This window comes from Ignavibacteria bacterium (assembly GCA_025612375.1).
Classification (GTDB): Bacteria; Bacteroidota; Ignavibacteria; order Ignavibacteriales; family SURF-24; genus JAAXKN01.
Window position 1 is genome coordinate 115,344 of sequence record JAAXKN010000001.1, and the last position, 230,686, is coordinate 346,029.

Here is a 230,686-nt window from a genome sequence, read left to right on the forward strand (position 1 = left end):
CGATGCCGCCCCTGAATTCTATAAAGAACCCCTTGCTTCCCAGGGCGTACAGGAGCCCCACTATGATCATCGTACCTGAGAGGTCGACATTACTGGCCATTCCGGAAGCACCCAGGGCCCACCAGGGAAGATTCCTGTCGCCCAGGAAGTACGAGTCAATCCCGCGGGAAGCTTTTCTTTCAAAATAAAAGCCAAGCAGAATCACGCCCACCATATAAAGTGCAACGATGGAATAGTCAATAAATTGCATAGATACTTGCTTATAAATATTAATAATTTAAACCATGCCTGAATCAAGCCATGGCGCCAGTTAGAGCATGCCTCGTTTTTCCGGTTCAAATTTTAGAGAAAAAGGCAACCTTAAACAACTACATCAAATGGTAAGATTAAGCTGCACAATATGGTAAAGCATTGATATGTTTCATTGAAGGAGATTCGGTCTGAATTTCCCTAAACAGATATGAAGAAGCAGGCAGCAGCCTGACTGTGCCTGCTTAAAAAGTGCGAAGTATCTAAAGGATGCCCTTTTTCATGGCTTCTGAAACGGCTTCAGCCTGAGAGTGGACGTGAAGTTTGCCGTATATTTTTTTAATGTGGAACCTGACTGTATCCTTGCTGATGCCGAAAGTAAGGGCGATTGCATAATAAGTTTTTCCCTTTGCAAGCTCTTTTATAATATCAAGTTCCCTTTCGGTAAGAAGGTTTGCGGCGGAAGAAATTTTTCTTCCGGGCTGGAAGAAGCTTATAACTTTTCTTGCTATATTCGAACTCATCGGGGCACCGCCCTCATAGGCTTCCTCAATGGACTCGAGCAGGCGCAAAGGATGTGTTTTTTTAATTATATAGCCGCTTGCCCCGGCACAGAGGGCTTCAAATACGAGGTCATTTTCCTCATGTATAGTCAGCATTAGGACATTCAGGTCGGGGTCAATTTCCCTCAGTTTTTTCACCCCCTGGATTCCGGACATTCCCTTCAGCTGAATATCCATCAGCACCACATCGGGCTCCAGGTTATGAATTTTCGCAAGCATTGTTTCACAGTCAAAAAAAGAGCCGATGCATGTAAAGCCTTCAGCGCCGTTTATGAGGGTCACGAGAGACTTATTGATAATCTCGTTATCTTCAACGATTATAACTTTTATCTGTTTTTTCATATTATTGAGTCAGGTGTTAATAATAGCCTGTAAATTTAATCATTGTCCCCTCTCCCGGTTTAGACTGGATTCTGAGGGTACCATTTATCTGTTCAGCCCGGGCTTTCATATTACCGAGCCCGTTTCCGCAGCTCTGTTTGCCAATGTCGAAGCCGATACCGTTATCATAGAGCGTTATGTCCAGGATTTTCCCATTCACCTGAGTATTAATTGATATTTCAGTACACCTGCTGTATTTGAGAGCATTATTAAGAGCCTCTTTAAAGATCAGGTAAAGGTGTTTCCTGTATTCAATTGGAAGCTTGATCTGTTCGAGAAAATCCGCGTTATTTATGTGAAGAAGGATCTGAGAATAAGAAAATATCTCCTCATAGCTGTCGTGCAATTTAAGGAACAGTTCGTTCAGAGAATCCTTTTTGGGATTAATAAGCCAGATAATATCGCTCATATTATCGATCAGATTTCTGGCAATTGAACCTACTTTTTTCACAGTTTCCTTTATCTCCGTGCTCTCTTTCTGATCGTTCATTGCACAGGCGATGTCGCTGAGCATTGAGATTTCTGTAAGTCTGGTACCTATATCGTCGTGCAGGTCGGCTGAAATCTTTAGCCTGAGGCGTTCGATTGCCAGGAGGTGGCGCATTCTGACGGCAAATATGAGCCATATGATGCAAAATACAAGGAGGAAACAGAGCAAAATAAACCACCATGTTTTCCAGTAAGGGGGTGCAATAATAATCTTAAGCGAGGCGCCATAATTATTCCAGACGCCGTCGCTATTAGATCCAATTACCCTGAATGTATAGGTTCCGGGGTCGAGGTTAGTATAAGTGGCAAATCTTCTGGTTTTGGAGTAGTTCCAGTTTTTATCGAAGCCCTCCAGCTTGTATGCATACTGATTTTCGGTCGGGTTTGAGTAGTGAAGAGCTGCAAACTCGAAAGAAAATACGCTCTGGTTATAATCGAGTTTAATCTCACTGGTTTCAGTAACAGATTTTTTCAATGGAGAATCTTCTCCCGGTTTAACCGGTTTATTGAAAATGAGGAAATTGGTAATGACAATGGGGGGTATTACCCTGTTGTCTTTAACACTGTCAGGATAAAAGCTGTTTAATCCGTTAATTCCCCCAAAGAACATTTCACCACTGCTGTTTTTGAAGAAAGCGCCCCCGTTAAACTGATAGCTCTGGAGCCCGTCGCCGGGGGAATAATTTCTGAAAATTTTTCTTTTTAGGTCAAATTTCGAAATTCCCTTATTAGTACTAAGCCACAGGCTGCCGTTACTATCCTTAAGAATGCCATAAATTACATTATTCGGGAGGCCGTCTTTCTCCTTGTAAACAATGACGCTGTTAGTGCGGAGATTGAGCCTGTTAAGTCCGTCATTTGTGCCGATCCACAGTATATCCTCGCCAGCAATATTGTCTTCCATTATAGTCCACACATAATTATTGCTGAGGGCATTATTCCTGGCAGGTTCAAACTGAAAGCGGGTAAATTTACCAGTATTTTTATCAAAGCGGTTAAGTCCCCCGCCCAGCGTACCGATCCAGAGTCTGCCATATTTATCCTCACATATAAAGCAGACATAGTTATGGCTCAGTGAAGATGGGTTCTTGGGGTCGTTCAGGTAATGTGTAAATGATCCTTTATTCCTGTCATATTTATTGAGCCCTGAAAGTGTGCCGACCCACAATGTTCCCTCCCTGTCCTCATGAATTGCAGTAACATTGTTATCGCTGATTGAATTCTGGCCCAAAGAAACCTTGTGGTGGCTAAACCTGTTCAGTCGGATGTTAAATTCATCGATTCCCCCGCCATTGGTACCGATCCAGAGAATGCCGGACCTATCCTCATAAAGCGAGCGTATGTAATTGGTGCTTAAGGAGTTTGATTTTCCGGGCATTGAAGTATAGTGCACGTAATTATCCCTGCGGGGTTCATACATATTAAGCCCGTTACGTGTACCAATCCAGAGGCGGCCAAAGTTATTGCCGCAAATAGCCGTAACCTCATTGCCGGAAAGGCTGTTGGGGTTGAAAGGGTTATTCTGGAAGAGCCGGAATTTTTCCTTTCTGCTGTCATACATATTGAGTCCTATATCGGTGCCTACCCACAGGACGCCCGATCTATCCTCAAAAATGGACCAGATATAGTTATGGCTGATGCTAAAGGGCTCGCGTGCAGAATACTGATATTTGACAAAGCCGATTTTTCCGCGGGAATCTTCTACAATACGATTAAGTCCCCCGCCCAGCGTACCGATCCATATTACGCCCTTTTTATCCTCATAGATTTTCCAGATGTTGTTCTGGCTGATGCTTGACCTATCGCCGGGGTTTTTCTTAAAGACAGTAAACCTGTTTGTAGTCCTGTCGAGCAGGTTAAGTCCGTTATTTGTACCGAGCCAGAGCCTGTGCTTGCTGTCCTCAAATATATCCCAGACATAGTTATTGCTAAGGCCGTATTTCTGCCCGGGTGAATATGTGTACCTGGTAAATCCGTTATGAGCCGGCTCAAACTTATTCAGTCCGCCATAAGTACCGATCCAGATCTGATGGTTTTTATCCTCATAAATTGACCAGACATAATTGTTACTCAGGCTTTTAGGATCTGCGGGATTATTGAAGTAATGCCTGAATTTTCCGGTTTTCGTGTCGAGTATATTAAGCCCGTTGTTAGTTCCAATCCAGAGTTTTCCGTCGCTGCTCTCAAGAATTGCCCTGACATTATTGTTACTAATGCTTGAGGGATCGGCCGGGTTATTAAGGTAAGAAGAAAAGTTTTCCTTATCCTTATTGTACCTGGTAAGTCCTCCGCCTAGTGTACCGATCCAAAGGTTGCCGTGCCTGTCCTCGTAAATCTTAAAAATAGTGCTGCTTCTTAGGGAATTTTCCGCCGGCTGGTTTGCCCTGAAGACAGTAAAGTTATAGCCATCGTATTTATTTAAACCTTCAAGCGTACCGAACCAGAGGAAGCCTTTTTTATCCTGGCAGATTGAGAATACAGAGCTTTGGGAGAGTCCCTGGTCTACTGATATTTTATTAAATTTTATTCCGTCCTGGCCCTCAGGCTTAAGCGCATTAGCTGCAGGGGCATGCAGGAAGAGACAGACAAAGAAGAATATGAGTAGGGTTAAAACGTGACGTATTCCTGCGGTTGATCTGACTAGTAACATTTCGGGCTCAATTTTGAACGCAAAATTATGGAATATTTTACAAATATGAAAATATATTCATACTCACGGAAAATTTTTCGCAAGAGGACAATTCTTTTCAAAATCCTTTATGGTTTTGTTAAGTATTCCGAGATGAGCCTGGCCCATAGTTTATAGGCATCTGCGGTAAGATGAAGCCCGTCCGGAGTAAACCCAATTTTGAGCTTTCCCTGTTCATCGGAAAAGTAAGAGTTAATGTCAAAATAGCTCAGGCCGTTTTCTTTAGCCAGTTGAGCAAGCTGGCAATTAAATTCCCTTATGCGTTCATTTGGCCGCGGCGGATTGTCGCGCGTAGGAAAGATTGAAACAGGCACAATATTCACGCAGGGGGAAAACTCTTTAATTCTGCTAATTATCTTCTGCATATTGCCCAGGATATATTTATCAGTCCTGTCCCTTGCAAAGTCATTGGTCCCGATACAGACGAATGCAGTAAGGGGTTCACTGCTAAACCACGAACTTTCAATTCTTTCCAGGAGTTCTACGGTGCTGTCGCCAAAGACGCCATAATTCAGTATATCGAAGTCAGGCAGGAGTTCTTTTTCATTAAAGCCATTGGTAATAGAGTCGCCAATAAGTAAAACAGGTTCTTTTTTCATAAATCAGCCCAGGTTAAAATAAATCCAGTAAGAGGTAAAAGCCTCAAATTTAATGAGTTCAAAATAAAGTCCCCGGAAGGGAGCCTGGCATTAAAGCCAGGCTTTCCATTCCGGGAGGAAGTCGGTTATTCCCAAATAGATGTCTTTTGGCAGCTTAAAGCGGTGCCAAAAGGCGCATTATTTAAGGAGCATCATTTTTCTAACAGAGTTAAATTTACTTCCATCCATGCCTTCAACCTTCAGGCTATAGATATAGATACCGCTTGCGAGCTTTGAAGCATTGAAGCTGACAAACTGCTGGCCTGCAGGCATGAAGCCGTTGACGAGGTTTGCAACTTCCATTCCAAGTATATTATATACTTTTAGTGATACTTTAGCTCCGGTCTTAAGGTTGAATTTAATCATTGTTGATGGGTTGAAAGGATTAGGATAGTTCTGTTCAAGAGCATATCCAGAAGGCCTCTGCTTTCCGGTTTCTTCAACAGCAGTAATCTGTGGGCCTTTCTTGTAGAATACAGAGATCCATAAGTCGACATCCAGCCCCCATGTCACTGAACCCGGCTGGTCGAAATATCCCCAGGAATTATCACTGTAGAGTTCCCAAGCGCGTGATTTTTTGTCACCCTCGCCATTTTTATCAGAAAAGAGGGCAACAGTATCATCGGAAGCTGTAGCCCATTCGGCACCAACAAAGATTTTACCAGAATCAGGTACAACCAGAGTAGAATCCAGGAAGAACACATTTCCCTGTCCCGTGGTGTCTATTTTATCCGTAGTAACCTTAATAGTTCTCAGAATTTTTCCCGGCTTTCCGTCGGCAAAAGTTCTGATATTGAGGCTTAGTGTATCCGGCGTACCGGTAATTTTCTTATAGCCGAAATAGTATTTAACGGCATTAACTTCATCGTCCTTAAACATATCGAAGCGCTGATATTTTCCCAGGTCGCCGTAGCTGTTCGCACCGGCAACGAAACCAGCGCCATAAGGATTAGCAAGGAGGGTTTTCGTATTACCAAAGAACAGTGTATCGTTCACGCCAAGCTTCATATCATCGTTATAAGTAAATGCGGCAATGCCGTTATTTGAGCCCATAACAAAGAAAACGACAACTTCCCTGCTGTCTTTTGAATATTTAAGCACCTGAACAGAGCCAGCGCCGTTAAGGTTCTTAACTGCCCCAAGTGACGGGGTAACAGCCGAGAGGAAAGATTTTGCAGGATCAGTTACGTCTATAATGTTAACGTTTTCAGAAGGTCCTGTCTGACCTGCGAACGGTAAATATGCAGCTATATATTTTCTGTTATTCATTTCGAAATATTTGATATTGGTTGAAGAGCTGTTTGCAGCCTTAACCGTATCAAGCATTTTGCCGTCTGCCGAATAATGGATAAGCGGTTTGCTGTAGGTCTTAAAGTAGAAAGATCCATCTTTTAAGAGAGCAATATTAGGCATTGAGCTGAATGAAGCGCCTTCAAGGGTGATTACGGTAGGAGTGAATGTATTACCGTTGTCGGTAGTGGTAAATTTCACCAGCTGTCCCTTATCCTTGACGCCGCAGAAGATTGTAAGTGAATTATCCGAAGCCTTTCCATAAACATTAAAAGCATCGCCCATTCTTGAGCCTGCAGCGGCAGCTTTATAGGAGATGACAGATTTGGCAGTATCCACTGAACTCCATTTATAAACCGTAAACGGTGTAGTTGAAGCATCGAGTGTCATATTTGCGGCATAGATCACGCCATCTTCAGAAACGCCAACGACGTTAAGCGGGAAGTATCCCACGTCAGTCTTAGGTTTAGCTATGACATAGAGGCTGTCGCCAGTAAAGGCATCGTGGACTACGATCTTAGGTCCGCCCGTGCGGCTTACGACAAAAATTTTATCTTCGCCGCTAATTCTTCCGTAAGCCATGCTTCTTTCATAGTCGGAGCCAAAATAAGCCGGCTTTGTGCCATTAGCAGCTGTTTTTTGCCAGTTTATTTCAGAAGGCATAGGCACGTAAAGCGGGTTGAGCGTAAAGGCGCCAATACCATTATTTGAACCGAGCAGGAAGAATACGTAATTGTCTGTTCCGCTATTGGGAATATTCATAAATTCAACAGAGCCGGTTCCGTTTGTATTTGCAGTTGCACCCAATGAAGAAGATTCATCGGCAAGGAAAGTTTTCTTTGGAGTAGTTATGTTGAATATCTGAAGTTTTTCGGCGGTTCCTGCCTGGCCTGCTGCAGGCATATATCCGGCGATGAACTTCCTGCCATCAAGTTCAAAATATTCGATTTTTGTAATTGATGAGGATACTACACTTGCAGGAATTGTGTCAATGACTGTTCCATCGGCAGTATAGTGGATTATAGGAGTAGTATAAGACTTAAAGTAAAAGCTTCCGTCGGGAGCAAGCGAAACGTTACCGCTTGAGCTTGTTTTTGCACCCTGAAGAGTAATAACTGATGAGGTGAAAGTCTTGCCTGAGTCAGAAGAAGTGAATTTAACAACTTTTGGCTGGTCCTTTACGGCAGCAAAAATTGTGATGTCGGCACCTTTACCGGACACGCTGAACATATCGCCCATTCTCCAGGCAGCATCTGCAGCAGTATAGGAAAGGACTGTCCTGCCGGTATCGGTTTCACTTGCCCATCTGTAAACGACAAAAGGTGATTTCTGTGCGTCGGTTACCATGTTGCAGACGTAAATGATTCCGTCCTGAGTAACTCCGGCGCAGTTGACCGGGAATGTACCTGAAGTAGTCTTGGGATTAATAAGAGTTCCAAGGCTGTCGCCAGTCAGGGCATCATGAACAAAGATCCTGTTGCCGCCATTGCGGGAAACGACATACATTCTGTAGTTGCCGTTAACCTTTCCGACAGCCATACCTCTTTCGGTATTTGAACCGAAGTAAGAAGGCTTATTATTCTTGGCAACAGATTTCTCCCAGGAGATTGTGCCTGAGAACAAGGAATTCTTTTGAGTTCCCTGGAATCCTGGAGCAGCAGTTATTGCGGCATCAGACTGTGAATTGTTTAAAGCCGCAAGATTCTGGGACCTTCCTGCCAGGACACCTGTTTTAGAAGCCAGATATCCTGATGCCAGAAAACAACTCAGAATCAGTACTAAGAAAGTTTTTTTCATACAACGACCTTTTTGAGTTTTTGAATAAATGAATTAATTGAAAGAAAGCCTTTGCCTGAATAGCCGTTAAACTTTTCAGGCTGCTTTTTATATAGAGAACAGATTTCCAAAAGGAACAGTATTAACCCATTACAATTTCAATTTTAATCTCACTGGCATCATATTGCATAGGATCTATGAAAGCCGAGCTGGAAACTTCACCGTTTACCTTCATGCATTTTACAGAAGAGTTTACTCCAGCTTCGTTATTGACATGAAGAATGAGGCGTTTGCCGCGGAACATTCTTTCGGCCTTAAATTCCTTCCACGCTGAAGGAATGTTTGGTGAAACAGTCACTCCGTGCAGTGACGTCTTAAAGCCAAGTATATAATCCAGCCCTATTCTCAGCATCCAGACTGCTGTACCGGTAAGCCAGGAATGGCTCGCCTGATTAACACTCGGGTGATCGGGGCTGGTAACATATTCTGCAAAAACGTAAGGCTCTACCTCGTACCTGTCGATATCCTTTGCTGAATTCAAAGGAAGCATTTTCGAATAGACGTCATAAGCCGTTTCAATGTCGCCGTTCATAATTGCTGCCAGGACGAACCAGGAGGAGGCATGGTTAAAAATTGCGCCGTTTTCCTTTTTTCCCGGGACGCACCTGCTGATGAGCCCTATGTCATCTGCTATTTCCGTAAATGAAGGCCAGCAGATCTGAATGCCGTAAGGTTTATACAGGTACTTTTTGCACGATTCCAGAGCCTTGTCTGCACGATCCTTACTGGCAAGCCCCGATATAACAGACCAGGTCTGAGAGTTAATAAATATTTTTCCCTGCTTGTCCTTATGTGTCCCAACCGGGCTCCCATCATCCTTAAATGCCCTTATATACCACTCGCCGTCCCAGCAGAATTCATCAGTTGCAGCCTTAAGCCTTTTATAAGCAGCGGTAAAGCGGCTGAGGGTTTCCTTATCCTTTCTAAGCTCCAGGAGTTCAAAAGTTTTCCTCAGGACATAAGCCAGGAAGAAGGCACCCCAGACGGTCTCCCCTTTTCCCAGGGGTCCGATGTGATCGAGAGTATCATTCCAGTCACCGTTCATAATCCTGGGGAGTGATCTTTCAGTAGTCGAAGAGACTGCGAAATCGAGTGCGTTAATCATGTGGGTATATACATCAGCGCTCCCCTTGTCGTAGTAGTTCACTGTTTCTTCAAGGATTGAAAAGTCACCTGTTTCATTCAGGTATTCAATGATGCCGAACGGTATCCAGAGCGGAGTATCGGAATGATTGGTCCTTTCGCCGCTGTCAGTAAACTTAAAGAAGTTATGCAGCGTAGAGCCGTCAGAAAACTGGTAACGGAGGGCCTTCAGGAGGCGTGTTCTTACGCGCTCCGGATGGGCAATTACCATTCCAATAATATCCTGGAACTGGTCTCTCATTCCCGTACCGAAGAGCAGGCCTCCATGATAATAGCCTGCGTTGCGTGCCATGTCGAATGTAACTGCAGCCTGGTACTGGTTCCACACCCCGAGCATTGCATCAAATTTCTTATCCGGTGTATGGACTTTAATATTATTCAGGTATCCGGTCCAGTAGTCCTTCAATTCCTGAAATTTGCTGTTTAGGGTTCCGGTTTCCTTAAGATCACAAATTTTCAGGTGCTCAAAGGGGTCTTCTTCCCTGGGTGAAATTCCAAGAATTGAAGCAAACTCGATTTCGGAGGATGGTTCCAGGCACACCTTTGACTTGAGTGCAGCAACCGGGTCGCCCGCAGTTATTTCATTATTTTTCATCACACCGGTTTCAACCGATTCCGGGTTTGCCTCCGAGCGCCAGCGGCCTATAAATGTGTCCAGGCTGCTGTCGAAGCCTTCAACGGGAAGGGTGCTTGTAAATACGAGATTATACTTCCAGTCGATATTAGGCTGAGCCACAGAGACCTTTTTATTGAGGACCCAGTAGCGTCTTGTTGCAACAATTGCCTCGTGCTGAGTGTTGAATTTAATTTCTGTAAAATGCTTGTCGTTCGGTTCATTGATAATATCGTTAAGAGCATTGCCCATCATGAGTTCAATGAAGGAATAGATTTCAAGTTTTCTCTTTCTGCCCGATAAATCCGTCAGTTTTACCTTCCATATTTCGGCATTGGTATCCAGGGGGACGAAATAAGTCAGTTCTCCCCTCATGCCAAAAATTTCAGTAATGATGGTTGTATACCCCTGCCCGTGCCTGCACTCGTATTTATCGTACTTAAGGTCAATTGTAGGGGCCCAGCTCAGCGACCAGTACTTATTCAGTTCAGCGTCCTTTACGAGTATATATCTTCCGGGCCTGTCCCAGGGCAGGCAGTTATATCTCATTCTGCTAATTCTGTTGTCGCGGGGTGAGTCCAGGAAGCTGAAGCCTCCGCCCGTGTGGGAAATGAGTCCGCCATAATGCTCATTCCATATATAATTAAACCAGGGTCTGGGGGTACGCGGGTCAGTAATTATATATTCCCTGAAGTCCTCTGAAAAGTGTCCGTATTTATTTTCAAACATTGAATCCCTCATTATTAGTATCGAATTTTATTCTTAGGGTAACGATTTTCTTTTTCCCTACTGTAACATTAAAAGAATTACTGTTTATGGTATCGACTTTGCGCCGTGGTTTTTCCTCCAGAGTAGTTTCTTCAACCCCTGATATTCTGAAAAGGGTTGAAACGTTTCCTGTTATCGTTCTTCCGGAAGGATTATAGAGCCTGAGAATAAAGCTTCCATTTTGGCCGTCCTCTGCTTTTTTAAGTGCGCTGAAGACGAGATCCTTCGGGATAAATTCAATAAACGATGAGTCGGGGTTTAACATCCCTTCAGATGCTCCTGTCTGCACAAGAGAAATGGAATTTGAAAAAGTCAGAGCCTGTTCAAAGACTTTGCCTTCAGACCAGTCTTTCCTGTGGGGATAAAAGGCGACGTGGTATGTATGTTTCCCCAGGCACTGTGAGCCTTTCATGTGAGAATAGTCCTGTTTTGAGCTGGGTGCAATGATGTATTCAAAGGCGCGCAGAAGTGTAACTGCAAGAGTCTTTTGCTTATCCTGCATCACCTCATACTCCTTTAGGCCTTCGCTTAAAACAGCGCAGCCGTTTGCGCCATCTGAAACATCCACAAAGTGGTGCATCGGATAGTCGTACATGGGCTGTTCAATCCAGTCCTTTGTATCAGGGCGGTCAATTGAGCGTTTAACGACGTCAAACTGTCCTTCCCCGTATGAATACTTTGCATCAAGCCCGGTTGGGAAAAGCATTCTAAGGCGGTGGCTCTCGGCTATGTTATCAACTTCCACCATAAACTCCAGGCGCCTTGAGTTCTTTCCCAAGCTAAGTGTCAGAATAACAGGCATCCGGACCATTTTCCTGGTTTTTGAGAGTCTTGATTTGAGGTTTTCAGGAAGCCTTATAATATGTTTAATTCTAAAGACAGCTCTAAGAGGGTTGTCCTCAATGATTTTTATTTCCGGCTTTGATTTGAGCGTAGAGATGACCGGTTCAAGAGTCTCATGCGTCCAGGCATGACCGCCTTCACCTTCATCCAGGAAATAGCCCAGGTTTTTATAGGTTACCTTTGATTCTTTGTCAGTTACATTAAAAGACCCGTCGCTATTAATTTTTACTTTGATGAACGGGTTTTCAAGGAGCCTCTCCCCTGCCCTATTGGTTTTAATGAGGCTTCCTTTAACTGATTTTTTTTGAGATGAAGGAATTACCTTAAACTGCCTAAATCCGAAAGCAGGAATGTCCTTCAGTTCCAGGAGAGTAGTGTAGCGCATCATCTCGAAGTACATCGGGCGGTCTATGAGCTGCTCCAGAACAGGCTGGCAGGCTTCCCTTCCCGTGACTACTATATCAAGTTCATTACCCCTGCTGTCAAGAACCTTGATGCTGCCTTTGTCAAATTCTTTCGGAACGTCTATAAATGCCTGCACGGTTTCATTTCGCGTGTAGTTACCGGGATTGAATGCCGTAAGGAAAATATTCTTTTCATCCGGCACGGGAAGAAGTTTACTGCTGTCTATATTTTTCGAGATATATTTAACTGCTCTTTCAAATACACCGTGTGAGATCTGGAGGGAATGCTTATACCTCACAATCATGTCGTCGTGTATGTCATCAAGGCTGCAACCGCCGATTGAATCGTGAGCCGAATTCTGTATCAGGTACTCCCAGGCAATATCGAGATAATTGTCGCTGGTATTTCTGCCCAAAAGCGAAGAGAAAGCGCTAAAAGGCTCAGCATAGTACATCAGCCATTTTTCCGCTTCGTAATTTTTCTGTTTAATGTACATTCTGGCTGAAGTTGTATAGCCGTACAGGTTTCCGCTGCGCCTGTCGAACTGCGCGCTCCTGCGTTCCCCGCGGACTAATTTGAGTTTGGATTTATCCACACTTTTCAGTACTGCATCCGCATATTCTTCAAGAGTGCTGTGTTTTACCTCCATTCCGGGCATCATATTATTTATATCGCTAATGATTCTTGCGGTTTTCGCGTTTGGTCCGCTTGAATCGTGCCCTTCCATCCAGATAACGTGTCTGGTTGTAAAATCGTGAGCCTGCTCCCTAATAATTGATTCAACGGAGGGTTTTATATTCTGGCTGTAATATGAATCAAGCGGGACAATTATTGAGTAATCCTCTCCATACATATTTTTATCGGCAAAGTGAAAAGGCATACCTCCTTTAGACCACTTGTATTCAACATCCGGAATAGACTCGTTATGGATCACCGGGCGATAGATATAAAAGTAAAAGTTATATCTTGGCATTGTAGAGAAGCGGGAAGAGACCATTTTTTCACCGTCCGCTCCTTCCCATAAAAATTCCGCCCTTGGGCTGTCAATGGAATTAACGCCGCGGTAGAACATAATAAGGTCTATATCAAACTGCTTATATATCTGGGGGAGCTGTGATATCTGTCCCCAGGAAAAAGGTGAATAGCCAATTTTTGACACCCCGCCGTACATAGCAGAAGTTTTATGCCCCAGAAGAAGGTTACGTATAAGGTTTTCGCCCCCCACCTGGAATTCATCGGGAAGTATGTACCATGGACCAACAAGGAGCCGTTTTTCCTCAACAAGCCTTATGAGGAGATCCTTTTTATCGGGGCGGATTTCGAGGTAATCTTTAAGTACAATTGACTGGCTGTCCAGATGGAACGCCCTGTATTGCGGTTCATGTTCAAGTATATCGAGGACATTATCTATCATATCGACGAGCATCTGGCGGTTCTTCTGGAATGGGTAGCGCCATTCCCTGTCCCAGTGCGTATTTGAAATAACGTGAAAAACTTTATTGTTCATTACTTTTTCTTACCTATGTTCATTTTAATGAATAAATAACTTATGGCACAGGAGAACCTCAGGCAGACCGCCTTCACACACAAAAGAGGCAGCCGAAAGGTCGTGTTTTTTAGTCTGTGCAAACGGAAGTGCCACACATAATCCGATACCTGCGGTTCTAATTGCCACGGTGCCGCTTTCGCTATCCTCAAATCCCGCTACCGTTTTGAATTTTTCCTTTGGAATATGGAGTCTGTGAAGAGACATGCTGTAAAGGTCCCTGTGGGGTTTAAGCCTTATTTCGCTGGAATCACTGGCAGTAATGAACGCGTCATAGACATTATTGTAATCGGAGAACTTTTCGCAAAGCGTGTCTTTAAGCTCCCGAGGAATTTGGCTGCAGTTTATCTGTGCACGGAGCATTGTCATTAGCTCCCTCATTACGATATCAGCCTCATAAAAAATTGAAGAAGTCACAAGCGCCTTTTTAGCGGGATTCTTTCTGTAAACTCCCGCCAGGAGGCGGAGGTTTTCTTTGGCTGCGGTCATTAAACTTGCGGGGAATTCTGTGCCCGTTCTTGTTTTATAGTCTTTAAAGATCAGTGGCAAAAAGTATTCTATTTGAGACTCAGCGACCCATCCATTAATAATTGAGAGGAAAGTCAGTACGCCGGGCATAGGCTCGATGAGGTGTTTACCGGGATCAGAAAAAATTTCCGCGGCTACATTGCTTCCTTCCCCATTTTTGATGCGTTCAAGAATTTCGTGATATCGCTGATAGTAGACGTCAATGCCTGCTCTTACAATGCTGTCGAAGCCTGAGGGTTCAAAACTGCTGCCATAGGTGTTAACAAAGTGTTTAATAATTTCAGGAGTAATTTCAACCGTTGATGCATCACGCCCCAGGTTTATGAGCACCGGATCCGAAAGCATATCCCCCAACTTCAGGTTTATGACGTTGTTTCTGACCTCTTCCTTTCTTTTCTCATCGCGTCCAAGTACCAGCGTCCAGAGCGCGGCGTGAACAAACGCATTTTTAATATTCTCGGTCCTGAAGGAATTCTGATATTTATTTACAAGGTATTCCACGTGTTTTGTCGTGCTGTTACCGATTATATGGGGATAGTCCAAAACGTGGTCCAGTCCCGTCCACTCTTCATTTGACATTCTGGAGCTAAAGAGGCGGATCATATATTCCAGGGAGTGAAGGCACAGGAGCTCAGTGGTAGTTGTAGTGCCGTCCATATCCATCACAAATGCGGGAATAATGCCTGGGACGGATTTAATCTTTTCTGCCATAGGATAAATCTCAAAGGGAGGATAGACGTAGTCGGGGTTATTGACTACGGCAAATTCCTCCCCCAGGGATTCCAAAAGTTCGTAAGCATCTTTATTGTCTATAAATTTTTTATTCATTTGAATTAAATCCTTCGGAGTTCATTTTTATTAAGCCATTATGTTATACTTGACCAATTCCTGCACTTCCCGGTAAGGAAGCTCGCGGAGGCTTTTGTTTTTCCTGACGGCAAGTGCCGCCGCTGCGCCCGAAGCCTCACCTGTAGCAGCGCTGGTGGGCATAATTCTAAGCGCACTGTGTCCTTCTCTGGTAGAAGAGACGCACCTGCCGGCAGCAAGGACGTTCCGGACTCCCGAGACGAAGAGTGTTCTTAAAGGAATTTCGTAGTACTGGCCTTCGGGCACGTGCTCCATGACGCTATTTTCATCTTTCTGCCCATGTATATCTATTCCGTAGCAGGCTCTTGCAACTGCGTCATGAAACTTACATCCCCGTCTTACGTCATCGCCTGTATAAACATAGTCGCCTACTGCCCGGCGTGTTTCTCGTACACCCACCTGAACAGCCGTCTCGAGGAGGAATGAGTCTTCGAAGCCCGGGATTTCGCTTTGCAGGAGGCTAACGACCTCAGATACCTGCTGACGTCCTTTGATTTCAGCTTTGGTAAGGTCAAAAGAGCTGGAGCCATCGAGCGACAGGATGTTTGATGTATTGAAGGAAGCTTCTCCTTCTTCGGGCAGTGTAGTAAAGAATATATATTCTAATTCCGGGGAGAGTCTACCCTCCCGAATGGCATTTTTCACCTGGCTGAAATATCCGGCGATGGAAATGATTTTCCTGAAGTCAAAATTATAATCCATCCATGAAAAAAAGTTTTCCTTATTCAGTGCGGCGTAATCCGTAACTTTTCTCATATTGATGTTTGCCATTCTGAAGAACATTGTAAGCGCCTGCAATTTTCCCGTTTTTTCGTCTCCCTTGCTGAATCGCAATCCGGCAAGGTAAAGCAGTTGGGCGTCTCCGGTTGTATCAATAAATATTTTACCGGTGAATCTGAATGTCCTGCCTTCTGAGAGAACGCGGAGAGCCTTTAGTTCACCATCGAGTATTTCGACGCTGCATATTTCGCAATTGAGCAGGAGGTGGCAGCCGGACTTTTCCAGAATAGAGAAGGAAGCGATACGGAAGCTACCGGCATAAAAGCCGTTATCTATAATTCCGTGCATAGTTTTCATTTCCTTTTCCAGTTCCCCTAAGACACCATTAACAAGAGGCCTGCCGTTAATGGAATATTTCATAAATGGCGAGACCATGCCGGCGGTAGACATACCTCCTAAAAATCCGTAACGTTCAATGAGAAGTACGCGGGCTCCCATAGAGGATGCTTTAGCAGCGGCACTTATGCCCGCAATGCCCCCTCCGGCAACAATGACGTCGTAATCATTTTCATTATTGTTCATTGGCATAGCACTTTCTTTATTGCATCAATGTACCATTGAGTAATGAGTGCCGGGCGCGTAATTGCAGAGCCGGTTACAACGCTCCATGCGCCTTTTCTGATCATCTTTGCCGCTGCCTCGGGTGTATTGATGCGCCCTTCAGCAAATACAGGGACAAGGGCTTTTGAGGCAAGGGACTCAAGGAGCTGGAAGTTAGGGCCGAGCGGGCATTCCGCCGAAGTCTCCGGAGTATACCCGTTAAGAGTTGTAGAAATACAATCTGCCCCGGCCGCTTCACATTCCAGACCTTCTACGGAATTGGAGATATCCGCCATAAGAGTGCAATCAAATTCGCGCTTTATTTTTTCTATAAACTCTGGACCGCTAAGTCCCTCTCTTTTTCTGAATGTACCGTCAACAGCAATGATACCGGGGCCGATTTCCATGAGTTTTTCAACTTCTTTCATAGAGCCGGTAATTCTTACAGTTCCATCCTGAAAATAGGATTTGCTGAGTGCAATGACGGGGATATCGACTTCAGAAAGAATCCTCTTTGTTTTTTCGACACCCTCGGATCTTATACCTTTTGCTCCCCCCTGCAGAGCGGCCTTAGCAAAAAGCGCAACTCCTTCAGGTGAATTGAAAGGTGATTCCCCTTCGGCCTGACAGGATACGACAAGGCCGAACTTCAATTTTTCTAGAATATTTTGACTTTTTTCCATATTATCCGCATAAATGTGTTTCAATTTCTGAAGCTTTGACAAGCTGTTCATCGGACAGATAGTTTTTTGACAGGATTTCTTCTACCGTCTTAACAGGCTCCTCAGTGATCTCATTTTCCCGGTCAAATTCGAACCGGGAATAAATCTCAGGGGGCATAATCTGAATTCTGGCCCCGGAATTATGGAGCACAGGAGTAAATCTTCCTGCTTCTTTCTCGCTCAGGCCGTCCGCACTCTTGAGTGAAACCCAGTACCTGCCGTCGCGCAGTTTCACATAGTTTGAAATGCCCTCATACATAAGGAAGCCGTTTTCCAGGGGCCTTGTTGTAAAGAGATTTGCTTTCCTTGCAATCTCCCTTGGCTGGAATCTTCCATGAATAAAGCTGAAGAGAAAGTTTTCCGAAGCATCCAGCAGCAATGAAGTGGTCATTTTTATAATTCCATCTTTTCCAACTAAGTCCAGCTCCAGGCGGTGGTCACCCTTAGTTTCAGTCTTAAGAGGGTTGACATGGAAGAGCATATCGACGTTATTAGCCACAAGTAATTCCTGGAGGATCATTTTAACCGTTTCCGGGTTAACCAGCACTCTTTTTTCATCATTATAAAGGATGCCGTATTTATCTTTTTTCAGAGAGGAGATGAACTGCTTATAAAAGCCTTCACCTTCGGGTTCCTTTATTTTCTGAAGGCAGTTCAGGCCAGAAGTGATGCTTCCGCCGGGAAATCCGTAGCGGTTTGTCATCAGCACATCTTTCCCCTCGCCCCGTTTATTAAGGGCATAGATTACTCCGGCAACAGTAGCGCCGTAAACCACAACATCATATTTTTTACTTCTAATCATTAATTTTCACCTGGTCACTTTGAAGAAACAATCAGGACTACTTCATCATCAGGTGATATTCTGGAAAGTTCCAGATCTGTCAGTGTCATCACCTGTGTTTCATTAATCAGTCCGGAAAGATTTATTATCTGTCCTGATATCAACAGAAATATATTAGGCATAAGGGCACCTGCATCGCCAAAAACTGTAAAACGTTCAACAGCCCTGGAGATTTTGTTTTTCAATTCACCTGCCTGAACTGAAACAACAAAAGCCTCATTCATCTGCAGGCGGATTGTGCCTTCCCTGTCAATTACCCTGAGCTTGCAGAATTCCCTTCTTATAAGTCCGAAACTGCTTTTTTTAACGCCCTTATGGACTACAGCGTACAGGAAGGGGGTTCGTCCGGCAATAATGAGGTTATCGGTTGAAGTTTTAAGTGACGAAGCACAGATGCTGAAAAGCTCGTGCTGGCTCAATTCCTTAATGTTCAGGTCACGTGTTCTTAGCTCACTATTGCCCATTGCGACGGCAATAATTTTTTTGTTCTTTGAATCTATCTCTACAGTAATTTCTACGGTATCCGGGGCTGCCCCCATTTTTATAACCGAGTCGAGCGCTTCCTGGCGGATTGCAATAATTTCGGAATCAGTGGGATTAATTGAAGATCTTTCCACTGAGTCCATGATCATACCAAGAGCAGCCCCGATTGCAGAAATGACTTCGCAGTTAGAGCTGATCTTGTGAGGGTAATCAAGATATCCGGCGGTAAAAGGGACAATTGCAGATGCACCGCCGCCGCCGCCGATAAAATTAATGAGTTCCTCATCGAGCTTATATTCCCTCTTAAGCTGGCTTATTACGGGTTTAATTTTTTCAGCAGATATTTCCAGTATATCCAGGGCGATCTGTTCAGCCGGTGTATTCAATTTTTCAGAGAGTGAGCTCATGGCCTGTGCAATTGCCATATGGTTTGCTTCGCCATGACCTTTCTCTTTTACAAGCCCAAGGAAACCGGAGGCCTCGGTAGGTGTAATTGTAAATTTCTTATGGCCGTTTTTACTGATAGAGATTGCCAGGTAGTCATCAGGGTCATTTTCCCTGGGTTTTACATTTTCAATTTCAATATTCCTGAAGTCAGTATCGCAGCTGAAGGACACATAATCCAGCCCTGCTATGTGGGCGCTTCTGGGTCCCACTTCAAAAATTCTGCCCGAGCGGATCCTGGGGACTGAGCCGCCGGCAATGCCGAGGGTTCTAACGTCAAGGGTTTTCAGGTATAGTCTGTTGCCTCCGATCTGGGCGCTTTTGACCTGTGGCTTTCCATTCTTAATGACAGAGATATCGGTTGAGGTCCCGCCTACTTCAAGAAAGATTCCGTCGGACACTTTAGCGTACATGAGTGCGGCGGCCAGACCAGCAGCCGGGCCGCTAAGCATCGTAAGAATAGGTCTTCTGCGCATTTCATTTATATCCATAATTCCGCCGTCGGAACGCATAACCATAAGTGGGGCTTTAATGCCGCTTTTCTTAATGGCCTCCTCTGTCATATTCGCTGTTTCCAGCATCTTAGGCATCATGCTGGCATTAAGCACCGCAGTCCTTGTTCTTACCCTTAAGCCGTAAAGCTTTGAAATACTGCTTGCGGCAGTAGCAAGGAGCCCCATTTCCTGTGCGATATGCACTACGAACTCCTCGTTTGAGAGGTTATCGACTCCGAATGCCTCTGAGGCTACAATTACTTCTGCCCCGCTTTTGAGAAGTGTTTCAATAGCATTGCGGACCCTGTTTTCATCAAGGGGCAGAGAAGTATCAAGAAAACAGTGCCTGGTCTGGAGAAACTTATCAGAGCCGAGGCCGATGTGGTCAAGCTTTGTCTCCTTTTTTGCCCTCAGGCCTTCAAGGCCTTTTCCCATACCTATTATTCCAACTATTGCGACGTCACCTTCGAGCAGGGCATTTGTAGCCTGTGTGGTGGAATGTGCAATGAGTATAATTTCCCCGGGGTTCAGTTTTGCAGCAGAGATCAGTTTCTGAAGAGCCTCAATAACTCCTTTTGCAACCCCTTCCTTAGCGGAGTGTGTAGTAGGCACGCAGGCTTTCCCCACAATTGAATAGTCACTGATTTCAACTGCCACAGCGTGTGTAAAAGTACCGCCAACGTCTATTCCAATCTTTATTTTTCTAACCATTTTTCTTCGGTCTAATCGGTTAAATAGCCTGGTTTATAAATAAATTAATGAGGCACAAAGCAGCCCCAGAAAAGCAATTGTCCATGTATACGGCATTGTATTTTTTAAGAGTTTCTGCACATCCGTCTGCATTTCGTTTGCCAGCCAGACGTTGTGTGTATTTGTCGGGTCGCTTATTCCCTGTATCTGCCCAACTGAGAGCAGGAGTCCCATGATAGCACCGGGGTTGAGCCCGCTGGCAAGAAACACGGCAGCCAGACCGTAGCCCATTCCCCAGACATTCAAAGGGCCGCGGTACAGCGCCAAAGGCGCACAAAATGTAAAAATAGCCACGTATGAAAGGCTGCCATGAGGAACAATGTTCAGAAGAAGAGGTTTCAATAGATTAAGCACGGGCCAGCCTCCGGGATATTGCCGCAATTCCACTCCGGGTCCCATAATTGCGATAAGGAGCATTCCGATGCCGAACATAAGTATCACGGCAGGCATAACAACAGCTCCCCCCTCGAAGATGCATCTAATCAGGAGGTTGAGTCTTCCTTTTTTGTATGTTGCCATGAAAGCATAAATTATTCCCACAATGAATGAGGCAATAAAGTTCAGACTGAATATCAGTATTAAAATCAGCGGTATTACCGGGGAGAAGTAAGCCGTCCAGTGAACATCTGACAAATGTTCGTTTTTCTGGAGAACCAGCCTCAGAATAACGACTGCACACAGCAGAGCCATTGAAGAAGCTATAGCCCATTTCAGGACAAAAGCCGTTCCTGAAAAGAATTTATCGACCATCCCCTTTCCTGATGGAGTCAGGACATTGCTGTAGACTGCGAATGCCGCAAAAGCCAGGCCCATAAGAATTATGCTGACGATTGCAATTTTTCTTACATTAATATTCTGTCCATCCCTGTAGAGCTGGACGGTGATATATACAATTGCAATAAAAAGAGAGATAGAAAAAATAATAAGCGCAAAGCGTTTGATCTCCTCGGGATGAAGCCCCATCACGCTGATATATACGGCCCAGTTCCCGACGTTTATAATGCCGCCAATGCTGAGGCCGAAGAGAAATATTCCTACTGCAGTAATAGCTCCAATTCCGACTGAAGACATTATTGGGAGCACAATTGTAGCCACCATTATTATTGCGCCAAGCCCACCAAGAATTGAGAACAGGAAAACAATAAGCAGTAAAGTCATTACAGCAATTATCCAGGGGTTATCGCCGGAAAGTTCTGCTCCTTTTTTTATCATGCTTTCGGCTACTCCCGTTTTCTGAAGCACAATACTGAGCATACTTCCCATCATTGCAATAGTATAGGCATTGTACAGCTTCAGTGAGCCCTGTCCTATGACATATTCAATGATATCCCCGGGCAATATTCCGCCAATTAGCGCAATGAGGACCGCCATGACAGGAAGCGTAATCAAAGCCGGCATTTTGCGCATAAACATCAGGACGGACATGACTGCAAAAACGGCAACAAGAAGTAATGTTTGAATTATCTGCATTGTGTTATTTTACTTTTTGTGTGCTAACATAATTAAACAGAAAAAGAAAAAAACCTACACTATGATGTAGTTGTCGGGGAGCATGAGATGAGCTAACTTTTTATGCCAAGATATTTGTTTTTGCAATGTTTTGGGAATATTTCGCCATTTTGGCCGGGCTAAAACCGGGAGATATCCCGCTGTTACATTTCCGGCAGATAAACTATAGGGATCTACACATCATAATGAATAATGAAATTGTTTTCGGGACCGACGGCTGGCGCGGCCTGCTGGATAAAGAAATAAACAACGAATCTACTTCACTTGCGGCACAGGCATTTTCAGACTATCTCATTTCAGAGAAAAGTGAGGCTAAATGTGGACGGGACCTGCAGGTTGCCGTAGGATTTGACGGAAGGAGATGTTCATCTGAATTTGCGTCAATATTTGCCGAGGTCCTCTCAGGCAATTCGATAAGAGTATTTTTATCTGACAAAGTTGCACCTACGCCTGCCTTGTCATTTTTCGTGAAAGAAAAAGAGCTGGATGCAGGTGTTATGATAACTGCGAGTCATAATCCGCCTGAATACAACGGTATAAAATTCAAGGCATCATACGGAGGTCCTTTTTGTACAGAAGAGACACTGAAGGTTGAAAAGCTTCTTGGCAGGAGCAGCATTAAAAGGAACAGCCAAAATGTAGTTACAACTGATCTTATGGAAGTTTATTTCGGGCAGCTTGAGAGCTACATCGATTTCAGATCTATAAGGGAAGCAGGCATTAAAATCCTGGCCGATTCGATGGCAGGAGCGGGCCGGAGGTACCTTGAAGAAATACTAAAAAGAAACGGATGCAGTTGTGAGACAATTTTCGGGACATGCAGTACAGACTTCTGCGGGAGGATGCCTGAGCCGATAGAAAAAAATCTTACAGATTCAAGAATTTACTTACAGGAAGACCCGGGATTTTCCTTTGGAGCTGCCACGGACGGTGATGCCGACCGCTGCGGGATCCTGCTTGAAAACGGTCAGTGGCTGAGTGCCCAATATACGATTCTTCTTTTGAACGATTACTTTGTAAATCAGAGAAAAGTCAAAGGGCACCTGGTAAAGACATCCTCGGTTACCGATAAGATAAAGCAATTTGAATCCGCAGAAAGGAAAGTTATTGACGTGCAGGTGGGTTTTAAATATATATGTGAAGAAATGATTTCCAGGGATATTGCAATTGGGTGTGAAGAAAGCGGCGGCTTTGGCTACAAAGGGCACATACCTGAACGTGACGGAATTTTATCTGCTCTGATAATGGCCGAGATGCTTTCAAAATCGGGCTACACCGAATTAAGCAGGTATTTTGAAATGAAAAAGCGTGAATTCGGGAGCATCTTTTACGACAGGATTGATTACAGGTACGATGGCAAAGACAGAACAGAGATACTGCCCCGGCTTTTTTCCTCTCCACCGAAAAGCATAACAGAATTTCCAGTCCTCGACATTAAGGAATTCTATTCAAGCAGGGGGATCATCAACGGATTAAAGTTCACCCTAAAGGGAGATGCCAGATGGCTGCTCATGCGCGCTTCAGAAACAGAGCCACTGGTAAGAATATATGCCGAGGGAAACAGTTCCACGGAAGTAGAAACATTGCTCAGGAGCGGCGTCAATTTGTTACTTAACAAGAATTAGGCAGTGCATATAATGGGCAATTGTGAAGCCAGGAGAAGGCTCAAAAAATTTCTTACTGAAGGAGGACTAAGGCCAGGACAAAATATAATTGTACATGCTTCTTTCAGGAAACTCCGGGAAGAATTCCCTGAAATCAGCCCGGAAGAAGCCGTATCTGTACTGAAGGAAATAATAAGCTGCAATGGCTCGGTTATTTTCCCGGCATTTACCTACAGCTTTAAGAAGCCTGGCCAAAGCTATGATTTTTTTGACAGGCTTCATTCACAATCCAAAACCGGAATTTTGTCTGAAGTCTTCAGAACCTCAGAAGGCGTGATAAGGACGTCCTCCCCTACCCATTCATTTTCATTATGGGGAAAGGCAGCAGGCTCCATCAGCTTTCTAAATTCACCGTCAAGCCCTTTGGGACACGGAAGCGTAATTGACTGGCTTGCAGGAACGGATGAAAGTTATGTACTCATGCTTGGGGCTGATTTTACTGCACTGACGATTGGGCATTACATAGAAAACATTTCCGGAGCCGAATACCTTAAGATTTCACCATGGAACTATTTGAATGTACTTCCATGTGGTGTTTCAGACATCGGCGAGCAGGCTTTAATAGAAGTTCCGGGGTGCAGCAGGAGTTTCACCGGATTTGAACGCCACCTTCTAAAAGAAGGTATCATAAAGAAATTCTGCAGGGAAAGTCTCAACAGTTATTTCATAAGCATCCCGCTTTTAATTCGGCATGGCATAAGCTACCTAAGGAAGAATCCAACCGGACTCCTCTGCCCCGAAGGAGCGTGCAGCTCGTGCAATGAAAGACACGTGTTTTTACAAAACAAATGATGCAGGAGTTTTACATTGAGTAATAGAACCAGGCAGAACATAGTATTTAGAATTCTTAGCACCTGCATATTAGTTTTGTCTTCATGGACCCAGATGCTGCCGCAGAATATGCCGGGTAATTTTGCAAGGACCGACTCCAGCACGACAAAGAATAATCGAAATGAATTCCGCAGTAACATATATAAAGACATCATCAGGAATAATTTTTCTTTTCCTCTTTCCGGAAAAACAGAAAGCAGGTGGAAAGGGGCGTACTGGGGATGCGAGATTTCATATTTCAGAGACACACTTGTATATGAAAGGCTCAAAGAAGCTCTTCGGCAGTATAATGAAAGATCATCTGAATTTAACAGGGCAACTCTTGAAGCGCTTTACACGCTTTATCCTGCAGGATTTGAGAACGACATCCGAAGAATAATAAAGGAGACCCAAAATCCAAAGCATTTTGCCATGGCAGCGGAGTATCTTCGGAGAATAAGCGATGGAAATACTTCTGAAAATAAAAAACTTCTGGAGTTGATGAGTCGAAAATTTCCGGCATGGCAGAACGATCCCATTCTGTTTATGCTGAAATACAGGCTGGAAAAAACAAAAGAAACATTGCCCGATATTGCAGGCCTCTTAAAGCACGAATTCTGGAAAGGTAAAACGGTAATAATCAGCTTTCAGAGTGAGAACAGGGATTACGAGGGTATAACTGTAATCCGCTGCCCTGACGGTAAATTCGTTAAAGACAGCTCCGGGAACATCTTCCACATTAATCAACTTGCACGCAGTCTATCCAATCTTCCGGGCTATCTTACAAATGGCAGCACGCCTGAAGGAATTTATTCTGTACAGAAGATTGATACTTCAGACAATAAATTCATCGGGAAGACTCCCCTTATTGTAACAGCACTTCCCTTTGAAGTCCCGCCAGATTTATTCTTTAAGGATAGTAAATTAAAAGGAATCTCCTGGAGCACTGATTTATACAGAAAGATGTTACCCGGCTCATGGGTGGATTATTTTCCATTATATGAAGCGTTTTATGCAGGAATGGCAGGAAGAAGCGAGATTGTGATGCACGGAACTACAATTGACCCTGAGTTTTATAAAAACGCTCCTTATTACCCCAACACCCCTTCAATGGGCTGTATGACAGCGAAAGAGATTTATTCATCCGAAGACGGGAGGCTGGTTTTAAGTGATCAGCAGAAATTAATTGATGCATTTACTGGCTGCTACAAAAAAGAAGCGTTTCTTGTCGTCATAAATATTGAGGGAAAGGAAGATGAATTAAGTATAAACGAAATACGGGGATTTATTGAGGAAGCGGAATGATATGCCTCCAGGGTTCAAGGTTATGATGACAAAAGCCTGAAGTCTTTTTAGATTTCAGGCTTTTTTGTATCCATTTTATTTCATAAGAGATCTACAAATTCAAAGTTGAGGGAATAGGTGGTGGCCTCTTTGCTTACAGATACTGAAGGCCTGAGAATAACCTTCGAAGTCACACCTTTGGTCATAAATGCCGCTGAAAAGTCAACAACCGGAATCATGCTTGGAGTTTCCTCTCCTGCAAACCTTTCAGGCCTGAAAAAGCTCAACATTGCAAAAGGCTGGATCTGGAACTTTTGTGAAACCTCAAACCTGCGAAATACATATGCTCCGATGGACCATGATCCCACGCTCAGCTGCCCGGTTTCGTCTTTTGATGTATACCTGTGTACATTAAACTGAATCATAGCTGACAACGAAACCGGGTTTGTATCAGACTGCTTCAGTATGTGCACACCCGCAAAGGGTGAAATGACAGTGGAAGTGGATTTGTAAGCAGAGGTATCCTCTTCCCCGAAGATATAACTGTAGCCGATCCCGAAATCAAAGGTGCCGGAATTTGATACCCCGGCAGATCCACCTAATGAGAGGACTTTGGGATGGTACGCTCCCGTAAGAGAAATTCCGTAGGCATTCTGCCCTATTTCTATGTATTCCCCCTGGGCGTAGATGGTTCCAAGGGACATCAGTAATAATATTGCTGTTAAATATTTCATAATCGGCTTAAAATATGTTATTTAATTTGAGTAAACATAAGGAATATTATTTTTATTGTCATGGGAAATCTCTGTAAGTCCAACATACAATTTACATAGGCGGGATTAGTTTCCAGTGTTTCCCCAAAAGCAGGGGCTGAAAACTTCTTTATTATCATCAGGTATCCCGGAGCTTACATAAACTTCCCTATGATGCAGACCATATGAAGAATATTCCGATGCGTCAATAATAATTTCGTCTCCGGGTAAAAGAGTAAGGCTTAATCTTCCTTCAAACCAAAAGTACCCCTCGATAAAAGAAGGATTCTTAAAGTCCGAGAGTATAACCTGCTCCGGGTTTCCGTAAATCTCTGAGAGCCTTTCAAGGAAATAATCAAGATCGGAATAAGTATTCTGAGGATCGGGCAGGAAAATAAGTTTTGCCTCAGCAAATCCCACCCTGAAAATAAACTTACACTGGGATGCTTTTTTATCCATGAAGTAATAGTTCTCGTAGGCAAGGCTGTAAAAATCGTAATAGTGTTCACATGGAATAACGTCAAGTGTCTGCATTAGGCGGTCGTCCAGGATACTCATCGGAGTATCCCACCTGAAGCCCAGGAAGCCTTCCAGGTTAGGCGGGGTTTCGGTCTGCTGAAAGTAGACAGGTTCTATGCATCCTGTAAAGGAAAGCAGAAGTGCTGCAAGGGCGGCAAAAGTTACGTATTTTCTGTGCATTGTAAACCCCCGGGAAATTTTCAATAATGAGTCTGCAATGGTTATAGAACATAATCCGTACCAGAGGGGAATTTATTTAAATATTGAGGATTTATAGCGCTTTGTGGATAGTTTTGAATACAGGGGATGAATAAGATAAAATACAATGTGCGAGGTTTCCGCAGGGGCGGATTCAAAGTTCGAAGTTTTGTACAAGAGGCGCGCCCGGGACTTATGGAAAAAGGCGCGCCCCAAATGGAATACTTATTTCAAACTCATCCAGGCCTGGCGGAGGCTTAGTTCTTCAGGCGTGGCATCAGGATTTTCCTTAAAGACAAAACTGCGTTTAACAGGGAGCATTTTTAATGTAACCTCATGAGGAATTTTATTCCTTAAGAGCGTCAGCTGAAGCTCATCGCCCGTCTTTAGTTTTCTTAATTGGACAGTCTTCTGCATGGCGTTCTGCAGTGTCAGAGTGTCACCCATAACCTTAAAGACAATGTCTCCCCTCTTAATGTCGAGCGAAGATTGTTCTGGCTCGATGCTATTAATTACAATCATATTATTGGCTACTGTCATAGAAAGTCCTGAATGCGCCTTTGAAGTGTCGTAACCGGCAAAGTCGGCATAATCAATTCCCACACTGCTGAAATATTCTTTAATTGGCAGCGGTTCATTGCCTATTATGTAGCGCTTAAAGAAGTCGCCAATTTCGGGGTATGTCATGCGCGTAAAGTCGTCGAAGAATGTTGCCTCGCTGAATGATTTGTTGATGCCGTATTGCTGCGACAGTTCATGCAGCACTTCCCTTAATCCCCTTTTCCCATGTGAAAGCTCCAGCAGCCTGAGATCCATAAGTCCAGCTACTATTGCCCCGCGGGCATAGATGTCGGCATACTCCCTCTGCATTCTGACGCTGTTCACGCCCAGATCCCTCAGGCTTACATTGGCCTCGTAGCTTTTGCTCTGGGCCAGCTTTTCCGACATTCTTTTCAGGTATTCGCCCAGCGTAATCTTATTAGTCCGGAGCAGCATTATATTTGCGGCCCATTCTGTAACACCCTCATAAAGCCAGAGGTGCTGCGACATAACGGGTTTTTCATAGTTAAAATTTCCTACGAGCTCGCTATGAAGTGTAAGAGGCGTAAAGATATGATAAAACTCGTGCGCAACCACTGTGCGGAGCAGTTCTTTATATTGGGGGCTGAGGGGTTCATCTTCCATTACATAATCGGAACTGAAGGAATGTTCCCACGCGCCATATGACATTTTGCCGAATTGGAAAAGGAATGTGTATTTTTTAACCGGGAGGCCTCCCATGAATTCAGATTCAGCCTGAAGAATATCCTTAATTGAGCCAAGTAAGCTGTCGGATGTAAGGCGGCCTGAAACTGAATATGTATATACGTCCACATCTGTTCTGCTGACGTTCAATGAAGACTTTGTAAGGCGCCCGAGAAGAATCGGGGAATCCACCACCCTGTCGAAGTTTTCAGCCTCATAAAACCCATCGGCATCCTTTTCGAGAGCGGTGCCGGCCGTCCAGTTCTCAGGGTATTCAAGTTTTATTTTAACGGGAGCTGACTGCCTACCCTTAAAGTATCCCGCATATGTCTGTCCGTTCAAAAGCGCGTTATCATTCCCCAGGCTTGAGCCGCACATCGGATAGACAAAGTTACTGTCGACGTGAGTATCCATAGTTGTTGTCATAACGTACTCAATTTTCCTGACCTTTCCGGGATCTGAAATTGACCACTGATTAAGTGACGAATGGGTTGTTGTAATTTCGCCTCCCGAGGCATCGAAGGCGCGGAACTGTTTTACGAAGCGCCCCATATCCATCGTCTGGTACGATCCGGGCGCGGTAGCAGCAAACTGGTAAACATTATTTTCAGCCGACAGCTTTTGGGGTACAAGTGTAACATTGATTGTGCGGCTGGTATCAAGTCGTACGTAGTATGTCTCCTGCGCGTATGGGATTGTTGACAGAATAAATAATGCTGCAGGGAGTAAAAACAGCGGAAAATTCTTTTTCATAAAGGCTCCTTTTGAAAAAGTTATTGTGCTGCCCTAGGCAGCGCCCCTGAATAGATTGATGCAATAATTTATAAATTTGAGGGGTGAATTTCAAATGAGACGGGAACCGGGGATGCAACGGGGTATGATAATTTGCAGGAATTTTGTATAATTTATTTTAAATATTCAACTTCCCTGCAGATAACCGGAGGAGGTATGAAGGAGAAACGGAAGGAGCTTATTTTATGGGCTATTATCGGAGTACTCTTTCTTCTGATAGCCATTCAGTTTTTTCAGGTTGACAGGGACAATCCCAGGAAAGCTGCAGTCATAAGATGGAATTCCGGGAATGCCGGGAATCTTGCACGCAGGGCGTGTTACGACTGCCACAGCAATGAAACCACGTGGCCCAATTACGCCTGTTACGCCCCGGTGTCATGGTTCGTTGCAAGCGACGTCCACGAGGGCCGGAGCAGCTTAAACTTCTCGGAATGGACCTACACAAGAGAAAAAGAAGCAGAGCGGGCAATAAAAATGATCGAGGAGATATTTGACGGCGACATGCCGCCAAGGACGTATCTCTGGATGCATCCTGAAGCCCGGCTTGACGAAGGCGAAAAGCTTGACCTGGTCAAAGGAATTGAAAAGACTTTCAGTGTAAAACACTAGCCCCGGTTTTAATTATTTACTTAATAAGCATGATTTTTTTTGATTCCTTATGCTTCCCCGCCTGGATTGAATATATATAGACTCCGCTGGGTAAAGATGAGCCGTTAAAGAGCACATTATATTCTCCCGCGGACTGCTCTTCATTTACCAGCTCTGCAACCTGGCGGCCAAGCATGTCAAAAACTTTCAGCTCAACGTGAATCTTTGAAGGTATCTCATACCGGATTGTAGTTGCCGGATTAAAGGGATTCGGATGGTTTGGGTAAACCCTGAAGGCATTTTCTACAGGTACATACTCCTTTTGAGCCGGAGGGATCTGAGACAGAGCATCAGGATATATATACAGCCTTGAATAAGAAGATGCGAAAAGGTCCCCCCTTCTGTTGAAGAAGAGCTTTGCTTCAAGGCTGTTAAAGTTAAGGTTGCCCTTTTTCCATGTCAGTCCGGCATCAGAGGTAACGAGTGAAGAATTCTCAGTTAAAATTACGCCCCTGTATTTGTCGTAGAACGTAAAAGCCACGGCATCAGTATTGATAACCTTCCAGGAGTTGCCGCCGTCGCGAGTAGCATAGATTTTTCTTCCGCCGATAGCAAAGCCGGTTAAGTCATCAATAAATTCAGCATGGGTGAGTTCATTAGCAGCAATATCCTGCACGCGCCAGTTATTCCCGCCGTCAGTTGATGAGTAAATAATTCCAACCCTGGAAGACTGCCTATCAAGTCCTCCTGTTCCTAATACCTTAAAGCCGCTGTACATTTTAATTTCATTCAGGAATATTCCTGTCAATGGTGCATAGCGCCAGTTTTTACCACCATCGGCAGTAGTGCAGAGGTAGGGATAACCCTGCACTACAATGCTATCGGCGCTAAGAGCATAAACGCCCGAAACCCCTCCGTAATGGTCAAAATAGATTTCCTGCCAGCTGTCGCCGAAATCTGTAGATTTATAGAGCACGAACTGTCTTTCGGTAAGATACATACAGTTACCGGAAATACTCAGATGGGTAAAATCCAGGTTAAAATCTTTAGGGAGGTGCTTAAGTATCCATGTACTGCCTCCATCGCGGCTTACAATAAGATCCTTGTAATAAGGAGCCACAACAGCTGAGAGTTGAGTTTCAGGAGACCGGGGTCTGTTATCGAACGAAACCTCACCGGCATAAACGTCCCTGTTGGAAGTTAGCCTTGTAAAGCTTTTCCCGGCGTCAGTGGATTTGTAAATCCCCGAAACTGTAGAAACGAGGATGGAGTTTTGTGTAGGGATATATACCGATGAGTAAAAACTGTTATAGTTGCCCCGGCCCTCGAAGTCACTGCCTGTTTCCCATGATTGCCCCATATTGCCCGTCCGGCGGTAACAAACTTTTCCGTAGTATCCGTCAAAATTCCCGAAGACAACGCATGTACTGTCATTTATAACTTCAAGCTTATTGTAATATTCACCGGGGAATTCCTGAGTAGTCCAGGATTTTCCGAAGTCAGTTGTTTTAAGAATAATGCCATATGTTTGCTTCTGCAGAACCCTATGGATTCTGCCTGCGGCATAACCTGTCCCGGTGGGATTCATGTGGAAGTCTGCATAAACGACCTCATTGAGAGAATCCGATATAATGCCGGTATTCAGTTTAGTCCATTTTTTCCCTCCGTTGGAGCTTTGCCAAATTCCAGCCCCGGAGTAAGTTCCATATGAATGACTTTTCAGAATCCAGAGATTTGTTTCATCCTGAAGAAACATATTATTGATATTCCCTTCATCAAATAAAGGTGTTTGCAAGTACGTCCATGTCAGGCCTGCATCCGTAGTCTTAAAAAATCCGCCGCCTCCACACTTAAATCCCACCTTTGGACTGGCGAATCCAACCATCTGCGCACCTGCATAGTCCGGAGACACCTTTACCCAGTGGTGCCCTCCGTCAGTAGTTCTGAACTCACCGCGGATTCTATCAGTTATATAGCCAATAAGGCTGTCTGCAAAGGAGATGCCGCTGGATACATTGTCCCCGAAGCCCGAGTTATCAAAAGGTGTATACCATGGGTAAAATGTGAAGGAATTTCCGGCGTCACCTGTAGAATATACCTGTCCGAATTCGCACCAGAAATAGGCCTTACTGCCGATTACGCATGTTGAATATACACGCATTGTGGGAGGCACCGGGGCAACGGGCTGCCAGAAACTCTGGGCAGATATAGCACAATGAAAAAACATGAGGATTAGCGCCAAATACAAAACACGGTTTTTCATTTCATATTCTCCTTATATAAAACTATATCCTGGTGCAGAAGTAAATTCCGGTAAAGGGCAATTTGCATCACAAGAGGCATGTATCCTCTTCGTTTTACATAAAGGTAGACATAATTGCCAAGATAACGTTTATAGTAACTCATATAGTCACTACCGGGTGTAACAACCGAATCGCCCACAAAAGCCTCACTGAAAGGAAGGTAATATTCCCCCTTGGAAGTTGCAGCCGCATTGGGAGTTCCGCGGTCACTAATAACAAACATGGGGCAAGAGGCATTAAATTGCCTGCCGCTGTCGCTTAAGGCAGAAAACCTGATTGTATAGGGCCCATTCATCAGCTTAAGGCTATCGACTATGTCCTTGAATTGATACTGGTAAAGACCTCCTTCGAAGTCACCTGAATGGAGATAAGAGGCTTTAGCGGCTGAGTTTCGTGTAACGGAAATACCGATATGTGACTTCCCGGGTAGTGAAAACTTGATATATGTGGAATTATAGACAGGATTAGGGTAGTTTCCGGAAAAAGAAAAATCGAAACTAGCCGTTTTGTTAAGCCTTTTAGGAAGACTCATTTCGAAGTTGGAACCCGTACTGCCCGGATAATATGAATAATAGCAGTATATACTTACGCTATCGAGTGCAACACCGGATGAATCAACCACCCGGCCAGTCAGGCCGTTCATGACCTGCGGTTCAGGTTCCATTGGCTCGCTGCAAGCATAGACAAGTAAGGGAAGGATTACAATAATAAGAAAAGTAAAACACCGCATGATTTTACGGGACAATAAAGGATTTGAATTAATCATTTGATTAACCTCTCTGTTTGTTTGGGGATAACATCAGCACGGTAGAATTATTACGATAGTCCCTCCGGTATTCCTTTGATGAAATTATTTGCATCATTAACAGTATTTTATGGCTATAGATCCCTGAACGCCTTACGAAAATTATTTTATTTTTCTGTGGAATGCCAGTAAATTTTGCGTAATGTGAACTGTTTCACTTTCACCAGACGGCAAAAAACTGTTTTGGGGAAATAAAAAAGGGTTGTATATGATGGACGTAACAAGCGGAAATGTCGCTCAATTGAGCAGCAAGAAAAATATCAATTCCATGTATCCCCCAAGTTTCTCAAAAGATATGAGTAAAATAGTCTATTCAAATGGAGAAAAGCTTGAGACGATGGATATCAGCGGCAGCTACGAACAAAACGTACTAAAAATTGATGCAAGTAAATATTTATACGGCCCCCATTTCATTTTTAATGACAGCAAGATCATCTACATGGAAAAGGAGGCATTCAGGAGACGGGAGCAGAATTCTATACAAGGAAAATGATGATTTGTACGTAATAAATCCTGATGGGTCGGGCAAAAGGCTCTTACGCAGCAGAGCTGAAGGAGAATATTATCTGCTCACCCCGGCGATTTCGCCGAACGGAAAGTATATAGTATTTGCTCGGATATATGATTCCTCAAATTAAACCTATCAGCCCGACCGCCGGACTGCGCCCCGGAGGCTTTCAATCCTCTGGGGAGGACCACTGACCGCGGCAGCTGAGTATAGCCATATACTTTTGCAGCGTTAATCTCGACCTAAACGCCGAAAAAGCTCGACTTTTTTGCCGAAGGCGGTTCATTGAAGAAGCTAAAGGAGGGCAAAACAGGGCAAAATTCGGGTGGCACAAGTGTTGCTTCTCAATTATATCTTAATCAACACTTAAAGGAGAAACATGAATGAAAGCAACCAAATTTAACGCTCTGCTTCTTGTTACCCTGTTACTTTTAACCGGCAGCCTCATGGCGCAGCACGGGCACTTCCGCCCCGACTCGCTAACGACGGTAACAGTTACCGGAAAAGTAATAGTTAAAACCATAACCATACAGGATACGCTAAAGTGGAAGGACACTGTTGTGGTCCGCCAGTTCACAAGGTATCTGCTCGACACCGATCAAAACGGTACGGCCGAGTATGAACTGAACTTCGGACCCAAGTGGTACAAGCCTGACAGCAGCAGCGCCGTAAGGCCTCTGGACGGCGACATGGTGACTATAAAAGGCGGGCAGCCAGGCCGTCTTACACGTGACAGCCTTAAGATGGTAGTTGTTTATGAAATAAACGGACTCTTCTGGCGCGATCCTTTTGATGCCACGTGGAACAGGATGGGTAAAAACTCACACGACAAGTTCCACGGCGGAAAGTGTCCAAAGGGCTACGGATTCGGTCCCATGCACGATTCCCTTACAACCGTTACTGTATCAGGTAAAGTATTTGTCGATACAACCTTTGTCAATGAACGTTTTTCGATCGATACCAATAACGATTCACTGCCTGATTACAGCCTTAACTTCGGACCGTACTGGTACACACCTTCGTCAGGCGCAGTAAGGCCCAAAGACGGCGATAATGTAGAAGTTACAGGCGGGCTGCTTAACCGCAACAATAAGCCTGTGATAATAGTCTTCAAGATAAACGGACAGCAGTGGCTCGACAGTTCCATTGTTGGAAAGGAACTTGGCGGAAGCTGGATCGGACGTGAAATGAGGAAACATATGAAGTTCCACTCACCTTTTGATTCACTGAGCTCTGTAACGGTTAACCCCGGATGGGCCGGAGGAATGATGGGCGGAATGATGAAAAACAAGATGTACGGACAGATACTTGAACTTATGCCGGGTGACATTCCGAACCAGGAGGATGAAAATGTTCTTGCAGCCTATGAAGTCAGCATGTTTGACGAAGCGGGCAACAACGCCATGCTCAGTAACGGCATGAGAGGAAGCCATATGAACCTTGGTTCAACCACACAGGTTCAACTTCATTTTAATGATTATCAGCTTCAGTACGGCAGCTTCTCAGAGAACAATATCACGGCCAAGTACTGGGATAATAATTCAGGTGAGTGGGTAGCCGTTAACAATGCAACCCTCAGCACAGCATCAAACACCGTTACATTCCAGCAGAACACACTTAGCAACCTTGTAATTCTGACCGCAGCCAAGGCTGCAACAGCAATGGACAGCCAGAATGGAGAAGTTCCAGGAAGCTATCAGTTAAGCCAGAACTATCCTAATCCTTTTAATCCCTCAACAGTAATCAATTACACGATTACAAAAGCAGGATTTGTAAGTCTGAAGGTTTATAACATACTGGGCAAGGAAGTTGCAACTCTTGTAAGCGGACAGCAGACAGAAGGGATGCATTCAGTTCAGTTCAATGCTTCAAATCTTCCCAGCGGAATATATATTTACACAATTCAGGCTGGTGAATTCAGTGCCAGCAAAAAGCTCATGCTTCTAAAATAATAACTCCGATCTGAAGCATTTTTAAGGGCAGGGATCACATCCCTGCCCTTTTTCTTTCCAGGAAGTTACAGCCCTATGGAAACTTGCTCCTGGCTCCTTTGCCTTTAAGCATTTATAAACACCTTCACCTTATGCGGCTTTTCCAAAGGGGTGAGCGCTTATTCCCGGGGCCACAGTCTTAATCCTTAATAAATAATTTATAATTTTATTCTGCACGCGCCGTATTCACGAACCTCCACCTTGTGCACAGAACCCGGTTCCAAAGCCCTGTTAATAAGGGACATATAATCATCAAATAGATTGTGTTCCACAAACGCCAGGATTGTGCCGGCAAAGCCGCCACCGTGGATCCTGCAGCTTCCGCGACTGAAGTTTTTCTTCAGGTAGTACTCTGTTAATTCCAGTGCAATTGAAACGCTCTGCTCCTTATAGTTTTTATTCGAGTATATGTTCTGCAGAAACTTGAAGGAAGAATCGCCGGACTGTTTTATTAAAGACAAAAATTCGGTTATCTCTCCATTTTTAATAGCCAGGACTTCCCTTTTAACCCTTTCATTTTCCTCCAGGAAGTGAAGAGCCCTTAAGACCGCACGGTCGCCCAGTTTAATCCTGAGGTCTTTCATGTTATCCAGAATATCACTGCGCTTAATGAAGCGGCAGAGGCTTTTCCCAAAGTATCCTGCAACGGCTTTCATTTCGGAAGGGATTGCGGCGTAGTCATCCGTAAGATCTGCGTGTGTAGCGCCAGTGTTGACAATGACCGCCTCAAAGCCGTAGTCAGAAAAATTAACATTCAGTTTTTCAACCTTGGGATTGTCCTTGTCAAAGAAATCCACAAAGACTATTCCGCCAACGGCAATTGCGAGCTGATCCATAAGTCCGCAGGGTTTTCCGAAGAAATTATTTTCAGCATACTGCCCGAATTTTGCAATTTCCACGGGAGATACACCTCCTGCGTTATAGAATTCATTTAATATTGCACCTATCAATACTTCAACAGAGGCCGATGAGCTGAGGCCTGATCCTATGGCTACATCGCTCTGTAGCACGCAGTCAAATCCCCCGATCATGTGGCCTTCCAGGAGGAATTTTGCCGCCATTCCACGGATTAGGGCTGAGGTCGTTCCTTTTTCTGCTTCCTGAATATGAAGGTTTCCTAAGTCAACGGAAAACCTGGACTTAAGATTACCTGAGATTAAATTTATCCTGTTAAGGTTATTCTTTTGAGCAGCGGCAATTGTATCTGTGTCAATTGCGGAGGCAAGAATCAGTCCGTTATTATGATCTGTATGGTTGCCTCCTATTTCAATCCTGCCGGGACTCGTAAAGAATGCAGGCTTTGAGGCCTCAAAGTTTTCATTAAAGTACTTCTCAAGATTTCTTAGCCTGAAGGTCTGTGCCTCAAGTGTTCCGTTATTCTTATATAATTCCTTTAATTCCATATTATTGTTTCTCATATTGTATGCTCTTACTGCCTCACCTTTTTGTTTTTCAGAATAAACAGGCCGCCAAAGGCAACCATTATGCCGCCCCACCAGAAATTGGGATGAGTTGAGGCAAGGACGGTTATTTTGGCAGGAGGATTAAAATAAAGCATAAAGCCTGCAAGTAAAACAATCAGTCCCATAACGACGAGTATAAGCCCCACAAAATACCAGATTGGTTTCATAAGAAAATCTCCTTTTATATTACCAGTAATAGATATTTATTGCAATTAAGATAATAAGTGAAATGACGGCCCAGAACTCTGGCTTTTCAAGCAGGGGAATGTTCTTCTCTTCTGGGGCCTCAGCGGTCAGGCCCTTGACAAACCCCACAAGTTCCTTCTTATCTTTTTTCTTTGTAAAGAGGCTTATAACTATGGTTACAACAAAACAGATGAGCCATGCCCACCAGGCTCTCCAGAAGTTTGTTGCCATGACGCTCGGCTTATTGGAAAGTGTAATGAATGTAAGGTCCATCCATTTCATCTTGTCTATAAGGAACAGTGCAAACGAAGAAAGCATTCCTGTTATGAGTCCGAAGAAAGCCCCGTTGGGGGTAATCCACCAGACAAACATTCCAAGGAGCATGGTAGCAAACAAGGGAGCGTTGACCCAGGAGAAGATTGCCTGCATATAATCCATAATGCTCGGGAAGCTCTTTGCCCAGTAGGCAGTACCGATTGAGATAATAATGCCGACGATTGTTGCAGCGCGGCCCATCCAGAGGAGGTTCTTATCTGAAGCGTTTTTATTTATTACGGATTTATAAATATCGTATGTCCAAACTGTGTTAAAAGCGCTGATATTGCCTGCCTGCCCTGCCATAAAGCCGGCCAGAAGGGCTGTTACGCCAAGGCCCACAAGTCCGGAAGGATAATACCTTGCAATTAAAAGAGGAAGTGCCTGGTCGTATTCCCCTGCCTTGAGCATCGGGAACCCGCTTTTAGGATCGTGTGACAATACAAGTGCAATAAGGCCCGCAAGAATGACAATAAAAGGAAGCGCCATCTTGAAGAAGGAGGCAAGTATCGGGGTCATTCTGGCCGAGCGCAGATCCTTGGCCGAGAAGGCGCGCTGCACGACAAGAAAGTCCGTGGTCCAGTATCCGAATGACAGGACAAATCCGAGACCCAGTACGATGCCACCCCACGTAACCATCATGCCGTTTTGCGATGGGTCGCCTGAGGTTGACCATAGAGTATTCATCGAAGTGGTCTGGAACTCCTGTATCCTGGCAAAAATCTCCTTAATGCTCCCGATCTCAAGAATACCCATAATTGAGACGAGGAAAAGGCCGAACCAGATCAGGAAGAACTGGATGATTTCTGTAAAAATCGCAGACATAAGTCCGCTTAAGGATACGTATGCGGCAACAGTGATTGCCGATACCCACATGCTTACGTCCCAGTGCCAGCCTAAAAATGTATGCAGTACGAGTGCCATTGCATAGAGGTTAATGCCTGAGACCAGGAGTGTCATTATTGCAAATGAAAATCCGTTGAGTACTCTGGTTTTCTCGTCGAAGCGGACCTTAAGGTATCCGGGTACAGAATTGATTTTGCTGCTGTAGTAAAAAGGCATCATATAAATGCCCAGGAAAAGCATTGCGGGGATTGCGCCGATCCAGTAAAAATGGGCCACATACATTCCGTACTGGAACGTATTTCCCGTCATACCGAGGAGCTCCAGTGCCCCGAGGTTAGCAGACAAGAATGCAAGTCCTGCCACCCAGGAGGAGTTTCTTCTTCCTGCCAGGAAGAAATCCTTTTCGCTTGTAGTAAATTTTTTAAGATAAAGGCCAATACCCAGTATGAAGGCGAAATATATCACAATTATGAGCCAGTCGACATACGTCAGGCCGATAGCACTAAAACCAGTAGACTCCATAAGTTCCCCTGTTGGTTAGGTAATAGATATATTTATTTTCTGCTGTAATGTTCCGTTGGCAAGGATCTTAATATCTCAGCGCTTTTCTCGGGCAGAATATCCCTCTGCGGGTTTGCGAGCATTTCATAGCCGACCATAAACTTCTTAATTGAAGCCGAGCGCAATAAAGGCGGATAGAAGTGCATATGCAACTGCCACTCAGGGTGGTCTTTCCCGTCGGTCGGAGCCTGGTGAATCCCGGAAGAGTAAGGAAACGACACGTTAAATATATTGTCATATTTTACTGTGCAGTACTTAAGTGCCTCTGCAAACAGTTCTATATCGTCTTCTGAAAACTCCAAAATGCTCTTAATTTTCCTCTTTGGTATTATCATGGTTTCAAAGGGCCAGACGGCCCAGAACGGGACCAGGAGAACGAATAATTCGTTCTCATAGACGATGCGTTCTTTTTTCCCCACTTCAAGCGAAAGGTAATCAAGAAGGAGGTCTTTTTGTTTTTTTCTGAAGTATTCAAGCTGTCTCGTCTGTTCCTTTGCAGGCTCAACGGGTAGAGATTCCTCAGCCCAGATCTGGCAGTGAGGGTGCGGGTTGCTGGCCCCCATGATCTGCCCCCGGTTTTCAAATATCTGCACGTAGTTAATGGAAGGATTACTGCCAAGAGATTCATATTCCACTTTCCATTTTCTTATTACCTCCTTAATATCCTCAATTTCCATCTCAGCAAGCGTCAGGTTGTGTTTTGGGGAAAAGCACACGACGCGGCAGAGGCCCTTTTCAGAGCGTGCTATAAGGAGATCAGAATCATTAAGTGTGGATTCAGGCGTATCCAGCCTGAGGGCGCTGAAATCATTATTAAAGGCATAGGTTGATTTATACTGAGGGTTATATTCCCCGTTTGCGCGCACGTTTCCAGGGCACAAGTAACAATTGGGGTCGTATTCAGGCCTTATTTCCGGAGGTACTTTCTCCACCTGTCCTTGCCAGGGGCGTTTAGTTCTTTCAGATGAAACGAGCACCCACTCGCCGGTTAATATATTTAGTCTTCTATGAACGTTATTATTTAGCATTGACCCTTCAGTTTGTATTTAGAAACATTTTATTATTTAAACACAAGAATCGGACAAGGGGCGCCGGCGTTTGCAGTTTCTGTTTATCACCGTTTTATTCAAATGGGCATACTGATGCGTAAACGCATGCAATTTATAAAGTTAAGGGCAGCGTGTCAAGGTTTCAGTGAATTATTTTCCCTGACAATTACAAAAGAATTATAAATGCGTCTTTTAGTTACGTTCAGGGAGGCGGAGTTTTTGTGGGAAAGATCAGCCTGTCAGCCTCACTAATCTCATCCTGAGAGATTGTGTGTCCCATATTCTTATACACTTTTAATGTAACATCAGCGTTCATCCGGAGCAGGATGTCCAGAGTTGAATTCACTCTTTCCAGGGGCACGTGGGGATCGGGGTCGCTGGTGCCAAGAAAAACCGGGGTGTTAAAAAAATCGCCATGGTAGTTTTCGGGATGGATCCTTTCCCCTATTAAGCCCCCGGTAAAAGCTACAATTCCGCCATACTTTTTTGCGTTACGCGCTGCAAATTCGAGCGTAAGGCAGGCGCCCTGGGAAAAGCCGAGCAGGTAGACATTCCCGTCCTGAATTCCCGCCTCATTCAGGTCCCTTATTATATCTCCAAGCTTTTCCAGGGCAGAGGAAAGCCAGGGTTCATTCTGCTTCTGAGGGGCAAGGAAAGAATAAGGGTACCAGGTGTTTCCTTCAGTCTCAGGGGCAAGAAGCGCAAAGTCTTTTACGTTCAGGTATTCTGAAAGTGAAAGGATGTCCCTGGCGTCTGCCCCCCTGCCGTGTATCATGACGAGTGCCTTTTTTGCCTCGGAAACATCCCTGCCCGCCATAACCAGATTTTTTGAATTTAACAGCATAATTACAGCCTTCTTTTAAAAATACATGCGGCGGAATTTCTCCAGATTCAGCTTTACAGGCTTCACCGCCTTTTCAATTTCCCTGCGGTGAGGTTCGTACTGCGGCGGAAGCATAAAGTCCTCTCCCAGGTGCTCCTGGCTTTCATCGACTGTAAAACCCGGAGGCCTTGTTGCAACCTCAAAGAGCACTCCTCCCGGCTCGCGGAAATAGACAGATTCAAAGTACTGCCTGTCGATTACAGGCGTTGGATTGAGCATACTTTCAGCTATTCCGCGCCTTACTTCCAGCTGCGATTCCTTGCCGGGAGTACAAAAAGCCATATGGTGGACCGTGCCGTTTCCGCCCAGGCCCCTGAGGCTGTCGGGAGTGCATAAAATGTCCACATAGTTGCCGGGTGAATCATCCGCGGCAAAACGGAAGCGGTTGCCTTTTTCTGTAATGAGTTTATGGTCGAGCTGCGCAGTCAGTATACCGGCAGTTCTTTCATAACCTTCCTCCCAGATCTCCACGCTGAAAAATCCTTTAATTGAATGTTCCAGGGGAACAAGTCCATATGTAAATCCGTTCCGGGCGTCCCTGTCGTTAAATACCAGTTCAAGCTGCAGCCCGTCCGGATCCTTAAATGAGATTATGACCTCGCCGTCAAAGCGTTCCTGCGCAGAATGATAATTAACGCTGAATTTATGCAGGCGTTCTTCCCAGAATTCCATTGAAGAAGACGGGACAGAAAATGATATGGTATTGATCATTCCCTTTCCGTTACGCCCCCTCTGTATATCCCCGAAGGGAAAGAAAGTAAGAATGGTTCCGGGATCCCCGGTTTCGTTGCCATAATAAAAATGATACACGTCGGGAGCGTCAAAGTTCACGGTCTTCTTGACAAGCCTGAGCCCCAGTATGCCCGTATAGAAGTCCAGGTTTTTCTGCGGGTCACCCGCAATTGCCGTAATGTGGTGAATTCCTGTTATTTTATTTTCTGCCATCTAAAGCCTCATTTCTTATTATTAATTATTACTAAGTAAAAGAGGCAATACCTTCAAGCCAATAGTTAAAGCCATAACTCCCTTTCCAGGAACAAAAAAGCCGGAGATTATAAGGAAACAAAGAGAGCACTTTTCCCCTTAAATCTTTTGTCTTTTTTGGTTTAGTTACATCAACGCCTAAAAAATCCGAGGAATGTATTATGTATAATGTTAAAAATGACACCCGGTGGCCTGCCCTGCCATATGAAAAATGGAAGGACACGCTTGATACGCTGCATATGTGGATGCAGATTGCGGGCAAGGTAAAGCTGGCACTTCATCCTTTTTTGAATCACTGGTGGCAAGTAGCCTTCCAGATTACCTCCTCAGGTATGACAACAGGGCTCATCCCATATAAGGATGAGGCATTCGACATAAACTTTGATTTAATTCATCATGAACTTCTGCTTCACAAGGTCAGCGGCGAGTCCTTGAAGATCTCGTTATATCCCCGCTCGGTAGCTGACTTCTACACGGAATTCATGGGAGCCTTAAAGGATCTTGGCATTGACGTTAAGATTAACCCTATGCAGGTGGAAGTTACCGATCCCCTCTCTTGTGACACGGATGATTTACATTCTTCCTACGACAGCAGTTATGCACACAGCTGGTGGCTTCTGCAGGTAAAGTGTTATTTTGTTTTTGAACGTTTCTGCTCACGTTTCAGGGGAAAAAGCAGTCCCATACAGTTCTTCTGGGGTTCTTTTGACCTGAATGGAACGCGCTTCTCCGGCAAGCCTGCCGCGCCGCCTGACTACGGAGGGCGGATAATGCGTTTTGCTGAAAACGAGGAGAATTTTGCCTTTGGTTTCTGGCCCGGGGACAACAGATATCCTCACGCGGCTTTTTATTCCTATCTGTACCCGGCACCCAAAGGTATTGAGAATGTTCATATTGAGCCTCCGGCAGCATCATTTAATACTGTAATGGGTGAATTTATAATGCCTTATGAGGATATTTTATCCCTCGCTTCGCCTGAGGAGAAGATAATGCAGTTTCTCCAAACTACATATGAAGAAAGCGCAAAGCTTGCGGGCTGGGACGTCAGGTCACTTGAAGGACCGGTCCCGTTTTAGCACAAAAAGAATAGACGGAATTTTATTTTAAGCTGAAAGGTAGAGAAAATGAAAGAAGTATGCGAACACATTGCTCAGATTACCAGGGAGCCCGAGCCGAAGACGCCCGAAGGATGCGAGGAGTGCCTGAAAATGGGAGACACCTGGGTGCACTTAAGGCTTTGCCTTACATGCGGGCACGTAGGCTGCTGCGACCAGTCAAAGAACAAGCATGCAACCAAGCATTATCATGCGACACACCACCCGGTAATAAAATCTTTTCAGCCGGGAGAGGACTGGGAGTACTGCTATGTGGATGAACTGTTTGCCGAGTAAGGTAATATTAAAGCCAGGGGAAGAGCAGTTTACTCTTCCCTTTTGCTTAAAATATCTTACTTAATAAGCGGAATTCCTATGGAGCCGCTGGGCTCAGTAATTTTCAGCAGGTCTGCAACCGTAGCTGCAATGTCGACGATATAGACAGGTGTGTTTACAGTCTGCTTAGGAATGTGCCACCCGTAAAAAAGTATGGGGACGTGTGTATCGTATGAATACGGGGCGCCGTGGGTTGTTCCGGTATTAAGGAAAGTCGGAAGAAATCCGGGCTGAAGGTTATAGGCAATGTCGCCCGAGCGTGCCGGGTTAAAGCCGTTTAATATCAGGTCCCCGGACTCACGGCTGGCAGCTCTGCCTTCAAGGTCAGTCCTTGTTGAGAGGGTTGAAATCTGCGGAAAACCGCTTCTTATATAATTGCTGAAGGAGCTGATTACAGAGTGAAGATCCAGGCCGCCTTTTTTTATCTCATCGCGGCTAAAAAATATCTGGAGGTTCGATGTATTCTCAATAATTCTTGTGCTGCCGTAAGTTCTTGTGGCAAAAGCCTTCAGAGAATCTGAAAATGCCCTGCTGTTAAGTTCCCCTGAAGGGAGGTTATGGTCCTTCAGGAAGTGCGGTGTATCGAGCCCCGCGTGGTCAGCGGTTAAAAAGAACACATAGTTTCCTTTTCCCACCTGTTTATCGAGCGCCTTTAAGAGCTCCGCGATCTGGAGGTCGAGTTTAATATAGGTATCCTGAAGCTCATAGGAATAATTTCCATAAGCGTGCCCCACATAGTCGGTGGAGGAAAAGCTTACGGCCAGGAAATCTGTTTCTTTGCCCTTTCCCAGGTTTTCATTTACGAGAGCCGCAATTGCCATTTCCTTAACTATCTCGTTTCCAAAGGGGGTGGATTCAAGGCTTCCGTATTTCTGGTCGGGCTTCACCTTATCGAATGCATGAGGGAATGTGGTCTTGCCTTCTGAGAATACGTCTTTTTCATAGTCCGACTGGTCAGATCCCAGGCTCTGATAGTCCTCCCTGGGCTTTGATAGTGTCCACTGCCCTGACAAGAACTTATCTGCCAGTTTTCTTTTATTAAAATCCTGCACCCACACAGGAAGCGAATTCATGTAATAGGTGGAAGTAATGAAGTCCCCTGTTTCATAATCATACCAGTAAGCCCCGTCGGGCCAGTGGCCTCCGGGAAGGATTGCAGCCCTGTCCTTAAGTGAAACGCTTATAACTTTTGCCTTCCCGTTAGTTGCAAGCTTAAGCTGGTCTGTAATTGTAGTAGAGAGTTCGCGCCTTGGGGACATCTGTCCTTCCTTATCATTACTGCCGACGGTTTTAACTGTGGTGTCGCTTGCGCAGTAGACCATTTTCTTCAGTGACTTATCGTAGAAGTCGTTTCCGATTATTCCATGGAAGTACGGTGTAGTTCCGGTATATATGGATGTATGCCCGCATGCGGTATAAGTAGGGACATAATTATAATGGGCAAAAGTGAAATTTGAGCCTTCATTTTTGAGGCGGTTAAAGCCGTCTTTTCCGTAATAAGGTTCGAAACGGTAAAGATAATCATATCTCATCTGGTCTATGACGATTCCGACGACCAGTTTCGGTCTTTGCAGCTGCTGTGGAAAGAGTTCAGATGAAAGGGCAAGCAGTAAGACCACGAGCGGAAAAAATAATTTAGTTTTTGACATTACCTGTTTAACCGTAAATAGTTCAAAATAAGATGACCAATATATGAAATTTTAATATAAACAAAAAAAGCTCAAAAACCGTGTGATTTTGAGCTTTGATGTCTGCAATAATTTTTTTTCAACTTTTGAAGCCGGCATATCAGTCTGTGTGCCGCAAAGTTCAAGCCGTGTTCATTCTTCCAGAGTCATTCTTTTAGTAAGGTGAAAGACCGACTTGCCCTCTTCCTTAAGTACGTGGTCATAAAACTCACACACCATGCAGCTTGGGATTTTCCGGGCAAAAGTTCCTTCAATATGGCCCTGGCAAAATGAGCCTGCAATTGCCCAGCAAATTCTGCCCCCGTTTGTGCCGTCATTTATGCTGTCGGCATCCTGATTAGAAGCAGAAGGACAGAGGCCAAGTTCCGGGACCTTATTGCCATTTGGTCCGCGCCCGCATTTCATGAATTCCCAGCAGTTGAGTTTTTTTGCCATAGATGTTACACCGTTATTAAAGTATAAACAGCCAATTATTTTTAGAACAGGGATGAATGAAAGTGCCTAAATATAAAATTATTTGGTTCAACAGGCAAGTCTCACTCAGAAGTTAAGGCAGAGAAGAAAGTCTTTAAGTCCTATAGCTCTTCAAACACCCTTATCAGCTCATCAGAAGGCTCAAGGCCTACAGAAATTCTAAGGAGCTGACGGTCAATGCCTAGGTTATTCAGCCTTGCCCTGCCCCGCGGGGTCTTCAGCATATCGTAATGCGCCATATAAATGTATGGCATGGCGAGCGTAAACTCTGTTCCGAAGCTTGGACCTTTGGCCAGCGGAAGGCGGTCGTAATAGTGCTGAAGATCCTTATCAAAAATTACTGAGATGAGCCCGGGCACGGCACCGCCATTTTTCATTATCTTTCTGTAATTGCATTCGGTAGATTCTTCAAGCGCCCAGTGAACGTGTTTAATTTTAGCAGATGATTTCAGATAGCTAATAAACCGGAGCGTATTTTCTGAAATTGCCTCCACCCTTTGAGAGTAGAATTTAATTTCTTCAGCCAGCCTGCATATGTCTTTAATATATGGGATTTCATTTATTCCGCACAGGGCTTCTTTTATTGACTGTGCCATATTGCTGTTCTTATTCAGCATGACAGCGCCCATCATTACATCGGCATGGCCGCACGCGTATTTGGTGAGGCTTTCAACAACAACGTCGGCATATTCCATCAGTTCCACGTTAAATGGTGTGGCAATTGTTGAATCAATCATTAAAGGAATATTAAAGTTCCGGGTTAAGGAGGAAAGCCTCGGCAGGTCTGCCGTCTGGATCAAAGGATTCGTCGGGATTTCCGTAATTACGCAGGCAATTTCAGAGTGATTTTCTTTTATATATTGTTCAAGAGAATCCAGGTCCGCAATGTTAATACAAATTGAGTGCTTATTGCTGTATTTGCGGATTATTTCCATCGAGTCGAGATATAGCCACCCAAGCTGGACAATAATGTTTCTTTTAGCCTCAGACCGTTTCACTCTTAAGGCTTCAAAAGCCGTATAGAAGGCATTTGTTCCTGAAGTACAGAGAAATACGTCTTCAGGCGCCACATTGCCATAGGCCTCAGAAAGTGTCTTTTTTATTATACCCGCGGCAGATGATGAATCCTCACGCTTTTCCGGGAATTCAGAGAGGACGATTTTATTTTTAAGCAGGAAGTCTTCGGCTTTTCTTGAAGATAGGATTAGTCCCGTGTGCTGCTGGAAATATTTTACACCTTCAAGTAAAGGAGAATCCTTAGGGATTTTAATAAAGTCCAGGCCCTCAAAGGTGAGGGTTTCCAGGCAATGTCCGGTCTGTTTTTCGAATAAGGACACGCTCTTAAATGAGGAGACGGGAATGATATCGTCTTCAGGAGTTAAAGAAAAATTCTTGCGGGCATAATCCCGGGCTTTCTGAACCAGCAGGTTCTGTCTGAAGCGCGGGTACGCAGAATGCATAATTTCAAGAACCGAGGGATCGCTTTCCTCATATCCAACGACGTCAGAGATTTTGGGAAGGCTTACCGAAACTGCATGCGGGTTGTTTTGAGGTAATGAATCTCCGCAAGGTATATGACAAAAGTACTCCATAAAAATTATCCTTAACTTAAGGCCGATTCTATATCCCCGATCAGGTCGTTAATGTTTTCGAGCCCGACAGAAATTCTGAGTGTATTTGCGGTTATGCCGATAGCATTAAGGTCCTCTTCAGTAAAACTGTGGTGGCTTATCTTTGAAGGCATTTCAATCCTTGAATCCACGGTTCCAAATGATGCCTTTTCGCCAAAATATTTTGTATTAGTGATAAACTTTGCTGCCTGGCTGCTGTTTATCATATCTACAGTAAGAATGCCGGGGCAGATTTTCATCTGTTTTACAGCAAGCGCATGCTGTGGGTGGCATTCAAGGCCCGGGAAGCATACCTTCATAACGTCCGGTCTTTCTGAGAGATATGCCGCAAGCTTAAGTGTATTTTCTTCCTGCACCTTCATTCTGTATGTAAGAGTAGGAAGCCCCAAAGTAATTAAGAAAGACTCAAACGGGCTCTGTGCCCGTCCTTCGGCATTTGAATAGAACCTCAGTTTTTCAACCCATTTCATCTCTTTTGCCGCAACCGCGCCCGAGACTGCAGCCCCGTGGCCCGAGACCGATTTGGTGGTTGAAAAAACAGAAAAGTCGGCTCCAAGCTCAAGAGGTTTTTGCGAGGCAAATGTTGCCAGGCTGTTATCAACTGCAAAGAGGGCCTGATATTTTTTACAGATTCCGGAAATTGCAGCGATGTCAATTATTTTAAGTCCGGGATTTGTAGGACTTTCGCAGAAGACGAGCCTTATATTTTTTGTGCGGATCAATTCCTCAACCTTCGCGTGGTCCATGAAGTCGCAGCTATAGACATCAATACCGGACTTTTGAGAAAGAATATTAAGGAGCCTGTAGGTGCCGCCGTAGCGGTCCATTTCAACGAGTACCGCGTCGCCTGTCTGAAGTGTAGTCTCAAAGAGCAGAGCGATTGCTGAAAGGCCCGTATTGATGCAGACGCATCCCTGGGCGCCTTCGGCAGCGGCAAAGATATCTTCCAGGGCATTTCTTGTAGGGTTATCAGTCCTGGAGTAATCGTATATCCTATCACCCGATTGTTTTTTAAGGTCGAAGGTTGCTGTCTGATAAATTGGCAGATGAGAAGCACCGTAAGGGTCGTTAATACTGCAGTTATCGGTCAGTCTTGCAAGTAATGTTTCCAGCTCCATAACAAAAACCGTTTATATAATAAATATCCGTGTAAGCACTTAAAATTAAGGTGTAAATATAATATAGATTGGTGAAATAACAATGAAGGAATGGATTTATTTGAAGAATAAAGGGAGCTTATTAAAGTGCCGCCGCAGAAAGAGCGCAGCGGCACATTTAATATATTATAAACTCAGGCCAGGCTTTTCCGGCGCTATCTTATTACGAGTTCTCCCTTTCCGCCGCACAAAAAGATCGTCTTATTCGCGTAAGTTTCGAATTCCCTGTTATTATGGATTGTAATAATGGTTCTGCCTTCTTCATTCAGTTCTTTAAGGAGTTCCATTATACCCACCCCGGTTGCTGAATCAAGTGCGGGATCGGGTTCATCAATAAGTAGTGCGCCGGGATTTTTCACCATAGCGCGTGCAATAGCAACCCTCTGCTGCTCACCCTTATTCAGAGAGCCCGGGAGCATGCCTGATTTATAGTACAGGTAGACTTTTCTTAAAACGGAAAGCGCCATTTCCTTCTGTTCTTCCAATGAGTGCTCGTTGGAAACAAACGGGAGCATAACGTTTTCAAGCACCGTAAGAAACGGAAGGAGCTGAAACGAAGGAAACATGAAGCCCAGGTTCTTATGCCTGAAATCCGCAAGCTGTTCGGGAGAGAGACTATAAATGTCGGTTCCATCCACAATTACGCTACCGGATGTAGGACGGTTGAGGCCTCCGAGCGATGTTAGGAGAGTACTTTTACCTGAACACTCCTCCCCCATTATCAGGCAGAAGTCCCCTTTTTCCAAGCTGAAAGAAACGCCGTCTATAGCCCTAATAAATCCTTCCTGTGTCGGATAATACTTCTGCAAATCCTTTATTTCAATCTGGCTCATAACTTTCCTCTTTCTTTAATATTTTAATAGTGCTTTACGGCAGGGTATGTCCCCTGCGGCAGAGTAGCTTCGTCCGGAATATTAACCGCCTAAAAAAAGACCTGACTGTCTTTTCAGCGGATAAAGTTCCGGATGGACCAATTGTACTAACCTTATACGTCATTTCCGCTCACAATGTTTCCATCTTCATCAGATAAATGACCGGCTTAAAAGAACAAAAATCAAAGTCTAAAAATAAAACAAATCGGGAAAATTACAATAAACGAGCGAATTATTTTCAGGGCAGTCGGAAAACCGGAGGCTTAAGTCACCAGAACAGCCCAAATCAGGCAGCATTATGATCTTTTGTTTTACCTTTTCAGCTCCTTACCCAGCCGGCCGCTGCAACTGCCGGCTGGCTCCATCCAACAAAGATCATAATGCTTTCAAAAGCTGAAGCCTATTTTACCTTGAAGCCGTTCTTTTTAAGGTTGTCTTTTGCCTGCTTAAGAGTAACTTCTTCCAGTGTCATTTTGCAAAGAGGGCATGTACCCGGCTTGTCGCTAATAACGTTCCAGTCCATCTGATCCTGGAAAACCTTGCCGTCCTTATTTTTATCTATTGCCTTAAGATCAATAACACCTTTGCGGACGATTGACTGGTCCTTGCCATTGTCTTTTTCCTGTCCCATATTCATGTGTCCCTGCATTGACATCTTGTGATCCTTATGGGAATCAGCGCTCTGGGCCATAAGGCTGCCGCTAAAGCTAAAAGCTACCAATGCTCCGGCAAGGCAGAATTGGGCAAATTTTATGGATTTAACTGACATTTTCATTTTTTCTCCATTGTTTTGAGTTTATGTTTATTTCCACTTAAGGTAAGTGTTGTTAAAGGTTACATTTTCATATTGGGATCCATCTGTCCCGAGGAGTTCCCCTTCTGGCCAGACTGTCCCTTATTATTATCCATCTTCATTCCGGCGTGTTGTCCACCTGCCGGGGCGCCTGCCTGGAGCTGGCTTTCAGAGTCTATAAGGAATCCGCCTGTAGAGGCAACTTCCTCTCCTTCTTTCAGGCCTGACAAAATCTCGTACTTATCGCCGAATTTACTACCGACTTCAACCGTGCGGCTTGTAAACATGCCATCCTGTGCTTTTACCCATACAATATTTCTTTTTCCCGTAAAGAGGACGGCGCCACCTGGAACAAGGAGGCCCGAGCCCGCGTTACTCCTGAAGAGTGTCTGTCCGAACATCTGCGGCTTAAGCAGGCCGCCTTTGTTTGCAAATTCGCTCCTTACCTTAATTGTTCTTGAAGAGGAATTGAGCACGGGATAAATAAAAGTTACTTTGCCTTCAAAAGTTTTTCCCGGATAAGCCTGAAGAGAAAGCTCGGCACGGCTTCCGGTTTTTATTGCCTGGAGGTCCTTTTCGTAAACTTCAGATATGCTCCAGAGCGTAGACATATCGGCAACGTCATAGATAACTGTTCCTTCATTTACATACTGCCCTTCCTGCACCTTCTTATCGATGACGGTTCCGCCTGCTGGCGAATAGTATGTTATTGTAAGCTTTACGTCTTTTGTAGCTTCCAGGTTTTTTATCTGTGCATCTGTTACACCAAAGAGTTCGAGTTTTTTTCTTGCAGAGGACAGAAGCCTGTTCTGGTTTCCGCTTCCCTGATAGAGTCCCGAAGGCTGATTGCCGCCGTTAAGAGCAATGAGATACTCATTTTCTGCCTGAACGATGTCCGGGCTGTAGATTTCGAACAAGGGCTGCCCCTTGCGGATATAATCGCCTGTTCTGTTTACAAAGAGTTTTTCAATCCTTCCATTGAATTTAGCGGAGATATACTTCCTGTTCTGCTCGGCAAAATCGAGGTAGCTATAGGCGTTAACATCTTTCTGCAGGCTCCCCTTTTCAACTTTTGCGGTTGAAACGTTTGCCAGGATGAGCTTATTGCCGTGAATTGCAATCATTGCCTCCATGTCGTTAACGTTAGTTTCCTTGTTGTCTGTGGCATCATCAATTGTTTTCTTTACAAGTTCCATATTGCAGATCGGGCAGACGCCGGGTTTATCCGAGACTACCTGCGGGTGCATGGTGCATGTATAATATTCCTTTTTACCCGACTTCTTTGCCTCCAGCGAGTGGTCATGTCCGTCCTCACCGCCCGAGGATTTTGCGCATCCTGCCATTACGAATGCCAGAGCTACTAAAGGTATGAGAAATAATCTTAAGACTTTCATTTTATTTCCTTTTATAAATTCTTTTGCTTTCATGGTTATTCCCGTAATATTTTCTACAGTAAAAATCTATTTAATTGATCCGCCAACCATCATTTCAATTTCGGCTAAAGACATCTGCGAGTCGGCCTGCGCCATGTAATAATTCATCTGCTGCATCAGGAGCATCCTGTAGGTATCGATAATAGTGGCAACGTTTGTCTGGTTGCTCTGATAAGCCGTAAGCTGGGCCTGAGCTGCCTGCTCGTATAGAGGGATTACGTTGCCTGAATACAGTTTCAGGAGGTCTTCAGCTGTCTTGTATTTTGTAACTGATGCCTTCAGCTGGGCGGTCATATCGCGCTGCATGTCATTTTTTTCATATTCAATTCCCCTGATTCCGGCATAAAGCTCTTCTTCCTTAGCCTGGTATTTACCCTTGCTCCATGGGGCAAAAGGAAGAGTAATTGAAGCCATAAGAGAGTACATATATTCCGTCTTCGGCTCTTCCATTCCCATAGTAAGCATTGAAAGGTCGGTTTTGGAAGTAAGTATCATTCCCTGCGGCTGGCGCATTACCATAGCCTGGAGCATAAGGTCAGGAATTTTATCCTTCTGATTAGCTGTAATCATTGCCTTATTCATCTCCACCATATTACTCATCTGCCTTAGCGAGGGGTTTACTGCGGCGAGCTTTTCCTCCAGTTCAGCCTGAGTAATTAAGAGAGTATCGTTCGGGATTTCCTTTACTATATTTATGTCCTTTGATGACAGGTCGCGCCCCAGGAGCTGATTGAGCCTGTAAGTACCACTTTCGAGCTCTCTTTGCAGCGTTACGAGCTGAGTCTGGCTTGAGGCAATTTCCCCTTTGAGCGTCAGTATGTCTGCCTGGCTTGCGCGGTTAACCGAATAATTTGTAGTCAGGAAGTTTATAAGATTATTATATAGATCTATATTTCTTTTCTGGACTTCAATTTTCCGTTCCGTCATCCACAGGCTGTAATAAGACATCTTTATCTGTCCTATGAGGTTAACTTTATAGATCTGGTAGTTATCTCCCTGGACGACGGCATTTTTTCTTTCGCTTTCGGTCATAGCATTGATCTTGCCGCCCAGCATGAACATCTGTGAGAGTGAGACTTCATTTGAGAGGGCGTCGTTAACTATGTTATACTTACCAAAAGGGATCTCAGAGAACTGAACGCCAAGGGTTGGAGCCTGTGCCGAGTTAAATGATTCCGCCCTGAACTCAGCCGAGCGGGTTTTAGCCTCCAGCGACTTCAGCCTGGGGTTATTCTTAAGGGCCTCATTAACCAATGAGTCCACCGACTGTGCTTTTGCCGCCCGCGGCATTAGAATTAACACAATCATTAAAACTGCAAAAGCTTTCAAATTATTTAACAAAGTTTCCATTTTACTTTTCTGCATTTTGAATTCTGTATTTGAATAATGGTTCTCTTTTTTCTCTTCATTCAGCATTAATAATTCAGCATTCATCATTTTCTTAGTCCCCCTCCCTCATCCAGTCTGCCATCTTGGAGACTTCAAGATTACCTTTCTTTAAGGCACGCTCCTTCATTATGGCAAAGAGTATAGGGGTTACAACAAGAACGTGCATTGCGCTGGTTAATAGGCCTCCGATCATTGGAGCTGTAAGAGGCTTCATAACGTCGCTTCCTGTTCCTGTAGACCACATGACAGGAATAAGTCCAACCATTGCCGTTGCCACAGTCATAACCTTGGGCCTCAGTCTTAAGACAGATCCTTCAACCGTTGCCTCATAGATATCCTGTTTTGTAATCTCTCCCCTTTCACTCCTGTGGTAAGCTCTCAGGCGTTTATCCAAAGCTTCGTGGAGGTAGACCACCATAACAACACCGGTTTCAACCGCAATACCGTAGAGTGCGATAAAACCTACCCAGACTGCAACCGAGAAGTTATAGCCCAGGGCGTAAACCATGTACATGCCGCCAATGAGTGCGAAAGGCACTGAGAGCATAACGACGCCAGCTTCCTTATAATCCTTCAGAGTAAAGTATAGGAGCACAAATATTAAGAGGAATACTACAGGCATTATTATAGTTATTGTCCTCTGCGCCCTCACCTTGCTTTCATACTGTCCGCTCCACGTGTAGGAGTATCCTGCCGGGAGGTGGAGTTTTTCAGAGATAACCTTCTTGGCGTCGACCATGACGCTTCCCATATCGCGTCCGCGCGTATTCATAAATACTATTGACCTCAGCATACCGTTTTCGCTTGATATCATAGGTGGCCCTGTAACCACATTGACGTCAGCAATTTCAGAAAGCGGTAGATAAATTGTAGAGCCTGCTGATGGTGCCGTCAGTGAATTATCCTCAGCCTGAGGGCCTGGGGTAACTGAAGCAGTCTGAACGGTTCTTTGGCTGTTGCCTCCGCCCATTGAAGACATGCCTGAAGACTGTGAAGCTCCCATTGAGCTCCCGCTGCCCATTGCTCCTCCGCCAGAAGAAGCCATGGGTGCGCTTCCCATTGTAGAGGAAACAGGAACGATCAGGTTTTTGAGGTCTTCGATATTGTTTCTATAGTCTCTTTCATATCTCATTCGTATCGGGAAGCGCATTCTGCCTTCAAGCACGATTCCCAGGTTCTGTCCCCCGATAGCGGTTTCAATTATGTCCTGCAGGTCGCGTATATTTACGCCGTAGCGGGCTGCAACATCGCGTTTAACCTGTATGTCCATATAGTATCCGTTCTGCACGCGGTCTGCCACTACGTCTGCGGCACCCGGGACATCTTTTAAGATCTGTTCAGCCTTTATTGCATAAGCTTCCAGAGTATCCAGGTTAGGCCCGAATATCTTAAACCCTATGTCAGTCCTGACGCCTGTAGCAAGCATGTTGATTCGATTAATGATAGGCTGTGTCCATCCGTTACGCACGCCCGGGATCTGGAGTTTCTCATCAAGCTCGCTGATGATATCTTTCTTTGTAATGCCAGGCCTCCACTCGCTCTTGGGCTTAAGGAGAATGATTGTTTCGATCATGCTTAAAGGAGCGTTATCCGTTGCTGTTTCAGCGCGCCCGGCCTTGCCCAGTACATGATGAACCTCGGGCACAGTTTTAATTATCTTATCCTGTTCCTGCAGGATCCTGTTTACCTCAGTAATCGAGGCGTTAGGAAGGGTTACAGGCATATAAAGTATGGAGCCTTCATCCAATGGCGGCATGAATTCGCTTCCGGTATTCATAACCATCGGGATTGTTATTACGAGAGCCAGAAGGTTTAAGCCGATAGTGATCTTTCTGTGCTCCAGGACCCAGTGTATAACAGGCCTGTAGAGTTTAATGAAGAAATTAGTAGTAGGGTTTTTATCCTCGGGGCGGAATTTGCCTCTCATGAGCATTGTCATAAGAACCGGGATGAGTGTAACCACGACGATTGCGCTTCCGGCCATGGCAAACGTTTTAGTAAATGCCAGGGGTTTGAACATTTTTCCTTCCTGCCCCGTAAGCATAAAGACCGGCAGGAACGAGACCAGAATTATGAGTTCGGAGAAGAATATTGCGCGCCCCACCTGCTTGGCAGACATGATGGAAATATCCATGTATTCCTGTTTGGTGAGGTGCCCTTTTGTCTCTAGCGCCTTGGCAAGGTTGCGGTAGGCGTTTTCAACCAGCACAATGGACGAGTCGACAATGACTCCTACTGCCAGCACGATACCGCCCAGGCTCATTACGTTTGATGTTATGCCGAAGGCGTACATCAGTATGAATGCTATCAGGACCGAGATCGGGAGCTCAATTAAAATTCTGACGATGCTTCTGAAGTGAAGGAGGAAGAGAGCAACCATTATGGCTACAGTAATAGAAGCTTCAACAAGTGCGCGTTCAAGAGTCCCGACTGCCTCGCGTATAAGAGTGCTCCTGTCGTATGAAGGAACTATATCTACTCCTGCGGGAAGTCCCGGTTTAATTTCTTCAATTTTTGCTTTTATTCTGTCTATAACGTTCTTGGCGTTTTCGCCGTTTCTCATGACGACGATGCCGCCGACCACCTGACCTTCGCCGTTTTTATCCAGAGAGCCACGTCTTATGTCGCCACCGATCTGGACGTTGGCAACGTTGCTGATTAAGACCGGGACGCCGTTAGCTTCATTACGGACTACCGTATTTTCGACGTCTTCCTTGCTTTTAATGTAGCCCTGGCCGCGCACGAAGTACTCGGCGTCGTTTCTTTCAATAATGTTGCCTCCGACTTCGTTGTTTGTCCTTTGAATGGAGTTTACGACGTCAGAAACCGTAAGGTTATATGCTCTAAGCTTCATCGGGTCGACGTCCACCTGGTACTGTTTTACAAAGCCGCCTATTGAGGCAACTTCGGCAACGCCGTCTACTGAGGCAAGTTTGTATCTAACGTACCAGTCCTGCACCGACCTTAAAGTACCAAGGTCGTAGCCTTTGCCTTCAAGTGTATACCAGAATACGTGTCCCACGCCCGTGCCGTCAGGCCCTAAAGAAGGAACAACGCCCTGAGGAAGCTGTGCCTGGACTGTGTTCAGGCGCTCCAGGACCCTTGTTCTGGCAAAATAAGTATCGACGTTATCGTCAAAAATTACAAAAACGAAAGACATGCCGAACATTGAATTTGCCCTAACGGCCTTAACGCCCGGCAGGCCCTGAAGCCCTGTAGTGATAGGGAAAGTTACCTGGTCTTCAATAATTTCAGGCGAGCGGCCCATCCACTCAGTATAGATAATCACCTGATTTTCAGACAAGTCGGGAATTGCATCTACAGGCAGGTTAACGACGCTATAAATACCGAATCCTATAACGATCAGGTAGATAAGGATTACGATGAACCTGTTCTTTGCACTCCACTCAATTAATTTTTCGATCATTAGCTGACTCCTGTTTAGCACTTTTGAGATATACGCCGTGTGCTAAAGCTTTATTTCCGTTATTTCCAATTATTTTTATAGAACCCAAACTTTTATTATCTAATTGTATTTTCCTGCCGGCCTGGAGACCCTTGAATGCCGGTCTTTATAGCTGAAGGGCTTACCAGCTTCGGGTTTCTTAATATAGGTTTTAACCAGATATGTAAAACCCGCTATAAAGAGAGTTACAATAAAAGCGTAACCGAGGATTAAAATTATTTGCACAAGCATATAAAAACTCAATTAGATTTTTGATAATGTTTGTGCAAGGATTGTGCCACTGTAAAATGGCGGATTTTGGCGGAATTTAGGGGGCATGAAATAAAAACCCTTAAATTATTTAAAGGTATGTTTAAATAATTTAAGGGTAATAAACTTATAATCACAGTATGCAGCTTAGTCCCTTATAATCTTGTATTGGTCTATTTTGGAGTAGAGTGTGGGAACGGAGATCTGGAGGATTTCAGCCGTGCGCTGTTTGTTCCAATTATTGGCGTTTAAGACGCGTTTTATGTGTATTTTTTCCACTTCAGAGAGACTTAAATTATCGCTATAGCCGTTCTGGGGAGCGGAGTCGGATTTTCCGATGAGCACATTTTCCCTTAAAAGGACGTCTCCCTGCGTTAAAACTACAGCCTGCATGAGTGTATTTTCAAGCTCGCGGACGTTGCCAGTCCACTCGTGGCTCCTCAATGTTTCCATGACCTCTTCAGTCACCTTGTTTACATTTTTATGAAGCTCGGCATTGATCTTTCCCAGGAAATGATTTACAAGAAGAGGTATATCGTCGACCCTTTTTCTAAGAGGCGGTATTTCAATATCAACTACTTTAAGACGGTAATAGAGGTCCTCCCGGAACTTACCTTCATTTACAAGCGCGGTAAGATCTTTATTGGTAGCGGCAATAATGCGGGCTTTCATCGGGATGGACGCCTCGCCTCCAACCCTCTCGAACTCCCTTGCCTGAAGCACCCTTAAGAGCTTCACCTGAAGCTGGGGTGAGACCTCGGAGATTTCGTCCAGGAAGATGGTACCTTCGCCTGCAAGCTCAAACTTCCCTTTTTTATCCCTCATGGCTCCTGTAAAAGAGCCCTTTACGTGCCCGAAGAGCTCGCTTTCAAGGAGCGACTCAGAAAGTGCGGTGCAGTTTACCGCAACAAAGGGATAATTTTTTGTAATTCCCATATAATGAATGCTTCTGGCTACAAGCTCTTTTCCCGTGCCGCTTTCGCCGCTGATTAAGACGGTAACCTTGCTGGAGGAAACCTGCCCGATCTTCTTATATACCTCCTTCATTTCGGGAGTTTTGCCCACTATATTGTTTTCGAGGTTATACTCAGAGGATTCAATTGTAAGGAAGCTTGAGAGCTGTTCGCTTAACTTTTTATTTTCAAGAGCCCTTTTGACGGCTACTTTAAGGCGTTCAATTTCGAGGGGTTTTTCGATATAGTCATATGCCCCTTTCTGCATCGCAAGAACCGTGGACTGCATGTCGTCGTGAGCCGTAATTAAGATCACCTGCACCTGGTCGTCCATTGCCTTGACCTTATCCAGAACTTCAAGGCCGTTTAAGCCCGGCATTCTGATATCAGATATTACGAGGTCGATCTGTTCTTTTTCAGCCATTTCGACGCCTGAAGTGCCGTCGGGGGCTGAAATAGCCTCATAGCCCTGTTTTTTAAGGTAATTTGTTATAGTTTTCCTTATAGATTCGTCGTCATCAATTACCAGAATTCTTTCCATATTAGTTGTTATCCCTCATGGGTAGTAAAATTTCAAATGTTGTCTCTCCACTGTTAGCATTAAGGAGGCTGATCTGTCCGCCATGCTGTTCAATAATTTTCTGGGAGATAGAAAGTCCAAGTCCCGTACCTGAAGCCTTTGTTGTCACAAAGGGGTCGAACACCTTTTCAGGCGAGGCGATTCCGCTGCCTGTATCCTTAACGTGAATGCGGAGAAAGCGGTCAGAGGGTCTTGAAGAAATCAAGATCTCCCCGCCGGAAGCCATGGCTTCCAGTGAATTTTCAATTAAGTTTATAAACACCTGCCGCAGCTTTTCTTTGTCGGCACTGATCTGGCAGGGCTGGACGTCAATTATGACGCTTATATTTCTTTCATCCAGTCTTGCCTGGAACTGTTTTTTAACGTCTTCAACGAGCTCCCGGATATCGAGCATTGAGCAGTTAAGCTCAGGCTGGCGTGAGAGCTGAAGGACCTCTTTAACAAGATTATTAAGCCTTTTAATTTCTTTTTGAATTATCCCGAAGGAATCCTCATCCTCTTCACTCAGCTTAAGGCTTTCCGAGAGGATATCGGCATTCATTTTAATTGATGTAAGCGGGGTTTTGATCTCATGGGCCAGAATGGCAGACATCTTGCCCAATGCAGCCAGCTTTTCTGCCTGAAGGAGCTTATTTTCAAGCAATTTTCTTTCTGTTATGTCAACTTCCACAAACATATGGCCTGCGTACTTAACATCATCAAAATCGACAGGCGAAATAGTTACAAGGATATCCTTTCTCAGGCCTGAGGGATCGGTATATTCAATTTCACATTCATAATTTCCCCTGCTTTTAAGTGCGGAGGTGACACCTGCGAGACCGTCACTTTTACAATTACTGAACTGCAGGGATAAAATATTCTGATTCAAGACCTCAGAGGGTTCTTTACCCAAAAGCCTGAAAAATGTTTTATTAGCTTCAAGGATTTTTGCATCCTTATCCACGACGGCAATTGAAGCCTGGGACTTTTCGAATGCATTAAGAAGGAGTGTAATTCTTTGTTCCTTACTTTTCAGCTCCTCTGAATTCTGGTGCAGAGTCTGCGCCATTTCATTAAATGCCTCTGCCACCTCTCCAAGCTCATCGTTTGAGTTAATGGAGACTTTAGTATTAAAATCACCCTGCTTGATCTCAAGGGCCTTGTTTTTAAGCTCTTTTAAGGGGTATGAAATTACAATATTTATGAGGATTGCCATGCTGATGCTTACAATCAGTCCGCCCATAACGCTTAAGGAAAAATAGTTAAGCCATTCCTCATTGCTGATTCCCATTACGGCGCGCCCAAGAGGCACCTGGATCAGCATGATAATTATGGGCACAAGGATGAGGGCTATAAGCATGACTTTCCTGTTAATGGAGAATTCACGCACACGGTCCAAAGCCTTGGGAAACATGTTGAATTTCCCTACGGCAACGGCAGTAAACATGATTACTCCAACCAGGAATGCCAGCGGGCTGGCCTCAACGAGGTAATAAAAACCTACCGTCCAGGGAATTAACATACCGAAAACAAACGATGTGAGGTTTGTAATGGTAAGTCCTAAGAGGAAGGTTATAATCTGCATTTTTATCTGTCTGGAAGGCTCCTTTTTATACCTTCTTATAAGAATGATGGCCGAGAATGCCAGGAGGAACAGGTACCAGGCTATAAAAACCGGGTATAAAGCCGTAAACTGGGGCTGGAAGTGATTGTGATGCGCATGCGACTGTTTTACAAGATATCCTCCCCAGAGCATCGCCAGGACTATTACCGAGGGGATGAGGATAACGGATGCCTTTACAAGGCTTATTTTCCTCTCCCTTGGGAAGTTCCAGGCAAAAAATGTCAGGCTCATGTTGATAAGAAGAAGGAAGGAATGGCACGACTTATCCAGGATAGTCACGTCCCCCATGGTCATAATAAGGAAATGGATTCCGTGGGAGATAATATAACCCACCACAAGCACCAGCGTCAGAAGGAAAAGCCTGCTGCTATTGTTCCCCTTCTCCCTGGAATATATAATTACACTAAGCCCTATAGCGCCAAGCACAGTGGATATTAAAAAAATAAGGTCTGTTATGTCGGGTTTCATATTACTCTTTAATGAAGGTAAGAAGGATATTCCTGTTAATGTATAAAATTATAGTCCAATATATAATTAAAAGTAAACTTTTGTTCAATTTTATTCCGCTCTTTATTATGCCGCATCATTCAGAAGGAATAACAGAAAATCCACTTTTTTAATTCCCGGATTCCGCTTTTATCCAGCTTCTATGCTGATTTTTTGCCTTGCTAAAGGGGGCCAACCGGATATTATTACGTTATCAGCCACCTCTTATGGGGGGCTTCTTAAGAAAACCGGTGCTTCAGCCGGTAAATATGCAGCTTAGATTTTAATTAAAAGAACAGGGATTATGGATCACTCACACGACAAGCATACAAAGTACACACACGAAAGTCATAACGGGCACGGCCACCACCATATGGATCATGTAAGTGAAGTAAAAGAGCATTCCCGGATGGAAATGGAGCATGCTTCTCATGCCGAAGAGCACAAAGGGCATAATGGACATGCCGGGCATGAAGGGATGATTGAAGACTTTAAGCGGAGGTTCTGGATTTCTTTAGTTATTACCATTCCCGTACTGGTTCTTTCACCTATGATTCAGCATTTTCTGGGCCTGGACAACTCCATTAGGTTCAGCGGGGATATTTACTTATTATTTGTCCTTTCAAGCGTAATTTACTTCTACGGGGGCTTCCCCTTCTTAAAAGGGATATATGAGGAGCTCCGGATTAAGAGAATGCCCGGCATGATGACTTAAATTGCTGTAGCAATTACGACGGCTTATGTTTACAGCAGCGTCGTTGCCTTCGGCCTCAGAGGCGAAGTATTCTTCTGGGAGCTGGCGACATTAATAGACATTATGCTTGTGGGGCACTGGATTGAAATGCGGTCTGTCATGAGCGCCTCACGTGCTCTCGAAGAACTTGCAAAGCTATTGCCTTCAGAGGCCCATAAAGTAATGGATGACGGCACGCTTAAGGATGTTGAGCTGGAAGAGCTTAAGGTTAACGATAAAATTTTAATTAAGCCGGGTGAGAAAGTTCCAGCCGATGGGGACATAATTGAGGGCAAGACATTCATAAATGAGTCGATGCTTACGGGTGAGGCCAGGCCTGTTTCAAAAGAGGCCGGGGGTGAAGTTATTGGAGGCTCCATAAACGGCGAGGGTTCTGTGACCGTAAAGATAAAAAGGATGGGAAAAGACTCCTTCCTTTCGCAGGTAATAGAGCTTGTACAGGAGGCCCAGCAGAGTAAGTCGAGGACTCAGAACCTGGCCGACCGGGCGGCTTTCATTTTGACAGTCGCAGCAATATTGGGAGGAGTAATTACCTTCTTCCTCTGGAATTTTCTTGCATCCTACGACACCGCCTTTGCACTGGAAAGGACGGTTACGGTTATGGTAATTGCATGTCCTCACGCGCTGGGACTTGCCGTACCGCTGGTAGTTGCAGTTTCTACAAGCATTGCCGCAGGTAACGGTTTTCTGATAAGGGACAGGACCGCCTTCGAAAGTGCCCGGAAAATTACAGCCATAGTTTTTGATAAAACGGGCACGCTGACCGAAGGGAATTTCGGCGTAACAGACGTAGTTAATTTTTCAAATAGTTTCAGGGATGATGAGATCTTGAAATATGCAGCTTCTGTTGAAGCAAACTCCCAGCACCCGATTGCAAAAGGGATTGCTGAATCTGCCAAAGAGACTTACAAAGTGCAGGACTTCAACTCCATTACAGGAAAAGGGATTGAAGGAACTATTGAAGGCAAAAGTGTCAGAGTCGTAAGCCCGGGGTATCTAAGCGAGGAAAAAATAGCATATGATGAAGGTAAAATAGAGAAGCTGCAGTCACAGGGGAAAACCGTAGTATTTGTTCTTATTGACAATGATCTTATAGGGGCAATTGCACTTGGCGACAGGATAAGGAGTGAATCCAAAGAAGCTATTGGGAAACTCAGGTCGATGGGAGTAAAATCCTACATGCTGACAGGAGACAACGCTCAGACGGCAAAGTTTGTTTCAGATGAACTGGGGCTTGATAGTTTCATTGCTGAGGTTCTTCCAGATCAGAAGTCCGGAAAGATAAAGGAAATACAGAAAGAGGGGTATACAGTGGCCATGACGGGTGACGGAGTCAATGACGCCCCTGCGCTTGCACAGGCAGACGTGGGAATTGCAATCGGGGCCGGAAGCGACGTGGCAGTTGAAACAGCAGACGTAATTCTTATTAAAAATAACCCGAATGATGTTGCAGCAGTAATTGAGCTCTCGAGGTCAACTTATAAAAAAATGATACAAAACCTCTGGTGGGCAGCGGGATACAATATCGTTGCAATTCCACTTGCAGCAGGGGTGCTTTACAAAATGGGGATTTTATTAAGCCCGGCGCTTGGCGCAGTATTGATGTCGGCCAGCACCGTAATTGTAGCAATTAACGCAAGGCTGTTAAAAATTAATAAGAGCTACTGATAGGATATAAATCCATTGGTGAGGAGGAGATGAGAGAATTGAGGTCTTTTGCCATGGTGCTGCTGCTGCTGCCTTTTACCTTTATTATGCCGCAGGAACATATGCACCACATGGAGAAAGACACCACTATGCAGATGGGGAAAGATACGGTTATGCAGATGGGCAACAAAATGAATATGGATATGCACAAAATGGGCTCTATGGGAAAAAGCGCTGAGCCTTTCCTTGCAGGCTCAGGCACAAGCTGGCTTCCCAAGTCCTCTCCCATGTACGGATATTTGACAAGTCCGGGAAGCTGGATGTTAATGTTCCACGGCAATTTTTTCTTAAGGTACAACTCTCAGGACGTGACAAAAAAAGGCGGCCGCGGAGCTTCAAAGTTTGACGCCCCGGACTGGTTTATGGTAATGGCAGAAAAGGGCCTGAACAAAGAAAGCAGGCTTAAGCTTTCCTTAATGATGTCTTTAGATCCCCTTTTTGTTGGAGGTAGCGGATATCCGCTTTTATTCCAGTCCGGGGAGACTTATGAGGGCAGGCCCTTAGTGGACAGGCAGCACCCGCATGACCTTTTCAGCGAGCTTGCGGCTGAATACACGTACAGCTTCAGCCGTAACTTTGCTCTTAGCGCATACGTTGGTTATCCCGGGGAGCCTGCAATAGGTCCTGTTGCCTTTATGCACCGCCCGTCTGCACAGGACAATCCCGACTCCCCTATTGGCCACCACTGGCAGGATGCGACACACATAACATTCGGCACGGCAACGCTCGGCCTCAGGCTTTATAATTTTAAGATAGAAGCCTCATCCTTTACCGGGCGTGAGCCCAATGAAAACAGGTACAACTTTGATAAGCCTAAGTTCGATTCATATTCAGGGAGAATCTCCCTAAACCCCACGTATGAATTCTCCTTGCAGACTTCATACGCATTCATTAAAAGTCCCGAGAGCCTGCACCCGGAAGAAAACATTCACAGAGCAACGGCTTCGGTTCTGCACAGCATGAAACTATCAGGGGGACAGTTCCTCAGCTCCGCCGTAATCTGGGGCTATAATTACCTGGGAAGCGAAGACAAAGAGCATTCGGTAACGCTGGAATCGGATCTGGACTTTATGAGCTTTGCAATATACGGAAGATATGAATGGATTGAGAAATCGGCTGAAGAGCTGGACCTTCATGACTTTGAGCATATGAGGATATTCCCTATAAACGCAGTAACAATCGGGGGCAACTATTCCCTGCTGCATTTTGCAGGCAGCAGTCTGAGGCTTGGCCTTCAGGCGAGCCTCTTTACAACTTCGGGGGCACTTGAGTATCTCTATGGCAAAAATCCCTTTTCTGTAGAAGTCTACTTCAGGATAGCACCGGGCCTAATGAGCATGTAAAGAGGGAAGGTAAAGATAAATTTGAGAATTTCTTAAAGCATGAGATGCACGTCACTAAAGTGCATTTCTTTTGTGTGTTATTTTATGTAATATTTATTAATATTACAGGCAGAACTAAAAACAATTTCTCTCGTGGAGAAATGACAAATATACCGCTTAAGGCTGTTATAAAGGCTCCTCTTTTTTCAGGTCAAAATTCAGGAACAGGATTCAATCTCCAATCCGGCACAGCTCCATCCGGAAGAAAACAACATTTTTGTAAAATTCCCCAGGGATGGGCTCCGGAAGTTCTAATATTTACAAGGAGGTTTTATGTTTACTCAGGATGAAAGCAACTACTTAAGAGGCTTGATAATCCTGGCGGCGGTCGACCGTGACATTACAGAAAGTGAAAGAAGATTTATCATGGACATCGGCAAAAAGCTTGGTTTTGAGAGAAGGTACTGCGCAGAATCAATTGAGGGTGTCTTAAACAATGAGTACCTGGATCAGACTATCCCTGTTTTCAGTAATCCGAACACTGCGGAAAAATTTCTACAGGACTGCTACCGTCTTGCGATGGTGGACAATCAGCTTAATTTTAAGGAGGCATCCTGGATCAATGTTGTAGCAATCAACAACAACATACTTCATGTAGAATTTATGGAAGACAGTTAATATTTGCAGGAAATATCTTCCTGAATAATTTATGTTAAGGTCCTAGAAGTCACAAATAACTTTACGGGCCTTTCAGTTTTAGAATTTAGTAATTTTGCTTTTTACCGGAAAGAGGTCATCTTCTTTTCTTAGCATTTCAGCTTTTTCAAGTTCAATTGCTGCAAGGAGAAAAGTACCCAGTTCTTTAAGCGCAGTTCCACCGCCGGCTTTATGAAAATCTATGCGGCCCATTTCGTCCACTGATGCAAATTTACCTGCTACGCCAATGAAAGTTTCCTTTGCAAATTTCAGGTATTTCCTCTCCAGGTACTCCTTATTAGCTCCCTTTGCAAAAGCATAGGCAATCATATAGTTTGAGGAGGCTTCAAGATAGCTGTCATTTTGTACACCCTGACCGACTGCTTCGTACCAGAGGGAGTTTTCATCCCTTGCTTTCAGGAGAGCTTCTGATAGCTCTCTAAGGATTTTAACAAGTTCTTTGCGCTTGGGGTGATTCTTCGGGAAATAGTCCAGCACATCTATAAGCGCCATGGCGTAAGATCCCATTGCCCGGGCTGAGAAGCCAGGAGCTTTCGCGGTTATTGTGTCAGCCCCTCCCGTCTGAAGGTTTTCATCCCAAGCATTTTGTAAAAGCCCGGTTTTGGTATCAAGTGTTTTTTCTTTTATCAGTATGAACTGTCTGGCAATATCGTTAAAATTTTTATTTTGTCTGAACATCCTGGAATACTGTGCGTAGAAAGGCTTATACATATAGAGCCCTTCGAGAGATAACTTAGAGGGGCAATTTTTCTTATCAGAGAAAAAGCCGCTTTTCGTTCTTGGCTGATTTTTCAGCTGTTTCATCAGTGTATCTGCAGCGGCTTTGTATTTCTTATTTTTATTCAGAGAATAAAGAAACAGGAGCTGTCTTCCGGTATTTATGTTTTCGAGGTTAAAGTCTTCATAATTATAAGTCCTTATCGATCCGTCGCCGCCGATAAACATATCGACATTGGTTTTAATATAGGTAAGATATTTCGCATCATGATTAAAAAGCCACATCTGGTGCAGGGCTTCAAGCATCATTCCCTGCTCATAAGTCCATTTACCGCAATAAAGGCTGTCATAAATCTCACTTGCAGCGTGGCGGTTGATAAAGGATTCAGCAATTCTTACCGGCCACTTTTTCTTTGTACCCTTTTCAGGGAGGCTGTCATTTGGCTGCCTGAGCTCAATTGCAGCAGAAAAGACAGCTACACGTGCCTGGAGCTGCGCGTAAAAAATCAATAAAGAAAGAAAGAGGAACAGGAAAATTCTTACTTTCAATGAAACACCTTCCGGTAAATGTGAATAATAGATGACGGTACAAATATATATTCTTGGGGGCACATTTGCTAATTTCCCACTGTGCCCGGTGGCTATCGATATGATGCCGCTGACCGCGGCATCTGAATGAAATAAATTATAGCCACTCCTGAGGAGGTATGCGACTATTGATCAGGTGCGTTTTATTTCTGAAGCATCATCTTACCTGAGAGTTGCATGCCGGCGGTGCGTATTATATAAATATAAATTCCCGAACTTACGGTTTCTTTCCTGCCGTTTTCACCATTCCAGAAAATGAAGTTCTTCCCTTTTTCCATCATATCATTTATAAGTGTTTTTACCTTCCTGCCCAGCACGTCAAAAACCGTTATGTCCACTTTCTGGCGTTCAGGAAGAATAAATTCAATTCTGGCTGAGGAGTTAAATGGATTAGGATAGCTCCCTCTTAACTCAAATGTCATGGACTTGGCATATTCATCTTTTATTCCGGAGGTAGTTGTGTCAGCAACAAATCCTATTTTTTCCAGCATGGGAGCAATTTCGCTGTTTGCCATAAAGTTCTTCCAGAGGAGTCCCGATCTGAAGTTTTCCACCATAATTATAATGGGGCCTTCATCGATTGCGAGGTAATTGTTGTCGAACCAGTCTTTCTGGACGTTAAAGGCATCCTTGAAGCCGTAGGGGCCGTAGAGCTTTGCTCCGTAGGTATGGTAAAAGTTCTTAAATGCTGCAATGGATTCATTAGGTGTATAAGGCATTGATGAGAGTGCCGCCGTGGGGGCAATCGTCCCGTTGTCGACTTTAACCGGCTCATGGGCAGCATAACCGGTTTCAGGGTCATCGCTTGCCGTAAGCCCCCAGGTAACGTCGTTATACCCTGCAAACTTCTTCGGGTTTTCAATACAGTATGCCCTGTTAATTAAAGTGGCATTCCTGTTATTGATGAAATAATTTGCATACTTGTCCTTTTTGCCTCTCGGGTCAAATCCAAGGAATGAATAGTGCGCAAAGAACAATGGACCGAAGTAATCTGCTCCGACATATAAAGGATACCCGTAGAACGACTTCCCGTTTTTGTAGCTGCTGCTGTTAGCCCAGCCATTTTCGTAATCACCTGCGGGTATCGGGTGTGTGGGCGAGGCGATGGCCAGAAGATAAGTAATCATGGTTTCATTCCAACCCCTGATCGGCATATTTATCTGCCATTTGTAGTCAGGCGACCAGTGCCAGTAAAGAACTGTGCCTGAAGAGTCCTTAAGGTACCAGTTCCACTCCACCTGTTCCCAGAGGGCTGTAGAGAGAACCCTTACAATATTTTCTCCCGTAGTGGCTTTATTAAAATACTGCCTTGCCGTCAGGAGACCCTGCATCAGGTATGCGGTTTCAACCAGGTCGCCTCCGTTGTCGTACTGGCTAAAAGGGATCACCTTACCCGTCGAGCCGTCCATCCAGTGAGGGAACGCGCCGTGGAATTTGTCGGCAGTGGTAAGGAAATTCAGTATCTTGATCATCCTGTTTATACCTTCTTCACGCGTAATAAAGCCGCGTTCAATTCCTACGGGTATGGACATAATACCCATTCCGCTACCCCCTGAGGTTACGGTATTGCCCGAGCCCGTACGCTCTCTTGCCATTCCGCTTGAGGGGTTGGCATAGTCCCAGAAGTAGCGGAATGTGGCTTCCTCAAGCATTGAGAGCATTTCGTCGTCTGTGAGCGCCTTTGTTGATGCTGAGGCCTCCTGCGACAGGCCGGACTCATTCCCCTTTGCGTCAACGGCAGAAACCTTATATGTACCTGTCAGGCCCTGTGATCCCACGAAGTCGGTATACACGTGGTCATCTTTGCCTGTTGCGGCAATAAGCTTAAATACTGTTCCTTCCTGCTTATAGACGTTATATCCCGCGAGGTCTCCTTCAGAATTTGCGGACCAAAGGATATCTATATGGCTGTCGAACCCTTTGGCTTTAATGCCCGAAGGCACTGCTGGCGGTATTGAATCGTTGGATGGTCCAGAAGAAGACATTCTTATATCATCCAGAAATAAGAAGTGCTCCACCCCGTCGGCCTTATCCTGTCCGAAGAAAATTGTTTTAATTATTGTGAGGTCCGCGCCCTGGCTTCCCGGGGTAAAAAGCGACAATGGGACATGAAGCTTTGTCCACTTCCCTGCCGGAAGGTCAATACCAACTTCGGAAAGCATAACGCGGCTTGACTTTTTGTTTGTATTGTCCTCAAGGTAAAGAAGCGGCAGGTCCGTCTTTTTAACGGAATCCTGTGCATAAACCCATAAAGCAAGGGAGTCCATTTTTGTTACGTCATGGACGGGCCAGGGGGTACCCATCTGGGCTACAGCAATTCCCCAGTCCCCTCCCGTGCTGGACTTCCAGTGAAGGCGAAGGCTGTTTGTTCCCTGGTAGTGGTGTGCAGTATCGACGGGGAACTTCTCACCAACTCTTTCCACGCTACTGGGGCCTGAGGCAAAGCCCCAGCTCCAGTCATAAAACACCTTGTCGGGGCTGTCGCTGAAGAATATATAGTCCTGTGCAAATACATTAGCGCAAAGCCCGGAAAATAAAATAATAATTGTAAATAGCTTGTGCATATAAAGCCTTTATGTTATGAATGTTGTTTCTAACCCAGAGTTACTTCCACCTTAACCTCTTTATTTTTCTGCGGCAGGATTATGTTCCTCTCATAAGGCCTGCCGTCAATGCAGACAGATTTTACTCCTCCTGATGTGTGGAGGGGGTTCATGACCTTAATATGGTAAACTGTGCCGCGGAATGTGCGCCTGATGGAAAAGCCGTCCCATTCCTCCGGTATGCATGGAGAAATTACAAGTCCCTCTTCGGTGGCTTTAATGCCCAGTATATTTTCCACAATCACCTTCTGGAGCCATGCCGCAGAACCGGTATACCACGTCCAGCCCCCTCTTCCGTAAAAAGCAGACTCAGGGCCGTCAATATTTCCGGGAGTTACGTACGGTTCAGACTGGTAGCGCTCAGGCTCCAGGGCGTTAAAGATCGGGCATATGCGTCTAAAGACCTCATAGGCTTTACCATTGCGTCCCAAAAGGCTTAAGGCCCGGATTGACCAGGCGGCAGCGTGCATATAGACCCCGCCATTTTCCCTTTTACCCTGTGCGTAGCGCGATAAGTATCCTATAAACTTGTCGGGCTTGGAATAAGCCGGGAATAAAAGAAGGGGTCCAAAATCTTTCATAAGATATTTTTCCACAGCGTCCATTGCCAAAGTCATTCTTTCTTTAGTTGTTATACCAGAAATAACAGCCCACGACTGTGCATTAAGGTAAATTTTCCCCTCACTGTTCTCCCTGCTTCCAATTTTCTCCAATGAATCTTTTGTCGCCCTGAAAAACCACTCCCCGTCCCAGGCATATTTTTCAAATGCTTTCCTTAGCCTGATTGCGCTTTTTTCATACTCCTCACTTTTTTTCTTCTTCCCGAAGTTTTTAAGAAGAGAGGAAAACCTGGTAAGTACATAATAAAGAAACTCTGCAAGCCAGATGGATTCACCTTTCCAGTCGAGGCCCACGGCGCTAAGGCCATCGTTCCAGTCCCCTGCGCCGATTAAAGGAAGCCCTCTTCTGCTCATTCTTTCCAGGACCCTGTCTATTGCCCTCATCGAATGTTCAAGCAGGCTTCGGGGATTTTTTTCCCCGCCGTAGAAAGGCTCTTTTATTTTCAGAATTGAATAATCGCCTGTTTCATTTATGTAACTTATGATTAAAAACGGGAGCCACAGGAGGTCGTCTGTCATAATTGTCTCGAGGCCTGTATCCGTAATTGGGTGCCACCAGTGAAGCACTGTGCCGTCAGGTTTCTGGTGGCGCGCGTGGTAACAGATCTGGTTTAGTGTCATTTCAGCCTTAAGGGGAAGAAAAACCAGGCTGTCCTGGAGCTGATCCCTGAAGCCAAAGGCGCCGCTCTGCTGGTAATAAGCTGTCCTGGCCCAGAGTCTTCCGGATATTGCCTGATAAGGAAGCCAAGTATTAGTCATGAGGTTCATCGCATAGTCAGGTGTATTGATTTCAAGCGGAGAGAGCATACCTTTCCAGGTCTTTTTTACGTCACTAAAAGCTTCATCTATACTTTTGTCAGTATTATATTTCTCCAGAATATTTTTAATTTCTTTTTCTTCTTCTGAGAGTCCCAGGAAGTACTGAAATCTTTCAGAGTCGCCAGTGCCCAGTGAAACCTTAATATGAAGCGATCCTATGGGGTCATATGAGCTGCCTGAGGACTGAGAAAGGCTGCCATTTGCGACCTCCAAAGGCATTTGGGTGCTGCCGTACTGCCCCAGAAACATCTCCTTATCGCATTCAAAAGACTCTGCAGTCCTGCTGGAAGAAAAGAAGGCCTTATAGGCGTATTCAGTGTTCCAGTGCCCGCGACTTTCAAGCGGGATATCCCAGAGTCTTTTTCCCGCTACAATTGCGTTAAGTTTCCTGTCGAACCTGGTTCCAATAAAAGTCCTGTGGAACTCCCTGTGGAAGTCCCCTGAAGAGCCCAGGCACCACTCAAAATAGTTATAAAATGAGAGTTCAGCCTTCCTGCCAGAGTTATTTTTTACCTTTACGTCCCAGATCTCAAGATTCTGCCCAAACGGGATAAACATTGTTAACGTAACATTGATCCCCTTATATTCAGAAGTAAAAGTTGTGTATCCCAGGCCGTGGCGGCATTCAAAAAAGCCGGGTTCAGCCTTAACCGGCATCCACGTGGGAGAGAAGACCTCGCCCGTGAGGTCGTTTTTTACATAGATGTATTTTCCCCAGTCATCCTTAATAAGGTCCTGGTGCCAGCGAGTAATTCTGTTAAATTCAGAATGGGTCTTAAAGCTGAAGCCTCCTCCGGCCTGTGAGATTACAAGTCCGTAGTCCCCGTTTGAAATTACGTTTATCCACGGCTTAGGGGTTTTGGGAGATTTAATTACATATTCATCCCCTGCGGCAGAGAACATACCGTATTTTGTTTCAAAGAGATTTTCAGTATGAGTTTTTTCCATTTTACCTCTTATTGATCTAAGGCTAAAAAATCAGAAGGGGTCAGAACCCGATTTCAACTGAGAAGCGGTGAATGGCTTTAAGCCGTCCAAAGTCTGCGTATGCATAATCCACCTTAACTGGCATCTGTTCCGTCAGGTAGTAGACAAGCCCCGCTCCTGCTGTAAGCCCTTCCTCGCTTTCTTTCTTAAAAAGCGACTTATAGCCTGCCCTTAAGAATACCCTTTCCCTGAAGCCATATTCAAAGCCTGTATTTATGCTTTCGCCGTAATCATTCGGGTGGTTGGCATCAGCGCTAAGGGTTATGCTGTTATATTCATCTTTTAAGATGTCCATTGAAATGCCGAAACGAAAGAACAAGGGAAGCGTCCAGCTATCCATTTTAAGTTCGGCAAAGATCTTATCGTTATTACCCGTAAGGGCGGGATTAAAGTCGTAGTTGACGAAATTGTCGCTTCCGTCGTATGCCATTTTGCCTCCGATGTTTGAGACGCTCATTCCCATGCGGAGGCCTTCAATGGGAGTTATATAAATCACGCCCACGTCAAGGGCAAATGCGGAGGCAGACATATGCCAAATGGACTCTCCGACATATTTGCCTGTAAAGCCTATGCTGAAGCGGTCCGTAAGGTTGAGCCCGTAGCTAAGGCCAATAGAATAGTCCGAGGCGCTGAAGAGTTCACCGGTGCCTTCGGGAAAAACCTCAGTTCTCACGTTCATATCCGCCATTGTAAGCGAGGTATAGCTTACGGCAAGTGAGTGCATATCATTAAGCTTAATTACTACGGCGGCAAAGTCGTGTCTTGTATCAGCAAGCCAGAAGTTATGCGTAAAATAAGCTTTACTTCCCTCAAGCCTGGGGATTCCGCCTGGATTCCAGTAGACGGCGCTGGCGTCGTTTGCACGGGAGACGAATGCACCTCCCATTGCAACTGCCCTGGCCCCGGCTTCAATTTTAAGGAACTGCCCGGAGGTTGTGCCGCTGAAGACCTGAGAGCGGATGAGCGTGGTAAGGCACAAAAAGAAGAGAATAACAAAAATCTTTTTCATTTTGACTTCATTTACTTAATTAGTGCAAACTTGTCTATCTTATCCGGCAGCCCCGGTGAACTGACGTGAAAAATGTAGATCCCGGGGGCAACGTCGAGCCCCTCGCTGGAAGTCAGATCCCAGCCTTCCTTGCCATTTAACTCATTAGAAGAGTGATAAAGCGTAATTACATGGTCCCCGCTAATGGTAAAGATTCTGATTTCACAGCTTTGGGGGAGATTTATAAAGTAGATTCTCCTTTCCCCCCGTCCTGAATTTGTCAGTCTCTGAGATTCCCAGCGTGCGGCGCCGACGTAAGGGTTCGGGACGACGGCAATCCTGTCAAGCTGTGCTGAAGCGAGGCTTTGGCTCACCTTCTGTGCCGTGGTTGTAAAGGTATATGTGTCACCCGACTTAAAAGGTGTTCCGATTATGAGATCTGCAACGGCGCCAGAGTCGGGTTTAACCGCTAAAGCGCCGCCGGTAGGGGCAACAAAGTCGAACTCCCAGACTTGTTTCCATGTATTATTTATCTGCTGCCATACGTTTACAACGTCCCCCGCCTCGAGCTCGCCGTACTTATAGGCCGCGGGTTTCCTGAGCTCATATCTTACTTTTGTGCCTGTGTATTTATCCCAGATCTGGAAATTTGTAGCCGCCCTGTAGCCGAAGCGCCATGAGGAGTCGGGCGCTCCCACTCTTAATTCATAGCTTGAAGGGAAGCCTTCCGAAGGGGGTTTTCCCTGGAGTATCTTTTTGCCGACTATGATCAGGTTGGATGCCTTGTTCCGCCAGCCCGATCTCTGATCTAAAAATCCCACGGTATCGTTCTGAACAAAAAGCCTGAGGCCCTGAAACAAAGGGTTTGCATCTTCACCCTGTGTGTACGGGGAGTCCTTAATTATAAGAGCTGAATCCCCGTCCTGAACCACATAGACGGAGTATGAAATAGTGTCTTTGTGTGACTTGCTGTCGAACCTTACAAGGTAGTTTTTATTTTCAACCATAAAGGGGTCTATTACTTTAGTCCACACGTTTCCCGTAGCAAAGCCCGAGGTGTGGCTAATGGTGTCTTTTAAGCCCGGCTCCTCATAGCCCAGTGCAGGTGTTCCCGGAGTAACCATAACGGTATTCTTGTCCAAGGTAACGTTACCTGCAAGGTCGCGGATTACGACTTTGGTAACTTCGGAAGGATATAGCCCGATTGAGGCATCCCCCTTATCGTAGGACACGACGGCATAAAAGTATGTCTGTCCGTTCATTACGTCATTATCCGTCCATGAATGCTGCAGCCCCTTATTGTCCCCCATATAAAGCTTTATGCCGTGGAAGTCGAGCGGAAAAAACCCCTTGACGTCGTTTTGAATGTCAAACTGTGCCGCGGGCTTAAAAAGGGACGGGTCGCCGTAGCCGTCAGTAATCACCCTTGCGTCCAGGAAACCCGGGTCCGTGCTCTTATAGATTTTATACCCCTCAAAGTCATATTTCTTAAGGAAAGAGTCGTAAGATTTTTCAGCCTTATTATCCCAGTAGAGTGTAACTTTTTTATTTCCGGCTACAGCCGTAACCTCCGGTTTATCGGGCGGGCGGGCAAAATTATAATTATTGTTGTAGATGCTCTGCACGGTATTCTTATTTCTTTGAATTGCCGGCAGGTCCTGCCCGAAGACGAGGCAAAGGGAAAATCTTTCTGTAGAGCCGGATCTTAAGATAAAGGGTCCGGAGCCGAATAAGAACGCCACGTTGCCGAAGAGGGTCTGTGTAACAAAATGGTGGTAAGACATTCTCTCCCAGATTATGTCGTCATTTCTAAAGACGACGCCGCTGCCGACATAGAATCCGTCGAATGCGGTAAGGCCGATCTGATCCGACTCATCCTTATCGGTTTTGTCCATATCAGGTTCACCGGGCTCGTTTGTATCAATAAGGCCGTAGCGGTTAACGGGTCCTGTTGGTGCGCCCGGCACCAATCCCGGCATCTGCCAGCCGGAGGTCGGTTTTCCGTCCCCTTCACCGAAGTCGCCCGTTCCGGGTATTCCGTCCAGGCCTACGTCGTCGGTCTCCGGGTTCCAGTTTTTATTATTATCAATTCCGTCTTCACGCGATTCATCCGTCATGCCGTCGTGGTCGTCATCAATTCCGTTGGTGGAGTTTCCGGGGCTTTCCAGGAAAGCGTAGGCGGCGTAGCCTGTAGGTCCCCAGCCCCCGTCGCCAATGCCGTTATAGTCCCAGCTATAGGCGATATTATTCAGTGTATCAAAGTTAGCCAGGTCGTCGTTGCTGTCATTCTGCCCGCCGACGCCGCAGTCGACGTACATCCCGAAAATTATTTTATCGTAATTGTGGGTGCCCTCATTTGTAATTTCATAGTGCCAGAAGATTAGGTCCTGAGCCAGGAGGTTGGACCACTGGAATCCCCTGACGCCCATTTTGAGCCCCAGGCCGCGCCTTGTGCGGTCAGTGGAGTCGGGGTAGTAGTCCTGCCCGTCGTCTGCCTGGTCATCCACAACAAACCAGCTTTCCTGGTCGGCGTTGGTTCTTTTGCCAAAGTACCCGTCCCAGTACCCATCCCACGAGTCATCCTTATCGGCCCATTTGGATGGCCAGGTTTTGGGCTTATCGCTCATTGCAATTTCATCCTGGTTGGTATTTACGTATCCGGGCCGCGGCTGCCAGCCGCGCTCTATTCCTGTAGGAGAGACGTCCATATTTTCTCTGTAACCCGCCTCATCAATGTGTATTGCAGTTCCGGCGGCACTATTAACTTCAGCCACAACAATGGGTGTAATTCCATCCATATAAGAGTGCCCGCTTCCCTTGGGCCAGACTCCCGAGGGCTGGCGCCCCCACCAGGCCACCTCGCCGAAGTTATAGAAAAGGGTTTCAACATTGTTCCCGTTATGAATTCCTTCCTTCCTGTATTTCCTGTTTCCGCGCATATCCATGGGAACGTGGATTTGTGCAATGGTTTCGGCACAAATTGGAAGAAAGAGCAGAAAAATAAAAAAGGCTTTACTCGTCTTCATTTTAAATCCGCATTAAAAATTGAAGTTATAATTAAGTCCCAGGACAATTCTCCTGGGTTCCGAGTAATAGTCCGGTCTGGTTAAAAACTCACTCAGGGTGTTAACCCCCTGGTCCTGAGGAGTGTACTGGCTTACTAGTGAATAGCCCGCGCGCCCGGTATCCCGGAAGACGTTTGTTTCATTTCTTGAATCAAAAAGGTTATAGACTTTAAGGTAAAGCGAAACGCTGTTTTTTTCTGAAACTATCAGGTCTTTGTTCAGCTGAAGGTCGACATTAATCTTATTCGGCATTCGGGAAGAGTTCTCAAAGCTGGTCTCCAGGTTCTGGTATTCAGGAGTAAACGGGAATCCGCTTTCATACTTTGCAATTATCCCGAGGTTAAAATTATTCGGGACTATATAGAACAGTGAAAGGTTGACCGTATGGGTCTGGTCCCAGTCCAGGGGAATCACCTGAATATTTGGCTTTTTATTTTTCTGCATCTTATTAAATGCGTCATTTGGATCTGAGGCATTGCCCTGAGCGCTCTGGAATGTATAGTCGAGCGAGACCGAGACGTTATCCGAAGCCGTTGGTCTTTTATAAAGCGAGATTGTGATGCCTTTTGTCTGTCCGTAGTCGCGGTTTGCGTAAACGGCATACCTGTCGCCCCCGATATAGGTATCATGAATTTCCGTTCCAAGTAGGTTTGTCATATCCTTAAAGTAGCCGATTACTTCAAGTCCCAGCGTATTAAAAAATGAATAATGGAGCCCCACTTCATAGGCTACAGTTGACTGGGCCTTCAGGTTTGCATTACCCATAAGCGTATAAAGCCCTCCCGGCGCGACCCTGAAGTTAGGGTTAGCGTAGAGAAATTCCAGCGGGGGGATCTGGAAAAAGTGCCCGTAGCTGAAGTGTATTGTGCCGTCGGCAGATATGGGGAATGCAATACCTATTCTTGGGCTAAACTGGTTCTGAGCCTTTGTCCGGACTTTGGGGCTGTTTTCAGGGTCCCTTGGGTCTGTGGGGATGAGCCCTTTGGAATTAAAGTAGTCGTATCTTATTCCGGCATTTATAATAATGCTTTCGTATTCAATTTTATCCTGGAGGTAGAAAGCCATGCTGAAGGGCCTGTAGGAAAAATAGCCTTCATTAAAGAACTGGTTTACGTCAAAGATTAAGACCGTATCCCTGTACTTTGCAGTCTGGTTATCGAGGTTAATTTTGTTGAATCTGAGTTCGAAACCTGTTTTGGCCTCGTTATATCGGTTCACCTGGCTTTCCAGGTCCCCTTTTATAATATTTGTAGTTGTACCCCTTTTATAATGGACCATTTTGGTCCCGCCCGTATAGAAAGCATAACCTGTCATCTGCTGCAGGAGCTGGGGGTTTGCATAGCGCGGATCATTTATATCCGGATAAACGTAGGCTTTGCTTTCAGAATATCTTAATGAATGCTTAAGAGTAGCATAGGTGCTTGGAGTAAAAACATAAGTAAGCGTAACAATATTATTGTACGTCCTGCCGTAGTTTTTCGGCAGCCCGTCCGGGTCGTACTTATAAAGGTGGTCATAATACTGATGTGTTGAATCGTCAAACAAAAACAGGTCCGAAAACTTCAGCGGGTTAAGGATATTAAAGCTGAGTTTTCCCTGAAGGTTATAATCAAGGTTTCCGTTAAGGGGGATGAGCTTATTATCTCCCGTAGCATTAATATAGAACACGTTCCCCTTTTCAAAGGAACTGTCCTTAGGGTTAAACCTTCTTATTCCGTAGATCCACCCCTGGTTTTCATAGCGTCTGAAGGCCAGGTAATAGCTCACTTTTTGGCTGAAAATTTCTATCGGACCGCTAAGGTTTGCTTTAATGTCGTTTATCTGAAGGGGATGGAACTTATTGAGTCCGGGGTAGATATTGCGGGCTCCTGTAAGATAGTCGCCAGAGGAGATATTAAGGTTCCCTTCAAACTTGTCGCTTCCCTGTTTGGTAATTACGTCCACAATACCCGACATTGCCTGTCCGTATTCGGCATTAAAGACGCCGCTTATCACTTTGACCTCTTCTATAGCCTGAACGTCGACGCCGAAGGCCTGTTCCCCGGCAAAATTATCTGTAACGGGGATTCCGTCGATGAGGTAGCCCACCTCGGAGGTTCTGCCTCCTCTTATATGTATTCCCCCGTTAGCATCTGTAATTACGCCTGCTTTGAGCTGCAGGACATCCTTAAGGTTTTCAACCGGGAGATTTTTAATTTCTTCTGATCCTACCGAGAGTTCACTTGAAGTAATATCCTTTTGTATGACGGGCCTTTCTGCCGTAATTACAACTTCCTGAGCCAGGACTGCTGAGGTTTCCTCAAGCTGTATATCGATAGTAGTTGTTTTGTCCGCCGAGACGCCGACACTTTCAACCTTTACAGTCCTGTATCCTGTCATTGAGGCCATTAGGGTATACCTGCCCGGAGGGACATTAAGAAGAACGTAGTAGCCGTTTATATCGGTAGCCGTTCCGTACTTTTTATCTTCGGTGTAAACGTTGACTCCCATTAAGGGTTCGCCCGTTTTCTTATCTTTAAGCGTACCCGTAATCTTCCCGGTCTGTCCGGCATAAAATGTTTCCGAGGCCAGGAACAAAAGTAAAGGAAGGATTACCTTCAGAACTCTGTAAAGTTTCATCATACCGGCCTTTTTGGTTTAATTAACGCCAAGTGCATTTTCAAAAGAAGACAGATTACATTTCAGAGAGTGCATTATAATTTACAGAACCATTCAGAGGGGCAGAGCCTTAGGGCCCTGCCCCTGCGAAATATAGTAAGCCTTAGAGGCTATCTAATCAGCATCATCTTTTTAGCCTGAACAAAGCCGTTTGCATTTATCTGGTAGAAATAGAGTCCGCTTGAGAGCCTGGAGGCATCAAACTGCACGGTGTGCACGCCGGCCTTCACCTCAGAATCCACCAGGAGGGCAACTTCACGGCCGATAACGTCAAAGACTTTCAGAGTAACCGTGGCGTCAACAGGGATTGAATACCTGATTGTAGTTGACGGGTTAAAAGGATTAGGATAGTTCTGCAGGAGCGCATAAACTTTGGGTCCGATGCTGTTATTCTGAACCCCGGCCGTCTGTCCTTTCAGCACCACGCTGCGGTACATATAGAACTTTTCAAAAGTATTATCCACCCACTGACTACCCCACCAGTGCGGGGCATAGTCGGAGGTATCCTTTGAATATGCCACCTTGTCGGAGTACTGCATATCCCACATGCATATACTTAGCATAACCGTGTCGCCCTCGGCGTAACCGAACATATCGGTATGGATAACGGTTTCAAGAGAGTAGCCTTTATCGGGTCCTCCTGTTTCAGAATCTGTAATTGTACCTACAGGTTCAAATGACACTCCTTCAGCTCCGCCGTTTGGGACGGTCGTACTGGTTTGGAATTCCGTATGGGCACCGATACTGTCTTTGAAGTACATGTTTTTTATTTCCATTCTTCCCGCAGGGGCCGGGATTTCTCCCTTATTAGTCATCCAGAGGAACATGCCGTCAGCTTCCCAGCCTGGGGACCATCTGGTTACGGACTTGTCGTCGGAGGTGACGCCCACGTAAAGGTCCGTTCCATTATGGGCAAATTTAACAACAGAAGTTGTCTTAGGCCTGTAGACATTGTTTGTATCGGACCACTGCATATAGAAGCCGCCCGTAGAGGAATTGCTCCCTTCGGCAATTACAACTGAATCGGCCATTGCCCAGAACGCCTCGTCCAGCTTTCCGTCCAGCGTTATTGCGGTTTCAGTCTTAACTGCGTCTTTAAGAGGCGGGTCCGAGAGCCTTAAGATCCTCCACTCCTTGGGGTCGTTGCCTCCCATGCCTACACCCCACTCGCTTCCCCACCAGCTCTTAAAGTATGTGCCGGTAGTAACGCTGTCTGTAAATCCGTTCGGGTCGAAGATGTTGACAAGAACAAGTATGTCGCCATAAGGGTCCTTGTATCCGAGGGAATCCAGGTGGATAACCATTTCAGCCGTGTAGCCCGAATCCGGGGGACTGATCTGGTTTACGATTCCCTTAGCAATACCTGCTCCCTGTGCTGAGTTAGGATACGATGCCGGGGTTTCAACGTGTATTGAATCCTTTTTGCCGGGGAGGTTATAGTAGAGCTTGTATTCCTGGCTGGCGCCTTTTGTGTCCTTGATCTTCATAAACAGGCCGTCGCCTTCCCAGCCTGTTGTTCTTCTTGATATGGAGTTATCGTTTGATTTCAGGGAGATATAAAGGTCGAGTCCCCTGTGGAGGAATTTCACCTGGCAGAAAGTAGTATCGATATACCCCGTGTCTACGATAGCGCTTCCTGTTACTGTATATTCGACGTCACCCGGCTTGGCGTTCCTTCCGAAAACGAGATAGTCGAACCTCCTCTGCCAGTCCGTTTCATCCAGTTTGCCGTCGATTATGAGGGGTTTTTCTGCCGTAACGACCTGCAGGTACTGTGGATCTTTATGCCCTTTCTGGGCATAAGAATTCTGGTATGCTGCCAAAAGACACACTGCGAGCAGCACTAAAGATAGAAAGGTCTTCTTCATAGGCCTACTCCTTTTGTATAGATTGTTAATTTGTTTAGAACAGCAGAACTATTTTAAAATTTCTTCCAGTCATGAAATTTGCAGGACTTACCGACCACAACGCCGGTAGATATTTTAATATGTGTTCTTTTAACGGGGTCTTCCTGATTTCTTTTTGTTTCTTTTATTCTTTGAATCAGGAGAATTGCAGAGGTTCTTCCCAGTTCCTGAATGGGGACGTGGACAGTAGTAAGTCTGGGAGACAGGAATTGGCTGACAAAAACGTCGTCGTAGCCCGCAATGCCAATGTCATCCGGGATTCTGAGGCCGAAGGACTCAATGGCCTTATAGCACCCGATTGCAGACATATCGTTTGCGGCAAAGATGGCCTCGGGTTTATCCGGAAGGCTAAGGAGCCTCAGGCAGGCATTCTCGCCGCTTTTAACCGTAAAATCGCCGTTAATTATCCAGTTCTCGTTTACAGTCAGGCCGTTCTCTTTAAGCGCACTTAAGTAGCCGTTTTTCCTTTCAACAGCGTCATTATTTAAGGAGGGTCCTGTAATGTGGGCAATTTTTCTGTAGCCCAATGTTCTTACAAGGTAGTCTGTAATTGAATAAGCCCCCTGGAAATTGTCTATACCGACAGAGTCATATTGATCCAGTTCACTTTTTCCGTTTATTATCACGACCGGTATTTCGCACCTGAAGAGTGCCTCTTTAAGGCGTTCGGTTAAAGAAGGGGCCATGATTACAATTCCGTCGACCACTCCCCTTGCCGAGAAGCTGATTATAGATTCAATGATTGTGCGTTCCTTGTGTGTATCTGCAATCATTGTGTTATAGGACGAGGCGCAGGCCACCTCGTCAATTCCGCGGATAAACTCGGTAAAGAATCCGTCTACAGCCTCAGGAAGGACGATTCCTATAATATTGGTTTTCTTTTTTACAAAATTCCGGGCAAGAATATTCGGTTTGTATTCTAGCTGGCTGGCAAGGTTAAGTATCAGGTCACGGGTTTCTGGTCTAACCTTAGGGTCATTGTTAAGCGCCCGGGAGACTGTTGCCGTAGAGACCCTGGCACGTCCGGCCAATTCCTTGATAGTAACTGTCATTACTGTCGCGCCCCATGTAAACGTTTACACGCCTATTGAAGGCTACTAAATGGAGCGGTTACTAACAATGTATTTTTATGTGCCCCAATGAGAAATTCAGCGCTTAAAATTCCATAATTACTTCTGAAGGCAACTGGTTTTATTATTGTGTTTATTCCGGGTATGCCTGAATTTTTATAAGGGGAGAAAAAGTACAAAGACAATATTGCCTACAAAATATGTATACGTTTACATTTGCTTTTAAGCAAGTTAATTAAATCTCCCGCAATAGAAATAACCATTTTGGGGAAGGCACAATCACCCCTTTATGCTTCCTGACATAATTCCTTTAATATAATGCTTCTGCAGAGCAAGGAATACGGCAAGGACAGGAATAATAGTAATTACAGAACCCGCCATCATGAGTTCGGGATCTTTTGAATGTTCCCTCATAAGGCTTGAAAGCGCAACAGGAAGTGTGTACATACTGCTGTCGGTAAGAGCTATAAGGGGCCATAGGAAATCGTTCCACGTGCCCATGAATGTAAAGATTGTAAGGGTTACAAGAACAGGTTTTGCAAGAGGAAGTATTATCCTGGAATAAATCTGGAAATCGCCCGCCCCGTCAATTCTTGCGGATTCAATTAAGCTGTCAGGAATTGAAAGAGCATACTGCCTGATCAGGAATATACCGAAAATGTTTGCCATGCCGGGAATAAGGATTGCCATGTAGGTATTTATTAGTCCCATGTACTTAAGCATGAGGAATAACGGCAGCATTGTAACCTGGGATGGAATGATCATTGAGCTTAAAAGCAGGTTAAAGAGTTTATTTTTCCCTCTGAAGCGGTACTTTGCAAAGGCGTAGCCCGCCATGGAATTAAAAATAAGGGAGACGCCTGTGACCAGGAGGCTTACAAAAATGCTGTTAAAGAGATTCTGTGCAACGCTTAGCCTGGAGAAAAGGCTTTCATACTGCACGGTTGTAAAGGTGTCCGGAATAAACCTCGGGGGATAGACGCTTGCATGGCCGTCTGCCATAAGTGAGGCGGAAATCATCCAGATAAAAGGCATGACCGTAAGCAGTGACGTTATTACGAGGAATAAGTGCAGTATTGTTTTCTTTGCCGGCATGCTATTCTACATCCTTCTGGAACCTTAGCTGCAGTAATGCCGCAGCAAAAATTATAAAGAAAAGGACAAAGGCCAGTGCGGCAGAGTATCCCATATTCCACCACCTGAAGCCTTCCTCATACATATACTGGACAATGCTTAAAGTCCTGTTGAGCGGTCCACCCTGCGTCATCACATACGGCTCGGCAAAAAGCTGGAAATATCCTATCATGGTAATGATGCCCACAAATATTGTTGTGGGGGCCAGCATAGGAAGAGTAATGCTTTTGAACCTGTGCCACCAGCCCGCGCCTTCAAGCACTGCAGCCTCATAGAGGTATTCCGGAATATTCTGGAGCCCCGCAATAAAAATGATCATATTGTAGCCGAAGTTTTTCCAGACTGCCATGAGAATAATTGCAGGCATAGCCCAATCGGGGTCACCAAGCCAGTCAATGGGGTTTACGCTCAGAAATCCAAGGAGGTAGTTAAGAATGCCGAAGCGTGGGTGGTAAATAAATCGCCAGACCACTGCAACGGCAACAAGCGTTGTAACTACAGGTATAAAATAAAAAAGGCGGAAGAGACCTTTTAGCCTGACCATGGGTGAGTTTAAGAGCATTGCGGCACCTAAGGAGACCGCAATTGAAAGAGGGCCTGCGCCAATTACAAAATAAAATGTATTCTTAAGCGCCCTGTAGAACAAGGGGTCATTAAAAATCCTGAGATAATTCTTCAGGGCAATAAACCTGAGGTTTGAGAAGCTGCTTAAGGCGTAGATATCAAAATCCGTAAAGCTGATTATGAATGCCGCGGCAACGGGGATAAAGAAAAAAACAGCTATTGCCAGCATCGCAGGAGCCAGGAATAGATAAGCCGCGGGGATCTTAACTGAAAATGGCGCTTTCGAATGGAGATCCCGGCTCCCAGCTTTTTCTTTAGCTTCATGCTTCTTTTTGTCAACAGTGTATTTTCTGCTTCTTACCTGCTCAGGAGCCATCTTCTTTTCTCCAGTATATTATCCACGTCATGGTCCAGGGCCTTAAGTGCCTGACTTTCAGGCATAACGTTCCGGGCGGCAAGTTCGGCATACTGCTGAACCTTTGAAAATACTATTTCTTCCCACTCGGGGACTTTGGGTGTAGCCACCACGTTCTGAAACTGAATGAAAAAAGCCTTCATGTATTTATTGCCTGTAATGGAAGAGTCATGCCAGGCTTCTTTAAGTGCCGGAAGGTCATTTATTTCCTTATAGAACCGGAGCTGAACCTGTGTGGAAGAAAGGTATTCAAAGAATTTCCATACCTCTTTTTTATGAGGGCTTTCCTTAAAGATTACAAGGCTGGAGCCCCCGGCAAGCGACAAACCCGGTTTATTTCCCGTTGGAGAAGGAAGTGCCGCCGTCATCCACTTGTCCTTTAAGGGCCCGGTCATCCACTTTTCAAATTCCCTTATATTCCAGGGGCCCGAGATATACATGGCAAAGTACCCGTCGCGGAATGCCTGATATACGTTTGTCACCTGAGAGATGCCCACAGGAGAAAGCCCCTCTTTGTGAAATTTTATCAGGTACTCAAAGGCTTCCCTGAATTTTATATTGCTGAAGTCGCCATAGCGCCCGTTGTCTTTAAGTATATCGCTCCCGTTCTGGAGGCCGAAAATTATAAAAGGCGCCCACTCGTTGCTTGTAGGCAGGTAAATGGCAAATCTTCCGGATTCTCCGGCAAGGGCTTTTATCTTTTTGGATACGTCGTAGAGCTCGGCCCAGGTTTTGGGCGGATTTTTGTAGCCCGCCAGGGCTAAAATATCTGTCCTGTAGAAAAGGAGCCTGGTATCGATATACCAGGGAATGCCGAAGGTACTTCCTCTAAGCACGTTGGTATCCCATATGCCGGGAAAGTATTTATCCTTCTGAATTACATTGGAAGATTTAATCCATTTGTCCAGGTTTTCCAGTGAGTTTAAGGCTTCGAACTGTGGAACCCAGGTATTGCCAAGCTGGCAGCCGTCAGGTGTATTTCCGCTTGCGTATGCTGTTATCAGTTTTTCCTGAGCAGTTGTCCATGGGATCATCTGAATTTTGACGTGAATTCCGGGGTTCAGGTTTTCAAAAGCCGGAACGAGCTTCTGCACGGTTTCCCCTTCGGCCCCCATGGCCCAGAAAGTAATTGTTACTTTTCTTTCGGCCTGCTGCCTGCAGGACATAGACAAAAAGGAAAGGCAGATCAGAAGGATTTTAACTGTAAACTTCACTTCTCCCAGCTCCGATGAAGGTTTCTAAAGCGGAATTTGATTTGTACAGTTACTTAGTTTCTGATATATAATTATTTTTGTGCTCAGGTGCAATCGGAATACTTGCATTTGGAGAGTCTTAAATATTATATTTGGCAATCAGCTCTTGCATGCACCGTTCTTTTATTCAATGGTTGTCATTTTTTCATAAATAAACCTGGGCCAGATATGAAACTATTTACTGCCGCAGTATTTGCCTCCCTGATCTTTGCCGGGTGCGGGGGCGGTTCTAAATTTGTATTAAGTCAAAATTATAATAATACCGATTTTACTGACAAGGTCCTCTTAATTGCACCTATAAGCAAGGATGCAATAAAAATTGTAAACAAGGATGATGCGAAAGATGATTTCCCCAATGACAAACGGGAACCGGAAGTTATAATTGAAGAGCTGGCATATAAAAACATTATGGACTACGCCGGTGCAAATTTAACAGGGGTTAAAATCTACAAAACGCAACTGGACTCCAGTATTTTCATTTCCCAGTACGATAAGCTGAAATATTTCAGGCTTTATGAGCCTCTGAATAACAATGAAGTGCTCCCGTTTTTTTATATACCCCAAAAAGAAGTCTTATATTCCCGCAATATAAAACCGGATCTGATTCTGGTTATGAACAGGCTTAAAATTGAAAGAAAGAAGCGATCATTATTAAGTATATTCAAGGGGGCCAAGGATTCGGAAACTCTGAATGCAGAATTTGAATACATTCTTTATGATTACAATAAAAAAGAAGTTGTTGCAATCGGGGAAGCCACTATAGATGCTCCCTTTTCGCTCAATGTGACCTTGGCAACCTGGGAAGAAATTACAAAGAAAATTGCCCCTGAGTTTTTCAGGGAAATGCCTTTCCGGATTTCAAAGCCGCAATAAAACTGACAGATTATAAAACTACTTATAACTTTGCAAAAGCTCAGGATAACAAAGCCTGAGCTTTTTAGTTTTAAATAGTCCTCCTTTGAATTTCATTGAATCAGTAAGTAATTCAGTGCATTATATAGTTATGTCCATTTTTCAGGAAACCTATGAGTAAAAATAACGAAAGCCCGGTTGCAGTCTACGGGGCACTGGCGGCAAACCTGGTCATAGCCGCGGCAAAGCTCGTTGCCGCCACCGTAACCGGGAGCTCGGCCATGCTGAGTGAGGCAATCCATTCCTTTGTAGATACAGGAAACGAGGTATTTCTTTTAGTCGGTATTCATAAAAGCAAAAAGCCCCCCGATGAACTCCACCCCTTCGGGCACGGGAAAGAGCTTTATTTCTACAGCCTTGTTGTTGCGGTACTGATCTTCGGGCTTGGAGGAGGCATGTCGTTTTATGAGGGGATAAAGCATATAAACAGTCCTTCTGAAATCAGGGATCCTTTGTGGAATTATGTCGTAATTGCAATAGCCCTGGTTTCAGAAAGCATCTCCTTCTTTATTGCCTTGAGGGAATTCATAAAGGAAAAAGGTAAAAGGACATTCTTCCACGCGCTTATTACGAGCAAGAACCCGACAAATTACACCGTTCTTTTAGAAGATGCCGCGGCAATTGCAGGACTTATAATTGCTGCACTTGGAATTTATCTCGGGCACACTTTAGAAAACCCTTATCTGGATGCTATTGCGTCACTTTTAATCGGGTGTATTCTTACAATTGTAGCCTTCTTCCTTGCCTTTGAAAGCAAGCAGCTTTTGATTGGCGAGAGTGCCGAACGTGAGGTGGTGCAGAAAATTAAAGAGATAACAAGCAGCGATCCGTCGGTTAAGGATACGGATAAAATCCTGACCATGCATATTGGGCCCGACCAGGTACTGCTTAATATGGAAATCCAGTTTAACAAAGATGTTATGCTGAGAGATCTTCCCGAGGTAATAAGCCGCCTGGAGGAGAAGATCACCACGTGCTACCCCGAGATTCAGCAGATATTTATTGAGGCGGGGTCTATAAAAAAGCAGAAAGCGTAAGATGAAAGGCGGACACAAAAGAAACTGCCCGCCTTTTTTAGTCTTCAGAGGTTAATTTTTCTTTTACTGTCAGCCGATTTTAAGGCGTTAATAATTACTTCGAGGTCCTTGTAGCCTTCAAGAGGAGTGCTTAAGACTTCCCTCTTTTTCATAATGGCGTTATAGAAGTCCATAAACTCCGCGACATAGCCGTTATCGTCTTCAAGGTCCTCAACGAAGTCGTCTTCTCCGTTTCTTTTAAGCGTGAGCTTATTTTCCTGTATAATAATGCTTCCTTTGCTGCCGAATATGAGAAGCTTATTTTCCCAGTATCCGTCAACCGAGAAGAAGATATTAAACACACCGCTTATGCCCGTGCGGGTTTCAAACTGAATGCTCATAGTATCGGGCCGGCCAATCTTAGGATTTATGCTTTTTGTAAATGCGCTAATTGAAGTAAAATCACCAAAGAGCATTCTTAAGGCTGCTATGTTGTGGACACCGGCGTCATTCATAAAGCCACCCGGGTACCGAGGATGCTGCCGCCACTTTGTTCTGGCATATTTACTTTGAAGAGTCACCTGGTTAAACAGGTCCCACGTTGCGGCATACGGCTTTCCGATCTTTCCTTTTTTTATGAGCTCTTTAGCCCTCAAAAAAACCTTGCGGTACCGGAAATTTTCGGCTACCAGCATTACGCGCTCTGAAGATTTTGATAAAGAAAGAATTTTCTTCCCCTCGGTAAGATTTGCCGTTACCGGTTTTTCCACAATTACGTGGCGGCCTGATAGAAGTGCATCTTTTGTAACCATGTAATTTAAGTGGATTGGAAGCGCAATATCCACGGCTTCAACGCTGCTGCTTTTTAAGAGGTCACGGTAGTCCAGCACATAAGGAACGTTACCAAGGCTGCCTGATAAGTCCTTTGCCTTCTGCTCTGTATGGTTGCAGAGCATGGTTATTTCGAACCTGTCTTTCAGCTTTTCGAGTGCCGGCAGGTGCAGTTCCCTTGCCGCAATGCCGCAGCCTATGATGCCAAGTTTTACTTTTTTCATATCCCCTCAATTTTATTTTGTAAAGTATCCCCTGTTTAATGTTTTTATCCTGTAGAGGCTTTTTCCTGCCGTAATATAAAGGTAGCCATTTCTGCTGAAAGTAAGATTGCTGGGCACTTCAGGCACGGGCAAAGACGCAATTTCAAGTCCTTCTGAAGAAAACACTTTAACCGATGGCGAAGCCTCATTTCTAATTGCGGCAAATATGTTTCCCTTTTCGTCAAGCCTGATGCCGTCAGGCCCGCCTTCTGCAGGAAGCTTAATTAGAACTTTTTTTAATTGTGCGCTCCCGTCCTCCTTCAGATTATAGGCAAGGATCTCCATCAGCGGGGATCTTGAAACTTTATTTACTGAATCAGCTTCACTTCCCTCATCATAGCACCCGACGTACAAAGTCTTCTCATCAGGTGAGACTGCAATGCCGTTAGGCATCGGGAGGTCACTTATAATGAGGCTTACTTTTCCGTCTGTGTCCAGGCGGTAGACACCCATAACAGGCTGCTCAACTTTTTCGTGCCCCGTATACCTGGGGTCTGTAAAGTATATCCTTCCCTTTTTATCTATTGAAAGGTCATTAGGCGAGTTATAAGGTTTGTTATTAAAAAGCCCTGCTATTATGCGGCTTTTGCCTGTTTTCATGTCAGTTTCAGTTATGCATCTTAAGCCAAAGTCGGCGCTTTGGGCTACAATCATATTGCCCTCATTATTAAATCTGATCCCGTTAGCCATTCCGCTCGGGGAGCGGAAAAGATGGGTCTTCCCCGTCCGGGGGTCAAACTTCCAGATATATCCCGCCTGCATCCGGCTTTCGGAGGTAAAGGTTAGATCGCTGAAGTATATCGATCCATCGGGGCTTTCTGCAGGGCCTTCGGTAAAAAAGCCGTCACCGAATACTTTTTCGAGACTTGCTCCCGGAGGGAAAACGTTCCCTTTTTCCTGCGCGTTTGCAGAATAAGAAGCAATAAGGCATATAAGTAAGAAAAGAAGAGACTTTAATTGCATGGCTTACCGGCTTAAGTTGAGTTTATTAAAAGCAACATAGATAATTTGGTTTTTATAATCAATATCAGGAAGGGATCATGCTTTTCTTATGAAGCTTTCTAAACTCTCCGGGCGACACGCTATACCTTTCTTTAAAGAGGTGATAAAAGTGGCTTAAGTTCTCAAAGCCCGCGCGTGCAGAGACGTCAATTATTTCAAGATCGGTGCTGGAAAGGACGTTTGCGGCATAGTTAAGCCTGAGGTCATTTATAAATTCAGTGGGAGTAGTGTTAAGGTACTTTTTGAAAACACGGCACAAGTGTTCAGGCGACCTATGGGATAATTCCTGCAGCACGGGAAGCCCCTTAATGAAATTTTCCTTTTCCTGCATTATAGTGCACAGGCCTCTTAGCCACTGGGGCACAGAGCTTTTTTCTTCTGCTTTCTCAAGGGGAAAATATCTTGTAAAAATTTCAAGGAGAAGTACTCTAAGGCGTGTTTTTATCTCCTCCTTATTCTTTCTTGGAATAACGTTAAGCTGCTCCAGCTTTTCAACAACAAAGTTTTTCTCGGCCCCGGAGAGTAAAACATAAGGAGGCTTTTCAGCCAAAAGGAGCCTTTCAGGCATAAAGCCTTTACCCAGGTAGCTGAAGAGCTCACTGACAGCTTTCTTTGGGAAAGCCAGGTTTAAGAGTTCACAGACCTCACTTTCACTTTTTTCATAGTAATGCCGGTCTTCAGGACGGATAAAAACAAGAGTGCCTTCAGTAAGACGTTCCCTTTGGCCATTAATCTTATGAATTACACTTCCCTTTGTAATTATAAAAATTTCGTAAAAGTCGTGGTAGTGAGGAACGGTAATATCCTTCAGGTTCCTGTGAAACGCATAGTGAATCTCAGCAGCAGGATCTATCAGTTCATCCGCCTTCATTTTGAGCATATTTTCCATTTCCATTTACCCCAAAACAAATTACTTAGAAACGTCAATATCAATATAGCACAATAAACTGATCATTAAAAGACAAGATAAACTCCCTCACAATACTTATTTTTCCTTTAGTTAGAGAGTCCACAAAGGAATTCAGGAGCTATGAAGAACAATATATTACAAACAGAGCTGAAATTTACAGAAACTTACAGAAAGTATAAAGATGCACACGCGGCAGTCCGGGAGGCCATGTGCCTGAAGGCGCAATATCCCGCATTTTTCACAGAAATTAAGGATGGCGACCTTTTTGCCGGAAGAATTAAACATACATTTGTAGGAGTTACGCCCGACGAGTGGGGTCCTACGGCATTCGGCTACTACTGCCAGGAACGTGAAATGCGCGAGCTAATGGCAAAAAGCGATCTGGATGAGGCATACAGGCAGAAAATTGAAGACATGCTGAGTTTCTGGAAAATGGAGAACACATCTTCAAGGCTACGCAGCCGTTATCCTGAGGAGATGGCAAAATGGCTCCCAACGGATGACTGGATGCACGACTACGGCATAGGGTTTCCTTTATACAGGCTGACAGGTGGAAATATTGATTTCGGTAAACTCCTAGAACTTGGAATTCCGGGAATGGCTGATGAGATAAGGCGCTTTAAGATCTATGCCTCAAATGAAGGCAATGATACTGAAATTTATGAGGCCATGCTTACAGCCCTGAACGTTTTAATTGATATATGCCTTTACTATGCCTGTGAGGCAAAGCTTAAGGCGGAGGAAGAAAATAGTTCTGAACGCAAAGGTGAACTCCTCAAAATGGCGTCCGTGATGGAAACAATTACAGCTTCAAAACCCGGAACTTTCCGTGAAGCTCTGCAGCTTTTCTGGCTTTACTCACTGGCGGCCGACATAAGGAACTATGGACGGATGGACGTCTATATGGGAGACTTTCTTGTAAATGACCTTAATTCTAACCTTATCTCTGAAAGTGAGGCACAGAAGATGCTGGACTCCATGTGGAGGCTCATGGCGGCAAGAAACACTGTTGTGCATAACCGTGTAATTATTGGAGGCAAAGGGCGGAGAAACGAAAAAAACGCCGACCGTTTTGCTCTTATGGCAATGGAGGCCACGCTGAACGTAAAAGAAGCCGAGCCGCAGCTCTCCCTCAGGTTCTACAAGGGAATGAATCCCCATCTTATGGAGAAGGCTCTGGACACAATTGGCGAAGGGCGCACCTACCCTATGCTTTATAATGATGACGTCAATATCCCATCTGTGCAGTCGGCTTTCTGCCTGAGCCGCACTTTAAGCGAGCAGTACGTCCCCTACGGCTGCGGTGAATATATTATCGACCATAAGAGCTTCGGTACGCCGAGCGGGGTCATAAATTTACTTAAGGCACTGGAAGTTACGCTTCATAACGGGGTTGACCCTGCTACAGGAAAAAAGACGGGGCTTTCACTGGGTGAGTTCAGGAGTTTTGACACATTCGATAAGCTCTGGAATGCCTATACTAAACAGGTGGAGCATTTTATTGATCTTCTGGCATGCCACGAGGAGCTGGAATACAAAGTTGCCGGGGAGACTGCCCCCTTTCTCTACCTCAGCATGCTATACGACGGATGCCTTGAGAAAGGACTTGGAGCCTTCCAGGGCGGCATTGACTATCTTGGCGGAACGCTTGAAACCTATGGTAATTCCAATACGGCAGACAGCCTGACTGCGATAAAAAAGCTTGTCTATGATGAAAAGCGCTTAAGCCATGAGGATCTCTTAAGAGCTCTGGACCATAACTTTGAAGGCTTTGAAGAGGAGCGCAGTCTTATGCTTGAATGCCCAAAGTACGGAAACGACGATGAGTGCGCGGACAGCATGCTCTTAAAGGTAGATACACACGCGGCTGAGTATACAAGGTCGCAGAAAGATAAGACAAACCTGCATTCTTATCTCATTGTAATTATAAATAACAGCGCCAACACTCTCTTAGGGCACCAGACCTCAGCCTCAGCCGACGGAAGGAAGTCGGGCGAGCCTATGAATAACGGGAACGCCCCATCAAGCGGCTTTGACCGTCAGGGTGTAACGGCAATGCTGAATTCAATTGTCAAGCCATCGACATACATACATGCCGGCGCCGTACAGAACATGAAATTCAGCCGCGACATGTTTACAAAAAAGCGTATAATAGCAGAAAGCCTGCTTAAGACATACTTCGAAAAAGGAGGCGCGCAGGCAATGATTACGGTTGTAAACAGGAACGACCTGGAAAACGCAATGAAGGAGCCTGAAAAGTACGGACATATTTTTGTGAGGGTCGGCGGCTTCAGCGCACGTTTTGTGGAGCTTTCAAGGGACGTGCAGATGGAGATATTAAACAGAACACTATACTAGTTCTTAATTTTTAATTTTTAATTGTTTATGAGCCCAAAAGGTTTAACGTTTGACATACAAAGGTTTTCACTGCATGACGGGCCGGGAATAAGGACAACCATATTCTTAAAGGGCTGCCCTCTCAACTGCCTGTGGTGCCATAACCCGGAGAGCAAGAGCTTCTTTCCTGAAATCTCATTTGCCGGAGAACTCTGCGAGGGCTGCCGGAAAAAAGTAAATAACTTTTTAAGAACGTCTGAGGGTGAGGTAACACCGGAAGACCTGAAGGATTTTCCTTTCTGCCAGAGCTGCCGGGAAAATATATTAAAAAGCCCCAAGGGGAGCCTCAAAATTATAGGCAGAAGTCAAAGCGCTGAAGAAGTGCTGAAAGAAGTCTTAAAAGACCTGGACTATTACAAAAATTCCAAAGGCGGCGTTACCATTTCAGGCGGAGAGCCTTTAGCGCAGCTTAAGTTTACTCTTGAACTCTTAAAAGGCTTAAAGGAATCTGGCATTCATACAGCAGTTGAAACCTGCGGGCTGGCACCCAGGGAAAGCTTCAGGAAGCTCCTCCCTTTTACGGATCTTTTTCTTTTCGACTATAAGGCAACAGGCGAAGGGCTGCACAGAGAACTGACCGGAGCCGGAAATAAGGCCATTTTAGACAACCTGGACTTTCTTTACGCTAGTAAGGCCAGGATAATCCTGCGCCTGCCTTTAATTCCGGGTGTTAATGATTCCTTAGAGCACCTTAAGGCGATTGCGTGTCTTGCAGAGAAATACCCTGAACTTTCCGGAATTGAAATCATGTCATATCATAATATTGGAAACGACAAGGCGTGGAAAATCGGGAAACCTTCCTCCTTAGGTGACCTCAAGACCACCCCGGAGGAGGTAAAAGAGGGTTGGATTAATACTCTTCACTCAATGGGATGCATTTCAGCAGTCTTAAGCTGAAAAATCGTAATCATATAATTCCCGGCTGAAGTCAACTTAATCTTTCATATTTCCTGATAAAGTGTTACCTTTCGGGTTAATTTGTAGATATAATGGAATTAAATTTTAAGGCATATACCCGGTTTTATTTAATTTTATTGGGCGTTCTGGCACTTGGAGCGTTATACACCACTCACCTTTTCAGCTTTCTCCTTTTCCACACAATTTCAGAAATGATCAGTATCGGGATTGCATGGGGTCTGTTTATGCTTGCCTGGAACCTGCGTGATCTTTCGGAAGACCGTGCCTTTATATTTATAGGCATTGCATTTTTATTCACCGGTGCAATAGATCTGCTCCATACTCTGGCTTATAAGGGGATGAATGTATTTCCGGAAAGCGGCGGGGCCAATCCGGCAACACAGCTTTGGATTGCAGGCAGGTACTTTCAGAGCATTTCCCTTTTAATTGTGCCTTTTTTAATTAAGCGCAGGATAAATTACAGCCTGATATTTTTTGTGCTTTTTTGTGTTACACTCCTGCTCTTAGCTTCAATTTTTTACTGGAAAGTATTTCCTCAGTGCTACATTGAAGGACAGGGTCTTACACGCTTTAAGATTGTAAGCGAGTATATAATCTCACTTGTACTTGTGCTTTCGGTATTCAGCCTTTTAAGGAAAAGGGATTTCTTTGACGCTGAGATGCTGAGACTCCTGCTGCTTTCAATAGGGCTGCTTATAATTTCTGAACTTGCTTTTACTTTTTACATTAAGGTTTACGACCTTTCGAATGCAACGGGGCACCTTGTAAGGATAGTTTCTTACTTTCTTCTTTATAAGGCCATAATAGGTACAGGGCTGAAGAAACCTTTCAACCTCATGTTCCGCAGCCTCAAGCAAAGTGAGATGGAGCTCTTAAAAATAAATGAAAGGCTCCATGAGGAGCTGGAATCCAAAGAAAAGGCTGAAATCGGCCTTAAGCATGCTGTAGAAGAGCTGGAACGGTCGAATAAAGAGCTGGAGCAGTTCGCCTACATAGCATCGCACGACCTGCAGGAACCGGTCAGGATGGTCGGTAATTTTACTCAGCTGCTTGAAAGAAGATACAAAGACAAGCTGGACAATAAGGCACTCGAGTATATTAGTTTTGCCGTCGACGGCGCCCAGAGGATGCAGTTACTGATAACTGGCCTGCTCAAGTATTCCAGGATAACGACACATGCAAGGGATTACTCGGCTGTAAACTGCAATATGGTATTGGGATCTGTTCTAAAAAATCTGGAACTGAGCATCAGGGAAAGCAGGGCCATTATAACTTCCGGGGTTCTGCCCACAATAATGGCCGACGAGGTTCAGCTGACACAGCTGTTTCAAAACCTCATCAGTAACGCCATAAAGTTCAGGCGCGGCAGCGAGGTGCCTGAAGTCCACATCAGCTCCGTTCAAAAGAACGAAAATTGGCTTTTTTCTGTTAGGGACAATGGGATTGGTATAGACCCGCAGTATGGCGAAAGGATATTCCAGATCTTTCAGCGCCTGCACACAAGAAGTGAGTATCCCGGAACCGGGATCGGGCTGGCAGTATGCAAAAGGATAGTGGAACGTCACGGCGGCAAGATATGGATTGAATCTGAATTAGACAAGGGAACGACTTTTTATTTTACGTTTTCAATGAACTGAATTACCTTATTCCCGGTTTCATAGTGAATATGATCAACAAAAAAGACCCATTTTCAAGGAACATCAATGATGACAGAAGCAAGATTTGATAAAAATGTTGAGAACATCAGAATGTCGCCGATTGTATCAATCAGCGAGGAGGCAAGAAGAAAAGGACCTGAGTTTCATGCGAGGACAGGCAAAAAGATCCTTTTGTTTCAAAGAGGAGAAATCGATCTTCCGACGCCTGAATACATAAGAAACGCAGCAAAAAAGGCAATGGACGAAGGACACACAAAGTATCCAAAGTCGGGCGGTGAGGATTTCTTTAAGGAAGGTGTCATAAAGAAACTCGAGTATTTCAACAAGGCCACAGGCATAGGAAAGGAAAACATTGCCGCAACATACGGCGGGCAGGAAGGCCTTGAACTTACTTTTAAGCTTTTCCAGGGGAAGAAAGCCGGGGGCTTTGCTCCCTGCTGGAGCTGCGTGCTGGAGAATTTTATTCCTTATGCCGGTACTAATTTTTCTGAACTCCCGTTAAATGAGGATTTCAGCATCAACTTTGACGACCTCAAAAAGCTAGTAAAGAATATATCGTTTCTGTACCTGAACACACCGCAGAACCCGACCGGAAAGCTTTTTACTAAAGACGAGGTTCTGGAGGTGGTAAAATTATGCCGCCAAAACGGCGTCTACCTCATCTCGGATGAGGCCTATGAAGCCATTACTTTTGAAGGCAAGGAGCACTTCAGCCCTATTTCACTCGATTTCGACAACATCATAAGCGTATTTACCATGTCGAAAACATACGCCATGACGGGCTGGAGAGTAGGATACCTTGTTTCAAGGAACAAGAGGATTGTGGAACTCATTAAAATGGGCAACTATACACAGACTGCCGGCGTGGCAACATTCCTTCAGTACGCTGCAGGCGAGGCCCTGGCAAACAAGGAAGAAAGCGATAAGCACATTAAGCTGATGGTAGGCGATTTCCAGAAAAGGCGCGACCAGCTCATGGAAGGTTTCAGGTCAATTCCGGGCGTAAAGGTCGAGAAGCCTGACGGGGCTTTCTACCTCTTCCCTAACTTTACAGAGCTGATACCAAAGGGCTTAAAAGGTGAAGAAAGGAATCATTTCATTTATAATCTTCTCATGCAGAACGGCATTGCTGCCGTGCACGGCTCGTGTTTCGGGCATTATTTTACAGACAACATGAGATTCTCCTTCTCAACTACCCCGCCTGAGGTGATCTCGGAAGGAATTGAGAGGATGAGACAGATCTTTACGCAGGACTAAGTCCTGGGAAAACAAATCCAAACTAAACAGCCGTTTTATATCTCATAAAACGGCTGTTTTTATAATTCCGGAATTTAATCCTAGAAAAGCTCTTCCAGGTCAGGCAGGTGAAAAGGCACGTGCTGTGCTGTATTGATAAGAACAATTATAGTCCTCTGGTTACCCAGTGATCTTACGATATATGAACGGTAGCCGTCCCACCATCCGCCGTGATAGACTATATTGTCTTTTTCATTAATTCTCCAGCCGAATCCGTAGTTATGGTCGTCTCTCAGGTTCTTGAAGGCCGGTGTAAAGGCTTCAGTCAGGCATTCCTGCCCAACGAGCTGAGCCTTATAGAGGGCGTAATCCCATCTTAGGAGGTCTTCAACGGTTGAATAGACATTCTTATCTCCCACAACGCCGTTCTGGTAGTTGAAGCCTACGGGAGCCCTGTTGGGGTTATGCCCTTCAGCAACATTCATGGGAAGCGGGTTCTGAGGATTATATACAAATGTGTTTTCCATGCCAAGGGGCTTAAAGATCTGGGTTTCCATGAACTTATAGAAAGGCATGCCTGAGACTTTTTCAACAATTGAAGCCAGAACTGCGTAGCCTGTATTGCTGTAGAAGTATCTTAGTCCCGGGCGGAAATAAGGCTCGGGACGATTATTCTGCAGCATTGAAAACATATCCCTGTTATCCATCAGCTTATGCTTATCGGGCCAGTAGTCGTTTGCAAAGTACATATAGTTTGGAAGTCCTGAAGCATGGGTCAAAAGCTGCCTGATTGTGATATTTTCATAGGGGAAATTTGGGAAAAACTTTCTCACACTGTCGCTATAGGAGAGTTTTCCTCTTTCCTTTAAGAGCATAACGGCAAATGCCGTAAACTGCTTGGAGACAGAGGCAAGCTGAAAGACCGAATTTGTTGTTAAAGGGGTTTTCTTTCTGAAATCCGAATAGCCGAAGGCCTTTTCAAAAACTATATTTCCCTTTTCGGCAAATAAAACGACTCCGTTAAAAGCGCCTTTTCTGTATTTATCGGAGAAGTACTGGTTAATTCTTGTTGTAGCACTGGTAGTTTCGCGGTTAAAAGTAACTCTTGTATAAACCTGAGCATTGCTGACGTTTGGAACTTTTTCACTTTTGCATGCTGAAACGAATAATAACAGTAGAGTAAAAAAATAAATAGCTGTCTTTTTCAAATCATCTTTCCTGTAAATTTTCGAGCGCAAAATTTAATTAAAAGTATTTTTAAATGCAGTACATTTATTCTTATTTGTAAAAGATTTTTTACAATTATTTAAAAGCTTTCCGTGTCCGGTATAATTACCGGCATTTTCCGCTTAATGGGGTAATACCGCATATGGACTATAGGCAGGAAATTTCAGAGACGCAGGCACATAAGATATGAACAATATCCTGACTTCAACTCACCTCCTACTGAACGACCTGATGTACTACAGCCGTAATACCGAGTTTGGTTAAAAGGGCGTCAACTTTTTTCAGCATCCCGCGGGGAACGACAATATGGAATATCATATTGTTTTGCCCGGCATAGGAATAAAACTCCTGCCATTTTCTTGCTGCCGGACCGTCTATGTACAGGTCCCCGGTTTCAACGGCAAAGAGATAAGTTTCACCCTGCCTTTCTGCAACGATGTCTGGAATAAACGACATTCTTTTATTGCGTGAGGCTATTTTCTCCGGCTGGGGAAACCCGGGGAGGTTAGCAAAGATTTCCTTAAAGCCGAGTCCGGCCAGGTAGTCTATAACCTTCTCAATAATAAACTCATGTACGCTTAGTTCTTTAACCTTTAACATAGTAAAGTTCCTCCCATAAAGTTCAGAACATATTCTACTTAAAGATTATGAAAAATGCTGCAGATTTTCAAGCGCGGAAGGAAAGATTGAGGTTAAGGCAAATAAAAAGGCGCTGTCTTTTGTTAAGATTCAGCGCCTTACAGGAATTTTGTAACTTTTGGGTTTTAAGCCCAGGCAATTAAGCCCATGTCGAATGAGCTGTTTAAGAGCGGATGCTTTGGCAGCACCCGGGCAGTAAAGCCGAACTGGCCGCTCTGCTGGCTGACAATGGCGCCTCTGTAAATATAAACATTGTTCCTGGCCTTGCCCTTTTCGTTCTGCATAGTAACAAAAGAGTTGGCGTGAGCGATATTCTGCCTGTCGACCGATCCGAAATAGATCTGAACTTCCACGTCGTCGGGTGTAAGTCCGCCTAAGTTTATCTCTGCCCTGACGAAAAACTCCGTACCGACTTTAACGTCTGTTGAGGTTCCCTCGCTAACGAGGCTTACAAATTTGACCTGGTTCCAGTTGTCCCTCACCTTCTTCTTCCATTCGGTAAGTGTCTTTACCTGCTGACAGCTGTTTTTCATGAGGGCCTTTCTGTTTTCAAAGGCGCGGTTATAGAATTTCACAAAGTACTGCTCAACCATTCTGTTAGTGTTGAATACAGGTCCGAGCTTTTTCATGGACGACTTCATTTTGCTGATCCAGAGCCTCGGGAGCTTGTCGGAGGAGCGGTTATAGAAAGTTGCCACAATTTCCGTTTCAAGAGTATCATAAAGCTCGCGGCTTTCGACTTCATTCTGGTAATCGACGTCCAGGTATTCCTCGCCGTTGCCTATTTTCCAGCCGACCTCGGGATCGTAGCCTTCGTCCCACCATCCGTCAAGTATGCTGAAATTAAGTCCTCCGTTTGCAATTACCTTCATGCCCGAGGTTCCGCTGGCTTCCAGTGGTCTTCTCGGGTTATTAAGCCATACGTCGCATCCTTCTACCATATAGCGGGCAACGTTCATATCGTAGTTTTCCAGGAATACGATTTTTTTTCTGAACTGGTCCTCCTTGGCAATCTGCACTATTTCCTGTATAAATTTCTTTCCTTCCTCATCCTTGGGGTGTGCTTTACCTGCAATAATCAGCTGCACCGGGTGCAGAGGGTTATTCAGGATATTAGCCAGGCGGTCGCGGTCTGTAAAGATCAGGTTAGCTCTTTTATATGTAGCAAACCTTCTTGCAAAACCGATTGTAAGTGCGCCGGGATCCAGGACCTCATTTGCTGAAGCAATTTCGCTGTGGCTTCCGCCGCGGGCAAGTACCTGTTTTCTTAGTCTGCTTCTGGCAAATGCCACTAGTCTTTCGCGTCTTCTTTCGTGTGTTCTCCAGAGTTCAACGTCCGGGATCTTATCCACCCTTACCCAGATGCTCTGGTCTTCAGGCTTCTGGATAAACTTGTCTCCCAGGTATCTGAATAAAAGCTCAACCATATCGTTTGAGATATGGCTTCTTGTATGAACGCCGTTTGTGACATAATCGATCGGGATCTCTTCAAAAGGAACTCCCTTAAAGCCTGAGACCCACATCTTCTTTGAAACCTCGCTATGGAGTTTGCTGACGCCGTTTACATAGCCCGAGGTGTTCATGGCCAGGTGTGCCATGTTGAAGTTTATGAGCGGGGCATCCTTATCTAGTGTACCCAGGCGGTAGAATTCCCTGTCCTGAATTTTCAGTTCAGTCCTGTAGTAGCTCCCGAAATATTTTTCCATAAGGTCATTTGAAAAAACGTCAATTCCGGCCGGGACAGGAGTATGTGTTGTAAAAATGTTTGATGCATAGCCGAGCTCTTTTGCCTCGGCAAAACTGAGGCCTTCGGTGCTCATAATGTATCTGATTCTCTCGAGTGAAAGGAATGCCGAATGACCCTCGTTCATATGGCAGACCTGAGGTTTAATGCCGAGCGTATGGAGGGCGCGAAGGCCTCCGATACCAAGTATCAGTTCCTGCTGAATTCTTGTTTCAGCATTTCCGCCATAGAGTGTTCTTGTAATTTTCCTGTCCTCATCGTTGTTTTCAGGCACATTAGTATCCATGAGGAAAAGAGGAATTCTTCCTACATCAATTCTCCAGATCTGGAAGTGTACCGTGCGGTTAGGGAAATTCAGGCGCACTTTAACGGGCTTTTTATTCTCATCCATTAAAAGCGTCATGGGGAGGTTATAGAAGTCGTTGATCTCGTAACGTTCCTGCTGCCAGCCGTCAGAAGTAAGGTATTGCTGGAAGTAGCCTTCCTTATATAAAAGTCCCACCCCGACAAGAGGCAGTCCAAGTTCGCTTGCCGATTTCAGGTGATCTCCGGCCAGTATACCCAGGCCGCCGGAATAGATCTGCAGGCATTCTGTAAGGCCGAACTCGGCTGAGAAGTAAGCGATATAGGGTTTAGTGCCATTTGATTTGAAATTCTTCTGAAACCATGTAGGAGAAGAAAGATAGCTTTTCAGGTTATCGTAAGCCCTGTTCATATGGGCAATAAAACCGTCGTCATTGGCAACTTCCAGCAGCCTGTCCTGGCTGATTTTCCCGAGCATCATAACAGGGTTATGCCCGGTTGAATCCCATAATTCCCTGTCGAGTCTTCTGAACAGCTCAAATGCATCCTGGCTCCACGTCCAGTAAAGATTATACGCCAGTTCCCTAAGTCTCTCCAGGTTCTGCGGAAGAGAAGGAATCACGTTAAATGTACCAATGAAATTTGCCATCTATATCTCCATGACTATTTTCGAATAAAAATTAAAAAAACGGGAAGAATATCAGATTACTAATATAATGAAATTCTCTATTCAATGAAATTCCGCCGCACAGGGAAAATTTAGGGTGGAATTTTTAGAATGGGAAAGAAATTCCCGGGTCCAGGGGGGTACAATTTCGGGACCCGGGAATAAATATATAACGAAAAAATTATCTCTGGAATGATGTAAAGTAGAAGGAGTCGCCCACCTGGACTCTGGTCCTGGTAATTTTATCCATTGCAACGAAGAAGAAATTGACCTTATATCTGCCGTCGCCTTCGCGCAGCGGGCGCGACTTATCCATCCACTCCTCAAACTTCTCCTCATTGGGGGCAAGCCTCAAAGAGACATTGTAAACGAGGTTTCCCTTGGAATCCTTAATGGGGCCTGAAGCCGTTATAGGTCCGTTAAATGCAATGTTCAGGTCTTCGGGCCTGGGTGAAATGATTGAAACCTTAAAGACGGTAGTTTTCTGCAGGTCCTGTACGTATACATCAGAGCCGTTCATCTTTGTTGAGACGTTATCTATTTTAATTTCAGGGGGGCGTTTAGGAAGGACGTCAACTTTTTCCTCGTGGCCGTTAAACCTTACAATAACCCTGCTCTGGGCTGCAAGGTCGAACTTTTTCTGTTCTCCCGGGGCAATTCTTGCAATAATGTTTCCAGTGGAGGGGTCAACAATTTCCGCGGGTACGCTGCCCGAGTTTTTTGCCACGTTCCACGTATTCTGCATGAACTTCTGCCCTTCGGCCAAAGGGGAGTTGAAAGGCTCCTTAGTCCTTACTTCCTCTCTGGGTTTATTTACTGGGGTCTCATCAACTGCAGAAGGAGTTTCCTTTATCTTTTTTGTAAGTGAAGCCATATTCTCAGAAAGCGACTCGATTTTCTTTTTCAGCTCCACGTTCTCGACCGCCATATTCTCCTCGACCCTCAGGTCGAACTTGGCTCCAATTGCATTGAGGGAGTCGATAACAGTAACTAAAGAATCGCGCACGCTTCTTTTGATTGCCTCTTTTTTTGAGATCACTTCTCCAAGATCCAGGCCTGCGCCTTTTATAGCAAGGACAGTAATTACAAAGATGTAAAGCACCTGATAGATCACAAACTTACTGTCGCGGTTTTTTCTTACCATTTCATGCACCCTTATTATACTTGTCTTTAGTTAACATCAAATCTGAGCAAAGTTCAGCTATTTCCTAACCACTATTTGTTCGAGGCTCTGGAGTGCTTTAAGAGTTTTTTCGTCTTTCAGTGCATTTGATGCGTTTGCAAGAGATTCAGCGAGGGTTTTCAGTTCTCCCAGTTTCTGGAGATTAACCGCCGGGAGGGTGTTTATTTTTTCCATCATATCAAGGGCATTCTTTAAGTTCTGGTGCATCACCTGACTCAGTTCAGCCATGCGGGCATAGACCTCTTCATACTGCCTTAAGTCGCTTATGGGCATATAGTCTGCAACAGCAGCAATGTTTGACATTTTAGTGCTCTCGCTTAACTGGTCAATAACTTTCTGGAAGTGCTCAATCTGGGTCTGGGCGTAGTACCTGTTCTTCAGTTCATTGGCGCGGTTAATGACGTGCTGGAACTCGACGCTGAGCTCGTCCAGGACGGGTTCAAATAGTTTGCCGAGGGCTAAGACAATGAGGGCCTTTATTTCAAAGGGGACAGAGAGCCCGAGAAAGACCTCTGGCCCGAGCTTAATGCTGATTAAAAGTATTGCAGCGCCGATTAAAGGCAGGGCTGTAGCAATTCCGTCGATAATGCTTATAGAGGATCCGATGATCCTGTCTATAATGTCGGGTGAAGTCGACTGTTTCACCTCACGTCTGAGTTCGCCGTAGGCCTTATAGGCAAAAAGGAGAAAGAAGATGTATGCGATAACCGGCATCCACCAGAAGCTTACGGAGTGGAATGCCTGGTTTACAGGTGTCCAGTTCGGGAATATGCTCTTAGTGATGTTAATAGTAACGTTTCCGAGGATTGGAACGTAGGCCAGGTCCAGGAAAAATGAGAGAAAGAGCGCCAGAAGTGAAAAAAGGATATGTTTAGTGACAACGGTAAACTTAATTTCCCGCAGCTTAGATTCCTTGAACCTGTCGATCTCCTCTTCCAGACCATTTGACTTAAATATATACGAATAACTGTCTTCCTTAGTAGCCTGCGCGGTTTTAGTCTCCATGGCGCTTCCCTGTTTCATCGTATCTCCGGTATTTTAATGCATCGTATCGTTAATTAGCCACAAAAAAAGCATGATCTTACTGCCTGAACCTGTTGAATCAGGCACATCTATTTAAGTATAAAATTTTTCACAATTATGTCCAGTGATTTTGGACAAATCTAGGTTTCTTATGCCGGTTTATCCAAAGGCATTATCCCCGGCATTTTCTTCATAAAGGGTTCTTCAGGCGGATTGATACTAATATCTTACTTAATTTATCTGAGATGTGCACTATTAAAATCTTACTCTGTAATGCTTTATGGGAAAAAAATTCGCGCTGAAGAGCAAATGAGGTATATAGTTTTATTATAATTTGTTTATATTTGTGCTATATTTCTGTGGTGTAATGACAATAAACCCAAAAGGTCCAAATAAATGCAAAGTGTTAAGCTGGAATTCCTGGAAAAATATAATTATCTGAACTCCCTTGCAGAAAGGGGGCATGAGCAGTTCACAGATGAGCTGTGCGATTATATTGTTAATGAATTCGAATTGCAGGCCATGGTTTTATTCAGGGTCAATGATGATGAAAGTCTGAGCGTTTTAGGCCGTTCAGCCTCAGCAAAAAAGAATTACATGCGGGGGGCCTCCTTCCGCTGCCCTGTCTGCAGTCTTACGAAAGAGAAAAATCCCTCTTTTCAGACACATTCAGATGCCGAATGCCAGCTGCTGATTTCCGAGTTTGTCATTTATGAAGCCTGCATGACGGCAAAAATAACTGACAGCCAGAACGGGTTTATTAAGTTTGCAAAGAAGACGCCTTTTCAAAGGACTGATATTGACAACCTAAGGTCGGTTTCGGAATTCCTGGGTTACATTTTAAGGACCTGGTCGGCCACACGGGGCGAGAGCCTTAGCCTTCCGGGCAAGTCGGCCTCAGAGATCTTAAATGACATTTCACAGGAGCTGAGGACGCCGGCAAACAGCATCATAGGTTTTGCCTCGCTGCTCGGTGAAGACAGCCTTACGCCGTCGCAGTCGGAATACGTCTCAATCATAAAGAGCAACGCGCAGAATCTGCTTTTAACGGTAAACGACCTTATTGAAGCCGCAAAAATAGATTCAGGCAAGATAAAGGAAAACAGGACCCTCGTAGAGATCAGGAAGTTTACAGACGATATAATTAAAGTTTACGCCTCAAAGACAAATCCGTTAAACGTTGAGATCACCTCTGAATTCGACAGGGCGCTGCCGGAGAAAATTCTGGTTGATGTACCCCGTCTGAAATACATTATGCAGAACATACTGCAGCATTCAATAAGAATGACAGAGCGCGGAAAGATAGTTATACGCATGGGGCTTTCAGGCAAAAGCCAGCTTTCTGTAAAAATTACAGACACCGGGCGCGGAATTGCGCAGGATCAGATAAAAAACGTTTTTGAACCATTTGCATTTTCTTCCTTTGATGGCCTGAAGACTTCGGGCTCCTCGGGGCTCGGGCTTACGCTCGCAAAAAAATATATTAACTTCTTAGGCGGCGATATTAGTGTTGAAAGCGCACCAGCGCGCGGGATGCTGTTTAACTTTACGGTTAACGTTGAGGCGGTCTCGGAACTGGAGAAAAAGATCATCAACCTCCCTGCCCCGGAAGGAAGCAGAAACAAGGTGCTTGTAATTGAGGATGACTACGCCACTTCAAAGCTTTTAAGCAATTACCTGAACAAGTGGGGCTATGAGCCTACAATAGTCAATACGGCCGAGCAGACGATGATAATGATTGAAAAGGAGAAATTCCTTGCAATAATCATGGATATCGTGCTGCCAAATGCAAACGGCCTTGAGCTCTTAAAGAATATTCATGAGCACAAGCATACAAAAAACACCCCTGTTATTGTCTGCTCCATTGAGGCAGAGCAGCAGAAGGCTTTCATGCTTGGAGCCGTGGAATATTTTGTAAAGCCTATAAAGTACAAGTTTTTAGTTGAAGTCCTGCAGAGCTACCGCCTGAAGAAGGATTCGACGGTCCTGTGCGTAGATGATGACCTGCCGACGCTGAACCTTCTTAAGGAAGCCATAGTTAATGCGGGCTACAACGCACTTGCCGAGCAGTCCTCGGCCAGGGTGATGAGTCTTATAGAAGATAAGGACTTGGATCTTGCCATTGTGGATCTGGATATGCCGGACCCGAACGGCTTTGAGCTGATAAAGCTCATTAAATCCAACAGCAAGTTTCAGCGCCTGCCAATTATAATTTATACTGGCAAGGAGAACTACCAGGAAGACCTGATGAAAATTGACGGGCTTTTTGAGGATCTGTTAAGCAAAAAAAGCACGAACATTGAGGACCTGGCACAGACAATTAACGAGATGATCAACCGTAACGACATTCCCCTGCCGCCACAGGAAGTGGCCAAAAGGGATAACGTTATAAAAATACTTTTAGCTGAAGATTATAAGCATTCGCAGATAATTGTAACCAGGCTCCTGAAGAAGAATAATTTTGAGAACATCATTGTTGTTGAAAACGGCGAGGAAGCCCTTGATAACGCCCGCAGGCAGCATTTCGACCTGATACTTATGGATATGCAGATGCCTGTTATGAACGGCTTTGAGGCTACGGAAAAAATCAGGCAGATACCTGAGTATAAGGATACGCCGATTGTTGCCCTGACAGCATTTGCAATGAAAGGTGACCGCGAGAAATGCCTGGAGGCCGGGGCAACGGACTACATTCCCAAACCGATCGACAGCAAGGAGTTTATAGAGAAGGTTAAATACTATACGAGCATTAAAAAGCAGCTCTCTTAGTAAATTTAACCCGGCTCCTCCGGGTTGCAGGTTTTAAGGCCTTGTATTGAGGGCCTGAATTAAGACAGAAACAGGTTTCTTTTTAAGAAGCGAATCTCGGGTTCGCTTTTTAGTTTTTTGGGCAATTCTTTGTTTTCAGGGCAGGAACAAAATTTTTCCCTGCGGTAAGAACTTAGTTAATTGCAATTTCGTTTAAATAGAAGTTTTAGTATCATTTTAGAGGATAAAGAGGAATAATGATTAGTGAACATCCAAGAGTAAGATTTGCTCCCAGCCCCACGGGTTATCTTCACGTGGGAGGATTAAGGACTGCTCTTTATAACTATCTTTTTGCAAAAAATCAGAATGGAAAGTTCATTCTAAGAATTGAAGATACCGACAGGAACAGATACGTTGAGGGCGCAGTTGAAAACCTGATAAACGTGCTTAAATGGATAGGGCTGGACTATGATGAAGGCCCGCAGAAGGGCGGCGAATACGGCCCTTACATGCAGTCGGAGAGACTCGACATATATAAAAAATACGCTGACGAGCTGATTGAAAAAGGTCATGCCTACTACTGCTTCTGCACGCCGGAGCGCCTGACGGAGCTAAAGGAAGATCAGAGGGCTAAGGGGCTGCAGCCTAAATACGACAAGCACTGCCTCTCGCTTTCCAAAGAGGAAGTTGAAGAAAAACTTAAGAGCGGAATGCCTTATGTTGTAAGGCTTAACATTCCTCCTGACCTTAAAGTAGCCTTTGACGACATTGTACGAGGCAGGGTTGAATTTGACAGCAACGGAATTGACGACCAGGTACTGATTAAAAGCGACGGGTACCCAACGTACCACATGGCAAACGTGGTTGATGATCACTTTATGAAAATCACACACGTTGTGCGCGGCGAGGAATGGCTTTCTTCGACACCAAAGCACGTGCTTTTATATGACGCATTCGGCTGGGAAAAGCCGCAGTTTGCACACCTTCCCCTGCTTTTGAATCCTGACCGCTCAAAGCTGAGCAAGCGCCAGGGAGACGTTGCAGTAGAAGACTACAGGGCAAAGGGCTACTTAAAAGAGGCGCTTCTTAACTTCGTTGCCCTCTTAGGCTGGAATGCCGGTGACGACGTGGAATTCTATCATTTAGATGAGATGGTTAAGAAATTCTCTTTAGAAAGAGTAAACAAGTCGGGCGCCGTATTTGACCTGGCAAAGCTCAACTGGCTTAACGCCGAGCATTTAAGAAAAATGCCTGAGGCTGACCTGCTAAATCACCTGAAAGAAGAGCTTTCTAATTCAAAGTTTAAGGATAACACTCTCAGCGACGAATACCTTCTAAAGGTAATTGCAGCGATGAAGGAAAGAGTATCCTTTGTGAAGGAGTTTTTAGAGAAAAGCCCCTACTTCTTTGAGCGCCCGGAGGGTTATGAGGAAAATGCGGTAAAAAAGAGCTGGAAAGAAAATACTCCGGAACTTTTAGATAAGCTGATTGAGGGCTTTGAAAGGCTTGACAATCCGAAAAAGGAAGACTACGAAGATGTGCTGCACAAGACAGCCGAAGAGCTTCAGGTTGGAAATGCAAAGCTGATCCATCCTGTGCGCCTTGCAGTCTCAGGCGTAAGCGCGGGCCCGGGACTTTTTGACATGCTGGATATTCTGGGCAAGGAGGAAACTGTTCTGAGGCTTAAGACGGCAATAGAGAAAATAAAAATCCAGTAAGGATCAGGATAATTTGATTCCTTGAATTAAAGGCCTGCAAATTCTTAAATTTAGAGTTACAAATTTTAATAAAACATATTTTATGGAAGAAAATAAAAACAATATGAACGCCGAAGGCGGAAACGACGCCCCACTGAACGATAAAAAAGTAACTACCGAGGGGGATAAGACTGTTGTAAACGGGACTCCTACACAGGATTTTGTAAGAGCCATTATATCAGAGGACTTAAAGACAAACAAGTTTGGAGGAAAGGTTCATACCCGTTTTCCCCCTGAGCCTAACGGATATCTTCACATTGGGCACGCAAAGTCAATATGCCTTAATTTTGGGGTAGCCCAGGAATTTGGCGGCCTCTGCAACCTGAGGTTTGATGATACGAATCCGAGCAAAGAAGATGTGGAATACGTTGACTCAATTATTGAGGACGTAAAGTGGCTCGGCTTTGACTGGGGTAACCGCATGTTTTACGCTTCTGATTATTTTGACCAGCTTCACGCCTATGCAGTTGAACTCATAAAACAAGGCAAGGCTTTCGTCTGCGACCTGAATGCGCAGCAGCTGAGGGAGTACAGAGGCACTCTTACAGAGCCGGGGAAAAACAGCCCCTACCGCGACCGCACAGTCGAGGAGAACCTGGACTTATTTGAGCGCATGAGACATGGTGAATTCCCTGACGGCAGCCGTACGCTCAGAGCAAAGATAGACATGGCTTCTCCTAACCTTAACTTGCGTGACCCTGTAATCTACAGAATTTTAAGAGCCACGCATCACCGCACAGGAGACAAGTGGTGCATTTACCCGATGTACGACTTTGCACACGGGCTTTCCGACTCTGTGGAAGGGATTACGCATTCAATCTGCACGCTTGAATTTGAGGCCCACCGTCCCTTGTACGACTGGTTCTTAGATGAGCTTGAGGTTTATCACCCTCAGCAGGTTGAGTTTGCAAGGCTGAACCTGAACTACACAGTTATGAGCAAGCGCAAGCTTCTGCAGCTCGTACAGGAAGGGTTCGTCTCGGGCTGGGATGACCCCAGAATGCCGACCATCTCGGGCCTAAGGAGGCGCGGTTACACGCCTGAATCCATACGCAGTTTCAGCGAGAAAGTAGGCGTGGCAAAAAGGGAGAACACGATTAACGTAGCCCTGTTGGAACACAGCATCCGCGAGGACCTGAATAAAAGAGCGCAGAGAGTTATGGCGGTCTTAAATCCTCTGAAGCTTATAATTGACAATTATCCCGAAGGACAGACCGAAGAGCTTGAAGCCATTAATAACCCCGAGGATGCTTCAATGGGAACGAGGAATATCCCCTTCTCGAAGGAATTATTCATTGAGCAGGACGATTTCCGCGAGGAGCCTCCGAAGAAATTCCACAGGCTTTTCCCGGGTAACGAGGTACGCCTCAGATATGCATACATCATAAAATGCACAGACGTGGTAAAGGACGAGGCGACGGGTGAGGTTAAGGAAGTGCACGCAATTTATTATCCTGAAACCAGGAGCGGAAGCGACCAGAGCGGAAAGAAAGTTAAAGGCACGATACACTGGGTATCGGCTTTACACGCACTTAAGGCCGAAGTAAGGCTTTACGACCGCCTCTTTAAGGTTGAAGACCCATCGGTTGAAAAGGAAGGCTCCGACTGGAAGAGCAATCTGAATCCCGATTCGCTTCAGGTATTGACTTCAGCTCTTGTTGAGCCGAGCCTTAAGAATGCACCCAGAGGCTCAAAGTATCAGTTTGAGCGCCAGGGTTATTTCTGCGTGGATCCTGACTCAACGGTTGAAAAGCTTGTCTTTAACCGCACCGTTGCGCTTAAGGACTCTTGGGCAAAGATAGAAAACAAGTAGTTGCCTTTTTAAGGCTTTTAGTTTAAGGGCGGGAAAAAGGAGATCTTTTCCCGCCTTTTTTATTTTCCGCACGGTACTCACTTTTTGACTAACAAAAACTCTTGCTACTATAGGAAAAATGAGTAAATTAAAAACCATCATATCTTCTTAAACCAGCACTGTAATGGTACTGAAAAATGAAGCCGGGGCCTTTCAGTACTCCTATTTTCTCATTTCAAGGGCAGCGTTTGCGATTGCCCGCAATGTAATAACATATATTTTCACACAGTTAGAACGCCGCAGGCCTAAAACCTCCGGCAAAAGAAAGTGAGTACAATATGGAGCGTAAGCAAGTATATAAAGAAGTAGAGGAAATTTTCGGAGCAGTTCCGTCTTTTATTAAAACTCTGCCGGACCAGACAATAGGCAGCGAATGGGATCTGTTTAAGAAACTTCAGATAGATGACGGCCCTATTCCCCAGAAATACAGGGAGCTTATAGGTTTAGGGATTGCAGCCGTGACAAAATGCCGCTACTGCGCATATTATCACACGGCAGCAGCAAAACTCTTCGGCGCCACAGATGAAGAGATCCAGTTTGCGGTACACTATGCAAAGTCTTCAGCCGGCTGGAGCGCATACCTGAACGGACTGCAGATGCCGTTTGAAGAGTTCAAGCAGGAAATTGACAAAGCAGTTGAATTTGCCCGTTCTCAGACACCTCAGACAGAAATGATTTAATGACCCATATCAGGGCATCCCTCAGGATGCCCTTCTTTTCCATAAAACACATCTTTCAGGCTCATTTTTTAACGATTTTTCAGATAATCATAAGATATTTTGTGCGATTTTTATTAATTTTATTCCCATCTTTTTCAACTGAAAAGAAGTTGAATTCCCCTAAAGTTATTTTGAGGTAAAAATGGAAGTTTTGGAAAAACTTGCCGAATGTGTTGAAATAGGAAAAGCCGATGAAAAGACCTCTTTTCTGCCCGCGCTTATTGGACAGAAAGGGGCCTCTGAACTGACCCGCGAAGCCCTTGAGATGGGCCTTACACCAGGAGAGATCCTTTCAGACGGACTTATTACAGGTATGAACAGAATAGGCGAAAAGTTCGCCTCGGGCAAGGTTTACATTCCCAACCTGCTTATTTCGGCTAAAGCAATGAAGGCTGCAATGGAACACCTTGTCCCCTATTTCGAACGTGGAGACGCACAATATAAAGGAACATTTGTTATTGGTACAGTACAGGGCGATATGCACGACATAGGAAAAAACATTGTAAAGATGGTGCTTCAGGGAGGCGGATGGAACGTTGTTGACCTTGGGACCAACACCTCCATAGACAAGTTCCTGGAAGCAATTGAAAAAAATGAGGCCAAAATGGCAGGCCTGAGCGCTTTACTTACTACAACGATGCTGAACATGGGAAAGATCACTGAAGAAATTAAGAAGAGGTTCAGTGACGTGAAGGTCTTTGTCGGAGGAGCCCCGCTTTCAAAGGACTACAATGATAAAATCGGAGCCGACGGATATTTCAAGGATCCACACGGCCTTGCAAAGCACCTGGACTTACTCTTAAACGCATAACTCAACCGGAAGCTATAAATGAAACCTGATATTGATAATTTTATAAAAACGCTGCGCGGCGGAAAAGGAACCCACGTCCCTGTCTGTGAACTGGGAGTGCATCCTATAGTAAAAAAGAGGTTTATAGGTCGCGACGTCTTAACGCTTGAGGATGACATTGAATTCTGGCGCAAGGCAGGATATGATTACGTAAAAATCCAGCCGACAGCCGATTTTAACCCGATGAAGATCGGGGCCAGCAATAACCTGACTTTCAACGAAGACGGCACCATGAGAATTAAATGGGCCTCTGAATCTGAAGGCGTTATCTCAGGCTGGGAGACATTTGAACAGTACAAGTTTCCGGAAAAGGAGGATTTTGACTATTCAAAGTTTGAAAGAGTGCGTAAACTCCTGCCCGAAGGGATGGGTGTAATCGGGCAGTACGGCGACATTTTTACAATGACGTGGGAAATGATGGGTTTTGAAGGCTTTTCAATGGCCTTATTTGAGAACCCGGAACTCATTGACGCCCTTAACAACAGGCTGGGAAGCCTGGTGCTCAGCATGTTCGAGTATTTTGCCCAGAGCGACGCCGTGGATGTAATCTGGTACACGGACGACATTGCATACACGAACGGCCTTTTAATGGGGCCTGAAGTGCTGGACAGGTATTTTTTCCCATGGCTTAAGAAAATAGGCGACCTGGCAAAAAAATACAATAAGCCTCTTATGTATCACACAGACGGAATACTGTGGGATGTGTTCGACAGGATAGTTGACTGCGGCGTAAACGCCCTGCACCCCATTGAGCCAAAGGCTATGGACATAAAGGACGTAAAGAAAAAGTACGGTGAGAAACTCTGCTTAATCGGGCACGTTGACGTGGACCTTATCTGCCGCGGCACAAAGGAAGAGATAAGGCAGAAGGTAAAGGAAAACGTTGAGAATGCGGCCTATAATGGAGGCTACTGCATCGGAAGCGGAAACAGCATACCGGAATATGTTAACTATGATAACTACATTGCGCTGCTTGAGGCAGCCAGGGAGTTCGGCGTTTACTAGCGGTCTTTACAAATTATTCTCAGGCAATAGTACTTTTTATTTTATTCTTCTTCAGTAATTACCGTTACCCTTACGAGCTCAATCCTCTTGTTTGTGGATCTGATGATGAGGATTTTATACCTCTCAATTGTGAGGTTCTCACCCTGCTGGGGTATTCTTCCTATGTGTGAAGTAATATAGCCGCCAATTGTGGCGTAGCTGCCTTCGGGTATATTCAGGTTAAGCTGGTCGTTAATATAGTCAATTTCCACCTTCCCGCCGATCAGGTAAGTATTCTCCCCCACATTGCGGCATATCTCGTCATCGGTATCGTATTCATCCCTGATCTCGCCCAGGAGTTCTTCAATTATGTCTTCCATCGTAAGTATGCCTGCTGTTCCGCCAAATTCATCCACGGCAACGGCAAAGGATACCCGTTTTGTGGAGAACTCCCTCAGCATTTCAGTACTCTTCTTTGTATCGGGCACGAATATGACAGGGCGCATTACGGCCGCAAGGTTTTGTGGATTCTTGAACAGGTCGTAAGCCAGGACGACACCTTTTATGTTATCCAGGTTCTCTTCGTAAACGGGAATCTTAGAGTAACCTGATTCAATAAAGACCTGCAGGACTTCGTCCAGCGTGCTTGAGATCTCCACGCCTACTATGTCCGTACGGGGTCTCATAACCTCATAGACCCTTTGGTCGCCAAGTTCAATTATTCTTGTCAGTATGTCCGTTTCACTTTCATTAACCAGTCCCGCCTCCTGGCTTTCCTTAACGAGCATCTGAATTTCCTCGCGGCTAAAGAGCATATTAATGCTTTCCTCGCGGAGGTTCTCGCCGCGGGAGAAGAATTTTGAAACAAGAGAAGTCAATCTTACAACCGGGTACAAAATAAAAGAAACGGCTCTTACCGGAACAATTGTAACCATAAGAACGCGGTCTGCCATTTCCCTGGCCAGGTACTTGGGGAGGAGTTCACCAAAAAAGAGCAGGACCGAGGTGGATATGAAAAGAATGCCCAGGTCGGACAGGTGGAAATAATACCCCAGGAAAAGCGTTATTACGGAGGCAAAAGTTATGTTTACAATGTTGTTGCCGATTAAGATCGTAGAGAAGAACATCTGCGAAGAGTTGAAAAAATACAAGGCCGTTTTGCCCGCGAGGTTATTTTTCCTGGCTTTTATTTCAAACTTTATTTTGTTTGCAACAACAAAAGCAAATTCCGCCGATGAGAAAAATGCGCTTAAAACAATTAGCAATATAAGTACTGTAAGCTGCCAGATCATATAAAATTTAACGTTTTCCTCTTATTAAAAATAAACTATATAAATTGCCGTTAAGACGTAAAGGATTATGTTTACAATCATAGGGATGTCGGTCATCATTACTTCTGTTGCGTTTTCCCCCTTGCTTTTCTTATAAACAAGATACATAAATCTGAAGATCCCGAAAACAACAAAAATCGTCGTATAGACGAGGTTCTCGCTGTGAAGGTAGCTTATAGTTCTTTCAGATACAGAATAAAGGGCGTAGCAGATTATGACTCCGGCAGCAGAAATTGTTGCCATCTGTTCTGTAAAGCTGATAGAGTATTCAGACAAGACTTTCCTTGTACTTCCCCCTTCCAACGGGTTCAATCCGAGCTCGGAGCGGCGTTTCATAATTGCAAGGAAGAGTGATATAAAAAGTGTCGTTAGTATAAGCCAGCTTGAAACATAGACTGATATCACATATGCTCCTGCCAGCACTCTCAGCATAAATCCCGCAGCAATGCTCATAATATCGATTATAACGAGGTGCTTTAATATGACGGAATATAAAACATTAAGAGCAATATAGCCTATGAGGGCAAGAATAAAAGTAAAGTCAAGCCTATAGGAAAGCGTAAAAATGCCGATGGCAAGCAGCAAAATTGTTACAAAGGCACTTCTTTCCGAGATCTGGCCGCTTGCAATAGGCCGGGATTTTTTCTGCGGGTGCAGCCTGTCGCTTTCAACGTCAAAAAGGTCATTCATTACGTATACGGCGCTAGAGGTAAGGCAGAAAGCCAGGAATCCAAGAAGCACAAGGAGGAAGTAGTTCTCGTGGAAAAGGTTCTTGGAGAACAGGAGCGGGACAAAAACGAAGAGGTTTTTAATCCACTGTGTAACACGCAAAAGTCTCAGGTAGTTAGCCACCTGTGTCCATAGAGTATTAGAATAAACAATATCTGCAGATTGCCCCATTTTTGCCCGAGTTTTAATTATTTCCTTTATTTACAGATAAAATATATGGTTTTTATAAGCTTTTCGCAAAACGGGCGGGGCACAAATCATTGAAATACATGGTACGGCTCTGCCGCTTTAGGCAGAGCCGTAATAAAAGTAATCAGAATACCGCAACTTCTTCGTATATGCCGAAGTTTTTTTTAAGCACATGGACCATCTCGCCAAGTGTGACGTAGTTTTCTGAGGCTTTAATGAAAACGGGCATAAGGTTACGGCCGTCAATGGCAGCCTGTGCTATCTCTTTAAGGGATTCATCCACTTTCTCCTGGTTTCTGGACTGCCTGAGTTCCGAGAGCCTCCGGATCTGTTTTTTCTCAACTTCAGGTGAAATTGTAAGGATCGGGATATCTATTTTCGCCTCTTCCTCAACAAATTCATTTACACCTACAATAAACTTTTCCTTCCTTTCCAGCTCAAGCTGGTAGCGGTAGGCACTGTCGGCAATCTCCTTCTGGAAATAACCAGCCTCAATTGCGCCTATGACGCCGCCGAAGGCATCGATGCGTTCAAAGATCTCATTTGCCTTCTTTTCCATCTTGTCCGTAAGGGCTTCAACGTAGTAGCTTCCGCCAAGGGGATCCACGGTATTAATAACGCCCGTTTCATAGGCAATTAGCTGCTGAGTCCTGAGGGCAATTTTAACGGCTTTTTCGCTTGGGAGGGCCAGTGTCTCATCCATTGAGTTCGTGTGGAGCGACTGTGTTCCGCCAAGCACGCCTGCTAAAGCCTGGAAGGCTGTTCTTACAATATTGTTTTCAGGCTGCTGTGCCGTAAGTGTTACACCTGCGGTTTGTGTATGGAAGCGGAGCCACCAGCTTCTGGGATTTTTTGCTCCGTACTTCTCCTTCATTCTTTTTGCATATATCCTGCGCGCCGCGCGGTACTTTGCAATCTCTTCAAAAAAGTCGAGGTGTGAGTTAAAGAAGAAAGAAATTCTGGGGGCAAATTCATCAACGTCCATTCCCCTTTCGATGCAGGCTTCAATGTAGGCAAAGCCGTCGGCCAGAGTAAAAGCCAGCTCCTGCACGGCTGTTGAACCGGCCTCTCTTATATGGTAGCCGCTGACGGAAACAGGGTTCCACTGCGGGACTTCATTGGTGCAGTATTCAATCATATCCGTAATAATTCTCATTGAGGGTTTGGGAGGATAAATAAACTCCTTCTGGGCTATGTACTCTTTCAGAATATCGTTCTGCAGTGTGCCGCGAAGCTCCTTAAAATCGATCCCCTGCTTTTTGGCTACAGCCAGGTAGAAGGCAAATATCATAGCCGCAGGTGAATTTATGGTCATTGATGTTGAAACCTTATTAAGCGGGATATTCTTAAAAAGGGTTTCCATATCTTCAAGCGAAGAGACTGCGACGCCGCAGATGCCTACTTCGCCCTGGCTTAAGGGGGCATCCGAATCCCAGCCCATGAGTGTAGGAAGGTCAAAAGCTACGGAAAGCCCCGTCTGTCCGTGACTTAAGAGATAGTGGAATCTTTCGTTTGTATCCTCCGGAGTTCCGAAGCCTGCGAACTGTCTCATTGTCCAGATCTTTCCCCTGTAGCCGTTGGCATGGATTCCTCTTGTGTAAGGATACTCGCCCGGGAAGCCCAGGTCGCGCATATAGTCCTGGCCTTCAAGGTCTTTTGGTGTATAGAGAACGTTAACGGGTTCACCGCTTACTGATGTGTATTTCATACCTGTATTTTTAGCCTTTTGGGCCTTTTCCAGGTACTGTTCCATCGCTTTTTTAAAGTCTTGGTTCATTATTACCCTCTGAATTTCTTGTATTATTAAAAATACATAATGTCGTGAATATATAAAAGTTGAAAAAGGAGAAGATGTGGGATTATAGAGCCGGCGTGGGATATTAGAGTGAATCAATCTATGACTAGCCCTGAGCTTTAGCTCGGGGTACCGGATATTCCCCCTCTCCCCTTTGGGCTTCAGCCCCAGATTCCCAGACGGAGGATCGGGGGCTAAAGCCCAAATGTCTTTGAATTCATTTCCCACCCCGACCTGAAGGTCAGGGCAAGTCATACCGGGGATTTAATTTTATGTGCGGCCGAAGCGCTTGTCGAATTCCTCCAGGGGAATTTTAATTATTATCGGGCGGCCGTGCGGGCAGACGTAGGGCATGGAGGTTGCAAAAAGCTGGTCCACAAGGAGCCTCATCTCTTTTTCCGAGAGCCTGTCGCCTGCCTTGATTGCAGTCTTGCATGAAAACGATTTTGCGAGGTTATCCCTTTCTTCAAGGTGCTTTTCCCTCTGGTTACGCTTGTACTCGTCCACAATTTCAAGGAGTATCTTCTCCTCTGTTCCGAGCTTTACGTCCTGCGGAACGCCGTCAATAACAACGGTATTTTTGCTGAAAAATTTAATTTCAAAGCCCAGCTTTGTAAGATAAGGCCTCAGCTCTTTTAAGAGCGCGTAGTCTCCCGCGTCAACGGTAATCGACTGCGAGAACAAAAGCTGCTGCGAAAACGGCAGGTCGGCATTAAAGGATTTGAGTGCTTTTTCATAGAGTATCCTCTCGTGCGCCACGTGCTGATCAATAATCATAAGTCCGCTTTTTATCTGCGAGAGAATATACTTATTGTGAAGCTGAATTATAAAGGATGAAAATACCTTCAGGTCCTGCGCTTCATCTTCAGGCCTGCCCGGTGAAACACTATGATAGACTTCCCTGTTCTCGGTCTGGCTAAAGGGATGTTCTACAGCCTCCCCGGGGGCGGTTTTCCTGATCTCTGTATTAAGCGAGTTAAACAGCATGTCTATGTCGCGGTCTGAAAAGTCGCTTCCGCGGCTGCCGCGCATAGCCTGGGGAGCATTTGGCATTGCCTCCTCCCTGTGCGAAGTGTTCTGGAAGTTCGGGCGGTCCTCAAAATCGTTTTTTTCTGTCCTGCGGAAGTCATCAAAGTGCAGCTTTTCTTTTCCGGGCTCGGTGCCGAAAGTCATCGAAGGCACCAGGTCGTAGCTTCCAAGGGCTTTTTTGATGACAGCATGCATGAAGGCGTAGACGTCTTTTTCATCCTCAAACTTTACTTCGAGCTTTGAGGGATGAACATTTATATCGATCCCCCTGGGATCAAGTTCCATAAAAAGAATAAAGAAGGGATAATCCCCCTTATCCAGTATATTCTCATAAGCATGAAAAACAGCGTGGTTAACCTGCTTGCTTACTACAAAGCGGTTATTGATAAAAAGGTACTGCTCCCCTTTGCTTTTCCTTAAATAGGCAGGTTTTGCAATGTAGCCCGAAACGCTCAGGAAGTTGGTGAGTTCCTTAACCTCCACCAGGGCATCCAGCATATTATCCGCAAAAATGGCCTGTATTCTTTCGTCTCTTGTTCCCGAGGGGAAGTCAAATATCACCTCGTCGTCGTTAAAGAAGCGGAAGGCGATATCGGGGCGGCTCAAGGCAATTTTCTTGAAAGTTTCAATTATATGCTTTAATTCCGTAGCATCGCTTTTCATGAAGCTGCGCCGGGCCGGCGTATTGAAGAAAAGGTTTTTAACTGAAATTGAAGTGCCTTTGGAGAATGAACCCTTTTCAATTGTAACGCTGGCCCCGTCTTCCACCTTAAGGCAGATACCCACCTCGTCTTCCATCATCTCAGTTTTTATTTCAAGCTGGCTTACGGCTGCAATTGAGCTGAGAGCCTCTCCACGGAAGCCGAGGGTCTTAATGGCCTCAAGGTCCTCATAGACGTGTATCTTGCTCGTAGCGTGGCGCTGTATGCTTAAGACGGCATCTTCTTCAGTCATGCCGTCACCGTCGTCGACCACCTGAATGAGGGCCTTACCGGCCCTTTTTATTACAACGTCTATACTCTTTGCATTGGCATCTATGGAATTCTCCAGGAGCTCTTTTATGACAGATTCAGGGCGCTGCACCACCTCGCCGGCTGCGATCTTGTTGGCAATATTCTCCGGGAGTATTTGTATTTTATTTTTCATTTTTTCCGTATTTCTTTCAAATTATTTTCTCTTGTACCAGATGACCTGAAAATCATCATATTCAGCTTTGACTTCACTTTCCCATTCTGAAGGGTCGAACGGAGGGAAAAACACGTCCCCTTCGGCTATAAACTTCATCCTGGAAATGCTCATCTCATCTGCAGTTTCAATGGCCTCATTATAGAGCTGCCCGCCGCCAATTACAAAAACCTTTTCAGCCTTTGCTTCATTTTCACAATAATCATAAGCCTCCGGAAGCGAACTAAAAACCTTAACTTCAGGGCTTTCACTTTTCATATGGCGTGAAATTACAACGTTCAGCCTTCCCTTTAAGGGCCTGCCCAGAGACTCGAGTGTCTTTCTTCCCATAATTACGGGATTGCCCAGTGTAAGTGACTTAAAGTACTTAAAGTCCTCACTGGAATGCCAGGGCATTACGCCCTTATTTCCAATAACGCCATTTTGGGCTACAGCCGCCACAATTATTTTTTGCAAATAATTTTCTCCTGTTAAACAGCCACTTCAAATTTGATTCTATCCAGGTGCTGATAGTTCCTGAGCTCAAAGTCGTCAAATGTCAGTTCATCAATCGGCTTTTTTGCAATTATGAGCTGAGGCAGGGGTAAAGGCTTTCTTTTCAGCTGTTCTTTCAAGCCTTCCAGGTGGTCGTACTTTTCCATCTCGCTGCCCTTGTCGGCTACATATATATGTGCGTCAACGATCGTATGGGCAAAGTATCCGAGCTCAAGCCCCACTTCCTGCGCAATTATCTGCGTTAAAAGCGAGTAGGCGGCAAGGTTAAACGGAATGCCGAGGGCAATATCGCCCGAGCGCTGCGTAAGGTGGCAGTTGAGCTTTCCGTCGTTTACGTTAAAAGCATAAGTGTAATGGCACGGGGGAAGCTTGCTTTTTGTTGCGTTGCCCGGTTCCCAGGCAGTTACAATGAGCCTTCTGCTGTAAGGGTCCTTTTTGAGTGTATCAATAACGTACTTAATCTGGTCGATCTCGGTAACCTTCCAGTTACCCTCTTTGTCTTTCTCGGCACTCGGAAAATGCCTCCAGTAGTAGCCGTAGGCCGTTTCAAGGTTTCCATCCTCGTCAGCCCAGGCGTCCCATATCTTTGTATGTTTCCTCAGGTTCCTGATGTGGTTATCTCCGGACAAATACCAGAGGACTTCATAAAGAAGCGAGCTCCACATCATTTTCTTTGTTGTAAGAAGCGGAAAACCCTTCGAGAGGTCCACGCGGTAAAAAGCTCCAAAATAAGATATTGTATCTACACCTGTGCGCGAAGGCTTGCGCGTGCCCTCATCCATCACAAGTTTAACCAGGTCAAGATATTCTTTCATTTATTATTTCTCATCCAAAAACTTAGTTCTAAATTAACTCCAAACAAGAATAGTTTAGGTACCTGAATATAAAAAATTCTGTAGCCTATTTCTAATCTATGTTTTGTTTCTAAAATAAAATTTCAAAATTTCTTCAGAGGCCAGGCGCACCCCCTTTTCAATATTTCTCATGGATTCTTCCGGCGTATGAAAAAACTTCGAAATTTCAATAAATTTAATGTTTTCTTTCTTCAGTTCCTGCGGTATCTGTTTAATTATGCCGGCACAGATAAACTGAAGGGCTCCTGATGGCATAAACTCATCAATTACCAGGAAAGCCCCCTTCTGCATCATGGATTGAGAGTCGAATGATCCTTCGCCGGTAATGATAAGGTCGGGATTCAATTTATTTTTATTCAGGCCCAGGTCTTCTTTTAGGAAGTCGCGGGCGAACTTGTACTTACCGTCCAGGAAAAAGTGCAGACCGCCTGCCAGGCCGCCTCCGGCACCCAAAAGGTCCCCTGTATTTTTCTTTTTACCAAGTATTCGTACAATGTTTTCCAGACCCTTTTCAAGCCTTTCCACTTCATGAGGGGTTGCCCCCTTCTGCGGAGCAAAAATGCGTGCAGCTCCCTTTTCTCCCAGCAGAGGCGCATCGACGTCAAGAACTATCTCAATGTTAAAATTAAGGCCGGGGTTTACCCAAATAATTTCTTCTGTAAGCAGGAAATTTTCAGGGACTGCATTAAGTTCTTTTCCTGAACCGTCCAGGAGTTTTAAGCCTAAGGCAGAACACATACCGATGCCAAAATCGCTTGTTCCGGTGCCGCCAATACCGATAATCACCCTTTCAATGTCCATTTCACCTGAAATTTTTTCATTTTTCAGGTGCAGGAGCATTTCACCAAGCCCCCTTGAACTTAACTTAAGAGGATGTCTTTTTTCTTCAGGAATGAGTTTCATCCCCAGCACGTCGGCTGACTCAATGTAAACGGATTTATTTTCCCTGGAATATCCGTAGCAGGTACTTATACTATCATCCTGAAAAGGAGCACTAACTTTCAGTTCCACTTTCTTAAGGTTGAAATTCTCGATGCATACCTGGAGAAACCCGTCGCCTCCGTCTGAGACAGGTTTATCTATGAACCGGAAGTCTTTGGTTTTATACCTGTTCAGGAGTTCATCCTGGAGCGCTTCATGGAACAGGTGCGTAAGGCCTGCAGAATCCATGCACTCCTTAAAGCTGTTTGGAGCAATTAAGATTTCGGGCATTATTTATTTTTCAGTTCATTAAAGGCTTTGAGGAGGTTTTTCTTTGTTTCCAGGAGGTCCTGTGAAATCACCTTCACTTCGCCAATTGCTGGCATAAAGTTAATATCCCCGTTCCATCTCGGGACTAGGTGGAAGTGGATATGCTGGTCAATTCCGGCTCCTGCGGCTTTGCCTATATTTGCCCCCATATTAAATCCGTGGGGTTTCATTGCAATTTCAAGCGCCCGGCTTGCGAGCTGGAGGTTTTCCATAATCTCGAGATTTTCCTCCCTGGAAAAGCTCTTAAAGTCGCTTGTATGCCTGTAGGGCACAACCATAAGGTGTCCGCTATTGTAAGGGTAAAGGTTCAGGACAACAAACGTCAGTTCCCCCTTATAGACCACAAGGTTATTCATGTCGTTTACGTCGGCGTCCTGCTGGCTGCAGAAGATGCAGCCCTGGGATTTTTTTTCTTCCTTAAAAGAATCTATATAGAGTGATCTCCAGGGAGACCAGAGCTTGTCCATTTCAGACCTCATAATGCACTTCTTCTTAATTTAAGTTCAAAAATATTGGGATTCTATAATAAAAAAGGCGGAAGAGAATTTCCTCCGCCTTTGGAAAAACCGGGACAAAAGATATTACTCTTCTTCTCTTGATTTCTTGTATTCTTCGATAACCTTTGCTTCAACTTCCTTGGGAACTTCCTCATAGAAAGCGAACTTCATCTTATAGAGTCCGCGACCTGAAGTAAGGCTTCTTAAGTGAGTTGAGTACCTGTAGAGTTCAGACAATGGAACGTTAGCCTTAATGATCTGGAAGGGGCCTTCTGAATCCATGCCGAGGATCTTGCCGCGGCGGCTGGAGAGGTTGCCCATAACGTCGCCCATGAACTCTTCTGGAACGGTTACTTCAACTTCGTAGATCGGTTCCAGGAGAACAGGTTTGGCTTCCATGAAGCCTTTCTTGAAGCCCTGGGAGGCAGCGATCTTAAACGACATTTCATCTGAATCCACGTCGTGGTATGAACCGAAGAACAAAGTAGCCTTGATGTCAATTACCTTTGAGCCTGTAAGAATACCCTTCTGCATTGTTTCAATTATACCTTTTTCAACTGCAGGGATAAACCTTCCTGGAATAACGCCGCCAACGATGGCGTTAACGAATTCGAAGCCGGTACCTCTCGGTACGGGTTCAAGCTTCATTACAACGTGACCGTACTGGCCGCGTCCGCCTGATTGTTTCTTGTGTTTATATTCAACGTTTTCGCAGATTCCCTTAATGGTTTCGCGGTACGGGATCCTGGGTTCGGCAAGATCCACATCCACGCCGTAGCGGTCCTTAAGGAGTTTTACGGCAAGTGAAAGCTGAAGTTCGCCCTGGCCTGAGACTATAGTCTGGCTCAGTTCAGGATCAAACTTTACGCTGAATGTAGGATCTTCCTCGTGCAGCGTATGCAGGCCGGCCGAGATCTTGTCCTCATCGCCCTTGGCCTTGGGTATAATTGCGCTGCTTATAATAGCATCCGGGAATTTGATCGGGGTAAGTATAACCGGGAAATTCTTTGAGGACAATGTATTATTTGTATGGGTGTCCTTCAGTTTAACTACTGCACCTATGTCGCCGGCGTGGACTTTCTGAGCGTCCTTTCTGTTCTTTCCGTTAAGGAAGAAAAGCTGGCTTAATCTTTCAGTCTTGCCGTTGTTTTCGTTCATAAGATCCAGGCCTGCCTGGACTGTGCCCGAGAACACCTTAAAAACTGAAAGTTCGCCCACGTGTGACTCAGAGAGTGTCTTAAATACAAAAAGCACAGGTTCAGCCTTATCGTCTACAGGAACCTTAACCTTCTGTTCCTTATCCTTAAACTTGCCTTCAACATTATCCCTTTCGGCCGGTGAAGGGAAATATTTGGCTGCAAAGTCGAGGAAGTTATTCAGACCCACGCCCTTAAGGGCGCTGACTGCAAAAGCGGGCACGATGCCGTTTTTCATGACAGCGGTTTTGAGCCCCTTCTGGAGTTCGTCTTCAGTAAGAGTGCCGTTTTCAAAAAACTTATTCAGCAGGTCCTCATCGCTTTCAGCAACTTTTTCAATAAGGGCTTCCCTCATTGCTTCAGCCTCAGGCTTAATATCGCCGGGAATATCGCACTCAGTTACTTTTTTACTTCCTGCAGGTCCGTAGGTATAAGCTTTCATACTGATAAGGTCAATAACAGTATCAAAATTTACACCTTCTTTTGCAGGTATTGTAACTGCAGTAACGTCGGGCGACAATCTTTCCTTTGCCATTTCAATTGTCTGGCTGAACTTGGAGTGTTCATTATCAACTTTATTGATAAGAACAGCAGCAGGCAGGTTATATTCTTTTACGAAGTTCCATGTAGCCTCTGAGCCGACTTCAACACCTTCGGCAGATTTCAGTACAGCCACAGCAGTATCAGCTATATGAAGAGCGCTTTTAACCTGCCCAATAAAGTCTGAATAACCGGGTGTATCTAAAATGTTGATTTTTGTATTATTCCATTCGATATGAAGAGGAGTAGCAGAAATAGAGATTTGTCTTTCGATTTCGTTGGCATTATAATCCGAAGTCGTATTACCTTCTTCAATTTTGCCAATACGATTAATTTCACCACCAGTGAACAGAATCAATTCAGATAGAGAAGTTTTACCGCTTCCGCCATGACCGATGAACGCAATATTCCGGATAGAATCCGATCCGTATTCTTTCAAGTGAGACCTCCACTAAATTAAAATTTACCCTTAATTTATTTATTTTTTAGAGTACCCCAAAAGGCAGATATTCCGCGGGAAATTCCAACTACTTTCCTGAAAACATCTCCCCCCGGACTATCTCCCACACTTGCTTTGATTCGTTTAGTTTTGTCCAGAAGATCTTCAGCTTTATCCTTTAAGTTTTCGATTAATACTTTTACTGCCGAAATAACAGATTCAACCTCTTCGGTAACAAGGGCCACCTTGCCTGTAATAATGTTAACGTTGGCAAGAATAGGTTCCACATTTCCCTTTATCTGTTCGACATCCTTCTGTAGGGCCGCAATTGTCTTTGTAACCTGTTTAAGGGTAATTATAAGATAAATGCACAGAATTGATGCCGCAATCAGCAAAATAATCAGAAAGATATTCAACGCTGTATCCATAGTTCAATCTCCCTGCCTTAATGACGAGGCTTTAAGTTAGATAATAATTAGACTCATCCTCTAAAATCAAACAGATCTGCATCTTAAGAATAACGCAGCCAGAAAAAAATAGTTGCTTTTCGGATTTTAAGAATTCTGTTCGTTCCTGTATGCATCAAGCCCCGCCTTGAAAGCGCTTTTGAGCTTGTCGCCTTCGTCGCCGGCCAAATTCTTTGCATTATCAAGAGCCTTCTCTGCATCCTGAAGCAAGCCCTCTACTTTAACTCTGGCGTCAGAAATCAGCTTTTCAGATTTTTTTTTCCCATCGTTGATAAGTTCCACGGCTTTAACCTTAGCGTCGGCAAGGTACTGTTCAGCCTCCCCCATAAATTCGTCAGTTTTGTCCTTAATGTCGCGTCTGAGTTCCTTGCCGCTTTTAGGAGCGTACAGGAGAGCGACGATTGAACCTACAACTGAACCGGTTATTAAACCTATTAATAATCCTTTTCCCAGACCGTTATCTCTGGACATGGTGCCTCCTCAATTTTAATAGTTTTGTTAAAATAAGAAGTCCACTTTTGAAAATCAACATAATGGATAAAGTGGACTTATTTATTTTATATTATATCAAATTTACTTCATATTATCTACAATTGCACGCGCAAATTCTGAAGATTTTACCTCTTTTGCGCCCGTCATAAGGCGTGCGAAGTCATAGGTCACAACTTTTGACTTAATGGTTTTGGTCATTGCCTTTTCAATCAGCTTTGCAGCCTCATTCCACCCCATATATTCAAACATCATTACACCCGACAAAATGACTGAACCGGGATTGATCTTATCCAGTCCGGCATATTTGGGAGCTGTTCCGTGGGTCGCCTCAAAAAGAGCGACGTGGTAGCTGATGTTTGCGCCCGGAGCAATACCAAGGCCGCCTACCTGTGCTGCTGCGGCGTCTGAAAGGTAATCGCCGTTAAGATTAGGTGTTGCAACGACGTCATACTCACTGGGTCTTAACAAGAGCTGCTGGAACATGCTGTCTGCAATTCTGTCCTTAATAAGGAGTTTGCCTTCGGGCATTTTGCCATTATATTTTGAAGAAAGTTCTTCTTCAGTTACAATTACGTCTGCGTAGTCTTCTTTGGCAGCCTTATAGCCCCATTCCTTGAATGAGCCTTCTGTAAACTTCATTATGTTGCCTTTATGGACCAGGGTAACGCTTTTCCTACCGTTAGCCAGGGCGTAGTCGATTGCCTTTTTAACGAGGCGTTTTGAGCCGAATTCGCTCATAGGCTTTATGCCGATACCTGAATCCGGGCGGACTTCCTTCTTAAGGTCCTTTTCGAGCATTTCAATTATCTTATTTGCTTCCTTAGAGCCTGCCTTGAATTCAATACCGGCATAAACGTCTTCAGTATTTTCCCTGAAGAGTACGATATTGAGGTCCTGGGGGCGTTTCATGGGGCTCGGGGTTCCGGCATAGTATTTAACCGGCCTTACGCAGGCAAACAGGTCGAGTTTCTGTCTTAAGGTAACGTTCAGGCTTCTGATTCCGCCGCCGATCGGGGTTGTAAGGGGGCCTTTGATTGCAACAACAAATTCCCCGATTGCCTTAATTGTTTCATTAGGGAGCCACTGGTTTTTCCCATAAACTTTAGTTGCTTTCTCGCCGGCATAGATTTCCATCCACGAGATTTTTCTTTTACCTTTATACGCTTTTTCAACTGCAGCGTCGAAGACTATCTTTGAAGCTTTCCAGATATCGGGACCTGTGCCGTCGCCCTCGATAAAAGGGATGACCGGGTTATCGGGAACGACCAGTTTGTCGTTCTGGATGGTAATTTTAGCACCTTCGCTGGGGATGCTGATATTCTTAAATTTTGCCATGGCGAATTCTCCTATGAGTTATTTATTGAAGTTTCAACAGATATATTACCATATCGATGTTGATAAAATGAGACACTAAAGACACCAATTAAGACTGCGAACCAAAGCGTAACTGCCCTTACGATAAAGGTAGAAGATACGGCAATGTCTTTGGGTACTTTGTTTCTTATCAATAAAAATGTCAATGAGCCGTCTGTAACACCCAGACCCCCTGGCAGCATCGTTATGGCACCGGCAATAGTGGAGAATGTATAAACAAATGTAGGCCAGAGGATGTTAAAATGAAGTCCAAAATTAAAAAGAATTATGTAATAACCCAAACACTCCAGGAACCAGGAAAAAAAGCTGATAACGACCATATAAGTCAATGGCCATGGGCGAAGCAGAAGGTAAACACTTTCGTACGCCGTACGGATCCTGGCTCCGTGTTTTTTAAGAACACCGACTCTTACAATTAAGTCAATCAGGTAAAAAGAAAGCCTCTTATGGCTTATTACAAGAGTAACCAGTATGAAAAATATTCCTGTGCCTATTACAATTATGCGCCCGTAATTAAAGACATAGGCGCCTATGAGGGCCAAAAGAACGAGTGAAATAAAATCGGTAATCCTTTCAACCATTACGATCGGCGCGGTTTTGCTGATAGGCTCGTTGGATACCTGCTTGACAAGGTAGGACTTTAAGAGTTCCCCCATCTTTCCGGGAGTAACGCTCATTATGAGTCCCGACATAAATATTGCAAAGGAATCCACCTTAGAGATCCTGACCTTCAGCACTTTAAGATAATAATCCCACTTATAAAATCTTGTTAAGTAGTTCACAAAAGTAAGCAGGAGCAGGAGGGGCAAAAGGAGCCAGTTGAATCTTGCGAATGCCGAGATCACGCTTCTGTAATCTGCATATATGGTAAATGCCAGGTAAAGGATTGCTGCAACGGCAAGGGAGCGGAATATGTTCTTTTTGACTTTTTCCAGCACTTTGTCCTCTTAAATAACTCTTTTTAATGTATCGTAGAGGCGTGTCAAAGGCAGGCCTACAACGTTATAGTAGCAGCCGTCAATGCGGCGCACAAAGACAGCGCCAAAGTCGTCCTGTATTCCATATGCCCCGGCCTTATCCATCGGGCTTCCCGACTTAATATAGTCCACTATCTCTTCTTTTTCCAGGTGACGGAAAGTAACGAGTGTTTTCTCGTATTCAATGAGTGTAATATTTTTTTCAGTGTTGCAGACGGCAAAGCCTGTATAGACAGCATGTGTCTTTCCGCTTAAGGATTTGAGGATTCTTTCGGCGTCGGCTTCATCTTTTGGTTTACCAATGATCTGTTCCTCAAGTACCACAATTGTGTCGGCCGTAATTATTATCCCCTTTGAGATTTTTTTACGCGCTTCCATGAGTTTCTGTTCAGAAAGCCTTTTTACGGTCTTAACCGGGTGTTCCCCGTCCAGTATCTCCTCATTTAAGTCAACGCTGAAAGTTTCAAACTTAAGGTTCAAAAGTTCCAGAAGATGCTTTCTTCTCGGGGACTTTGAAGCGAGGTAAACAGGAATATTTGTCTTTATCATTGTTCTATTTCACCTAATTCTGTGCCTGGAAAATAAAAGCTAAGAATGTCCTCAAACTTCCGGCCCTTCCTCGACTGCCCGATTGAGCCCCACTGGCATAAGCCCACGCCATGGCCGTTACCACGCCCCTGAAAAGCAACCTTCAGGAGGCTGCCGTCTTCATAGACGGGAGTTATGTCGAACATTGTACTTCTAAGAAGGCTTTTAGACGCCCTGGATCTAATGACGTAGCGGATTTTATTTCCTACAATTACAACCTCCAGAGGCACTCCCTGCCTGTCCACTAAAGAAATCGCGAGTTCGTTTACGCGGCCCGAGTCGAACCTGCTTTTAATTTCAATATTATTTATGGTATAGCCGCTTTTTTTTATATATCCCGCGCCCGTAAGATAATTCAGTATATCCTGCTGCGAATAGCTTTCAGTCCATTCATATCCCGGAGCAATACTGCAGAAATCCTCATCCCCTTCATCTACTCCCCTAAGGTAAGGGATATTCTTCTGTCTGAATACATAGTCTGCATTTTCAGTCCTTCCCCCGCATGAAGAAGAATAGAATACAGTTGCGGGCTCCCCGTTATACTTTAGAATGAGCCCCCGGGTTTCATCAACCGCGCGGTCTATTAGTGTTTTTGAAGGATGATAGCCCCCGTAGACCTGGTCGCGGATGTCGGAATAAAGGTCAAACTCATGTCCCGGCTCTTTAAGCTTCATTACCGTATAGTTCCTGGCGCAGACGGCAAATGCCTTCAGGGCTTCCAGGTCCTCTTCCCTAGAAGAGGCCACGCCCATCTCTGAGAAAAGGACGCCTTTTAAGTAGTCTTCCAGACCGAGTGAATTTACAAGGAGAAGTTTCCCCTTAGAGTTCAGCACGGAGAAGCTCCCCAAATAGGATTTGCCTTTATAAGTCAGGTACTCAGCCTCTGACTTAGGCTGAATTCCGCAGAGGCTTAAGGAATATTTTTTCCTTCCCAGTTTCAAAGCTATTCCACCTTCCTCAGCCGAAAGAGAGAACTTTTCACCCGCCTCTATATCCAGCACTTTATCATTCCCGCTTCTAAAGACGACGGGAACATCAAAAGATACGGTTTTCTTCTGAATGTCATCATCCAAAAGGACACGGACTAAAGAGGATTCGTTATTAGGTCTAAAACGGGTTTTGTTATATCTTGCGGGAGCGGAGCACTGTATAAAGAGCAGGGCAAACAGAATAAAAGAAAGAAATCCGGTCATTTTGAGGAATCTGAAAAGCTGCAGATCTAAGAAAGAATAGTACAGAGAATGCGTTTCATCTGAACATTGCTTTGATGCTGCCCCAGGTACGTTTAACGCCTGAGACTGAATGCGAAATACCCTGCGGGTCGATATGATTAACTGTTCCACCATTTTCATAAATTGCAAGCCGATAGGAATAAAAACTGTCAGTTGGTTTGTATGCGGACTGGTCTGTATACGAATAATAAGAGTTACTGCCTTTGGGGTAAACTCTGGCTATCTCGTGAAAATCTGTGCTATTGCCGGCCTTTCTTTCGATTGCAAAATACTGGAGATTGCTTTCTAAAGTAGTTTTCCATTCAACTTTTATATTTTCTCCTTCATTTTTTACAGAAAATTCAAAAATATAGGCCCCTGCAATTAAGGTGCCTGCACAAAAAGCTGCGAAAATGACGGATAGTATAGTTGCTTTAATTTTCATGACGGCAATATATATTGATTAAAAAATAATGTCAAGCCTTTAAGAGAAAATTCACACTCATTTTTTATCAAAACCTTAAATCAACACATGTATAATGTATACAGTTCAGAGGAGAAAGGCAAGTGACTAAAATCACTTACCCCTGAAGAATTCATGCATAAAACCAGTGTAAAACTCCCCATATCCGGGGGGTTAAATCCTTCGTCTGAAGCCTTCTCCCAGGACCTCATGCACGTCGCCAATGATCATGAAGGCATCGGGATCCACCTCATGTATAGCCTCCGTAAGCTCCGGAATTTCCTTAAAGGTAACCACGGTAAAAATGATCTCGCGGTCAATATTTTTATAAAGCCCGTGAGCCTTAAGTCCCGTTGCCCCGCGGCTGAAGTCATTCATAATGATCTTTGCAATTTCATCAGATTTATCCGAAATAATATAGGCCATACGGGCATAATCGAATCCGTCCACAATAAAATCCACCAGCTTGCTTGAGACGAAAAGCAGGAAGAAAGCATAAAGTGTAAGTGACATGGCCGGTCTTAAGGGTGAAAGGTGTTTCATTTCTATAATAAAGCCTGCAATAGCAATGACGAAGAAATCAGTAAACATTATTGCCTGCCCCGGTTTCCAGCCGTAGCGTTTCTGCATAATAGCAGCAACGATATCGCTTCCGGCCGTAGTGCCCTTAAACTTAAATATAATACCGAGTCCGATGCCTAGCATTACCGCGCCGATAAGTATGAGGAAGAGGAAGTCGTGCTGCATCAGGTCGCGTATGGTTTGTGTATCCTGCAGTCTGATAAATCTGAAGCCGGGCACGTCACCGCGGAAAAAATCAATAAAGAAAGAGTTCAGTGTAAAGCCGTAGAAAGTTCTTATGCCGAATCTCTTTCCCAGTTCCTTAAGACCCCAGGCATAAAGCGGCATATTAAGGAGCCACATCATAAGGCCGACAGGTATTGTGCCATTTGAAAGGTAATGTATAGCCATTGAAAGGCCGCTGACGCCTCCGGGGACGACCTGAGCATCGACAAGGAAGACACCTATGCCCATGGCCATAATAGAGGCACCAATTAAAATGAAGAAGTAGTCAAGGATCGGATATTTTTTAAGGAATTTGGATTTCATTTAAGACCGGGTTATGGATATTGACTATGAGCAGAATTCCGCTCATAATGGTTCATAAAAAACTGTAATCCTGCCTTGAGAGGACAAAAGGGGCAGGATTTTCAGCGCGATTAATTTAAGAAATTACATAATTGAGAATTTACATAATTCAGTATTTACCGTATCTGTCGTCCTCGTCGTCGTCGTCGTAATCCGGGCCGAAGCCATCCTCATCGTCATCCTCGTCGGGGCCAAATCCGTCCATAGCGTCATCATCCTCAAAGAAGCCCTCTTTTTCCAGGTCGGCGTCGGATTCTCCGTAGGAGGAGTAATCGCTGCTGTCGTCCTCGAAATCGAGGTCATAAGGATTTACAATGGGAAGGAGTTTTCTTCTGGCAGGAATATCCTCATTAAAATCCTCAAGTGTATCTTCAAGGAAGTAGAGAGCTTCCCTGACGTCGTCAAACTCTTTTACTATCAGTTTTGGAGGGTTTTCCTGTTTTGCTGTAGTTTTAGTGCCCTTCTTCCCTTTTGCTTTAGCCTGATAATTTTCTTCCAGCTGTGAGAGGCTTTTAACTGCAGGGTCCTCGGTTTTTACAATATAGTCCTCTTCAACTGAATAGTTAATAACTTTCCCTTCCTCTTCGGCATATATATTATTGCAGATATATTCTTCATCTATATATTTGAATAAAAAGTAGATTTTCATAATACTACCTAAATTTTAATGACAAACTTTTATAAAACAATATGATAATTTAGCGGCTATTTTCCCAAAATTCAAATGCATAGAAGAAAATTTCCGTCATAATTTAATTTTGTGATAAAAGCCCCATATATTTCAATTTTCAGGTGGAAGGCCTGTTCCGGATCGTTTGTTGTATGTCCCCGGTTCGAACGGCTTATCCCTTAGTGCTACACACGTTTTATTACAATGACTGTCATGTCGTCGTGGGGGCTGCCGCCTGTACAGAAGTTATTGACATCCCAGATAATGCGGTCTTTTATTTCGGATGCTGACTGAAGAGAAACGTCAGGCATTGAAAGGATGGTCTTTACTCTTTCCATGCCGTAGAGCTCTCTGGACTTTGCCTGTGCTTCTACGAGTCCGTCTGTCATTAGGACAAGTACGTCGCCCTTATTAAAGTCGGCAATATTTTCCTCATACTGAACGTCGCAGATAAGCCCCAGGGGGAATCTGGGTTCGCTGGAGGTCAGGCTGCAGACCGTGAGGTTCTGTTTTATTACCGGATTTACGTTACCGGCGTTAATATAGGTTATACTGTTATTCTTGACGTCAATGAGGAGTATGCAGGCTGCAACAAATACACGCTTGTCGGTTTTCAGGTATAAAGCCTTGTTAACCCTGGTGAAAATAGTTTTAGCGTCCTCTACTGCAATAATGTCGGTCATCATCATTCCACTTGCAAGGACCGCCGTCATTGCAGCTTTCATAGCCTTGCCTGAAACGTCACCAATTAAGACTCCCAGGATATTTTTATCATTATTGCGCCTGAAATAGTCAAAGAAGTCGCCTCCGACTTCGCTTGCAGGAATGCAGATGCCGGAAACATCAAGTCCGTTAAATTTTGGGTCTGAGTCAGGCATAATTGACATCTGGGCTTCGTGGGCGGCTTTGAGTTCGGTCTTCATGGCGTGGTTCTTAAGGCGCCACCTGTATAGGAAATACGCCAGAAAGAAGAGCAGAAGGAACATAAGAGCAATGAACCACCACGTTCTGTAGAAAGGCGGAGTAATTACAATGCTTACCATTGCACCCGTATCGTTCCATATGCCGTCGCTGTTGGAAGCCGTAACCATGAATGTATACCTGCCGGGAGAAAGGTTTGTATAATAAGCAAACCGTTTTGAGGCATCCACAAAAGTCCAGTCCTTATCGAACCCTTCCATTTTATATGCGTATTTATTTTTCTCAGGCGCCATATAGTCAAGTCCCGCAAATTCGAAAGAAAACACGTAATCCTGGTAAGAGAGTTCAATTTCCTTAACCTCAGAGGCCGGGCGCCCGAAGTCCACCACCTTATTAAGCCTGCTGAAAGAGGTTATAATTACCGGAGGCACGCTGCTATTGCTCTTGATTTTTTCGGGATTGAAGGAGTTAAAGCCGTTAATGCCGCCGAAGAAGAGTTCTCCGCTCCGGCTCTTAAAGTAAGATCCTCCGTTAAACTCATTATCCTGAAGTCCGTCCTTAACATCAAAATTAGTAAAGGTTTCTGATTTGGGATCGAACCTGGAAAGCCCCATATTGGTGCTAAGCCAGAGATGGCCAAAATTATCTTCCAGTATGCCGTAAATGGAGTTACTGGGAAGCCCGTTATCCTCATTAAAGCGCTGAAATTTCTCTTTTACCGGGTCAAACTTATTTAATCCCCCGCCCCATGTTCCAAGCCACAGGAAGCCCTCCTTATCCTCGTAAATTGTAAAGATGTGATTGCTGCTGAGGGAGTTCATGTCCGAGGGGTTATTCATATAGCTCTTAAACTTCCCGGTTCTTCTGTCGAATTTATTTAAGCCCCCACCTTCGGTTCCAATCCAGAGGTTTCCTTTTTTGTCCTCAAAGATTATCCTTACAAAGTCATTACTTAAGCTTTCCCTGTTGCCTGTTTCATTTTTATAGTGCCTGAATGCATGGCGGGAAGGCTCATACATGTCCATTCCATGGCCGTAGGTGCCGATCCAGATTGTGCCTGAGCGGTCTTTGAAAATGGATCTGATCTCATCAAAGGCGAGGCTATTGGGGTTTTGGGGATCGTGTCTGAACTCGCTGCACCTGCCTGTTATTTTATTTAGAACGTTAATGCCTCCTCCGTGTGTGCCGATCCAGAGGTTTCCGTCGCCGGCATCCGTGATCACCCTTATGATGTTTCTGCTGAGGCTTTGAGGGTCACCGGGATCATTTCTGAAATGCCTGTATTTGCCACTCCTGCGGTCCAGGCGGTCAAGCCCGTCGTGTGTACCTATCCAGAGGATGCTGTCTTTATCCTCATAGATCGACCAGACAATTGCGTGGCTGAGGCTCATCTGGCCGCCGGGTTTATAGAAGTAGTGCAAAAACTGCCCTCCTGCACGGGAGACCTTGCTTATGCCGCTTCCATAGGTACCGACCCACATGATGCCTGAGCTGTTTCTGTAAATGGATCTTATTTCATCATAGCTGAGCGAGGCGGGGTCAAAGCGGTCGTGCCTGAAGTGGCTGAACTTCCCGTTCAGAGGATTCAGGAGGTCTACTCCCCCGCCGTTTGTTCCAATCCACAGCATTCCGTCCGGGTCCTCACTGAGCGCAAAAATGTCATTGCTGCTGAGGCTGCAATTATCTTTAGGGTTATTTCTGTATTTAGTAAGCCCCGGATCCTGGGAATTTATTTCTGACGCTTTAAGGCGTACAAGCCCGTTTTCGGACCCGAACCAAATATCCCCCCGTGAATCCTCATAGATTGCCCTGATGTGTCCGCTTGAAGGGGACTTATCGCCGGCATAAACGTGTGTAAAAGAAGGATTTATTCCATTAAAAGTAATTTTATCAACACCCGCCTCCGTGCCTGCCCACAAATTGCCGGCATGGTCCCTGAGTAAAGACAGGACCCTGCTGCTGCTAATAGAGCGGGATTCCTGCTCCTTAAAATAATATCTGATAAACCTGTAAGGCGTTTTAGAGGTTTTGTTTTTCTCAAGCATACAAAGCCCGTTATCAGTAGCGACCCACAGGTTGCCTTTATTGTCCTCTGTTATGTCGTTTACATTACTGTTGCTTAGAGAGTTTGAATTCTTGGGGTTGAAAGGAAACCTCGTTATCCTGCCCGAGAAAGGATCATACCTGTTAAGCCCCGCGTTGAATGTGCCCACCCAGATTATTTTGTCCCTGTCTTCAAAAAGCGCAGTAATATCGTTATATGACAGGCTGTTTGTATCGTTCGGGTTATTGCGGAGGATGTTAAATCTATACCCGTCATAAATATTAAGGCCGTCTTCCGTGCCGAAATACATTAGGCCTCGGCTGTCCTGCATAATGCAGTTAACGATACTTTGAGAAAGCCCCTGCTCGCGGAAAATATGGTCAAAGTAAATGTCGTTTGATTGTGCTAAGTGGATATGAGGAAAAAAAGAAAAAATGAACACGAGTAGAATACGGGCATAAAATGCCGGAGGATTATTCCCCAAAGGGCATAAGGGATTGGCTGCTGTTAGACCGTAATGCATAACACCACCAATTGTTAAACCGGTTAAATAAGAGCATTAAGGGAGACATTATCAACTGAAAAAGCGGGGTGCTAAAATAAAATAGAAAGTTTCCTCTATATTTCAAAGCATTCAAAAAATACCCGGAATTTAAGTTAAGGCGGGCTTTTTCCATTTCATTATTTGGTTTTAATTGATATTTTTTCTGCCTGAATATTAAAACTTTTGAAAGAACCGGCCATTAAATGAACTTTACACCTTCATACATAAAACTTCATGAATCGGGAGAGCTTAATAAGCGCGCCATGTCGGCCGAAGGATCCCTGTCCTCATGCACTAGCTGTCCCAGGAACTGTCTTTCCGACAGGATAAATGACGAGCTGGGAGTGTGCCTCAGCGGCTACCTTCCGATTGTTTCATCCTATACGCCTCACTTTGGTGAGGAGCCCGTGCTCTCAGGCAGCCGCGGGGCCGGGAACATATTCTTCGGCAACTGCAATTTAAGGTGCGTATTCTGCCAGAACTACGAGATCTCGCAGAACTGGAAAAATGAACGCAGGCACGAGGTATCCTTTGAGCGCCTGGCCTCCATTATGATAGAGCTTCAGGAAAAAAAGTGCCACAATATAGGGCTTGTATCGCCCACGCACTTTTCGGCACAGATATTAAAATCCATTTCCATTGCGGCCCAAATGGGCCTTAGGCTGCCCATTATCTATAATACAAACGGGTACGATTCGGTTGACATGCTGAAGCTCTATGATGGTGTTGCGGATATTTACCTGCCTGACATTAAATACGGTTCGGATGAAAATGCCCGGAAGTATTCAAAAGTTGACAGGTATTTTGAAAAGGCGAAGCTTGCCGTAAAGGAAATGTTCCGCCAGGTTGGAAGCGAACTTGTTTACGACGGGGATGTTGTTGTAAGGGGGCTAATAATAAGGCACCTTGTACTTCCGAACGGCCTTTCGGAGTCGGAGGAAGTCTTCAGGTTTATTTCAAACGAGCTTAGCCCTGACGTGCACGTGTCTTTAATGTCGCAGTATTTCCCGACGAACAAGGCAGAAAAAGACATACTGATCAACAGGACGATAAGAGTGTCGGAATACGAGAAAGTGCTGGACATGATGGAAGAGTATCATCTTAAGAACGGCTGGATTCAGGAGATGGAAAGCCAGGAAAACTACCGGCCGGAATTCATGAAAGACAGGGAAGATCCTTTTAATAACAAGAATTCATAATGCTTAATGCTGAATTATAAAAAAAGAAAAACCCCGGAATTGTATATAAACAAATCCGGGGTTTTCAATTGATGGGTAGTTAAATTATCTTCTTCTTTCTCTTCCGTTTGAGCGGTCATTATTGCCCTGCTGACGGTCGTCCCTCTGGCGGTTTTCCCTCACCTGAGGTTCATTTCTTCTTTCAGGAGGCCTGTTTTCCCTTACCTGCGGAGACTGATTATTCGTAGTCTCGCGGCGCCTGTCCTGTCCATTCTGGGGCCTGTTTCCATTAGAGTTTTCATTTCTGTTGACAGGAGGATTTACATTCTGGTTACTCCCCTGTTTTTCAATGACTCGGTCCCTCTGGCGCTCTTCGTTTCCGTTCCTGTTTCCCCTGTCGGTAGGAGTCTGGTTTCCCGGGTTACGGCTGCCGTTATTTCCAGGTCTGGTGATTACTTCAGGCGTTCTGTTTTGTCCAGGATTATTCTGATTTCCCCTGTCCCTTACAACCGGGGTCTGGTCGGTTCTGCCGATACGGTTAACATCGCCGCGACTGATATTGCTGCCCATTCTGCGGTCAATTCTATTGACGTCGAGTGTAGTTCTTCTATCCGTTCTTTTGATATCGTTAGTTTTTATGTCTCTCGTTTTAGCCAGGTCCTGCTGTCTTGGGCGGAAAACTTCAACCCTGTTGTTATCCCTTGTCCTGTTGCCCAGGTCGCGGCTTCCGGACTGGACCATATCTCTCTGCTGAATATTTCTTCCGGTACGTCTTTCAACAAACTGCCTGTCGACCCCCCTGTTAATTACGCGGCCGTCCCTGTAGGCGTAATCGTTTCTATAGCGGGTATTTGAATAAAGCCTGTATTTTTCCCTGGGTGCCACGTAATAGCGGTGGACGTCGTAGCCGTCGAAGTAGCGGTAAGGCACATAGTTCCAGCAGCTATAGGGGAAATGCCAGTCGTAATCAAAATGGATGCCTATATGTATATCAAATATTGCATAAGGCGGAAGCGGAGCCCAGCCGATATAATCGTCGCTGTAGCGCCATTCGACCCAGGCGGGACCCCACTGGCTGTCGGGAATCCAGATCCAGCCGTAATAGTCGTCGTAGTACCATCTTCCGTAGTGGTAAGTAGCCCAGCCGAAAGGCTCATATGAGTCCCAGTACCATCCGTCCGAAGTCCATACCCAGCGTCCTACGGTATAAGGCTGCCACATTCTGCCCGTATTATATGGATGCCAGGCGTAGACGTCGTTATCGAGCTGCATCCACTCGCCATAGGAGTTAAGGGAATTATAGAAGTAGTTAAATGTTTCCCTTTCATGGCTATAGCCGTGATAGTTCTGGGATTCATAGTTACGTGATCCGTCATCCTGGTATCCGTCATCCTGAGCTTTCAAAGGGTTAAAAGCCAGGAGCAGAATAAAAGCCGCAAAAATCATTAATTTTTTCATGTTAAACCTCTTTTTAAGCCTGTCCGAGTGTCCTTTTCTATGTATATGCAATGCTCATGCCAGAGAGAAAGGCCGATTTTCCTTTAATATTCAAAGGGCAGGCAATTATAAGTGTTCTTTTTAATATACACTAAACACACAGGACTGTACAAATGTTCATTTCATGAAAGATTTTGGGACAGGGTTTTAGGAAAGGCAATAGGTCCACGGCTGCCGGGATCAGGCCTCCCGGCAGTGCATGGTTGAACACGATGTTCCTCTTTCTGCAATTTAATTTTGACTTTCTTGGTCACTGATCACTTTACAAGCATCAGCTTTTTTGAATCCCTGAACTTTCCTGCCTGTAATGTATATATGTACATTCCGCTTGGAAGACCGGAGGCGTTAAACTTTAGAGTGTGACTTCCTGCAGTCAAGAAATCATTTACAAGTGTTGTTACTTCTCTTCCAAGCAGATCGAAAACGATGAGTTTTACGAGGCTGTTTTCTGGAATCGAGTAAGAAATAGTTGTCGTCGGGTTAAACGGGTTCGGATAATTCTGTTTAAGAGAATAGTTTTCAGGCTGTCTGATATCAATTCCACTGACCTCTGAAAGGACGACTCCTCCCTCCCTAAAAACAGAAAGCCCTCCATATCCGGCAATCCATAAATTCCCCCGGGGATCTGCTTCCAGTGCAGTAACGCCGTCGAACTTAATGTCAGAATTTGCTGAGGAGTAGACTGTATAATTATTTCCATCAAACTTAATAACGCCGCGATTATTCCCAATCATCCATTTATTTCCCTTGCTGTCAATGGCAATTGAAGTAATAAAGTTATCAGGGATAGCTGAATTGGATTTATTGAAAATAGTCCAGTTCTTCCCGTCAAATTTAACTAGTCCGCCTCCCGATGTACCGATCCATTTATTTCCCTGTTCATCAACAGCAAGACCATGAATGCTTCTTAAAGAGGGTTCCTCCCCCGGGATTAAATACGAGGTAAATGTCTGTCCGTCGAATTTCACAAGTCCGGCGTTATCAGTACCGATCCAGATAGTGTCTGATTTATCGAAAACAATAATATTTACCCTGCTCCTGGGAAAAGCAGAATTGCGTTCATAATATTGAGTCCATGTCTTTCCGTCATATTTTACAAGTCCCTTAAAATCAGTTCCTATCCATTTATTCCCCTTCCTGTCGACTGCAACCGACATAACTAAGTAATCAGGCATGCCGGAATTAGACGGGTTATAAAATGTCCATGTGGTGTCATTGAATTTAGCAATTCCATCCAAAGTAGCCACCCATTTATTGCCTTCCTGGTCCACGGCCATAGAAATAGAAGTTAAATTTTTGGGGTAATGGATCCATTCCTTGCCGTCGAATTTTACAATTCCCATGGCATCAGTACAGAACCATTTGACTCCCATAGAATCTGTACAGATGGCTCTTATATAGGAATGGGGCAATGCGGAGTTAGTAGTAATGTACGGGGACCAGGTTTGTCCGTCGTATTTAACCAGTGATCCGAGATCAGTTCCGATCCATTTGTTGCCCTGTGGGTCTATGGCTATATCAGTAACATAATTATCCGGCAAGCCGGAATTAGAGTCATTAAAAACTGTCCATGTAGTATCATTAAACTTTACAAGACCGGCTCCCAGAACTCCAATCCATTTATTCCAGCTTTGGTCAACAGCTATATGGTACTCGGTGTGGTCTGCAAACGGGAGGCCGGAATTGCGGTAAGAAAAAAGAGTTTTAATACCACCATCAACTTTAACAATCCCATCATTTGATCCGACCCATTTAACTCCTTTCTTATCTATAGCAATTGAGCTGATAGAGTTAGCTATGCTGTCAGAAGACCAGTTCTCCCCGTCAAATTTTACAAGTTTTCCGTAAGCCGTTCCGATCCATAAAATCCCCTGCTGGTCGACCAGGACCTTAGTAACAAAGTTATCGGGTAATCCAGAATTGGATTTGTTAAAAATTGTCCAGCTCTGGCCGTCGAATTTTGCAAGTCCGGAGCTTTTCATTCCAATCCACTTATTCCCCTTTTGGTCAACCGCAACAGATGTAATCATGCTGTCGGGCAAGGGGGAATTCAGGTGATCAAACTTCATCCAAGTTTGTCCGTCAAATTTCATAAGGCCCTCACTATAAACTCCGATCCATTTGACCTTCTGGGAATCGACAGCAATTGAAGTGATACATTTGCCAGGGAGGAAATACTCCTTTTGCCCGTCAAATCTGTTCAGTTTTGTTAACATATTAGCCGTTCCAATCCAGAGATACTCATTTTCAAAAGCCTGAGCCTCCACTCTGCCCCGGGAATAAAAGTGCATCCATTCCGGATTTTGTGCAAATAAAAGAGAAGAAAGTAAAACAAGAGCTGAAAGAAGTTTTAGAATTTTCACGATTTACCCCAATAATATTATTCAAATAGAGCAAGGAAACACAGCGGTTTTCCAGGAAAATATTTATTAAAGAATTACCTTTAGCCTGCCTGACAAATTTACTTAACAAGAAGCAGCTTCTTTGAATCTTTGAACTTTCCTGCCTGTAATGTATATATGTACATTCCGCTTGGAAGACCGGAGGCGTTAAACTGAACATGGTAAGTGCCCGGACCCTGTTCCCTGTCCACCAGGGCTGCCACTTCACGCCCAAGCATGTCAAAGACTCTCAGATTAACTTTAGATTGTACTGCCAGGTTGTAGCTGATAGCTGTAGAAGGATTAAACGGGTTCGGATAATTCTGACTTAAGCTGAAGGCCCCGGGGTTATTAAGAATATTATTATTAACATTCACCAGTATCGAACCATCTTCAGATAAGCTAATGCCTTCTTCATTGAAAACAGAGACGCCGATATCGGTGGCAAGCCACCAATTGTCCATTGAATCTTTTGCCATGCATCTAATCCTGTCGGATAATATGCCGGAGTTCCGGGTATTATAAACCTTCCAGTTCACTCCGTCAAACTTAATAAGCCCGTCGTCACTGGCGATCCAGATATTTCCCTTTGCGTCAGTTTGAACAGAGTTGATCAGATCGCTTGGCAAGCCGGAATTGGCCCGGCTCAAGAGACTGAAGTTTTGACCGTCATACTTTGCCAGACCGGTATTACATATTCCGACCCATGTATCACCAAATTTGTCGAATGCAACAGAGGAAATTTGGCCGCTCGGAATATCAGAATTTTTGGTATCAATCACCCTGAAGTTCTCTCCGTTTATTACGGCAATTCCCCCTGGAGTTCCCACCCAAAGGTTTCCACTAGGATCGGGTTTAATAAGTGTAATATTGTTATCAGGCAGCCTGGAATTTGATGTATTAAAAACAGTGAAGTTGTTCCCGTCCAATTTTAAGAGCCCCTCAGGAGTTCCTATCCACAGATTGCGCTCTTTGTCAAATACGAGCCTGTTTATCTTATTACTGCTTATACCATACTTCAAAAGATATTGTAATGTTTTAGTACCATTTCCATATCTTAAAAGCCCATAGTTTGTACCTATCCACAAGTTACCATCATCCGCTGAGGCAATGGAGTTAATAGAATTACTTGTAACATTATGCGGATACCAGCATTTGCCGTCGAATTGAACGAGGTTGCTGTAAGGTCCGTCCACGAGCCCAAACCATATGTCGCCTTTCCGGTCGGCCTCCATGGACTGGATTTCGCTTTCAGGCAGCCCGGAGTTAGAGGGATTAAAGGCAGTCCAGTTTTCTCCGTCGTATTTATACAATCCCCCGTAGAACACAACCCATAAGTTATCCTGCGGGTCTGCGGAAGTTGAGGTAACGAAAGCAATCGGGCTATTAACTTTCAGGCTATCCCATTGACATGAGGCGGAGTCGTTGAACTTAAAGAGCCCGAAATTAGTGCCTATCCACTTATTATTCTTTTGATCGACGCTTATTGATGTAACAGACTTAAAAGGTTCTAACTTAGAGACTAAATATTTTGTCCAGGTATTTCCGTCAAATTTCACGAGTGTGCTCACACTTCCGATCCACACGTTTCCTTTCAGGTCTACAGTCATAGAATTGATATAATTATTAGGGATTCCGGCCTTTGAGAGGTCATAATTTTTCCAGCTCACACCGTCAAATTTTGAGAGTCCTTTATAGGAGCATCCTATCCAGACATTTCCCTCCTGGTCGATTTCAATTTCTTCAAATTTATTTGATATTATGCCGGAATTAGAGGTATCAAAGACCGTCCATTTAGAGCCGTCGAACTTTATGAGGCCGGTACCCCAGGAAGGGATCCAAATATTTCCCTTTTTGTCGGTAAGTATGGTCTGTGCACCATTTTGAGGCAAGCCTGAGTTGGAGGGATGATATTCCGTCCAGTTTTGCCCGTCGTATTTGATGAGGCCGTGGGAAGCCGTTCCGATCCACTTGTTGTTATTAATATCTACAGCAACTGAAGTAATATCCAGGCCAACCAGGAAATATTCCTTTGCTCCTGTATGCATGTCGATTTTGGCCAGGTAATTTCTTGTAGCCACCCATGTGTACTGTCCTTCAAAAGCCAGAGACATTATTTCAGACTGTTTGAGATAATTAAAAAACTGTTTTGTCTGGCCGAAGACCAGGTTAGATAAAATGAGCAAGAGTGAAAAGGCTTTAAAAAGGTTCATTGTGTGCACCCCGTATTGTTCGATAAAAGCGAATCCAAAGGGCAAAAATGACAGGTCTGCAAAACTCAATATTCAACGTTAGGAATTTCCACAGGAAAAATCAAACTGTTTTTCGGTTATTTCTTTGCCTGAGGGCACAGCCCCGGGAAAAATACTTTGAGTGAAGGCGGGCTAAAGACAGGACTCAAAAAAAAATTTTTAAATTTTTTCAGAAATTTTTCCGAAAACGGCTTCCGTCACCATATATATATGTATAGGCTCACAATTTTACGGGGGGAATTAAACCGGCGATGACAAAAGAAAAACGAAAGCGCAAGCCTCTTACAGACACTGAACTAAGACAGAGGTTAAAAGAGCTCCAGAAGGAGAACGAGTACCTGAGGACGTACATGGATATTTTCAGGACACAGCTGATGGCAGAGCTCAGGAAACCGACGATATAGAATATTCAGACACAAGATCTATTCAAAGAGATCTATTCAAAGAGATCTCTTCAAAGCAATTTGAATTTCCTTTATGGTAAAGCCGGCAATACCGGAAACCTAATACTCCGGTTTATCTAGAATGGCATTCCAATCACCAAATTTCACGACAAAAAGATTTAGCAAAATAAAAATTTTATTATTTCGGCTGACCGTTTTAAAATAAAAACAGCCGGTAATGTTTGTTACCGGCTGTAAGATTGCTGCCCCGCCAGGGCTCGAACCTGGACTTTTCTGATCCAGAGTCAGACGTGTTGCCAATTACACCACAGGGCAATTGTGTCTACAAATATAATAAAAGTTCTTAGTAAATCAAAAGAATTTTATGCGGGATTTTTTCATTTTTTAAGATAAAATTATGCATTTTTTTTGTGATCCTTCTCTCAAAAAATGCTTCAGCTTGTTTTCCTTTTCTTTTCTTACTGATTTGGTGCTTGACAGTTCTATAAAGACTTCATATCTTATAGTTGTAAGGCATCCGGAGCCTTGCTGTTGAAATTGATATCACTTTCAACATTTAATTCCTTAATATTAGTTTTCTTTCACTAGTATGGAGGGAATGAATGGTAGAAGAAAAGGCAGAAAAACATATTGATTAGTTTTTTACCGGTCAGCAAAGGCTAAGCCGGTTGAAAAAGTAATTCAAATATTAGATAATTTATGCTGGAGAAGCCTTAAAAAAGCTTCTCCAGATTTTATTTTAAAGCCTCTAAAAAACTTATACTTCAATTTTTATTTTAATAAAACTACTTTCTTTGTTATAGTATAACTCCCTGCGCTCATTCGGCATAAGTATATTCCGCTTGGAAGCGAGGATGCGTTGAACCGTACCTTATAGCTCCCCTCTTTCCTTTCTTCACTCACAAGTGTTGTTACTTCCTTACCCAGAGCATCATAAATCTTAAGTTCAACTTTTCCTGCTGAAGGTATATTAAATTCCAGCGTTGTCACCGGGTTAAACGGGTTGGGATAAGCTGAAAGCGAGTAGCTTTTTACAGTTGAACTATTTTCTTCAACAGAAAGAATTGAGCTGTTTTCTTCAAATGTAGTCTGATGCAGGTAAACATAAGGTGAATCCACTACGGGTCTGACCGGTCTGTTGATACCTGCAATACATATTGAATTTATATAGCGCTCCTTGTCAATGTCATATATTTTCAGTGAATCTCTGGTTATCAGTGCTGCGTACCTGAAATTCCTGTCTACTCCGATGCTGTCCCCATAAGAGTCTGAGCTAATGAGTACTCTCCTGTTAATGAGTGTGGTATCTGAAAGGTTAAAATCATAAGAAGTCAGCTCTCTGCCCGAAAACTTGTACAACCTGTTATTCCTGAAATCCCACTTCGCATTTTTCCCAGAGAAGATTTCATTGCCGGGTCCACCAGGCTGAAACTTAATAAAATTAAAACTTGTATCGGCGAATTTGTAAAACCGCACCCAATCTTCCTCGCTCTGAACTATATAAAGATCATCGCGTATTTTCCTTAATTTTTCAAAAATTACTGCCCTTTTATAAAGGTTAGGGTCACCTTCAAAGTTAATAGGCCGGCTATATTCACCGATGTAAGGTGAATTTGAGAGGTCCACCAGACGGTATTCATATTTCCATGAGTTGTTTTCGTTTGTCATAAAAGCTGCCAGGTAGCGGCTGCCAACTGGTCCTAAAATGGAAACCAGGTTTTCCTCCATCGACTGGCTGTATTCCCGCCCGACAATTCCCTTAAAAATATGGAGGCTGTCATTATTGCCTATAAAAGCGTTGCCTAGCGATCCATTAATAAGCCAGCTGCCGCAGGATAATGATGTAACTTCCGTTGTTTCAATAAAATAAGGAGGAATAACGTCCCACCCTGTTCCTGTAATACTGAAAGGTCTTGAGACATTCTGCCCTTCAGTCTCAATGTAATTCTGTCCCCAGAACTGCTCAATAAAGTAGCCTCTGTAGCCCATATTTTGCTTTATCAGATAGCTGCGTTCAGGAAGAGTTACATGCGTGTTGTAATATGTACGGTTTACATGAATGACCTGAGGAGAATAATAGCTATAGTCCACCCAGCGGCCAAGGGTATCTGAGAGCGATGCGGACTTACTGAGCATTGAAATTTTTACGAGGTTGCCGGAATAGCTGGTAGAACTGGTGGTCTGCGCAGGGGATGTTCTATAAGTCAGCGCGAAAATTAAGAGCATGAATAACAAAAAATACCTTTTCATGTTTGCTCCTGGGAGACTTGAGTAATTTGAGCTGAACTAAATTAGTTACCGGCAGCAAATTCTTACTAAAGTACGTCAGAATATGCTGCCGCTAAAACAGGATAATATTCTTAATCGATAGTTTTATTTTAATAATACTAGCTTCTTTGTAATAGAATAACTTCCTGCGCTCATTCGGCATAAGTATATTCCGCTTGGGAGCGATGAAGCGTTGAACTGAACTTTATAGCTCCCCTCTTTCCTTTCTTCACTCACAAGTGTTGTTACTTCTTTTCCGAGTGCGTCATAAATCTTTAATTCCACTTTCCCTGCTGTAGGTATATTAAATTCCAGTGTTGTTACAGGGTTAAACGGATTTGGGTATGCCGAAAGCGAGTAGGTTCTAACAGCTGAATTATTTTCTTCAACAGCCAGGATTGAATTGTTTTCTTCCACTATAGTCTGATGCAGATAAACGTAAGGATAATCTATTACAGGCCTGAACGGTTTATTGACGCCCTTAATGCTTATTGCGTTTATATAGCATCCCTTGTTTATGTCATATATCCTGAGTGTGTCGCCATCAATTTGAACCGCATAATTAAAGTTCCAGTCAACCGCGGTTTCACCCGAAGCCTTAAGGAATCCCGGCAGTTCTCTTTTGTTAATAAAAGTTGTGTCTGAGGGATTAAATTCATATGTCAGGAAGCCATCTACATAAAGTTTGTTATTCTTAAAAATCCAATGGGCATTGTGGGAAGTACTGACGGGTTCCGGACTATCAGAAAGGGTTTTTATATAAGTAAAGCATGTATCGTCAAACCTGAAGAAATGGAGCTGCGGATTATATTCGCTCTGGAAAAGATAGAGGTTATTGCAGATCTTCGCTGCTCTTCTAAAAAGCTGACGGTCCCTGGCCCAATCCGGGTTGCCTCCATCAGGAACGCCGTAAAACTTAATAGGGGTACTGCTTCCTTCTGCAATATCAGGAGAGTGCGAAAGATCGACAAGACGGCATTCGTATCTGACGTACCCATTCTCAATTACTGCCAGGTAGCGGTCCGACACTTTTCCTAAAATGGTCACCAAGTTTCCTTCCAGTGCCTGGGTTTCCTGATCATAGCCATTATGGTTGTAAAATACCGTTAAACTGTCATTATCATTTATAAAAGCGCTGCCATCTACTCCATTTATGAGCCATGCGCCTGAGCATACAGGTGTAACTTCTGTATTTGTCATCAGATAATTCACCATTCCGCACCATACGTCACCCGAGCTGCTAAAGCTTCTTTCAGTTTTTTTGCTTTCATTTACAAGAATTTTATGTCCCCAGGACATCGAGATGTAAGGACCCGAACCGCCATGGGTATCTTTGAGGAAGTAAGAATTTCCTTTAAGCGTAAGGTGATCGTAATAATAGGAATTTTCCTCTGTGTACTGGCCTGTGCTTAGAGGGGTATAGGTATCATACCAGTTTCCAAGCGTATCGGAAAGATTAACGGATTTAGCCGTCATGTCAATTTTGACAAGGTTTCCACGGTAATTGTGCCCCTGGTTCTGGGCAATAGAGGTTCCACACAAAAGTGTAATAAGCGAGAATAAAAGGAAAGAAATAAAACAACGCATAAGGGCTCCATAAGTTGTTATTATCACTGAGGTAAGTTAATGAATCTCCCCAAAAATTCAAAGGGCTATAAACAAATTATTCATCCTTGCACTCCCGGTGCCGGAAGATTATATCCGTTGCCTTTCTCAGAAGGACTTTGTACTTTGCAGATCATGATGAGAAATTTTTTAACAGCATTATTCCTTTGCGGAATTATTTTTACTTCCGCTTACTCCCAGACTTATGAATTTGCAGGTGAGCTGGGGCATTTCCAGGGAGCCTCGTCATTTTCTGTAAGCCCAATAGGCTTTCTTTATGTAGCCGATGCCGCAACAAATGAAATCCATAAGCTCGACCTGACGGGAAACGAGGTAAGATTTATTGGGGGCTACGGCTGGGATGAATCGGCTTTTGATGATCCCGTGGATGTATTCTCCACCACGCTTAACGTCTACGTATCCGACAGGAATAACCACAGGGTGCAGGTCTTTGACAGGGATCTTAATTTTGCTGCCACTGTTCAGGCGCGCGGTGACGAGAGCCGGAACAGAAATAATACAAACACCGATTCAGACGGCAACATAACCTTTGGATATCCCACCTGCTCGTCAGTCTCAACTCAGGGGGATATGTACATACTTGATTCTGAAAATAAAAGGATACTGAAGTTCAACATTTCAGGCGAGTACGCTCTTCAGTTCGGGAATTACCGCTCGGGTGAATACGCCCTTAGTAATCCCCAGAAGTTTGCAATTTCGCAGGATAACAGGATCTATGCCCTGGATGAGTCAGGTTTGGTAATTTTCGATCAGTTCGGCACAGGGCTTGCAAAGGTTCCTACAGAAGTATCTTTCAGGAGCATTAATATCACCTTCAACAATCTTGTTTTAACTTCCTCCGATAGGGTATTTACCGCAGATCTGAACGAGAAAGAGGTGCAGTTTAAGGAAGTGCACCTCACAGGGTTTGAAGCCGGCAGTGAAATTGTTGCCGGACTAATCTTTAAGGGGAATTTGTACGTACTTACGCAGAAACAGATAGCCGTATTTAAAATAAAAAAAGGCTGATAGAACAGCCTCTTTATGCAACAGCTTTTACAACTTTATTGCTCTTAAGGCAAGTTGTGCAAACTTTCATTTTTGTTTTTTTGCCGTCTACTATAGCATTTACATTCTGCAGGTTAGGAAGCCATCTGGTCTTAGTCCTGTTGTTAGCATGACTTACGTTATGACCTGTGATAGGACCTTTACCGCAAATTTCGCATACTCTTGACATTACAACTCCATGAATTTTGAAACCTTAATATAAGGCTTATTTTTCTGTTAATCAAGATTTTTTCAGGGGATATTATCTGTTTATCACTTTTTGCCCCACAAAAAACTGTTAAAAATCATATTTTCAGCATATTTTTGCGCATATGATAATTTTATAAAAATTGTAAATGAAGATAAAAATTAAATATTTTCTGTTTATTCTGATGTTAATATGGTTTACGGGAATTTTTCTTAATGTCCTTGTTCCCTGCGTTGAATTTCCAGCGGGAGTCTACCTCTTCAGTGAACTCTGCTATAGTCACGTATGTCATCAGATAACGGAAAAGACAATTTTTATCCTTGGGCGGCCTCTTCTTGTATGTTCAAGGTGCTTCGGCATTTACGCGGGGCTTTTTGCAGCTTCTCTTTTTTCCCTCTTCATTTCAGTCAAAAGACCATTAAGAAAAAAGTACCTCATTTTTGCAGGCATTCCGATGCTGCTTGACGTAATGCTTTATTCTGTTAACATTTATAATTATTCCAAAATAACAGCTTTTCTTACCGGGCTTCTTTTAGGTTCAGTTGGTTTTTTTTATATTTTGGGAGCTTTTGAAAAATTTATTGCAGAATTAAAATCTCAGGATAGGAATCTTAATTGAAAAAATATTTACCGGCTCTGGTATGCGGGTTTGCAGCAGGTGTTCTTAATATTGTTCCTTTGGTTAGAAGTCTTTCATGCTGCCTGATTGTACCCGTGGCAGCTTTCTTTGCACTTGTGCTTCACCAGAAGGCCAATAGAAGTGACTCAGACATTAAAGCCTCCCTGGCCGTGCTTTTAGGCCTTTCGACAGGAATAATTGCCGCCTTTTTCGGCACTGCCTTCGATATGCTTATAGTTTATCTGACCAGGGAGATCTCAATTGCGGGATCACTGCCTGAACTTGAGAATATGCTGCAGTCGGTTTACCCTGCTGATCTTGCGCGCGAGGTTATGGACATAATGTACAGGGTTGTCGATGAAGTCAATAAGTACGGGTTCTCCATGCTATATACGTTTTCTGTTTTCATGAGCAGCCTGATCATAAATTCAATTTTCGGCATTATAGGCGGATTGATAGGCATGCAGATCATAAACAGGCGGAAGGACAGCGAGGATAATAATTTCTAATCACAAAAAAACAGATTTGATTAAAGATGATAACAGCATTTATATTTTTCGTTCACCTGGTTTTTGTTACGGTAATCTTCACAAAAAAGTGGCAGGATGAAGGCCTGTCAACTGCACTGTCCAATGTAGCTTTGATAGTAATACTTTTCAGCGTAGGCTGGGCAGTTACAGGGATGATTGCGCGTGCCCTCATGGAGTCGAAAGGCTTCGGGTTGTATTTTGACAGGGATACCTTTTCCTTATTCCTGTTAGCAATAGCAGAATTCTTTTTCTATAAACTCTACTACGGAGGGGATAAGGAAAAGGAAGTTAGCGAAGACGATACGGAAAAACAATAACCGCAGTCTGTTCAAGCTGCTTCTGTCCCGGGGGCAGCGGTTCAAATCTCCATTGCCTGAGTGAATTTATAGCCGAATTTTCAAGTCTTGTATCGGCCTTCATTAAAGGGATGATGGTTCCAACGGTGCCGTCGGGCAGTATAGTAAATTTCAGTTTAAGGTCAATTTCCTTTGAAACGCCTTCAGGATACCTGGGAAGCGAATAGCTGTAGATTTTCCTGTTACCCTTTCCTCCCCAGAAGATATCGTATCCGTCGCCGTTTGCGTCTCCCGATCCGTTACCGTTGCCTGAGCCGCGTCCGATGCCGTTTCCGATACCTGAGCCAAGAGGGTTGGTTCCGATTCCAGCTGCAGGATGGCCGTTGCCGGGCTTTACAACGTCCTTGGTTGTAGAACCGTTTCTTGCCGTAAAATTTTCATTTTTAGGTTTTTCAGTTGTTTTTGCAGGAATGCGGTCTTCAGATGTATTCTGTGTTTTATCGACTTTCGGGATATCTTCCTTTTTAGTCTCCTGCACCACGTCCTGCTGTCCCTGCAGGGGAAGGTCGCCTGCCTGCGGGTCCTCGGAAACCACTTCGGTCTCGCCGTTTCCTCCCCCTCCTGAGCCGCCCGGGGTACCGAAGCCGATCTCAACATATTCTGTAGGGGTATAGGTAAAGCCTGCCCTGAGGAAAAGGAATATGGCAAGCAGAACCCCGTGCACACCGACTGACAACAAATAAGAAGTATTTTTTATTTTAGGAATAGTCATCGTTTAACAATCTAATTTTCTAGTTTATAACGCTTAAGCTTTATCTTATCCTTTTAAGCGTATTTTCAGTTTCTTCCAGTGACGGGAAGTCACCTATTCTGACCCTGTACCATACTTTTGCCCCTTTGGGAGCATACTTTGTATAATAAGCGTCTAGCCCCCGGCTTTTGAAGTACTTTACCCTTTTTACGGCTTCAGAGGCTGACTGCCAGGAGGATTCCTGAATTGTATAGCGCCCTCTGCCGTCTGTAAAGATATCCTTTTTAATCAGCTTATCCTTTGTATCGCCTCTTGGCTGAATCTGCAGGTCGGATACGGTCTGGTTCTGTTTAGGGGCTGAGTTTTTATTTACAAAATTATTATTCTTCTGAACCGGAGTATTAGTTTTCTGGACCGGTTTAGTAACCTGCGCATTTGTCTCAGGAAGCTTTGTTACTGTAGTCTGCTGCCTGTTTTCAGGCTTTTTCTCCTGACCGGTTTTTGGAGCAGTACTGGCGCCGTTTACAGTGTTGCCAGGAGTAGTTTTATTTTCAGCCAGAGGCTTATTTTCTGCAGGAGCAGTGTTCTGAGGTTTAGTATTATTCTCGTCTTCAGCATCTGCAGATTCGGTTTCATATTTCTGAAGTTCCTGTGGGCTTTCAGCGCTTCTTTTATAAACCGTTACAGGAACGCTGTAATCCCTTTCAATAATCTGGGGTTTTATGGCGGAAACCTTTTCGGCAGCCGTTTTTTTCTGGACAACGTCGGGAAGAAGCGGGTTACTTTTCCCCATGAAGAAGAAGTAATAAGCGCCTCCAAGCGTAACAAGCACAAGAGCGCCAAGTATCATCCAGAAGGTTCCGGGATACTTCACCTTGTGTGCGGCTTCATCCTCATCTTCAAGCATTTTATCGTCAGTTAGAGTTATGCCTGACATGCTGTCATTCTCAAGCTTAAGCGTGTCCAGTTCATTTCCCTTTTCAGGCTCCTCTTCAGCCGGCTTATCTTCTGCGGACTCTTCCTCAATTAGTTCTTCTGTGAGCTCTTCTTCCACAGGTTTTTCTTCCTCTTCAGTTAAAGAGAAATCCTCGAACGGGTCAATTTCAAGTCCGGCATCCATTTCGGTAAGAAGTTCAAGCTTTTCGTCTATGTTCTCCGCCTGGTCGTCCACAGGTGTTGGTTTATCAATTGCAAAAGGCTCTTCTTCAGTAAAAGCCTTTTCCCCGGCAAAAGCTGCATCTTCTGCAAAAGCTGCATCTTCTGCAAAGGTTTTATCTTCAGCAAAAGCCTTCTCACTTTCAGAAGCCTCTTCCTCATCGTCATCTATTTCCTTAAGGCTGAACCAGTCCTCGCCAAGCTCAGAGTTACCCTGCAATTCAGAGGGCTTTTCCGGAACTTCATCTACCGGAGTTTCATCCACTGGAATTTCATCCTCCGGAAGTTCATCTTCACCCAAAAGGTCCTTAAAGAGGTCGTCGGGATTCTTAAGACTTTCCCCGGGCATGATCTCATTCAAGACTTCTTCAGTCTCGCTCGGCTGGTCACTTTCGTCAGGCGTTTCATCTGTTTCCATGAAAGTCTCATCCGCCGGGGTATCCAAAGCAGGTGTCTCGTCTGAGAAATCATCTGTAATGCTGGCTACAATTGCATCAAAATCCTCATCCGCCTTCTCATCAGAAGCTTCCGGGGTATTTTCAATTTCAGCAGTTTTTTCCTCTTCCCCGAATTCCCATGGTATGCTTTCATTATCTTCAGTTTCAGTTTCCTTTTCAGGCTCCGGAGCCAGGCCGAACTTATTTTCCTCGGGGATTGCTGAAAAATTATGGTCTATTTCAAAGTCGCTAAGGTTAACGGAATTTAAGAGCAGTCCGTCCACCCTGTCCTCAAAGTTCTTCTGCATCATGAGGTAGGATGAATGTACGAGAAATTCCTTTTTAGCCTGTTCTGTTACAGGTATTACGGGCTGGTCGACGCTAAGGCTGAATACGTCGTCGTCAATTTCAGTCTTTTTCAGGTTACGAGGGTTAACCTGGAAGGCCAGGACCTCGTTTTTATCTTTTCTGTTGTATTTAAGCGGCACAAACAAGAGGTAAAAAGAGCCTTTTCCCTGGCTGCCCGATTCATCCAAAGTCCCCTTTTTCTTCAGCTGGAAAATTCCCACCTCAGGGATCTTTACCGATTCATTCACCTCAAGGGATTCTGCCACTTTCTGCAAAAAAACATCGAAAGCAACAGCCGTTTCTTTTCCCTGTGAGGAAAGCCGCGCGGAGATAATATTTACTAATTCTTCTTTCTTCATCTTTAATGGTATTTTTCAAAAAACTGGCTTAAATACACTCTGCGAATTAAAGTAAATTCGCACACAAAATCAAAAACACAGGCATTAAAACTTATTTTATCCCATTTACCATCTATAGTCAATTCCGAAAACTATGTCAAAAGGCTTCTCTTTATAGCCGTACCAGTAGTAGTTATTCCTGTTAAAGAGATTAGAAACCTGGCCGAACAAGCTGAAGTTGTCCTGAAGCTTATAGCCCAGGCGGAGCGACATATCTGCAAAGGCCGGAATCTCCGTCCTGTTTTCAATATCAGCATAAGATGAAGAGTTCAGCTCAAGCGAAGCCTTGAGCTCCATCTGCGTAAAATCGTAGCCGTATGAAAGGCTTGAGCGGATGGCAGGTGTAAAGGGAATCTTGCTGCCGTGTGTGCTCTGGAAATCCTCCATCTCAAACTTCCCGTAGAATGAGCCGTAGGGGCCGGCATGGAAAAGCAGGTTTGCATAACCCATCAAGCGGTTAGCCTTTGTAGTTGAGACATAATACTTCCCTTTTGGGGGATAAACCGTACCCGGCAGGTCAATAATTCTGCTTTCGAGCTTGTTTGTCCTGAAGTACGCGTAGTTATCAAATCTTGAGTATTTTACCCCGCCTTCAATTTCGAAGTAAGTATCGAACTCATACTTAAGTGCAACGTTAAGGTTAATGGGGTTTTTCTGGAATACGTGTCCAATGTTAAGGTTATAATATTTATTTATTCCTGCGAGGTCACCCGCCGAAAGGAAGTCTGCCTGCGGCACCAGTTCGCCCAGCAATGAGATCTGGTTGCTAATTTTGAGGAAAAAGAATCCCTGGGGCAGAAGCATCCAGCTGGAATCTGTAGTAGCATAATAAAGTCCGAAGCCGAACTGCCAGTCGCCAGTGGGTTTAAGTTTCAGCGAGGCTCTTGCGTCCATAAAGCCGACTGCACTTTTGCCGTTTATCTTTTCGTTCATATTCTGGTATTTAACGTTTGCATCTCCTGCGATCTTAAAGCCGTTGTAGCCCGTTTCAATGCCGCCTTTTAACCAGAGAAGGTTTTCGCCGAAATCCCTGTCGCTTAAGTAGAGCATATTATCAGTCACATCAAGCGAGATCTTAAAATAGTCGCTTGTAAGGTTGGACATTGACAACCTGAGGTTGCCCTTATGCATATTTCTTGTCTCATCAGGATTATCTGAAGCGAAGAACTTATATGAGTTCATATTATAGCCTCCGCCCATCTTGTAGACTGTTCCCGGCAGGAAGCCCGAAGTATCGCTTGAGAAGAATGATGTGGAGAGGTCGAGTCCCAGTCCGCTCTTATTTGAATTAGGAACGTATGCCCTGTCGTTGAGTGTCCACAAACGTCCGAAGAACGCCCCGCCGTCAAAGCCCGAGCCGTATGTGAGCTCCGCTCCGGGCAGTCTGTAGTATCCTGCGCCAAGGCTGAGAGCGCCTTTATATCTGGAGCCGGTGGAATTAAAGGTCACCTCTTTTTTCACGGGGTTGGATATTTCCGCAATCGGGAGGTCCTCGGGTGAATAGACAGGCTTAAAGAACTCCTCAGACATAACCGGCACAAGTTCGGCCTTGGGTTTAGTTACAGTAGGAAGGCTTACCCTTTCCACTCCTGTTATAACAAATTCAGGCAGTTCAACGCTCTGTTGTTTTCTTTCTGTATTTTCCTGGGCAAGAAGAAGACAAGGGATAGCCCACGCGAGTATTATTATTTTCTTTATCATATCAGTCCAGCGTCCGTAATTTGTTTTGTGCTTCGGCTCCGAATTTATCACCGCGATGGCGGCTTACAACCATCCGGTACATTTCCCTGGCCTTATTGTTGTCATTTTTCTTCTCATAGCATTCACCAAGCTTAAGGTAAGAGCTTGTAAGCCACTCGTCAAATCCGGCAAATGCAAATTTAACCCTTACAAGAGCCGAAATAGCGTCATCTAATTTATTCTGCTCAAGGAGTGAAACTCCGTAATAGTACTGTGACTTGGCTCCCAGTTCGTCTGTTCTTTCTGAAGAGAGTTCCTTCAGGAGCATATCCGTTGTTTCAAAGTTCTTCCTGGCAAGTTCAATGAGGGCAATTTCAAACTTTGCATCTGCGGCAAATAAGGTGCCTGAATAGTACTGTATGAGGTAATTAAAATCGTCATAAGCCTTCGGGAGGTCACCCTTTGCTATATATGCCATTGCCCTGTTGTACATTATCTCCGGTATCCTGGAGGATTCCGGGGGAAACTTGTCTATTGCCGTAGAGTAAATGCTTATTGCAGCGTCATAGTTCTTAAGATCCGAATGAATCTTCCCCATTTCGAGCACGGAGGCTATTCCGGGATCCGTCGTGAGGTAACTCTTAAAAACTATGTTAAAGTTATAAAGGGCCTCTTCATTCTGTTTTAATATTTCGGCACTTTTACCGATAGCGTAATATGCATCGGGCACAAGCGGGCTCTTGGGGTACTGGCTTACAAAGTCCTTGTAGCTCTTCTTGGCCATTTCATAGTTCCTGAGGTTGAAGTAGAGGTCCCCTTTTCTGAACATTATCTGGTCTATATTTGCGGCCTGCGGATTTTCAGCAGCATAGTTGTCTATGAAATTTACTGCCTGCTGCGGCTTGTCATCTGCCATATAGGCGTCTTTAATTCCCATTACGGCGTCAAAAGCGTAGCTGCTTGCAGGGTAGCCTGTTATAACCCTGTTGTAATAAACGATGCTTGAATCATAGTTGCCCATGTTGAAGTAAGCGTTACCGATAGAATTATATGTAATAGGCACAACAGAGGATGAAGGGTACCGGCTTAAGAGTGTATGATAGCTTGCAACAGCCTGGCGGTAGTTTCCCTTCTGGAAGAATATCCATCCGATGATATACTGCGATTCAGCCACGTACTTTGAATCGGGAAACTTTTCCTGGAGACTTGAGAACTCCCTAATAGCTTCATTGGAGTTGCCTGCTTTATAGAGGGCCTGTGCATACTGATAATAAGCGTAGTCGCTGCTCATGCTGCTCTCGGCCAGGAATACTTCCTTATATATGCGGCTTGCTTCTGCAAATTTCTTCTCCCCGTAATAGCTGTCGGCCAGGCGGAGCTTGGCGTCATTGGAATTTGGGCTGTTCTTATATCTTCTTAAGTATTCGGAAAAATTATAAGATGCGTTAGGAAATTCCTTCAGGTTAAAATATGTATAAGCCTTCCCGTAGAGCACCTGGGAAACAAGTTCTTTTTCCTTTTCGCCGGCTGCGTTATACTCCTTAAGGGCCTTCTTAAAATCCTTCTTAGCAAAATATGCCTCGGCCAGGTAGAAGTGGGTTTTGCCCGTTTCAAATGCAGGGGCTTCAGAAGCAAGTTTATTAAGCGAGCTTACCGCCTCGTCTGTGCGGTTCAGGTAGTAGTCAGCTATGCCAAGGCCAAGCATGCTGCTATTTTTAAGTTCAGGGGCAAGCGATTGAAGGGCGAGTGCATCGCTGAAATATTTTTTTGCTGCAGGGTAGTCCTTTGCCTTAAGCCTGATCTCGCCAAGAACAGCAAGCGCACGGCCGCGCACGGTTTCATCGCTTGAGCCGGCGGCATCCTTCAGGTATTCTTCCGAGACCGTTTCCTTGTTGGTTTTGTATTTTACCACGCCGATCAGGTATCTTACCTGTGAAGCCAGTGAACTGGAGGGGTATCTTTTCAGAAAGTCGTCATAAATTTTTAGTGCCGCGTCATCTTTTCCGGCATAACGCCTGCTTTCAGCGCTCCAGAAAAGTGATTTGACGGAAACGGAGTCACCTTCCCCTTTTCCGGTTAAAGATGAAAACAAGTTATATGATTCTTCATACTTTGCCTGCTGAAAATTGACCCAGGCAAGTCCGTATTTGACGTTCCTATCGACCTGAGTGTTAGGTTTCTCCCCTAAGATTTCATTATATGTTTCCCCCGCCTCTTTATATTCTCTCAGCCTGTAGTATGAGTTGGCAAGTATATATTTGGCTTCAGTCTGGAGGCTGTCTGCAAGTTCCTTAATAAGAGGGTCGTTCAGTTCCAGTATTGCGTTATCATATTCCTTCAGTTCGAAGTAGCAGAGGCCGATTCTTATCTGTGCATGAGGAGCAAGCGGGCTTGTCTTATAGTAAGCAAGAAGAGTATCATAGTTGGCAACGGCCTGGCGGTAGTCGCCCTTCTTCTCATAAATGATGCCCAAAAGGTAAATGCTGTTAGGCTTATATTTGCTGTTGTTCCTGGCTACAATAGCGTCATCCAGATACTTAATAGCCTCATCGTACCGCGCCTCCTGGCTGTAGGAGTCACCTGTGAGGTACATTGCAGAGCCGACGTATTCATTATAAGGGTAGTCTTCAATTAGTGTCTTAAAAGTCTCGCGTGCTTCAGCATATTCTTTCTTTCTGTAGTAGAGGGTTCCGAGCTTATAGAGCGCGTCTGCACGGAAGTTCGATTCTGTGTACTTGCCGGTAAAATAGCTGAATTCAGCGGTTGCAGCATCAACCTGGTTCAGTCTCAGGAGGCTTTCAGCCGAATAGTACTTTGCAGATGAAGAGAGTTCCTCGTCTACTCCTCTTTCTGCATAAAAGCCTTCAAAGAGCCTGTAGCTTTTTACATAGTCCCCCTTTTGGAATGCATCCATCGCGCGTGCATAGGCTGCGGGCAGGTTCACAAGAGGTGTGCTATGCTCAGGCAGAGGCTGTGTGTTGACGATCTGCGCACGGCTCAGGGCCGAAAGCGTTCCCAGAAATAAAAGTGTCAGTAATATATTTTTCATTTTCAGTGTAATATATTCCGGAAAATAATTGCAAAAATTGCGCCGGTTATGCCGGCAGCAAGGTTAACTACGTCGTTTCCGATCCATAAAAATCCCTTTTTATGAATGGCCGGCCTCGTGCAGTGGAACTTCTTTTCAGTAAGTTTACCGCATTGTGTGCAGTAAAATTCTGCCTGAAAAGCAGCTCCCAGTATGCTGTCGGTTAAGCTTCCCAAGGTGCCGGAAAAAACAATAATACAAAAGTACAGAAATAATCCGTTATTTACCCACAATGCAGAGGAGATCGCAACCGTAAGCGCCCCGGCAACAGAGCCGAGAGTGCCTGCAAGAGATACGCCTCCTGAGCTCCCCTGTTCGCACATCTGCAGGTTCAGGATGTTATACGTCTTTGACCCTGCCCAGGTTCCAATTTCGGTACCCCACGTATCGGCGCAGACAGCAGCAAGCATTCCAATATAGGCCGTGTAAAACGCGCCCGAATTAAGGGAATAGTCCATTACTGCCAGAATTCCCCCCAGGCCGCCGTTTGAAATAACCTGGAGATAATCGCGCACACCGGTTTTTTCGAAGTAATTATCAACCCCGGGATTATGCTTTTTCCTTTGCTTTGAAAGAATGCTGGATGAAAGGAAGAAGTACAGAAGCGGCACTCCCCACTTCCAGCCTCCCAGTCCAAAAACTGGGACTGCGAGCAGAAAAGCAGCCCGGGAGCCGCTTTTAGTCAGGAACTTCAGCCTAAAGGACAAAACTGCTGCAATTGCGCCCAGAACAATAGCTAAAATTATCTTTTCCGACAAGCCAAAATTAAGGGCGTTGAACTGAATATTCATAAAAGTCATCTATATATTATAATCCGGCAGAAATGCCTGTTTTTCAGTAAAAATTGTCTTATTGTATTAAAATTCCGGAATATATTACTTATGAGTTCTATTGTCAAGAAACAGAGGAAGAATTCACTTCATGCAGAAATTTCTTTTGAACTGCCTACACATTGCTCGTCCGGCAGGTTTTTGATGTTGAGGCTTTTTCAATCTGAATTGTGGGATGGTCAATACCGAACTTTTCGTGCAGCTCGCGGCAGATCCTGCTTGTCAGCTCGTCGCTCACCTCGGCATCTGGTTTAACAATATGAACCGTAAGAGCCGTTTCAGTGGTACTAAGGGGCCAGATGTGAAGGTCGTGCACCTCCTTTACGCCCGGCAGGTGTTCTAGGTATTCAACTACTTCCTGGACCGGAATGTGTGAGGGAACGGCATCCATGGCAAGGTTAAATGAATCCCTTAGAAGGTCCCAGGTGCCTATAACAATTACAAGCGAAATAATGAGGCTAAGGAGCGGGTCCAGGCGGTTCCAGCCGGTAAAAAGTATAATTATTCCGGCAGCCACAACGCCTAACGACACGGCGGCATCGGCCGTCATGTGAAGAAATGCGCCTTTTATGTTAAGGTCCTTCTTTCTTTCATTAATGAATAAAAGTGCCGTTGCGCTATTGATTAAAAACCCGATAAAGGCCACCATTATCATTACAGTGCCCTGTATCGTTTCGGGATTTCTGAGTCTCTGAACTGCTTCAAAAGTGATCATTCCAACCGTAATAAGGAGAATTACGGCATTAAGCAAGGCTGCAAAAATGGAAGTTTTCCTGAAGCCGTAGGTCCTGTACTCAGTCGGGGGTTTTTGCACAAGAAGTGAGGCTCCCCAGGCAAGCACGAGTCCAAGCACGTCGCTTAAGTTGTGCCCCGCATCGGCAATCAGGGCCAGGGAATTTATTGAAAAACCGAATACCGCCTCTACCAGAACGTAAAGCAGGTTAAGTCCTATACCGAGGGCAAAAATCCTGTTGTACTCTCCTGCCCCTTCGTGCTGATGTGAATGGCTATGTGAATGACTGCTGTTATGTGACATCAGTTAAAACTTTTTAATATCATGCAAATCTAAACAAACAATACTGCAAATAATAATATTGCCGCCTCTTAAGTTAAGATAAAAATAAGCAATTCCCGGGAATTTTAGTAGTGAAGAATTCCCTCAGCAGCGATAGTTTTTTCCTGGCCAAAGCATGAAACCTTTAGCTTTTTCATGTATCACACTAATAAAGGGCAAAAGCTGTTTTTAAGAAATTCAAGGAGAGACTATGATATTCAGGCAGATCCGTTCGAAAGATGATACAGGTACGCTGAGCTATTTAATTGCAGACGAAGAATCAAAAGATGCGGTTGTAATTGATCCTAATATTGAGGATCTGGACAGGATTCTTTACATGACTGATGAGCTTGGAGTAAGAGTGAAATATGTAATCGACACACACACCCATGCAGACCACACTACTGCCGCAGGTGAAATTAAAAATCTTACGGGGGCGGAAGTAATAATGCACGAAAATACAAAGGATAAATGGAAAGTTGTTGATGAAGGCGACAAGTTCGGAATAGGCGACACACTGAGGGCCAATGCGGCAGTTGAAGTTGACCTATATGTTGTTGACGGGGATGTAATTAAAGCCGGATCACTTGAATTCCGTGTAATCTTCACACCGGGGCATACCGATAACCACATAAGCCTCCTCCTGCAGGACATGCTTTTTACGGGAGACCTGCTTTTAGTCGGGCAGGCAGGAAGAAGCGACCTTCCGGGCGGAAATCCTTCGGATCAGTATGAGAGCCTGTTTAATAGAATTATGACTCTGCCCGAAGAAACAAGAATATTTCCGGGGCATGATTATGAGGATAATGAATATTCAGTATTAATGGAAGAAAAGGAAGATAACCCGTTTCTGCAGGCAAGGACCAAAGATGAATATATTGAATTTGTGAAAGATTTCTTCCCTCCCTTTGCCGAGGCATCTTCTGATGGGAAAATGACGCTTCAGTGCGGAACAAAAAGAGTTTCAAATTCCGGCGAACCTTTTGAAAACATTTCCACCGAAGAGCTGGCAGATATGATAAAAAGTGAAAAAGAACTCCTCCTTCTGGACGTAAGGGAGCCTTTTGAACTTATGGCTTTCGGAATGGTTCCCGGGGTTGTAAATATACCTGTAGGTCAGATTGCAGGCAGGATAAAAGAAATTCCGCGCGATAAAAAGATTGTAGTAATATGCCAGTCGGGAAACCGTTCATTTGAAGTCTCTCATTATCTTTCGAAGCAGGGTTTTCCAAAAGTATATAATCTTGAAGGAGGCACCTCAGGCTGGATTAACAGCCGCAGCCCCAGAGTAAATGAGCTTAAACTCTCCGGGGCAAAGAGCTAATTGACACTTTTAGCAATTGTTTTTTCGCTGCCGGGAGTTTACCTGGGTACTTATTTAAGCCACAGCCTGAAGAGCAGAACACTAAGGCTGATACTTGCAATGCTGATCGGAGGCGTGGGGCTTCAGATGGGATTCAGTATTTTTTTAAATAATAGAGTCTAATAAAGTTACCTCTTTTGCTTACCTCCTATTGTTTATATAAATTTTTCCCCTTAATTTACGGACAATTTGTTCGAAAATAGTTCAAAGGAAAAGTTTTAGATCCTGCAGGGTTGAATCCCCTTTTTCAGGCAAACTGTCATTAGGGAGATTTACCTCAGGAAAACATATACAGAAGCAGAATGCAAAAGAAAAATAGCCGTAATATACCTACAAACACTGCCCAGCCAGACTACAGCAGCGGAGATATCTGCAGGACACTCATTGAGACCTCAATGGATTCCATTATAATAATGGACCTGGATGGCGTTATTAAGGAGGTTTCCCCCCGCACTCTGGAAATTCACGGCTATGAGAGTACTTCGGAGTTAATCGGGAAAAAAGCTGCGGATTTAATTGCACCGGAAGACAGGCCGAAGGTTTCGCATTTGCGCCAGATTATGCTTGCCGAAGGCGAGAACAAGAAACTCGAGCTTTCCTTTCTTAAAAAGGGCGGACTGAAGTTTTGGGGTGAAGTAAGCACTTCACTGGTAAAAAACAGCCAGGGAGAGGGCATATGCTTTGTTTCAGTGCTTAAGGATATCAACAAGCACAGGCAGGAGCAGAAAAAGCAGGCCGCAATCTTTGAAATTTCTGAAGCCGCAAACAGCTCAAAGGATCTGGATGAGCTGTATGCTAAGGTGCACGCAATATTAAAAGAGTTCATTCCGGCGGAAAACCTATATTTAGCGCTCTATGACGATATGTCTGAGACGCTGACTTTCCCATATTATGTAGATAAATACGATTCGCAGCATGAAAAGCCGGGGGACAACAGACGACGGAAGTTCGGACGCGGGCTTACTGAATATGCCCTCAGATACGGCAGGCCTTTGCTGGTTACAAAAGAAAAATATTGTGAGCTTCTGGATAAAAATGAGGTTGAGCTTCTGGGCGCCATATCGATTGAATGGCTGGGCGTACCCTTGAAGACTTACGATGCAAAGAAGATAGGGGTCCTTGCTGTTCAGATTTATGATAATGAAAACCTTCGGTATACAAAAGAAGACGAGGAACTGCTCGCATTCGTCTCCACGCAGATAGCCATGGCAATTGAACGCAAGCGTACCGAGCAGGTGCTTCAGGAAAGCCAGGAAGCTTCAGAAGCCGTAATTTCAAACCTGCCGGATATCGTTATTGTTCACAAAAAAGGAAGCATTGTATTTGCAAATAATACTGCAGTTGACTTTTGGGGCTACAGCTATGAAGAACTCATGAACAGGTCTGTACTGGATCTGGTTGCCCCGGATAAGAAGGCATTTGTTGCCGGAATGCTTAGCAAAAGATCCCAGGGCAGAGCTCTGCCCGATTATGAGACTGAAATTGTAACCAAGTCCGGATACAGGAAATCCACCGTTATAAGAGGTGTGGATATGTTCTATGGAAAAGAGCCTGCCACACTGATTGTTCTGATTGATGTGACTGAAAGAAAAGAAAACGAGGCAATACTTGCCAAATTCAAACAGGCCGTTGAATGGTCAAATGAGGCGATCTTAATTACAGATCCCGACGGACTGATAACTTATGTTAACCCTGCATTTACAGAACTTTACGGATACAGCTGCAAAGAGGTTGTAGGAAAAGTCACCCCCAGGATACTAAAAAGCGGATTTCACACGCCGGAGCAGTACACACATCTTTGGAACCTGCTCAAACAAAAGCAGCCTGTACAGGGGGAAATGGTAAATAAGACCAAAGACGGCAGGCTGGTTCCAATTGAAGCCTCTGCGAGCTCCATACTGAATGAAAGCGGCAATATTATTGGATACCTTGGCATTCAAAAAGACATCAGCGACAGGAAGGGCAGCGAAAAAGTTAATAATGCACTTTACAAGATATCAGAAGCTGTAAATACAACAAGCGACCTCGATATGCTCTACAGCAAGCTGCACGAAATTATAAAGGACCTGATGCCGGCAGACAATTTTTATATTGCAGTTTACGACCAGATAAATGAGCTTCTGAGTTTCCCCTACTTTGTTGATGAGTTCGATCCCCCGCAGGAATCAAAGAAAGTAGGAAAAGGCCTTACCGAGTATGTTCTAAGAACAGGCCAGGGAGCCCTGATCAACGAAGAGCAGGATCTTGCCTTAAGAGACCTGGGTGAAGTTGAAATAATAGGAACTCCTTCCAAAATATGGCTCGGAGTGCCATTGAAGGTAATGGATAAAATAACGGGTGTTATGGTAGTCCAGGATTATGAAAACCCCGATGCATATGGTGAAGAGGAAAAGGAGATCCTTACATTCGTTTCAGAGCAGATAGCTTCAGCCATTTATAAAAAGACTGTAGAACAGGAGCTTCTTGAGTATACGACAGACCTTCAGACTCACAGGTATCTGCTTGAACAGAGGACTGAAGAGCTGACGGAGCTTAACAAGCAGCTTGAAAAATCGGAAAAGGAGCTTCAGGAATCGCTTTCAGAAAAAGACAGGTTCTTCTCAATTATTGCTCACGACTTAAAGAGCCCCTTCAACGGGCTCATGGGCTTTACAAACCTTCTGATGCAGGACTTTGAGCAGTTCTCGACAGGCGAAGTAAAAAACTTCATTGTGCATATAAATACATCTGTTAAGAACATCTATAACCTGATTGAGAATCTGCTCGACTGGTCGAGGATACAGACAGGAAGGATGGAATTTAACCCTGAGGCTTTAAGCCTGCCCGGGCAGGTAAAACCCGTGTTCTCCCTTCTTAAGAACAATGCTATTACAAAGGGCATAAAGCTTGAGCAGCGGATAAACAAGGATATTGCAGTTTTTGCAGATGAGAAGATGCTGCACTGCGTGCTGCAGAACCTCATCTCGAACGCAATTAAGTTTACAAATCCCGACGGGAAAATAACAATTGCAGCAACGAAGGAAGACGGTCACGTAAAGGTTTCAGTTACGGATACCGGCGTAGGCATTCATCCGGCCTCATTGGACAAACTTTTTAAGATCGACTCAAATCTTTCCACAGAAGGAACGGCGCATGAAAAAGGTACCGGCCTGGGCTTAATACTATGCAAGGAGTTTATCGAGAAAAACGGAGGGTCCATTTCAGTGGATAGCAAGCTAAACAAAGGAACAACATTTACCTTTACGCTTCCTGCAGTAAAAAGCAATTAAAAGAAAGAATTTAATAAAAAAGGCGCACGTTAACTCCGTACGCCTTTTTTTTGCGGAGTTTTATCCGGCAAGTGAAACACCCATGAACCATCCGATGCCGAAGGTCACTCCGGCGGCAAGAAGGCCAAAGATAAGCTGCCTGGTGCCCGAGGACCAGATGCTTTTGCCCGTCATAACCGTAATGGCGCTTCCTATTCCGAAAAGTCCCAGAGCGCTTAAGACAAGACTAAGGATTATACTTTCACTGCCAGAGGTAATAATGAAGGGAATTACAGGAATAATAGCTCCGAAAGAAAAGAGGACGAATGACATTCCGGCAGCCTCCCAGGCCGAGCCTCCAAGTTCCTCGGGATCAATGCCCAGCTCTTCCCTGGCAAGCGTGTCAAGCGCTGTGTTCGGGTTACTGACGAGCTGGCTTGCCATAAGTTTTGCATTCTCCTCAGAAATCCCTTTTGACTGGTATATAAGAGCGAGTTCCTCCATTTCCTCCTGAGGATTAGAGGCAAGTTCACTTTCTTCAATGCTCATCTGTCTTTGATAAAGCTCGCGTGAACTTTGAACAGAGAGCCATTCACCCAATGCCATTGAAATTGCACCTGCGAGGAGCCCTGCAAATCCGGTAATAAGAATTGTCCCGTTTGAAAGAGCAGCGCCTTCGGCCGCGCCGGCAACGCCCATTACAAGGCTCAGATTTGAGACCAGGCCGTCGTTAGCGCCCAGGACTGCAGCCCTGAGCGCGTTTCCTCCCACGCCCTTATGCCTGCCCTCAAAGCGGGCTATCTGAGTGCCTTCAAGTCCCCCGGTATTCATCATAGCCTTAAAGAGTCTTCCATGCGACTTTTCCTCTGCGACCATATTGGTCTTTTTCGTCTCAGGCTGTTTACTGTAGCTGTCGCTTCCTGTTTCTTCCATTTCCACCAGAGTAGGCAGAACAAACTGGGGTCCGAACTTTTTCGCCAGGAATATGAGAATTTTTGTACGCCAGTCGGGTTTTACAAGAGGGTCTTTTCCCCCGGCCTTGAGTATCTGTTCGCGCCAGAAAGAGGCGTGTTTTTCCTCTGTTTCAGCCAGACGCAAGTATACTTTTTGTAATTCTTCTTTTGTTTCTGTTTCCGCCAGCACCCTATAGAGCGCTGAACTGTTGGTTTCAGCCTGCAGGTTAGCCTTATACTGCGGAACGTTTGCCTTATAAGCCATTTAATCTATCCTCCCGGTTTAAAATCATATAAATTTTACCCCTTTATGATAAGATATTATTTCATTTTCCGCAAAGATTCCGCAGCATAATTTTTTGATATATTCACATTTTGCAGTTATTCATTATCCTCGTCGTCTTCAAACTCAACACCAAGATATTCCAGGCTGCTTTCGCATATGGAGATCATAATATCCAGACCGTACCTGACGGAAGCCATGGCGGCAAGGGCCGATTCGCGGGAGATATAATTGATCTCATTTACAGCATTCTGGTCTTTCATCAGTTCATCTGCCTCATCGTAGAGTTCCCAGAGACGGTCGTGCAGCTGTTCTAATTTTTCGGTAAAAGCGTCGATTTTATCCGAATTCCCTTCTCCGTTCAATTTATCCTCGTTCATTTATACTTCTCCGGAAATTGAAAAAAATATGGTTTCAATTCTGACCATGGTGCAACTCATTGCTGTCATTAATAATTATATAAGAAAATGAAATAAATAATGAAAGTCCAATGTCCGAGGTCTGAGTGGAAGAAAAAAAAGGGCTATAGACTCTGATATTTACAGCCCTTTTAAGTTAATATTTGGAAATTTGTATTACTTGCTTTTTTCCTGGATCTGATAGGTATTGTAAAAAATTGCGCACATTCTTTTGACTCTAGCACTCTCATCAAATTCATATGCTCTCCTTAGGGCAAAGATGCTCTGCGCATTGCCCAGTTTATAAAGTGATAATGCCGCCATCAGTTTTCCGCCATCTTCTTTCTCCTCGCGCAGCATCTTCATTAAAGGGATCATTGCTTTGGATGATTTCATTTCGCCAAGTATATATGCTGCACTCACACGGCTATTTAAGTCATCCGATTTAATGGCTTCCAGAAGATCCTTTTCAATATCGGGGCTATCAGCTTTACTGTTTAATACGTAATCGTTGTAGAAATTAGCGCACATTTTTCTTACCCTTTCACTTTTATCGAATATGGCAGCGCGCTCAATTGCGTAAAGGCCCTGTGCATTGCCGATTTTATAGAGGGAGAGTGCGGCCATAATCCTGGCGCCCTCGACCGGTTCACTGTGCAGCATCTGGAGTAAAGGGATTAAAGCTTTTGAGGATTTTATCTCGCCTAAGGCAAAGGCGGAATTAACTCTTTCATCGAAGTTATTTGATTTTATTGACTGCAGGAGGGACTCTTCATCCCGGGAGTCCGGATTATAATTAGCGCTGGCATTTGAAAAGCCGAAGAAGAGCACGCAAAGCGCCCCAAACAGAATAACAGCTATCCGTTTCATTTGTCCACCTCTTAAAAAGAAATTGTTAAAAATCTTTCCTTTTTTGAGCGCTCAATAATTAGGACGCACCAATATTAAAAGAGTTCCGTTGTGGATAAATTTTTCTTTCCCTTTAAGAGAGCAGGGCGCCAAATTCATAACGCGTAGTTTATTTATAATATTGACTTATAAGGATTTATCGTATATAATATTACAAACAGCGTTCAGCAGATTTGAGATACGAATAAAACTTAAGGAGGGCAACTATGTTTAAAAGGCGGAACATGACTAAAACGATGATTACAGGAGTTTTAATTGGCGGAGCAACCGGCAGCATTCTGACATTTTTATTTACTCCCAAAAGCGGCAGAGAGCTTAGAGGGGATATTAAGAACACAATGGATAATTCCATGGAAAAAGTAAGGACTTCCTCCTCCAATATCTACTCGGGCGCAAAGAATGTTACAACAGGGGCAATAAACAAGATTCAGTCAGCTTTTAATGCCGGTATCACCTCATACAGAAATGCCACTGACAAAGTAAAAACCAGCAAAGAGATGGTTGAAGAATCACTGGCCGAAGAAAATACCGGATCAAATATTTAAGGCAGTACTTGTACCAGGAAAAAGGGAAAGGCGGAATAAAAACATTTGTCTTTCCCTTTTTTCTATGTCCCATTTTTCTATGTTCCCTTTTCCCTGAAGCCGGCCTCTGAAAGCAACCGTAAAATTATTGCGGCAAAAAATTCGGAAGGCAGGTATTAATAACACCGGGGGATCTTGATTTCCTTTGTTTTTAGCTATATACTATATTGAGATGCGATGGTTATATGTAAGAGACCAGATGTGCTTAAGGATAAGTAACAATTAACAGCGAGGGAATATATGTTTAACAGCAGACGCAAAAGCAATCAAAAACTAATTACCGGGATCTTCATCGGCAGTGCCGCAGGCAGCATACTTGCCTTCCTTTTTACTCCGAAGACGGGCAAAGATTTAAGACATGATATTGCTGAAACATTTGATAGTTCAGTTGATGTGGTAAAAGATACGAGCGGCAGAATTTACAATACCGCCTTGACAGCAACCACAGGTACAGTTAACAAATTCCAGGCCGCAATTAAAGCGAGCATAGACAAATACAAACAGGCCGGCGAAGAATTAAGAAAAGCCAGGAAAGCCCCGTCTGAAAACATTGCCGCTCCGAAAGGCAGAAAGAGAACCACCACAAGAAAGACAGCTAAATCCACTACATAATTTAAAAAGGAAAAACTCCGTAATAGACATCTTTACGGAGTTTTATTCCTTACTTTTTAATTTTTACTTTTTAATTTTTAATTGACTTCCTCATGCCAGCGGAAGAGTAAAGCTGAAAGAGCTTCCATGTCCGGGTTTACTTTCAACGGATATGAATCCCCCGTTCTTCTCAATTAACTCCCTGGAGAGTATAAGTCCAAGTCCTGTGCCTTTTTCCCCGGTTGTACCGTTCTTAAAGAAGTGGGAATCGATCTTAAAGAGTTTTGAGACTTCAGACTCTTCCATACCAATACCGTTATCCGAGATTGTCACGGTGGCAAAGCCGCCGTCACGCCGGGCACTAACCTCAATTTTCCCGCCGGGCCAGGTAAATTTAATTCCGTTTGAGACGAGGTTATTTAAGATAGCAGAAACCATGTTCTTATCTGCAAAAACCGTGATCTCGGCGGTCATAAGGTTAACAAGATTAATTCTTTTCTTTGAGGCGCTGGCTTCCTGAACCATGAGGGCTTCCCTGACAGCAGCAAGAAGTCCCATCTCCTTCGGGGAATACTCCATTCTCCCGGTCTGAATCCTCGACCAGTCGAGCAGGTTTTCAACCAGGCTATAAACGTTTCTGGAATACCTGGAGACTTTAATTGTAAATTCCCTCAGCTCTTCCTGAGAGATGTGGTCTATATTTTCCACCACCGATTCAGAATAAGTAAGAAGCGCATTAAACGGGCTCTTCAGGTCGTGTGAAATAATTGAGAAAAACTTATCCTTGCTGCTGTTTACCTCCTTAAGGTATCTTTCCGATTCGGCCAGGTCATCAAGCCATTTGGCCTGAAGCTCATTTATTTTTGTCAGCTGGTAACGGTTTTTTTCGAGTTCGCTATTTATATTTTCGACCTTCTGTTTTTCCTCATTAAGTTCCGTGGTCCTCTGGGCAACCAGCTTCTCGAGGTAGTTGGTTCTGATCCTGATGTAGGAAAATATGAACCCGATCCCCGAAACACTTACCAGAAGGTAAAACCACCATGTTTTCCAGAATGGGGGAAGAATTCTGAAAGTAAAAGAAGCGGCCTCCTTACTCCACTGGCCGTCCTTATTGCGGGCAATTACCGTAAAGGTATATTCACCTGGCTCCAGGTTACGGAAAATGACATCATTATTACGGTTTAGTTTTGACCAGTAATAATCCTGTCCGTTTAGTCTGTACTGGTACTGAACGCCTTCAGGACACCTGTAGTCAATTCCGGCAAAAGAAAACTGCAGATGATTTTTGTTGTAAGGCAGCCTGAGGTTTACAGGCAGTCCGGTTTTGGGATCCATCCCTTTTGAATATGAAAAGATATTTGCAGTATCGTACAGGAAGCTGACATTTGTAATATAAACGCCCGGATTGTAACTGAAAAAAGGCTCGCAAGTCTTCTCTGCGCTTATTTTAGCCACTTTATCCAATACTCCGACCCAAACGTTGCCTTCTTTGTCGCAGAAAATAGCATCATTGTTGCATCTGGGGAATCCGTCCTCGACGCCAAAATTCTTAAAAATTATTTTTCCCGAACGGTTGTATTCATTTACATTAAGTTCACTCAAGCCCGACTTTGTACCGATCCAAAGGTTATTCTGTTTATCAAAAGTCATTGAAGTTACATCATTACTGTTAAGCCCCTGCCTGGATGATATGCATTCATAAGTTTTATTCCAGGGGGAATATCTGAGAATTCCCTTTTCCGTGGTACCAAGCCAGCAATTGCCCTTATTGTCAACAGCAATTGCAGTATAAGAAAATTTTTCATTTGATCCATTAAAACGTGTGGGGATAAAGACGCTATTATCCGGTGTTGTTACACCCTTTGCTGATTGAAGCCAGATTCTTCTGTCTGTACTGTTTAGGAATTCTGAACGATGGGGATCTTTTTTGTATAAAACTCTTTCTTTTCCATTAATTATTCCTGTATATAGAGTACCCGGTTTGCACAACATAACTGCTTTTGTTCCATCATAATGGTAAACATCTTCTACGCTTTGAAACCAGATAGTGTTGTCGGGGCCCTCTTTGATCTGGGTAATTTTTTTTAGTCTAGGATCTGTTGGCAGGACGGAAAGTTTGCCGTTTTTAAGCCTGTAGAGGCTTCCGCTGTTATTGGCGCCAAACCAGAGCGAACCATCCCGGGCGGCACAAACGGTAATTATCTCTGAGGGATCAAGTTTTCCACTGAGCAGGTTTTTGGTAAAAACATTGCCTGTAAGCCTGCAGGTACCACCTTTATAACTATAAAACCAGTAGTTACCCGAATTATCCTCACTTATTCCGCTTACCAGGCTGATATCCAGCCCCTGAGCAGCGTCAAAAATTTCATAGTTTTTGGGTATCATTCTGCATACACCGGTCAGCATGCTGACCCAGAGGACTCCATCACTGCTTTCATTAACAGAAAAGATAGTTTTGTAATAAGAATTGTTTGTAACGGGAATAAGGACAAGTTTGTTATTTTTATATCTGAAAAGTCCCGCATCAGTGCCGATCCATGTGTTGCCCCGGCTGTCGTTACATATAGAATTGACAACTTTGATACCGTACTTAGCAAGTCCCAGGAGTATATTAAAGCCGTGGCTATCCCAAACGATGAGATTTTCCTTGGTTGCAAACCAGAGACTGCCGGCCTTGTCACACGAGATTGCGTTAGACATTTTATCTTCGTAAACCCAGAATAATGAACTCCCGTTGAACTTGAGGATACCGTTCCGGCACATGAACAAGACATTGCCTTCCGGATCCGAAGTTATATCCTTGACAAAGACGATTTCAGAACCGTCCTTAAGAGATGTTATCTTAGTCCATTTTCCCTTATAGTACCTGGCCAGGTATCTGTCGCATGCGGCCCAGATGCTGCCATCCTTAGCCTCAAAAAGGCGGTTTACCTTGCTTAGTTTCTCAGATCTCACCAGCCGCACCCCGTCATACTTTCCGACACCAGTGGGCATTGCAAACCAGTAATTCCCCTTTGAGTCCTGGATTGCATGGTAGACATTTCTATCCAATAGATCAGAATCTTCTTTGAATCCCCTTATATTCACCCCGTCGAAAGTGCGCACTCCCATACTCATGCAAAACCAGAGGAATCCTCTTTTATCCTCAAAGGTGGAAAAGGTGGCATTTTTGCTCTGAGCAAAGTCGAAATAATGTTTAAATGAATATTCCTGAGGGAATGCCATAACAGGAAAAAGAAGTAAAAAAGATAAAACTCTTAATTTCATATATTTTGTTATATTAGAGTTTCCATTAAGGGATAATTCTTTCCCTTTAAGCAGCACTGACTGTGACTGCAGGAAAAAATTTTAATTTTTGCTGAATTAAAATATAAAAAGATTTCAAATTATGCATTCCGAATTTTAATTATTCTCATTTATTAAACAGTAAGGCTATTACATGAAAAAATTTACGCTGCCGGGAACGGACCTTGAAGCATCCAGAATTGCACTTGGATGCATGACTTTGGGCAAAAGCTGGGACAAAGAGCCTCTGGATGAACAGACAAAGAAAGATGCAGTTGTTTCAATACGTGCGGCACTGGATGAAGGGATAAACTTTTTCGACCACGCCGATATTTATACCATGGGTAAATCCGAAGAGGTGTTCTCCTCTATCTGGAAGGAAGAACCGGGACTGAGGGACAAAATAGTTCTGCAGTCCAAATGCGGGATACGGTTTCTTAACGATCCCAGAGAGGGTTTTCCTCAGAGATACGACTTCAGTTATGAGCACATTATAAATTCAGTTGAAAAAAGTCTTGGGCGCTTAAAGACAGATTATCTGGATATACTGCTTCTGCACCGCCCAGATCCCCTGGTCGAGCCGGAAGAAGTGGCAAAAGCCTTCGACAGGCTTTTCTCTGAAGGGAAAGTCCGCTATTTCGGAATCAGCAATCACACCGGAATCCAGATAGAGCTATTAAAAACATGTGTAAAGCAGCCGTTAGTGGTTAACCAGATGGAGCTCAGCATTCTGCATCCGGACCTGATTGATGCAGGAATTATAACAAACCAGAGAAAGCCTCAGCACCAGGTGCGCGGGGAAGGTACTTTGGACTACTGCAGGATAAATAACATTACCGTACAGGCCTGGAGCCCGCTGGCACAGGGACTTCTTACGGGAAAACCTGCGGCAGAGGATAATGAGGTAGTTGAAAATACATTCCGCGTCATCAGGCAGATGGCCGAAGAGAAAAATGTAAGTCCCGAGGCAATAGCTGTTGCCTGGATACTAAGGCATCCTGCAAATATACAGCCGGTAGTGGGAACGACAAAACCTGAAAGGATAAAAGCCTGTGCAGAGGCAGACCGTATTGAGCTTTCAAGAGAAGAATGGTACACGCTCTTTACTGCAGGAAGGGGCCGGATGGTTCCATGAGGAATTATGAATTTTGAGTTTTAAGTTTTGATAAGGAGCTTTAACAGGGCGCCATAAAGGTTTAGTTCATAAAGGTTTAGATGGCGCCCTTTTTATAATTACAAATCTTAAAATCTAAGGCTTCCGAGGTTGATGCGGAATGGGTAGAACATGTAAAACCTGGTTCCCTTTTCTGTAAATTCCACTGCCGGCAGTGGAAGCTTAAGATAGTTCAGGCTCTGCCTGGCCCAGTTCCAGAACCATCCGCCTTCAGGCAGAAGCCTTACAAGATTAAGATCGAGTCCCAGAATGTAGCGCCTTACAGAGAGCTGATCAGGCGGGCCGTTAGGATCAGGATTAGCATCAATGGCATCGCCGCCGTAACCAATGGCGACGTTCAGCCATTTTGGCCAGTACTTCTTTTCATTTTCACCTAAAATGTTATAGACGTCCACCGACCACCAGAAGGTGGAGCTGTTATAGTCATCTATAAATGTCCTTGGGCGCAAAATGATAGGTTTGCCCGTCCATTCTGAGGGCACGAACTGCCACTTGGGCGTAATATTCTGCAGGAAGGGGTTATAATGCTGAGCCAGGAAAAAGCCGGCACCCAGGGCATCAAAATACCAGTCCGAAGGGCTGAAGCCCCAGTTTTTTGCATACCCATCCTCAGTTTCAACATAAGTCTGGTATGCAAGTGCTAGTGCACTTCCCCAGACGGCCGAGGCTTCGTAACTGACTCCGGAGGCCATAAGCCCCTCGCTTAAGACATAAGACGTGATATAGCATCCGAAGGAATGCCCTGCCTTATCGACCTGCAGAGCAGAAAACCAGTCCTCCTGGAAATGGAATGCCCCCCTGTTATCGCTCCACCATGCATTACGCTGGTTAATATGAAGCCCCACAATTGCACCGAGGTATATCCCCCCGACAATTGAGGCAGTAAGGGGTTTAATCTTAGTCTCTGTAAGCGGCAGTGAGCCATCTAAAGTGTATCGTCTTTCGCCGGCATAAGTAAAGTCACTGAGCGCAAGGTGTTTTGGAGCTGTTTCAGGATCAGCCAGCGATGAATCGGAAAGCGATGAATCGGCATCGGCCATTGTTACAGCTCCCAGAGGGTTTACAGCTGATGTGATCTGCCAGACAAGGAGCAGAAGAAACAGAACAGTATATTCCGGTATATTTTTTCTCAGTTTATTGAACATTATTCAGCACCGCAACAGATTTATGATTTTATCCGGTAAATTAATTAAGATAGTTTAATGGACGCCTAATCTTAAAGTAAAAAGTGAATTAAAGCTGCTAAGGTCTTTATTTTGAAGTCCGATATAGCCATCCATGCCTGTTACGTACCTGTAGCTCAAACCGAGTCCCAGGTGCAGAAGGCGTGTAAGATCTGCCTCCAGGGAAAGCTGAGGCTCCCAGATAAGTAAGCTTTGCCCGTAGTATCCGGCGTGGGGAATTGAGCTATCCTGAACTTTTGGTTTCAGGCCGCCCCCGCCCATAAAGAAAAGAATGGAACCGTGTAAAAAGCTTTTAGAAGGATAGAGGTATTCAATTTCAAGCCCGCCGCAGTTAAAGCCTGCCTGGAGCCTCCGGCCGCTTAAAGGGTCCACCTCGTTAGTTTCAACTTTATTTACAAGGCCGTAGAAAGCACCGCCAAGGAAAAAACCGCCGCTTATTTCCCAGCCGGCTCTTCCCCCTGCAATAATGCTGTTCTGTCCTATGATAGAACCGCTTTTAATTACAGCCGCAGCATAAGCCCCGTGCCCGGTCTGGGCAGAAGAAGTTGTTCCAATAAGGGTAATTAATAAAGCCAAAGCAGCAAAAATTCGCATACGGGAATTCCAATAAATAGTAACAGGATAGTCAGACAAATATAAACAAAAATTATCAATGTGCACAATAAGGCGGTTTACCCGGCAAGGGAGGAAATTTAGTCATTTATCAGATGCTTCCGCCGATTGGTTTCATGATTATCTTCTCTGTCACAAGGGTTTCGTTCTGTTTATAGACCGATACCATCATGCGTGCAATTTCGAAGGGGTCCATCATTTTACTGCCATGTTCTTTAAGCATTTCCCCCGGCCACATTGGTGTGCGTGTAGGCCCCGGAAAAATATCAATTACCCTGATGTTGTATTTTCTGACCTCTTCCCTCAGGACGTCTGAATAGGCTTTAAGTCCTGCCTTGGAAGCCGAATAGGCACTGCTGTTTGCCAGGACCTCAAGCGCGGCGGTTGAAACGACATTTATTATTGTCCCCCCTTTTCTTTTAATCATTCCGGGCAGGACGGCCTTAATGGTATAAATTGAACCCAGGAGATTAGTCCCAATTATTTCCTTAATTTCATCCAGTGAGTTTTCTTCGGCAGGCTTAAATGAGGTTACCCCGGCGTTGTTGACGAGGCAGTCTATATCCCCTCCAAGGGAGCTAATTCTGCCCATGGTTACCTCTATGGCCGAAGGCAGGCTGATGTCGCATGGGAATGTATAGAGTGAAAGGTTTTCTTCTCTTAGTTCCGCCTTCAGCCCTTCCAGCAGGTCTTCCCTTCTTGAAGAAGCAAAGGTCTTAAAACCCTGGCGGGCAAATTCAATGGCAGTGCACCTGCCAATACCTGAGGCTGCACCGGTTATCCAAACGACCGGGACATTCTTATCCATCAGTATCTTGAAAATGAGACTAAATTCAGGAATTCAGCTCTTGTACGGGCATCCTCCTTAAAAAGGCCGTGCATTGCGCTTGCTGTTGCCGCAGAATTCTGCTTTTCCACGCCGCGCATCATCATACACATATGCCGTGCCTCGGAGACGACCGCTACCCCCTTGGGTTCCAGGTACTCTTTTATTGTGTCTGCTATCTCCTGAGTCATACGTTCCTGGACCTGAAGGCGGCGCGAGAATACTTCAACTATGCGTGGAATTTTGCTGAGGCCTACAATTTTCCCGTTCGGGATATAGGCTACGTGCACCTTGCCGAAGAAAGGCAGGAGGTGATGCTCACAAAGGCTGAAGAAATCTATATCCTTTACAACCACCATTTCATCATAGCGTTCCTCGAAAATTGCCCCGTTGAGGACCGTTTTAATGTCTTTTTTGTATCCCTGGGTCAGGAATTCATAAGCCTTGGCCACCCTGTGAGGGGTTCTTAAGAGCCCTTCGCGGTGCGGGTCTTCACCCAGTTCCTCAAGAAGCATTTTTACCTGGGCTTCCACTACGTCCAGATTAATGTGCCTATTCTCCTTTGTATTCAACATAATTATTTTCCGTTTCGTATAATTTTACTGAAAAAAGCCTGCCGGAAGTGATTTTATCTTTTAACTCTTTCCATATGGCAACGGCTAAGTTTTCTGTTGTGGGTATAATTCCTTTTAAGAAATCCACCTCGTAATTTAAGTGCTTATGGTCTACTTTATCAATAACGTTTCTTAAAATTATTTCCTTAAGGCATTTTATATCGATAAGGTAGCCTGTTTTGGGGTCAGTTTCCCCTGCAATTACTACCTCCAGGATATAATTATGCCCGTGTCCGTACTGGTTGTTGCATTTACCGTATATACTTCTGTTTTCATTGTCATCAAGCTTTGGGTTATGCAAGCGGTGCGATGCGCTGAAGACTTCCCTGCGGGTAACATATAGCATTTCTGATAACCTTTCTCATTTATTGCACTGAAAAGCCACTTTTGAAGATTTTTGGGATGAGGCCTTTAAGGCCCCATCCCCTATATTTCAGCTTACTGTTTCTTTTCTGCTGCCGATTACGTTCATAACCTCTTCAACGTGGCCATCGACTTTGACTTTCGGGAAAACCCTCATTATTCTGCCATTTTCATCTATAACAAACGTTGTGCGTTCAATTCCCATGGACTTTTTGCCGTACAGATTCTTCTCCTTCCAGACCTCATATTCCTGAATCACCTGTTTATCCGGGTCGCTCAGGAGTGTAAAAGGAAGCTCGTACTTGGAAGCAAACTTCTTATGCGAGGCTTCAGAGTCGGCACTGATACCAAGAACCACGGCGTTCAGTTTCCCGAATTCCGGCAGATTATCCCTGAAGCTGCAGGCTTCCTTTGTACAGCCCGGAGTATCGTCCTTGGGATAAAAATATAGTACCACTTTTTTCCCGTGAAAATCCTTCAAAGAAACTGTATTTCCGTTACTATCCTTTAATGAAAACTCAGGTGCTTTATCGCCTTCTTTGAGCATATTATCTCCTTTTTTAAGTTTTAACGTTTTACAATTAAAAAGAAGTTCCGTATTAACAGTTCCAGGTAGAGTGTACCTTTCCTGCCATGAATTTATTTTGAACTTCCTTTCGGGAGGAATTACATCATTCTGAAATTTTCCTGCCGATTTTGACGGCAACCTGGAACTCCACTTTCCCCTCCTGTGTAACGCGGCCCCTTTCCTCGACGACGTGGAACCATGCTACCGGGTGGTTCTTGTTTGCTTCCATGACGGCATTTTTTACCGCCTCTGAAGAGCTTTCATAGGAAACTCCTACAATTTCAATGATTTCAAACGTTTTCGACATATCCTTTTCTTCCTATTAGATTGTTGAAAATAGTGTAAGTTACAATAAGATCATGAAAATCCCGGATAAACTCAAAGATTTTTTGCCTCTGTGGTCAAATTATTAAGAATTGTTCTATGGGAAAAGAAAAACAGATAAATTTATTCTATACTATTGATTATAAAGGACAAAAATTCTATTTTTACACAGACTAAATCTAAATAACATAAAAAAATAATACGAAATTGAAAGCAGAAGCCGAAGAAAAATTCCGGGAATTCCTGAAAAACGGGAAAAACCGCATCACGCCTGAAAGATTTGAGGTATTAAACGCCGCCCTGGATTACCAGGGGCATTTCGGGGCCGACGACCTCTACATCGCAATGAAAAAAATGAACTCCAGCGTCTCCAGAGCCACTGTTTACAACACGGTGGAACTCCTCGAGCAGTGCCAGATAATATCCAAAAGAAATTTTGGCGACAATATGAACCGCTATGAAAGCAGTTTCGGAAAGACTAACCATGAGCACCTTGTATGTACGAGCTGCGGAAGTATTATAGAATTCAATGCCCCAGGACTAGATGAGATCATTGAAGAAGTCTGCAGAAAAGAAGGCTTTAACATGACAAACTACACATTTAACATTTTTGGCAAATGCTCTAAAGAAAATTGCGGTAATAAAGATGAATAACACACTAGACAAAGCAAAAAAGGGCACCTACATCACGGTGATATCACTACCCCAGGGGTTACTTAAAGTACAGTTAATAAGGCTTGGAATAACCGAAGGGTCGAAGGTTTACTGCCTGGAACGCCTGCCCGGCGGGACTGTTGTGCTGCAGAAAAGCCGCCAGGAAATTGCCATTGGATATGACCTGGCCAAAAAGATTATAATTGCAAACTAAATTGCTCAAAAAAAAGAAAAACAAAATGAAATCAGATACTATTATAAATAAATTTCACAATGACTGCCACTCGCATTTAGACGTCAAGGAGGTTCTGGGCTCTTCCAAGGGAACAAACAAGGTTGTCCTGGCAGGTAACCCGAACGTCGGCAAGTCGCTTTTCTTTAACTATTTAAGCGGAATGTACGTTGACGTATCGAACTTTCCCGGTACAACAATTTCCATTACAAAAGGCACATATAAAGATTACGAGATATTTGATACGCCGGGCGTATACGGTGTCTCATCATTTAATGATGAAGAAAAAGTTGCCCGCGACATCATTCTCTCGGGAGATATAGTTCTTAATGTTGTAAACGCCCTTCACTTGGAGCGCGATCTTTTCCTTACCATGCAGCTGATAGAAATGGGGAAAAAGGTTACTGTATTCTTAAATTTCAGCGACGAGGTGAAGAAAAGGAAGCTTAAAATTGACGTAAAACGCCTTTCCGAACTTCTGGGGGTAGAGGTAATTGAAACCTCGGCTGTAACAAAGGCAGGCTTTGACAAAGTTGAATATGCCATAGAGAATGCAAGGGAAGGCAACCAGTCGCCTGAGCTCCACCACCTTTTGCACAATACGCTTGACCGTGTAGGAACGCAGGCCGAGGCCCTCATTATACTTGAAGGCGACGAGTTTATTGCCGAGAAACACGGCATCCCTCCGGGAACAGCAGACCAGAGGGAGGCCATATACATTAACCGCCGGAACACGGTAAATGAAATTGTAAGCGAAGTTGAGTTTGAGGACTCTAAAAAAGGTGAATTTTTCAACAAGCTGGGCAGAATGTCGGTTAACCCTGTAACGGGACTCCCGATTCTGGCAGTGGTGCTTGTAATTGTTTATTTCTTTATTGGTGACTTTATATCTCAAAGAGTAGTAAAGTACACCGAAAACACGCTTGGCAAAGGGGAATTTGAATACCACGTTAAATCCTTTGTCGGCAAGTACACGCCCGTAGATATTACTGTGGATATACAGGACGACAACGGGAACCCGATTTCCACAAAAGATTTCAGCTTCCCCCACGGGCTCAACAGCGACGTTCAGAAAGCAGCCGAGTTCAAGAAAATCTCCGCGCCGCACGGCACAAGCACGTCATTTGAATTTCAGAATCCCTTTGTCAAACTTTTCTTTGGTGAGTTCGGTATAATTACAATGACCATCACCTATCTTCTTTTCCTTCTTCTGCCTCTCGTGGCGGCTTTTTACTTTGTAATGGCTCTTTTGGAAGATTCCGGTTACCTGCCGCGCCTGGCAACGATGCTTGACCGTTCCTTAAACAAGCTTGGCTTAAACGGAAGGGCTGTAATTCCTTTAATACTTGGCTTCGGGTGCGTTACAATGGCTACCATTACAACCAGGCTTCTTGGGACAGAAAGAGAGAAGACAATTGTAACGGCCATTCTGCAGTTTGTAATCCCCTGCTCGGCTCAGCTGGCAGTTATTGCCGTTTTAATGAGCATGGCAGGCGCCGTGCCCTTTACAATTTATGTAATTACCATATTAACCGTTCTTATAGTGCTTTCAACACTGCTTAACCGGTTTCTGCCTGGTGAAAGCTCGCCGCTTCTTATAGATCTTCCTGCAATGAGGCTGCCTAGGCTGGACAATATATTTAAGAAGATGTTCTACAGGACCTACGGTTTCATGAAAGAAGCCAGTTTCTGGTTCTTTGTCGGGGCACTTGCCGTTGGAATTATGGAGCTTACGGGGCTTTTAACAGTATGGCAGGACATACTGGAGCCATTTACGACAATGTGGCTGAAGCTTCCAAAGGAGGCAGCAAATGCGTTTGTAATGGGAATGGTAAGAAGGGATTTCGGGGCTGCAGGTCTTTTCCACCTTACATTAAGCCCGATGCAGATAACCGTGGCAATAACGACAATTACGCTCTTTGTTCCCTGTATAGCTTCATTTGTAATAATGTTAAAAGAAAGGGGCTGGAAGCAGGGTCTTATAATCTGGAGCGGCACCTGGTTTTTTGCATTCCTGGTTGGCGGAATAATAGCACAGATATTTGTTTAATAAAAAAAGGCGCCAGGAAATGGTTTTCCCGGCGCCTTTTTTAAATATTTAAGACAGAGAATTTAATTCTGCTTGCCTTTGTAGCCTGTATCCTCCAGAAGATCAGATCCCTGGGCGGCCTGTTTGCACAGTTTATCACACATCTCGTTTTCAGTGTGCCCCGCGTGCCCCCTTACCCACTTGAATTCAACTTCATGATAAGCGATAAGATCCAGGAGCTTTGCCCACAGGTCAACGTTTTCAGCTTTTTCGGTTTTGTTCCTCATCCACCCCTTGGCCTTCCACTTTTTAGCCCAGCCTTTCATTACACCGTTTACAAGATACTGCGAGTCGGTATAAAGCGTAACGCGGCAGCGTTCTTTAAGTGCCGTGAGGCCCGTAATTGCCGCCATGAGCTCCATGCGGTTATTTGTAGTAAGGCGGTAGCCCTGAGAAAGCTCGCGCCTTCTGTCCTTATATTCAACAATTGCGGCATAGCCGCCGGGACCGGGGTTGCCGAAGCTTCCGCCGTCTGTAAAAATTGTAACGTGTTTTAATTCTTCCATATAAAAAAATAATGAATGTTTCAGCTATAGAAAAGTAAAGCCGGCAACTAATGCCGGCTTCAGTACTGCTTAAAATTTCAAACTACTTAAAATACTAGCTTTTACTCCGGTCTGCCAGAGGAAGTGCCGTATTGCGCATAGAGTGAACCTTATTGGCTGCAGGAATAACAATTTCCCTTTTAACAGCCTTTTCAAATTCGTCCCTGAATCTCGTGATCATGAATTTTACAGGCCATGCCGCAGCATCGCCAAGAGCGCAGACCGTATTGCCTTCAATGTTCTTTGCAACGTCAACAAGCAGATCCAGGTCAGAAGCTGTTCCCTGTCCTCTTGCAATTCTGTTTAGTGTCTTAAGCATCCAGCCTGTACCTTCGCGGCATGGAGTGCACTGGCCGCAGCTTTCATGGTAATAGAATTTAGTGATCCTTGCAAGGACTCTTACCAGATCTGTATCCTCATCCATGACAATAACGCCGCCTGTACCTATGGCCGAGCCTGCAGCCTTAAGGCTTTCAGCGTCCATTTTAATGCCTTCCAGCTGTTCGCCTCTTAAGGGGGGCATAGAAGACCCGCCGGGAATAACGCATTTAATTTTTTTACCTCCCGGGACGCCGCCTGCATAATTATAGATCAGGTCCGTTAAAAGTACGCCCGTAGGGAGCTCATAAACGCCGGGTTTATTTACGTGTCCGCTCACTCCGAAAAGGAGTGTACCCGGGTGACGAGCTTCTCCGATCTTAGAGAACCATTCCCAGCCGTTTTTAATGATTGATGGGATATTGGAAATTGTTTCAACGTTATTTATTGTTGTAGGGCATCCCCAGAGTCCGTTCTGTGCCGGGAAAGGAGGTTTTACCCTTGGATAGGGGCGCTTGCCTTCTATGGAATTCATGAGCGAGGATTCCTCGCCGCAGATATAAGCACCCGCACCCTTATGAATATAAATATTGCATTCATAAGGTGTAGAGAAAGTTTCCTTCATCTTTTCGCCCACTAATCCCATTTCGTAGGCGTCATCCAGGGCCTTCTGCACCATCTGTATCCAGTTATGATATTCGCCTCTAATATAGATGTAAGCCGCTTTTGCCTGAATTGCGTAGCATGCAATTAATGCGCCTTCAATTAAGGCATGGGGGTTACGCTCAAATATCTGGCGGTCCTTGAATGAGCCCGGTTCGCTTTCGTCGCCATTGATGCAGAGATATTTTGGCTTGTCGGTTGTCTTGGGCATGAAGCTCCACTTCAGTCCCGTAAGGAAGGAAGCTCCGCCGCGGCCTCTTAAGCCCGACTTTTTAACCTCGTCAATCACCTCATCCGGAGTCATACTGTAGGCTTTCTTTACAGTTTCATAACCGCCGTGCTCTTTATATACATCTATCCTGTGATAGTTGGGTATGTCCAGTAATAAAATTTTTTCCATTCGATTCTGTTATTTTAAGGAATCTAAGATTTCAGTTAATTTTTCTTTTGTAAGGTTTTCGTAGTAGTCGTCGTTTACCGCAATCATCGGGGCTGTACCGCACGAGCCCATGCATTCGACCTCTTCTATGGAGAATTTGCCGTCGGAGGTAAGGCCGTTTACATCAATGCCGAGTTTTTTAACCACGTGGTCGAGCATCTCGTAGCCGCCTCTTAGCATGCAGGAGACGTTTGTACAGACCTGAACGTGGTACTTCCCTATGGGATTAGTATGGTACATGGTATAGAAGGTGGCAACGCCCAGGACGTCAACGCTGTTGATTCCGAGCAGTTTTGCAACCTCGTCCATTACTTCCTTAGTAATATATCCGTTTTGTTCCTGCGCAATATAAAGCACAGGCATAACGGCAGCTTTTGAAGCAGGATATTTTTTCCTTACGGCTTCAATCTTCGCCAGATTTTCTTCTGTAAACTTAAAGTCCATTTATTTTCAATCAAAAAGTAAAAATTACGTATTAATTATTTATGCCCAAGGCTTCAAAGCTATTTGCTTATTTATCCGCCTCACCCATAACAGGATCAATGCTGCCTATAATTGCAACGACGTCTGAGATCATGCTGCCTTTAATTATTGTAGGCAGAGCCTGTATGTTGCAGAAAGAGGGTGAGCGGATCTTAAACCTCCAGGGTGAACCCTTACCGTTACTTACAATATAAAAACCAAGTTCGCCTTTTGGGTTTTCAACGGCGCTGTAAACTTCGCCAACCGGAGGATTCATTCCGAAGTTTACTATCATAAAGTCGTGAATGAGTTCTTCCATTTTCGTATAGATCTCAGTTTTATAGGGAAGAACTTTTTTCGGGCTGTTAGCCCTTACCTCACCCTGGGGCATTTTCTCTAAAGTCTGGCGCACGATCTTTGCGCTTTCACGAACCTCTTCAACCCTGACGAAGTAGCGTGCAAGGCAGTCGCCTTCTGTATATACAGGCACCTTAAAGTCCATTTCGTTATAGAAAAGGTACGGGTTTGAACGCCTTATGTCGTGTTCAACGCCGGAACCTCTGAGCGTAGGACCGGTAACACCGAGGCGTATGGCGTCTTCCTTGGAAAGGACGCCTATGCCTTCAAGGCGGTCTATAAATATTCTGTTTGTATTGAGTATTTTTTCAATTTCGTCAACAGCAGGGTCAAAGTTGTCTATAAAATTCTTAATCATTGCAAGGGCTTCATCTGTAACGTCAGCTGCAACGCCGCCAATGCGTGTATAGCTGGTAGTAAATCTGGCGCCTGCTACCTTGTCGTAGAATTCCTGTATTTTCTCCCTTTCCCTGAAAGCCCATAGGAGGACTGTAAGGGCGCCCACGTCCATTGCAAAGGTACCGATTGCAATTAGGTGTCCTGCAATGCGTGAGAGCTCAGCCATAAGCATTCTTATGTACTGGGCGCGTTTTGGGACTTCAATGCCTGCAAGTTTTTCCACAGCCAGGACGTAAGCCACGTTATTGCACATCGTGGATGTATAATCGAGTCTGTCTGTATGAGGGATATATTCCATATAAGACATATTCTCGGCCAGTTTTTCATAGCCGCGGTGCAGGTATCCGAGTTCCGGCACGCATGCCATAACGGTTTCGCCGTCGAGTCTGAGCAAAAGGCGCAGTACACCGTGAGTTGCAGGGTGCTGCGGACCCATATTCAGTATCATTTCATTTTCAAGGGCATCATCGATACTGATGTCTGTATCTGCCATGAGTGCCTGGAGAATCTGGGAATTGCTTTCGTCTTTAAGTATTCTATTGTCCATAATCTTATTTCTTTGGTAATGGTATTGAGCCCGGTATACCCAGTAGCGGGAATTCCTTTCTTAACGGGTGGTATTCAAATTCCTCCGGCATATAAACGCGCCTGAGATCGGGGTGGCCTGTAAATTTAATTCCGAACATGTCAAAAGTCTCCCTTTCGTACCAGTTGGCTGAAGCCCAGACTGAAGAAACGCTATGGGCGGTCTCCCCTTCCAGATTTACCTTTAATCTCAGCCTGAATTTATTCTTAAGGGAGTATATATGATATACCATTGTAAATCTCATCTTGCGTTTAGCCCAGTCGATGGCAGTCACATCCTCGCACATATTGAATTCCAGGTCGTTGTCGCTTTTGAGGAACGTGCATACATCAATAATCTTATCTGCAGCAACAGTAAGGCATAAGTCGCCCCGAAAATCGGTCACTTCAAGGACAGCACCTTTCAGGGTGCCATTAAGTTTTTCAATAATTACTTCTTTTAGTTCCATATTTTGATAAAGTAAGGCGAAAAAATTCTAAATTAATTGGCGGGAACAATCTCCGCCTTTCCGGGGGTTTATTGTTTTGAAAATCCCATTTCCAAAAGCGGTTTATCCTGAAAATCCCTGCCGCGTGTCTTTGAGATGATATCCTGAATTTCCATGAGTGCATTTATCAGGTTTTCAGGGCGCGGAGGGCATCCGGCAGTATAAACATCAACAGGAAGGAACTGGTCTATTCCCTGCACTACTGAATAAGTGCGGTACATGCCGCCGGTTGAGGTGCAGGCGCCCATTGCTATAACCCATTTCGGGTCGGGCATCTGGTCGTATATTTTCCTTACAACCTTTGACATTTTGTATGTAACCGTACCGGCAACGATCATAAGGTCTGACTGTCTGGGAGAAAACCTCATTACCTCGCTTCCGAAACGGGCAAGATCGTACTTAGGGTCTGCCACAGCCATCATTTCGATAGCGCAGCAGGAAATACCCATAGGCATAGGCCACACGGAGTTTTTCCTTGCCCATGCAATAACAGCATCTATAGTTGTAGTAATAAAACCATCTGAAGTCAGTTTGGCTTCTAATCCCATTTCAGACCGCCTTTTTTATAAACATATAAATAACCAAGTTCAAGCACTACCAGGAATATAATCATCGGAACGAGTGCAGAAATACCCTGTTCACCCAAAAGTTTCTTAAATTCAACACCCCAGGGATAGACAAATATCACTTCAATGTCGAAAATTATAAAGAGCATGGCTACGAGGTAATACTTTATTGATATCCTCTCTCTCACGCTCCCGACCGGTTTCATACCACTTTCATAGGTGCTCAGCTTCTCAGAGTCAGGCCTCTGCGGGCCGAAAAGCTTTGAAGAGGCGATGACAGCAAGGCTGAAAACCACGGCAAAACCGATAACAAGAAATATTGGTATGTATTGTTCAATCATCACTATTTACGTTTTATTGTTAAGTGTCAAATTTATCTAATTTATCAAATAATGTCAATTTTAATCATTGGACCAGCGGTCCAATTTTCCCTTAAAGGTAAAAGGGGCAAAATAACAAGGAATTGCGTGATAAATGAAGCCCTGGAAAATAGAAAAGCTGCCCTTTTTAAAGGCAGCTTAAGAGTAGTATCCCTTAGCTTATTATTTACTTTGAGAAATTTTATTTATACTGCTTGTAGGTCTTCATAATATAGTCGGCAATGGCTTCAACTTCCTTGGGCTTTAAGCCCTGGTTCGGCATTGCCGGAAAGGCAGGGTTCTTCTTTGTCGGGTTAGATATAAAGGCTATAAGCTGGTCGCGCTTCCCCTCATATTTTGGGAGAACATTCTTATAGGCCGGGCCCACGAGCACGCGGTCGAAGCGGTGGCAGGCCGAGCATCTGCCGTCAAAGATATCCTTCCCGCTTATTGCAGGGCCTTTGCCCGCTTTTTCCATCTTTTCTTTTTGAATTGCATCATAATTGGCTGCCAGGGCCAGCTCCTGGCGCTGCGTGGCATAGCTGAAGGCCACCTGGTCGTTTACTGTAAAAAGGACAAAGAAAATGAGCAGAAGAAAAAATATGTAGCTGCTGTAGTTCGTACCCGGCTGCTTGATCATCATAAAATAGTAGTGCCCCAGGGCAAAAAGTATGAGCAGAATAAGGAGTGAAAGAGCAAAGAAAGGATCGGAAACAGCACCCTTAGGAACTACAAAAAGACTTATCAGTATAAATACAGGCAGCACAATTACGGCCCAGATCCCCGTTATAAGGCAAAATCTTTCTATTGAATCTGCATATTCAGACTTCACTACCCCGGCGGGTTTTTTCCATGAGAAGTAATAAAACAGTATTGCGCCGCTTGTTACTGCAATAGTAGCAATAAGGAAGAATACATATTTATAAATTGCATTCATCGAGAATATCGTACCGAAGAAGGTATGCTTTTGACTCCATATTTCGGGCTGAAATGAAAGCTGGATTGCTGCAATTATAAGGTAGGATGAAATAAAAAGCAGTATCACGCCCCAGATGCCCGAGCGCCTGCTGACCTTAAGGTTCGATTTCCTGAAAGCTTCAAGTTCACTTGTCCCCTCTTCCAGCCCCCCCGGGACTCCTTCGGGACCTTTACCTTCCGGACTTTTACCTTCCGGGTGTCTTAAAAGCCAGTCGAGGTTGAATGTATATTTATAGGAATAGATCAGTATTACAGCCGGTACAAAGAGGAGTCCGGCAATGAATATAAATGATACGACGCCCATCTTTGATGCATGCAGGAGCTGGGAATAAATGAGAATAAGGCTTATGACCGGAATAATTCCAAGCACAATTGCAATGCTTTTTGTAAACGTCACGATATCTATGAGATCTTTCGAAAAGCGGATATGGTTTTCATTGCCTTTTTTTCTTCCAAGAAAATTAATGGCAACCGAATAAAGAGTTATCCCCTTAAGGAATGCCAGGTAAGGCAGAAAGAGTATAAGTGCAAGTACAAGTATATACCTGAGCAGTGTAAGATTTTCTGCCGATTGGGGTATTACCAGTCTGTTCAGAAATTCCATAATAAATCGTCCTGTATTAAAAATTGAAAAGCTTATTTATGGAAAGAAGTATTACAACCAAAAGAACATAAATATTAATTTCCCTGAAGGCGAACCTGTACGTCATCTTCTCGAAACTGTGCAAAATAAGTTTGCGCGAATCCCAGACGAGCCATGCCCCTGCCAGCACAAGAAGTATATTTATGACAGGGTTTTTAACCACCCCGAAAAGAGCAATTAAAAGACAGCTTACGGCAAGCGCCACAATCCACACAAAAGTTATCCTGGTAAGCTGCCTCGTTGTGAACAGGCTCGTAAGCACCGGGAAGCCGGCCTTTTCATAATCCTTTGCATAAATCATCAGCAGGAGCCAGAAATGGGGGACCTGCCAGATGAAAAAGAACAGTGCCACGGCAAGAATTTCAGGGTTCATCATTCTTCCGCCTGCGGCAACGTAGCCCATAACGGGCGGAATTGAGCCGATCAAAGCCCCCGGCACAACAGCCAGGGCAGTTACTTTTTTTAACGGGGTATAAAAAGCGTTGTACCAGGCAAGGGCCAGCATGCCCAGGAGTACAACCCGGAAATTGCCCGAGAAATAAAGGATAACGAGCCCCGTTACTGAAAGCAGTACTACAATTAAAAGTGCCGCATTGGGCTTAAGAGCCCCTGAAGGAATAGGTCGCATTTTTGTTCTGCTCATAAGTGCGTCTGTATTTCTTTCCTGGTAGTGGTTCAAGGCAGATGAGCCGCATGAAAGAAGAAAAACGCCCAGCGTCACAAAAAACATCTGCCAGTCAACTTTACCCGCAGCAAGTATAAACCCCACGGAAGTTGATACGGCAACAAAAAGCGTAATACGGACTTTACCTAATTCCAGTAATATTGGAATAATTCCTTTTTTGTTATAAGATCTATTCAAAAGAACCGGCTTTCATTTTAATTAAACTGACTATGAATTATATCGGTAATTCGGGATTTATTACTGTGTTAAATTTATTTCGGCTCGTTTGCCCCGCCCCCTTTTTGCTGCATATCCTGGCTGCCCTGTATGCCGCTTCCCGATTTCTGCTGGCCGGGCTGCTGCTGAGTATTCCCCTGCTGCTGGCCTCCGGACTGCTGAGAGCTGCCTGTTTCATTCTGTGTACCGTCCTTTTGCGGCACATTTTCCGGGACAGCCCCGGGCACTCCGCCGTGGGCATTAGAAGCCGCGGATGGTTCATTGCTGTTCTCGTTAAGCCAGCCGGCAAAATCCTCCTGCGGTATTACGATCACCTTATTGAGCATATAAGCATGATTCATTCCGCAGTATTCGGCACACTCCACCTGATAGACGCCCGTATTGTTGGCGGTAAAAACCAGATAATCCTTTTTACCCGGGACAGCATCCTCCTTGATCCTGAAGGAAGGGATATAGAAACTGTGGACAACATCAAGCGATGAAAGCTCCAGCTTAACGGGCGTATGGACAGGCACATAAAGCGTGTCGTACTTTTTCCCGTTTGCATACTCAAAGCTCCACTTCCACATCTGTCCTGTTACCTTGACTGTCATTGCGCCTTTGGGCACTTTCCTCAGTTCGGAAAATGCCGTAAAGCCGTAATAGAACATGGAAAGTGCAAGCAGTGTAGGCACAGTAATCCATATTACTTCAAGCGCAAGATTTCCCTCAATGTTTGAAGGCTTGGGATTTCTCTTGCGGCTGTACCTTATGACAAAATATATCATTGCGAAAGTAACACCCAGTAGTATTATTACTGAAATAGTTACAATGTAGATAAACGTATTATCAACCGTCTGTGCGTAATTAGAAGCTCCTGACATTTTAACTTCCCCTTACCTAAATTGAGTTTACCTGAATAGAATGTCTGCAAATGTAAAAACGAAAACTGCAAAGAGCGTCATTACAGCAATTGTAATAAACACCTTAAAGACAACGTCGTCGAATTTTATATGCATAAAAATGTTCAATACAAGAGATGCCTTTGCAGCTGCAATCAGTAGTGCAATAAGAAGCGTTATGCCCCCGAAATTTATACCTGCAACGGCAACCGTTGCAGCCGTAAGGGCCAGCAGCGCCAGCCACACCATTACATAAGTACTGTAATTAACTATATGAGGATGCGAATCGTTGTGTGAACTGTTGTTAGCCATATTATTTCCTTATCGTAATAAATAGAAAAGCGGGAATAAGAATATCCAAATTATATCAACCAGGTGCCAGTAAAGTCCGGAATTCTCAAGCTTTGAATAATCCGCCGGTGTCACCTTGTCCCTTGCAATAAAAGAAACCATAAAGCTGAGTATCACAATGCCAATAATAACGTGAATGCCGTGAATTCCGGTCATGACGTAATAAAGCCCGAAGAAGAGTATCTCCCCCTGTGAGCGGTTCAAAAGCTCGGGGGATTTAGGGTAAATACCGTTCCGGATCTCATGCGACCATTCAAAATATTTATTTATAAGAAACCAGACGGCAAAGAAAATAGTAAAACCCAGGAGCGTAATTGAAAGCCTTTTATTTCCCTTCTGCAGTGCAGTAATAGACATGGCAACCGTAAGGCTGCTCGTCAGAAGAATGACCGTATTAAAGGCGCCTATGATTGTATTCATCCCCTGCCCCGCGGCGTGGAAGTCCTCATTATTCATATAACGGTAGGCGCCGTATATAAGGAACATACCGCCAAAGAGCAGGAGTTCTGTCAGAAGAAAAAGCCACATCCCGATCTTGGCACCCATTTTGTCCTTATGTCCATGGGCTTCAAGGAGGTGCTCAGTATCCGGGTGCCCGCCTGGGAGGGCGGGATTTGCAACTTCCGCATTTTGGACTTTACTCACTTTTCATCCTCCGCTGAATGGTTAAATTCTTCCTGTTTTTCTTTTGCCTCTTCCTGTGCATGATAGTCATACGGTCCGTGAGTAATGACCGGGATTTCTTCAAAGTTTTCCAGGGGCGGGGGCGATGGGACTGTCCATTCCAGTGTCATACCTCCCCAGGGGTTCATACCGGCTCTCTTTCCGCTCTTAAAAGCCTTGAAAAGATTAATGAACATTACTATGAAGCCCGAGATCATAACCCATGAGCCTACAGTTGCAAAGACGTGAAGGCCGTGGTACTGCGGCAGATAGTCGTAATACCTTCTGGGCATTCCCTCATAGCCAAGTATAAAGAAAGTAAAGTAAAGCATCAGAAAGCCTAGCGTAATAAGGCTGACAGCAACCTTTGCAACATTGTCGTTGTAAAGCTTTCCGAACATCTTCGGGAACCAGTAGTGAAGGGCTGCAAAGAAGATAAATCCCGTGCCGCCGAAGACCACAAAGTGGAAGTGGGCAACAACAAAATATGTATCCGTAAGGTGTATATCGGTTGCCAGGGCACCAAGGACAAGTCCGGTCAGCCCTCCGATTGAGAATACGAAAATAAATGCCAGCACGAACAGGAGCGGGGCCTGAAGGTCGATTGAGCCCTTATAAAGTGTTGCCGTCCAGTTAAAGACTTTCACGGCGCTTGGTATTGCAACCAGAAAAGTAAAAAGTGAGAATATCCATCTTGATGTATCGCTCATGCCTGAGGAGAACATATGGTGCCCCCAGACAAAGTAGCCTACGAATGCAATTGCAAGGCTTGAAATTGCAACTGCCTTATAGCCGAAGATTGTCCTGTGCGCAAATGTAGGTATTATCTCCGATACCACGCCCATTGCAGGCAGAATCATGATATAAACCGCCGGATGAGAATAGATCCAGAACATGTGCTGGTATAGTATCGGATCTCCTCCCAAAGCAGGGTCAAAAAGCCCCACGCCGAAAAGCCTTTCAATTGCAACAAGGGCAAGCGTGATACCAACAATGGGCGTTGCAATAAGCTGTATCCAGGCCGTGGCGTATAAAGACCATGCAAAAAGCGGCATCCTGAACCAGCCCATTCCCGGCGCCCTCAGGCGGTGGATGGTTGTTATAAAGTTTAGACCCGTCAGGATTGAAGAAAATCCAAGTATAAATGCAGCCAGTATCATCCATGAGACATCTGTTCCTGTTCTCAGGCTGTATGGGACGTAAAAAGTCCATCCCGTATCAATTGGTCCCCCGGCAAGGAATAATGAAAGGACTGCAAAGACCCCGCCGGTTATGTAAAGCCACCACGACAGGAGGTTCAGCCTCGGGAATGCAACGTCCTTTGCTCCAAGCATGATGGGAAGAAAGAAGTTGCCGAATACGGCAGGAATGCCGGGAATGACAAAAAGAAATATCATAATGAGGCCGTGCAGTGTAAAAAGTGAATTATAGGTCTGCGGCCCCATAATTGTCCTTCCCTGCGTCAACATTTCAAGCCTCATCAGAACACCTATTGTAGCCCCTATGCAGAAGAATGTAGTAAGGGCTATAAGATACATCAGTCCTATTCTTTTATGGTCAGTTGTCAGAATCCAGGCCAGAATTCCCTTATGCGGCCCTTTTTCGTCATAAAAATCCACATAGTTTCCATGAATAACATGATCAGCCATGTTTCAGCTCCTCTCCTTTACTTTTACTTACTCTGCTTTTAATGACCAGAACAGTAAAGAGCACAACAGCAGAGAATAACAATAAGCTCCCAATTACTTTAGTAACATTAAAGACATATTTTCCTCCCTGGCGGTCATAGCTGTAGCAGAAGGAAAGTATTTTGTTTACAGTTGGTGTAGTCTCACCTTTCTGTGCTTCAAGTACAGCCATCTTGACGTCGAAGGGAAGAAACTGCGTCCCGAAAATATACCTGGTTATTTTACCCTCGGGAGAAAGGACTATGAGCGATCCCATATGAATGAAGTTACCCCGGTCGCGTTTATAGTAAAACCCGGCCGCATCGGTAAGCCTGTGGACCGGCAGGCTGTCGCCCGTCATGAAAGTCCATGAGCTTTCAGGCAGCTGCCGCCTCATGGCGCCCAGGTGGTCGCTTTTCCATTTTCTGGCGTCCTGCGGTTTATCAAAAGGATCAAAACTGATAGTCCATATGTCAAAATCACGTCCCGGTTCCAGGTCAACTTTATCCATAACCTCAGCCACACCGCTTAGAAGCGGGCTGCACACGCCGGGACAGTGGTAGTAAACAAACGCAAGCACAACCGGCCTTTTGATCATATTTTTGAGCGTAACCGGATTCCCATTCTCATCTTTTAAGGTAACGTCCAAAGGCAGATACTTTCCCAGCTGCTCATCAATTCCGACTTTTCCTTTTTCAGATGTCTGCAAAGCATAAACATTTATTGACAGGAGGAAGAATATAAGAGCAAGAGCTCCTTTTACCTCATGCAGCATTGTCATCTTTTAAGCACTCCTTTTCGAATATAAATTCAACAAATACTGATATAAATCATTCCAGTCCTTACCGCTAAGGTTAACGACTGCCGGGAGGAAACCGTTCTGATCAGTGTTTGATGTAATGGTGCGCGTAAAGTCATCGAGGCTTGTTTTCCATGCGTCTGAAGAATTAAGGTATATCAGGCTCCTCAGCTTGTTGCCGCTTACCCTGTTAAAGATCTGAGCTCCGGCTTCCCCCGTATTATTATTAATATAAGACAAAATTGAGTAAATATTCTGCATACGCGGAAGTGCCTCGGAATTGATATTTGTAATGGCTTCAGAGACCGGGATCTGTGAAGCCGCCTGAGTGCCTTTGGAGAGGTTAAAAGTTTTGTCCAGGTCCGTAAGTTCCTGTTCTGTGGGTTTCGGGAAATCATTTGCAAAAGTTCTCACATAACTTATTATATCCAGCCTGTCGCCGGCGGGCAGGTATTCAAAAGCAGGCATTCCCGAGCCTGGGATCCCCTTCTGCAGCGTCTGGAACATATCGCTTACTCTGCGGCCGTTTTTCCACCCCTGGTTTGAATGAAAATTCCTTGGCTTCGGGTTCAGCGCAGCGCCGGCAGGGCCGTCGCCCATGCCGTTTTGCCCGTGGCAGCTTATGCAGTTAGCCTGGAAAAGGGTTTTGCCTTTACTTATCATTGCATCTGTTGGCTGCATCATCTGCTTTACATCTACCCCCTGCGTAGCAGCAGCCCCTTTAGTAGGCTTAATGTCAATAAAAACGTTAGCCGAATCGGGCAGTGTCGGGGAAACCTCATTCTGGTTTGCAACTCCCAGATGATCGACAAAGTAGTAGCCCCCGATTAAGATTATGACAAAAAAGTAGGGGTAAATAAGGCCGAACCATCTTTTAGGGTTACGCAGCACGTTATGAAAATTTATTTCGTCTTCAATTTGCGGTCTTTGTTCCATTTTTTAGTCCCTTAATTAAAGTCTAAAATCCAGGCCTCTTTGAAGCTTCGGATCGCCTATGGGAACGATGTTTGTATTTTTTGCCTTCATCGTAAAGAAAATAATTACAATTCCAACAGCAGCTATTGGGAAAGCAAATTCCATCCAGCCCAGAACGGCACCCGTGCGGCTGAAGGTCGGCATTATAAGCCAGTAGAGATCGAACAGGTGCGCAAAAAGAATCCATATGGACATAAAAAGCAGGCGCCCGGGATTCATCTTTGAAGGCTGCGACAAAAGCCCGAAGTACGGCACGATGAAGTGAACTACTATTAGGGCAATAGAAACAACCCGCCAGCTTCCCTGCCAGCGCAGGAGGAACCATGTTGTTTCCTCGGGCAGGTTTGCATACCAGATCAGGAGGTACTGGCTAAAGGCTATATAGGCCCAAAAATTAATGAAAGCAAACAAAAGAGCCCCGAGGCTGTAGAGATGGTCTTCTGTAAGGTGCGTGAAATAACCCCGCTTTATGAAAAGGACAACAGCTATAGTAGCCGATGCCAGGGCAGCAAGGATTGTTCCGGCAAAGTAATAAACGCCGAAAATTGTGCTGAACCAGTGAGGCTCCAGGCTCATCATCCAGTCAACGGCGGCAATTGTTATGGTTATTGCAAAAACGGGCATAAAGACGGCTGAGGACCTGATGTTCCTTGTCGTAATAAGCTGGTCTTTTAACTTATCCTGCTTTTCGGAGTTCCTTACAATAAGAAGGTAAAATAAAAGCCAGATGGCAAAGCAGACGAGTGTCCTTATGACAAAAAACGGCACGTTAAGATAAGGAGACTTACTGCTTAAAGCCGGGTCCTGCCTGACAACTTCCGTATGGCTCCAGTGGAAGACGTCGTGCATGCTGAAGTAAAGCGGTATTGCAAGCACCGGGATAATAAAGAGTATGGTGGACAAAAACTCGCTTACCCTTCTAATTGGCGTACTCCAGACTGCTCCGGCAACGTATTCAAGGGCAACCAGGAACAGGCTCCCCAGGCCGATGCTCATTAAAAACATGAATGAGACAAGTATATTAAAAGAGCTCCTTGTCCTGTCGATAAAAAAGGAAAGCAGTATCAGTACGACTCCCAGTGCAAGCAGGCCCCAGCCCAGCAAGCTCAGGCTTCTGGGAAATTCTTTAATTCTATAGTTAAAGTTTTCTTCGTTAAGGCTCATTTTACATCAGACTCCTTGGCGTTTTGAGATCTTTGAAGTGCGCGCAAATAGTGAATAACTGCCCATCTTTCCTCGCGTGAAATCTGTTTGGCGTATGAGGGCATTATATTCTGTCCTTCGGTAATTATGTGGTATATGTCGCCGTCTTTATAGTTCCTTACCTTTTCAGACTGCAGGCTTGGCGGTGCCGGGAACTGCCCCCTCAGGCGGCTGTCACCTTTTCCGAAATATCCATGGCACGGGCTGCAGAAGGTGTTGAACTTATCCTGCCCTTTTGCCAGTACCTCCTTTGAAGGCACAAGAGGATTAATGAGGTATTTTGAGGCTGCCGCCTGGTTACCCTTATATGGATAAGGAACAAAGCCCCTTGCCACGGTCCCTTCAACAGGCATCCTCATACCGAAGCCGTCGGAAAAGTATGTGCTCTTTGACTGGGGTATTACCTTGTTCTGGAACCACATCCAGTTAAAAGGCTGCCAGTAGAGAATGTAATTAAGGCTTGCATATGTCATAAGTGAAGTAAATATGAAAACGACAGCCAGAAACGAGAGGAATTTGGGTTCAAACACCCTGTGTGTAAGACTAATCTCCTCAGCGTCGTAGTAAACTGAAGTTATGTTTCCCGATTTCAGCTCCTTAAAGAGTGAAACAATTTTATCCTCATCAAACAAAGGGTCCTTTGACAAAATCACTATTCCGAACTTGTCGGATGAGACACTTCTCATGTATTCGGTGTCATGCAGAGGGTAGCTGTTGTTCGGCAGCTTGAAATAAATGAAAAGCATTGCCACAACAGTCCCGATTGAGGCAAGGAGGACCGTTACCTCGAAAGTAATCGGTATGAATGCCGGCAGTGAGAAATAAGGTTTTCCCCCGATTACCAGGGGATAGTTAATTGCAGAAACCCACCACATGAAAAACAGTGCAGAGAAAGTGCCCGTAAGGCCCAGAACCAGCGCCACGTAGCTTAAGGTTGAGGGCTTCAGCTTCATGGCTTTATCCATGCCGTGCACCGGGTAAGGGGTATTGACGTCGTATTTCGTGTAGCCCGCCTTTCTGACTTCACCGGCTGCGTGGAGAATTTCCCCCGGCGTGTCAAAAAGTGCGGTTACTGCAAATAACAGGTTTTTATCCATTTATTTACCCTCCTGCTGCCGGGGTTTGAATGCAGTTGAATCTTCTGCAGTATGGTGCTCAACCTGAGAGCCTTCGATGACCCCTTTGACCTCAGCTATTGAGACAACAGGCAGCGTCTTTATAAATAGCAGAATCCATGTAAAGAAAAACCCGAAGCTTCCGAGTAAAATGCCCAGGTCGACGTATGTAGGAGTAAAGTAATGCCAGCTCGAGGGGAGGAAGTCCCTTGAAAGCGACGTAACAACAATTACAAACCTTTCGAACCACATGCCGACGTTTACAAATATTCCTATTACCAGCATTACAGGAACTGTCCTTCTTATTTTTTTAACCCAGAAGAGCTGCGGCGAAATTACGTTGCATGTAACCATGATCCAGTATGCCCACGCGTAGGGCCCGAATGCACGGTTAATGAAAACAAACTGTTCAATAGGGTTTCCGCTGTACCAGGCTATGAAGAATTCCATTGCGTAGGAATATCCCACCATGGATCCGGTAAGGAGCATGATTTTATTCATTTTCTCCAGAGTATCTATGGTTATTATGTGCTCATAGTGGAATATTTTTCTTACGAAAATGAGCACATTCTGCACCATGGCAAAGCCTGAGAAAACCGCTCCGGCAACAAAGTAAGGAGGAAAAATCGTCGAGTGCCAGCCGGGCATAACTGAAACGGCAAAGTCGAAGCTTACAATAGTATGCACCGACAAGACCAATGGCGTTGCAAAACCTGCAAGAACGAGGTAAACCATTTCATAATGGTGCCAGTGCCTGTTTGAGTGCCTCCAGCCTAAAGAGAAAACCGAATAAATAACCTTCTTAATCTTCCCCGTTGTCCTGTCGCGCAGGCTTGCCAGGTCGGGAATAAGCCCAACGTACCAGAAAATAAATGAAACGGTAAGGTAAGTTGAGACGGCAAACACGTCCCAGATCAATGGCGAAATAAAGTTCACCCATATGCCGTGTTCATTAGGGTACGGGAACAAGTATGCTGCCAGCCACGGGCGGCCGACATGAATAAGCGGGAAAAGTCCCGCCGTCATAACGGCAAATATTGTCATGCCTTCAGAGAACCTTGCAATACCGGTTCTCCACTTCTGTCTTAAGAGAAAAAGTATTGCCGAGATAAGTGTTCCTGCGTGGCCTATACCGACCCAGAAGACAAAGTTAACGATACCGAATCCCCAGCCCACGGGCTGGTTGTTGCCCCACATTCCTATGCCGTAGTAGAAGGTTAGTCCCAGGCAGACGACGCCTATCATAAGCATGGTTAAGGTTATTGAAAGCGCAATGTAGTAACCCCTGTCAGGCCTGGTTTCTGTAGGGCTTGCGATCAGATCGTTAATTTCGGCAATCGTAGGCCTGCCTTCTATGACTGAAAATTCTTTTGAATAATCGACACTCACTTCTTAGACCTCCGGATGAATATTTCTTAATTTGGCCAGATAAGTAACATTAGGACGCGTATTTAACTCCACCAGGACGTGGTAGCCCAGGTCGTGCTGCCTGAACTTTGAGATTACGGAATCAGGATCGTTGGCATCACCAAATACAATTGCGTTTGAAGGGCATGCCTGCTGGCAGGCCGTCGTGACGTCTGAGCCTTTAAGGTCCCGGTTTTCTTCTATAGCATTCTGCCTTGCCTGCATAATGCGCTGAATGCAGAAGGTGCATTTTTCCATTACGCCGCGCGAGCGTACAGTAACCTCGGGGTTATAAACCATTTCAACCGGCTCCTGCAGGTAGTACCCGTCGGCAAAGTGGTCCCTGAAGTTAAAGAAGTTAAATCTTCTTACCTTATACGGACAGTTGTTTGAGCAGTAGCGTGTACCGACGCACCTGTTATATGCCATCTGATTTAAGCCGTCGGGGCTGTGGCTTGTTGCAGCAACGGGGCAAACGTTTTCACACGGTGCCGTGTCGCAGTGCTGGCAGAGCATCGGCTGCTGATAGGCAACCGGTTCATCCGGCGTGCCCGAGTAATAGCGGTCCACCCTGAACCAGTGCATAATGCGTCCGTTATTGACCTGTTCTTTACCGACTACGGGCACGTTATTTTCAATGTCGCATGCTGTAACGCATGCGTTGCAGCCCACGCATTTATTAAGGTCTATTCCCATAGCCCATTTAACGCCTGTGTATTCGGGGTTCTTATTCATGCTTATGCGTTCGCGTTCTTCTTTCTCCATGAAGGCCGGGTTCTTCTGGTATTCCTCAACGGTTCCTTCCCTTATAATACCGCGCTTTTTATGGGCGTCTGTTGACCGGGAATCCTCTACCGTATGCTGCTCCTGTGTTGTAACGAGCTTGTAGGTTCCGGAAGCCTTTTTTACGCTTACGCCGTTATAAATAAAAGGAGTTATTGCGGCATTTTTGCTCATGAGCATGTTGGCGTTTGTTCCCACGCCGGAGCCCACTTCACCGGCTTTCCACCTTCCGTAGCCCAGTTCGACTACAACGGTTCCGTCTGCCGTACCCGGCTGAATGAATACGGGGAATTCCTGTTTCCTGTTGCCGAGGCTTACTTCTATTTTGTCATAATAGCCCACGCCGAGTTCCTTTGCCAGGCCGGGAGATATGGCTGCATAGTTATCCCATACAACTTTCGAAACAGGGTGCGGCAATTCCTGCAGGAATCCGTTATTGGCATAGCGCCCGTCGGGGCCGATGGAGTAATTTTCCTTCAGGACGAGCGTATAATTGCCTCCTTTAGGCGCGGGTTTCAGGTTTGCGAGGCTCTGAGCCTGGAACGTTCCCATCTGTAAGGCAGGCTGCGGATTTATAACCACCCCGTTCTCCAGAGCCGTAAGCCAGAAAGTTCTGAAATCCAGCGGGGAGTTTGCGTTTGCATAGACCCCTTTTTCCCAGTTATTCATGATAAAATCGTGATAGACCGTGTCCTTATAGAAGTTCCTGTCCCCGGAGGCCCACGAAAGGAGGACTGCTTCCTTCTGCCGCGTTGAATACAAAGGATAGAGTACAGGCTGCTGAAGGCTATAGACACCGCTTCTTGTATTATAGTCTCCCCATGACTCAAGGTTGTGGTTTATTGGAAGCGCGTATTTGCAGAGAGCCGAGGTTTCATTTTCCTGCTCAAGCATAGCAATTGAGAATGGCACTTTCTTAAGCGCCGTTTCATAGCCGAAATCCTGGGGAAGGTCGAAAACCGGGTTGGTGTCGTAATGTATTACAATCTGAACGCTGCCGTTATTCATAGAACTTATGAGGTTTTCCCAGTCAGGTTTTAATGCAAACGGCACCTGTACAACTTCCGCCTGGTCGGTGCGGTAGAGTTTCGTATTGCCGAGCATTTCATTAAGAGCGTTAACAGCCACGTGAACCTCTTCAGGAAGGCGGCTTCCGGCATAGACAATTGCGGCTCCACGGTTACTGATAAGGTCCGAGACCAAATGGGCTACAGCCTTTTCAGACAGCTTTTCATTTCTAACAAAGTCTTTCAGTGAAGTGGCTGCGGGCGCCTTTATGGGGCTTCCTGTCTTACTCCCTATTTCATTTATGAGGCAAAGTACAAATTCAAGCTGCCGGTCTGCCCTTAGTCTCATGCGGTAGTCTGCAGCCATGCCGGTTGCGCTCATGGTGCTTTCCAGCATATAGAGCCTGTTAAATTCTTTATTCAGGAAGCCGTCTCGCCCTTTTGTAAACAACTGGATATTTTCCATTGTGTGCCCTTCGCAGGCCAGGAAGTCCCCTTCCAGAGAAACCACCACTCGGGCCTGATCCCAGGCTATTAAGGGGAAGGTCCCCGTTCCATAGGAGCGGCTCCATGCGGCGTTACGCATGCCGTCATTAAAGAGCTCATATGAATAGACTCTTGCAGTGGGATATTTGGCAATAAAGTTATCCAGCACCATCTTCTCCGAAGGTGAGGAGATCCTGCGTGCTATAATTGCAATCTGTTTTCCTGATGATGCTGCTTTTTCAAGTTCTGAAATCATCCCGTCGTCAACAGTGGGCCAGGAGATGGCCGAAGGACCGCCATCTGAGACCTGGACGGGAGTTTTTAATCGGTTCGGGTCGTAGAGGTTTATTACACTTGCCTGCCCGATTGCACAGATCTTCCCGCGGTTTACCGGATGGTCGGGGTTGCCGTCAACTTTAATCGGCCTTCCCTCGCGTGTTTTTATAATTGTGCCGCACGCATTAGGGCATCCCGTGCATGTGGAGGCATAAAGGTTTGCAATACCCGGAGTAATTTCCTCCGGCTTTCTGTTATAAGGTATTATCTCCCCTTTATCGTGGTAATTTGTGCATGAAGAGGCTGCAAAGGCCACTGACGCACTAAGCAAAGCCAGAAACTTTCTTCTTGAGACGGTGCTCAGTTTTGAAATGTCAAAATCATCGGTAACGCCCTTCATAAATTCACTTGCGTTTTCCTCAAATGCTTCGGGGTCTTTACTGAGTTCTCTAAGGCTTCTCCAGTAGTTAGGATCTTTACCGGAAGTTTCATTATGTGAGTTATTCATCCTCTTAAACCTTTCCTTTTTACTGCTAATGGATGTGCGATAATTTGGATCTTCTTTCCGGACGGGGCCGTTTTTTTATCCCCTGAAAGAAACTTTATCGGGAAAGCCGAGGCTAAAAGGAGCCCTGCAGCTGACTTAGCCAGGTTTCCAAAAAACTTTCTTCTAGGGAGTTTGTTTATTTTTTCCGGCATAACTTTACCCTTCTTCTTTTTCAGCGGTGACAGGCAAAACAGTTTTGAGGTCCGTATTTAACATTTTTAATATATGGAAGCATCTTTGGAGCATTTCTATGGCAGTTAAGGCATGCGGACATGACGAAAGAGTTCATCTGCGCAACAACTTCCATATTCTGCACCTCGCCGTGACAGGTCTGGCATTTAAGGCCCCGGTTTACGTGGACGCTGTGGTTAAAGTAAACGAAGTCGGGAACCCTGTGGATCCTCTTCCACGGGATCGCGTTATTTTCTTCATAATACTTTGTAAGCCTGATAATTTCGGGCCTGTCCTTGCGTGCAACGCTGTGGCAGTTCATGCATGTCGAAACAGAAGGGATCATGGCGTGCCTTGATTTATCGGCTCCCGTATGGCAATACCGGCAGTCTATACCCATTGTGCCCGCGTGCAGCTTGTGAGAAAACTTTATCGGCTGATCAGGACCGTAGCCCACGCCGTCGCGTTCTGGCCTGGATATAAAATAAGTCAGGACTATGGAGCATAAAATGACGAAAAGAGTTACCGGAAGCCTGACTTTTAATGTATAATCGAGCACAGTTTTTTTCACCAGCAAAGTTTTTTTCATTTTCTTCCTTAGCAAATAGGATTGAGAAAATAACAATATCTATCGATGTAAGAACTTTCCAATGATTGGTTATAGCCTGACGCTCATTAACAATAATGATTTGAATTGACTGTCCTTACTGCGCGGCCTGAAAAAATTCAGGAAATAATTATTTGCCCTCAATTATCCGCATAGTGTGGAACTATTTTAAGATAAAAAAATCAGATTAAAAATCAAAACAGTGAGGTCCGATTGGAATGGATTAAGAAAAAATAAATAATTATTATATAGGCTGAATTGGATTTGATGCCTGAAGAAAAGTGTGATGCCTGAAGAATAATGTTACGCCTGGAGGATCCTGCCCGATTTGTCGAAGTCTTTCTTTTGGGTCAGTGTGCCGTCTTTATAGTATCGTTCACTTTTAACTTCGCCGGTTTCATAATACCAGATTGACAGGCCGTGGATCTGGTTTTCTCTATAGAATTCGCGTGCCTTGAGCCTTCCCGACTCATAGTAATAGTTAGCAATGCCTTCCAGTCTTCCATTTCTGTTGTTCGTCTCAAGCTTCAGGTTGCCGTTCGGGTAATAGAGCCTTTTAATTTCATAGCCCCCGTCGCCGCCCGTGACGTTGCCGTTTTCATCCGTGGAAAGCTTATGGATGAAGGAATATATTCTTACCCTGGAGAAGTCTTTTATTCTTTTACCGATGCTCAAAAAAATCATTTTACACTGACTTTAAGGCTATTTTTACAATTACAACGGAAACTAAAATAATTAAGGTATAATTTCAACAGGAAACTTAATTTTGGAAAAATTAATTTAATTAGTTTTTTCTGTCAATAATGAAGTCAACGAGCGCCAAAAGGGCAAGTTTGCCTTCTGAGTCCGGGAACCGGTTAAGCTGCTGCTTTGCCATTTCAGAGTACCTGTGTGCAGTTTCAACTGCATAGTCAATTCCCTTATACTTCTTTACAAATTCTACAACCTTTTTCACGTCATCGTTTTTGCTGCCTTTTTTGATCATCTTAAGGATTGAGGAGCGTTCGCTTTCACTGGCCTGTTTAAGAGAATAAATGAGCGGAAGCGTGATCTTCTTTTCCTTAATATCACCGCCAAGAGGCTTTCCTATTATGCTTGAAGTGCCGACATAGTCCAGTATATCATCCCTTATCTGGAAGGCGATGCCTATGTTTTCACCGAACTTCCGCATTGAAGCATGGAGCTCAGCGTCATCTGTTGCGCTGACAGTACCGATTTCGCAGCAGGTAGCAAGCAGAGAGGCGGTTTTATCTGAAATTATCCTGAAGTATGTTGCCTCATCAATGTCGAGTTTTCTGGTCTTGCTTATCTGCAGCAGTTCACCCTCAGACATGCGTTTTACGGCATCGGTAACTATGCCAAGGAAATCAAAATCATGCCCGTCCACGGCAATCATCAGTCCGCGCGAGAGCAGGTAGTCACCCATGAGGACAGCCACCTTATTTTTCCATATGGCATTTATTGAAGGCAATCCCCTTCTTTTGTCAGCATTATCCACCACATCATCATGCACGAGCGTAGCTGTATGCAAAAGTTCGACTAATATTGCGCCGCGGTATGTCCTTTCATTCACGCCGCCTGCAACCTTGGCAGACAAGAGCACCAGAAGCGGGCGTATTTTTTTTCCCTTCTGCTTTAAGATGAACTTTGTGACCAGATCGACCAGTCCCACGCTGGACTTCAGCGACTTTTTATAAAGACCGCTAAAACACTCCAGTTCCGCCTTAATTGGACTACTAATATCGGATAATTGTGACTTAATCAAGATTTCCTTTGTGACATTTTAGATACGAATATACTTATTTCGTACAATAAAACCAACGGTACAGCTAAAACAAGCTGAGAAACCGGATCGGTTCCCGGCGTGAGAAAAGCTGCAAGGACCATGATAACCACAATAGCGTGCCTTCTGTAGCGCCTCATAATCTGGGGCTTCAGAATGCCAAGTTTCGAAAGGAAGAAAGATAGCATCGGCAGTTCAAAGACCACCCCCGCACCAAGCATTATGCTGATAATAATGGACAGGTACTCATCGACCGCAAAATTGTTCTCAATTGCCTTTGAGCCGAAGTTTGCCGCAAAGCCGAAGGTCAATGGGAGCATCACAAAGTATGCAAAAGCAATTCCGGAAAGAAAGCAAAAGGTTGTAAAAAGTACAATTGCGCTTATGTACTTTTTCTCACTCGTCCTTAAGGCAGGCTCGATGAATTTCCAGAGCTGATAGACAAGATTAGGAAGGCTGAGAACGATCCCGCCTATAATGGAAATTTCCATGTACAGCATTATCTGCCCGAAAGGCCTCAGGTTCTGAAGCTTTATTCCGGCTCTTGTAGCCGGGGCAAGAAGGATATTGGTTATAAGAAAATCGCTAAAGACCCAGCATACAATGGTGCCAACAATAACCCCGATCATAGAATATATAATTCTCCACCTAAGTTCTTCCAGGTGATCGAGGAAGGACATTTCGCCGGGCTGAGATTTATCGGTATCAAACAAATCTGTATTTTCCAAACTCACACGCGTGTATTATTTTATTAAAGGGCAGAAATAAACTAAGTATTTCTGCCCTTTTAATTAGACAATTAACTTTATTATCAGGACTTAAATGCCAGTGTGCCCAGTTCAGGATAAAGCGGGAAGCCCGAGCAGAGATTTTTAACTTCAGCCTTGATTGAAGAAAGAGTTTCTTCATTCTCGAAATTATTTATCGCCTTGTCGATAAGACTGGCAATTGTTTCCATTTCAGCTTCTTTCATTCCCCTGGTGGTAACAGCAGGTGTACCGATCCTGATGCCGCTTGTTACAAAGGGACTGCGTTTGTCGAAAGGAACCATATTCTTGTTAACCGTAATGCCGGCCATGCCAAGTGCGTTTTCGGCCTGTTTGCCCGTAATGTTCTTATTTGTAAGATCAACAAGCATCAGGTGATTATCCGTGCCGCCGGAGACGATATCGTAGCCCATTTCAAGTAGCTTTGCGGCAAGGGCTTTTGAATTCGAAATGATCTGCTTTGCATAGTCTGTAAATGAATCCTGAAGTGCTTCGCCGAAGGCAACAGCCTTAGCCATTATGATGTGCATAAGCGGCCCGCCCTGAATACCGGGCATTACCATACTATCGAATATTTCGGACATCAGTTTAAGGCGGTCGCCCTTAAGGGTTTTAATTCCAAGCGGGTTTTCCCTGTCCTTGCCAACCAGTATGATGCCGCCTCTGGGGCCTCTTAAGGTTTTGTGTGTTGTTGAAGTAACAACGTCGCAGTAAGGAAGAGGATTATTAAGCAGCCCTTTTGCAATAAGTCCTGCCGGATGCGCCATATCCATCATTAAAAGCGCTCCCACGGAGTCTGCAATTTCCCTGAACTTTGCATAGTCCCAGTCTCTTGAATAAGCGCTGGCGCCCATGATGATAAGCTTCGGTTTTTCCTTTTTTGCCAGATCTTGTACCTGGTCGTAATCGATCATCTTGGTTTTCTCATTCAGGCTGTAGGAAACAGCCCTGTAGATCTGTCCGGAAAAGTTCACCGGGGATCCGTGTGTAAGGTGGCCCCCGTGAGCAAGGTTAAGCCCCAAAATTGTATCCCCCGGATGCAGGAGCGTCATATAGACGGCCATATTTGCCTGTGAGCCGCTGTGAGGCTGAACGTTTGCGTATTCTGCGCCGAAGAGTTTTTTAAGGCGTTCGCGGGCAATGTTTTCAGCCATATCTACGTATTCGCAGCCGCCGTAGTATCTCTTTCCGGGATATCCTTCGGCGTACTTGTTCGTTAAAACGGAGCCGGCTGCTTCAAGAACGGCCATGCTGACAAAGTTTTCAGAAGCGATCAGTTCAAGATTGTTCTGCTGACGTGCGAGTTCGAGATTTGCAATCTCAAAAAGCTCGCTGTCGTTTTGCAAATTGTTTATCATAGTTTACTTCAAATTTGTTTATAAAATATATTATTCTTTTCCGGAATTCATTTCCACAAAGATCTTTTCCTTACAGAAATTTACTCCCTTCCGGACGGATCAGCCTCCCCGGGCTGTTCAATTTTGTTAACCCGCCTGAGGTGCCTGCCGCCTTCAAATTCAGCACTGAGCCATGCATCCACAATCTTAAGAAGGCTTTTTTCCTCAATGAACTTTTCCGAAAGAGCCAGAAAGTTGGCGTTATTGTGCCTGACAGAAAGTTCGGCCATCTCTTCATTTAATGCCAGGGCAGCTCTTACGCCATGCACCTTATTGGCAACAATTGAGACACCGATACCGCTTCCGCAGACGCCTATTGCCCTGTCTGACTTCTGCATGGCAACGTCGAGTGCCGCAGGCCTGATAAAATCGGGATAGTCGGCCGATTCCACGGAAAAGGTGCCGTGATCTAAAACCTCAAAACCCCTGCTGGAAAGATAAGCCTTTATGATTTCTTTATAACGGAAACCGGCGTGATCAGATGCAATTGAAATTTTCATTCGTTATCCTATAATATATTATCTTCCCTGGGGTCTTAAGAACCAGAGTTCCCCAAGGCTCAAAGTAACATTTAATCTGAAAATATTCTCCTTCAGGAGGTTATTTTCCGCTGAGCCCCTCATTGAATACTGCAGGCCGAAGTCGAGCGTATTCTCATACTCAAGAGGCATTGAGACACCTCCGTAGACCGAGTACTGGTCGACGCCCTTGCCGTTTACCTGGTACTGCGTTTTCTCATAGCTTAAGGCGCCTCTAAGAATTAGAGTTTCCCAGAAGCCGCGGGCACGCATGTCGGGATTCCTGTACTCAAGACCGGCACTGACCTTCTGGTCGTTCCTGAGGTTTTGAGAGGTTCTGCCGTTAAACTCATATTTACTCCACGGCTGATAGAAGTAGTCGAGGAGGACACTGTATGCGTTGTTGACCGTAAAATTGAGTCCCAGTCCAAGGCTCATCGGGATCTTGAGCGTGGATTTTTGTGAATTAAGGTTGCCCAGGCCGAGCGAGGTTGTAAGAGCCTGTCCGCTGTCGGCTTCAAACTGGCCCCTGAAGCTGTATGCGGCTCCAAGCCTCAGGTTTGTTACAGACCCGAGATTAAGGAGTTTTGCAAAGTCGCTTGATATTACTCCGAAAGTGCCGCCGATTCCAGTAGATTTATAGGAAGTCTGGTATTCCGGGTTTGTAAAGTTAGGATCCTGAAAAGTAATTCTGGAAAAGTAGTTCAGGTTTCCTATATAATAATCGAATGAGGCGCCCAGGCTCACGTCATAAGGAAGCGAATAGGAAGCTCCGATAAATGTTCTGGTAACAGAGCCGTTGCCTTCATAGGAAACGCTGTAAGGGTTCTGAACACCAGAGACATTCTGCATGACATTGTAGTTGACGTTTGAATAAGGCGTAATTCCGGCAACCATTGAAAGCCCCCAGTCCCTCTCAAGCGGCACACCAAACGTGAAGCCTGAGAATCTTGTAAGGGTTGAGTACCGGCTAAGGCTGTTATCCTTTGTATTCAGGTCCTGGAAATTAACTGCAATTTCAAAGCGTGTAAGGTTAAGCCTCGTCCAGCCCGCGGGGTTCAGTGTACCCAGGAAGTCCCTGTCATATACAGCAAATCCCAGTTCTCCCAGACCTAATCTGCGTGCCGAATAGGCGCGGTCGAGTTCACCGATACCGAGCCTTGAATAAACCGATCCTCCCTGCTTCTGTGCGAATACGAGGGAAGAAAGGAACAATAAAATGATAAAAGGTTTTATAAATTTCATATATTTCAAGCTTTTGGGTTCAGGAATATTTAACTATTTACTTTTTGCCGTATAAAGGATTTTTAGTCTTGGCCTGTCGGCTGCATTGCCGCTCTTAAATGCGTAAAGGTCGCCTGTGGCGGTCTCATTGCCTAGCGAAATCATAAGTCCGTTATTTGCCTCCCCTTTGAGCCATCTTTGAAGATGTGATGCAATATTGCCGGAGAATACATTACCCGACTTATTAAGAACAGTAGTGCTTGTTGTATCGTATGCGTTAGTGCTGCTATTGGTTACAAACTGCACTACAAGATAGTTCGATGCAGGACTACCCAGGACGCTATGCAGCGTGTCTACAGTCAGTTCCAGAATAGCGCTGTTAATAATTGCATCCTGGGGGATATTTGCCGTAGTGATCTGGAATTTGGAACTTACGGCAATGCCTCCCTGAACGACCAGGTCGGTTGAAGTTATCTGAGGCAGCGATCCTGCGATGGTATGCAGGTCGTTATTGTCATTGAATGTAACTGTATAGTCGCTCTGTCCATGCTTTGAAAAGACCACTGACATTGTCAGTAAGGGCCTTGTGAGGCTTAAAGCAATGGCCTGAAATCCTACAATTTTACCCGAAGAGGCGCTTGGGGCAAAATAAAGTCCGTAGTTATGGCTGTTTGTATAACTAGTATCCTTAAGCCAGGAGGTGACAGAATTTTTATCCAGGCTGAACGTATAAAGTGTGTCCGACGTATTCAGCTCAGAAGACTTAAGGTTAAAGGCATCGTAATTTAATTTTGAAAGGCTGTCCGCCGTAAAATTCTGACCCCAGCTGTTATTGATCTTATGGACCGAGAAGTCGAAGGGTGCAGTGCTGCTGCCTAATGTATAGACCTTAGACATTTCAACTGTTGCAGATTTAATGGTAACTGTGCCGTCCAGGAGCCCAGAGCGGGTCGTATCGGGCAGAGATGTAAGTGCAAACTGCACCAGCATTGAAGCCTGAATGTTGCCGTACTTGCCTAAAAGGAGTCTGTCTGAGGCAGAAAGCTTTGCCTCGGTCTTGAAATAAGAAGCAGACTGTGTCTGAATTGAGCTGTCTGCATTAAGAGTTATGTAGTCGTTAGGGTCCAAGAGTCCCAGTCCTACAGTAGAGGGGTCATCGGCGCATGAAGAAAGAAGCATCGTGGTGCCGACAAGGACCATCAGGTATATATACTTAAACTTTGAGTACAATCAATTTCCTCCGGAAAAATCTTTAATAATAAAATCCGACGCATCAATTAAATTTTCAGCAATAAAGTTGGGGAGCTTATCTTTTACAAGCAAGCCTGAAATTTGTTCCTCTTTCAGAGTATTTTTAAGCAGGACGGTTCTGACCCCCGCATTAATTCCGCACTCGACATCCGAAATCATATCGCCGACGAAGTAAGACTTCCTGAGGTCTATCTCGAGGTCTTCGGCAGCCTTCAAGACCAGAAGCGGCGAAGGTTTTCTGCAGCGGCATTCCTCAGGGGTGTTAAAATCCGGGTGGTACGGGCAGTAATAGAATTTATCCACACAAACGCCCCTTTCTTTCAGCAGGTCATTGATTTTGAGGTTTACCGCATCGACCTCTTTTGAAGAAAAAAATCCGCGCGCAATGCCTGACTGATTAGAGATAACGACAATTTTGAAGCCTTCATTTTTCAGCTTCAATAAAGCCTCGGCAACACCAGGATACAAAACAACCTTCTCAGGATCGCCGAGATATCCGGGATCCAGGTTTAAGGTTCCGTCCCGGTCAAAAAACACAGCAAAGTTAGCCATCAATCATTATTCAAAATTTTCTTATATAAATCCACGTATTTCTTAGCCGAAGCTGTCCAGGAGAAGTCGCACTTCATGCCGCTTTTTGCAATCTTTGTCCAGGCTTTCTTATCGCCAAAGATCTTAACTGCTCTTTTAATTTCTTTCAGAAGGTCCTGAGGGTCGTATTTTTTGAATACGAATCCGTTGCCGGTTTCTTCTTTTTCATTATATTTTTCCACTGTGTCGGCAAGTCCCCCTGTTTCCCTTACAACCGGGACAGTGCCGTACATGAGGCTGTACATCTGATTAAGTCCGCAGGGTTCATAACGTGAAGGCATAAGGAACATATCGCTTCCTGCTTCAATTAGGTGTGCCAGTTCATCATCAAAGCCCAGGTAGCAGGAGAATTTCTGCGGGTATTTAGAGTGAATATTCTCGAACAAGGTATGATATTTCCTGTCTCCGGTGCCAAGGAGGACCACCTGGAGATTCATTTTCATCAGGTCCTCAATTATTGCAGCAATTAGGTCAAAACCCTTGGCGTCAACAAGTCTTGAGATGCATCCGATAACGGGCACGTTCTCGTCGTATGGAAGTTCAAATTTTTCTGTGAGAGCCTTTTTATTTTCAGCCTTTTCATCAAGGGTTTTGGCAGAATATTTTTTCGGGATCAGGCTGTCTGTCTCGGGGTTCCATACCTTGTCGTCAATTCCGTTAATAATTCCGTATAAGTCTTTTTTACGCTTGGTAAGGACGCTTTTTAAGCCGGCGCTCAGCTCTTCATCTTTAGTTATCTCCTCTGCATAGCGTTCGCTTACCGTAGTAATTGCGTCTGAGAACATGAGGCCGCTTTTCATAAAATTAAGCCTGCCGTAGATCTCAATCCCCTTCTCTGAATTAAGTTCTTCGGGCAGCCCCGTCTTGGAAAATTCACTTTTAGGGAAAAATCCCTGGTATGCAAGGTTATGAACCGTAAAGATGCTTTTAACTGCAGACAGTGAGTCATCGTTTTTATAAAGCGTTTTCAGGTATGCCGGAATAAGTCCCGTCTGCCAGTCGTTGCCGTGAATTATGTCAGGTATCCAGCCCAGTTTATTTATCAGTTCAAAGATACTGCGGGCAAGGAGGATAAAGCGTTCATCATTATCGGGATAGTCGGTACCTGTATTAGGATCGACGTACAAGCCCTGGCGGCTGCCAAAATATTCATAATTATCGAGGAAATAGATCTGGACGCGGGCTTTCTGCCCCACCAGGAATGATGATCTGAGAGAAAAGACGACATCTTTTTCCCCGATCTTAAGCGTCAGATCCTTGAGCCGGACTACTTCATGAATCTTAAATCTTCTTTCGTCAATGGCGCCATACTTCGGAACGACAATCCTGACCTCGTGTCCAAGCTCAGTCAATGTCTGGGGTAAAGCTGCTGAAACGTCAGCCAGTCCACCGGTTTTAACAAAAGGAACGACTTCAGAAGTAACAAAAAGAATTTTCAGCTTTTTTGATGGCGGCATTTTCCAAGTCCTTTTATTTTTAATAGTGCAATTTACAAAAATATCGGGTTTTAGCCAAAATATTCCTTTTTTTTACTTAAAATGGGCTTTTTGCTTTTTGCTTCATCAGGGGTATAACAAATAAGCACTTAATTATTTATATTTATCAACCCTGTTGAAATTGTTTTATCATATTTTCACATTATTCCCGGGGATTATTATTTATGCTTGAATTGCTTTATTCTCCTTCGGTAATCGTAACGGCTGCAGCCAATGGGAAGAACTTTAAGCGCGGTGGCGAGATGCGCGAAGTTCAGGCTCTTGAAGGGCACTCGGTTGTAATTGAGGATGAGATAATTAAAGACATCCTCCCTGACGCCGCGGCTAAAAAGGGTAAATACGATAAGATAATTGATCTTAAAGGAAAAACATTGCTCCCGGGCCTGATCGACTGCCACACTCACCTTGTCTTTGCGGGTTCAAGAGCAGATGAATTCAGGCAGAAGATCTCTGGAGCGACTTATGAAGAAATTGCATCTAAAGGCGGGGGAATAAAAAAAACGGTCGGGGCCGTAAGAAAAACCAGTCCTGAAGACCTGGTTAAAATTGCCCGGCCCAGGATAGAATACGCCATCTCGCAGGGAATTACAACGCTTGAAATTAAAAGCGGTTACGGCCTCAGCCTGGAAGACGAGATAAAACTTCTGAGGGTAATAAACCATCTCAAGGCGTTCTATGAAATTGACATCATTCCAACATTTCTTGGCGCCCATACATTCCCCGGGGAATACGAGCATGACAGAGAAGGCTATGTAAGACTTATTAATGATAAAATGCTCCCCCTTGCGGCAAAAGAAGGCTTGGCAGTGTTCTGCGACGCATTCCTGGAGGCTACGGCATTTAATAAGGAAGAGGTCGCTAAGATTTTCTCAAAAGCCAGGGATCTGGGCTTTAAGATAAAGCTGCATTCAGAGCAGTTTAACGCCATGGGGGGTATAGACGTTGCCTTAAGCTACGGAGCCACCAGCCTTGACCACCTGGAGATGATTACAGATGAAGGGATCAGTAAAATTGCCGCAACCGAAACCGTTTGCGTGCTTCTTCCCGGGGTATCCTTTTTTCTTAATTACGGCTTTGCGCCTGCACGCAAACTGATTGAAAAGGGCGCAATTGTTGCGCTTTCAACGGATTATAACCCGGGATCATCAAACATTGCAAATTTGAACCTTGTAATGAGCCTTGCTGCAATAAAGATGAAAATGACAGTTGAAGAGGTGATTTCGGCAGTTACCATAAATGCCGCAAAAGCACTTGACTTAAGCCATAAGACCGGAAGCATTGAAATTGGGAAAAAAGCCGACCTGGCGGTTTTTGACACCGGGGAATATTCAGACATAGTCTATCAGGTCGGGAAAAATCTCAACTGCATGACAATAAAAAACGGGCGCGTAATTTATACAGGAAAAATATAAATCTTCAAAAAGGCAGATTATGAAAATTATCGAATGCGTACCTAACTTCAGTGAAGGCAGAAATGAGGCTGTCTTTGAGGCCATTTCAGGCGCAGTCTCAAAAGTAGAAGACGTAAAGCTCTTGAGCCTTGAGCCCGACAGGGATTATAACCGTGTAGTTGTAACGCTGGCAGGAAGTGAAAAAGGGATTCTTGAGGGCACAATAGAGGCCTGTAAGGCAGCAGCCCAGGGGATCGACATGAGGAATCATAAAGGAGAGCACCCGCGCCTGGGGGCAATAGACGTAGTACCTTTTGTTCCTGTTAAAAATACTTCAATGGAAGAGTGCGTAAAGATCTCGGAGGAGTTCGGAAAGAGGATCTCCGAAGAGCTAAATCTCCCGGTCTACTTATATGAAGAAGCCAGCCGCACGCCGCAGAGGAAACTCCTTTCTAACATACGCAAGGGTGAATACGAAGGCCTGGAAGAAAAACTTAAGGACCCTTCATGGGCGCCTGACTTCGGCAAAGCGGAATTTAATGCAAAGCTTGGGGCACTTGTAACGGGAGCCAGGTTCTTCCTTATAGCCTACAACGTCAACATTAAATCCCCCGACATAAAGTATTCAAAAGAGATTGCTGAGATCCTGAGAGAAACCGGGAGGCCGCAAAGAGATGAAAACGGCAGCGTTGTAAAAGTGGACGGGCAGACAGTTAAAATACCGGGACGCCTTAAGACCGTTCAGGGGATGGGGGTTTTCCTGGAGAAATACAACATAACACAGGTATCCATGAATCTCAAGAACTATACGGTTGTTCCGATACACCTGGCATTTGAAGAGGTAAAGAAAGAAGCCAGAAGACTCGGCGTGGAGGTGGAAGGAAGTGAAATTGTGGGCCTTGTACCGCTTGAGGCTCTCCTTATGGCCGGCAGGTTCTACAGTGAGAACAAAGAGACCAATGAAACAAAACTGGTGGAAATTGCCGTTGAGCGCCTGGGCCTAAGCAGCCTGAACCCTTTTATACCGGAACAGAAAATAATCGATTACATGATCTGAAAAATCAAACAATTTACAGGAATAAAAAATGGACACCTCAAAGACATTAAAACAGTACCTGGATGAACTTTCCTCAAACTCCCCTACCCCGGGAGGAGGCAACGTTTCGGCTTTCTGCGGCAGCCTGGCCTCGGGCCTTGGAGAGATGGTCTGCAATCTTACAATCGGGAAAAAGAAATATGCCGATTTTGAGCCCGAGATGACCGTGGCAAAAAAAAGCCTGGAGGAGTTAAAGGAAAAGTTCATACTTCTGGCAAACAGGGACAATGAGGCTTTTGACAGGGTTATGGATGCATTCAAGCTGCCCAAGGAGACCGAGGACGAAAAATCCGCACGGCTTGAGAAAATTGACGAGGCAACCTTCCAGGCAGCAGAAGTTCCCTCTGAAGTAATAAGGACGTGCAACGAGGTTATTCCCTTAATTCAGACTGTAGTTGAAAAAGGCAACCAGAACTCGCTTTCTGATGCCGGTGTGGCCGCCCTGCTTTTATCGGCAGCATCCCAGGGCGCATTCTTAAACGTTTTAATTAACTGCAGTTCTCTTAAAAATCAGACGATTGCCGGAGAACTCTTAAAAAGCGCTGAAATACTGTGCAATGATGTAAAGGCACAGAGCGCTTCAATCGTGGACAAAATCATTCAAAGGTTAAAATAATGAAAAAAATCTTTTTTTTGTTTTCAGTATTGCTGTTGTCAGTTAGTCTGAACGCTCAGACTTTTAAGGTAAAGACAGGTATTGACGTTCTTAAGGAGAAGAATTTCGACCTCCTGAAAGGTAAAAGAGTAGGCTTGATTACAAACCCCACAGGCGTCGACCAGCACCTTAAGTCGACTATAGACATACTCTTTGAAACCCCCGGAGTTAAGCTTGTTGCGCTCTACGGCCCCGAGCACGGCGTAAGAGGCGATTATGCAGCCGGTGAGCACGTGGATTTCTATACCGATCCGGTTACAAAACTTCCCGTTTATTCTCTTTACGGAAAAACCAGGAAACCGACCCCCGAGATGCTGAAGGATATAGATGTACTGGTCTATGACATTCAGGATAACGGCTGCCGCTCATACACATATATTTCAACTATGGGTGTTGCCATGGAAGCCGCGGCAGAAAACAACAAGGAGTTTGTTGTGCTCGACCGCCCTAACCCGTTAACGGGCCTTAAAGTGGAAGGAAACCTGGTTGAAGACGGTTTCATCTCTTTTGTAAGCCAGTTCAAGATCCCTTACGTTTACGGCCTGACCTGCGGAGAGCTCGCAAAGATGTTAAACAACGAAGGGATGCTTAAAGACGGGATTAAGTGCAAGCTTACGGTTGTTCCTATGAAGGGCTGGAAGCGCAGCATGTCTTTCAGTGAAACGGGACTCATCTGGGTGCCTGCAAGCCCGCACGTAGCTCATAAAGACTCGCCTGAATACTATGTTTCAACCGGAGTTATGGGTGAGCTCGGTACGGTCTCAGAAGGCGTTGGCTACACGATTCCTTTTGAAACCTTTGCCGCCGAATGGATTGACGGGAAAAAACTTGCGGACAAGATGAATTCACTCGGAATTGAAGGTGTGCTCTTCAGGCCTATGACATTTAAGCCGTTCTACGGCGGCAATCAGGGCAAGGAGCTTCACGGCGTACAGATACATCTGCTCGATATGAAGAAAGTAAACCTTCTTTCTCTGCAGTTCCTTTTTATGCAGGTAAACAATGAATTATACCCGGATAAGAACCCATTTACATTGGCCAAGCAGGACAGGATAGACTTTTTTGACAAGGTGGCAGGAACAGACAAGGTAAGAAAGATCTTCAGTGAAAAGATGCTCTATAGCGACGTAAAGCCGTTTCTTGATAAAGACGTCGAACAGTTCAGAAAGCTCTCAAAGAAATACTACCTCTACCGCTAGAAAATTAAAAAAGGGATACAGAAATTGTTTCTGTATCCCTTAATCAAAAATCCAACGCTAAAACAAAAACTTCTTACATCTGGATATTATCCTCTTCGGCCGGTGTCAGGTCGTAGAGTGAACTGATGCAGAGTTTTACCCTTTTTATCCAGTCGACGCCGTGCGCTGAGACAATTCTTCCAAAGTCCTGAATGTCGTGCTTTCTCAGCTTGAAATTCCAGTCGCCCGTCTTATCGTTCTGCAGGACCAGTATGTGCCTAAGTTCATGCTCAAGAAGTATTCTTCTTGTTTCCTTGTCGAGGGCCGTCCAGAGTTCCCCTGAAACTTCAATAACATAGTCAAGGTTCGAGAAAAATTTCAGCTCCTTGCCGGTTTTAACACATTTTGCAGCCGTGCTTTTGGATATGTTAGGTTCAACCGTAACATACTCTATTTTAGCAGGATGCACGTCAATTTTCTCTTCGCTTATGATCTCCTGTGCCATGAACTTCATTTCTTCAGAAATGACAAATTCCCTTTTTACGGGGCCTTTCGGCTTCTTTTCCCTGTAATTGTCCAGAAAATCGACACTGCTTAATTCTTTAATATCCGCGCTCACATTATCTCCTATTGAAATTATATTTTAACAGCTCCCCACTGGGGGGAGCATACATTTCTTTTTACGCAGAAGCGAAGTTATTTATTTGGGCTGAAAAATCAAAAACAAAAAAAATAAAAATTTCGCCGGGGGCTATTGACTTAAAAGCTGTCATCCTTAATATCAACCGTAGTCATCTGTCCGTACTTTGCAACCTTCTCTTTGATCTCGGAAGCCTTGCCTATAAGTACAAACTGCAAGTTGTTCTCAGGAAAATACTTAGCAATAATTTCCTTTGCTTTATCGAGTGTCAGGCTGTCGACGTTCTTTTCAAAGTCGTTTATAAAAGACTCATTGAAATTATAGGTAAACATGTTCACGAGCAGCTGCGAAAGCGCTCCGGCGGTTTCATACTTTGGCGGAAACTGCCCTTTAAGGTAATTTTTTGCGGATGTAAGTGTCTTCTCGTCAATCCCCTTTTCATGCAGGCGTTTTAAGACCTTTAAGGCGATGTCAATTGCATCGACGGTTGTGGCAGTTCCTGTATAAGTGCTTATTGTAAAGGTTCCTGTTTCCTTCAGTGCCGAAAAATCGCTGCGAGCCCCGTAGGTAAGGCCGGAATTTACCCTCAGCTCATCATTGAGCCAGGAAGTAAACCTGCCGCCAAGAATTGTATTTATTACCTGCACCGAAACGTAGTCGGGATTACTCTGTTTGATGCCGTAGCTTCCAATGAGGAAAGTTGTTTCAGTTGCGTCATCCTTATTTACAAGGAGTATCCGGCTGGAATTTAGTTTGCCCTCGGGCGTAATTGTTTCCGCTGATGGAATATCCTTTCTTTTCCAGTCGGAAAAGAGGCTCGTGATATAGCTTTTCATTTCGGCGGCCTTGAAGTCCCCGGCCAGGGCAATTGCCGAACCGTTCGGAATATAATTTTTATCGTAGAAGTTCTGCAGATCCTCCAGTACGATGGTTGAGACAGAAGTAACGGTTCCCGCAACCGGGCTTCCGTAGGGGTTATTTCCGTAGAGGAACCTGTCAAAATAGCCTTTAATTACCCTGCGAGGACTTTCCTTTGCCTGTTTTAATTCTAAAAGAGCCCTCTGCTTTCTTTTTTCAAATTCTGTTTTATCGAATACCGGGTTTACTATCATTTCCTTTATGACGGGCAGGATTTTATCCCTGTCTTTGGATGCAAATGAAGCGTTTATTCTGGCCGATTCATTAGCTGCATTTGAGGAGAAGCTGGCGCCGTAGAAGTCGAAGGTTTCCTCTATCTGGTCTTTTGAATAGCTCTTTGTTCCGAAGTGCAGGGCCTCAGCCGTAAAGAAGGCAAGGCCTGCTTTCTCTCCGTCATGGATTGAGCCCCCGGGAGTTGCAAGTGAAAGGTATACCAACGGCACCTCGTGCTGCTCCATGAGATAGACTGTAAGCCCGTTACCCAGAGTAAACTTTTCATACTGCGGGAGCTTATAGCCGCCTTCCGAAGCCTTTTTGTTCATGGCAAGGAGGCTTTGGTTTAAGAAAGCCAGGAACAGTAAAAATGCGGGTAAGGTTTTAAGAGTGCGTAAAATTCTATTAGTTTTCATTATTTATTCTCCTTTTCAGGCTGAAGGAAGCCAACGGTTCTGTTTGTTGGACGGAAGTACTTAGAGGCTGCACGCTTTATGTCCTCATTTGTAACTTTGTTGTAATCATCAGGGGCACTGAAGAGTTTTGCATAGTCTCCGAAGAAAAGTTCATAAGTGCCAATGCTGTTTGCCTTTCCGTTTATTGTTTCCATGCTGTGGTAAAATTCCATTAGCTTCTGGTTCTTTGCCTTCTGCAGCTCTGAGTCTGTTACACCTTCTTTTGAAATCTTATCCAGTTCAGAGTATATTGCTTCTTCAAGCGCTTCAGCTTTTATGTCGTTTGAGGCAACGGCGTAAATAAACATCAAAAAGGGGTCGAATGCCTGCGGGGTGTAGGTGAATACCTCTGTTGCAAGCTGTTTTTTATCTACCAGGGCGTTATAAAGCCTTGAGCTTTTCCCCTCGGACAATATTGAATTAAGGAGGTCCAGCGCGTAGAAGTCCTCTGAGCCCGTTTGGGGCACATGATAGGCAACCATCACGTTCGGTGTTGATACGGCCTTATAAACAGTAAGTCTTTTTTCCCCCAGCTGTTCAGGCTCAACAGTGTGGATTTTGCGCGGAGGATCCTGTGGCGGTATCGGCTCAAAATATTTTTCTGCCAGATGACGCACCTCCTCAGGCCTGACGTCGCCCGAGATAACGGCCACACAGTTGTTCGGTGCGTAGTAGGTCTTGAAGTAATTCTGCAGGTCCTTTTTAGACCAGTTTTTTATGTCCGACTCATAGCCTATAACAGGCCAGTGATATGGGTGAGCCGTCATTGCAACGCCCAGCAAAGGCTGGTTCAGGAATTCAAAGTTGCTGTTTTCAAGTCCCGTGCTTCTTTCAGAGAGTATTACTCCCCTTTCGCTTTCAACGAGCTTATCGTTAAAATTCAGGTTTTGAATTCTGTCACTCTCCAGGTCAAATATTGTCTTGAGCGCATTGGAAGGAAACCAGTCGGTATAAACTGTAACGTTTTCGGTTGTATAGGCGTTATTTGCCCCGCCGTTAAATTCCATTACCTGGTCGAAGACCTTTGGGCCGTATTTTTTGGCACCGTTAAACATCATGTGTTCAAAAAAGTGGGATATACCTGTAATGCCCGGGTATTCATTTCTTGAACCCACGCGCCAGAACAGGTACATGTTTGCGTTCGGTATCGAGTGGTCCTCAAGTATAATTATTTTCATGCCGTTTTTGAGGGTAAATGTTTTTATATCCTCAAGCTTTGTCTGTGCAAAGGACGTGGCAGTAAAAAGAAATAGCAGGATGAGTATCCGCATAAGTAAGTTCCTCCATAGTTCTTAGCTATAAACCGGCTATGAAGATAGGGATAAATTAGAAAAAGTTCTACAGCTTTTTTGCATGCGGGGTTTACAGATGGGGTATAAAGCAGCGTTTTTTAGAGTAAAGATGAGAGCGGGCAAGTCCGGCCCGCTCTGAGGTTTTATTCGTTTTCTATATTTTCCTGCCCTTCAAGCGGGTTAGGGTCAGAATCTTTTCTATTCTGCTGCTTTTCATTATACTCTTCCAGGCCGCTGCCCGACTTCTTTTCATCTTTTGGGCGCCTTTTATGGCCATAGCCTGTCACTTCATTTTCACCTTCGAACTCTTCGGGTTTGGTACCGGGCCTGCGTCCGCCCTGATCACTATCGCCATGGTCGTTTACATAATTATTGTCGTTTTCCATCTCTTATATCCTTTATAATTTTTTTCTTAAATTCAGCTGTTGTTCTCCTTAAAAAGCTTTATTCCCTGCTTCACCAGCTTAAGTGCCTGTTTGGGGCCGTACTGTCCCAGGGCTTTGAATTCCTTTCCTTTGTACCTGTTGTAAGTCTCAAAGAAAAACTGGATTTCCTCAAGCGTGCTTTTATTCAGCTGCTGGAGGCTCCTGATATCGCTATATATGTGCGACTTTGCAAATACAGCTATAAGACGGTCGTTGCGTTCAAATTTTCCCTTCTTTGCAGACTGCTTCGCCTCAATTACGCCGATGAGCCTTACAGGGACAAGACAGCCTGTATAGGCTTACTGGTCCATGAGGACAAGGATATCCAGGGGATCGCCGTCTTCAACTTCTGTAGAGGGTATAAAGCCAAAATCAAAGGGAAAGCTGGCTCCGGCCTGAAGCGAGCCATCGAGCTTGAAGACGTCAAGCGTTGGAGCATACTTATATTTATTCCTGCTCCCTTTCGGTGTTTCAATAATTACGTTCAGGTTGTCTGAATCCTCCTCAAAGGTTTCCATAAAAAGCAGCGACCTGTACTTTGGTATTTCAGCCATAAGACACCTCTAAAGCGTCTTTATAAACCGGTTACACAGAGAACTTATCCATATTAGTTTTATTAAACGAATAATAAGGCTGAAAAACAATGCAATCAGTTAACCGTAAAAAGAACACCGGAAAAGGAGAAATCTTCAAAACTATTTATTATATTGTATGAAATTTAAGGAACAAGGATAAAGATGGCGGAAAGAAAACAAAGTGCGGCAATCTTAGGCGGCGGCAATATCGGCTCAGCAATTGCAAACGGGCTCGTAAAGTCTGAAGTCTTTAAGGCAGGCGACATTACAGTAACAAGGCGCAGCAAGGAACACCTGAAAGCCTTTGAAGGCCAGGGCTTCAGGACTGATACCAGCAATAGCTCAGCCGTAAATGACAGCGACATTATTATTATTGCAGTAACACCCCAGCAGCTCGACGGGCTTTTAATGGAAATAAAGGACTCCCTCGATGAAAAAAGGCACACTGTAATATCTGTCGTTTCAGGGGCGTCCATAAAAGAGATAAGGCGGAAAATAGAAAATAACAATATCCCCGTCTTAAGAGCCATGCCGAATACAGCAATTGCCATCAGGGAATCCATGACTTGCATCTGCGCCGACGAGGCAAGTGCATCAGGGCTTTATCTGACAAAGAGGATATTTGAATCGGTTGGCAAGGTGCTCGTAATAGACGAGGCCCTGATGGTTCCTGCAACCGCACTTTGCGCCTGCGGCATTGCATTTTTCTTAAGAGCCATACGCGCGGCCTCCCAGGGCGGAATTGAAATAGGATTTCATGCCGAAGACGCCCTTTTAATGGCAGCCCAGACGGCTAAAGGTGCCGCTTCACTTCTTGTGGACTTGGGAAGCCACCCTGAAAAGGAGGTGGACAAAGTCACAACCCCACAGGGGTGCACAATCGCAGGATTAAACCAGATGGAGCACCACGGCTTCAGCTCTGCACTTATAAAAGGAATTACCTCTTCGGCCGAGAAAGCCTCAAAGCTGTATTCCAAATAAGGTGTCTGTTGTGCAGTAAGGTAAACGGCTATTTTGCATATGGGGATAAGGATTTTGGGGAGGTCATCTTTTCCATTATTTCGACGGCACTTTCAACTTCGCTCAGGCTGCCGATAATAAAGTCAGCCATTGAATAATCCTCCGGATATTTCCAGGCGCGGCCTTTAAGCCAGATGGTCCTGCAGCCCAGGCTTTTCGAGGGCACGATGTCATTGTCGTATGAATCCCCAATCATTATGAGCTCTTCAGGCTTAAGTGCTGTTTTACCAAGCATCTCCTGGTAAAACTCCCTGTCGGGTTTCCTTATGCCTGTTAGTTCAGAATCCATTACAAGAGAGAAAAGTTCATATATTCCTAAATCCTTAAGCACCTGAACAAGGTTGCTGTAAAAGTTTGAAATGACGCCGAGCGTATACTTCTTTGAAAGGTTAAGGAGCGTATTGTATATATAACCGGTATTATTTTTTACTTCGCTATAGCACTTCCGGGAAAGGTCATCCGCTATCTGAGGCAGATCGTCGTAGAACCTGCAGTTATAATCATTTACCAGGTGCTTCAGCTGAAAGGAGATCTGCTTGTTGAGAGTTTCAAGAAGGCCTGTATTTTTCTTTAGTTTTCCCGCCATATCCCGTTCAGCCAGAACATAAGCATTTCTGAATACCTTCTCCGGAATCATGATCCCTGAGCCGAGGTAAACCTCATGGAACTTTATTCCCCAATGGGTACCGTCGGTATCGAGTGTACCGCCGAAGTCAAAAATTATTGCTTTCATTAGTAATCCCGCTTTTACGCATAAAAAGGGTATTCTCTTTTTTTAAGCTTCTGTTATTGAACTGAATAAGGAGCATACCGATTCCGATCCAGAACAGTTCCCTTATACGGTTGACAAGAGCGATATAAATTCCGACCGTGGCATCAGGAATGAAAGCTTTCAGTGTAACATAAAGGCTCCCTTCCCTTGTTCCAAACTCCATCGGCATAAAGAATAATATATTCAAAAATAAGGACGACGCCCCGTGTATATACAGCGCCTGGAAAACAGAGATATCTATACCGATGGACCGGAAGACAAAAAAGAACTCCATTGCAGCCAGAACACGGGCAAAGAATTCCATGCCGAGAACGGTGTAAAAGATCCTTTTCTGGTTGAAGTAGAAATCCTTAATCTGGCTGTCAATCTCGACTATATTGTTTTTATTTTCTTCCAGCTTTTTATTAAGAAACTTCAGGAACTTCAGGCGCATTATTATCTTTGATATCGCCTCATAGATTCCCAGCTTGTGCCGGGAGAATACAAAGGCCAGCATTAAGAAGATGACCAGAAATAAAATAACCAGTGTGACTGCAAACTTTAGTGACACAGGTATCACAAAAAACGTCACCGGTATTACTGCAAGCCAGAAGAGGAGGTGTGAAATGATGTGCAGCATCCTGTAAAGAGTAACCGAGGAAACAGATTTATTGATTCCCGTAAAGTCCTTCAGTGCGTATACTCTGTAAGGTTCACCCCCAAGGTTGACAAAAGGGGTAAGATAATTTATGGCAAAGCCGCCAAGGCTTATACCGAAGATCCTCCAGAATGCAACTTTTTTTCTGTCCTCACCAAGTATAATGTGCCATCCCAGGGCATTGATCAGATAGACAAGGCCCCAGACCGCAATTATAGGCAGAAACCACCAGCCTGTCTTTCTTATATTGACAATTATTTTATCAAGGCCAAAGTCCCAGATAAGAATGACAAATATGGCAATCCCGACGGCATACAATATGGGAAATAGCTTTTTCCTCATTAAACAGCAATTGTTTGGTTTAATTCAGCTGCCCTGTAGCATGAGTGCAAAAGCCTGATGCTTTTATAGGCTTCATCCAGGTGGCAGTTGTCTTTAATGCCTGAGGTGATCTGCCCCAGAAAGTCGCTTATTAAGGAAACGTACAAGGCAACGTAGTTCTTTTTATCAGAAGCATCGGGAACGGGAATTTTCAGGCTTCCCTGCTGAGAATGTTTAATCAGTTCAGTGCCGTTATAGACAAGGCTCATACTGTCGTTTACAAGGCAGGCACTGTTTGCCCTTCTGTCGGCTCCCCAGGTAAGGCTGATCTGAGCAATGCCTTTGTCAAATTCCAGGAGCACGAGCGCCGTATCTTCGACGCTGTAGTCGGTGTGCGAAATGGAAAATATTTTTGAGGTAACCTTTCTTGCCTCACCAAACATCCAAAGGGCAAGATAAAGGTAATGCACACCGGTATCAGAAAGAATGCCGCCTCCGCTGATCAAAGGGTTGGTGCGCCACCTTGCGCCCAAAGGGGCAATTCCTTTATCCGCCTCCGTTCTGAAAACATTAAACTGAAGGAGGCTCTTTTTCAGGGAACCTTCCGGAACCTCACTTCTGAACGTCCTCCAGATGGGAGAATATTTATACTGATGGACGGGCATAAAGACCTTCGGATCTTCTGTCAGTACAGGATACAGCCTTTCTGCGTCAAAAGGACTTAAGACAAAAGGCTTTTCGCACAGGATATGGACGCCCCTTCTTATGCCCTCTTCAATCAGAGATGCGTGAGTCCCGGGGGGAGAAGAGATGTCAATAAAATCCACATCCTCCCGGCTGAACATTTCATCCACTGAAGAGTAGTACATTATTCCCGGGAATTTTGCCCTTGCAAGCCTTACGGTCTCAGCGTTATTATCCACTGCTGCAACAATTTCAGCACTACAGGCTATCTCAGGGTCTAAGAATGCCGGCAGATGCCCTTCCTGTGCAATTTTCCCTGCTCCTATTATTGCTCCTTTCAGCAAATTACTTCTCCACTTTTATTTTAGCCGTCTGAAATTTGTCGGCCATCAAAAGAAGTCTTTTATTAATACTCTCCTGCCTCACTGTAACCCAGGCAAGAAGAATGTTAAGAATCGTGAGTTCAAAGAGGAAGTAAAAAATGGGCCTGTCCAGGAGCACAACAATAAACAGCCAGAACTGGCGTGTATTAGTTGTAAGTATGTTGTAGTACTTAAGCAAAGGCTTATTGTACTCCTTATACGATGTCTTAAACTGGTCCGGTATATTATTCTTAAACACCTCGGCGCTGCGGCTGAAGAGCTTCTGGAAATTTTTAGACAGGCTTTCCTGCTGGCGCGTATAATTGACATAGAACATCATAAGGAACTTGCCCGGGAAGTCATGCCTCCAGCTCAAGTCGCTAAACTTTTTTGCCACATCCTTATGTTTATCGAGCTCCCCTTTTTTAACCGAGATTACAAAGTGCAGATATCCGTTGCGGTAGTAATCGGCCATTGCGCTCTGATAAGAGTGGCAGATGCCTGAGATAATGGCAAGAAGAAAAATCCACCCGGTTCCTCCGGAATAAATTATTCTTAAGCACAGGTGTATATAAATGCTTAGGAATACGGTATTGCCTGCAAAGCCGTCGAAGATCCTTCCGTACTTTGTCCGGAAGCCCGAAAGCCTTGCAAGCTGTCCGTCGGCGCTGTCAAAAGCTTCATTGATGATTATAAGAAGAATGCCGTAGATGTTCAATTTCACGTCATTATAGAACAGTAGGTGCCCCCCCATAACGCCAAGAAGCATTCCAATAGCAGTAATAGCATTGGGCCTTATGCCGAGCTTCCAGCAGGCCTTTGCTATCAAAAAACCGAAGGGGCGGTAGAAATAAACATCCAGGAATTCTTCAACATCCCTGGTTTTATAAGATAATTCTATTTGCGACATCCTTAAAGGCTTCCTCCATTATTTCAATTCCTTCCTCGGCAATTTCTTCCGTAATTATAAGGGGCGGATTTATCCTGATATCGGGGTTATAGCCCATTACGATCAGTCCGCGCTTGAGGCATTCCTGGAATATCATCTGAGTATATTTTTTCTCAAGTTTTTCCTTTGAGCCGGGAGACTTGACGAGTTCCATGCCTATCATTAGCCCGCGCCCGCGCACCTGGCCGACGAAGGGGAATTTGTCCTTAAAGGTCATGAGCCTTTCAAGCATGAAGCTGCCGACCCTTGCCGAATTACCGACCAGGTCATCCTCAACAATAGTTTTCAGAGTAGCCAGTGCTGCGGCCGAGGCCAGCGGGTTGCCGCCGTAGCTCGAAGAGCTTCCGGATGGATTGGCAAAAGGCTTTGAGAATATGACCTCCTCGCGCGACATTAGCCCCGTCATGGGGAATCCCCCGCCAAAACCCTTGCCTACCGTAATTATGTCGGGCACCACGTTGTCGTGCTGGCATCCGAACATTCTGCCTGTTCTTCCAAATCCAGTAATCATTTCATCCACAATCAGGAGTGCCTTAATCTCGTCGGCCAGCTGTCTTAATTTTGTAAGGAAGCCTTCCGGAGGAACAACGTTCCCGGCTGTTCCCTGAATGGGCTCCACCACAATTGCGGCAATGTCGTTTGTAGTTTCGTACCTGATTTTTTTCTTCATGAAGTCCACGCACGCAAAGCTGCATTCAGGGAAGGTCTTTTCGAACGGGCAGTGCCCGCAGTTTGCATAAGGCGTCAGGTATCTTCCGAATGGAAGGGGCCCGAGCCCGTGCTTGAAGTTATCCCCGAGGAGTCCAAGCACGCCGAGCGTCTTGCCGTGGAATCCTTCCCAGAAGCCGATGAATTCCGATTTGCCTGTGTAGGATTTAGCGAGCCTCAGGGCTGCCTCAACGGCCTCGGCTCCGCTTGAGTAGTACTGCGTTCTCCTCAGGTCGCCTACGGCCACCTCTGACAAGAGGCTTGATAGCTCGGCGCGGTTTCTGGAGGTAAAGCTGCCGACGTGGATCTTAGAGACCTGCTCCTGCATCATTTTTACGTATTTGGGATGGTTGTAGCCCAGGCTTGCCACACCGACCCCGGCAAAGAAATCAATGTAGCGGTTGCCGTCCACATCCTCAACGATTGCGCCCTCCCCTTTCTCAACTGCAATCTGCGAAGAGGTGGCAATGGTCTGAATGCCCGGCGAGATAAACTTTTGTTCCAGTTCGAAGAGCTCTTTGGATTTAGGTCCGGGCACCTGTGTCTTCATAGAAGCGTATTTGGGTTTAAAGTCTGCTGTTAACAAATTCCCTCCCTTTAGCTAATAGTAAGTTTGAAATATGGTAACCGGCCTCTTCCCTGATTGGGGCAAAGCTGGGCCAGTCGTTAATATCTATGATTATTATGGAGCCGTCACTTGTAATAATAGCATCCCCGCCGTAGACATACAGTCCAAGAATTTCTGCCGAAGCTTCAGAAAGCTGCCGGAGGGATTTTTCATCAAAGCATATGCTGAAATTGTTGGCGAGGTAATACCAGTAAAAAAATCCCGTTTCCCTGACCGCGTAGAATTTAACCGTATCACCCGGGATGTGCTCCTGGAGAATGACCCTGTCTACCTTGCGCCTGTGAAATTCCTCCAGCATGGATGTAATTTCCTCTCGGTCGGCCGCTACAGAAATCACGTCTTCTTTTCTTACGGCATGGACGTCCCCTCTTTTAATCCAGAGCCTTTCCGAAGAAAATTCATTTATCTGGCCGTTAAGGCTGATCCCGGTGGAAGTAAGTATGCTCTTGGGAGTAGGTATCCCCCCGTTTGAAAGCATCCGGAGCATATTGAACCGGTAGCAGGAGTAAACGCTCTCCGGGGAATTAATGATCAGGGGACCACGCTCCGAAATCCTGAAGAGCTCCTGTATCCCCTTCGGGCCCTGGACCATTGAAAAAATGATGTCTTCTTTTATTATATCCGGGCCAATCGTGTCCTCGTCATATAATGTAACATCTGCTCCCATTTTTCTTAAATTTTCAGCCGTGCAATTAATAATTGCCAGATCATTAACCTCATGATTCGGAGAAAATTCTGTTTTCCGCCGGATGCCTGCAAATTTTATCTTCATGTCCTGGCTCCATAATTTTAGGAAGGTGTTTCAAAGGACAAAGGTCAGGCTTTGTACCTATTAAATTATATACCCATTTTCTGCTACTATTTCAATACTATACGTTCTGAATCCGGGTCATCTCCATTAAGTGCTCATGGAGAAGAGGAATTCCCCTGCTGCTTTTATGTCGCTCATGTGGTCAATATCTATTATTTTGGAGAAAGGATACCCTTTCAGTTTATAGCCGTTATTAAGAAGAAGCCTGAGAAAGTTTCTGAGGCGGGAGATTTTAAGCTCATGGGCTGACTTGATCATTTCAAAAATTCCGGGAGAGAAGTAGTATATTCCGCCTGTAGCCCAATTATAGCCCTGCCGGCTGTCGCTGAAAGAAGTAATGCCATACTCCCCGTCCATTTCAACGCATAAGGGTTTTTCGTCGTCAATATATTGTGTAACTGCAAGCACACCCTGACAGTCCAGGCCCTCTTTTATTGAGGATACAAATTTTGAAAATTCCGAAGCATCGAAAACTGAATCGCAGGTTGTAAGAAGAAACGGCTCCTCCGAAAGATAAGGCGCAAGGCTAAAGAGGCTGTGCATGGAGCTTTCTGTGGTCTTAATGACAAGTTTAACCGGGACCTGAAAGTCCCCCGAAATAAAGAATTCCCTTAAGGCCGGTTCATCTTCATTTATAATGCAGTATATTGAACTTACACCATTTAATACAGAAAGCCTTATTATTCTTTCAATTATCGTCTCCCCATTAATGCTTATCATGGCCTTCGCGGTCTTTAAGCCCTCGGCCTTCAGGCGCGAACTCTCGCCAGCAGCCAGTATTGCCAGGTTCATTTTTGCCTCTAATTATGTCTTACAAACTTTAGCTATACAATAAGATAATATAATCCTGGGAAAATTCTTCCCTTATAAATTGCTCCAGGTCATATTACACGGTTAAAACAAAAATGCTGCCTTTGTCCCCTGCAAAGGAAAGCCGGTTTATAGCAAGAATTCCTTCGTTGACATTCAGCCGATAAATCTTTACAAATAAATACAAACCATTTTCTCAAAGAAGATCCGGTTTATGAAGAGATGAACAACAACTATGACGTGATTATAATAGGAGGAGGGCCGGCCGGGCTGAATGCAGCAGTCATTCTGGGGCGAAGCCGAAGGCGCGTTCTTATTCTGGACAGCGGAAAGCCGCGTAACATAAAAGCCAAACTGATGCACGGATATCTCACGCGTGACGGGATCAAGCCCCTTGAATTCCTGCGCCTGGGAAGTGAAGAACTCAAAGAGTACGAAGTTGAAAAGCATCAGATGGAAGTCTCAGAGATCATTCCGCTTGGGCGCGGCTTTGAGGTAAAAGGCTCTGAGGGGGAAAAATACTATTCAAAAAAGATCCTTCTTGCCACCGGGATCAAAGACAACATTCCGCAGATTGATGGAATTGATGAGCTTTACGGATCAAGCGTCTTTCACTGCCCGTACTGCGACGGCTGGGAGGTACGCGACAAGAGGCTTGCCGTCTTCGCCAGGGGTAAGGCTGCACTTGCACTGTCCATGTCATTAAAGACCTGGAGCCACGACGTCATTCTTTGTTCGGGCGGACTTGCAAGGCTGACCTCAGAGGACAGGAAAATTCTTGAACTCCACAACATTAAAGTCTATACCGGGGAAATTGCCCGCCTGGAAGGGCGGCATGGTCTCCTGCAAAGGATTGTTTTTAAGAACGGCTCATCGGTTGAACGCGACGCTCTTTTCTTCTCCACCGGGCAGAAACAGAAGTCCGACCTTGCAGAACGCCTCGGATGCCAATTTAACGACAAGGGATTTATCCCGACAAACAAAAAACAGCAGACAAATATAAAAGGGATCTTTGCTGCGGGAGACATAACAAAGGACGTAAAGTTTGTTGTCGTGGCCGCAGCTGAAGGGGCAAGAGCCGGCGTAGCCATCAATGTTGAGCTTCAGGAGGAGGAAAGGCTGAAACTTTAGAGGCATTTTGCCATTTTTAGCTAAATAACTTTTGAGAAACGGGCCTCCGGGTTACAAAACCGGACTTTCGGTGTTTATTAGTTAATATTATTATGTTATATTTGCGAATTGTAATAATCTCATTTTCGGCTTAACTGTTTTTCTATAAAATTTATATTCAGGGGAATATATGTTCAAAGGAACGGGTACAGCTCTGATTACGCCTTTTGATGAGTCGTTTGAAGTTGATTATGCAGCTCTCAAGAGATTCGTCCGCTTTCAGCTCGAGAGCGGGATCAATTCACTGGTTGTGCTTGGAACAACCGGCGAAGCAGCTACGATCAGCGATGAGGAAAGAAGAAAAATTATTGAGACAGTTACCGTGGAAGTCAGCCGCCAGGTACCCGTTATTATAGGTACCGGGACGAACGATACAAGGAAAGTTGTAGAGCATAATAAAACGGCTGAAGAATTGAAGGCCGACGGCCTTCTGATAGTAAACCCATACTATAATAAAGGCACACAGACAGGCCTCGTTGAACATTACAGGTTTATTGCAGAAAAAACCAGGCTGCCTATTATTCTCTACAACGTTCCCAGCAGGACTGCCATGAACATGCTGCCGGAAACAGTGCTTAAGATTCATGAGGCCTGCCCGAACGTAACAGGCGTCAAGGAAGCCAGCGGCGATATTTCGCAGGTTGCCAGGCTTATGGCTATGAAGCCCAAAGACTTTATGGTTTTTTCGGGAAACGACGACCAGACAATACCTGTCATGGCCCTCGGAGGCAGAGGCGTCATCTCCGTATTCTCGAACGTCTTCCCGCGGGAGATGGTAAGCCTTACAAATGCCATTTTGCAAAATGACTGGGAACAAGCCCGCGATATCAATGAAAAGTATCTGGGAATAATGAACGACCTGTTTGTTGAAACAAACCCTATCCCGGTAAAGTATGCAGTAAGCCTGCTGGGATATTGTAAAAATGTATTAAGGCTTCCCTTAACCCGGGCTTCGGAGAAGACCTCGGAAATTTTAATGAAGGCCGTTAAACATTAGACGTATGAACGCTCTACATAACAACGCTCTGGCAGAGGAAAAAATGGGCAGTATAAATTATGGTTTAATCGGCGCCTCCGGCAGGATGGGCTTTGAGATTGAAAGCGTTATGACTGAAGCCGGAAATAAGGCTGTACTGAAGTACGATAAAAACGGGATAAAAAAAGAAGGAACGCCGGAAGTCCTGATTGACTTTTCTTCCCCCGACACGCTGGAGAAGACACTGGAACTGGCGCGCGAGATGAAAACAGCCATAGTAATTGGAACTACAGGCTACAGCGACGAGCAGCTAAGCCTCATAAATGAGGCAAGCCAGGATATCCCGATAGTACTGAGCTATAACTATTCAGTCGGGATACAGATGCTCTTAAAGTGTGTGGAATTTTTAAGTGACAACCTGGATGACTGGGACATTGAGATCTCGGAAACTCATCACCGCTTTAAGAAAGACAAGCCGTCGGGTACGGCGCTGATGATAAGAAATGCCGCAGGCAAAAGCGTTAATATCCATTCTCTCAGAATTGGTAACGTTGCAGGCGAACATACAATCTCCTTCGGCGGGCTTGGAGAGGTACTGACCCTGACGCACAGCGCCACAAGCCGAAGGACTTTTGCCGAAGGAGTTCTTAAGGCCGTAAACTTTATTACACAGAAAAAATTCGGGCTTTATAGTTTTAAGGATGTGCTTTTTCAAAACAGCTAGGAAAGATTTCAGAGATGGATTCATATGAAATAATTAACTTTATTGCCTCCTCACCCAGGGTAACTCCCCTGAAGGTTTTTCTTTCAGGAGACCTGGAGAAAATTGACTTTACAGGATTTGAGTTCACAGGGGGAAAAGATTTCGGCCTATTGATCTGCGAATACAACGCTTTTGACGGGTTTTATAATAAGAACAAGGAATTTATAAAAAGCTTTAGAGCTGAAGCCGACAGGAGGAATTCGGCAATTCCCCTGGCCAGCCTTACAAAGTACAATGCAAGGATTGAACCCGGAGCTGTTATAAGGGACATGGTTGAAATCGGCAGCAACTGCGTTATAATGATGGGTGCAGTAATAAATATAGGGGCTGTTATTGGTGAACGTACCATGATAGACATGAATACCGTAATTGGCGGAAGGGCCGTTATTGGAAGCGACTGCCATATAGGCGCCGGCGCCGTAATAGCCGGTGTAATAGAACCCCCAAACGCAAATCCTGTAGTAATAGGCGATAACGTTGTAATAGGCGCAAATGCCGTGGTGCTCGAAGGCATAAAGGTTGGCAAAGGTGCCGTTATTGCAGCCGGATCTGTTGTAATTTCAGACGTGGAGGAAAACAGCGTCGTTGCAGGCATACCGGCCAAAGTAGTAAAAAAGGTGGACGAAAAAACAAGGTCAAAGACTATCTTAATTGATGCCTTAAGGAAGCTGTAGCATAAAGAAACCAGAAGGAAGATATTTGAACATAACTGTCCAGAAATATGGCGGAAGCTCGGTTGCAAGTTCAGAAAAGATACTGAAAATTGCAGAAAAGATAGCTCAAAAGGTAAGCTCAGGGAGCAAGGTAATCCTTGTAGTCTCTGCCATGGGCAAAAGTACGGATAACCTGATCAGACTGGCACGTGAGGTTTCAGTCACTCCGGACCCCAGGGAGCTTGACATGCTTTTAACCACAGGCGAGCAGGTCTCGGCCAGCCTGGTGGCCATGGCGCTTCAAAGCAAGGGGCTCAAAAGTAAATCCCTGAACGGTTTTCAGGCCGGGATCAGGACCACGGCAAGATACAATGAGGCCAAGATTGTAAGCTTCGACAAAAAGAAGATACTAAAACTGATGGAGGAACTGGACGCTCTTGTTGTAACGGGGTTCCAGGGGATTACAGAAGAAGGAGAAATAACCACGCTGGGACGCGGGGGCTCTGATACCTCAGCCGTCGCTCTGGCTGCAGCTCTTGGAGTCGACTGCGAGATCTACAGCGACGTGGCAGGAATTTATACAATTGACCCAAGGCTGCACGCGGGTGCAAGAAAAATTAAGTATATTTCGTATGACGAAATGCTGGAAATGGCAAGCCTTGGAGCCAAGGTTCTCCACAGCCGCTCTGTAGAGATTGCAAAGAAATTTAACATTAAGATTTACTGCGGATCAACTTTTTCCGATGAGGAGGGAAGCTTTGTGGCAAACGAAAATATAATTATTGAACAGCCTGTAGTCACAGGATGCAGCCTGATGGAAAACCAGACACAGGTTTTCATAAAGCACCTGCCGGTGGACTATTCACTGGTAAGGAGAATATTTGAAAAAGTTGCCCTGGAAGCCCTGAACGTCGATATGATTTCGATAATTAATTCCGAGGCGCACCTGGTGGTTTCTTTTACAATTGTTGAGAGCAAGAAAAAACATCTTCAGGCGGCCCTGAGTAAAGTTCTCTCGGATCTGAAGGACTGGGATGTTGAGTATCATACGGGAAATATAAAAGTATCAATCGTGGGAATAGGAATGCGCTCGGGAATCGGTGTGGCCTCAAGCTTTTTTAAGGCTCTTCAGAATGTGCCCATAAAACTCGTCACCACCTCGGAAATAGCCATCTCCGGCCTGATAGGCGAAGAGTACAAGCAGGCTGCAGTTGATGCGCTGGTAAAGGAGTTTAAGTTATAGCATACCCTCACACAGTGAGGATTAATATTGAAGGATTAAAAATGTTAACGCCAATTGAAATGCGCCACGTTCTGCACGAGACACCGGAACTGATGTTCAGGGAGTTTGAGACCACAAATATATTAAAGCATAACCTGCAGGAACTGGACAATATGGTCATACATCAGCCGCTTGCAACAGGGCTTGTTGTCGAGTACACGGTCAATGACGGCGATTACCTCTTGTTCAGGGCTGACATTGACGCGCTTCCGATTAAGGAAGACACCGGGGTGGAATTCCAGTCAAGAAACAATTTCATGCATGCCTGCGGCCACGATGTACATTCATCCATACTCTACGGCTTTATCAGGCACGTTGCCGGGGTAAAGCCAAAAAGGAACATGATCTTCCTCTTTCAGCCGGGTGAAGAAGGAGGCGGCGGGGCAAAGAAAGTTATTGACTCGGGCATACTCGGCAGGTTTAATATAAGCAAGGCTTTTGCCCTCCATGTAACAGATGAATACTCTTTGGGAACAATAGCATCCACTTCAGGCGTTCTTTTTGCATCAGCCTATGAACTTGACCTGGTCATTCACGGCAAAAGCGCCCACGTGGCATTCCCCGAAAACGGGATAAATTCCTTTGACGCCTTAAGAATGTTTCTTGACGAAATTCAAAGTGAACTCAGGCGTTCAGAAGAAAAGATTATCTTCGGCTACGGAAGAGTTGAATCCGGTACGGCAAGAAACATAATCCCCTCTTTCACAAAAGCCGAGTGCACTATAAGGGCCCTTGACAGCAGGAAGAATGTGGAGTTTTTCAGGAAAATCATCTCAACTCTTGAAGAGATAAAAAAGAAAACAGGCGTGACTTATTCAATTGATGAGGGTTCGCTCTATAGCGAAGTTGTTGTAGATAAGGAGCTTTTCAGCAGACTGTCTGAAAAGCTTTCACAAAAGCATAAATTTATTGACTGCGGATATAAAATGACGGGAGAGGACTTTGGTTTCTTTTCACACCTCTACCCTTCTTTTATGTTCTGGCTCGGGACTTACAGGGATAACAGGTACGGTCTTCATACCCCCAGGTTTTTGCCTGAGGATTCTGTTATCGGGACCGGTATTGAAATTTTAATCGACATATTACAAGAGGTTTAAGTTGGTAAAAAAAGATAAAATTAACGTTGGTGTTCTTGGCGCTACGGGCAGCGTGGGACAAAAATTCATTCAGCTGCTGGAAAATCATCCTTATTTTAACCTTGTGGAAGTTGCCGCTTCCGACCGCTCGGCGGGAAAAAAATACAAGGACGCGGTAAACTGGATACTTCCAAGCCCGATACCTGAGGGCGTTGCGGATCTGGAGGTAAAAAAGTGTGAACCCGGTCTGGAAAGCCGCCTTCTTTTCTCGGCTCTTGACTCTTCGGTTGCCGGGCACATAGAAAGCGATTTAGCCCAAAAGGGCTACATTGTAGTTTCCAATTCAAAGAATCACCGCATGGACCCTGACGTTCCGCTCCTCATACCGGAAGTCAACCCGGGCCACCTGGAACTCATAAAGTGCCAGAAGTACGGCGAGGGTGCAATTGTAACAAACCCCAACTGCTCCACTATCGGTATGGTTATTGCATTAAAACCCCTTGTGGATAATTTCGGGCTTGAGGCTGTAAATGTTGTTACTATGCAGGCACTTTCGGGAGCAGGCTACCCCGGCGTATCCAGCCTGGACATACTGGACAATGTAGTTCCCTTCATCAGCGGTGAGGAGGCAAAACTGGAGTCGGAGCCGCTAAAAATCCTGGGAAGCCTGCAGGACAGCTCGGTTAAGGACCTGGATATAAAAATTAGCGCGCAGACAAACCGCGTTGCCGTTCTTGACGGGCATATGGAAACAGTACAGGTAAACCTGAAGAAGAAAGCTTCAGCCGAAGAAATTATTGAATGCTGGAAAGCCTTCCATAGCGAACCCCAGGAATTAGATCTCCCGCTGGCGCCCATAAACCCGATCTATTATTTTACAGAGGACAAATACCCGCAGCCGCGCCTGCACAGAAATATAGACAAGGCAATGGCAGTTTCCATCGGACGCCTCAGAAAATGCAGCCTCTTCGATTATAAGTTTGTCGTTCTTTCGCACAATACCGTGCGCGGTGCTGCCGGAGGCGCAATACTCTGCGCAGAACTGATGAAGGCAAGAGGATACCTGAAATAGAATTCTTTGTGAAATAAAATTCTTTCAAATCCGTTAAAGGCCGGCAAAAAGAAATCTTAAAAAGATGACCTTACTTTCTGCCAGCCTTTCTTTTTACTTATCAGCAGCCCTAAAGACTCGCGCAATTTCAGACACCACATCCTCTATTGTAGCCCAAATCAGCCTAACCCCCTTGTTTTTAAATAATTATTGTCATAACTTTTAGCAAAACTACGAACAGGAGGCTCCTGTATTGCGTAGCTTAAAAAACGAGGGATCACCATGGAGCAGAATAGTAAAAAGCTCTCCTTGCTGGCTTTGTCCATTTTTCTGACTTTATGCATTTTTATAACGGACATACTTCTTCCCTACTCCGTAGGAGTGCTGTACATATTTCCACTACTGATGATATTCTGGAAATATCCCAGGTCATATACGCACACACTTGCCTCGGTAACCACAGTACTTATACTGACAGATATTTATACCTGCTCTGAGTACAGGTCCGAAACTGCTCTTGTAAGCCGCTGGATAGAAATTTTACTTATCTGGTTAATTGTCCTCTATCTCGTCTACAGCAGAAAAAATGAAAGTTCGTTAAGGGAAACCAACCTGCTGCTTCAGACAATATCCGATAATACAAACCTGCTGTTTATTTATCTTAAAAATGACTTTACAATAATTAACGTAAATAAGGCCTTTGCCGAAA

Annotated in this window: 187 protein-coding genes, 1 tRNA gene and 3 pseudogenes (2 of these 191 only partly in view); 52 read left to right on the forward strand and 139 right to left on the reverse strand. The window is 44.7% G+C overall.

Going from position 1 to position 230,686, the window contains the following annotated elements:
• The 13 genes from HF312_00475 to HF312_00535 form a co-directional block, all read right to left on the reverse strand.
• Nucleotides 1-250, reverse strand: partial view of a sodium:solute symporter gene (locus HF312_00475; protein MCU7518657.1) — the 5' portion only. It extends 1,574 nt beyond the left edge of the window; 250 of the gene's 1,824 nt are visible here — the first part of the coding sequence; its start codon is at nt 248-250; its stop codon lies off the left edge, out of view.
• A gap of 262 nt (nt 251-512) precedes the next feature.
• The gene (locus tag HF312_00480; GenBank protein MCU7518658.1) at nt 513-1,154 is read right to left on the reverse strand and encodes a response regulator transcription factor; all 642 of its coding nucleotides are present in this window, start codon (nt 1,152-1,154) and stop codon (nt 513-515) included.
• 16 nt (nt 1,155-1,170) lie between these two features.
• Entirely contained in the window at nt 1,171-4,332 is a 3,162-nt protein-coding gene (locus HF312_00485; GenBank protein MCU7518659.1) for a GGDEF domain-containing protein, read from the reverse strand.
• A 107-nt stretch (nt 4,333-4,439) separates the two neighbouring features.
• Complete coding sequence (locus tag HF312_00490) at nt 4,440-4,970, reverse strand: hypothetical protein (GenBank protein MCU7518660.1); 531 nt, start codon at nt 4,968-4,970, stop codon at nt 4,440-4,442.
• 177 nt (nt 4,971-5,147) lie between these two features.
• Nucleotides 5,148-7,646 carry a T9SS type A sorting domain-containing protein gene (locus HF312_00495; protein ID MCU7518661.1) on the reverse strand — a complete coding sequence of 833 codons (2,499 nt, stop codon included), beginning with the start codon at nt 7,644-7,646 and terminating at the stop codon, nt 5,148-5,150.
• 571 nt (nt 7,647-8,217) lie between these two features.
• On the reverse strand, nt 8,218-10,620 hold the full coding sequence (locus tag HF312_00500; GenBank protein MCU7518662.1) for a glycosyl transferase family 36: 2,403 nt from the start codon (nt 10,618-10,620) through the stop codon (nt 8,218-8,220).
• On the reverse strand, nt 10,613-13,414 hold the full coding sequence (locus HF312_00505) for a hypothetical protein (protein MCU7518663.1): 2,802 nt from the start codon (nt 13,412-13,414) through the stop codon (nt 10,613-10,615). The genes HF312_00500 and HF312_00505 overlap by 8 nt, the downstream gene beginning before the upstream one ends.
• A gap of 24 nt (nt 13,415-13,438) precedes the next feature.
• Nucleotides 13,439-14,809, reverse strand: a complete 1,371-nt coding sequence (locus HF312_00510; protein ID MCU7518664.1) for a hypothetical protein — start codon at nt 14,807-14,809, stop codon at nt 13,439-13,441.
• A 30-nt stretch (nt 14,810-14,839) separates the two neighbouring features.
• Nucleotides 14,840-16,150: an FAD-dependent oxidoreductase gene (locus HF312_00515; GenBank protein MCU7518665.1), complete on the reverse strand. Its 1,311-nt coding sequence runs from the start codon at nt 16,148-16,150 to the stop codon at nt 14,840-14,842.
• Nucleotides 16,147-16,851, reverse strand: coding sequence for an N-acetylmannosamine-6-phosphate 2-epimerase (locus HF312_00520; protein MCU7518666.1), 705 nt, complete (start codon nt 16,849-16,851; stop codon nt 16,147-16,149). Before HF312_00520 ends, HF312_00515 begins: the two co-directional genes overlap by 4 nt.
• A gap of 1 nt (nt 16,852) precedes the next feature.
• Nucleotides 16,853-17,692, reverse strand: coding sequence for an FAD-dependent oxidoreductase (locus tag HF312_00525; protein MCU7518667.1), 840 nt, complete (start codon nt 17,690-17,692; stop codon nt 16,853-16,855).
• A gap of 14 nt (nt 17,693-17,706) precedes the next feature.
• Entirely contained in the window at nt 17,707-19,863 is a 2,157-nt protein-coding gene (locus tag HF312_00530) for a hydantoinase (protein MCU7518668.1), read from the reverse strand.
• Between the two features lie 33 nt (nt 19,864-19,896).
• A complete protein-coding gene (locus HF312_00535; protein MCU7518669.1) occupies nt 19,897-21,372 on the reverse strand; it encodes a citrate transporter in 1,476 nt (491 codons plus the stop codon).
• Nucleotides 21,373-21,596: 224 nt separating this feature from the next.
• Here HF312_00535 and HF312_00540 point away from each other — a divergent pair, with 224 nt between their 5' ends.
• Genes HF312_00540 through HF312_00550 form a run of 3 tightly spaced genes read left to right on the forward strand, consistent with a single transcriptional unit; the run spans nt 21,597 to nt 25,190 of the window.
• Entirely contained in the window at nt 21,597-23,036 is a 1,440-nt protein-coding gene (locus tag HF312_00540; protein MCU7518670.1) for a phosphoglucomutase, read from the forward strand.
• A 12-nt stretch (nt 23,037-23,048) separates the two neighbouring features.
• Nucleotides 23,049-23,867 carry an AAC(3) family N-acetyltransferase gene (locus HF312_00545; GenBank protein MCU7518671.1) on the forward strand — a complete coding sequence of 273 codons (819 nt, stop codon included), beginning with the start codon at nt 23,049-23,051 and terminating at the stop codon, nt 23,865-23,867.
• 15 nt (nt 23,868-23,882) lie between these two features.
• Nucleotides 23,883-25,190, forward strand: coding sequence for a hypothetical protein (locus HF312_00550; GenBank protein MCU7518672.1), 1,308 nt, complete (start codon nt 23,883-23,885; stop codon nt 25,188-25,190).
• A gap of 80 nt (nt 25,191-25,270) precedes the next feature.
• Here HF312_00550 and HF312_00555 read toward each other — a convergent pair whose 3' ends face one another.
• From HF312_00555 to HF312_00565, 3 genes are all read right to left on the reverse strand, one after another.
• Nucleotides 25,271-25,903 carry an autotransporter outer membrane beta-barrel domain-containing protein gene (locus HF312_00555; GenBank protein ID MCU7518673.1) on the reverse strand — a complete coding sequence of 211 codons (633 nt, stop codon included), beginning with the start codon at nt 25,901-25,903 and terminating at the stop codon, nt 25,271-25,273.
• 105 nt (nt 25,904-26,008) lie between these two features.
• Nucleotides 26,009-26,620, reverse strand: a complete 612-nt coding sequence (locus HF312_00560; GenBank protein ID MCU7518674.1) for a hypothetical protein — start codon at nt 26,618-26,620, stop codon at nt 26,009-26,011.
• Nucleotides 26,621-26,863: 243 nt separating this feature from the next.
• Nucleotides 26,864-28,636, reverse strand: a complete 1,773-nt coding sequence (locus tag HF312_00565; GenBank protein MCU7518675.1) for a peptidase — start codon at nt 28,634-28,636, stop codon at nt 26,864-26,866.
• 195 nt (nt 28,637-28,831) lie between these two features.
• Here HF312_00565 and HF312_00570 point away from each other — a divergent pair, with 195 nt between their 5' ends.
• Complete coding sequence (locus HF312_00570; protein ID MCU7518676.1) at nt 28,832-29,284, forward strand: heme-binding domain-containing protein; 453 nt, start codon at nt 28,832-28,834, stop codon at nt 29,282-29,284.
• 16 nt (nt 29,285-29,300) lie between these two features.
• Here HF312_00570 and HF312_00575 read toward each other — a convergent pair whose 3' ends face one another.
• Nucleotides 29,301-31,526: a T9SS type A sorting domain-containing protein gene (locus HF312_00575; protein ID MCU7518677.1), complete on the reverse strand. Its 2,226-nt coding sequence runs from the start codon at nt 31,524-31,526 to the stop codon at nt 29,301-29,303.
• A complete protein-coding gene (locus HF312_00580) occupies nt 31,523-32,230 on the reverse strand; it encodes a hypothetical protein (GenBank protein MCU7518678.1) in 708 nt (235 codons plus the stop codon). The genes HF312_00575 and HF312_00580 overlap by 4 nt, the downstream gene beginning before the upstream one ends.
• A gap of 349 nt (nt 32,231-32,579) precedes the next feature.
• On the opposite strand from HF312_00580, the gene HF312_00585 reads away from it, so the two are divergent.
• Both HF312_00585 and HF312_00590 read left to right on the forward strand, forming a co-directional pair.
• Nucleotides 32,580-32,864 (forward strand): hypothetical protein, encoded by a 285-nt coding sequence (locus tag HF312_00585; protein ID MCU7518679.1) that lies wholly within the window; start codon nt 32,580-32,582, stop codon nt 32,862-32,864.
• A 398-nt stretch (nt 32,865-33,262) separates the two neighbouring features.
• Nucleotides 33,263-34,831, forward strand: coding sequence for a T9SS type A sorting domain-containing protein (locus HF312_00590; GenBank protein ID MCU7518680.1), 1,569 nt, complete (start codon nt 33,263-33,265; stop codon nt 34,829-34,831).
• A 197-nt stretch (nt 34,832-35,028) separates the two neighbouring features.
• Here the strand turns inward: HF312_00590 and HF312_00595 are convergent, their stop codons facing one another.
• The 6 genes from HF312_00595 to HF312_00620 form a co-directional block, all read right to left on the reverse strand.
• Complete coding sequence (locus tag HF312_00595; protein MCU7518681.1) at nt 35,029-36,288, reverse strand: galactokinase; 1,260 nt, start codon at nt 36,286-36,288, stop codon at nt 35,029-35,031.
• Between the two features lie 11 nt (nt 36,289-36,299).
• On the reverse strand, nt 36,300-36,500 hold the full coding sequence (locus HF312_00600; protein MCU7518682.1) for a hypothetical protein: 201 nt from the start codon (nt 36,498-36,500) through the stop codon (nt 36,300-36,302).
• Nucleotides 36,501-36,519: 19 nt separating this feature from the next.
• Nucleotides 36,520-38,202, reverse strand: a complete 1,683-nt coding sequence (locus HF312_00605; GenBank protein ID MCU7518683.1) for a sodium:solute symporter family protein — start codon at nt 38,200-38,202, stop codon at nt 36,520-36,522.
• Between the two features lie 32 nt (nt 38,203-38,234).
• On the reverse strand, nt 38,235-39,269 hold the full coding sequence (locus HF312_00610; GenBank protein MCU7518684.1) for a UDP-glucose--hexose-1-phosphate uridylyltransferase: 1,035 nt from the start codon (nt 39,267-39,269) through the stop codon (nt 38,235-38,237).
• Nucleotides 39,270-39,492: 223 nt separating this feature from the next.
• Nucleotides 39,493-40,134 carry a phospholipase gene (locus HF312_00615; protein ID MCU7518685.1) on the reverse strand — a complete coding sequence of 214 codons (642 nt, stop codon included), beginning with the start codon at nt 40,132-40,134 and terminating at the stop codon, nt 39,493-39,495.
• Between the two features lie 15 nt (nt 40,135-40,149).
• Nucleotides 40,150-41,118 carry a ring-cleaving dioxygenase gene (locus HF312_00620; protein ID MCU7518686.1) on the reverse strand — a complete coding sequence of 323 codons (969 nt, stop codon included), beginning with the start codon at nt 41,116-41,118 and terminating at the stop codon, nt 40,150-40,152.
• A gap of 200 nt (nt 41,119-41,318) precedes the next feature.
• Here HF312_00620 and HF312_00625 point away from each other — a divergent pair, with 200 nt between their 5' ends.
• Both HF312_00625 and HF312_00630 read left to right on the forward strand, forming a co-directional pair.
• Nucleotides 41,319-42,233, forward strand: a complete 915-nt coding sequence (locus HF312_00625) for a hypothetical protein (protein MCU7518687.1) — start codon at nt 41,319-41,321, stop codon at nt 42,231-42,233.
• 48 nt (nt 42,234-42,281) lie between these two features.
• The gene (locus tag HF312_00630; protein MCU7518688.1) at nt 42,282-42,548 is read left to right on the forward strand and encodes a UBP-type zinc finger domain-containing protein; all 267 of its coding nucleotides are present in this window, start codon (nt 42,282-42,284) and stop codon (nt 42,546-42,548) included.
• A gap of 56 nt (nt 42,549-42,604) precedes the next feature.
• On the opposite strand, the gene HF312_00635 is transcribed toward HF312_00630, so the two are convergent.
• From HF312_00635 to HF312_00685, 11 genes and pseudogenes are all read right to left on the reverse strand, one after another.
• Entirely contained in the window at nt 42,605-44,236 is a 1,632-nt protein-coding gene (locus HF312_00635) for an alkaline phosphatase family protein (GenBank protein MCU7518689.1), read from the reverse strand.
• A gap of 240 nt (nt 44,237-44,476) precedes the next feature.
• Nucleotides 44,477-44,710, reverse strand: a pseudogene (locus HF312_00640) (hypothetical protein).
• A 140-nt stretch (nt 44,711-44,850) separates the two neighbouring features.
• Nucleotides 44,851-46,341 carry a PLP-dependent transferase gene (locus tag HF312_00645; GenBank protein MCU7518690.1) on the reverse strand — a complete coding sequence of 497 codons (1,491 nt, stop codon included), beginning with the start codon at nt 46,339-46,341 and terminating at the stop codon, nt 44,851-44,853.
• 11 nt (nt 46,342-46,352) lie between these two features.
• The gene (locus tag HF312_00650) at nt 46,353-47,498 is read right to left on the reverse strand and encodes a PLP-dependent transferase (protein ID MCU7518691.1); all 1,146 of its coding nucleotides are present in this window, start codon (nt 47,496-47,498) and stop codon (nt 46,353-46,355) included.
• A 194-nt stretch (nt 47,499-47,692) separates the two neighbouring features.
• Complete coding sequence (locus HF312_00655; GenBank protein MCU7518692.1) at nt 47,693-48,370, reverse strand: ABC transporter ATP-binding protein; 678 nt, start codon at nt 48,368-48,370, stop codon at nt 47,693-47,695.
• 439 nt (nt 48,371-48,809) lie between these two features.
• Nucleotides 48,810-49,016, reverse strand: a pseudogene (locus HF312_00660) (efflux RND transporter periplasmic adaptor subunit).
• Between the two features lie 227 nt (nt 49,017-49,243).
• The gene (locus tag HF312_00665; GenBank protein MCU7518693.1) at nt 49,244-50,629 is read right to left on the reverse strand and encodes an efflux RND transporter periplasmic adaptor subunit; all 1,386 of its coding nucleotides are present in this window, start codon (nt 50,627-50,629) and stop codon (nt 49,244-49,246) included.
• A 33-nt stretch (nt 50,630-50,662) separates the two neighbouring features.
• Nucleotides 50,663-51,943, reverse strand: a complete 1,281-nt coding sequence (locus HF312_00670) for a TolC family protein (protein MCU7518694.1) — start codon at nt 51,941-51,943, stop codon at nt 50,663-50,665.
• Between the two features lie 133 nt (nt 51,944-52,076).
• Nucleotides 52,077-55,451 carry an efflux RND transporter permease subunit gene (locus HF312_00675; protein MCU7518695.1) on the reverse strand — a complete coding sequence of 1,125 codons (3,375 nt, stop codon included), beginning with the start codon at nt 55,449-55,451 and terminating at the stop codon, nt 52,077-52,079.
• Between the two features lie 435 nt (nt 55,452-55,886).
• The gene (locus tag HF312_00680; GenBank protein ID MCU7518696.1) at nt 55,887-57,233 is read right to left on the reverse strand and encodes a sigma-54-dependent Fis family transcriptional regulator; all 1,347 of its coding nucleotides are present in this window, start codon (nt 57,231-57,233) and stop codon (nt 55,887-55,889) included.
• 1 nt (nt 57,234) lies between these two features.
• Nucleotides 57,235-59,343 carry a HAMP domain-containing protein gene (locus HF312_00685; protein MCU7518697.1) on the reverse strand — a complete coding sequence of 703 codons (2,109 nt, stop codon included), beginning with the start codon at nt 59,341-59,343 and terminating at the stop codon, nt 57,235-57,237.
• A gap of 322 nt (nt 59,344-59,665) precedes the next feature.
• On the opposite strand from HF312_00685, the pseudogene HF312_00690 reads away from it, so the two are divergent.
• The 4 genes and pseudogenes from HF312_00690 (at nt 59,666) to HF312_00705 (ending at nt 63,822) form a co-directional block, all read left to right on the forward strand.
• Nucleotides 59,666-61,783, forward strand: a pseudogene (locus HF312_00690) (copper-translocating P-type ATPase).
• A 29-nt stretch (nt 61,784-61,812) separates the two neighbouring features.
• The gene (locus HF312_00695; GenBank protein MCU7518698.1) at nt 61,813-63,165 is read left to right on the forward strand and encodes a hypothetical protein; all 1,353 of its coding nucleotides are present in this window, start codon (nt 61,813-61,815) and stop codon (nt 63,163-63,165) included.
• Between the two features lie 140 nt (nt 63,166-63,305).
• The gene (locus tag HF312_00700) at nt 63,306-63,494 is read left to right on the forward strand and encodes a hypothetical protein (protein ID MCU7518699.1); all 189 of its coding nucleotides are present in this window, start codon (nt 63,306-63,308) and stop codon (nt 63,492-63,494) included.
• The gene (locus HF312_00705) at nt 63,478-63,822 is read left to right on the forward strand and encodes a TerB family tellurite resistance protein (protein ID MCU7518700.1); all 345 of its coding nucleotides are present in this window, start codon (nt 63,478-63,480) and stop codon (nt 63,820-63,822) included. Before HF312_00700 ends, HF312_00705 begins: the two co-directional genes overlap by 17 nt.
• Nucleotides 63,823-63,900: 78 nt before the next feature.
• On the opposite strand, the gene HF312_00710 is transcribed toward HF312_00705, so the two are convergent.
• The 11 genes from HF312_00710 to HF312_00760 form a co-directional block, all read right to left on the reverse strand.
• Entirely contained in the window at nt 63,901-65,127 is a 1,227-nt protein-coding gene (locus tag HF312_00710; protein MCU7518701.1) for a glycosyl hydrolase family 88, read from the reverse strand.
• 182 nt (nt 65,128-65,309) lie between these two features.
• Nucleotides 65,310-67,730 carry a T9SS type A sorting domain-containing protein gene (locus HF312_00715; GenBank protein ID MCU7518702.1) on the reverse strand — a complete coding sequence of 807 codons (2,421 nt, stop codon included), beginning with the start codon at nt 67,728-67,730 and terminating at the stop codon, nt 65,310-65,312.
• A 29-nt stretch (nt 67,731-67,759) separates the two neighbouring features.
• A complete protein-coding gene (locus HF312_00720; protein MCU7518703.1) occupies nt 67,760-70,156 on the reverse strand; it encodes a glycosyl transferase family 36 in 2,397 nt (798 codons plus the stop codon).
• A gap of 40 nt (nt 70,157-70,196) precedes the next feature.
• Nucleotides 70,197-71,204 (reverse strand): PorV/PorQ family protein, encoded by a 1,008-nt coding sequence (locus HF312_00725; GenBank protein ID MCU7518704.1) that lies wholly within the window; start codon nt 71,202-71,204, stop codon nt 70,197-70,199.
• 11 nt (nt 71,205-71,215) lie between these two features.
• Nucleotides 71,216-74,209 (reverse strand): hypothetical protein, encoded by a 2,994-nt coding sequence (locus HF312_00730; GenBank protein MCU7518705.1) that lies wholly within the window; start codon nt 74,207-74,209, stop codon nt 71,216-71,218.
• Nucleotides 74,210-74,221: 12 nt separating this feature from the next.
• The gene (locus HF312_00735; GenBank protein MCU7518706.1) at nt 74,222-76,870 is read right to left on the reverse strand and encodes a TonB-dependent receptor; all 2,649 of its coding nucleotides are present in this window, start codon (nt 76,868-76,870) and stop codon (nt 74,222-74,224) included.
• Between the two features lie 146 nt (nt 76,871-77,016).
• Nucleotides 77,017-78,774 (reverse strand): T9SS type A sorting domain-containing protein, encoded by a 1,758-nt coding sequence (locus HF312_00740; GenBank protein ID MCU7518707.1) that lies wholly within the window; start codon nt 78,772-78,774, stop codon nt 77,017-77,019.
• A gap of 53 nt (nt 78,775-78,827) precedes the next feature.
• Nucleotides 78,828-79,865 (reverse strand): LacI family transcriptional regulator, encoded by a 1,038-nt coding sequence (locus tag HF312_00745; GenBank protein ID MCU7518708.1) that lies wholly within the window; start codon nt 79,863-79,865, stop codon nt 78,828-78,830.
• A gap of 297 nt (nt 79,866-80,162) precedes the next feature.
• Nucleotides 80,163-80,978 (reverse strand): carbohydrate ABC transporter permease, encoded by an 816-nt coding sequence (locus tag HF312_00750; GenBank protein ID MCU7518709.1) that lies wholly within the window; start codon nt 80,976-80,978, stop codon nt 80,163-80,165.
• 1 nt (nt 80,979) lies between these two features.
• Nucleotides 80,980-81,957 (reverse strand): sugar ABC transporter permease, encoded by a 978-nt coding sequence (locus HF312_00755; GenBank protein MCU7518710.1) that lies wholly within the window; start codon nt 81,955-81,957, stop codon nt 80,980-80,982.
• Entirely contained in the window at nt 81,939-83,210 is a 1,272-nt protein-coding gene (locus HF312_00760; GenBank protein ID MCU7518711.1) for a sugar ABC transporter substrate-binding protein, read from the reverse strand. Before HF312_00760 ends, HF312_00755 begins: the two co-directional genes overlap by 19 nt.
• Before the next feature lie 207 nt (nt 83,211-83,417).
• Here HF312_00760 and HF312_00765 point away from each other — a divergent pair, with 207 nt between their 5' ends.
• Together HF312_00765 and HF312_00770 are read left to right on the forward strand one after the other, a co-directional pair.
• Nucleotides 83,418-84,122, forward strand: a complete 705-nt coding sequence (locus HF312_00765) for a hypothetical protein (protein ID MCU7518712.1) — start codon at nt 83,418-83,420, stop codon at nt 84,120-84,122.
• Between the two features lie 152 nt (nt 84,123-84,274).
• The gene (locus tag HF312_00770; GenBank protein ID MCU7518713.1) at nt 84,275-85,198 is read left to right on the forward strand and encodes a cation transporter; all 924 of its coding nucleotides are present in this window, start codon (nt 84,275-84,277) and stop codon (nt 85,196-85,198) included.
• 44 nt (nt 85,199-85,242) lie between these two features.
• On the opposite strand, the gene HF312_00775 is transcribed toward HF312_00770, so the two are convergent.
• The 3 genes from HF312_00775 to HF312_00785 all read right to left on the reverse strand — a co-directional run bounded on the left by HF312_00775 (nt 85,243) and on the right by HF312_00785 (nt 88,162).
• Nucleotides 85,243-86,232, reverse strand: a complete 990-nt coding sequence (locus HF312_00775) for a Gfo/Idh/MocA family oxidoreductase (GenBank protein MCU7518714.1) — start codon at nt 86,230-86,232, stop codon at nt 85,243-85,245.
• Between the two features lie 12 nt (nt 86,233-86,244).
• On the reverse strand, nt 86,245-87,234 hold the full coding sequence (locus HF312_00780; protein ID MCU7518715.1) for an SMP-30/gluconolactonase/LRE family protein: 990 nt from the start codon (nt 87,232-87,234) through the stop codon (nt 86,245-86,247).
• Between the two features lie 64 nt (nt 87,235-87,298).
• Entirely contained in the window at nt 87,299-88,162 is an 864-nt protein-coding gene (locus tag HF312_00785) for an AraC family transcriptional regulator (GenBank protein MCU7518716.1), read from the reverse strand.
• A gap of 141 nt (nt 88,163-88,303) precedes the next feature.
• Between HF312_00785 and HF312_00790 the strand changes: the two genes are divergently transcribed.
• From HF312_00790 to HF312_00805, 4 genes are all read left to right on the forward strand, one after another.
• Entirely contained in the window at nt 88,304-90,541 is a 2,238-nt protein-coding gene (locus HF312_00790; GenBank protein ID MCU7518717.1) for a hypothetical protein, read from the forward strand.
• A gap of 27 nt (nt 90,542-90,568) precedes the next feature.
• Nucleotides 90,569-91,477, forward strand: coding sequence for a glycyl-radical enzyme activating protein (locus tag HF312_00795; protein ID MCU7518718.1), 909 nt, complete (start codon nt 90,569-90,571; stop codon nt 91,475-91,477).
• A 92-nt stretch (nt 91,478-91,569) separates the two neighbouring features.
• The gene (locus HF312_00800; GenBank protein MCU7518719.1) at nt 91,570-93,135 is read left to right on the forward strand and encodes a GHKL domain-containing protein; all 1,566 of its coding nucleotides are present in this window, start codon (nt 91,570-91,572) and stop codon (nt 93,133-93,135) included.
• 66 nt (nt 93,136-93,201) lie between these two features.
• A complete protein-coding gene (locus HF312_00805; GenBank protein MCU7518720.1) occupies nt 93,202-94,413 on the forward strand; it encodes a pyridoxal phosphate-dependent aminotransferase in 1,212 nt (403 codons plus the stop codon).
• Nucleotides 94,414-94,493: 80 nt separating this feature from the next.
• On the opposite strand, the gene HF312_00810 is transcribed toward HF312_00805, so the two are convergent.
• The 5 genes from HF312_00810 to HF312_00830 all read right to left on the reverse strand — a co-directional run bounded on the left by HF312_00810 (nt 94,494) and on the right by HF312_00830 (nt 101,178).
• Entirely contained in the window at nt 94,494-95,600 is a 1,107-nt protein-coding gene (locus HF312_00810) for a beta-lactamase family protein (GenBank protein ID MCU7518721.1), read from the reverse strand.
• A gap of 235 nt (nt 95,601-95,835) precedes the next feature.
• Complete coding sequence (locus tag HF312_00815; protein MCU7518722.1) at nt 95,836-96,219, reverse strand: hypothetical protein; 384 nt, start codon at nt 96,217-96,219, stop codon at nt 95,836-95,838.
• A gap of 164 nt (nt 96,220-96,383) precedes the next feature.
• On the reverse strand, nt 96,384-98,954 hold the full coding sequence (locus HF312_00820; GenBank protein ID MCU7518723.1) for a glycosyltransferase family 1 protein: 2,571 nt from the start codon (nt 98,952-98,954) through the stop codon (nt 96,384-96,386).
• Nucleotides 98,955-99,153: 199 nt separating this feature from the next.
• Nucleotides 99,154-100,116, reverse strand: a complete 963-nt coding sequence (locus HF312_00825) for a hypothetical protein (GenBank protein ID MCU7518724.1) — start codon at nt 100,114-100,116, stop codon at nt 99,154-99,156.
• 57 nt (nt 100,117-100,173) lie between these two features.
• Complete coding sequence (locus tag HF312_00830; protein MCU7518725.1) at nt 100,174-101,178, reverse strand: hypothetical protein; 1,005 nt, start codon at nt 101,176-101,178, stop codon at nt 100,174-100,176.
• A gap of 396 nt (nt 101,179-101,574) precedes the next feature.
• Between HF312_00830 and HF312_00835 the strand changes: the two genes are divergently transcribed.
• The 6 genes from HF312_00835 (at nt 101,575) to HF312_00860 (ending at nt 110,109) form a co-directional block, all read left to right on the forward strand.
• Nucleotides 101,575-103,947, forward strand: a complete 2,373-nt coding sequence (locus HF312_00835) for a response regulator (protein ID MCU7518726.1) — start codon at nt 101,575-101,577, stop codon at nt 103,945-103,947.
• Nucleotides 103,948-104,183: 236 nt separating this feature from the next.
• Nucleotides 104,184-105,644 (forward strand): glutamate--tRNA ligase, encoded by a 1,461-nt coding sequence (locus tag HF312_00840; GenBank protein MCU7518727.1) that lies wholly within the window; start codon nt 104,184-104,186, stop codon nt 105,642-105,644.
• A 103-nt stretch (nt 105,645-105,747) separates the two neighbouring features.
• Nucleotides 105,748-107,496, forward strand: coding sequence for a glutamine--tRNA ligase/YqeY domain fusion protein (locus HF312_00845; protein ID MCU7518728.1), 1,749 nt, complete (start codon nt 105,748-105,750; stop codon nt 107,494-107,496).
• A gap of 317 nt (nt 107,497-107,813) precedes the next feature.
• Nucleotides 107,814-108,215: a carboxymuconolactone decarboxylase family protein gene (locus HF312_00850; protein MCU7518729.1), complete on the forward strand. Its 402-nt coding sequence runs from the start codon at nt 107,814-107,816 to the stop codon at nt 108,213-108,215.
• A 181-nt stretch (nt 108,216-108,396) separates the two neighbouring features.
• The gene (locus tag HF312_00855) at nt 108,397-109,065 is read left to right on the forward strand and encodes a cobalamin-binding protein (protein MCU7518730.1); all 669 of its coding nucleotides are present in this window, start codon (nt 108,397-108,399) and stop codon (nt 109,063-109,065) included.
• 18 nt (nt 109,066-109,083) lie between these two features.
• The gene (locus HF312_00860) at nt 109,084-110,109 is read left to right on the forward strand and encodes a nucleoside 2-deoxyribosyltransferase (protein ID MCU7518731.1); all 1,026 of its coding nucleotides are present in this window, start codon (nt 109,084-109,086) and stop codon (nt 110,107-110,109) included.
• A 41-nt stretch (nt 110,110-110,150) separates the two neighbouring features.
• Here HF312_00860 and HF312_00865 read toward each other — a convergent pair whose 3' ends face one another.
• From HF312_00865 to HF312_00955, 19 genes are all read right to left on the reverse strand, one after another.
• A complete protein-coding gene (locus HF312_00865; protein ID MCU7518732.1) occupies nt 110,151-111,380 on the reverse strand; it encodes an HlyC/CorC family transporter in 1,230 nt (409 codons plus the stop codon).
• Nucleotides 111,381-111,404: 24 nt separating this feature from the next.
• On the reverse strand, nt 111,405-112,319 hold the full coding sequence (locus HF312_00870) for a decaprenyl-phosphate phosphoribosyltransferase (GenBank protein ID MCU7518733.1): 915 nt from the start codon (nt 112,317-112,319) through the stop codon (nt 111,405-111,407).
• Nucleotides 112,320-112,461: 142 nt separating this feature from the next.
• Nucleotides 112,462-114,114: a methylmalonyl-CoA mutase family protein gene (locus HF312_00875; protein MCU7518734.1), complete on the reverse strand. Its 1,653-nt coding sequence runs from the start codon at nt 114,112-114,114 to the stop codon at nt 112,462-112,464.
• A gap of 288 nt (nt 114,115-114,402) precedes the next feature.
• Nucleotides 114,403-116,307 carry a DNA mismatch repair endonuclease MutL gene (mutL, locus tag HF312_00880; GenBank protein ID MCU7518735.1) on the reverse strand — a complete coding sequence of 635 codons (1,905 nt, stop codon included), beginning with the start codon at nt 116,305-116,307 and terminating at the stop codon, nt 114,403-114,405.
• Between the two features lie 21 nt (nt 116,308-116,328).
• Nucleotides 116,329-116,802, reverse strand: a complete 474-nt coding sequence (locus tag HF312_00885) for a dihydrofolate reductase (protein MCU7518736.1) — start codon at nt 116,800-116,802, stop codon at nt 116,329-116,331.
• Nucleotides 116,803-116,816: 14 nt separating this feature from the next.
• Nucleotides 116,817-117,656: a thymidylate synthase gene (gene thyA / locus HF312_00890; GenBank protein MCU7518737.1), complete on the reverse strand. Its 840-nt coding sequence runs from the start codon at nt 117,654-117,656 to the stop codon at nt 116,817-116,819.
• Nucleotides 117,657-117,752: 96 nt separating this feature from the next.
• The gene (locus tag HF312_00895) at nt 117,753-118,907 is read right to left on the reverse strand and encodes a glycerate kinase (GenBank protein MCU7518738.1); all 1,155 of its coding nucleotides are present in this window, start codon (nt 118,905-118,907) and stop codon (nt 117,753-117,755) included.
• Nucleotides 118,907-119,413: an HIT domain-containing protein gene (locus tag HF312_00900; protein ID MCU7518739.1), complete on the reverse strand. Its 507-nt coding sequence runs from the start codon at nt 119,411-119,413 to the stop codon at nt 118,907-118,909. Before HF312_00900 ends, HF312_00895 begins: the two co-directional genes overlap by 1 nt.
• Before the next feature lie 114 nt (nt 119,414-119,527).
• Complete coding sequence (gene fusA / locus HF312_00905) at nt 119,528-121,618, reverse strand: elongation factor G (GenBank protein ID MCU7518740.1); 2,091 nt, start codon at nt 121,616-121,618, stop codon at nt 119,528-119,530.
• Nucleotides 121,619-121,653: 35 nt separating this feature from the next.
• Entirely contained in the window at nt 121,654-122,046 is a 393-nt protein-coding gene (locus tag HF312_00910; GenBank protein ID MCU7518741.1) for a DUF948 domain-containing protein, read from the reverse strand.
• A 126-nt stretch (nt 122,047-122,172) separates the two neighbouring features.
• Nucleotides 122,173-122,556, reverse strand: a complete 384-nt coding sequence (locus tag HF312_00915; protein ID MCU7518742.1) for a YtxH domain-containing protein — start codon at nt 122,554-122,556, stop codon at nt 122,173-122,175.
• A gap of 102 nt (nt 122,557-122,658) precedes the next feature.
• The gene (icd, locus tag HF312_00920; protein ID MCU7518743.1) at nt 122,659-123,912 is read right to left on the reverse strand and encodes an isocitrate dehydrogenase (NADP(+)); all 1,254 of its coding nucleotides are present in this window, start codon (nt 123,910-123,912) and stop codon (nt 122,659-122,661) included.
• Between the two features lie 11 nt (nt 123,913-123,923).
• Nucleotides 123,924-124,889: a flippase-like domain-containing protein gene (locus HF312_00925; protein MCU7518744.1), complete on the reverse strand. Its 966-nt coding sequence runs from the start codon at nt 124,887-124,889 to the stop codon at nt 123,924-123,926.
• Between the two features lie 9 nt (nt 124,890-124,898).
• The gene (maf, locus tag HF312_00930) at nt 124,899-125,477 is read right to left on the reverse strand and encodes a septum formation protein Maf (protein ID MCU7518745.1); all 579 of its coding nucleotides are present in this window, start codon (nt 125,475-125,477) and stop codon (nt 124,899-124,901) included.
• Nucleotides 125,474-126,709 carry a SpoIID/LytB domain-containing protein gene (locus HF312_00935; GenBank protein ID MCU7518746.1) on the reverse strand — a complete coding sequence of 412 codons (1,236 nt, stop codon included), beginning with the start codon at nt 126,707-126,709 and terminating at the stop codon, nt 125,474-125,476. Before HF312_00935 ends, maf begins: the two co-directional genes overlap by 4 nt.
• A 55-nt stretch (nt 126,710-126,764) precedes the next feature.
• A complete protein-coding gene (locus tag HF312_00940) occupies nt 126,765-127,172 on the reverse strand; it encodes a hypothetical protein (protein MCU7518747.1) in 408 nt (135 codons plus the stop codon).
• Between the two features lie 192 nt (nt 127,173-127,364).
• Nucleotides 127,365-128,300, reverse strand: a complete 936-nt coding sequence (locus HF312_00945) for a YitT family protein (protein MCU7518748.1) — start codon at nt 128,298-128,300, stop codon at nt 127,365-127,367.
• Nucleotides 128,301-128,448: 148 nt separating this feature from the next.
• A complete protein-coding gene (locus HF312_00950) occupies nt 128,449-128,988 on the reverse strand; it encodes a hypothetical protein (protein ID MCU7518749.1) in 540 nt (179 codons plus the stop codon).
• A gap of 206 nt (nt 128,989-129,194) precedes the next feature.
• A complete protein-coding gene (locus HF312_00955; protein MCU7518750.1) occupies nt 129,195-132,284 on the reverse strand; it encodes a SpoIIE family protein phosphatase in 3,090 nt (1,029 codons plus the stop codon).
• Nucleotides 132,285-132,721: 437 nt separating this feature from the next.
• Here HF312_00955 and HF312_00960 point away from each other — a divergent pair, with 437 nt between their 5' ends.
• Entirely contained in the window at nt 132,722-133,717 is a 996-nt protein-coding gene (locus HF312_00960) for a radical SAM protein (protein ID MCU7518751.1), read from the forward strand.
• A gap of 84 nt (nt 133,718-133,801) precedes the next feature.
• Here HF312_00960 and HF312_00965 read toward each other — a convergent pair whose 3' ends face one another.
• The 3 genes from HF312_00965 to HF312_00975 form a co-directional block, all read right to left on the reverse strand.
• Nucleotides 133,802-135,154, reverse strand: coding sequence for a hypothetical protein (locus tag HF312_00965; GenBank protein MCU7518752.1), 1,353 nt, complete (start codon nt 135,152-135,154; stop codon nt 133,802-133,804).
• A 296-nt stretch (nt 135,155-135,450) separates the two neighbouring features.
• Nucleotides 135,451-137,556 (reverse strand): T9SS type A sorting domain-containing protein, encoded by a 2,106-nt coding sequence (locus HF312_00970; protein MCU7518753.1) that lies wholly within the window; start codon nt 137,554-137,556, stop codon nt 135,451-135,453.
• Between the two features lie 98 nt (nt 137,557-137,654).
• Complete coding sequence (locus HF312_00975; GenBank protein MCU7518754.1) at nt 137,655-139,787, reverse strand: T9SS type A sorting domain-containing protein; 2,133 nt, start codon at nt 139,785-139,787, stop codon at nt 137,655-137,657.
• Nucleotides 139,788-140,077: 290 nt separating this feature from the next.
• On the opposite strand from HF312_00975, the gene HF312_00980 reads away from it, so the two are divergent.
• The gene (locus tag HF312_00980; protein ID MCU7518755.1) at nt 140,078-140,230 is read left to right on the forward strand and encodes a hypothetical protein; all 153 of its coding nucleotides are present in this window, start codon (nt 140,078-140,080) and stop codon (nt 140,228-140,230) included.
• 242 nt (nt 140,231-140,472) lie between these two features.
• On the opposite strand, the gene HF312_00985 is transcribed toward HF312_00980, so the two are convergent.
• The 3 genes from HF312_00985 to HF312_00995 all read right to left on the reverse strand — a co-directional run bounded on the left by HF312_00985 (nt 140,473) and on the right by HF312_00995 (nt 144,085).
• Nucleotides 140,473-140,545 (reverse strand) — tRNA-Gln (locus HF312_00985).
• 456 nt (nt 140,546-141,001) lie between these two features.
• Nucleotides 141,002-142,480, reverse strand: coding sequence for a T9SS type A sorting domain-containing protein (locus tag HF312_00990; protein ID MCU7518756.1), 1,479 nt, complete (start codon nt 142,478-142,480; stop codon nt 141,002-141,004).
• Nucleotides 142,481-142,603: 123 nt separating this feature from the next.
• The gene (locus HF312_00995; GenBank protein ID MCU7518757.1) at nt 142,604-144,085 is read right to left on the reverse strand and encodes a T9SS type A sorting domain-containing protein; all 1,482 of its coding nucleotides are present in this window, start codon (nt 144,083-144,085) and stop codon (nt 142,604-142,606) included.
• Between the two features lie 156 nt (nt 144,086-144,241).
• Between HF312_00995 and HF312_01000 the strand changes: the two genes are divergently transcribed.
• Entirely contained in the window at nt 144,242-145,132 is an 891-nt protein-coding gene (locus HF312_01000; GenBank protein MCU7518758.1) for a hypothetical protein, read from the forward strand.
• 13 nt (nt 145,133-145,145) lie between these two features.
• Here HF312_01000 and HF312_01005 read toward each other — a convergent pair whose 3' ends face one another.
• On the reverse strand, nt 145,146-145,340 hold the full coding sequence (locus tag HF312_01005; protein MCU7518759.1) for a 50S ribosomal protein L28: 195 nt from the start codon (nt 145,338-145,340) through the stop codon (nt 145,146-145,148).
• Nucleotides 145,341-145,506: 166 nt separating this feature from the next.
• Here HF312_01005 and HF312_01010 point away from each other — a divergent pair, with 166 nt between their 5' ends.
• From HF312_01010 to HF312_01020, 3 genes are read left to right on the forward strand one after another with little or no spacing between them, the layout of a single operon-like run.
• Nucleotides 145,507-145,977, forward strand: coding sequence for a DUF2085 domain-containing protein (locus tag HF312_01010; GenBank protein ID MCU7518760.1), 471 nt, complete (start codon nt 145,507-145,509; stop codon nt 145,975-145,977).
• On the forward strand, nt 145,974-146,486 hold the full coding sequence (locus HF312_01015; GenBank protein MCU7518761.1) for a hypothetical protein: 513 nt from the start codon (nt 145,974-145,976) through the stop codon (nt 146,484-146,486). The genes HF312_01010 and HF312_01015 overlap by 4 nt, the downstream gene beginning before the upstream one ends.
• A 26-nt stretch (nt 146,487-146,512) precedes the next feature.
• A complete protein-coding gene (locus HF312_01020; protein MCU7518762.1) occupies nt 146,513-146,824 on the forward strand; it encodes a hypothetical protein in 312 nt (103 codons plus the stop codon).
• On the opposite strand, the gene HF312_01025 is transcribed toward HF312_01020, so the two are convergent.
• The 6 genes from HF312_01025 to HF312_01050 all read right to left on the reverse strand — a co-directional run bounded on the left by HF312_01025 (nt 146,796) and on the right by HF312_01050 (nt 156,526).
• Nucleotides 146,796-147,575, reverse strand: coding sequence for a hypothetical protein (locus tag HF312_01025; GenBank protein ID MCU7518763.1), 780 nt, complete (start codon nt 147,573-147,575; stop codon nt 146,796-146,798). The genes HF312_01020 and HF312_01025 overlap by 29 nt on opposite strands.
• Before the next feature lie 40 nt (nt 147,576-147,615).
• Nucleotides 147,616-149,853 carry a hypothetical protein gene (locus tag HF312_01030; protein MCU7518764.1) on the reverse strand — a complete coding sequence of 746 codons (2,238 nt, stop codon included), beginning with the start codon at nt 149,851-149,853 and terminating at the stop codon, nt 147,616-147,618.
• 105 nt (nt 149,854-149,958) lie between these two features.
• Complete coding sequence (locus HF312_01035; GenBank protein ID MCU7518765.1) at nt 149,959-151,593, reverse strand: TonB-dependent receptor; 1,635 nt, start codon at nt 151,591-151,593, stop codon at nt 149,959-149,961.
• A gap of 1 nt (nt 151,594) precedes the next feature.
• On the reverse strand, nt 151,595-154,621 hold the full coding sequence (locus HF312_01040) for a tetratricopeptide repeat protein (GenBank protein ID MCU7518766.1): 3,027 nt from the start codon (nt 154,619-154,621) through the stop codon (nt 151,595-151,597).
• Nucleotides 154,622-154,623: 2 nt separating this feature from the next.
• Complete coding sequence (locus tag HF312_01045) at nt 154,624-155,451, reverse strand: DUF92 domain-containing protein (GenBank protein MCU7518767.1); 828 nt, start codon at nt 155,449-155,451, stop codon at nt 154,624-154,626.
• Between the two features lie 154 nt (nt 155,452-155,605).
• Entirely contained in the window at nt 155,606-156,526 is a 921-nt protein-coding gene (locus HF312_01050) for a cation transporter (GenBank protein ID MCU7518768.1), read from the reverse strand.
• A 229-nt stretch (nt 156,527-156,755) separates the two neighbouring features.
• Between HF312_01050 and HF312_01055 the strand changes: the two genes are divergently transcribed.
• The 3 genes from HF312_01055 to HF312_01065 all read left to right on the forward strand — a co-directional run bounded on the left by HF312_01055 (nt 156,756) and on the right by HF312_01065 (nt 161,176).
• Nucleotides 156,756-157,868 (forward strand): MBL fold metallo-hydrolase, encoded by a 1,113-nt coding sequence (locus HF312_01055; protein MCU7518769.1) that lies wholly within the window; start codon nt 156,756-156,758, stop codon nt 157,866-157,868.
• Nucleotides 157,869-158,030 carry a hypothetical protein gene (locus HF312_01060; protein MCU7518770.1) on the forward strand — a complete coding sequence of 54 codons (162 nt, stop codon included), beginning with the start codon at nt 157,869-157,871 and terminating at the stop codon, nt 158,028-158,030. It begins immediately after the preceding gene.
• Between the two features lie 179 nt (nt 158,031-158,209).
• Nucleotides 158,210-161,176 carry a PAS domain S-box protein gene (locus HF312_01065; GenBank protein ID MCU7518771.1) on the forward strand — a complete coding sequence of 989 codons (2,967 nt, stop codon included), beginning with the start codon at nt 158,210-158,212 and terminating at the stop codon, nt 161,174-161,176.
• Between the two features lie 60 nt (nt 161,177-161,236).
• Here the strand turns inward: HF312_01065 and HF312_01070 are convergent, their stop codons facing one another.
• From HF312_01070 to HF312_01080, 3 genes are all read right to left on the reverse strand, one after another.
• Nucleotides 161,237-162,373: a rubrerythrin family protein gene (locus HF312_01070; GenBank protein MCU7518772.1), complete on the reverse strand. Its 1,137-nt coding sequence runs from the start codon at nt 162,371-162,373 to the stop codon at nt 161,237-161,239.
• Between the two features lie 116 nt (nt 162,374-162,489).
• A complete protein-coding gene (locus tag HF312_01075; protein MCU7518773.1) occupies nt 162,490-162,771 on the reverse strand; it encodes a hypothetical protein in 282 nt (93 codons plus the stop codon).
• A gap of 195 nt (nt 162,772-162,966) precedes the next feature.
• Nucleotides 162,967-163,659 carry a HEAT repeat domain-containing protein gene (locus HF312_01080; protein MCU7518774.1) on the reverse strand — a complete coding sequence of 231 codons (693 nt, stop codon included), beginning with the start codon at nt 163,657-163,659 and terminating at the stop codon, nt 162,967-162,969.
• A gap of 245 nt (nt 163,660-163,904) precedes the next feature.
• On the opposite strand from HF312_01080, the gene HF312_01085 reads away from it, so the two are divergent.
• Together HF312_01085 and HF312_01090 are read left to right on the forward strand one after the other, a co-directional pair.
• Nucleotides 163,905-164,243: a YtxH domain-containing protein gene (locus HF312_01085; protein ID MCU7518775.1), complete on the forward strand. Its 339-nt coding sequence runs from the start codon at nt 163,905-163,907 to the stop codon at nt 164,241-164,243.
• Nucleotides 164,244-164,522: 279 nt separating this feature from the next.
• Nucleotides 164,523-164,894, forward strand: a complete 372-nt coding sequence (locus HF312_01090; protein ID MCU7518776.1) for a YtxH domain-containing protein — start codon at nt 164,523-164,525, stop codon at nt 164,892-164,894.
• A 90-nt stretch (nt 164,895-164,984) separates the two neighbouring features.
• Here HF312_01090 and HF312_01095 read toward each other — a convergent pair whose 3' ends face one another.
• Nucleotides 164,985-168,140 carry a hypothetical protein gene (locus HF312_01095; protein ID MCU7518777.1) on the reverse strand — a complete coding sequence of 1,052 codons (3,156 nt, stop codon included), beginning with the start codon at nt 168,138-168,140 and terminating at the stop codon, nt 164,985-164,987.
• Nucleotides 168,141-168,312: 172 nt separating this feature from the next.
• Between HF312_01095 and HF312_01100 the strand changes: the two genes are divergently transcribed.
• The gene (locus HF312_01100) at nt 168,313-169,293 is read left to right on the forward strand and encodes an aldo/keto reductase (protein ID MCU7518778.1); all 981 of its coding nucleotides are present in this window, start codon (nt 168,313-168,315) and stop codon (nt 169,291-169,293) included.
• A 107-nt stretch (nt 169,294-169,400) separates the two neighbouring features.
• Here HF312_01100 and HF312_01105 read toward each other — a convergent pair whose 3' ends face one another.
• From HF312_01105 to HF312_01135, 7 genes are all read right to left on the reverse strand, one after another.
• Nucleotides 169,401-170,477 carry a DUF2279 domain-containing protein gene (locus HF312_01105; protein ID MCU7518779.1) on the reverse strand — a complete coding sequence of 359 codons (1,077 nt, stop codon included), beginning with the start codon at nt 170,475-170,477 and terminating at the stop codon, nt 169,401-169,403.
• 54 nt (nt 170,478-170,531) lie between these two features.
• Nucleotides 170,532-171,110 (reverse strand): hypothetical protein, encoded by a 579-nt coding sequence (locus HF312_01110; GenBank protein MCU7518780.1) that lies wholly within the window; start codon nt 171,108-171,110, stop codon nt 170,532-170,534.
• 109 nt (nt 171,111-171,219) lie between these two features.
• Nucleotides 171,220-171,936 (reverse strand): SDR family NAD(P)-dependent oxidoreductase, encoded by a 717-nt coding sequence (locus HF312_01115; GenBank protein MCU7518781.1) that lies wholly within the window; start codon nt 171,934-171,936, stop codon nt 171,220-171,222.
• Nucleotides 171,936-172,529, reverse strand: a complete 594-nt coding sequence (gene folE / locus HF312_01120; protein ID MCU7518782.1) for a GTP cyclohydrolase I FolE — start codon at nt 172,527-172,529, stop codon at nt 171,936-171,938. The genes HF312_01115 and folE overlap by 1 nt, the downstream gene beginning before the upstream one ends.
• Nucleotides 172,507-172,914 (reverse strand): 6-carboxytetrahydropterin synthase, encoded by a 408-nt coding sequence (locus HF312_01125; GenBank protein MCU7518783.1) that lies wholly within the window; start codon nt 172,912-172,914, stop codon nt 172,507-172,509. The genes folE and HF312_01125 overlap by 23 nt, the downstream gene beginning before the upstream one ends.
• Before the next feature lie 87 nt (nt 172,915-173,001).
• Nucleotides 173,002-173,478 carry a thioredoxin-dependent thiol peroxidase gene (bcp, locus tag HF312_01130; GenBank protein ID MCU7518784.1) on the reverse strand — a complete coding sequence of 159 codons (477 nt, stop codon included), beginning with the start codon at nt 173,476-173,478 and terminating at the stop codon, nt 173,002-173,004.
• Nucleotides 173,479-173,602: 124 nt separating this feature from the next.
• The gene (locus HF312_01135) at nt 173,603-173,806 is read right to left on the reverse strand and encodes a dodecin flavoprotein (protein MCU7518785.1); all 204 of its coding nucleotides are present in this window, start codon (nt 173,804-173,806) and stop codon (nt 173,603-173,605) included.
• A 224-nt stretch (nt 173,807-174,030) separates the two neighbouring features.
• Between HF312_01135 and HF312_01140 the strand changes: the two genes are divergently transcribed.
• Genes HF312_01140 through HF312_01150 form a run of 3 tightly spaced genes read left to right on the forward strand, consistent with a single transcriptional unit; the run spans nt 174,031 to nt 176,759 of the window.
• Nucleotides 174,031-174,477, forward strand: coding sequence for a transcriptional repressor (locus HF312_01140; GenBank protein MCU7518786.1), 447 nt, complete (start codon nt 174,031-174,033; stop codon nt 174,475-174,477).
• Nucleotides 174,470-174,691, forward strand: coding sequence for a ferrous iron transport protein A (locus tag HF312_01145; GenBank protein ID MCU7518787.1), 222 nt, complete (start codon nt 174,470-174,472; stop codon nt 174,689-174,691). Before HF312_01140 ends, HF312_01145 begins: the two co-directional genes overlap by 8 nt.
• A 25-nt stretch (nt 174,692-174,716) precedes the next feature.
• Complete coding sequence (locus tag HF312_01150) at nt 174,717-176,759, forward strand: ferrous iron transporter B (protein ID MCU7518788.1); 2,043 nt, start codon at nt 174,717-174,719, stop codon at nt 176,757-176,759.
• A 62-nt stretch (nt 176,760-176,821) separates the two neighbouring features.
• Here HF312_01150 and rnhA read toward each other — a convergent pair whose 3' ends face one another.
• The 29 genes from rnhA to glgA form a co-directional block, all read right to left on the reverse strand.
• On the reverse strand, nt 176,822-177,304 hold the full coding sequence (gene rnhA, locus HF312_01155) for a ribonuclease HI (protein MCU7518789.1): 483 nt from the start codon (nt 177,302-177,304) through the stop codon (nt 176,822-176,824).
• Nucleotides 177,305-177,398: 94 nt separating this feature from the next.
• Nucleotides 177,399-178,724 (reverse strand): NADH-quinone oxidoreductase subunit NuoF, encoded by a 1,326-nt coding sequence (gene nuoF / locus HF312_01160; protein MCU7518790.1) that lies wholly within the window; start codon nt 178,722-178,724, stop codon nt 177,399-177,401.
• Between the two features lie 9 nt (nt 178,725-178,733).
• A complete protein-coding gene (gene nuoE, locus HF312_01165; GenBank protein ID MCU7518791.1) occupies nt 178,734-179,207 on the reverse strand; it encodes an NADH-quinone oxidoreductase subunit NuoE in 474 nt (157 codons plus the stop codon).
• A gap of 67 nt (nt 179,208-179,274) precedes the next feature.
• Nucleotides 179,275-180,528 carry an NADH dehydrogenase (quinone) subunit D gene (gene nuoD / locus HF312_01170; GenBank protein MCU7518792.1) on the reverse strand — a complete coding sequence of 418 codons (1,254 nt, stop codon included), beginning with the start codon at nt 180,526-180,528 and terminating at the stop codon, nt 179,275-179,277.
• A 4-nt stretch (nt 180,529-180,532) separates the two neighbouring features.
• Nucleotides 180,533-181,015 carry an NADH-quinone oxidoreductase subunit C gene (locus tag HF312_01175; GenBank protein ID MCU7518793.1) on the reverse strand — a complete coding sequence of 161 codons (483 nt, stop codon included), beginning with the start codon at nt 181,013-181,015 and terminating at the stop codon, nt 180,533-180,535.
• 68 nt (nt 181,016-181,083) lie between these two features.
• Nucleotides 181,084-181,602, reverse strand: coding sequence for an NADH-quinone oxidoreductase subunit NuoB (gene nuoB, locus HF312_01180; GenBank protein ID MCU7518794.1), 519 nt, complete (start codon nt 181,600-181,602; stop codon nt 181,084-181,086).
• Nucleotides 181,593-181,961, reverse strand: a complete 369-nt coding sequence (gene ndhC / locus HF312_01185) for an NAD(P)H-quinone oxidoreductase subunit 3 (protein MCU7518795.1) — start codon at nt 181,959-181,961, stop codon at nt 181,593-181,595. The genes nuoB and ndhC overlap by 10 nt, the downstream gene beginning before the upstream one ends.
• Nucleotides 181,962-182,181: 220 nt before the next feature.
• The gene (locus tag HF312_01190) at nt 182,182-183,561 is read right to left on the reverse strand and encodes a cytochrome c (protein ID MCU7518796.1); all 1,380 of its coding nucleotides are present in this window, start codon (nt 183,559-183,561) and stop codon (nt 182,182-182,184) included.
• A 16-nt stretch (nt 183,562-183,577) separates the two neighbouring features.
• Nucleotides 183,578-184,462: a protoheme IX farnesyltransferase gene (locus HF312_01195; GenBank protein ID MCU7518797.1), complete on the reverse strand. Its 885-nt coding sequence runs from the start codon at nt 184,460-184,462 to the stop codon at nt 183,578-183,580.
• Between the two features lie 74 nt (nt 184,463-184,536).
• Nucleotides 184,537-185,364: a cytochrome c oxidase subunit II gene (gene coxB, locus HF312_01200; protein ID MCU7518798.1), complete on the reverse strand. Its 828-nt coding sequence runs from the start codon at nt 185,362-185,364 to the stop codon at nt 184,537-184,539.
• A 27-nt stretch (nt 185,365-185,391) separates the two neighbouring features.
• Nucleotides 185,392-185,694, reverse strand: a complete 303-nt coding sequence (locus HF312_01205) for a hypothetical protein (protein ID MCU7518799.1) — start codon at nt 185,692-185,694, stop codon at nt 185,392-185,394.
• A gap of 9 nt (nt 185,695-185,703) precedes the next feature.
• Nucleotides 185,704-186,279, reverse strand: coding sequence for a cytochrome c oxidase subunit 3 family protein (locus HF312_01210; protein MCU7518800.1), 576 nt, complete (start codon nt 186,277-186,279; stop codon nt 185,704-185,706).
• Between the two features lie 95 nt (nt 186,280-186,374).
• Complete coding sequence (locus HF312_01215; GenBank protein ID MCU7518801.1) at nt 186,375-188,045, reverse strand: cytochrome c oxidase subunit I; 1,671 nt, start codon at nt 188,043-188,045, stop codon at nt 186,375-186,377.
• Entirely contained in the window at nt 188,038-188,844 is an 807-nt protein-coding gene (locus HF312_01220; GenBank protein ID MCU7518802.1) for an SCO family protein, read from the reverse strand. Before HF312_01220 ends, HF312_01215 begins: the two co-directional genes overlap by 8 nt.
• A 3-nt stretch (nt 188,845-188,847) precedes the next feature.
• Entirely contained in the window at nt 188,848-189,798 is a 951-nt protein-coding gene (locus tag HF312_01225; protein MCU7518803.1) for a cytochrome c, read from the reverse strand.
• Nucleotides 189,799-189,813: 15 nt separating this feature from the next.
• Nucleotides 189,814-191,001, reverse strand: a complete 1,188-nt coding sequence (locus HF312_01230) for a quinol:cytochrome C oxidoreductase (GenBank protein ID MCU7518804.1) — start codon at nt 190,999-191,001, stop codon at nt 189,814-189,816.
• Entirely contained in the window at nt 190,998-192,137 is a 1,140-nt protein-coding gene (locus HF312_01235; protein MCU7518805.1) for a DUF3341 domain-containing protein, read from the reverse strand. The genes HF312_01230 and HF312_01235 overlap by 4 nt, the downstream gene beginning before the upstream one ends.
• Nucleotides 192,138-193,544 (reverse strand): polysulfide reductase NrfD, encoded by a 1,407-nt coding sequence (gene nrfD / locus HF312_01240; protein ID MCU7518806.1) that lies wholly within the window; start codon nt 193,542-193,544, stop codon nt 192,138-192,140. It lies immediately after the preceding gene.
• A 3-nt stretch (nt 193,545-193,547) separates the two neighbouring features.
• The gene (locus tag HF312_01245; protein MCU7518807.1) at nt 193,548-196,622 is read right to left on the reverse strand and encodes a TAT-variant-translocated molybdopterin oxidoreductase; all 3,075 of its coding nucleotides are present in this window, start codon (nt 196,620-196,622) and stop codon (nt 193,548-193,550) included.
• A 211-nt stretch (nt 196,623-196,833) separates the two neighbouring features.
• Nucleotides 196,834-197,403, reverse strand: a complete 570-nt coding sequence (locus HF312_01250) for a cytochrome c3 family protein (GenBank protein ID MCU7518808.1) — start codon at nt 197,401-197,403, stop codon at nt 196,834-196,836.
• A gap of 339 nt (nt 197,404-197,742) precedes the next feature.
• Nucleotides 197,743-198,123: a hypothetical protein gene (locus HF312_01255; protein MCU7518809.1), complete on the reverse strand. Its 381-nt coding sequence runs from the start codon at nt 198,121-198,123 to the stop codon at nt 197,743-197,745.
• Nucleotides 198,124-198,223: 100 nt separating this feature from the next.
• On the reverse strand, nt 198,224-199,204 hold the full coding sequence (locus HF312_01260) for a polyprenyl synthetase family protein (GenBank protein MCU7518810.1): 981 nt from the start codon (nt 199,202-199,204) through the stop codon (nt 198,224-198,226).
• Nucleotides 199,201-199,902 carry a twin-arginine translocase subunit TatC gene (tatC, locus tag HF312_01265; GenBank protein MCU7518811.1) on the reverse strand — a complete coding sequence of 234 codons (702 nt, stop codon included), beginning with the start codon at nt 199,900-199,902 and terminating at the stop codon, nt 199,201-199,203. Before tatC ends, HF312_01260 begins: the two co-directional genes overlap by 4 nt.
• A 131-nt stretch (nt 199,903-200,033) precedes the next feature.
• Nucleotides 200,034-201,347: a serine hydroxymethyltransferase gene (locus HF312_01270; GenBank protein MCU7518812.1), complete on the reverse strand. Its 1,314-nt coding sequence runs from the start codon at nt 201,345-201,347 to the stop codon at nt 200,034-200,036.
• 80 nt (nt 201,348-201,427) lie between these two features.
• On the reverse strand, nt 201,428-201,886 hold the full coding sequence (rpiB, locus tag HF312_01275) for a ribose 5-phosphate isomerase B (protein MCU7518813.1): 459 nt from the start codon (nt 201,884-201,886) through the stop codon (nt 201,428-201,430).
• Nucleotides 201,887-201,904: 18 nt separating this feature from the next.
• A complete protein-coding gene (locus HF312_01280; GenBank protein ID MCU7518814.1) occupies nt 201,905-203,149 on the reverse strand; it encodes a hypothetical protein in 1,245 nt (414 codons plus the stop codon).
• 33 nt (nt 203,150-203,182) lie between these two features.
• Nucleotides 203,183-204,358, reverse strand: a complete 1,176-nt coding sequence (locus HF312_01285; GenBank protein MCU7518815.1) for a DUF4270 domain-containing protein — start codon at nt 204,356-204,358, stop codon at nt 203,183-203,185.
• Entirely contained in the window at nt 204,359-204,931 is a 573-nt protein-coding gene (locus HF312_01290; GenBank protein MCU7518816.1) for an HAD family hydrolase, read from the reverse strand.
• Complete coding sequence (gene glgA, locus HF312_01295) at nt 204,931-206,427, reverse strand: glycogen synthase GlgA (GenBank protein ID MCU7518817.1); 1,497 nt, start codon at nt 206,425-206,427, stop codon at nt 204,931-204,933. Before glgA ends, HF312_01290 begins: the two co-directional genes overlap by 1 nt.
• Before the next feature lie 203 nt (nt 206,428-206,630).
• Here glgA and HF312_01300 point away from each other — a divergent pair, with 203 nt between their 5' ends.
• Genes HF312_01300 through HF312_01315 form a run of 4 tightly spaced genes read left to right on the forward strand, consistent with a single transcriptional unit; the run spans nt 206,631 to nt 210,807 of the window.
• Nucleotides 206,631-207,878: an imidazolonepropionase gene (locus tag HF312_01300; protein MCU7518818.1), complete on the forward strand. Its 1,248-nt coding sequence runs from the start codon at nt 206,631-206,633 to the stop codon at nt 207,876-207,878.
• A gap of 19 nt (nt 207,879-207,897) precedes the next feature.
• Nucleotides 207,898-208,914: a glutamate formimidoyltransferase gene (ftcD, locus tag HF312_01305; GenBank protein ID MCU7518819.1), complete on the forward strand. Its 1,017-nt coding sequence runs from the start codon at nt 207,898-207,900 to the stop codon at nt 208,912-208,914.
• Between the two features lie 28 nt (nt 208,915-208,942).
• Complete coding sequence (locus HF312_01310) at nt 208,943-209,569, forward strand: cyclodeaminase/cyclohydrolase family protein (GenBank protein MCU7518820.1); 627 nt, start codon at nt 208,943-208,945, stop codon at nt 209,567-209,569.
• On the forward strand, nt 209,569-210,807 hold the full coding sequence (locus HF312_01315) for a DUF1343 domain-containing protein (GenBank protein ID MCU7518821.1): 1,239 nt from the start codon (nt 209,569-209,571) through the stop codon (nt 210,805-210,807). Before HF312_01310 ends, HF312_01315 begins: the two co-directional genes overlap by 1 nt.
• Nucleotides 210,808-210,880: 73 nt before the next feature.
• Here HF312_01315 and HF312_01320 read toward each other — a convergent pair whose 3' ends face one another.
• The 6 genes from HF312_01320 to HF312_01345 all read right to left on the reverse strand — a co-directional run bounded on the left by HF312_01320 (nt 210,881) and on the right by HF312_01345 (nt 215,283).
• The gene (locus tag HF312_01320; protein ID MCU7518822.1) at nt 210,881-211,405 is read right to left on the reverse strand and encodes a hypothetical protein; all 525 of its coding nucleotides are present in this window, start codon (nt 211,403-211,405) and stop codon (nt 210,881-210,883) included.
• Between the two features lie 140 nt (nt 211,406-211,545).
• Nucleotides 211,546-212,973 carry an insulinase family protein gene (locus HF312_01325; protein ID MCU7518823.1) on the reverse strand — a complete coding sequence of 476 codons (1,428 nt, stop codon included), beginning with the start codon at nt 212,971-212,973 and terminating at the stop codon, nt 211,546-211,548.
• Nucleotides 212,973-214,283, reverse strand: a complete 1,311-nt coding sequence (locus HF312_01330; GenBank protein ID MCU7518824.1) for an insulinase family protein — start codon at nt 214,281-214,283, stop codon at nt 212,973-212,975. The genes HF312_01325 and HF312_01330 overlap by 1 nt, the downstream gene beginning before the upstream one ends.
• Before the next feature lie 164 nt (nt 214,284-214,447).
• Entirely contained in the window at nt 214,448-214,690 is a 243-nt protein-coding gene (locus HF312_01335; GenBank protein ID MCU7518825.1) for a hypothetical protein, read from the reverse strand.
• 32 nt (nt 214,691-214,722) lie between these two features.
• Entirely contained in the window at nt 214,723-214,995 is a 273-nt protein-coding gene (locus HF312_01340) for an inorganic diphosphatase (GenBank protein MCU7518826.1), read from the reverse strand.
• A gap of 33 nt (nt 214,996-215,028) precedes the next feature.
• Entirely contained in the window at nt 215,029-215,283 is a 255-nt protein-coding gene (locus tag HF312_01345) for an inorganic diphosphatase (protein ID MCU7518827.1), read from the reverse strand.
• A 183-nt stretch (nt 215,284-215,466) separates the two neighbouring features.
• Here HF312_01345 and proC point away from each other — a divergent pair, with 183 nt between their 5' ends.
• Nucleotides 215,467-216,285, forward strand: a complete 819-nt coding sequence (gene proC / locus HF312_01350; GenBank protein MCU7518828.1) for a pyrroline-5-carboxylate reductase — start codon at nt 215,467-215,469, stop codon at nt 216,283-216,285.
• A gap of 28 nt (nt 216,286-216,313) precedes the next feature.
• Here proC and HF312_01355 read toward each other — a convergent pair whose 3' ends face one another.
• The 7 genes from HF312_01355 to HF312_01385 all read right to left on the reverse strand — a co-directional run bounded on the left by HF312_01355 (nt 216,314) and on the right by HF312_01385 (nt 222,988).
• On the reverse strand, nt 216,314-217,057 hold the full coding sequence (locus HF312_01355; protein MCU7518829.1) for an HAD family hydrolase: 744 nt from the start codon (nt 217,055-217,057) through the stop codon (nt 216,314-216,316).
• The gene (locus tag HF312_01360) at nt 217,038-218,075 is read right to left on the reverse strand and encodes a flippase-like domain-containing protein (GenBank protein MCU7518830.1); all 1,038 of its coding nucleotides are present in this window, start codon (nt 218,073-218,075) and stop codon (nt 217,038-217,040) included. Before HF312_01360 ends, HF312_01355 begins: the two co-directional genes overlap by 20 nt.
• The gene (locus tag HF312_01365; protein ID MCU7518831.1) at nt 218,075-219,082 is read right to left on the reverse strand and encodes a Gfo/Idh/MocA family oxidoreductase; all 1,008 of its coding nucleotides are present in this window, start codon (nt 219,080-219,082) and stop codon (nt 218,075-218,077) included. The genes HF312_01360 and HF312_01365 overlap by 1 nt, the downstream gene beginning before the upstream one ends.
• Before the next feature lies 1 nt (nt 219,083).
• Nucleotides 219,084-220,010 (reverse strand): CDP-alcohol phosphatidyltransferase family protein, encoded by a 927-nt coding sequence (locus tag HF312_01370; GenBank protein ID MCU7518832.1) that lies wholly within the window; start codon nt 220,008-220,010, stop codon nt 219,084-219,086.
• Entirely contained in the window at nt 219,985-221,307 is a 1,323-nt protein-coding gene (locus HF312_01375; GenBank protein MCU7518833.1) for an aminotransferase class III-fold pyridoxal phosphate-dependent enzyme, read from the reverse strand. Before HF312_01375 ends, HF312_01370 begins: the two co-directional genes overlap by 26 nt.
• A 16-nt stretch (nt 221,308-221,323) precedes the next feature.
• On the reverse strand, nt 221,324-222,157 hold the full coding sequence (locus HF312_01380) for a hypothetical protein (protein ID MCU7518834.1): 834 nt from the start codon (nt 222,155-222,157) through the stop codon (nt 221,324-221,326).
• Nucleotides 222,158-222,283: 126 nt separating this feature from the next.
• Nucleotides 222,284-222,988: an NTP transferase domain-containing protein gene (locus HF312_01385; protein MCU7518835.1), complete on the reverse strand. Its 705-nt coding sequence runs from the start codon at nt 222,986-222,988 to the stop codon at nt 222,284-222,286.
• 240 nt (nt 222,989-223,228) lie between these two features.
• Between HF312_01385 and HF312_01390 the strand changes: the two genes are divergently transcribed.
• The 8 genes from HF312_01390 to HF312_01425 all read left to right on the forward strand — a co-directional run.
• Entirely contained in the window at nt 223,229-224,137 is a 909-nt protein-coding gene (locus tag HF312_01390) for an NAD(P)/FAD-dependent oxidoreductase (protein MCU7518836.1), read from the forward strand.
• A gap of 169 nt (nt 224,138-224,306) precedes the next feature.
• Nucleotides 224,307-225,173 (forward strand): 4-hydroxy-tetrahydrodipicolinate synthase, encoded by an 867-nt coding sequence (locus tag HF312_01395; protein MCU7518837.1) that lies wholly within the window; start codon nt 224,307-224,309, stop codon nt 225,171-225,173.
• Between the two features lie 43 nt (nt 225,174-225,216).
• Nucleotides 225,217-225,876 carry a 4-hydroxy-tetrahydrodipicolinate reductase gene (locus HF312_01400; protein ID MCU7518838.1) on the forward strand — a complete coding sequence of 220 codons (660 nt, stop codon included), beginning with the start codon at nt 225,217-225,219 and terminating at the stop codon, nt 225,874-225,876.
• Between the two features lie 14 nt (nt 225,877-225,890).
• Nucleotides 225,891-226,589 carry a 2,3,4,5-tetrahydropyridine-2,6-dicarboxylate N-acetyltransferase gene (dapD, locus tag HF312_01405; GenBank protein ID MCU7518839.1) on the forward strand — a complete coding sequence of 233 codons (699 nt, stop codon included), beginning with the start codon at nt 225,891-225,893 and terminating at the stop codon, nt 226,587-226,589.
• A gap of 25 nt (nt 226,590-226,614) precedes the next feature.
• Nucleotides 226,615-227,811 carry an aspartate kinase gene (locus tag HF312_01410; GenBank protein MCU7518840.1) on the forward strand — a complete coding sequence of 399 codons (1,197 nt, stop codon included), beginning with the start codon at nt 226,615-226,617 and terminating at the stop codon, nt 227,809-227,811.
• A 41-nt stretch (nt 227,812-227,852) separates the two neighbouring features.
• Complete coding sequence (locus HF312_01415) at nt 227,853-228,947, forward strand: N-acetyldiaminopimelate deacetylase (GenBank protein MCU7518841.1); 1,095 nt, start codon at nt 227,853-227,855, stop codon at nt 228,945-228,947.
• Nucleotide 228,948: 1 nt separating this feature from the next.
• Nucleotides 228,949-229,998, forward strand: a complete 1,050-nt coding sequence (asd, locus tag HF312_01420) for an aspartate-semialdehyde dehydrogenase (GenBank protein MCU7518842.1) — start codon at nt 228,949-228,951, stop codon at nt 229,996-229,998.
• A 261-nt stretch (nt 229,999-230,259) separates the two neighbouring features.
• Nucleotides 230,260-230,686, forward strand: the 5' end (the start) of a protein-coding gene (locus HF312_01425) for a PAS domain S-box protein (protein ID MCU7518843.1). It continues 2,327 nt past the right edge of the window; 427 of the gene's 2,754 nt are visible here — the first part of the coding sequence; it begins with the start codon at nt 230,260-230,262; the stop codon falls past the right edge of the window.

Excerpts from the sequence above, each read along its gene's own strand:
- HF312_00480 (MCU7518658.1), bottom strand. The coding sequence starts at position 1,154 with ATGAAAAAACAGATAAAAGTTATAATCGTTGAAGATAACGAGATTATC.
- HF312_00485 (MCU7518659.1), bottom strand. The coding sequence starts at position 4,332 with ATGTTACTAGTCAGATCAACCGCAGGAATACGTCACGTTTTAACCCTA.
- HF312_00490 (MCU7518660.1), bottom strand. The coding sequence starts at position 4,970 with ATGAAAAAAGAACCTGTTTTACTTATTGGCGACTCTATTACCAATGGC.
- HF312_00495 (MCU7518661.1), bottom strand. The coding sequence starts at position 7,646 with ATGGTAACCGACGCACAGAAATCACCTTTTGTCGTTTACAGATGGGCA.
- HF312_00500 (MCU7518662.1), bottom strand. The coding sequence starts at position 10,620 with ATGTTTGAAAATAAATACGGACACTTTTCAGAGGACTTCAGGGAATAT.
- HF312_00505 (MCU7518663.1), bottom strand. The coding sequence starts at position 13,414 with ATGAACAATAAAGTTTTTCACGTTATTTCAAATACGCACTGGGACAGG.
- HF312_00510 (MCU7518664.1), bottom strand. The coding sequence starts at position 14,809 with ATGAATAAAAAATTTATAGACAATAAAGATGCTTACGAACTTTTGGAA.
- HF312_00515 (MCU7518665.1), bottom strand. The coding sequence starts at position 16,150 with ATGAACAATAATGAAAATGATTACGACGTCATTGTTGCCGGAGGGGGC.
- HF312_00520 (MCU7518666.1), bottom strand. The coding sequence starts at position 16,851 with ATGGAAAAAAGTCAAAATATTCTAGAAAAATTGAAGTTCGGCCTTGTC.
- HF312_00525 (MCU7518667.1), bottom strand. The coding sequence starts at position 17,692 with ATGATTAGAAGTAAAAAATATGATGTTGTGGTTTACGGCGCTACTGTT.
- HF312_00530 (MCU7518668.1), bottom strand. The coding sequence starts at position 19,863 with ATGGTTAGAAAAATAAAGATTGGAATAGACGTTGGCGGTACTTTTACA.
- HF312_00535 (MCU7518669.1), bottom strand. The coding sequence starts at position 21,372 with ATGCAGATAATTCAAACATTACTTCTTGTTGCCGTTTTTGCAGTCATG.
- HF312_00540 (MCU7518670.1), top strand. The coding sequence starts at position 21,597 with ATGAATAATGAAATTGTTTTCGGGACCGACGGCTGGCGCGGCCTGCTG.
- HF312_00545 (MCU7518671.1), top strand. The coding sequence starts at position 23,049 with ATGGGCAATTGTGAAGCCAGGAGAAGGCTCAAAAAATTTCTTACTGAA.
- HF312_00555 (MCU7518673.1), bottom strand. The coding sequence starts at position 25,903 with ATGAAATATTTAACAGCAATATTATTACTGATGTCCCTTGGAACCATC.
- HF312_00560 (MCU7518674.1), bottom strand. The coding sequence starts at position 26,620 with ATGCACAGAAAATACGTAACTTTTGCCGCCCTTGCAGCACTTCTGCTT.
- HF312_00565 (MCU7518675.1), bottom strand. The coding sequence starts at position 28,636 with ATGAAAAAGAATTTTCCGCTGTTTTTACTCCCTGCAGCATTATTTATT.
- HF312_00570 (MCU7518676.1), top strand. The coding sequence starts at position 28,832 with ATGAAGGAGAAACGGAAGGAGCTTATTTTATGGGCTATTATCGGAGTA.
- HF312_00575 (MCU7518677.1), bottom strand. The coding sequence starts at position 31,526 with ATGAAAAACCGTGTTTTGTATTTGGCGCTAATCCTCATGTTTTTTCAT.
- HF312_00580 (MCU7518678.1), bottom strand. The coding sequence starts at position 32,230 with ATGGAACCTGAACCGCAGGTCATGAACGGCCTGACTGGCCGGGTGGTT.
- HF312_00585 (MCU7518679.1), top strand. The coding sequence starts at position 32,580 with ATGATGGACGTAACAAGCGGAAATGTCGCTCAATTGAGCAGCAAGAAA.
- HF312_00590 (MCU7518680.1), top strand. The coding sequence starts at position 33,263 with ATGAAAGCAACCAAATTTAACGCTCTGCTTCTTGTTACCCTGTTACTT.
- HF312_00595 (MCU7518681.1), bottom strand. The coding sequence starts at position 36,288 with ATGAGAAACAATAATATGGAATTAAAGGAATTATATAAGAATAACGGA.
- HF312_00600 (MCU7518682.1), bottom strand. The coding sequence starts at position 36,500 with ATGAAACCAATCTGGTATTTTGTGGGGCTTATACTCGTCGTTATGGGA.
- HF312_00605 (MCU7518683.1), bottom strand. The coding sequence starts at position 38,202 with ATGGAGTCTACTGGTTTTAGTGCTATCGGCCTGACGTATGTCGACTGG.
- HF312_00610 (MCU7518684.1), bottom strand. The coding sequence starts at position 39,269 with ATGCTAAATAATAACGTTCATAGAAGACTAAATATATTAACCGGCGAG.
- HF312_00615 (MCU7518685.1), bottom strand. The coding sequence starts at position 40,134 with ATGCTGTTAAATTCAAAAAATCTGGTTATGGCGGGCAGGGATGTTTCC.
- HF312_00620 (MCU7518686.1), bottom strand. The coding sequence starts at position 41,118 with ATGGCAGAAAATAAAATAACAGGAATTCACCACATTACGGCAATTGCG.
- HF312_00625 (MCU7518687.1), top strand. The coding sequence starts at position 41,319 with ATGTATAATGTTAAAAATGACACCCGGTGGCCTGCCCTGCCATATGAA.
- HF312_00630 (MCU7518688.1), top strand. The coding sequence starts at position 42,282 with ATGAAAGAAGTATGCGAACACATTGCTCAGATTACCAGGGAGCCCGAG.
- HF312_00635 (MCU7518689.1), bottom strand. The coding sequence starts at position 44,236 with ATGTCAAAAACTAAATTATTTTTTCCGCTCGTGGTCTTACTGCTTGCC.
- HF312_00645 (MCU7518690.1), bottom strand. The coding sequence starts at position 46,341 with ATGGAGTACTTTTGTCATATACCTTGCGGAGATTCATTACCTCAAAAC.
- HF312_00650 (MCU7518691.1), bottom strand. The coding sequence starts at position 47,498 with ATGGAGCTGGAAACATTACTTGCAAGACTGACCGATAACTGCAGTATT.
- HF312_00655 (MCU7518692.1), bottom strand. The coding sequence starts at position 48,370 with ATGAGCCAGATTGAAATAAAGGATTTGCAGAAGTATTATCCGACACAG.
- HF312_00665 (MCU7518693.1), bottom strand. The coding sequence starts at position 50,629 with ATGAAAGCAAAAGAATTTATAAAAGGAAATAAAATGAAAGTCTTAAGA.
- HF312_00670 (MCU7518694.1), bottom strand. The coding sequence starts at position 51,943 with ATGATTGTGTTAATTCTAATGCCGCGGGCGGCAAAAGCACAGTCGGTG.
- HF312_00675 (MCU7518695.1), bottom strand. The coding sequence starts at position 55,451 with ATGATCGAAAAATTAATTGAGTGGAGTGCAAAGAACAGGTTCATCGTA.
- HF312_00680 (MCU7518696.1), bottom strand. The coding sequence starts at position 57,233 with ATGGAAAGAATTCTGGTAATTGATGACGACGAATCTATAAGGAAAACT.
- HF312_00685 (MCU7518697.1), bottom strand. The coding sequence starts at position 59,343 with ATGAAACCCGACATAACAGACCTTATTTTTTTAATATCCACTGTGCTT.
- HF312_00695 (MCU7518698.1), top strand. The coding sequence starts at position 61,813 with ATGAGAGAATTGAGGTCTTTTGCCATGGTGCTGCTGCTGCTGCCTTTT.
- HF312_00700 (MCU7518699.1), top strand. The coding sequence starts at position 63,306 with ATGACAAATATACCGCTTAAGGCTGTTATAAAGGCTCCTCTTTTTTCA.
- HF312_00705 (MCU7518700.1), top strand. The coding sequence starts at position 63,478 with ATGTTTACTCAGGATGAAAGCAACTACTTAAGAGGCTTGATAATCCTG.
- HF312_00715 (MCU7518702.1), bottom strand. The coding sequence starts at position 67,730 with ATGCACAAGCTATTTACAATTATTATTTTATTTTCCGGGCTTTGCGCT.
- HF312_00720 (MCU7518703.1), bottom strand. The coding sequence starts at position 70,156 with ATGGAAAAAACTCATACTGAAAATCTCTTTGAAACAAAATACGGTATG.
- HF312_00725 (MCU7518704.1), bottom strand. The coding sequence starts at position 71,204 with ATGAAAAAGATTTTTGTTATTCTCTTCTTTTTGTGCCTTACCACGCTC.
- HF312_00730 (MCU7518705.1), bottom strand. The coding sequence starts at position 74,209 with ATGAAGACGAGTAAAGCCTTTTTTATTTTTCTGCTCTTTCTTCCAATT.
- HF312_00735 (MCU7518706.1), bottom strand. The coding sequence starts at position 76,870 with ATGATGAAACTTTACAGAGTTCTGAAGGTAATCCTTCCTTTACTTTTG.
- HF312_00740 (MCU7518707.1), bottom strand. The coding sequence starts at position 78,774 with ATGAAGAAGACCTTTCTATCTTTAGTGCTGCTCGCAGTGTGTCTTTTG.
- HF312_00745 (MCU7518708.1), bottom strand. The coding sequence starts at position 79,865 with ATGACAGTTACTATCAAGGAATTGGCCGGACGTGCCAGGGTCTCTACG.
- HF312_00750 (MCU7518709.1), bottom strand. The coding sequence starts at position 80,978 with ATGCCGGCAAAGAAAACAATACTGCACTTATTCCTCGTAATAACGTCA.
- HF312_00755 (MCU7518710.1), bottom strand. The coding sequence starts at position 81,957 with ATGGCTCCTGAGCAGGTAAGAAGCAGAAAATACACTGTTGACAAAAAG.
- HF312_00765 (MCU7518712.1), top strand. The coding sequence starts at position 83,418 with ATGAAACTATTTACTGCCGCAGTATTTGCCTCCCTGATCTTTGCCGGG.
- HF312_00770 (MCU7518713.1), top strand. The coding sequence starts at position 84,275 with ATGAGTAAAAATAACGAAAGCCCGGTTGCAGTCTACGGGGCACTGGCG.
- HF312_00775 (MCU7518714.1), bottom strand. The coding sequence starts at position 86,232 with ATGAAAAAAGTAAAACTTGGCATCATAGGCTGCGGCATTGCGGCAAGG.
- HF312_00780 (MCU7518715.1), bottom strand. The coding sequence starts at position 87,234 with ATGCAATTAAAGTCTCTTCTTTTCTTACTTATATGCCTTATTGCTTCT.
- HF312_00785 (MCU7518716.1), bottom strand. The coding sequence starts at position 88,162 with ATGGAAAATATGCTCAAAATGAAGGCGGATGAACTGATAGATCCTGCT.
- HF312_00790 (MCU7518717.1), top strand. The coding sequence starts at position 88,304 with ATGAAGAACAATATATTACAAACAGAGCTGAAATTTACAGAAACTTAC.
- HF312_00795 (MCU7518718.1), top strand. The coding sequence starts at position 90,569 with ATGAGCCCAAAAGGTTTAACGTTTGACATACAAAGGTTTTCACTGCAT.
- HF312_00800 (MCU7518719.1), top strand. The coding sequence starts at position 91,570 with ATGGAATTAAATTTTAAGGCATATACCCGGTTTTATTTAATTTTATTG.
- HF312_00805 (MCU7518720.1), top strand. The coding sequence starts at position 93,202 with ATGATGACAGAAGCAAGATTTGATAAAAATGTTGAGAACATCAGAATG.
- HF312_00815 (MCU7518722.1), bottom strand. The coding sequence starts at position 96,219 with ATGTTAAAGGTTAAAGAACTAAGCGTACATGAGTTTATTATTGAGAAG.
- HF312_00820 (MCU7518723.1), bottom strand. The coding sequence starts at position 98,954 with ATGGCAAATTTCATTGGTACATTTAACGTGATTCCTTCTCTTCCGCAG.
- HF312_00825 (MCU7518724.1), bottom strand. The coding sequence starts at position 100,116 with ATGGTAAGAAAAAACCGCGACAGTAAGTTTGTGATCTATCAGGTGCTT.
- HF312_00830 (MCU7518725.1), bottom strand. The coding sequence starts at position 101,178 with ATGAAACAGGGAAGCGCCATGGAGACTAAAACCGCGCAGGCTACTAAG.
- HF312_00835 (MCU7518726.1), top strand. The coding sequence starts at position 101,575 with ATGCAAAGTGTTAAGCTGGAATTCCTGGAAAAATATAATTATCTGAAC.
- HF312_00840 (MCU7518727.1), top strand. The coding sequence starts at position 104,184 with ATGATTAGTGAACATCCAAGAGTAAGATTTGCTCCCAGCCCCACGGGT.
- HF312_00845 (MCU7518728.1), top strand. The coding sequence starts at position 105,748 with ATGAACGCCGAAGGCGGAAACGACGCCCCACTGAACGATAAAAAAGTA.
- HF312_00850 (MCU7518729.1), top strand. The coding sequence starts at position 107,814 with ATGGAGCGTAAGCAAGTATATAAAGAAGTAGAGGAAATTTTCGGAGCA.
- HF312_00855 (MCU7518730.1), top strand. The coding sequence starts at position 108,397 with ATGGAAGTTTTGGAAAAACTTGCCGAATGTGTTGAAATAGGAAAAGCC.
- HF312_00860 (MCU7518731.1), top strand. The coding sequence starts at position 109,084 with ATGAAACCTGATATTGATAATTTTATAAAAACGCTGCGCGGCGGAAAA.
- HF312_00865 (MCU7518732.1), bottom strand. The coding sequence starts at position 111,380 with ATGATCTGGCAGCTTACAGTACTTATATTGCTAATTGTTTTAAGCGCA.
- HF312_00870 (MCU7518733.1), bottom strand. The coding sequence starts at position 112,319 with ATGGGGCAATCTGCAGATATTGTTTATTCTAATACTCTATGGACACAG.
- HF312_00875 (MCU7518734.1), bottom strand. The coding sequence starts at position 114,114 with ATGAACCAAGACTTTAAAAAAGCGATGGAACAGTACCTGGAAAAGGCC.
- mutL (MCU7518735.1), bottom strand. The coding sequence starts at position 116,307 with ATGAAAAATAAAATACAAATACTCCCGGAGAATATTGCCAACAAGATC.
- thyA (MCU7518737.1), bottom strand. The coding sequence starts at position 117,656 with ATGAAAGAATATCTTGACCTGGTTAAACTTGTGATGGATGAGGGCACG.
- HF312_00895 (MCU7518738.1), bottom strand. The coding sequence starts at position 118,907 with ATGCCCGAAATCTTAATTGCTCCAAACAGCTTTAAGGAGTGCATGGAT.
- HF312_00900 (MCU7518739.1), bottom strand. The coding sequence starts at position 119,413 with ATGGACAAGCTCTGGTCTCCCTGGAGATCACTCTATATAGATTCTTTT.
- HF312_00910 (MCU7518741.1), bottom strand. The coding sequence starts at position 122,046 with ATGGATACAGCGTTGAATATCTTTCTGATTATTTTGCTGATTGCGGCA.
- HF312_00915 (MCU7518742.1), bottom strand. The coding sequence starts at position 122,556 with ATGTCCAGAGATAACGGTCTGGGAAAAGGATTATTAATAGGTTTAATA.
- icd (MCU7518743.1), bottom strand. The coding sequence starts at position 123,912 with ATGGCAAAATTTAAGAATATCAGCATCCCCAGCGAAGGTGCTAAAATT.
- maf (MCU7518745.1), bottom strand. The coding sequence starts at position 125,477 with ATGATAAAGACAAATATTCCTGTTTACCTCGCTTCAAAGTCCCCGAGA.
- HF312_00935 (MCU7518746.1), bottom strand. The coding sequence starts at position 126,709 with ATGACCGGATTTCTTTCTTTTATTCTGTTTGCCCTGCTCTTTATACAG.
- HF312_00940 (MCU7518747.1), bottom strand. The coding sequence starts at position 127,172 with ATGAAAATTAAAGCAACTATACTATCCGTCATTTTCGCAGCTTTTTGT.
- HF312_00945 (MCU7518748.1), bottom strand. The coding sequence starts at position 128,300 with ATGAAATCCAAATTCCTTAAAAAATATCCGATCCTTGACTACTTCTTC.
- HF312_00950 (MCU7518749.1), bottom strand. The coding sequence starts at position 128,988 with ATGAAAATCTACTTTTTATTCAAATATATAGATGAAGAATATATCTGC.
- HF312_00955 (MCU7518750.1), bottom strand. The coding sequence starts at position 132,284 with ATGTATTTCGGCACGGAAGACGGCCTTAATATTTATGACGGGTATAGA.
- HF312_00960 (MCU7518751.1), top strand. The coding sequence starts at position 132,722 with ATGAACTTTACACCTTCATACATAAAACTTCATGAATCGGGAGAGCTT.
- HF312_00965 (MCU7518752.1), bottom strand. The coding sequence starts at position 135,154 with ATGAAAAAATTAATGATTTTTGCGGCTTTTATTCTGCTCCTGGCTTTT.
- HF312_00975 (MCU7518754.1), bottom strand. The coding sequence starts at position 139,787 with ATGAACCTTTTTAAAGCCTTTTCACTCTTGCTCATTTTATCTAACCTG.
- HF312_00980 (MCU7518755.1), top strand. The coding sequence starts at position 140,078 with ATGACAAAAGAAAAACGAAAGCGCAAGCCTCTTACAGACACTGAACTA.
- HF312_00990 (MCU7518756.1), bottom strand. The coding sequence starts at position 142,480 with ATGAAAAGGTATTTTTTGTTATTCATGCTCTTAATTTTCGCGCTGACT.
- HF312_00995 (MCU7518757.1), bottom strand. The coding sequence starts at position 144,085 with ATGCGTTGTTTTATTTCTTTCCTTTTATTCTCGCTTATTACACTTTTG.
- HF312_01000 (MCU7518758.1), top strand. The coding sequence starts at position 144,242 with ATGAGAAATTTTTTAACAGCATTATTCCTTTGCGGAATTATTTTTACT.
- HF312_01005 (MCU7518759.1), bottom strand. The coding sequence starts at position 145,340 with ATGTCAAGAGTATGCGAAATTTGCGGTAAAGGTCCTATCACAGGTCAT.
- HF312_01010 (MCU7518760.1), top strand. The coding sequence starts at position 145,507 with ATGAAGATAAAAATTAAATATTTTCTGTTTATTCTGATGTTAATATGG.
- HF312_01020 (MCU7518762.1), top strand. The coding sequence starts at position 146,513 with ATGATAACAGCATTTATATTTTTCGTTCACCTGGTTTTTGTTACGGTA.
- HF312_01025 (MCU7518763.1), bottom strand. The coding sequence starts at position 147,575 with ATGACTATTCCTAAAATAAAAAATACTTCTTATTTGTTGTCAGTCGGT.
- HF312_01030 (MCU7518764.1), bottom strand. The coding sequence starts at position 149,853 with ATGAAGAAAGAAGAATTAGTAAATATTATCTCCGCGCGGCTTTCCTCA.
- HF312_01035 (MCU7518765.1), bottom strand. The coding sequence starts at position 151,593 with ATGATAAAGAAAATAATAATACTCGCGTGGGCTATCCCTTGTCTTCTT.
- HF312_01040 (MCU7518766.1), bottom strand. The coding sequence starts at position 154,621 with ATGAAAAATATATTACTGACACTTTTATTTCTGGGAACGCTTTCGGCC.
- HF312_01045 (MCU7518767.1), bottom strand. The coding sequence starts at position 155,451 with ATGAATATTCAGTTCAACGCCCTTAATTTTGGCTTGTCGGAAAAGATA.
- HF312_01050 (MCU7518768.1), bottom strand. The coding sequence starts at position 156,526 with ATGTCACATAACAGCAGTCATTCACATAGCCATTCACATCAGCACGAA.
- HF312_01055 (MCU7518769.1), top strand. The coding sequence starts at position 156,756 with ATGATATTCAGGCAGATCCGTTCGAAAGATGATACAGGTACGCTGAGC.
- HF312_01065 (MCU7518771.1), top strand. The coding sequence starts at position 158,210 with ATGCAAAAGAAAAATAGCCGTAATATACCTACAAACACTGCCCAGCCA.
- HF312_01070 (MCU7518772.1), bottom strand. The coding sequence starts at position 162,373 with ATGGCTTATAAGGCAAACGTTCCGCAGTATAAGGCTAACCTGCAGGCT.
- HF312_01075 (MCU7518773.1), bottom strand. The coding sequence starts at position 162,771 with ATGAACGAGGATAAATTGAACGGAGAAGGGAATTCGGATAAAATCGAC.
- HF312_01080 (MCU7518774.1), bottom strand. The coding sequence starts at position 163,659 with ATGAAACGGATAGCTGTTATTCTGTTTGGGGCGCTTTGCGTGCTCTTC.
- HF312_01085 (MCU7518775.1), top strand. The coding sequence starts at position 163,905 with ATGTTTAAAAGGCGGAACATGACTAAAACGATGATTACAGGAGTTTTA.
- HF312_01090 (MCU7518776.1), top strand. The coding sequence starts at position 164,523 with ATGTTTAACAGCAGACGCAAAAGCAATCAAAAACTAATTACCGGGATC.
- HF312_01095 (MCU7518777.1), bottom strand. The coding sequence starts at position 168,140 with ATGAAATTAAGAGTTTTATCTTTTTTACTTCTTTTTCCTGTTATGGCA.
- HF312_01100 (MCU7518778.1), top strand. The coding sequence starts at position 168,313 with ATGAAAAAATTTACGCTGCCGGGAACGGACCTTGAAGCATCCAGAATT.
- HF312_01105 (MCU7518779.1), bottom strand. The coding sequence starts at position 170,477 with ATGTTCAATAAACTGAGAAAAAATATACCGGAATATACTGTTCTGTTT.
- HF312_01110 (MCU7518780.1), bottom strand. The coding sequence starts at position 171,110 with ATGCGAATTTTTGCTGCTTTGGCTTTATTAATTACCCTTATTGGAACA.
- HF312_01115 (MCU7518781.1), bottom strand. The coding sequence starts at position 171,936 with ATGGATAAGAATGTCCCGGTCGTTTGGATAACCGGTGCAGCCTCAGGT.
- folE (MCU7518782.1), bottom strand. The coding sequence starts at position 172,529 with ATGTTGAATACAAAGGAGAATAGGCACATTAATCTGGACGTAGTGGAA.
- HF312_01125 (MCU7518783.1), bottom strand. The coding sequence starts at position 172,914 with ATGCTATATGTTACCCGCAGGGAAGTCTTCAGCGCATCGCACCGCTTG.
- bcp (MCU7518784.1), bottom strand. The coding sequence starts at position 173,478 with ATGCTCAAAGAAGGCGATAAAGCACCTGAGTTTTCATTAAAGGATAGT.
- HF312_01135 (MCU7518785.1), bottom strand. The coding sequence starts at position 173,806 with ATGTCGAAAACGTTTGAAATCATTGAAATTGTAGGAGTTTCCTATGAA.
- HF312_01145 (MCU7518787.1), top strand. The coding sequence starts at position 174,470 with ATGAATAACACACTAGACAAAGCAAAAAAGGGCACCTACATCACGGTG.
- HF312_01150 (MCU7518788.1), top strand. The coding sequence starts at position 174,717 with ATGAAATCAGATACTATTATAAATAAATTTCACAATGACTGCCACTCG.
- rnhA (MCU7518789.1), bottom strand. The coding sequence starts at position 177,304 with ATGGAAGAATTAAAACACGTTACAATTTTTACAGACGGCGGAAGCTTC.
- nuoF (MCU7518790.1), bottom strand. The coding sequence starts at position 178,724 with ATGGAAAAAATTTTATTACTGGACATACCCAACTATCACAGGATAGAT.
- nuoE (MCU7518791.1), bottom strand. The coding sequence starts at position 179,207 with ATGGACTTTAAGTTTACAGAAGAAAATCTGGCGAAGATTGAAGCCGTA.
- nuoD (MCU7518792.1), bottom strand. The coding sequence starts at position 180,528 with ATGGACAATAGAATACTTAAAGACGAAAGCAATTCCCAGATTCTCCAG.
- HF312_01175 (MCU7518793.1), bottom strand. The coding sequence starts at position 181,015 with ATGGAACTAAAAGAAGTAATTATTGAAAAACTTAATGGCACCCTGAAA.
- nuoB (MCU7518794.1), bottom strand. The coding sequence starts at position 181,602 with ATGGGATTAGAAGCCAAACTGACTTCAGATGGTTTTATTACTACAACT.
- ndhC (MCU7518795.1), bottom strand. The coding sequence starts at position 181,961 with ATGATTGAACAATACATACCAATATTTCTTGTTATCGGTTTTGCCGTG.
- HF312_01190 (MCU7518796.1), bottom strand. The coding sequence starts at position 183,561 with ATGGAATTTCTGAACAGACTGGTAATACCCCAATCGGCAGAAAATCTT.
- coxB (MCU7518798.1), bottom strand. The coding sequence starts at position 185,364 with ATGTCAGGAGCTTCTAATTACGCACAGACGGTTGATAATACGTTTATC.
- HF312_01205 (MCU7518799.1), bottom strand. The coding sequence starts at position 185,694 with ATGGCTAACAACAGTTCACACAACGATTCGCATCCTCATATAGTTAAT.
- HF312_01210 (MCU7518800.1), bottom strand. The coding sequence starts at position 186,279 with ATGGGTGCCAAGATCGGGATGTGGCTTTTTCTTCTGACAGAACTCCTG.
- HF312_01215 (MCU7518801.1), bottom strand. The coding sequence starts at position 188,045 with ATGGCTGATCATGTTATTCATGGAAACTATGTGGATTTTTATGACGAA.
- HF312_01220 (MCU7518802.1), bottom strand. The coding sequence starts at position 188,844 with ATGACAATGCTGCATGAGGTAAAAGGAGCTCTTGCTCTTATATTCTTC.
- HF312_01225 (MCU7518803.1), bottom strand. The coding sequence starts at position 189,798 with ATGGAACAAAGACCGCAAATTGAAGACGAAATAAATTTTCATAACGTG.
- HF312_01230 (MCU7518804.1), bottom strand. The coding sequence starts at position 191,001 with ATGAGCCTTAACGAAGAAAACTTTAACTATAGAATTAAAGAATTTCCC.
- HF312_01235 (MCU7518805.1), bottom strand. The coding sequence starts at position 192,137 with ATGGATAAAAACCTGTTATTTGCAGTAACCGCACTTTTTGACACGCCG.
- HF312_01245 (MCU7518807.1), bottom strand. The coding sequence starts at position 196,622 with ATGAATAACTCACATAATGAAACTTCCGGTAAAGATCCTAACTACTGG.
- HF312_01255 (MCU7518809.1), bottom strand. The coding sequence starts at position 198,123 with ATGATTTTTTTGAGCATCGGTAAAAGAATAAAAGACTTCTCCAGGGTA.
- tatC (MCU7518811.1), bottom strand. The coding sequence starts at position 199,902 with ATGTCCTTCCTCGATCACCTGGAAGAACTTAGGTGGAGAATTATATAT.
- HF312_01270 (MCU7518812.1), bottom strand. The coding sequence starts at position 201,347 with ATGATAAACAATTTGCAAAACGACAGCGAGCTTTTTGAGATTGCAAAT.
- rpiB (MCU7518813.1), bottom strand. The coding sequence starts at position 201,886 with ATGAAAATTTCAATTGCATCTGATCACGCCGGTTTCCGTTATAAAGAA.
- HF312_01280 (MCU7518814.1), bottom strand. The coding sequence starts at position 203,149 with ATGAAATTTATAAAACCTTTTATCATTTTATTGTTCCTTTCTTCCCTC.
- HF312_01290 (MCU7518816.1), bottom strand. The coding sequence starts at position 204,931 with ATGGCTAACTTTGCTGTGTTTTTTGACCGGGACGGAACCTTAAACCTG.
- glgA (MCU7518817.1), bottom strand. The coding sequence starts at position 206,427 with ATGCCGCCATCAAAAAAGCTGAAAATTCTTTTTGTTACTTCTGAAGTC.
- HF312_01300 (MCU7518818.1), top strand. The coding sequence starts at position 206,631 with ATGCTTGAATTGCTTTATTCTCCTTCGGTAATCGTAACGGCTGCAGCC.
- ftcD (MCU7518819.1), top strand. The coding sequence starts at position 207,898 with ATGAAAATTATCGAATGCGTACCTAACTTCAGTGAAGGCAGAAATGAG.
- HF312_01310 (MCU7518820.1), top strand. The coding sequence starts at position 208,943 with ATGGACACCTCAAAGACATTAAAACAGTACCTGGATGAACTTTCCTCA.
- HF312_01315 (MCU7518821.1), top strand. The coding sequence starts at position 209,569 with ATGAAAAAAATCTTTTTTTTGTTTTCAGTATTGCTGTTGTCAGTTAGT.
- HF312_01325 (MCU7518823.1), bottom strand. The coding sequence starts at position 212,973 with ATGAAAACTAATAGAATTTTACGCACTCTTAAAACCTTACCCGCATTT.
- HF312_01330 (MCU7518824.1), bottom strand. The coding sequence starts at position 214,283 with ATGCGGATACTCATCCTGCTATTTCTTTTTACTGCCACGTCCTTTGCA.
- HF312_01335 (MCU7518825.1), bottom strand. The coding sequence starts at position 214,690 with ATGGAAAACGACAATAATTATGTAAACGACCATGGCGATAGTGATCAG.
- HF312_01345 (MCU7518827.1), bottom strand. The coding sequence starts at position 215,283 with ATGGCTGAAATACCAAAGTACAGGTCGCTGCTTTTTATGGAAACCTTT.
- proC (MCU7518828.1), top strand. The coding sequence starts at position 215,467 with ATGGCGGAAAGAAAACAAAGTGCGGCAATCTTAGGCGGCGGCAATATC.
- HF312_01355 (MCU7518829.1), bottom strand. The coding sequence starts at position 217,057 with ATGAAAGCAATAATTTTTGACTTCGGCGGTACACTCGATACCGACGGT.
- HF312_01360 (MCU7518830.1), bottom strand. The coding sequence starts at position 218,075 with ATGAGGAAAAAGCTATTTCCCATATTGTATGCCGTCGGGATTGCCATA.
- HF312_01370 (MCU7518832.1), bottom strand. The coding sequence starts at position 220,010 with ATGTCGCAAATAGAATTATCTTATAAAACCAGGGATGTTGAAGAATTC.
- HF312_01375 (MCU7518833.1), bottom strand. The coding sequence starts at position 221,307 with ATGAAGACACAGGTGCCCGGACCTAAATCCAAAGAGCTCTTCGAACTG.
- HF312_01380 (MCU7518834.1), bottom strand. The coding sequence starts at position 222,157 with ATGAAGATAAAATTTGCAGGCATCCGGCGGAAAACAGAATTTTCTCCG.
- HF312_01385 (MCU7518835.1), bottom strand. The coding sequence starts at position 222,988 with ATGAACCTGGCAATACTGGCTGCTGGCGAGAGTTCGCGCCTGAAGGCC.
- HF312_01390 (MCU7518836.1), top strand. The coding sequence starts at position 223,229 with ATGAACAACAACTATGACGTGATTATAATAGGAGGAGGGCCGGCCGGG.
- HF312_01395 (MCU7518837.1), top strand. The coding sequence starts at position 224,307 with ATGTTCAAAGGAACGGGTACAGCTCTGATTACGCCTTTTGATGAGTCG.
- HF312_01400 (MCU7518838.1), top strand. The coding sequence starts at position 225,217 with ATGGGCAGTATAAATTATGGTTTAATCGGCGCCTCCGGCAGGATGGGC.
- dapD (MCU7518839.1), top strand. The coding sequence starts at position 225,891 with ATGGATTCATATGAAATAATTAACTTTATTGCCTCCTCACCCAGGGTA.
- HF312_01415 (MCU7518841.1), top strand. The coding sequence starts at position 227,853 with ATGTTAACGCCAATTGAAATGCGCCACGTTCTGCACGAGACACCGGAA.